Raw genomic sequence first — 227,923 nt, forward strand, 5'->3', positions numbered from 1 at the left:
GTCGGTGGTTCGATTCCGCCCCGGGCCACCAAGAATACGCAGAGCGCCACCTTCGGGTGGCGTTGTTGTTTGTCGAACCTGAAGTCCTTCTCCAGGTCTATCTCCGCAGACGCTGTTGATAAGCGCTCAGCTTTTCCTCGAATTCGTCCAGGAAGCTCGTCCAGATACCGCCGCGATCGAGCGAACGGGCTTCGACAAGCTGATCCGCAATCTCCCGGCATTGTTCCAGCGTCGCGCCGTCCATCCCGCAAAGAATGACTTCCGGCCATTCGTGCTCGCTGAACCTGAACAGGTCGATCATGCTGTTCAACAGGGCGGTCCGGGCTTCATCGCACCCGGGCGCCAGCGCGCGCCATGATCGCAACAAGGCATGCCCGGAAACGAAGTCCAGTTGCGCCCACAGATGCTTGGCCTGGTACAGGTTCTGAACGGTCATGGCAAGCCACTTGGTGCTCCAGACATCCGATGCATGGTAGCCCTTCGCCAGCACCGGCAGCACCAACGCGTCGTAGATCTCGTGGCGGATGCGCGTTTCCGGATCGTGCGTTTCCAGAAACCCGGCGACCCACGCCGCTTTTTCCTCGGACGACGCGAACGATGCGATGAACGTCCGCAGCGCAGCGGTCGCGGCGCTCTTCCTGCCTTCCTTGTGCGCCTCCAGAAATGCCGTGTATGCCGCCTGATCCATCACATCGCCCTGCGTTCCGATTCGCCTTTTTATCGTTCGCGCGGCCGCATCAAACGACCCGGTCGCCCTCGTTGCGCGCCATGCCGGGGGCGATCTCCATCCCCATGCCGCCGCCGCCCTGCCTATGACCGTCGGCGCCCTTGTTGCCCGCCCGCTCGGCCTCGCCCCTGCCGCGCGCCCCAGCCCCCTGCCCGCGCGTCGGCCCCTGCAGCGGCACGATGACATCGCCCGGCACCGGCCCCAGGTCGAGCGCCGCGCGGATGAAGCTGCGCAGCGAGATCACCAGGTCCGCCGTGTGGATCGGACGGCCGGCGGCCAGGTCGGCCGCCGCCTGCCCGGCCAGGCGGCAGTGCTCTTCGGTGCCGAGCAGCAGGATATCGGCCAGGGCCGCTTCGACCGCGTCGCGGATGCGGCGCGACCGCTCGGAACTAACCGGGCCGTCGAGCGGTCCGGCCGTGTCCGCGCCCTGGCGCAGGTCGCGCAGGTGCGTCGGGTCGACCGTCAGCTGCCCGGTAAACGAGCCGCCCAGGGTGCGGTAGGCGGCGATCAGGGTTTTCAGGCGCTCGTTGATCTGGCGGTTCATGCGCTCGCGCCGCTGCTGGATGGTCTGCATCATCAGCATGCGCACGCCCACCCCGAGCAGGGTGAAGACCGCCAATCCGACGATGGTGCTCATCGCCCCTTGCCACGAACTGAAATCCATCATGCGCATTCCCGCCTCGACCGCCGTTTCCGATGGGCCCAAGTGTACCGCGCCGCCGCCATACCCCGCCGTACAGCACGGTTAGCAACAGTAGCCGCGATATGGGCTACCAACTATTGGATAAATACGTGCCATATGATATCCTTATGGAAAGATTTATTGGCAATGATAAATACTCCGCCGATATTCTTTCAACCATCCCTCCGCACCACCGAAAGATTCACGATGACCCGTTTTTCCCTGAAGTTCGCGCCGGCGTATGCCGTCGCCGCCGCTGCGCTGGCCCTGACCGGCTGCGGTACCATCAACTCCGGCACCACCCAACAAGTCCAGGTGTCCAGCAATCCTGCGGGCGCCACTGTCTACACCGCGCTCAAGACCACCGATAGCCAGGGCCAGGTCAGCATCACCAACAAGGTTGCCGTCGGCACCACGCCGCTGACGGTCACCCTGTCGCGCAAGCACGGCGCCCTGTTCGTCCAGAAGGCCGGCTTCGTGCCGACCGAAGTACCGCTGACCGCCAAGATGAACCCATGGATGTGGGGCAATATCGCCCTGGGCAGCCCGCTGAGCACCTCCATCGACACCTCGACCGGCGCCTCGCGCGAATACGACCCGGGCGAATACATGATCGACCTGCAACCGGTCGCCAGGTAAGCACCATGGGCGGCATGAGCACGCTGGCCGCCCTGGCCGTGGCCGCGCTGCAGGCCGGCGCGCCCGCCTGCGGCTGCGCCCAGTTCGCTCCCGATGCCGCCCAGCCTGTACCGGCATCGGCGGCGCTGTCCGCCGATGCCATCATCCTGCGCGACTTTGCTCTGTTTTCGCAGCGCCGCATCGGCGCCGACCTGATCCGCAAGCAGGGGCCGTACCTGCATACCCTGAGCAGCTATTTCCCGCACTGCGCCGACGACGCGCTCAAACTCGCCTGGCTGCGCCGCACCCTGGCCGATGCCGCCGATACGCGGCTGTTCGCCGAGCGCCTGGCGCAGCACTACGACAACGGCCGCGCCTGCCCCGTTCCCCCCCAATGACAACCCTGCGCCTGATCGTGGCCGGCGCCTGCCTGAGCGCCGGTGCCAGCCATCCCGTCCTGGCCGCCGTCACCACGCCCGATGCCGAACGGATCGCCGCCGATCCGGCCTGGCTGGCCCTGCTGCGTTACCGCGAGCGCGGCGACGGCGCCATGCTGAGCGAAGCGGACCGTCCACAGTTCTTCCTCTCGCCGGAAGGCAAAACCTCGCCCGCCGCCGAGCTGCTGGCGGACCTGGCGGCGCTGGAGGCGCCCGAGCGGCGCCAGGATTTCGCCTGCCGCTTTCCGGCCCGCTACGAATGGCTGCGCCTGCGGCTGGGGCACGGCGGCGCCGACAGCGCCCTCGACCAGTGCCCGCAGCTGGCGCAATGGCTGGCGCGCTTTCCGGGCCGCCGCATCAGCATCGACTTTGCCTCCAGCTTCCTAGAAAACCCCTCGTCGACCTTCGGCCACACCTTCCTCAAGATCTACCGCGAGTCGGGCAATGAACTGCTCAGCCCGACGATCAACTACGCGGCCCGCACCGACGCGCGCGACAGCGAACTGGCCTTCGTGGCCAAGGGCCTGTTCGGCGGCTTTCCCGGCGTGGCCGACGAGCTGCCCTTCTACCGCCGCCTGCGCACCTATGCCGAAAACGAAGGGCGCGACATTCACGAATACGAACTCGGGCTCGATCCGGACGAGGTGCGCAGGCTGCTCCTGCATACCTGGGAAATCAAGGATGGCGTCTTCGACTACGACTTCCTGCACGAGAACTGCGCCTACCGCACGCTCACCCTGATCGACGTGGCGCGCCCGCGCGCGGCCCTGCTCAAGCGCTTCGGCAAGGTGACGGTGCCGGTCGACACCGTCCGCGCCCTGCGCGCCGCCGGCATGCTCGGCGGGCACCGGGTATGGCAATCGGCATCGAAGCGCGTGCGCGACCTGGAAGCGCGGGTGCCGCCGCAGGACGCCGCCGCCGCGCACCGCATCGCGCTCGGCCGCAGCGACAGCGCCGACAGCGCCGCCAACGCAACGATACCGGCCGCGCGCCGTGCCGGCACCTTGCAGCTGGCCTACGAATACGCCTCGATCCTGATCGACCGCGACGAAGGCGAGCGCGCCACGCGCAAGGCGATCCTGAACGCCATCACCAGGGCCCGCCTCGAACTCGACCATCCCGAGCCGCTCGCCAGCCGCGCCAGTCCGGCCACGCCGGAAGACGGCCATGACGGCGGCCTGACCGGCATCGGCCTGCGCCAGCGCGCCGGGCGCACCAGCGCCAGCCTGGAATACGCGGCGTTCCAGCACACGCTGACCAATCCCCTGCCCGGCTACGAGCCGCATGCGGAGATCACGGTGCTCAATCCGGAACTGCAGGTCGGCGGCGGACAGACGCGCCTGCGGCGGGTCGACTGGCTGGTGGTGCAATCGGCGATTCCATCCTCGACCCTGTTCCAGCCGCGCGCGTGGCGCCTGCAACTGGCCACCCGCAGCGAGCCGTACGCGCAGCGCGACCGCATGGCCACCAGCCTGTCCTACCATTCCGGCAAAGCCTGGCGGCTGGGACGCGACACGGTGTTCTCGCTGCTGCCCGGTGCGCGCGCGGAAGCCGGCGCCGGCCTGGCGCACCGTGCGGGACTGGCCGCCGCGCTGAACGCGGGGCTCACGCGCCAGGGCCTGCAATGGTCGGCGCAGCTGGAACTGCAGGCCGAAAAATTCATCGCCGGCTCCACCCTGCGGCGCCAGAGCGCGCGCGCCAGCGCCGAATTCGCGCTGTCGCGCAATGTATCGGTGGCGATCGGCGCGGCGCGCACCTCGCTGCCGCGCGGGAGCACCGAACTGCTGGTGGGCCTCAAATGGCGCCAGCGCAGCCTGGGCGATGTGCTGGGCCGCGACTAGCGCGCCACGATCTTCGGCGCGGCTGCCGGGGTGTCGGCGGCGCCGCTGCGCAGCAGGGCTTCGAACTGCGCCGCCGGCAACGGCTTGCTGCGCAGGTAGCCCTGGTACTGGTCGCACCCGAGTTCGCGCAGATAGGCCAGCTGCTCCTCCGTTTCGACGCCTTCGGCAATGACCTGCAGGCGCAGGCTGTGCGCCAGCGCGATGACCGAGCGCACGATGGCCGCGTCGTCGGCGTCGGAACTGATGTCGCGGACAAACGAGCGGTCGATCTTGAGCGTATCGAGGCGGAACTGCTTCAGGTAGCTCAGGCTCGAATAACCGGTGCCGAAATCGTCCACCGAAATATGGATGCCCTGCGCATGCAGGCGGTCGAGGATCTGCGCTGCCTCGGCCGGATTGTGCATCACCACGCTTTCGGTCACTTCCAGCTCCAGGCAGGACGCATCCATCCCGGTTTCCTTCAGCACGGCGGCGACGAACTCCGGCAAATCCTTCTGGCGGAACTGGTAGGCCGACAGATTGACCGCCATCCGCAGGTGCGCCATGCCGGCCAGTTGCCAGGCGCGGTTCTGGCGGCACGCCTCGCGCAGGACCCAGGCGCCCAGCGGAATGATCAGGCCGATTTCCTCGCTCACGCCGATGAAATCGCTGGGCGGCACCATGCCGCGCTGCGGGCAGCGCCAGCGCAGCAGCGCTTCCATCGCCACCACCGCCCCGCTGGCGACATCGACCTTGGGCTGGTAGTGCAGTTCGAATTCCTGGTTTTCCAGCGCCTGGCGCAGCGCGCGCTCCAGCGCCAGCCGGGCGCCGGCCGCGGCGTTCATGGCGGGCGCGAAAAACTGGTGGTTGGCGCGCCCCACCTTCTTGGCGTGGTACATGGCGCTGTCGGCATTGGTCATCAACTCGCGCAGGCTGGCGCCGTCGTCCGGGTACATGCTGATGCCGATGCTGGCCGAGACGCTCTGCACCTGGCCTTCCACATCGAGCGGCAGGGCGATGGTGTCGAGCATTTTCTGCGCCACCGTGGCTACCGCCGCCGGCGCCCCGACCTCGCCCAGCAGCACCACGAATTCGTCGCCGCCCAGGCGCGCCACCGTGTCGTTGGCGCGCAGGCAGCCGCTCAGGCGCGCCGCCACCGCCTGCAGCAGCTTGTCGCCGTACTGGTGGCCGAGCGAATCGTTGATAGTCTTGAAACGGTCCAGGTCGAGGAACATCAGGGCGAAGCGCTTGCCCGAGCGTTCGGCGCCGTGGATGGCCTGCAGAATGCGGTCTTCCAGCAGGCTGCGGTTGGGCAGGCGGGTCAGGCTGTCGTGCAGCGCCTGGTGGTGCAGCTGGCGGTTGGCGCGCCGCAGCGAACTGACCAGGCTGGCCGTGCGCGTGGCCAGGCGCGAATCGACGACCGAGAGCAGCAAGGCCATGGTCAGCAGCGACACGGCGGCGACGCCGACCAGCAGCGCCAGCCAGTTTCCGTCCAATCCGCCGCTGGACGTGCAAACGCTGGCGGCGTCGAAGCGCGCCGCTTCCATACCGGTGTAATGCATGACGATGATGGCCAGGCCCATGAGCACGGCGGCGCCGGCCTTCTTGGCATGCGCTACCCAGCTGGTGCCGGCGCGCAGGGTGAAGGCCAGCCACAGCGCCACGATCGAAGCCAGCACGGCAATCACTGCCGAGGCCGCCACGCCGACGGCGTCGTAGCCGATGGCCGGGGACATGTTCATGGCATGCATACCCATGTAATGCATGCCGCAGATACCGATCCCCATCAGCAAGCCGCCGACCAGAAAATGCATGCGGCTGACGCTGGCGCGGGTGACGATGCGCAGGGCAAACGCGGACACGCCGATCGCCACCAGCAGGGACAGCATGGTGATGCCGATGTCGTAGCTCATGCGGATCGGCAGGCTGAAGGCCAGCATGCCGATGAAGTGCATGGACCAGATGCCGCAGCCCATGGCCAGCGCGCCGCCGGCCAGCCAGAGGACGCTGGCGCGGCCGCGCGTGGCCACTACCCGGCCGGTCAGGTTGATGGCGGTGTAGGACGCCATCATGGCGACAAAGACGGAGAGCAGGACCAAGCCCGGGTGATAGGTGCCGTTGAGATACTGCAAGGGAGATCCTGTGTCGGTAGAAGGTGCCAGATAGAATTATCGGCGGGTTCACGGCAAGCGTGAACGATTGCGGTGTGAATAGGAAAAAACTGTTGTCACACATCAACATCGCAGTGTTATTTTGCCCATGCTGCCCGACATCGGGGCGGGGGTCAGAGCAGGGTTTGCGTGGGTCGTCATCGTTGAATACTACGATAGGCACGACGTGGAGAGGAGTAAAAAGCAGCCGCCATCATCGCCGCACCATGGGAAAGTTCCGTCATTGCGCGCCGCACATGAAAACGCCACCCGAAGGTGGCGTTTTCATGTGCGGCGGCGGAACATCAGTTAAAGATGAAATACAGAACCACCAGTACGACGGTCGGAATTCCCAGCATCCAGCCAATGACATATTTACCCATGATCTTGCTCCTGTTGAGGTTGTGCGGTGTCGATGTGTCAAGAATGCCGTGAAAAGCCGGCCTCTTCCGTACGTTACGTCACGCAAGGAACACATAGGTTCGCCACACATCGACTTACATGCCGCACGCGTTGAGACTATGTAAGAATTGTGCATTCGATGCGCGGCGAATGGCGTTAGTCCAGTTATTAACTGGTTTGAACTAGGCGGGTGCTATTCACGCGATGCTCCGCCCGGCTAACAACCCACTGCGGTAGTTTGGACAACCCAATGCTGCATGTAACGCCGAAGATCGGTGGGTCACATGCTACGCACCCGAACGCGGCAAGAGCCGGTTTGCTGAGGGGGTATCGATAGGTAACGACCTCGAGGATACTACGCGGGCAATTGGAGCCTGATGAAGCGCTGATCGACCAGATGTTGCCGGTTTAATCTAAACGTGTCTCTTGTCCAACTTCGAGCCGTGCCGACGGTATTAGTGCAACATAAGGATAGGCAAAGAGGCAGTAAGCATGCGTCACCTTGAGACTAGCTTCAATGCTGCTTATTTTTCCTCAGGAACATCTCATCGGCAACGATGTGGCATTGGTTTCGAAACGCGTACCGACTGCCCATCTGCCTAAAATGGATACGAGGAGAGCTTGCTGGCGACGGGGAGAAATCATCGTACATGCCGCGCTATCTCGTTCGTCAACTTCATGAATTTTTACGAAAAGCAACTAAAGGATAGCCTCCGCGTTACCTATCTAATCGAGCAACCAAGAGTGCAAAAAAATAAAATGGCACGCTCGAATGATTTTCCACTAAGTCATGGTCATGGTCATGGTCATGACAAATGATTTTCGAGAGTATACGCGACTACTTAATATTTCCAAGGATCAGTCTCCGTGCTGTGAGTAAAGACTCAGATCATCGGCAGTGATTGAGTTCGCGGTGACAAGTTGATAGTGTTTCTCGTCGACGACCTTGATTTCTTCACCCTGAACCGTCAATTCGAACATCGCGATCCGATTATCGGCCATGAATTGTGCAGAAACTGCCCGACAGGTTAATCCGGGGAATTTCTGCGCACAGCAAACAATATCTTGCTGTGTTTGTACAACTCCATGCTTATCGCTACCGCCCTTGGCCTGCACCGGAACGACAAATTGCCTTCCATGTCGATTAATTCCCACATATATTTCGTCGATCTCAATCTGCCCTACATCGGAAACTGTCGTCCTGAGATGATTCTGCAAAGAATATGCAGTAATGCCCAAGAAAATATCTATCAGACGGTTATATCGAACTTTTGCAAGCAACGCCTGCTCATCCGTTAAAGCGTATGCATTTATAATCTCTGGTGTAGAGTCCGGTATTTTTATTGTTAGAAGCTCTTCACGGGGCACTATCCGATTAAGTCTTACTTGCTTAAAACGATAACGAGATCGACCGGCTCCCTGAATGATCCACTCGCGCCCTTCCAATGCAGTTCGAGTAATAATTTCAGGCAATTCGGCACGATATCGAAATGAATAAAAAATGTCTCCAAGGTTTTTTGGCAATTTAATTTCTAACGAGTGCGCGATATGTTCGATTTCGTCTCGAGTAAACTCGAACTCGACTGCAGACTCAGTATAGTGATCTGAAAAAACGCGCGCAATTATCGCTTGGTATCGATTGAGTTTTTTCGATGGTTTCGAGTTTGGCATATACCGGCATCTTTGCAAAAAGGCTGTAAGAACTGTAGCCTAACAGAAAAATTTGCCGTGCGAAATGTTCTTATGACATGGAGACGAATTCTGCTTAAACATCGATCTCGGCGAACAATTGCAAAGAGTTCTCCGCTGCATCCTTGCGTTTCCCGTCTTTTCTAGCGCGCTGAGCGATCACAGTTCGAGAAACGGAGAAGTACGCAGCAGCTTGCCCCATATTCATCGTCAAAAGTGCGGGATCTCCCAATTTCAATACCTTTTTAGGCTTGGTCGGAACAATCCCTAGCGCCCGCACAACGGACGCGGCTACCGCTCGCCCAAGCAACGGCGGGACGCTATTACCAATTTGTCTAAATCCGTGCCATTTTGTTGCGTGCAACCTAAACCAGTCGGGATAAGAATGCAGTCGAGCAGCTTCCCGCACAGTTATAACGCGTGCATATATCGGATGGATCGGTCTTGGAGAAGTGTGAGCGCCACGCGCACTATCGGTGCCTGCACGAAGCGTATTGCATACACCGTCCGGATTCAAGCGCAGAAACCGGCTGATCGATTCTGTCTTGCCCGGCGTGGTCTCCCGGAAGCGCGTCTTCGACTGCTCGGTATGCTCGGTTACTAAACTACACGTTAACAAATTAGGGTCGAAAATACGTTTGTAACCGAAATCGGAAACATCTTTTGCCAGGCCTCGCAACTTTAATGCGTAATCCGATTCCGTCTCCCAAGTTACTTCGACCGAATCGGAGTCCTCAAGCACGCTAAAATCGTCAGCATCGGGCAAATCGGCGATTGCATCTCTTACGGTAACGGAGAAGTCTAAAGGCTCTGCGTATTCCGGCATCTTTTGATCGTGGCGCGCCGCCATGAGGAATAACCGTTCGCGCGACTGCGGCACTCCAAACCTTGCTGCATTCAAGACCTTATAAGGCAACAAAACCTTATATCCTGCAGTACCCAGCGCTTCAACAAGTTCTGTCAAGAATTGCGCATGCTTTCCAAGCGTCAACCCCTTCACATTTTCGAAAACGCAGTATTTCGGTTGCAACTCGCTCACGATACGCACGTAGTGAAATACCAGTTGGTTTCGACTGTCATCCAGCGCTCTCTTACCCATCATCGAGAAGCCTTGACACGGCGCGCCGCCAAACACGACATCGATCTCACGATCCTCGAGCCCTGCCAAGTACCGTATCTGCTCACCAGATAAATCGACCACGCTTGCACATATGGTTCTCGACGTAGGAAAGTTAAATTCATGGGTCGCACAATGGATTGGATCGATTTCGACAGCGGCTGCGATATCGAAACCTGCTTGTTCGAACCCTAACGACAATCCCCCTGCCCCAGCGAAAAGGTCGATTCCTATTGGTCGTGTCATGTTGCTCTCCACTCCGAAAACTGATCTGTAAACCGCAGCATTTTAACGTGTCCCGGACGCAAAGTCGATCGATTTCGGCCGATCCCACCTCATGAGCGACGATGCTAGCCAGCAAGGCAACGTTAAAAATACTGTGAATTTATACAGTATACTAGGTTTCGAGGCTTTCATGAGCTTGCAAATTCGTATGCAGGTTGAGCCGCATCAGTCGCCCGTGATCAGCATAAGGAAAGCGACTACCGGTCCTCGGAGAGCAATCCTTCAAGATGCGCGACAAGTGCGGCGTGGTCTGCAAGCTCGCACTGCCACACAACGCCGACGCGCCAGCCAGCCTGCTCAAGCGCCTCGACATTCCGGATATCGCGCGTACGGTTAGCTTGAAGCTTGGGCTGCCAGTACTCTTGGCGCGATTTTGGCGGTTGTCCTTTTCGACAACCATGGGCGTGCCAGAAGCACCCATGCACGAAAATTGCGAGGCGACGACCCGGAAATACAATGTCGGGGGTGCCGGGGAGATCCTTGCGGTGCAAACGAAAACGATAGCCGAGCCCATGGAGGATCGACCGAACTTTTTTTTCGGGACCTGTGTCTTTCGTCTGGACTTTTTGCATCAGACGACTTCTCCGGAGGGGGTCTAACCGATCTACCATTCGGGAATCTCTTAAGCTCTTCTTCGGAGCGTGAATGTACCGCGCAATTCAAGTCCGGTACGTTGTATCACGCACGTAATTGCGACATCTGCACCGGAGTCGTATCCCGCGCAACCGGCTTCCGGTAGTTGCGCTCGTCTCAACGGCTCCACAGCCATTCATCGCCATCACAACACAGCCATAATCACACTCACGACTCCCCTTATAGCCACTCTCGCCGCCCTGCTCTTTCCCGTCCTGGCGCTGCCCAACGACGGCATTGCCGGCGTCAGCGCCGACGTCATCGTGTTCCGCAAGACCGATGCCATCGCCATGAAAAAGGAAATGCTCAACGTCAGCCCCAGCCTGATCCGCGTGGACTACGAATTCCTCAACAAATCCCCAAACGACGTGAAAGAGACTATCGTCTTCCTGCTGCCAGCCTATCCTGCCATGACGCAAGGAAGCGACACCTATTAAGGCCAGCGTTCCGGGTTGTCATTAAGGTCGACGGCAAGGCGGTCGACTTCAGCACCCGCGTTATCGCCTTGCACGCAAACCAAGACATCACCGCCCAGCTCAAGCAGCTCGGCCTGAGCGACGCCCAGATTGCCTTCAATGCCAGCTTCGCGCCGAAGAACAAGGTCGCGTCCCCGAGCGCTAGGCAACGTCAGCAACTGACCACCCTGCACCTGCTGAGGAAGGCGACGACGGCGACATCGTCCCGGTCTGGGATGTGCAGGTGAACTACATCTGGAAGCAGGTGTTTCCTATGGGGAAAGTGGTGCGTGTGCACCATGCGTACCGGCCGTTCGTGTCCCGCGGTCCCGGCGAATGGGGCAGAGCGAGGATTTCGCAACACGCTACTGCGCCGACACGGACTTCGTCAACATTTGGAAAAAACTGGCGGCGCGCACCCGGCAATATGGTGCAGGCCGAGCATGTGTCGTACATCCTCAAGACCGGCAATACCTGGAAGCGCGGCATCAACAACTTTACCCTCAATGCAATCAAGCGACATCCGGCAGAAATCGTCAGCCTGTGCTTTCCCGGCACGTCCAGACAGATCGATGCCGATACATTCCAGGTGCGACTGTCCAATTCCCAGCCGTCCGACGCTCCGCCGGTCGACTTCGGCAATATCGACGGCAGCGAGGACTACACCGGCCTGATGAGCGTGCCGGCGCAGTGAGCTACAGCCCCAGACAGGGTAGCCGCGGGCCGTCGGCGATCGCCCTGGCCTGCGCGTTGGCCTTGGCAGCGCCGGCAGCGACCGTTTTCACCACGCACGCCGCGTTCTCGCGGATCTGCGCCACCGCCAGCAGCGCCACGCGCTTCGGATGCTCGGGATCGGATTGATCCGTCGCGTTGACGCGCACGATCAAGGCGGCAGGAACCATCCTGCCGTCGACCCTGCTTACACGCCACTCCGCCGTCTTTCCCAGCGAGGAAAACCCCTGCGCGACCACGTCCCAGTAGCGCAACGCAAACACGCGCCGGTCCGGCGCGACCACGTTCACCGAACTGCGGCCATCGTCGTCCAGCGCTTGCAGTGCGAACTTGCCCGGGCCCGGACATGTCAGGGTGAAAGCACCGGTCGTCCTGTCATCGATGGTTTTCCTGCACGCCTTGCCCTCCAGGCTGGTGTACACGCTGTCCACGCCGGTCCGCGCAGACGCTGCAGCACCAGCGCCGAGCGCCACCGCAAAGATCAAGCCCATCGAGCGCATCGTCATCCATCTCCTTTGGTGAGCATTCCCTCATCGGCAGGGATGACAGGCTGGCGGTTTCGGATATTGCCAACGTTACCACAAACGACGCGCCGTCGACAGCCCCGTCCCTTGCTTACCCCAGCTTGAAAATACGCACCGAGCGTTCCAGTTCGGCCGCCATCTCCTGCATGGCTTGCGCCGCCGCAGCCGCTTCTTCCACCAGCGCCGCGTTCTGCTGGGTGGCCTGGTCCATCGACGCGACCGCCTGGTTGACTTCGCCGATCCCGGCGCTCTGCTCGTCGGACGCGGCCACGATGTCGCCCATGATGTCGTTGACCTTCCTGACGCTGCCCACCACCTCGTCCATGGTGCGGCCGGCGCTGGTCACCAGTTCGCTGCCGGTGGCGACCTTGGCGGCCGAGTCGTCGATCAGGGCCTTGATTTCCCTGGCCGCCTGGGCCGAGCGCTGCGCCAGCGAGCGCACTTCGGTCGCCACCACCGCAAAACCGCGCCCTTGCTCCCCGGCGCGCGCCGCTTCCACGGCTGCATTCAGGGCCAGGATATTCGTCTGGAACGCAATGCCGTCGATCACGCTGATGATGTCCGCAATCTTCTTCGAGGACGCGTCGATCGCTTCCATGGTCGAGACCACCTGCGCCACCACCTTGCCGCCCTTCTGGGCGATGGCCGAAGCCGACAGGGCCAGCTGGTTGGCCTGGCGCGCGTTGTCGGCATTCTGGCGCACGGTCACGGTCAGCTCTTCCATGGAGGACGCGGTTTCTTCCAGCGAGCCGGCCTGCTGCTCGGTGCGCGACGACAGTTCCTGGTTGCCGGACGCAATCTCGCTCGACGCCGTCGCCACTTCGCCAGTCCCCTGGCGGATGCTGGTCACGACCGTGGCCAGGCCGGCGCTGATGCCGTTCATCGCTTCCATCAACTGGCCGATTTCATCTTGCGCGCTGGCGTGCAGGCGCACCGTCAGGTCGCCCTGGGCCAGCCGCGCGGCGGCGGCGGTCGCCAGTCCCAGCGGGGTCGAGACGATCTTGCGCACGATGAAGAACAGCGCCGCCGCAAAGCCCAGCAGGGCCACGCCGCCCACCACGAACAGGGTCAGGCGCATGCTGCTCACTTCATGCGTCACTTCGTCGGCAAAGGCCACGCCGACGATGGTCCAGTTCCAGTCCTTGTTGGTGCTGTAGACCAGGATGCGCTCCGGCTCGGGCTGGCCCTTCGCGCCGGCCGGCACCACGTGCATCGACCCCTTGCCGGTGCGCAGGATCTCGCCGATAAACGCGCGTCCGCCGGTATCGCGCTGCGCCAGCGCTTTCTGGCCTTCCAGCGCGGGATGGACCACGTAGTCGCCGAGCTGCTCGCCCTCCTTGGCATTCAACACGAAGAAGTAGCCGGACGCGCCCACCTTGAGCGACTTGATCAGGCTTTTCAGCGCATCGATGTCCTGCGAAATGTCCACGCCCACGTACAGGATGCCGATCACCCTGGCGCCGGCATCGAGCACCGGCACGTATTCGGTCACGTGCGGCTTGCCGAACAGGACCGCCATGCCGCGATAGGTCTGGCCCTGCATGATCTTCTCGAACGCCGGATGGGTCTTGCCGAGACTGGTGCCGACCGCGCGCTCGCCGTCCGCCTTCTTGACCGAGGTGGCCACGCGCACGAAATCCTCGCCATGGCGGATGAAGATGGTCGCATTGCCGCCGCTCATTTCAGAGAAGCGGTCGACGGCGGAAAAATTCAGGTTCAGGTCGACGCCGTCGTGCTGCATCGCCGGCACCGTCACCGCGCCGGTCTGCACGCTGCGCGTGCTGTCGACCGAGAACTTGCCCGGCAACAGGCTGGCGAACACCTTGGAGAACTTGCCGATGTTTGCCAGCTGCGTGCGGTTGAAGGTTTCGATGACGTTGCCCACGCCCTCGGCCTGGGTGTTGACGGCGGCGTTGGCGCGCTTTTCGATAGCGCTCGACATGGTGTGCGCCACGAACAGGATGAAGGCGATGAAGATCGCGCTGATCAAGGCAATGGTGAATAGCGTTAACTTGGCACCAACCATCAGTGCCCGGGGTCGGGTGAGTGAAGTGTTCATATCAGGAGAATGGAAATAAGGAGGAAAGCTGCCGTGCGGCGCAATCGAAGCGCGCAGGTTCATGTTCAGAATACATGGATTGCGCGCTAAAAAATCGAGCAAGTCTTATTTTTTAGAAAATGATGTTTCCATCCAACAATCACATCAGGAGTTCTACTTAGGCGGGAAGACAAGATTTGCATGGATGCCACGCAATCCGTTTCAGGATGCCCAGTTGTAAGCAGATACAGCAAGTTGTAAGCGCGTGTAAAGACCGTCAACTCATCGGTTGCGGGCGGCGTTTTCAGCTCAGTGACACGGCAAATGTGCACCGAACCTCAAACCAGAAAAAGGACTGACCATGAAAAAAGTAATCGCTACCCTGACCGCCGGACTGTTCGCCAGCGCTGCGTTTGCACAAGCTCCAACGCCGGCCCCGGCACCAGCAGCACCGGTAGCGAAGGCCGACGTCAAGGTTGAAACCAAAGCCGACGTCAAAGCACCAACCCAGGCCGTCAAGGCTGTCGAGAAAGCCGTCGAGCCGGCGCCTCAGGCAGCAGTCAAGTAAGCCGCCAAGCCCCACCATACAAAATAATATAAACCGTTTATACCAACACCAAGGAAACCACATCATGAAAAAAACCATCGCTACCCTGATTACCGGCCTGTTCGCAACCGCAGCTTTCGCCCAAGCTCCTGCCCCCGCGGCAGCAGCGCCGGCGGCAAAGACCGAAGCGCACGTCGTCAAGACCGACAGCAAGGAAACCACGGTCGTCAAGACCGATGCCAAGGATGCCCACGGCGCCAAGGACACCCACTCGGTCAAGACCGAAGTCAAGGAAACCAAGGCGGCTGCCGGCGTGAAGGAAGAAGTCACCACCAAGACCGAAGTGAAAACCGAAGTGAAGGCCGAGAAGAAGGCCGATAAGAAGGCCAAGCACGCCAAGGCGGCCAAGGCCACCAAGGACGCCAAGCCAGCGGAACAAGCCGCGCCGGCGACCAGCGCCGCGCCAGCACCGGTGGTCACCGCGGCGGCAACGCCGGCAACGCCAGCTACCCCGGCCACCAAGTAATCCGGCACGCGGTCCCCAAAACGCCAACCCGCGCGGTTGGCTTTTTTTTTGTCCGGGGCAGCACCCGCGGCCCCGTGGCGTAAATTGACCGTATTTTGTCATTTACGCCAAAGCTCCGGCCTCATAAGATGGTTTCGCACCCCGGATGCATGGCAATCCGGGCCGAAACCCCATCCGACGGCTTACCGGAGTTCGACTCATGACTGCATTTCCGCGGCTGGTGCTCATCGCACTCGCCTCCCTCGCATCCTTCGGCTCACTCGCCTGCCTCGCCCCATCCTTCGCACAGGACGGCATGGCCGCCGCGCCGCCGGCCACTGGAGCACCCACGAATCACGCACCAGGACATTCCCTGAGACGACCTGGCTGAAGAACACGCGCTATGTCGCCGACGGCAAACTCGTCACCAGCGCCGGCATCAGCGCGGCGATACCGGCCTCGCTGGCGCTGGTCGAAGCGATCGGCGGCAACGCGCACGCGCAGGCCCCGGCCACCCAGCTTGGCGTGGCGGGCTAGAACAGCGCGCACGACAGCGACGCCTTCCGCCTCACCTTCGGCGACCGCATGACGGCGGCGGCCTCCTACTTTCTTCGTCCGAGCGACGATATCGGCATACAGGTCGCCGATGGCGTCGATGAACTGGCGCTTGCCCTGAGCGCCGACGCCTACAGCGCCACCCTGCGCAGCCGCGTCCACGCGCTGGCACAGACGGAGGCGCCGGTCAGGACCCGCAACGGCCTGCTGCTGGTGCCCGACGCGATTGCCGGACAAGGCAAGGCGATGGACTGGATCCTGCCCGCCTTCGGCGCCACGCCGTCCGCCCGCATGCTGGACCGGGCCCTGATCGAAGCGGACCACGGCCACGCGATCGCGATCCAGACCGCGCGCCAGCTGGTCATGTTCATCAAGCGCGCCGGCGGACAATCGCAATTTAGCGTCCCGCTGGCGGCGCAGGCCCGCGACGACGGCAATTTCGCGGCCTTGCATGCATGGATCGCCAGCCACATCGACGAGGACCTCGGCGTGGCGCGCCTGGCCGAGATGGCCAATATGTCGCTGCGCACCTTCGTGCGGGTCTACACCGCCACGGTCGGGCGCACGCCGGCCAAGACGGTCGAAGCGATCCGCATGGAAGCGGCCTGCCGGGCGCTCGAATCGAGCACCCTGCCGCTGAAGGCGATCTGCCTGAAGATCGGCTACGCCGAAGAACAGACGCTGCGCCGGGTCTTCCTGCGCAATTTCGGCGTCAACCCGCTGCAGTACCGCGCGCGTTTCTCGGAGCGCGCGGCGGCGGGCCGCTGACAGGTCTTACCACATCAGGTCATCGGGAATCTGGAATGCTGCGTACGGATCGTCGGCATCGACCTCGGTGGTCGTCTTGTTCACGCGCACCACGATCGAGGCATTGCGCTCGGCGATCTTGTCGGCGATCACGCGCGGCACCAGTTCGGTCGACTCGCCCTGGCGGATGATCACCAGCCGCCCCGCCACCAGGTGCGCCTGCACCGCCGCCGACACGTAGAAGCGTTCGATCTTGTTATTGTGGGTGAAGTTGTAGGCGATATCGCCATTGCCCTTGCTCTGGCGGTTCTTCTGCACCATCTGGGTAATCTGCGCCGCGATCGCCTTTTCGTTGGCGGCCGCATCGCGCTGGGCGTTCATTTCGCGCGCGCGCTCGGCGTTCTTGCGCTGGGTTTCGAGCGCAGCCAGGCGCGCCTCGTCCACGCTCTGCTCGCCGGTGCGGCGCTCGACCTTCTTCTGCTTGGTCTTCTCGTGGTTGACCTGTTTGGCCTTGTTTTTGTCGACCAGGCCGGCTTTCAAAAACTGCTCTTGTAACGAGGCCATATGCACTACTCCGTAAAATAAGGTTCGCCGGCCCGGGCAACAGCGCCCGCCGGTGGAAAGTCGATAGCATAGCAAAGATGGACGGCATGGCGCAGGCAAGGCCACTTCCGGCAACACAAAATGGAGGCAAAGCACTGAGTGCACGGGCAAAAAAAATAAATTAATGGAAATATTGACTTAGATGCAATACAACATGTAATCTTAGCTTGCCAAATTTGTTGCGCCCGCCGGAATTGCCGGTGCACGCCGCCCCGCTTCCTTTCAAGGAGTTTTGTGCATGTTGCCCTCCCAATTGCCCATTGATCTGAACGCTCTGACGGAAGCGAATCGACCAATTCGACTGCGCCTGTCGAACGAACGTGGCGTTGTCGATGATTTATTGTTGGTGAAGCAGGTCAGCGGAGTGGAAACAATCTGCGGCGGTATCGAATACGTCTTGCTGTGCGTCTCCAGCCAGGCCGGGATGGAGCTCAAGCAATTTGTCGCCAATCCGGCCGAACTGCAGTTCGTCACCAGCGCCGGTCGTTTGCTCTCGGTGTGCGGCATTGTCGGCGCCATTGCCGAAGGCCAAAGCGATGGCGGTTTGGCCACCTATCAGCTGATCGTACGCGATGCACTCTCGCTGCTTGAACAGACCTGCAATACGCGCGTCTTCCGCCAGGCCAGCGAAGTCGATATCACCAACATCATCCTACGCGAGTGGCGCGCCAGCAATCCGGTCGCGGCGCGCGCTTTCGATGTCGACCTGAGGCACTTGAAAAGTTATCCGTCACGTGAATTCACGATGCAGTACAACGAATCGAACGCAGCCTTCCTGCGTCGCCTCTGGAAGCGACGCGGCATCGCCTGGTACATCCATTCAGCGGCGCCAACGGAGCGGGGCAGCAATGACAGCGCCGTGCATACGCTTGTTTTATTCGACGACCCCGCTTCGCTCAAGGAAAATGCGGCGGGCCCCGCGCGGTACCACCGCGACGACAGCACCGAAAAGCGCGACGGAATCACGTCCTGGCACGCTGTGCGCACGCTGACGGCAGGCCAGGTCACGCGCCGTAGCTGGGACTACGCTCAAGCCTGGTCGATGGCGAGCGAGAATATCGGCAGTAACGATCAAGGACCACTCGGCAACCGCTTCGCGGCCAGCCTCGACGATTACCTGGTCGACGTTCCTCACGCCGGTGACGATAGCGCCGACTACCGCCAGCTCGGCATTCTTCGCATGCAGCGTAAAGAATACGAGTCCAAGTTTTTTCGGGGAGAAAGCGGCGATCGCGACATGTCGGTTGGGCGCTGGCGCCGCATGGATGGCCATCCTGAAATCGATGTCCACCCGCCGGAGGAGCGCGAATTCGTGATCACCGAATTGCGCATCGAAGCCGAGAACAACTTGCCGAAGACACTCAACGAACGCGTTTGCCGGCTGTTCGCGCTGAACCACTGGAGTGGCGCGGCCGACGGCCTCGAACAAGCCAATGCCGAACGCGGCATGCGCTACTCCAACCGCTTCACATGCGTGCGTCGCGGCATCCCGATCGTGCCAGCCTACGATCCGCGCAGCGACTTGCCGCGCACCGACGCGCAAACAGTGACCGTGGTCGGCCCGGTCGACGAGGAAATCCATTGCGACCAGTTCGGCCGGATCAAGGTGCGCTTTCCCGCGTGCCGCACGCAGGACCACCAGCATGCGCAGGGCGCCGGTGCATCCGACAGCGAGCGCGACTCGGCATGGCTTCGCCTCGCCAGCGGTTGGGCGGGCGAGCGCTACGGCGCGGTTTCCCTGCCGAGGGTGGGCGACGAGGTGGTCGTGGTATTTCTTGGCGGAGATCCGGATAAACCGTTGATCATCGGCCGCGTGCACGGAGGCAAAACCCCGCCACCCTCTTTCAGCCATACCAGCAGGCTGCCAGGCGACAAGCATTTGTCCGGCATCGTCAGCAAGGAAGGTAAGGCGCGCCGTTACAACCAACTGCGTTTGGACGATACCCCGGGTCAGATCAGTGCCCAGCTCGAGAGCGAACACGGTCACAGCCAGCTCAACCTCGGCTACCTGACCGAGCCACGCTGCGACGGCCGTGCCGATGCGCGCGGAGAAGGCGCTGAACTGCGCAGCGATGGCGCGGTCGCGATCCGTGGAGCCCGCGGTGTTCTGATCAGTGCCGATGCCTCGCTGCGGGCCGCCGGACGCCAGCTCGAGCGCGACGGCCTGGCGGGTCTGGCCGAAGCGCTCGTGGGAATCCAGAAGCAGTTGGCCGAACTGGCCGAGACCCATCAAGCCGGGCCTGCCGACGGAGCGCCGCTGGCGCAGGTATCGAGCCATGTGACGCAGTGGGAGAACGGGAGCAATACCGTTGCCGGCCCAGCGCCGGACGGCGGCGCGCCAATCGTGGGACTACAGGGGCCGGCCGGCGTGCTGGTGGGAAGCGGCGCCAGTGTGTCGATCGGCGCGCAAACCCATGTGGACCTGGTCAGCGTCGGCAACACCCAGGTCTCGGCCGGGCGCAAGCTGATGCTGCACGCGATGCAAAGCCTCAGCCTGTTCGCGCATACCCTTGGGGCCAAGCTCATTGCGGCCAGCGGCAAGGTCGAAATCCAGGCCCACGCCGACAATGTGGAGATCACGTCCGCCAAGCGGATCGTGTTGGTTGCTTCCGAAGAGGTGGTGATCGAGGCGCCCAAGGTGACCGTGGTGACCAAAGGCGCGCAGGCACGCTTCGGGGGCGGCGATATCCGGCATGAATGCAGCGGCATGTTCGAAGTCAAGTCGGCCACCACCGCCTTCAACGGCCCCGGTGACGGCCAGCCGGCAGCACCACGCATGCCCGACAGCACCGCCGCCCATGACCAGCGAGTGCGTATCGTCGATCTCAGCACCGGCGAACCGATGCCCGACCAGCGCTACCGCGCCACCATGGAAGATGGCCAGGTCGTGGAAGGCAGGACCGATGCGCAGGGCATGACGCAAAAACTTACTTCGTCCATCCCCTTCGCTCACTTCAGCATCGAGGCGCTGGACGATTAATGGCGGGCGCATAGACACGAACCTTTCAAGGCTGAGCAAGCAATGGCACATCAAACCAATCCTCCAGGCTATCCACTGCCTGTCAATCCAGGGTCGAACCAGGGTACCGTCGCCCAAGGGTTCGTCACACCCGCGCAAGACCAGGTACCTCAGGTACAGAACATCCCGCCAAGGCGCATCTTGCCGATTATTTTTATTCCCGGCATCATGGGCTCGAATCTGCGCATGAGCGCGGCGCGCCAGCGCGCCCTAGGCGCCGATAATAATATTGCCTGGCGGCCCGACAATCTGGGCGCCACGGCACCCCAATACAATGATTCCCCGGCCGAACGGCAGCGCCGCCTGGATCCTGCCGAGACCGAAGTCGATCAGTACGATCCTGAAGGCAATCCGACCGGCGATCCGAAAGAGACATCCGACCAGCGGAACGACGATGTCAAGTATTCGGTCGGCTACAACGGTTTTGGCCGGCTCGACGGGCCGCTGCTCCAGCACGATCTGCCCGGCACCACCAATGCACGCACGCGCGAGCAAAAGGCGCGCGCGCGTGGCTGGGGAGAGGTCTATTTCGGTAGCTATTCCGATATCCTGTCGCTGTGCGAATGCCATTTGAATGGCGCCTTTTCCGGAGGAACGCCGAGCGTCTACCTGAAGAAACACATCATCGGCGTGGAGCCCTCCGCATGGCAGGCCCATGCCCGTCCAGCCCTCAAGGCGCTCGATGAAAAAACCCTGCGCGAGACTGTCAAAGGATGCTGGTTCCCGGTGCACGCTATGGGATACAACTGGCTCAAGGGAAATTCGGAGTCGGGCATCGCAATTGCCAAACGTATCGACGCCTTGATCGCGCGCTATCGGGAACAAGGTTTCACATGCGAAAAAGTTATCCTGGTAAGCCATTCCATGGGCGGCCTGGTGGCACGCGCCGTGATTCATCCGGAAATGGGTAAGCTCGCTGACAAGGTGCTCGGCATTGTGCACGGCGTCATGCCGGCGATCGGCGCTGGCGCCGCCTACAAGCGCGTGCGTTGCGGTTTCGAAGGCAGCGGAATCGGTCCCCGGATCCTCGGCAACACGGGTGTCAATGTCACGCCGGTGCTAGGCAATGCACAAGGCGGGCTCGAATTGTTGCCAAGCCAGGCGTATGGCAACCACTGGTTGCAGGTGCAGCAGAATGGGACCATGCTCAAAAGCCTTCCGCTGAAAGGCGATCCGTACGAAGAAATCTACAAGGTGCGCGGCAAGTGGTTCGGCCTGCTGCGCGAGGAATGGATTAATCCGGCAGGCGCGGATGGGCCCGGGTTTGACATGAGCTGTGCCCTGCTGGATCGGGCCAAGAGCTTCCATAACGCGATCGTCAGCACCTATCACGACCAAAGCTATGCGCACTACGGCGCCGATCCCAAGCGCACAGCGTGGCGCAACGTGGTGTGGAGCATGCACAAGCGGGCAAAGCCGCAGAATGTGGACACGCTCGCGATCGCTGCCGACGATGCCCAAGGGGAGATGCAACTGATCGATCCAGCTCAGGCGGTACCGAAAAACAAGGCGCCGCTCGAATTCGAGGTGGAGATGCTGGAAGCTGCCGATCCCGGCGACCAGACCGTCCCTGTACATTCGGCCGATGCGCAACTCAACAGCGGCAAGTTCAAAGGCATTTTCCGCCAGAGCGGCTATGAGCATCAGGCCAGTTACAGCGATGACGCAGTCATCGCTTCCACGATCTACAGCCTGGTGCGCATCGCATCGACCATGACGTGGCCGAAATGAGGACGCCCCGGCAGCGCCGCTGGCACGCATTGATGCTGGCAAATGCCCTGCTTTCCCTGACAATCGTTCTGGCTGCGTGCAAGCGCGCGCCGGACTCCACCATAAGGCATGACATGAGCGCGCAAACTCCCCGACTTCAAGCATTGTTCGAAAACACCCGGACGGTCTGCTTCGGCCGATTTCTGATGCAGGTCCCGGCCGCCGCCACCGTCGTCTACGGCCCAGCCGAAGCCGATACCCCGATCCGCCGCCTGCCCGGCGAAGGCGCCCGGGTGACCGACCATCTGGCGCGGCGCCTGGCCGATATCGAGAACGAGCGCGACTTCCTGCTCAAGGACGACATCCCGAAACTGCCGCTGTTCGGCAAGGTTCTCGACGGCGCCGTACCCGGCCAGAAGATCGTGTTCGGCTCAAAAAACCAGGTTGGCTACACCATCGACTCCTACGTGCCGGTGGGCGACGACCTGTTCGTGCAGCATCTGAACAGTGTGCTGCCACAGCACGACCGGATCGCCACCATCAACCGGATCGCCAGCCATCTGCGCTTGCGCGCTGGCGACGAGGTGCCAGCCGAGCCCGGATCGTGCATCGATGGCGGGTTCATCCCGCTCGATCAAAAATTCGAGCGTGTCACCGTCGGCATTCGTCTCAAGGAGTTCCCCGATGTCCACTTCTCGGTGGAAGTGCACAAAAACCAGGAGCGGCTGGCCGAGTCCGGCAGCTTGGAATTGCTACGCGAACAGGCCAAGAATGACGCCGCGCAGCGTGGCCTTGGCGCGCTGTACGCGCGCATCCAGATCCTGCGGCGCCAGACACGCCAGTTGGGCGCCTGGAGCGGGCCGGACATCGCGTCGCGTACTCCGGCGCACGGGAACGAGACCGAAGCGCACGAATTCCGCTTTCAAAGCCTGGGCGCGGTGAACGATCCGCTACAGCCGCTGCTCGACGTCCGACTGGATTCGGGCGTGAAGGACGACCGCAAAGCCAGTGTCAAGCCGAGTATCACCGACGAGGAAGCGATCGCCCTCTGGGATGGACTGATCGGCAGCATCCGGATACGGCCAGGCGGCGTCGCCAAGCCGGCCACCGCCGCCGCCCGGGCCAGGGTGCCGCTGGCCAGCCTGGCCGCCACCGGCAACCCCTGTCCCGAGACAGGATGGTGGCAATGCAGCGAAAGCGGCCGGGTCGACGGCGGAACGCGGCGCCACTTCATTGCGGGCGAACCATTGCCGCCTGCCGTCTTCCTGGGCGAACCGAGGCTATGGCACAAACTGGGCGCGAGCTTGCCGACCCATACAGCGGCGACCATCTGGCAGTTGGTGGCCTACGGCGCGCCGGACAATACGACGGCCCACCAGGCGATTCGGGGCAGCGATGAAGGAGAGCCCCATGCCTAGAGTGATCCGGCTCAACGACCCCACCAGTCACGGGGGCGTGGTCGTACAGGTGCGCGCATCGCATGTCACGGTTGACGGCATAGCCGTTGCTCGCCTGGGCGACGCCTGCACCTGCCCCCTGCATGGCGACGGCACCATCGCCGAAGGCGATCCGCGCCACACCATCGACGGCATCGCTGTCGCGTACGAAGGTCATAAGACGAGCTGCGGAGCGGTCCTGCAGGCAAGCCCAACCGGTTTCACGCGCCAGCCTTAGCGCCCGGCGCCGGCGCGCGCGCTGTTAGAATCGCGTGCATGATGCCTCCCGCACCCCGCCCTGCCGCCCCGAGCGGCTTCACCCGCGCCCGGCTGCGCTGGCTGGCGGCCAGCCTGGCCCTGGCCGCGCTGCCTGCCGCGGCCCAGCCGCGTACCACGCTCATCGAGCTGATCAACGCCTACCGCGCCAGCGCCCACCCCTGCCTGGGCGTCACCATGGGACCGGTGCCGCCGCTGGCCGCGCATCCGGCCCTGTCCAACGTGCAGGTCGGATCGGGCACCCTGCTGGCCCCGGCCATCGAGCGCGCCGGATATAAAGTGGCGCAGGCCGAGGCGATTCACGTGGCGGGCGTCTCCGACCCGCTGCGCGTCATGGCCAGCATCGAACGCAGTTACTGCAAGACGCTGCTGAACGCGCAACTGTCGGACGTGGGCGCGCGCCGCACCGGCGACAGCTGGCTGATCGTGCTGGCCCAGCCGGCCCCGCCCTCGGCCGCCTCGCGCCTGCCGCCTTCGCGCGAGGCCGGGCTGCGCATCATGGAAGCAGCCAACCGCGCCCGCGCCAGCGCCCGCAACTGCGGCGCGCAGCCGTTCGAGGCCGCGCCGCCGCTGGTATGGAACGAGCAGCTGGCCGGCGCCGCGCTGGGGCACAGCGGCGACATGGCCAGGAAGCGCTATTTCAGCCATGCGGGCAAGGATGGGCGCATGGTCGGCGAGCGCGCGCAGGCGGCCGGCTACCAATGGCGCCGGGTCGGCGAAAACATCGCGGTCGGCCAGGACTCGCCCGACGAGGTCGTCGCCGGATGGCTCGACAGCCCGGGCCACTGCGCCAACCTGATGGACGCGCAATTGAGCGAGATGGGCGCCGCCTACGCCATCAACCACAGCGGCGAGAGCGCCCGCGTGTACTGGACCCAGGTGCTGGCGGACCCCGTCACGCCGGCCGATCCGGCCCGGCAGTAGCGTGCGTTGCCGATGCAGGGAAGTGGCGCATATTGCATATTCGCTACTTGACCCGCCCCCGGCGCCACGAGGACACCATAAAACAGGACGGCATTGCGCATCCCCTCGTCCTGCTGCTGGCCGCCAGCGCCAGGCTGGAAAATCCGGGCGCGATCCTGGCCTTCAAGTACAGCGGCGCCAGGTAAGCGCGCCGCCGTGCCGGGGCAGGCCGTCACCAGCGCGGCGGCCGGCCCTGGTCGCCGAAGCGATAATCGCACACCCCTTGCGGGAAGATCCGCTCCAGCCATTCCCGCTCGCCCGCGCTGAAGCGCACCGTATCGGCATAGGTGCCGTCGCGCAGGGCCGTCGCCACCGGCTTCAGCCTGCACTTGAAGATATCGCCCTTGATCGAGTCGCCCGCCACCATGCGCGGGCTCGAATACACCGGAAAGGCGGCGCTGCACGCGCCCTGCGGCGCGCGGTTCAGGATGCCGTCCCATGCCGATGGGCCCACGCCGATCACGGCGCCGCCGGCGTCGAAACACTTGTCGCTAAAGCCCTCCGGGGCGCGCCGCGTGGTCAGGTAGCTATCGAGCACCGCCAGGGCCTCGAGCGCGCGCGCACCCTGGTCGGCCTGCGCCGCCGTGAACCAGATCACCTGCCTGGCGGCCGCCGCCCGATTCGCGTCGAGCAGGCGCGCGCGCACCGAAAACGCCTGGCGCGCGTTGTGCATGTTCAGCGCCGGTTCCAGGTAGGGCCGCACATCGATCATGGGAATGTCCAGGCGCTGGCCGGTGAACACATGGCCCGAGGCATAGGCCGCGCGCATGGCCCCGATGTCGCCCGCGCGGCGCGGCGCCGGCAGCCCGCCCGGATCGCGGCAGCCGGCGCTGCGCTGCATGTTGCGCGCGTCGAAGGGATCGGCCGCCGCATCCCACTGCGCAAACTGCGAAGGCTCCTTCCAGCTGCCGACGCAGGCATTGAGGCGCAAGAATTCCTCCTTGCCGATCTGCCCGGCCAGCAGCGCGCCGAGGCCGTACTGCACGCCGACGTTATCGATCGGGCTCGGTGCATGGCCGTCGGCCTTGGCGCCGTAGATATTCGCCAGGTCGTTCCAGTGCGTCCATTTGACGGCGGCGAACACGTCCGCCGGGTAACCGTAGTTCTTCGCCACCAGTTCGTAGCGCGGGTCCTTGTAGACCGGATTGAGCACGGTCGGCACCGCGCCCTGCCAGCCGTTGATGCATTCGGTCGATCCGGGTTTGTCGGTCACCGGATTGAGCACCGTGTCGGAGCCATTCATGCCTTCGACCAGCCTGCGCCGGCTCCAGACGGCCCACATCGATGCCGGATCGCGCGCCGCCTCCTCGTTGAAGTACTGTTCCAGCAGCGGACAATCGGCCACCGGGATGGTTTGCGTGACCATGTCCGGATACGATTGCACCGGAATGCCGGCGTCCAGCAATCCCGGCCGGTTCTGCGCAAACAGATACTGCTGCACCGCCCCGCCCGAGCCGCCGATGCCGATGGTGAACGCCGGCCGGCCGACCGCCTCGATGAAGCGCTCCTTGGTCATCATGGCCGTCTCTTCGGCCAGGCGCATGTTGTAATGCACGCCCGTCTCGTTACCGGACGAACTGGCCACGGCATAGCCCTGCGCCAGGATGCCGGAGATGATCTGGCGTTCGGCGCCGCGCAAGCCGCCGTTGAACCAGATCGCGGTGCCCTGCTGGTGTCCCAGGCCCACGCCGCCGCGCAGCCAGTACACCAGCTTGCGGTTCCAGGATGCGGTATCGAAGGTGTCGGCGCGCTGCGCCGACGGCGCCAGCATCGCGATGGTGTACACGAAGCGGTTGATGGTGCCCGCTTCGACCCGCACCACATACGGCACGCTGGCGCCGGCCACGGTCACGGTCTTCAGGTCGGCCGGCGGCGCGCCGTAGCCCCTGGCGGCATCGAAGGGCTTGAAGCTCTCGCCATTGAAGTAGAAGTAATGGATCTGGGTCTTGATCGCGCACGATTTGCTGTGGCCGACCAGGCGCCCGCCCGGCTGGTCGAACACCGGATGGCCGATGCCGTCCTGGTTGTCGACCAGCGGCTGGCCCAGGCCCGACTCCTGGGTGCGGCAGACGAAGGGCTGCTGCTGCGCGCCGGTGAAGACCGGCCCGCCGGACGGGTGGTTGGTCAGCACCAGCGCGTCGGAGACGGTGCGGCCGCTGTCGTTGAGGTACGCCACCTCCAGCAGGTTCTTGCCCTCGGCCAGGCCCGAGACCACGCCTTCGACCCGCTCCCCCTGCGCCTGCATGGGCGGATCGATGGGCTGCCCGTTCAGGCGAAATGTCAGTTTGCCATGCACTTCGCCGGCGGCGCTGACGGCGACCCGCGCGTCGCCGCCCGAGACCATCTCCGGCGCGCTCGACAGCACCGCGAGATGCACCCGCGAGTGCGGCGCATGCGCGGCGCCGCCGCATCCCGTCAATCCGATTGCCGCGAGCGCACAGGCGGCGGCCCTTGTCCAATGATTCATGGCGTCTGCTCCTAGGGTAATGGTCCGGTTCGAAAGCCTTGTCCATCTTGCTCTGCGACCCTGGACCAGCATTGACGAAAATCAATGTCCTAAAGCACCAGTTTAGCCATTCACAGCGCCAAAACAACACCTTTGCAGGATGCGATCGCGTACCCGCGCGACGTCCTCATGCGGCGCGGATGCAATGGCCCCTAGCGGAAGCGGGCCGGCGGCGCCTTGCGCAGGCGCTGCCGGCGCGCCGCGCACGCTGCGGATTTTGTTTGCATGGGGCATTACTCATAGTAGACTAAAATCATCAATGCAAGCTGGGGAAGACCGAAGCATGCCTGCCCGATTCCGCACCGCCGACCGCCCACCGAGACGCCTGGCCCAGCCCGGCGCCGCGGCGCTTGTCCTGTCCGCGCCGTCCCGTTCATCCGCCCTGTTCCCACGCCGCGACTGACCTTCAAAAGGAAGCCTTATGCCCGCACTCTCCGCATTTTTTCAGAACGTCAAACTCCCGGTGATTTCCGAAGTGGCCCATGCGCTCATCAAGACGCTGGACGATGAAGATGCCTCGGCCAAGTCGGTCAGCGCCATCATCGCGCGCGATCCGGCGCTGACCGCCAAGCTGATGCGCCTGGCCAACAGCGCCCGCTTCGGCGTCTCGCGCGGCGTCAGTTCGCTCGACGATGCGATTGCCATGACCGGCATGGCGCACGTGCGCACGCTGGCGCTGGCGGCCTGCTTCGCCGAATCGTTTCCCGACTTGCCGGGGCTCGACAGCGATGAATTCTGGAAAAGCAGCATGGCTTGCGCAGGGTATGCCAAGTGGCTCTCGACGGGCCTGGGCAGCGACGGCCAGGATGCCTGGCTGGCCGGGATGATGGTGCGCCTGGGCGAACTCCTGATCTACCAGGCCGAGCCGACCGCCTTCGCCGAAATCGAACAGCAGCCGCACCTGCCGGGCGGACGCTGGGAGCGCGAGCAGCGCCTGCTGGGCTTTTGCGAAGGCGAGATTACGGCCGAGCTGGGCCGGCGCTGGAATTTCCCGGTGCAGATCGTGCGCGCGCTGGAATGCTCGTCGGACCCGATGGCGGCCCACCCGTTCAGCAAGCTCGGCGCCATCATCCACCTGGCCAGCCTGCTGGCCGATACCCCGAGCGACGATCCTGAAATTCTCGATTCGCTGCCGGAAGACATCGTCACCGCCCTGCAGCTGAACCGCGAGTGGATGAAGAAGAAGTTTCCCTCGCATAGTTCGTTCTCGGCGGCGCCGTAGGCGCGAGCGGCGCCGGACTGCTCACGGCCGCGCCGCGGCTGTGACGCAGCGCTTCGATGCTTGCTTGAATGTCGCCGGTTCGGCATCGATGTCGATCTCGCGACCGAGAAAAATACCAGCCGCCACCAGACTCAAGCCCGTTACGGCGAGCACGCCAAACTTCGCAAAACCTGATTCCATCCACCCTCCTTTTGCTGCGCCTGCATGGATCGTGGCGGCCATTGCCGCCCGGGGCGCGTTTTCTTGCCGAGGCCGGCGCCACCGGGAACTGTTCGCGCGCGCACGGCCGCCGGATTAATCGGCGCCCAGCGCCAGAGTGCCCATGGCCGGATCGCTGACCGTATCCTTGCCGGTTTCCACGCGGCCGGCAAAGCGCCGCACGTAGCCGGGCAATTCATTCACGCGCACGCTGAAGTCGTACCAGTTGCCGCAATCGCACAGCGGCCAGGCTTGCTCCGAGACCGCGCCGGGCGCCACCGTCACGTTCCAGGCTGGCGCATCGAGGTAGGCATTGGCCTTGAGCACGAAGGTAGCCGCCACGCTGCCCGTGTTGCGCAGCTTGGCCGACACGCCGCCGTTGGCGACGTCGTAGCAGACCTGGATTTCCGGCTGCGGCCCCTGGCGCGACGCGGTGCCGCTGAAATGGCGGTGGAAACCGTTCGGTCCCAGCACCCACAGATCGTACTGGCCCATCTGGTCGCCCAGCGCCCACAGCCCGTTCAGGTCCTTGCCCGCTTCGACCGTGTAGCGGCGCGGAGCCAGGGTCAGCCGGTTCTGGTCGTACACATGAAACACCGCGGCGGCCGCGCCCGTATTCGAAAACAACAGTTCGACCTCGACCTTGTCCGGATGGACCCGCGCGCTCGCGTGCAGTTCGTACGGCAAGGCGCGCGAGGGCCGCGTGCCGGCCGCCTGGGTCGGCAGTTCCGGCAGCGGCGGCAGGTCGGGGGTCCTGGTGTCGCCCAGCGCGCGGGCGCGCGCGGCCAGCGCCTTGGTGTCAGGCAAGGTTGCCGCAAACGCCGTGCCGTCCGGGTCCTTGAAGTTGAATGCACTCATCAGGTCGCCGCAGACGGCGCGGCGCCATGGCGTAATTGTCGGTTCCATCACGCCGAAGCGGGTTTCCAGGAAGCGGATCACCGAGGTGTGGTCGAACACCTGGGAATTGACCCAGCCGCCCTTGCTCCATGGCGAAATCACATACATCGGCACGCGCGGCCCGAGGCCGTACGGGCGGTGCATGAGGGCGGGCGCTTCCATCGTTTCGGCGGAAGCGATCTCGTGATATTCGCCCACGGTGCTGACGGTCGAGGCCCCGGCCAGCACGGCTTGCTTCGGGTCGCTGTGCCATTGCACGTACGATGGCGCGGCAGGCGGCGGCACATGGTCGAAAAAACCGTCGTTTTCGTCGAACATCAGGAACAGCACGGTCTTGCTCCAGACCTCGGTATTCGAGGTCAGCGCGTCCAGCACGGCCGCCGTGTACTCGGCGCCCTGGGCCGGGCTGGACGGGCCGGGATGCTCCGAGCCTTCGGCGGTGGCGACGATGAACGACACCTGTGGCAGACGGTTGGCCTGCACATCGAGCTTGAGCTGGTCGAGGTCGCGCGTGCTCATGCCCCGTTCGCGCAGTTGCGGGTCGGACCCCGGCAGCCTGGCGAAGGCGTCGCGGAAGCGGCGAAAGCCCGCCAGCGGGTTGTCGGTGAAGTTGTCGGCCATGTCTTGGTACACCTGCCAGCCGATTCCGGCCGCCTGTAGCCGTTCCGGATAGGTAAGCCAGGCATAGCCGCCGGTCGGGTCGTGCTCGGCGTTGTCGTAGCTGTTGCCGATCACCGGGCCGTTGCCCTGCTTGAGCGGATCGTTGGCCCCGGTCCAGGCGAACACGCGGTTCGGATTGGTGCCGCCCTGGAACGAGCAGTGGTAGGCATCGCAAATGGTAAACGCGTTGGCCAGCGCGAACTGGAAAGGCAGGTCGGCTTCCTTGTAGTAACCCATCGAATGGTTTTGCTTGTGGGTCGGCCAGTTGGCAAGAATGCCGTGGTTCCATGCGTACTGCGCATTGGGCCAGCTGTGCGGCGTGCCGGCCACGCGCATGGCGTTGAAGCTTTGCTGGGTGTTCAGGTGGAAGGGCGCGATCACGCGCGGCGCGGCCGGCACGCTGTCGTTGAGCTGGTACCAGACCCGGTGCTTGCCGATCGCGCCGGAGGCGGGCAAGGGGATGGGGAAACGGTCGCCGAAGCCGCGCACCCCTTTCAGGGTGCCGAAGTAATGGTCGAAGGAACGGTTTTCCTGCATCAGGATGACGATATGCTCGACATCGCGGATGGTGCCGGTGCGGTTGTTGGCCGCGACCGCCAGGGCCCTGCTGATTGCGGGCGGAAACATGGAAAGTGCGGCGGCGCTACCGCCGACCTTGGCGGCCTGGCGCAAAAAAGCGCGTCTGCTGGTGGGTGTCATCGTCATCTTTTGTCGGTGTTATCGGGTGGCGCGAGGGAAAGCGGCGCTCACGGGGCGCAACGCATGCTGGCCGACTTGGCGCTGCAGGCGCGCGAGGGATCGGCGGCGTCGGGCGCCGGCGCGGGCGTCTGCGCCACCGGGGCGGGCGGCGCCGGGTCGTCGTTGCCGCAGGCGGCCAGGCTGGCGCCCATCAGCACGGCGAACAGGAAGCGCGCCGCACGCGGCATCGAGCGGATGGTGGTCGGACAATACTGCATGGGAGTCTTTCTTGAAAAATCATCAGGATGGAGGCCTGTCCTGCAGGCAAGAAAGATAATATTGCTCTAATGTTACGACAGAGTGACTCCCGGATGACCTTGCCATTACACATTATTTCCATATATCTAAAAAGGGGGGCGGGCGGCGTGTTGCTTTTCGGACGGGACGGATCGATTCCGCCGACCGCCGCCAGTCAACGTTTGACGCGCGATTTGCTATCAAGTAACCTTTCCATAACGTACTAACTTTTTTGGCTGAGTGCGGCCCCGATCCCGCTTCCCGTCCAACCCGCCATCGGCCTCGTGCCCACCCGCGCGCGCGCCAGGCGCGCTCCGCAGCGATGCGGGGCAGCAATCGCTTTGTTGCCTGCCAACATAGATGACATTCCAACAGGCACTATTCACCACAATAAGCAGGTCGCGCATGCTATCGTTGTATGGACAGCCGGGCTCGCGAACCGCACTTAAAGGATGACAGCATGCATATTCCCTTTCTCGAATCGATGAGCATCGCCAAGAAGCTCGCCACCCTGATTCTCAGCAGCGTGGTCGGCATCGTGGTGTTGACCGCGCTGTTCCTGGTCTCCGAAAAGCGCCTGATCCTGGAAGAACGCCAGAGCAATGTGCGCCAGGCCGTCGAGACCGCGCACGGCGTCATCGCCTACTATCACGGCCTGGCGGAAAAAGGCGGCATGCCGGCCGCCGAGGCGCAAAAGCAGGCGCTCGCCACCATCAAGGCGCTGCGCTACAGCAAGACCGAATACTTCTGGGTGCAGGACCAGAGCGCCAAGATCCTGATGCATCCGATCAAGCCGGCGCTCGACAATACCGACGGCAGCGGCACCAAGGACCCGACCGGCAAATTTTTCTTTACCGAATTCTCGGACACCGTCAAGGCCAGCGGCGCCGGCTTCGTGTTCTACATGTGGCCCAAGCCGGGCAGCGAGAACCCGGTGCAGAAAGTGTCCTACGTCCAGGGATTTGCGCCATGGGGCTGGATCGTCGGCTCGGGCGTGTACATCGACACCGTCGACGCCACCATCCGCGCCCGCGCGCTCAGCTTCGCGCTGGGCGGGCTGGCGCTGGCCGCCGTCCTGCTCGGCATCGGCCTGGTGATCGGACGCGGCCTGCTGCGCCAGCTCGGCGGCGAGCCCGGCTACGCGGCCGGGATCGCGCGCAGCATCGCCGAGGGCGACCTGAGCGTCAAGATCGACATCCGGCACGACGACAGCGGCAGCCTGCTGCACGCCATCCGCACCATGCGCGACGACCTCGCCAAGATCGTCATGCAGGTGCGCATGGGGACCGACACCATCGCCACCGCGTCGAGCGAAATCGCCTCCGGCAACCTGGACCTGTCCTCGCGCACCGAGGAGCAAGCCAGCTCGCTGGAAGAAACCGCCGCCTCCATGGAAGAACTGACCGGCACCGTCAAGCAGAACTCCGACAACGCGCGCCAGGCCAACCAGCTGGCGGCCACCGCGTCCGAGGTGGCGATGCAGGGTGGCGCGGTGGTGGCGCAAGTGGTCGACACCATGGCCTCGATCAACGACTCCTCGCGCAAGATCGTCGACATCATCAGCGTCATCGACGGCATTGCCTTCCAAACCAATATTCTCGCGCTGAACGCGGCGGTGGAAGCGGCGCGCGCCGGCGAGCAGGGCCGTGGGTTTGCCGTGGTCGCTTCCGAAGTGCGCAACCTGGCCCAGCGCAGCGCCGCCGCGGCCAAGGAAATCAAGGCCCTGATCGGCGACTCGGTCGAGAAGGTATCGGTCGGCAACAAGCTGGTGGCGGACGCCGGCGGCACCATGGACAATGTGGTGGAAAGCGTACGCCGCGTGACCGACATCATGGCCGAGATTTCGGCGGCCAGCCACGAGCAGAGCGCCGGCATTGCCCAGATCAACCAGGCGATCGCCCAGATGGATTCGGCGACCCAGCAGAATGCCGCGCTGGTCGAACAAGCCGCAGCGGCCGCCGAAAGCATGCAGGACCAGGCGGCGCGCCTGTCGCAGGTGGTCGGCGTGTTCCGCCTCGACGGCATGGGCGGCGCGCCGCCACGCATCCCGGCCCAGCGCCGCCTCGCATAAAGCCACTCTACTGCCCAGCCCGTGTCCACCCCGGTGCCAGGTCTGACAGTCGGACACGGACTCGGCGATAAAAGCGCCTACGGCCAAGCTCGTGTCCACCACGGTGTCAGGTCTGACATTCGGACACGGACTCGGCGATAAAAGTACCTACGGCCAAGCTCGTGTCCACCACGGTGTCAGGTCTGACATTCGGACACGGACTCGGCGATAAAAGCACCTACGGCCAAGCTCGTGTCCACCACGGTGTCAGGTCTGACATTCGGACACGGACTCGGCGGTAAAAGCACGTACGGCCAAGCTCGTGTCCGAATGTCAGACCTGGCACCGGATGGGACAATGTCAGACCTGGCACCGGATGGGACACGTACGGCCAAGCTCGTGTCCGAATGTCAGACCTGGCACCGGCGGGGACACGGCCCCGGCTGTTGAAGTTGCCTGATGGTATGTGGCCGGCACGCCTTTTAAACGGCGCGCCCGTCCCCATGTGGGTAAGACCGCGCTGCACACTCAGAGGCCGCGCGCCCTCTTACCGACCCGAAGGCACCGACAATGATCCCCTTTTCCGTACTCGACCTGTCCCCGATCACCCAAGGCAGCAGCGCGCGCGTTTCTTTCCAGAATACGCTCGACCTGGCGCAGCATGCCGAACGCTGGGGCTTCAACCGTTACTGGCTGGCCGAACACCATGGCATGCCCGGCATCGCCAGCGCCGCCACCGCCGTCCTGCTCGGCTATGTGGCCGGCGGCACGTCCACCATCCGCGTCGGCGCCGGCGGCGTGATGCTGCCGAACCACTCGCCGCTGGTCATCGCCGAACAGTTCGGCACGCTTGAGTCGCTCTACCCCGGCCGGATCGACCTCGGGCTGGGGCGCGCCCCCGGCTCGGACCAGGCCACCGCGCGCGCCATGCGCCGCAACCTGCAATCGGACGCCGACGAATTCCCGCAAGACGTGGTCGAGCTGATGGATTACTTTGCCGAGTCCTCGCGCCGCCCGGTCATGGCCGTGCCCGGCGCGGGCCTGGAGGTGCCGGTCTGGATCCTCGGCTCGAGCCTGTTCGGCGCCCAGCTGGCCGCCCACCTCGGCCTGCCCTACGCCTTCGCCTCGCACTTCGCCCCGGCCCAGATGATGCAGGCGGTAGAGCTGTACCGCGCCCAGTTCCGTCCGTCCGCCCGGCTCGCCAAGCCGTACGTGATGCTCGGCTTTAATGTGTTCGCCGCCGATACCGACGAGCAAGCCGCGCTGCTGGCCACCTCGATGCAGCAAGCGTTCGTGAACCTGCGCAGCGGCCGTCCGGGACGCTTGCAGCCGCCCGTGTCCGGCTACCTCGACGCCCTCGGCCCGCAGGAACGCGCCATGCTCGACCAGGTGCTGTCGTGCTCGGCCATCGGCGCGCCGCACACGGTCGAGCGCCAGTTGCAACAGTTTATCGAACGCACCGGCGCCGACGAGCTGATGATCACCTCGCAGATTTTCGACCACCAGGCACGCCTGCACTCGTACGATATCGTCGGCAAGATCCATGCCGGTACGCACGCTGTCGCCTGAAATCGCTTATATTCCTAACCACTTTCCATTTATCACTTTTTACAGGAGCATGCCCTCATGAACAGCAAAACCGCGCAAGCCCCCATGGTCGACCTCGGCATCGCCGACGAGGACCGCAAGCAAGTCGTCGAAGGCCTGTCGCGCCTGCTCGCCGACAGCTACACCCTGTACCTGAAAACCCACCAGTACCACTGGAACGTCACAGGTCCGATGTTCCAGACCCTGCACACCATGTTCATGACGCTGTACAACGAGCAGTGGCTGGCGGTCGACCTGATCGCGGAGCGCATCCGCGCGCTGGGTGAGCTGGCGCCGGGTTCCTACCAGCAATTCGCCCAGCTGACCTCGATCACGCCGACCAGCGGCACGCCGAACGCCAAAGACATGATCCGCGACCTGATGGAAGGCCAGGCCACCGTGGTACGCACCGCGCGCGCCCTGTTCACCGTGGCCGAAAAAGCCAACGACCAGCCCACCTGCGACCTGCTGACCCAGCGCATGCAGACGCACGAAAAGTACGCCTGGATGCTGCGCAGCCTGCTGGAAGACTGATCCCCCACGCCAGCCGCCGTCCCCCGCACGGCTGGCGGCCCGAACGTCGCATCAATCGCACACTCCCCGCCGGCAACGCCCTATGCTGCACCGCAGCATGCTAGTATCGACACATCCATCACTCTCCCCGGGCCGGCAGATGAAACGTGTGATCTTCAACCAGAAGGGTGGCGTCGGAAAGTCGACGATCGCGGTCAACCTGGCGGCCATCGCGGCCCACCAGGGCAAGAAAACCCTGCTGATCGACATCGACCCGCAGTGCAATGCCAGCCGCTACCTGCTCGGCGACGCCATGAGCACGGTAGCGCCGACCATGGGCGCCTACTTCGAGCAAATGCTCAACTTCATCGTGTTCCCCAGACCGGCCGGCGACTTCGTGCATCCCACGCCGTTCGCGAACCTGTCGATCATGGTGTCGCACCCGGAACTGGGCGAGCTCCAGGCCAAGCTCGAATCGCGCCACAAGATCTACAAGCTGCGCGACACCCTGAACGAACTGGCCAGGGACTTCGACGAGATTGTCGTCGACACCCCGCCCGCCTACAATTTCTTCACCCAGTCGGCCCTGATTGCCGCCGAGCGCTGCCTGATTCCCTTCGATTGCGACGATTTCTCGCGCCAGGCGCTCTACACCCTGGTGGCCAACGTGGCCGAGATCAAGGCCGACCACAATCCGGCGCTGGAGATCGAAGGCATCGTCGTCAACCAGTTCCAGGCGCGCGCCCTGCTGCCGCAACGCCTGGTGAACGAGCTGAGCGCGGAAGGCTTGCCGGTGCTCGGCAACAAGCTGTCGAGTTCGATCCGCATCCGCGAATCGCACGACCGCCACCTGCCCATGATCCACCTCGATCCGCGCCACAAGCTGAGCCAGGAAATGCTGGCGCTGTACCACGAACTCCAGGCCGCATAAGGGGCGCCGCCGCTGCGGAACGGCGCCGTCGCGCCATGTGTGCCACACTGCGCGGATTATTTCTTTCCCAACATTGGAGTCCGCATGAATGTACTGATGGTATTGACCTCGCACGGCCAGTTGGGCGACACCGGCAAGAAAACCGGCTTCTGGCTCGAGGAATTCGCGGCCCCGTACTACCTGCTCAAAGACAAGGGCGCCAAGCTGGTGCTGGCCTCGCCGGCCGGCGGCCAGCCGCCGCTCGATCCCAAGAGCGACGAGCCGGATGCCCAGACCGAGGCCACGCGCCGCTTCAGGCAAGACCCCGCCGCCCAGGCCGCCTTGGGCGCCACGCGCAGGCTGGCCGACATCGAGGCCGGCGAGTTCGACGCCGTGTTCTATCCGGGCGGCCACGGCCCCCTGTGGGACCTGGCCGAAGACAGCCATTCGATCAAGCTGATCGAAACCATGATCGCCGCCGGCAAGCCCGTGGCCGCCGTGTGCCACGCCCCCGGCGTGCTGCGCCACGTCAAGGGTCCGGATGGCAAGCCGCTGGTCGACGGCAAGCGCGTTACCGGTTTTACCAACACCGAAGAAGAAGCCGTCGGCCTGACCAAGGTGGTGCCCTTCCTGGTGGAAGACATGCTCAAGCAAAACGGCGGCATGTATTCCAAAGGACCGGACTGGGCCTCGTACGTGCAGACCGACGGCTTGCTGGTCACCGGCCAGAATCCGGCCTCGTCGGAAGCGGGCGCCGAAGCACTCCTCAAACTGCTGTAAGGCCGGCCGCAAGGGCGCCGACTGGCGCGCCGATGCGCGCGCCCGCCGCGCGCATCTTTGATCCATCTCAAACTCCCTGCGCCCGGCGGCCGCGCCGGGTCACGGCGGCGAACCACTTTCGCCTTGCCTGGTCCAACTCCCATCAGCCAATCCGTTCAAGGGGAGAACACCATGATGATGTACCGTTCCATGTTTCCGGGCGATGTGTTCGCCGAGATGGACCGCCTCCAGCGCGACATCGCCCAGGCCTTCGACTTCGGCCCCAGCATCCGCGGCCTGGGCCGTGGCGGCTTTCCGGCGCTCAACGTCGGCAGCACGCCGCACAGCGTCGAGATGTACGCCTTCGTCCCCGGGCTCGACCCGGCCACGATCGAAGTCCAGCTCGAACACGGGGTGCTGACCATCGCCGGCGAACGTGCCGACGATCTGCCGGGCGCGCAGCAGCAGGCCACGGTCCAGATCAACGAGCGCTTCGCCGGGCGCTTCAAGCGCGTTGTCAGCCTGCCCGACGACATCGAACCCGAATCGGTCGCCGCGCACTATCGCGACGGCGTACTGCACGTCAGCGTGGCGCGCCGCGAGGCGGCGCAGCCGCGCCGCATTTCAGTTCACTGACCAGGAGCGCACCATGACGAGCAAACAGAATGAGGACAGCGGCGTGGCGGGTGGCGCCAGCCAGGATGGCAAGCCGGCAGCCGTGGGCGATCCGGCCGCTGCGCATATCGCCAGCAGCGCGGGCAACCGCGGCGATGCCGGCAATGCCGGCGGCGGCAACACGGGGCACGCCGGTGAAGGGGGCAGCGGCGGGGGCAGCGGCGCGGGCAGCGCGGCTGGCGGCGCGATGAGTGAGGTCGCGGGCGGCGGCAGCGGCTCCACGAGCCCCGGCGCCGGCGCGTCGGCATCGGGCGACGGCGCGGGCAGCGGCCAGCAAGGCCTTGCGGCAAGCGAGCGCGCCGGCGGCCAGGACAACCCGGCGGCGCGCGGCGGCACGGGCGAGATGAGCAGAACCCGCTCGACCGACCAGGCCGGCGGCCGCGGCGCCATCCTGATACCGCCGGTCGATGTGATCGAAGACGCCAGCGGCATCACGCTGATTGCCGACATGCCCGGGGTGTCCAAGGACAAGCTCGACCTGCGCCTGGAAACGAACAGCCTCACCATCAACGGCGCCGTGTCGCTCGATGTGCCGCAAGGCATGGAGTCGCGCTATGCCGAAGTCAAGCATCAGCAATACCAGCGCAGCTTCGCACTGTCCAAGGAACTCGACGGCGAACAGGCGAGCGCCGAACTGTCGCACGGGGTACTCAGGATCCGCATTCCGAAAACAGCGCATGCGCAGCCGCGCCGGGTGCAGATTCAGGTCGCGTAGCGTGGCGCCGCGAGCGGCGCGGCAGGCGCGCGCCAGTGCCCGAACGCTGTCCGCCGGCCCTGCGCCCGGCCTTAGGGGTGGCCGACCACCGAGGCGCTGGCCATCAGTTCGTCGATCAGCGCCAGCGAGTTCTTGCCGGACATGGCATGCGGGTTCAGTCCCGGCAAGTCCGAAAAGCGCAGCAGGGTCGAGGGATTGATGCGCGCCAGGTTGGCCTTGCCCATGGTCCAGCCGGCGTAGCGCCGCTCGTTGATTTCTTCATAGTGCAGCAGCACCACATCGGTGTGGCGCGGATCGCACACGATTTTCGCGTACAGCGCGTTGATCGCCTCGCGCCCGCCTTCGAGCACCTGCATGTAGACGTGCTCGCTATGGCACAGGATGCCCGTGATGCCCTGGGCCGGGTTGTGCGCGTGCGACTGGCACATGATGTCGTGGATGGTGTCGGGCTGCGGCGTGGCGATGGCGCGGCTGGCGTACAGGAGACGGACGAGCATGGTGTGATTCTCCGAGGATCAGCGTTTAATCAGGGACAAAAACTCGCGTCGCAACGCCGGATCCTTGAGGAAAGAACCGTGCATGACGCTATTGATCATTTTCGCATCCATATCCTTCACGCCGCGCCACTGCATGCAAAAATGGTCCGCTTCCATCACGACCGCCAGGCCGTCCGGCTGCATTTTCTCCTGCAACAAGTCAGCCAGTTGCACCACGGCTTCTTCCTGGATTTGCGGACGGCTCATGATCCAGTTGGCGATGCGCGCGTACTTCGACAGGCCGATCAGCGCCGAATGCTCGTTCGGCATCACCCCGATCCAGACCTTGCCGATCACCGGGCACAGGTGGTGCGAACAGGCGCTGCGCACCGTGATCGGGCCGATGATCATCAGCTCGTTCAAATGCGAGGCGTTGGGAAACTCGGTCACCGGCGGCATCGGCACATAACGGCCGCCGAACACCTCGTTGATGAACATCTTCGCCACGCGGCGCCCGGTATCCTGGGTGTTGTGGTCGCTCACGGTATCGATCACCAGGCTTTCGAGCACGCCTTGCAGCTTGGCGCTGACCTCATCGAGCAGCTCGTCGAGTTCGCCCGGCTCGATGAAGCGCGCGATATTGTCGTTGGCGTGGAAGCGCGTCTTGCTGGCGACCAGGCGCTCGCGGATGCGCTCCGACACCGTCACGGTGCTCGGTTGGTATTCGGTAGTCAATCCGTTCGACATGCTCAATTCCTGTGAAAAAAGATATAAAGTGCGGACCGGCTCACGCCAGCCCCTGCGGCAGCGGCAATCCTTCCGCCCGTGCCAGCCGTTCCAGTGCGCTTTCCAGCAGCGTGCGCGCCTGCGCCGCCGCCTGCCCGAGGTCCTGGTGCAAGGCCGCATCGGCCGGATTGCGCGCACCGCACTGCAGACTGTAACGCTCGAAGCTGCCGATCATCAGCAAAATCTCGGCCAGGTGGCGCGGACATTCGCACGCCACGCTATTGCTGGCCGCCGCCAAGGCCGCGAGGGCCTGGTCGTCCAGGCGGCGCGGCGCCGGCGCCGGCGCATCGCCCGCTGGCGGCAGCGGCGCCCGCGAGGCTGCCGCCAGCTGGGCGCGCCGGGCCGGAAATGCCACCTGGCACAGCAATGCTACCTCGGCCATGTCCGACGGCGCGCGCGCCACCAGGCAGCCGAGCGCGCGCAGATGGCGGATGGTGGCGCTGGCGCAAAAACGGTACAGCACCACCACCGCCGCCGTGCCGCTCGCCAGGCGCGCCGCCGCCACCAGCGGCAGGGCCGCATCGTCCAGTTCCGACAACTCGATCAGCAGCACGTCGGCGTCGACCCCGTGCAGGGCGCCAGGGGCATCTTCCAGGCGGGCGCATGAATGGCGCACGTCGAGCGCCTGCCTGTCGCGCGCGCCGGCCGTCAACTGGCGCGCCAGACCGGCGCCCACCACTGCCACCCGGATCGGACCGCTGGCACCGCTGTCGCTGTTCAATGGCTCGGCCAGGTGCTGCAACTGTTCGAGCGGCAAATGGGCCATGGCGCCGATCGGATGCCCCTGGTCGACCAACTGCTTGATCAGGCTCAGCCGCCGCACCTGGGCGCTCGAATACAGGCGCTGCCCGCGCGCCGAACGTTGCGGCGTCGACACACCATAGCGCCGCTCCCACACCCGCAAGGTTTCCACAGGCAAACCAGCCAAGCGCGCGGCCACGCCACTGCGGTAAGCGCCGGTCTCGTCGGACCGCGCCGTATCGTGATCGGCAGAAAGTTCATTCATGGCGTCATCCTTCATGTTGAACCGCTTGTGAACCGTGAAAATCCAATTATACCGCGTCAAATCATGGACAGTTGAACGCCCCCAAAAATGCACTCGCAACAAGAAAAAGTTCTTACGTCATTGCCAACTGACGTATATTTACTGTGTTGCACGTCAGAACAATCCAACTACGAGGACGATCATGATGAAAAAGATGTTGATGAGCTGCGCCATGCTGGCGTTCACGGGTGCCGCCCTTGCCGCGCCCGAAGCGGCGGCGCCGGCGGCCAAGTCGGCCCAGCAGAACAAGATGGTCACTTGCAACGCCGACGCCGCTGGCAAAAAGGGTGACGAGCGCAAAGCCTTCATGAAGGACTGCCTGAGCGCCAAACCAGCGGCCCCGGCCGCCACGCCCCAGCAGAACAAGATGAAGACCTGCAACGCCGACGCCGCCGGCAAAAAAGGCGAGGAACGCAAAGCCTTCATGAAAACCTGCCTGAGCGCCGCAAAATAAATCCCTCCCGATGTCCACCCCGGTGCCAGGTCTGACAATCGGACACGACCTGGACAATAAGAGTTGCGCCGACCACATTTGTCCACCCCGGTGCCAGGTCTGACAATCGGACACGGCCTGGACAATGAAAGACGCGCCAACCGCATTCAACCGTCGAGTCCGTGTCCACATGTCAGACCTGGCACCGGGGTGGACATATTCAACCGTCGAGTCCGTGTCCACATGTCAGACCTGGCACCGGGGTGGACATCGGCGGCGGCTTGCGCCTCAGGCACCCGGGCGGCGCCCGCCACCGGGCGTGACGCCGCCCAGCCGGTACGACAATCCCACATAGATCAGCCGCCCATCGTAGCGGCGCTCGCTGCTTTCGCGCAGGATGTCGCTGTCGATGCGCGTTGCCGTCTTGTTCGAATCGAAGGCATCCGTGACGTTCAACACCACATTCAGCCTCGGCGTCAGGCTGTGCCGGTAGCTCAGGTTCACCGTCGATGCCGGCTCGCGCACGCCTTGCCCGATCAGGGTCTTGCCCTGCGCGTTGAGCACCATCTGCAACTGATCCGCCGCACTCAACTGATAATCGATGCGCCCCCGCACATTGAGCGAGGTGGCCGAACGCCGCGCCACCGACCCGCTGTTGTTCAGATACGCCTGCTCGCTGTAGCCCACATTCCCGCTGGTGCTGAGCGAGACGGTCTTGCCGACCTTCCCGCTCAGGCTGAACTCCAGCCCGCCCGACTGGCGGCTGCCGCTGTTGTCGCGCGTGGTCAAGAGCACCTTATCGCCAATAAAGTAGCGCCGCTCGGAAATCAGGTCGTGTTCCTTGCGCAAGAACGCGCGCAGATTGGTGTCCACCGGTCCCAGGCTGGTATCGAGGCCGAGCTCGATCGAATCGGTTTCCGACGGCCGCAATCGCGGATTGCCGGACGAGACGTTGACCTCGTCCCGGTACACCACGAAGGGATTCAGGTCGCCCGCCCCGGGACGCTGGATCCGATGCGCGTAGGACAGCCGCAGCGTGGTCTGGTCGGATGCCTTGTAGCTGATAAAGAAACTCGGAATCGTGCTCAGGTAGGCGTTGCGCGCGCTCGACTGCGCCGTCAGCTGGCGGATATCGACCCGCGTGTATTCCGCGCGCAAGCCGCCCAGCACGCCCCAGCGTTCGTCCAGGCGCCATTGCCAGGACCCATACAGGGCGGCCGTGGTTTCGTCGAGCTCGAAGCGCTTGCTGCGCGCACCGTTCTCGGTCTCTTCCAGCGTGAGCGCATCGATGTTCACATGGCGCGCGTCAATCTTGCCCTCGTTGCGCGCCAGCTTGTAGCCGAGCTTGAGCATGGCCCTGTCGACCGCCCGCTCGTAGTCGCCGGTCAAGTCGGTGATGCGGTTGCGGTTGGCGCTGCCCTGGCGGCTGAACGCGCGCTGCGCACCGTCGCTGTCGTAGGCATATCGATTCGCGTAGGCACTGTCGTTCCGGTTGCGGCTGGAGGAAACGCGCAGGTCCGTCTTGAACAACTCGCCGTCAGCTTCGCCCTTGTGCTCGCCGCTCACGCCCCAGCTGCCGCTCTCGCTGCTGCCGTTGCGCTCGCTGGTACGCAGGTAATCGCTGTCCAGCGCGCCCGCCGCGTTGTCGTTAATATAGCGATCGCGCCCGTGCTGGTCGTTGCTGCGCTTGCTGTAAGCGAGCGTCGCGGCCAGCTTGCTGCGCCTGCCCAGGTTGTAGCCGACGCCGCCATTGATGCCGAAGGCATCGTTGAGGCCTTCCCCGCTCGACGCCTGCGTGCTGCGCCGCACCGCCCCGCTGAGCGGATCGATGCGTTCGCGCGCCACCGTCGCCGTGGAATCGCGCCCGTCATGGCGCGCGTTGATGCCGCCCTGAAAATTAAACAGCCCCCGGTTATAGCTGCCCGACAGCGCCGCGTTGGCGCGCCCTTTCGAACCCGCATTCAGGCTGGCCACGCCCATGCCGCCGGCGCGCTTGTTGCGCCGCGTCACCAGATTGATGATGGGTCCGCCGCCGTCGTTGCCGAACTGCGCGCCCGGGTTATTGATCACCTCGACCGATTCGATATCGTCGGCGGCCATGGCGGCCAGCGCCGCGCCACGGTTGTCGCCCTGCAGCATGGCCGAGGGTTTGCCGTCGATCAGGATCTGCACATTGCTGTTGCCGCGCAGGCTGACGCTGCCGTCCGGATCGACCGCCACCGAGGGCACATTGCCCAGCGCATCGGCGGCCGAACTGTTACCGCTGCTCAGGTCCGCCTTGATGTCGTAGACCTGGCGGTCGATGCGCTTGCTCGGACGCTCGCCTTCGACCGTGACCGATGGCGCCGGCAGATCGCCTTGCGGCACCGGCTTGGGCTGCGCCGCAGGCGGGAGCGCCGGCATACGGGCAGCCGGCGTACGGGCAGCCGGCATACGGGCAGCCGGCGTACGGGCAGCCGGCATACGGGCGGCCGGCATACGGGCAGCCGGCATACGGGCGGCCGGCGCGGACACAGCCGGCCCCGCCGGGACCTGCGCATGCGCGCCATGCGCCGCCGATAGCAACAGCAGCAACAGCAGCAACAGCAGCAACAGCAGCGCCAGCCACATCGGCGTTGCGTGGCGGGTGCCGGACGAGCCGGGCAATCGAAGCTGGTTCATGACACACTCGGGCGACATCCAGGCGCTGGATGGGGTGGAAGGAATTGTCCAGCGACACTATACACAGCCCTCGGAAAAAAACGTGCCCCGAATCAACTATCACCGGCCTTCGCCCGCCTGCCTGGCGCGTCAATACACCGATGGCGACATAATTTGTTTAAAGGCTGGCACTTTCTTGCGCCACGCATGTCTTATCAGTTTGGTGAGCTCGGGCGAGCTCCGCCCCTCCCTGCGGGAATACCGTGCAACGATGCTGACTGCCCTCTCCGACGCCATCCCCGCCGTCACGATCGACGCCTTGCTGGAGCACATCGTCGTGATCGACCAGCGCGGCACGATCCTGTCGGCCAACAAGGCCTGGCGCGACTTCGCGCTCGCCAACGGCGGCGATCCGCTGCATGTCTGCGAGGGCATCAATTACCTCGACGTGTGCGACCGCGCCGCCGTGGCCGGCTGCGGCGACGCCGCCCACGTCGCCTCCCTTGTGCGCGACACCCTGGCCGGCCGGCGCCGCAGCGCCACCTTCGACTACCCGTGCGACGCGCCGCACGAAGCGCGCTGGTTCTCGCTCAAGATCACCGCCCTCGACCATGCCGGGGCGCCGGCCGTGGTGCTGGTGCACGACAATATCACCGAACTCAAACGCTGCGAACGCCAGATCCAGTTCCAGGCCAGCCTGCTGGCCTCGGTCGAGCAAGCCGTCATCGCCACCGACGTGGCCGGGACCATCCTGTACTGGAACCCCTTCGCCGAAAAACTCTACGGCTGGAGCGCCGCCGAAGCCATGGGCCGCAACATCATCGAGCTGGTGCCGGCCGACACCTCGTCCGAGCGCGCCGCCCAGATCATGGCGCGCCTGCAGGCCGGCTGCAGCTGGTCCGGCGAATTCCTGGTGCGCGACCGCGACGGCACCACCTTTCCCATGCATGTGACCGACTCGCCGATCCGCGACGAGCAGGGCCGGCTGGTCGGCGTGATCGGCATTTCCACCGACATCAGCGAATGGAAAAAAACCGAGCGCGCCCTGAACCTGTCGGCCATGGTGTACGAGGCCATCGGCGAAGCGATCATGATCACCGCGCCGGACCAGCGCATCGTCGCCGTCAATCCCGCCTTCACCCGGCTGAGCGGCTACACCGAGTACGAGCTGATCGACCAGTCGGCGCGCATGCTGCTGGGCGGCAAACTCGGCCGCAAGCAGAACGGCGAGGTGCTGCAGCGCCTGGAAAAATCGGGCCACGTCCAGGGCAAGGTCTGGACGCGCCACAAGAACGGCGACGAATGCGCGGAATGGCTGCGCATCGACACCATCTACGACGAGCGCGGCCAGGTGAAGTTCCGAGTGAACATGTTCTCCGGCATCACCGACCAGAAACTGGCGGAAGACACCATCTGGCGCCAGGCCAATTTCGACTTCCTCACCGGCCTGCCCAACCGCAGCATGTTCCACGACCGGCTCGAACACGAGCTGCGCAAATCGCGACGCTCGGGCCTGCCGCTGGCGCTGATGTTCATCGACATGGACCACTTCAAGGAAGTCAACGACACCCTGGGCCACGATACCGGCGACAAGCTGCTGCGCGAGGTGGCATCGCGCCTGTCGTCCTGCATCCGCCAGGCCGACACGGTGGCGCGCCTGGGCGGCGACGAATTCACCGTCATCCTCGGCGAGCTGGACGACCTCGACAGCGTGGAACGGGTGGCCCACGCCATGCTCGCCGCGCTCGCCAAGCCCTTCGTCATCGGCGCCGAAACCTTGTATGTGTCGGGCTCGATCGGCATCACCCTGTTCCCGCACGACGCCACCAATGTCGACGCCCTGCTCAAGAACGCCGACCAGGCCATGTACGCGGCCAAGAGCCGCGGGCGCAACCAGTTCGGCTACTTCATGCCGTCGATGCAGCGCGCCGCCCAGAACAAGATGCGCACCGTCAACGACCTGCGCGCCGCACTCGCGCGCAACCAGTTGCGCGTGCTGTACCAGCCCATCGTCGAGCTCTCGAGCGGGCGCATCCGCAAGGCCGAAGCCCTGCTGCGCTGGGAACACCCGCAGCGCGGCGCGGTCAGCCCGGCCGAATTCATCCCGCTGGCCGAGGAATCGGGCCTGATCGTGGCCATCGGCGACTGGGTGTTCCAGCAAGCCTTCCACCAGGCCATGCGCTGGCGCGCCAGCATCGATCCGCAATTCCAGATCAGCGTCAACATGTCGCCGGCCCAGTTCCGGCGCCAGTGGAGCGCCACCGGCCCGCCGCCGCTGCCGCACAAGCGCAGCCATCCGCTGCTGGGGCGTTACAGCGGTTCCGAAATCGTGCTCGAGATCACCGAAGGCATGCTCATGGAATCGACCCACAGCATCCGCGAGCAATTGCTGGCGTTTCGCGAAAGCGGCATCCAGATGTCGCTCGACGACTTCGGCACCGGCTATTCCTCGCTGTCCTACCTGAAAAAATTCCACATCGACTACCTGAAAATCGACCAGTCCTTCGTCCTCAAGATGGTGGCCGGCTCGGACGACCTGGCCTTGTGCGAAGCGATCGTCGTCATGGGCCACAAGCTCGGCATCAAGGTGATTGCCGAAGGGGTCGAAACGCAGGAACAGCGCGAACTGCTGACCGGCGCCGGCTGCGATTTCGGCCAGGGCTACCTGTTCGCCCGGCCGCTCACCGCGCCCCAGTTCGACCGCCTGCTGCGCCGCCGCGACCGCGGGCGCTGAGCGGCGCACCAAAACGGATGCGCCGCCGTGGTGCGGCGCCCGCCTCCAGGCCCGTCATTGCGCCGCTTTTCCCTTCGCGATCAGGGACTTGGCTCCGCGCACCAAAATGGAACGATTATTGCTTAATAAAGGGCATTCACCCTTCCATGCACCTTTATCGGGAATCGTCCAATGAACGACACCAAGCACGCCGCCGACGCACTGTTCATCTTACTTGGCGCCATCATGATCCTGGCGATGCATGCCGGCTTCGCCTTCCTGGAACTGGGCACGGTCCGGAAAAAGAACCAGGTCAACGCCCTGGTCAAGATCCTGGCCGACTTTGCCGTCTCGACGATTGCCTATTTTTTCATCGGCTACGGCATCTCCTACGGCGTCGATTTCTTTGCCAGCGCCGACGTGCTGGCCCGGCGCAACGGCTACGACCTGGTCAAGTTTTTCTTCCTGCTCACCTTCGCCGCCGCGATTCCGGCGATCGTCTCGGGCGGCATTGCCGAGCGCGCCAGGTTCCATCCGCAACTGATCGCCACCGCCGTGCTGGTCGGCTTCATCTACCCGCTGTTCGAAGGCATCGCCTGGAACCAGCGCTTCGGCATCCAGGCCTGGCTGAAACTGGCCTTCGGCGCCGAGTTCCACGACTTTGCCGGTTCGGTCGTGGTGCACGCCGTGGGCGGCTGGATCGCCCTGCCCGCCGTGCTGCTGCTGGGCGCGCGGCGCGGGCGCTATGGGCGCAACGGCGCCATCGCCGCCCATCCGCCCTCCTCGATTCCCTTCCTCGCGCTGGGCGCCTGGGTCCTGGCGGTGGGCTGGTTCGGCTTTAACGTGATGAGCGCGCAAACCCTGGACAAGATGAACGGCCTGGTCGCCGTCAATTCCCTGATGGCCATGGTCGGCGGCACCCTGGCCGCGCTGGTGCTCGGCAAGAACGACCCCGGCTTCACCTACAACGGCCCGCTGGCCGGACTGGTGGCCGTGTGCGCGGGCTCGGACCTGATGCATCCGCTCGGCGCGCTGGCCACCGGCGCCATCGCCGGCGCCATCTTCGTGGCCATGTTCACCCTGACGCAAAACCGCTGGAAGATCGACGACGTGCTCGGGGTCTGGCCGCTGCACGGCCTGTGCGGCACCTGGGGCGGCCTCGCCGCCGGCATCTTCGGCCTGCAGGGCCTGGGCGGCATGGGCGGGGTGTGCTTCATGGCGCAACTGGCGGGCACCGTGCTCGGCGTACTCATTGCCCTGGCCGGCGGCTGGCTGGTATATGGCGTGCTGAAGAAGACCATGGGCTTGCGGCTCGACCCCGAGCAGGAATTCCAGGGCGCCGATTTGTCGATCCACCACATTTCATCGACGCCGGAACGGGAATCGAACTGGTAGCGCGTGCATGGGGGAGCCTTGCAACATTAGCCATACCAAACTAAAATCGGGCGAGCATCTCCCCCTCACGCCTTACCCCGGATCCAAGCAATCGATGAAGAAACCCTCCGCGCCGCAAGAATCGACCTCGGCTGAGCCGCGCCTTTACCGGGTCGTCGCCACCCGCATCCAGGCACTCATCCGCGACGAGAGCATCCAGGCCGGCGAACGCCTGCCGGCCGAGCGCGACCTGGCGGCCAAGCTCAGCGTCAGCCGCGCCTCGCTGCGCGAAGCGCTGATCGTGCTCGAACTGAGCGGCATCGTGGAAGTGCGCGGCGGTTCCGGCGTGTATGTCAGCGAACAGGCCACGGCCCAGGCCGATGTGCCCGAGGTCGGGCCGGGTCCGTTCGAAGTGCTGGCCGCGCGCCGCATGATCGAGTCCGAAGTGGCGGCGCTGGCCGCCAAGATGGCCACCGACTCGGCGATCGACGCGATCCTGACGGCGGTGCTGGAGATGGAACACCACCACGAAGACCGCGCCAGCAACGAGCAGGCCGACCGCAATTTTCACCTGGCCATCGCACGCGCGACCGGCAACACGGCCCTGGTCGGCGTCATCGATTATCTGTGGAACCAGCGCGGCAGCCTGTGGCACAAGCTCAAGGAACATTTCCAGACCGAAGACCTGCGCGTGACCACCCTGACCGACCACCGCAAGATCCTCGAAGCGATTGCCTCGCACGACGTGGCCGGCGCGCGCCAGGCCATGCGCGCGCACCTCGAGCGCGTCACGCGCACTTTCTCGCGCGGGTAATCCGCTCCCGCACCCGGCGTCGCGGCCCGCCAAGCGCCGCGATCTCGTCCGGTCCGCCCCCTCCCCGCCATCCCCCACCGCCTTGCCGTTCCCGCCGCGTGCCGCCGCGTGCCGCCGCGTGCCGCCCTGGCGCGGGAACGACGAGGCATCCGACAAAATTGGCAAGTCCGCCTTGATTAATTGGTCAGGCCAAATTAGAATCGGCCTAACCATAAGAACAATCAGATCAGGAGACACGCCGTGCCCACACCATCCCGGTTCCCGCAGCCGACGCGACTGCTTTCCGCCATCGCCATCGCGCTCCTGGCCTTGGGCAGGCAGGCCGCCGCGCAGCAGGCGGACGCCGGCATGGCCCGGGTCGCAGTCAGCGGCTCCTCCATCAAGCGCCTGGCCAGCGAAAACGCCCTGCCGCTGACCACCATCAAGGGCGAGGAACTGCTCAACCGCGGCCTGACCACGATGTCCGACGTGGCCACCTCCAGCTACATCGACACCAACGCCCTGCCGAGCGAGAAACCGGGCCAGCCCTTCTACAACGAGATCGCGCCCTACATCCTGTACAACCTGAGCGCCAACGACGCCTGGAACAAGCGGCTCAAGTTCAGCGTCGGCGTGAACAACCTGCTCGACGCCGACTCGCCGCTGTCGAACCAGCGCCTCAGCTCGCGCGTGGTCTTCGCGCAAAACATCGCCAAGCCGATCGGCCGCGCCTACAACGTACGAGCGAACTACACCTTCTGACAATGAAAAAGCCCATTCACACCCTGATGGCGGCCGCCGCCCTGGCGCTGGCGGCCTGCGCGCCGGCCCAGGCGGCGGACGCCGCCGCCAAACCGGCGCGCATCATCCTCGTCGGCGACTCGACCATGGCGAGCCGCACCGGCTATGGCGACGCCCTGTGCCGGCGCCTGCAGGCCGGGGGCGCCTGCATCAACCTGGCGCGCGGCGGGCGCAGCTCCGGCAGCTTCCGCGCCGAGGGCCGCTGGGACGAAGTGCAAGCGCTGCTGCGCGACGGCACGGCCTACAGCGCCAGCTACGTGCTGATCCAGTTCGGCCACAACGACCAGCCCGGCAAGCCGGGACGCTCGACCGACCTCGTCAACGAGTTCCCGCGCAACATCGCCCGCTATGTGAGCGAAGCGCGCGCGCTGGGCGGTGTGCCGGTGCTGGTCACGCCGCTGACGCGGCGCAGCTTCAAGGGTGCCTATCTGCGTGACGACCTGGGCCCGTGGGCAGCCGAAGTGCGGCGCGTGGCGCGCGAGACCGGCACGGTCCTGGTCGACCTGAACAGGATCAGTGCCGAGGCGGTGCAAGCGATGGGATCGGCCGAAGCCGACACCCTGGCGCAAGCCCCGCCGCCGGACCCGGCGGCTGTGCAGGCGGCAGCATCGCCTGCGGCGACAGCCGCGGTCGAACCGCAAGGCACGCCGAAGAGCGCCTTCGACCGCACGCACGTCGGCGCGAAGGGAGCGGCCCTGTTCTCCGGCATGGTCGCAGGCGAGCTGCGCCGCAAGATCCCCGCCCTGCGCCCCGCCCTCTCCCCCTGATTCCTACAACCGGGGTCAGAGCTTTAATTAGAAATGTTTCAATTTAAAGCTCTGACCCCGGTTTGCATGCGAGCAGACAGAATCCGATTTTCCCTCTGAGTCCCGAACCATGTTGAACCATCCGACCATCCCGCTGCTCCTCGCCCTGCTGCTGCCCCCTGCCGCTTCGGCTGACGCCCAGGTAAATGCGCCTACAACCGGGGTCAGAGCTTTAATTGGCAATGTGTCGCATCAGAGGTCTGACCCCGGTGTGCGGCACAAGCGGAAGGCGCTCCGGCTTGAGGAGGGCCCGGGCGCGGTGCGCACGCTGTTCGCGCATGTGCCGCCCGCCGCCGACTATTTTGTCGAGGCGCGCATCCGCGCCCTGCCCGGACCGCCAGGCCAAATGTACTTGCTCGGCCGCCATGTCGACGATCGCAACTGGTTCGGCGCCGGCCTGCACATCGCCGATGCCAGCCCCACCGTCCAGGCCGACATCGTGCGCCAGCAGGACGGCCGACCGGTCCGCATCAAACAGGTCAAACGCAGCATCCCCAGCGCCGGCCGCTTTCTCACCGTGCGCTTCGAGATGGCCGGCGAGACGCTGAGCGTCTACCTCAACGGCGAAAAACTCACCACCGCCACCGTGCCCGGCTCGGCCATCCCCGGCGCGGTCGGCGTCTACAGCAGCGGCAAGGGCTTCGAACTGGCCGATATCCGCGTGGGCGACCCGCAACACAAGCCGATGCGCATCGCGCCCGCCGTCGCCGCCGCCAGCGTCAAGGCCCAGGCCGGCGATCCGCCTTCCACCCTCGCCATCAGCGCCTTCGCCGGCGACGGCGTCACGCCCGTGCGCTTCACGGTCCGTTCCAGCAACCCGGCCGTGGCCGGCGCCGTCGTGCGCGGCGGCGCCATCGTCTTCACGCCGAAGCAAGCGGGCAGCGCCAGCCTCATCGTCGCCAGCGTCGCCGACCCGAGCCTGCAAACCATCATCGACGCCAGCATCGCGCCCGCATTCGCGCCGCCCGCCGCAAGCAGGATCGACCTGGCCGGCGCCATCTCCCCGCCCGCGCGCGCCGACGCGGTCCAGCCCGACACCCCGCTGCGCCTGCGCTTCGACCAGCCGCCGCGCCTCGGCAGCACCGGTTCGGTGCGCATCTACCGCCAGGCCGACCACAAGCTGGTCGACATCATCCGCCCCGGCGACGAGGTCGCGGCCATCGGCTACCCCGGCCAGGACCAGATGCGCTACACGCGCCGATCCCCGATCGTCATCGAGGGCAATAGCGCCATCATCCGCCCGCACGCCAATCGGCTCGCCTACGCCAGCGCCTACTACGTGGTGATCGAAGCGGGCGTGTTCGAGCACGCGGCCATCGGCGGCAAGCCCTTCGCCGGCATCGGCCGCGCCGCCGGCTGGAGCTTCCGCACCCGCGCCGCCGCGCCAGCGGCCACCACCGTCACGGTGGACGATGACGGCCCCGCCGATTTCCGCACCGTCCAGGGCGCCCTCAACCACGCGATGCAATACACCGGCCGCGGCACGCCGGTGACCATCGCCGTGGCCAACGGCCGCTACGACGAAATGCTCTTCATCCGGGGCAAGGACAATCTCACCATCCGGGGCGAGAGCCGCGACGGCGTCGTCATCCACAACGGCAACAACGACGGCTACAATCCCGGCTCGGGCGCCAGCCAGGCGCCGCATTCGCCCTCCTTCACGGGCGGGCGCGCGCTTCTGATGGCCGAAACGTCGGACCTGCTCACCCTCGACACCCTGACCCTGAAAAACACCACCCTGCGCGCCGACAAGATCGCCGGCCAGGCCGAAACCGTCTATTTCAACAACGACAGCGGCCGCCTGATCGCCCGCAACGCCAGCTTTTTCAGCGAGCAGGATACGGTCCAGGTCAAAGGCTACGCGTGGTTCTACCGCACCCTGATCGAAGGCAATGTCGACTTCATCTGGGGCGCCAACCGCGCGGCCCTGTTCGAAGAAAGCGAACTGCGCTCGGTCGGCGACAGCGCCAACCCCTCCAGCGGCGGTTACGTGGTGCAGGCGCGCACGGTGAGCGCGGCGGACCCCGGTTTCGTCTTCCTCAACAGCGCGCTGACCCACGGCCCCGGTCCCGGACCGCTGGCCAACACGATCGCGCGCGGCGCCACCTACCTGGCGCGCAGCCCCGGCACGGCGGCCACCTGGGATAACGTGGCCTACATCAACTGCAAAATGGGCGAGCACATCGCCCCGGCCGGCTGGGCCGGCCAAGGCGTGCAGCGCGAGCCGGCCCCGAATCCGGCCAGCGCCACGGCGGCCAGCGGCTGGCGCGAATTCGGCAGCATGGACCTGGACGGCAAGCCGCTCGACCTGTCGCAGCGCGCCGGCGGCAAGGTGCTCAGCGCACAGGAAGCGGCGGGCCTGTCGAGCCGCGCGGCGGTGTTTTCCGGCTTCGACGGCGGGCGCGGATGGCGCCCGCTCACGGCAGCGGCGGAGCCGGCGACGCCCTGAGCGCCGTTCGTGATACCCTAGCGGGCTGTTTCAGCCGCCCGCGGCGGCCCTTTCGACCCACTCCCGACCCATGCAAACACAACACCCAAAAGCCCAGCTCAACTGGATCCTGCTGCGCGGCCTGATCGTCTTCCTCCTCGGCGCCGGCGTCATCCTCGCGCGCGACATGGCGCCGAGCGCCTGGCTGGTCGTGACCGGCGTGCCCGCCGCGCTGACCGCCTTCAACGTCTGGCGCTGGCGCCGTTCGCGCATGGCGGCCAACGACCCGGCCTTCTGAACCCTAGCGCCTGACCCGGAAATAATCGGCGTCGGCGTGCGCCTGCGGGCCGCCGGCGCTGAACAAGCCCATCTGCGCACCGACCCAGCGTCCCATGCTGGCCTTGAACGGCTTGCCCGCCTCGACGAAGCTGCGGTTATCGAGGCTGTACGAGAACGATGCCACGCCGTCCGCCATCGTCATGCGCAGGCAGGCCGCATGGCCCGCCAGCGGCACCACCAGCTGGTCCTGTTCGGTGCAGCTGTTCTCATCGCCTTCGCACAGCCCCAGCACCAGTTGCGAGCCGCCCCCCGCGCGGCGCAGTCCCAGCCAGGCATATTTCATCCCCAGCAGCACCATCCCCGCACGCTCGCCCTCCCGCGTCGCCGCCAGTTCGATGCGCGTATCGACCGTGAAGGCCGGCGCCGGCAGCTTTTGCGTCAGCACCGACGCCATCTCGCGCAGATTGCTCCCCGGCTGCGCCTGCAGGCGCAAGTGGCCCGGCCTGGCCGCCAGCGAGGCCCATTCCGGCTTGCCGTTCGCGCTCCACTGCCACTGCAAGCCCAGCGCCGCGCCGGAAAACTCGTCGCCTGTCGGCGGCACCCGCAGCGGCCCCGACGACAGGGGTTTCGCATGCCGCTCGAACGGCTGGCCCACGCCGCTGGCGTCGACTTCCTCGCCGATCAGCGGCCAGCCATCCTGCCAGCGCATCGGCTGCAAGTGCACCACGCGCCCGTACGCGCGCTTGTCCTGGAAGTGAAAGAACCAGTCGCTGCCATCCTGCGCCGTCACCCAGGCGCCCTGGTGCGGGCCGTTGATGCCGGACTTGCCCTGCGCCATGACGATCCTGTCTTCATACGGACCCTGGATGCTGCGCGAGCGGAACACCGACTGCCAGCCTTCCTCGACCCCGCCCGCCGGCGCGAATACATAATAGTAGCCATCCTTCTTGTACAACTTCGGCCCTTCCAGCGTCTTGTAGTTGGGCAGCTTGTTACCGTCGATGACGATCCGGCCGCCCTGGTCGAGCAGGCTGCGCCCGTCCGGCGCCATGCTGCGCAGGGTCAGCACATTGTTGAAACCGGCCCGGCTCTTGGCCCAGCCGTGCAGCAGCCAGGCCTTGCCGTCGTCGTCCCACAACGGGGTCGGGTCGATCAGGCCCTTGCCGCCGGCCAGCAGGTGCGGCGCACTCCACGGTCCGCCGAAACTGGTGGCGCTGACGACGTAGATGCCGAAGTCGGGATCCGGATAGAAAATCCAGAATTTGCCGTCATGGAAACGCAGGCACGGCGCCCACACGCCCTTGCCCGGCTGCGGCGTGGCGAACACGTTTTCCGGCACCAGCCTGGGCAGCGCGTGGCCGACCAGTTCCCAGTTGACCATGTCGGCCGACTGCAGCAGCGGCAGGCCGGGCGTGTTGCTGAAGCTCGACGAGGTCATGTAATAGGTGTCGCCGACACGGATCGCATCGGGGTCGGAATAATCGGCGTGCAGGATCGGGTTCCGGTACTGGCCGTTGCCCAGGTCGGCCGTCCACGCCTGCTGCGGGACGGCGGGCGTGCCCTGGCAGGCGCCGAGGGCCAGCGGCAGGACCAGCAGCGCGGCCCGCTGCAGGAAAAAAGGTGTGCTCATGGTGCTTGTCTCGTTGTTGTTGGAATATGGGTGTGCAGGAACGCGGCGATGGCGTCGGCCGTGGGGTCGATCCACGGTTCGAACAGCCAGAAGGAATGGGGCGAGCCGGGCAGCATGACGACCCTGGACGCCACGCCGGCCGCGCGCAGCTTTTCGACCATCTCCTCGCGCCCGGCCGCAAAGCGCGCCTGCGCGCTGCCGATGAACAGCATCGGCGGCGTGTGGCGGCCGACGTAAAACGTGGGCGAGGCGTCGCGCCACAGGCCGGGCAGCTCGGCATAGCTGCCGCCGAACCAGTAGCCGGCCGCTGACGGTTTTTTCGCCGGATCGTCTTCGTGCGCGCGCGCTTGCGCCGAGGTGAAGTCGGACAGGCCGTCGATGTTGATCACCGCCTGCGCGGCGCTCGACACGGCGCTGCCGGCGCCGTCGGGATCGAATCTGCCCATGCCGTTGGTGACGCCGGCCAGGCTGGCGATCTGCCCGCCGGCCGAGCCGCCCGCCACCGCGATGCGCTGCGGGTCGATGCCGTGCGCGGCGCTGTTGGCGCGCATCCAGCGCAGCGCGGCCTTGACGTCGTGGATGGCGGCCGGGTAGCGCGCCTCGCCGGCCAGGCGGTAATCGATGACGGCGGCGGCGATGCCGCGCGCGGCCAGGCGTGCGGCCAGCGGCGCCATGTTGCTGCGCTGCCCGGAGCGCCAGCCGCCGCCGTGCACCAGCACCACCGCCGCCAGCGGGCCTTTGTCGCGTGCGGCCTGCGCTGGCAGGTACAGGTCCAGCTGCAAACGTCGCTGGCCACGGTCTACAAACCCGATGCCGCCGATGGTGACCGTCTCCGCGCTGGTGCGCGTGTCCGCGATCCTGATGAACGGGTAGACCTTGACCAGTTTAGCGTAGGTGGTGGCGGCGTCGTACGGAACTGCGGCGGGCGCCGGAATCGGAAGCAACGTCGAGTCGCCGGCGTGCCTTGGATTCCCGCCTGCGCGGGAATGACGGTTTTTGGCGTCGCGGTCGAACGGACCCGGGCCACTGCTATCGGACGCCAGCCTGCCACCCGCGCACCCGCACAACAGCAATCCGGTAAACACAAGGCCCCAGCCCCGCACAGCATTCCCCATCGCCGACCTTCCCAGTTCATCCACGTGTCGATAAAGTATGCCATGGGCCGATACAAGTGGCTAGTCCACCTTGCACATTTGGCCTGACCAAACTAGAATGGCCTGACCAAATAACGCTTAAAAAATCATCACTTATAACAGGGGACAATGTGAATACAGCACTTAAACTGTTTGCCGCCATCGCCGCGGTGGCTTGCATGGGCAGCCCGGCGCAGGCCGAAGGCCCATTCCGCAATCCGGACAACAAGAACCTGAACGATCCCGGCGAAGGCACTTACCCGGTACCGTACAAGAAGCCGGTCGTGGCCGAGATTAGCGCCGCCCTGCACCGCATCCGCAGCTTCATGGAAACGGCCACCCCGACGCGCGTGATCGACAAGAAAAGCGGCGCCCCGATCACCGACTTCAGCAAGCCGAACGCCAACGCCATCACCGAAGCGAGCCATGCGGACATGGGCATCATGGTCTACGAAATGGGGGTCGTCCACGCCGGCATGTACAAGGCCCGGGAAGTGACTGGCGACACGCGCTTCACCGACCTGAGCGCGCGCCACTTCAACTTCTTCGCCGACAAGCTGCCCTACTTCCAGGCCCAGGAAAAGCTGTTCAAGCTCGAACGCGCCAACAGCTTTTCGCGCTTCATCGATCCGCGCGCGCTGGACGACGCCGGCTCCATGTGCGCCGCCATGATGCGCGGCCGCGCCCTGAAGATCGGCCCGGACCTGTCGCACATCATCGCCACCTGCAGCGACTGGGTGGTCAACAGGCAGTTCCGCCTGAAAGACGGCACCATGGCGCGCGAACGCCCGCAAGCGGTGTCGCTGTGGGCCGACGACCTGTACATGTCGGTGCCCGCGCTGGCGGAACTGGGCCGCATGACCGGCAAGCGCGAGCATTTCGACGACGCCGTCAGGAACGTGCTGCAGATGAGCGGCTACCTGTTCGACAAGCAGACCAAGCTCTACACCCACGGCTGGAACGCCAACAACCCGGATGCCCCCAACTTCTACTGGGCGCGCGCCAACGGCTGGGCCGTGATGAGCATGTCCGACCTGCTCGACGTGCTGCCCAAGGACCACCCCGGCTATCCGCAGGTGCTGGCGCAGCTGCGCACGACATTGAAGAGCATCGGCGAGCGCCAGTCCGGCAGCGGCCTGTGGCACCAGATGCTCGACCGTAACGATTCCTACCTCGAAACCTCGGCCAGCGCGATGTTCGTCTACGTGTTCGCGCACGCCATCAACCAGGGCTGGATCAGCCCGACGACCTACGGCTCCATCGCCCAGGCCGGCTGGGCCGGCCTGTCGACCCGCATCAACGACAAGGGCCAGGTCGAAGGCACCTGCGTCGGCACCACCTTCGCCAGCGACCAGGTGTACTACTACAACCGCCCGACCAGCCCGTTCGCCCTGCACGGCTACGGCCCGACCCTCTTGGCCGGCGCCGAGATGATCAAGCTGATCAACAATCCGGACATCGAAGTCCAGCACAAGGTGCGCACCTATCACTACATGCCCAAGGGCGCCGGCCAGACCAACTACCGCGAACATCACTGAGAACGCCATGACCCGATCACTCGCCTCGTTTTCCTTCCTCGCCCTGGCCGCCGCGGCGGCTGTAGCGGCAAGCTCGCCGCTGGCGCAGGCCGGCCCGGCCGCCACCATCACGGTCAGCCACGCGCTCGACATCGCGCGCCCCTCGGAAACCATCGTCCTGCCGTGGAGCGAGATCAACCGCGTCCTGCCCGGCGCGCTGATCCAGCGCATCGCCGTCAAGGATGCCTCAGGCCGCGTGCTGCCCTACCAGGTGACCAATATCGCGCCGCTGGCCAAGGACCCGAAGAACGTCGGCATCGCCTATGGCGAGCTGATTTTCCAGCACAGCTTTGCGGCCGGCGAACAGCGCGCCGTCTTCACGGTCGAACACATCGACACGGTGGCGCCGCCGTTTCCGGTCAAGGCGTTTGCCCGCTTCGTGCCGGAGCGGCTCGACGACTTCGCCTGGGAAAACGACAAGCTGGCGCACCGCACCTACGGCCCGGCCCTGGGCGCGCCGGCGTCCAGCCCGGGCGCCAAGGAAGTGCTGGTCACCAGCGGCCTGGATATCTGGTTCAAGCGCGTGCCGTATCCGGTCGTCGACCGCTGGTACAACAAGGGCCACGACCATTATCACAAGGATGAAGGCGAAGGCATGGACATGTACAACGTCGGCAAGACGCGCGGCGCCGGCGGCACCGGGGTGTGGGACGGCAAGGTCCTGTACACCGGCAAGAACTTCAGCGGCTGGAAGGTGCTGGCCAACGGCCCGGTGCGCGCCATCTTCGAACTGAGCTACGACAGCTGGGATGCGGGCGGCACGCCGGTGTCCGAGGTCAAGCGCTTCACGGTCGACGCCGGCCATCACCTGGACCGCATCGACAGCACCTTCACCTTTGCCGGCAAGGCCGGCATCGAAGTCGCCGTGGGCCTGAACAAGACCCCGACCGACAAGGGCCAGAATCCGGCCATCAAGGTCGGCAACAGGGCGCCGGGGATCCTGATGCAGTGGGTCGAGCAGGCCAGCAACGGGGCCATGGGCACGGCCATCGTGCTGCCGTCGGCTACCGGTTTTGCCGAAGACGCGCTGAACCACCTGGTGCTGGCGCCGGCGGCGGCCGGCAAGCCGCTGCGCTACTACGCGGGGGCGGCGTGGAGCCGGGCCGGCGAGATATTGAGCGGGCAGGACTGGGAACGCTACCTGCTCGCGGCGGCCGCGCGCGACGCAGATCCGGTCAAGGTGAGCGTGTCGGCCACGCCATAAAAACCACAAACTGGCCTGACCATAAAAAGATTGTGGTCAGACCAATTGTGCAAAGATGTAAACCGGCCTAGAATTGGTCAACCGCTTAATAAACTGGCAGCATCAAGCCAAGCGCCACGGGGGTTGGGAATGCACGTTGACGTAAGCTCCGTCATTGCCGCGAAGGCGGGAATCCAAGGCATGTTCGCTTAGCGACGAACTTGGCTTCCCGCCTGCGCGGGAATGACGGTGTTGAGGGCTGTGGCAGAAACGGCTCTACCTCGACGGCATTTACCAGGATCGGCGCGCGGTAAACCGGCCGGTTGTTGGATCAGCGGCAGCAAGACCGCGCGGCATCCGGCTGTATTCTGATAACGATAGGAGACAGCAGTATGCGCATCACCGACCAGACCCGCGCGCTCGGCAAATTCGCCGTGCGCCTCGTGGGCAGCACATCCGTCACAGCCCTGGCCATCGGCGGGGCCTACGCCCAGACCAGCGCCCAGCCGAGCTCACCGCCTGCCGACCAGCAAGCCCAGACCGTCGTCGTCACCGGCCTGCGCGCATCCCTGGAAAGCGCCCTCAACAAGAAAAAGGAAGACTTCGGCATCGTCGACGTCATCAAATCCGAAGACATGGGCAAGTTCCCGGACACCAACCTGGCCGAGTCCCTGCAACGCGTCCCCGGCGTGGTCATCGACCGCGACGCCGGCGAAGGCCGCAACATCACCGTGCGCGGCCTGGGCCAGGATTTTACCCGCGTGCGCATCAACGGCGTCGAAGGCCTGGCCACCACCGGCGGCACCGACAGCTCCGGCGGCGCCAACCGCTCGCGCGGCTTCGACTTCAACGTCTTCGCCGCCGAACTGTTCAGCTCCCTCACGGTGCGCAAGAGCTCCTCGGCCGACGTCGACGAAGGCTCGCTCGGCGCCACGGTCGACCTGCAGACCATGCGACCGTTCGACCTGAAAGGCTTCAACGCCACCGTCATGCTCAAGGGCCGCTACAACGACCTGTCCGAAAAGACCGACCCGCGCGTCGCCTTCCTGCTGTCGAACACCTTCGCCGACCGCAAGCTCGGCGTGCTGGTCTCGGGCGCCTACTCCAAGCGCCAGGTCTACGAAGAAGGCTTTTCCACCGTGCGCTGGGACAACGGCCCGTCCTCGGGCGGCTGGTGCGCACCGATGGGCATGGCCGCCAACCCGGCCAATTCGACCGCCACCACCTGCGGCCCGGCCGCCCAGGGCGTGGCGCGCCTGCCGACTACCCCGGGCGCGCTGGCCGCCTACAACGCCGCCAGCAATCCCAACAATTTCACCCCGCGCATCCCGCGCTACGGCCGCCTGACGCACGACCAGGACCGCCTCGGCCTGACCGCCTCGGTCCAGTGGCGCCCCGCCGCCGGCACCCGCCTCACGCTCGACATGCTCTACTCCAAGCTGGAAGCGACGCGCCAGGAAGACTTCCTGCAGGCCACCTCGTTCAGCCGTGGCGCGACCCAGGGCGGCAAGCCGCAGACCAGCGTCGTCGACACCGCCTATGCGCCGAACGGCGCCCTGCTGTACGGCACCTACAACGGCGTCGACATCCGCGCCGAATCGCGCTACGACGAGCTCAACACCACCTTCACCCAGCCGACCCTGACCTTCGAGCACGACCTGAACGAGCGCATGCGCCTGAACGCCCGGGTCGGCCGCGCCACCTCCAAGTTCCGCAACCCGATCCAGACCACCACCACGCTGGACGCGCTCAACGTCAACGGCTACAGCATCGACCTGCGCGGCGACGACCGCCTGCCGGCGATCGGCTACCCGTTCAATGTCAGCCAGCCGGGCGGCGCGCTCGGCATCGTCGGCGTGCCGCAGGTCGCCAGCGGCACCCAGCCATCGAGCATCGCCAACACCAGCCCGAGCGAAATCCGGATGCGTCCGCAAGGCGCCAACAACCGCAACGACGTCGGCCACATCGACTTCGCCTGGGACGTGGTGCCCGACAAATTCACCCTGAAGGCCGGCGCCGACTACAAGAAGTTCGCCTTCGATTCCTACGAATTTCGCCGCGTCAACCAGGGCGACACCATCTTCGCCCCGCCGGCCGGTGTCTCCGCCGCCAGCCTGACGACCCGGATCGACGGCTTCGGCAAGGGCCTCGGCATGCCGGCCGGCAATCCAACCAGCTGGGTCCTGCCCAATCTGAGCGGCATCGCCCAGGCCTACGACATCTACTGCAACTGCATCAAGAGCGGCCCGGCCGGCGGCCCCGGCGACTTCACCCTGTCCTCGATCAGCAACGCCAATGCGCGCGGCAACAACCGCTCGGTGAGCGAAGAAGACAACGGCCTGTTCCTGATGGGCGAATTCACGAGCGAGCTGGGCGGCATTCCGCTGCGCGGCAACCTGGGCGTGCGCTATGTCGAGACGCAGCAGAGTTCGACCGGCTACCAGGCGGTCGGCAACGGCACGGCGGTGACGATCGACAACGATTACCACGACGTCCTGCCGTCGTTCAACATCGCCGCCAACCTCACCAGGAACTTCATCGTGCGCGCCGCCGCCGCCAAGGTGATGTCGCGTCCGCAGCTGGCCAACCTGACCCCGGGCGGCAGCGTGGCCACCACCGGCACCCTGTCGATCACCAGCGGCAACCCGATGCTCAAGCCCTTCCGCGCCAAGGCCTTCGACACCAGCTTCGAGTGGTACTTCGACAAGAACGCGTTCATCGGCCTCGGCCTGTTCCAGAAGAACATCGCCACCTATATCCAGAGCATCCGCAACGATGTCAAATTCAAGGATACCGGCCTGCCGCTGGCGCTGCTGCCGACCAACTTCACGGGCGACGAAATCTTCCAGTTCACCGCGCCGATCAACACCGAAGGCGGCAAGCTGCGCGGGCTGGAGCTGAACTACCAGCAACCGTTCACCTTCCTGCCGGGCTGGGGCCGCAACTTCGGCAGCCTGCTGAACTACACCTACGTCAAGTCGAAGATGGCGTACGTGGTTTCGCCGAACAGCAGCCAGACCGTCACCGACGACCTCTTGAACCTGTCGCCGACATCGTGGAACGCCACCCTGTACTACGATGACGGCAAGCTCAGCGCGCGCGTCTCGACCTCGCAGCGTTCCGGTTTCGTCACGCGCGTGCCGGGCCAGAACAACAACGATGTCGAGGGCAAGAACAAGACCTTCAACGTCGACCTCTCGTTCTCGTACAAGGTCAACGAGAAGCTGGAGCTGACCCTGGAAGGGGTGAACCTGACCAACGAGGAGAACGACCAGTTCGCCAGCCGCGCCCGCAACAGCGTGGTGGTCAACAACGTGACAGGGCGCGAAGTCCTGGCCGGGCTGCGTTACAAGTTCTGATCGACGCCCGGCGTATCGAACAATGCCGGGTTCGGCTCAGCCGTTGCGGGCGTCACTTCATCGACAGGATGAACTGGCGCCCGTCGTGTTCTTCCACGAATGCGACCCGGGCCTCGCGTGCATAGACGATCACTTCGCGCATGCGCCCGACCGCCTCGGCCAGCGCCGCGCGCAGGTCGGCGTGTTCGCCATCGAAGCTGGAGCGGCCGAACACGTGGCAGGTCTTGCCGGCGCCGTGTTGGCGCATCAGGGCCAGCACCTGATCGGGGTCGGACAGGGTCGGATCGAGCGCGCGGCTGCGATCGGCGCGCAGGTCGCGTGCGTCATGCAGCAGTTCGTCGAGCAACTGCGGGCGGCGTTTCGATTTTTCCGACAAATAAAGATAGCGCGCCTTGCGCGACGGTTCGACGAAGAGCTCGATAATTTCGCGTAGCACGGGGTGATGATTGTCCATGCCGGACAGTATATCGGTGCTTAACCGGGGTCAGAGCTTTAACTAGCAACAAATTCCCCAACCGGGGTCAGAGCTTTAACTAGCAACAAAAAACGTTCCCAAAACGATTTTGTCTTCTTCTTACGACCGTTCAGGCGGCCGGCTAGACCAGACGCCAGCATTCCACCGCTTTCGCCAAAAACTCAGGCGCTTAATCAACAAATTGCAATTTAAAGCTCTGACCCCGGTTGTAGGAATTCGAGAGAAAGTTGGGCAGATTGCTAGCCAGGGGTCTGAGCCTTGTTAAGAAAGTGATTGCCGGCGCGTCCAGCGTAGCGCCAGGGCGCCGTGCGTGATGCGGCCGCGCTCGGCCGTGAAGCGCCAGTGCCGGCCGCCGGCATGACCCGGCACGGCCGGGCCGTGGTCCCAGGCAATTTCCACCCGGCCTTCGAGTTCGAGCACGTCGCCGCTGGCGTCGTCGATGAACAGCAGCGCCGCGCGCGGATCGAGCAGCACATTGCCCAGGGTGTTGAAGTAGCGGTTGCCGCCGAAATCGGGCACGGTCAGGGTATTCCCTTCGATCCGCACGAAACCGGCCGGCCCGCCCCGATGCGAGATGTCGGCCCCATGCGCGCCGCCGGTGGTGGCAATGAAGAAGGTCTCGGCGCGCGCGATCAGGGCGCGCACGTCCGGTCCACCATCGAGGCCGTCGAACGCGCGCACGGCCGCCGCCACCGGCGCGACCGCCCGCACGTCGCGCAGCACGATATGCTGCGGGCAGTTGCCGAAGCTCTCGCGCACATCGATCAGCAGCTCCCCATTGCCGGCGCTGCGCACCACGCCGTTGGCCCGGTTGCGCCGGCGCGTGCCGAAGTCGAGCCCCAGCAGGCCGATCGCCTGCCCGGCGCGCAGGCCGCCATCGTCCACGGCGATGCGCAGGGTGCGCGGGTCGGGACTGTCGATGAAGCCGGGCGCGCCGCCCAGCACGCGCGCGCGCGGCCGGCCATCGGCCTCGACTGTCCCCGCCAGCAAGAACGGCAGCGCCGCGAAGAAGCCGCGGTGCTGGTCCGGCATGAAGGGGCGGATGCCGTTGCCGTGACTGATCTCGCCGGCCAGCGCCTGCGCCCTCAGCTCGCCCTCGTGATACGGCGCGCTCATGCGGCCGCCGGCAAGGGCGAGGCGGGCAGCGCCACGAATCCCGGCAAGGCTTCGATGCGCGCCAGCCAGGCCCGCAGCGCCGGATACGGCGCCAGCGCGATGCCCCCTTCCGGCGCGTGCGCCACGTAGCTGTAGCAGGCCAGGTCGGCCACGGTGGCGTGCGCGGCCGCCAGGAAGCCGCGCGCGCCCAGGTGCTGTTCCATGAAACCGAGCAGGCGCTGCGCCACGGCGCCGGCCTGGGCCAGGTCGGCCGGCACCTTCCACAGCGCGTTGGCGCGCGCCTTGGCCGGCCCGAAGGCAAGTTCGCCGGCGGCGATCGACAGCCAGCGCTGCACGGCGGCGGCCCCGGCCGGGTCTTCGGGCAGCCAGCCGCTGCCGGGGGCGTAGCGCCTGGCCAGGTAGACCAGGATCGCATTGCTGTCGGTGACGACCAGCGCGCCATCCTGCAGCACCGGGATCTGCCCGAGCGGATTGAGCGCGCGGAAGGCGGCACTCGCGCGCACCTCGGGCGGCGCCGGCACCAAGGTGAAGGGCAGCTCCAGCATGCGCAGCAGCAGTTCGACACGGTGCACATGGCCCGACAGCGGCAGGCCGTGGAGGATCAGGGAAGTGGGTTGCATGGCATCTCGATTCGAAAAAGAACAGGAAAGCCATGCTATCGCTTGCCCGCTTTGGTGAGAATCCTGTTAAATTGAAAATGATTATTTCAATTACTGGAAGAGTGCATGGACCGTTTCGATGAGTTGCAGATCTTCGTGGCGATCCTCGACGCGGGCAGCCTGAGCGGCGCGGCCCGGCGCCTGCGCCGCTCGGCCCCGGCCGTCACGCGCGCGCTGGCGGCCCTGGAAGAGCGGGTCGGCGCGCGCCTGGTCGAGCGCACCACGCGCCGCCTGGCGGCCACCGACGCCGGCCTGCGCCTGGCCGAGATGGCGCGCCGCGTGCTGGCCGATTACGAGGACGCCGTGCGCGAGGACGACAACGCGCCCCTGCGCGGCCGCCTGCGCATCACCGTGCCGACCGTGTTCGGGCGGCGCCACGTGGCGCCGGCCATGATCGACTTCCTCGACCTGCATCCGGCCTTGCAGGTCGAGCTGGTGTTCAACGACCGCAACCTGGACATGATCGAACACGGGCTCGACCTGGCGCTGCGCATCGGCGCCCTGCCCGATACCGGCATGATGGCGCGCCAGGTGGGCCAGGTGCGGCGCGTGCTGGTGGCCAGCCCGGCCTACCTGGCGCGGCGCGGCAGTCCGGCCAGTCCGCGCGCGCTGGAGGCGCACGACATCATCTTCAGCACGCAGCGCGCGGCGACCGAATGGCGCTTTGCCGACCCCGGACGCGCCGACGGGCGCGAATTCGCGGTGCGCCTGGCGCCGCGCCTGATCGTCAACGAGATCGATACCATGCTGCTGGCGGTGCTGGCCGGACGCGGCATCGGCCGCCCGCTGTCCTACCAGGTGGCCGGGCAGCTGGCCGACGGCTCCCTGGTGCGCCTCTTGCCGGAGAGCGAACCGGCGCCGCTGCCGGTGCAGCTGCTGGTGCCGAGCGCGCGCCACATGGCGCCGCGCCTGCGCGCCTGCATCGACTTCCTGGCGGCCCGCCTGGGGTCCCTGGCGGCGCTCGACCCGGCCGCTCCCCCCGACAGCGCTTGACAGCGCGCCGCCATTCTGGCACGATCCAAACCGACTAGTTGGTAGGCAAACGGAGGCATGGTGGTAAAACGATTTTCGGAACTGTCGGCCTCGGCCGAGCGGGTGGTGGACGCGGCCCAGCGCCTGATCCAGCAGTACGGCTACAACGGCTTTTCCTACGACGACATCGCGCGCGAGATCGATATCCGCAAGCCCAGCATCCACCACCACTTCCGCACCAAGGCCGATCTGGTGCAGACCATCGTGCAGCGCTACGCCGACCGCTTCGCCACCCTCTTGCGCGAGATCGACGCCGGCGGCGGGGATGCGCCGGCGCGGCTGGCCCGCTACGGCGCCCTGTTCGCCGCCACCTACCGGCAGGACCGGCGCCTGTGCGTGTGCGGCATCCTGGGCGCCGAGGCGGCCGCCATGTCGCCCGAGGTCGCGCTGGACGTGCGGGCCTTTTTCCAGCTCAACCTGGCCTGGCTGGCCAGCACCATCCGCGAGGGCGAACAGGCCGGCCTGCTGCGCGTACGCGGCAGTGCCGAGGAACAAGCCTACGGCCTGCTCAGCGCGCTCGAAGGGGCGATGATGGTCGGACGCGGCTGCGGCAGCGACCACAGCCCCGCCAACGCCGGCGCGACGTACGTATCGAATATGCTGGCCTGAACGATTTCTTCCCTTGCCGGCTTGGGCCGGCATTTTTTTGGCAACATCAACCTACCAACTAGTTGGTATAGAAAGGTGCATCATGAACAAGGCATTCGAAGGACACACCCTGCTGGCAATCGGCGGCAACAGCGGCATCGGGCTGGCGGCGGCGCGCGAGGTGGTGCGCGGCGGCGGCGCGGTCATCCTGCTCGGTCGCGACGCCGCAAAAAACGCGCGCGCCGCCGCCGCACTCGACGCCCCCGGGCGCGTGCATACCCTGGCCGGCGACATCGGCAACGAAACCGAGCTGAGCCGCCTGCGCCAGCAACTGGCCGCCGGGCATCCGCAGATCGACCTGATCCTGAACGCCGCCGGGATCTTTTTCCCCAAGCCGTTCCTGGAGCACAGCGCGCATGACTACGACCAGTACCAGGCGATCAACCGCGGCATCTTCTTTTTGACGCAGTCGGTGGTGGCCGCCATGGTGGCGCGCGGCGCGCCCGGCGCGATCGTCAACATCGGCTCGATGTGGGCGCGCCAGGCGGTGGCCGCCACGCCATCGTCGGCCTATTCGATGGCCAAGGCCGGCATCCACGCGCTGACCCAGCACCTGGCGATGGAACTGGCGCCGCACGGGATCCGCGTCAACGCGGTTTCGCCGGCCGTGGTCGACACGCCGGTGTACGAGGGTTTCATTCCGAAGGAGCAGGTGGCGGCCGCATTGCAGGGCTTCAACGCCTTCCATCCGATCGGACGCATCGGCACGGCGCAGGACGTGGCGCACACGGTGGCCTTCCTGCTGTCGAAGGAGGCGGGCTGGGTCACCGGCGCGGTGTGGGATGTGGATGGCGGCGTGATGGCCGGACGCAACTGATCGCCGAACGCGCGCCGCGCTTGCAAAGCGCCCATCGATCCGCGATCATGGGGGCATGAAAACACCTGCCCCCACCTCTTTCCTGCGCCTGTGCATTGCAGCCGCGCTGATCGCCGCCGGCACCGCCTGCAGCGAACCGTCCGGCAATGCCGCCACGGCGGCGCCAGCGCCCGCCAGCGCGCCGGCCGCGCCTGCGCCGGCTGCGCCTGCCCAGCGTGCCGCCTCGCTCGGCGAGCGCATCACGGCCGAAATCGGCGACGCCGCCTGCGACAACGCCAGCCAGTGCCGCACCCTGCCGGTCGGCAGCAAGCCCTGCGGCGGACCGGCCGGCTTCCTGCCCTGGTCGGCCAAGCGCAGCAACGGCGAACTGCTGGCGCGCCTGGCCGCCGACCAGGCCGCCGAAGAAAAGAAACAGAACGAAAAAAGCGGCATGATGTCGACCTGCTCGGTCGAACAGGATCCGGGCGCCACCTGCACGGCCGGCAAATGCGTGCTGCAGGCGCGCAGCCTGGGCGGCGTCGACGCGCGCTGATTCCGGCACCCCATAAAAAAAGGCTGCGGGCAAGAATGCCGCAGCCTTTGTCGTTTGCAGGCGCACCGTGCGGCGCGCCTGCCTTTCCCTGCTTTACTTCGCCAGTACCACGGCGCGGCGCGGCGCGTCGAACTGCGGCAGCGGGTCGTTGGTGTTGACTTCGACCATGGTCATGCCCTGGGTCGCGCCATTGACCACATAACGCAAAGCGCCCAGGTGACGCTGGTTGGCCGCCAGGCCCGACCAGCTCATGCTGACCGTGCCGGTGCCGCCGACGTAGGAATACGCCGGTACCAGTGCCTTGAAGTTGCCGTTGCTGGCGCCTTCCGGCAGGACCCACGAGGACAGCTTGTACTCGGCTTCGCCGTTGGCAGGCTCGTAGCCGATCACGCACACCTTGTAGGCGCCGGCGGCCGGCTGCACCAGCTCGACGCGCTCGTTGGAGCCGCCGTTGCCGCTGCTCGACACGGTGCCGTTCGGGGCCAGCACGATCAGGTCGAGGTCCGAATTGGCGCCCCCGGCGGTGTCGTCGTTAAACAGCGCGAAGCGCGCCGCCATGGTCGAGGCTGGAACGTTGACCGTGTGCACGTTCACGCCAGCGCCGCCGCCGGCGCGGCAGGCCGCCAGGTAGACCGCCGAATCGGTGCCCGATTCGCCGACGCTGCGCGTTTCCACGACCGCTGGCAGCAGGCCCGACTTGACCGAGGTCATGGCGCCGGTGAAGCCGGTGCCGATCGTGATCAGCTTCGAGCCGGTGGCGAATTCGCTCGACACCGATGCCGCCGCCGCCAGTGCCGAACCGCGCACCGTCAGCGGGCTGCGCACGGTATTGACGCCGTCCGACCAGACCAGGCTGCCGTACACCCAGGTATCGACCGGGGCGTTGGTGCGCGTGACCTTGACCTTGAAGGTGGCTTTCTGGCCGGCGCCGATGGTCAGGGTCGGCGGCTGCACGTCGACCGTGTAGCCGGGCACGCTGGCCGTGGCGTTGTAGGTCGCGGTGCTGCTGCCGACGTTGGTCACGGTGCGGGTCAGGGTCAGGCTGCCCAGCACGTTGCCGGCGGTCAGCGAGGCCAGGTTCAGGTTATACGGCTGGATGGTGCCGACCGCCTGGCAGGTCGCCGGGCTGTAGACGTTGGCGTTCAGGCCGCACAGGAAGCGCGCGTAGTCGATTTCCGTGGCGTCGTACACCAGGCCCGGATTGGCGGCGCCGTTCGGCGTCACATGGCCCGCGCCCTGGCCCCATGGCAGGGTGCCGGTGGCCTTGGCGGTCTTGTCCCAGGCCACCGAGGCGGTCACGCCGTCCGGCTGGGTCGGGTTGGCGGTGGTCATCAGCGCCGACTTGATCATCGCCGGGGTCCAGGTCGGATGCAGCTGCTTGAGCAGCGCAGCCAGGCCGGCCACGTGCGGGCTGGCCATCGAGGTGCCCGAGTAGAAGGCCCAGTCGGTCGACGGCGCCGCGCCGCCGGCGGCGACCGCGTCGCGCTGCGCTTTGGTCAGGTCGGCGGTGACGCCGGCCAGCACGTCGCTGCCCGGTGCGGTGACGTCCGGTTTCAGGATGTTGGCGTTGGCCACGTTCGGTCCGCGCGAGGAGCTGCCGCTCATCACCGGCGCCGCCACGTTCGGATTGACCACGCCTTTCAGGTCGCCCAGCGACGCGACGGCGCTGGCCGGATTGGCCGCGATGTAGCTCTTCAGGGTGGTGCCTTCGGCCAGCGGCAGGTGCACGGTCGACAGTGCGTGCGACTGGTTCAGGATGGCGTTGTTGTTGGCTGCCACGTTGGCGATGATGGCGCCGACCGCACCGGCATCCTTGGCGTTCTGGCTCTTGTTGACCAGTACGTTGGCGCCGCGGTCGCAGACCAGGATCTTGCCGGCCACCTTGGCCGGGTCGAGCAGCGCCGCGAGGCCGTCGGCCGCGCCGAAGCATTGCAGCAGCTGCACATTGGTCGGGTCGACTCCGGCCTTGCCGGCGTCGCGCGCCAGGATCAGGGCGGCCGAGGCGGTCGAGGCATTGCTCGACGAACCGGTCAGCTTGACGCCGTTGCCGAGGGTGGCGGTGCCGACGAACAGGCGGTTGTGGCTCGAGTTGCCGACCGTGGTCAGCCATGGGCTGATGTGCGACACAGGGGCCGGGGTCAGCACGCTCGGACCGGAGTTGCCGCCCGAAGCCGCCACGAAGACGCCGGCGCTGGCCGCGCCCAGGAAGGCCACTTCGGTCGCTTCGTTGAAGGCGCCGCCGCCGGCGTTCGGGCCGATCGAGAAGTTGATCACGTTCACGCCGTCTTTCACGGCCTGTTCGATCGCGGCCACGCTGTTGGCGGTGGCGCAGCCGTTCTTGCCGGAGGTGGCGTCGGTCCAGCACACCTTGTACGAGGCGATGCGGGCGCGCGGCGCCATGCCGCTGGCCTTGCCCAGGTTCAGGTTGCCGTTGACGATAGGCGTGTTGGCGTTGCCGCCGGCCGTGGTCGCGGTGTGGGTGCCGTGGCCGCCATGGCCTTCGGCGCCGGCCACCGAGTCGCGCGAGGAATTAAATTCGGTCCAGTGCAGCGACTGCAGCGGCGACTTGAAGTAGCGCGCGCCGATCAGCTTGTTGTTGCAATTGCTCAGGGCGAAGCCTTCGCCGGTGTCGCACGACCCTTTCCAGGTCGCTGGCGGCGCGCCGTAGGCCAGGGTGGTGCCCGCGTGGCTCGGCACGCCGTCGGCGTCGACCTTGTCGGCGAACGAGGGGTTTTCCGGCCACACGCCGCTGTCGATGATGCCGATGACGATGTTCTCGCCCGCGGCCGCCTTGCCGCCGACCTGTTCCCACAGGCCGCCGGCTTTATCGAGGCCGAGGAAGGTCGGGGTGTAGTTGGTGTCCATCTGCATGATGGAGTCGGCCGTGATGTTGGCCACGCCGGCGTCTTTTTTCAGCGCGCGCACTTCGGCGTCGGTCAGCATGGCCGAGAAGCCGTTGAAGACCACGTTGAACTGGTGCGTGACCTGGGCCGCGCTGACGGTCGAGAGGACCTGGGATTTCTTGGTGTCGAGGTAAGTGATGTAGTTCTGCACATCGGTGGCGTCGACATCGAGGCGCTGGCCTTCGGCCGGCTTGGTGGCCGGCAGGCCGGCGACCTGGCCGGTGTAGGTGGCGACCGGCTTGTCGACCAGTTGCACGATGTAGGAACGACGCGCTTCGTCGGCGGCGGTGGTGCTGGTGATGCCTGCCAGCATCAGCATGACGGCAAGGGATACAGGGCGGAGAGTCATGATGGAATTCCTTGCGTGCTTAGATGGTGGCGGTCGATGGGGAAGCTTTGCTGCGGCGGCGGGTCAGGCCGATGGCGCCGATACCGAGGCCGACCAGCAGGAACGATCCCGGTTCCGGCACGGCGTTGAAGCTGATGTCGTCGAGTGCGAACTGGGCCTGGCCGAAAGCCGGGTTGGCCAGCGAGTTGTAGCAGCCGCCGTTGCCGTCGAACAGGCAGGCGTTGACGGTCAGGCTGGTCAGCACTTCATTGCGGAATGCCGAGTCGATCAGGGCCGAGCCGAAGGTAAAGCTGCCGTTGGCGGCCTGGCCGGGGAAGGCCGCGCTGCTCGAGACCACGGTGCCGTCGCCGCGGATGCCGGAAAACTGCAGCAGGCCGTAGTCGCCGTCGGTCACGTCGACCGGCGGCAGGAACGCCAGGCTCAGGCTGCCGAGCTGGAACTGGTGGCCGGCGCGGGTGAATTTGACGCCGCCGTCGTTGGTGACCGCAAGGAAGTGTCCGCTGGCGCCCGTCGGGCAGCCGATCGCAAAGCAGGTATCCGGATCGTTGCTGTTGACCACCGTGGCGAAGGGGCCGGTCAGGCCCAGTTCGGCGACGATCGGACTGGCCAGGACCAGCATCTGGTAGCCGCCTTCGCTGAGGGTGTCGCCGTTGACCAGCGCGTTCGGCGCGATCGATTCGAAGGTGATGGGACTGGCCATGGCCGGCAGCGCGCAAACCAGCGCGGCGACAGCGGCGATCTTGTGGAGTGCGCGGGTGGCGCGCCGTGGGGTACCCAGCGGGGTGACTGTGCGATTCATCTCTTGCCTTATGTTTGAATTATTTCGATCAATGGGCGGACAGGTCGATTTGCCTGCTTGCTACTTTTCTTAAAAGTGCAAAAGACTATAGCAAAGGAAATAATTGTTGTAGCAATATTCTCAACGAAAGAAATTCATATTTTTCATGGTTTCGCCAAAGCTTGTTTCGTTTCCTCTATGAAAAGATGACAAACATGCCCGTTACAATTTCGCCACATTTACCGACATTGTTTGTGTTAGCTTGACTTGACTCTTTTTGCGTTTGCGCGCGTAATTGCGTGCGCGCGCCATCAAGGGTGTGTATGATGGTCGTTCGTGTATAAGCGTAAGGATCGATCATGAACCCACGCCGCTCCTTTCTGAAGAGTTCGGTTGTACTGGCATCGGCACTCAGCCTTCCCGCCATGGCCCGTACCGCCCAGGCCGTACCAGGCGAACGCACCCTGCGCCTGTACAACACCCACACCGGCGAAAGCCTGCGCAGCGTGTTCTGGGCCGAAGGCGCATTCCTGCCCGACTCGCTCAGCGACATCAACAGGCTGTTGCGCGATCACCGCAGCAACACCATCGCCGAGATCGACCCGCAGCTGCTGGTCCTGCTCAACCGGGTCAGCACCCAGCTCGGGCGCGATCCGGTCCTGCACGTCATTTCCGGCTACCGTTCGCCCGAAACCAACCAGAAGCTGGCCGAAGCCAGCGACGGCGTGGCGCGCCACAGCATGCACCTCGAAGGCAAGGCCATCGATATCCGCATGCCGGGCAAAAGCCTGTCGCACGTGCACAAGGCGGCGCTGAACGCGCGCGGCGGCGGGGTCGGCTACTACCCCGATTCGCAATTCGTCCACCTCGATACCGGCCGCCTGCGCCGCTGGTAAGCGTGCCCGTCCGGCAGCGCCGCCCCCTTGCACCTGCCAGTGCGGCGCCTGCCGGCATGACCTTCCTGCCATCGCTTTGGCGCCTAGGCATTGCCATTCTTGCCACCTCGTTCCTGCCCGCTTCCGCCCAGCCCGCCCCCGCCGCGCCCATGCCGACCGTGATCGTTCCCTATGTACGCGATCCGGTCGACAAGTCCTACCGCAAGATGATGGCCGGGGTGGCGCGTTTCGAACGCGAGCGCGCGCTGGCGCCGGCCGCCAGCCTGCGCTTCCGGCTGCTGCCGCGCCTGCCCACGACCGACATGCGCGGCGTGGCGCTGCGCATCGCGGGCGAGCGCATCAGCGTGCCGCTGGCGCTCGACGCCGACCACAGCTTCGTCTTGCCGCGCAATGAAGAGGCCCTGCGCGACGACGCCGCCGTCGTCGCCAACCGGCGCGCCGACAGCCTGACCTGGCGCGCCGCCATCCACAGCCCCGGCCTCGCGCCCGGCACGCGCCGGCTGGGCGACTTGCGGCTCGAATGCCGGGTCGGCATCGTTGCCGGGCTGATCTCGAACAACTCGCCGATCTTCGGCTGGCTGTCGGATGCGCTGAGCGACGCCGGGCAGGTCTGCACCAGCGCCGACGGCAACTACCTGTTCTTCGCCGAGCGGCCGCTGTTCGCGGTGACCGTGCGCCACGGCGCGCGCGCCGAGGTGCTGCCGTTCAAGATGCTGTACGCCGGCGGGCGCCTCAGCGCCGGCGACCTGCGCTTCTGCGACTGCCAGGTGCTGCTCGATCGCAGCTACTACGCGCCGATTTTCGATCCCGCCTGGCCGGACGAGGCGGTGCTCGAATTCGCGTACATGGACGAGCCGGCCGGCGGGGCGCCATGAGGGCGGCCGCCGCGCTCGGCGCGGCCCTGCTGCTCGGCGCTTGCGCCCAGGCCCCGGCGCCGCCGCCCGGCGCCGCGCTCACGGCCGCGCAGGCGCAGTCCATCCGCCCCGGCCACAGCACCCGCGCCAGCCTGCTGGCGACCCTGGGGCCGACCCACAAGGTGGTCTTCGACAGCGGCTACGAAGCCTGGCTGTACCAGCTGCCCGTGCCCGGCGGCGTCGAGGAACTGGTGCTCCTGTTAGGCGCCGATGGCGTGGTGCGCAAGCAGCGCCGGCGCGCGCAACTTTCCGTCCCGGCGCGGGAACCTATTCGCTGACGCCGCATCTAACGGTTCATTCAACCGTTTGCGGGGCTGGCATGAACGATCACCTGGTCCAGTTCTACGAGGACGACGTCTTTCTCATCAAGGGCCTGTCCGACTACATCGGCGACGCCCTCGAACGCGGCGACAAGGGCATTGCCATCGCCACCAGCAGCCACCTGGACATGCTGCACGAATCGCTGGGCGCGCGCGGCCTGGTCGACGCGCAGGGCCGCAGCCGCGACGGCAGCTACCTGGCCCTGCACGCCGACCACATGCTGCCCATGTTCATGGAAAACGGCTTGCCCGACGAGCGGCGCTTCCGCACGGCCATCGGCAACGTGATCCGCCAGGCCAGCGAGCGCCACCAGGGCCGCGTGTGCGTGTTCGGCGAAATGGTGGCGATCCTGTGCGCCACCTCGCACTGCTCGCTGAACGCGGTCGGCAAGCACGACGCCGCCATCCGGGTCGAGCGCTTCTTCAACAAGCTGCAGCGCCAGTTCGATTTCGACCTGCTGTGCGCCTACCCGCTCAATGCCTTCCCGGCGGCGGCCGACGCCCCCATGTTCGACGAGGTGTGCACCCTGCACACCCACGTGCTGCCGGCCGAAAGCTACGACCCCGCGGCCAGCGTGCAAACCCTGCAGCGCACCATCGCCGCGCTGCAGCAGCAGGCTTATTCGCTCTCGACCGAGGTGCGCGACCGCCGCCTGATCGAACAGGCGCTGCGCGAGGTCAACATCGACCGCCTGACCGGCCTGCCCAACCGCAATGTGTTCCAGGACCGGCTCGAGATGGACATCAAAAAAGCCCACCGCAGCGGACTGCCGCTGGCCCTGCTCTTCATCGACCTCGACCATTTCAAGGAAATCAACGACACGCTCGGCCACCAGGTCGGCGACATGCTGCTCAAGCAGGTCGGCCAGCGCCTGCAGACCTATGTGCGCGAGAGCGACACCGTGGCGCGCCTGGGCGGGGACGAATTCACGATCACCCTGAGCGAGCTGCACAATATCGACACGGTCACCAAGGTGGCGCAAAAGATCCGCAACGACCTGGCCAAGCCCTTCCTGCTCGGCAACGAACTGGCCTACATCTCGGCCAGCATCGGCATCACCATGTACCCGCGCGACGCGCTGACGGCCGGCGACCTGCTGCGCAACGCCGACCAGGCCATGTACCAGTCCAAGGACAACGGCCGCAACCGTTTCACCTATTTCACGGCCAGCATGCAGGAAGCGGCCCAGGCGCGCATGGCGATCAGCAACGAGTTGCGGCGCGCCATCGACGACGACCAGCTGGCGGTCCACTTCCAGCCCATCATCGACATGGCCAGCGGGCAGATCCGCAAGGCCGAGGCGCTGGTGCGCTGGCTGCATCCCGCGCGCGGGCCGGTCAGCCCGGTCGACTTCATTCCCATCGCCGAGCACACGGGGCAGATCGTCACGATCGGCAACTGGGTGTTCCGCAAGGCGCTGGCGCACGCGCGCCGCTGGCGCCGCGTCGACCGGCAGCTGACGGTCAACGTCAACGTCTCGCCGGCCCAGTTCTATCACACCAACGGCGAAAACTGCCGCCACTGGCTGGCCGACCACAGCTTCGACACCGGCGGCGGCACCGGCCCGCCCGAGGTCGGCATCGAAATCACCGAAGGCTTGCTGCTGGCCTCGAACAGCGCGGTGATGAAGCAGTTGCTGGCCTTCCAGCAGGCCGGCATCAAGATTTCGCTCGACGATTTCGGCACCGGCTATTCCTCGCTGTCCTACCTGCGCAAGTTCAACCTGGACTACCTGAAGATCGACAAATCCTTCGTCTACAACCTGGAGCACGACGCCGCCAACGTGGCGCTGTGCGAGGCCATCATCGTCATGGCCCACAAGCTGGGCCTGGAAGTGATCGCCGAAGGCGTCGAGACCGAGCAGCAGTACGACATCCTGCGCCGCGCCGGCTGCGATTACGGCCAGGGCTTCCTGTTCGGCGAACCGCTGCCGCCGGACGCCTTCGAAGCGCTGTTGCACGGGCCGCCCTTGCTGACGGCCTGACGTGGCGCCCTTCGCGCAACGACATAACAGCAAGCAATATTTCCGGCTTGGCCTTACAATCGTCCAGGTGCGCCCTGCGCCAACCACGCATGAGCAGCCTGCACCATGGACCGCCCTCCCCGCACCCGCCACACTGTCGCCATCCTCGCCGTCACACAAGTCTTGTCTTGGGGCACCCTGTACTACGCCTTCGCCATCGTGGCGCACGACATCGCGCGCGAACTGGCCCTGGCGCCGGCCGCCGTGTTCGGCGCGTATTCGTGGTGCCTGCTGGTGGCCGGCCTGGCCGCCACCCCGTCCGGCATCCTGATCGACCGCCACGGCGGACGCCTGGTGATGGCCGGCGGCTCGCTGCTGTGCGGACTCGGCTTCATCCTGCTGAGCCAGGCCCGGGGCAGCGCCGGCTACTACCTGGCCTGGACCGTGCTCGGGCTGTCCATGTCGGCAGTGCTGTACGAGGCCGCCTTTGCCACCCTGAACCGCCAGTTCGGCATCGGCGCGCGCCGGGCCATCTCGACCGTGACCCTGTTCGGCGGCTTCGCCAGCACCGTGTTCTGGCCGCTCACGGTGCAGCTGAACGGCATGCTCGGCTGGCGCCACACCTTCCTGGCCTACGGCCTCGCCCAATTGCTGCTGTGCCTGCCGCTGCACCTGCTGCTGGACACGCCGCCAGCGGCCGCCGCCGATGCCAGGCAGCAGGCGCCGGCGGACGCCGACTACAAGCTCGGGCAAGCGCTGCGCCATCCCGCCTTCTGGAAGCTGGCCTTCGCCTTTTCGGCCAACAGCTTCATTTTCTCGGCGCTGTCGGTGCACCTGATCCCGATCCTGCAATCCTGCGGCCATGCCCTGTCCAGCGTGGTGTGGATGGCCGCGCTGATCGGGCCGATGCAGGTCGCCGGCCGCCTCGGCGAAATGCGCTTTGCCCGCAACGCCCGTCCGCAGGCGGTCGGCACGGTCTGCTTCGCGGTCCTACCCGGCTCCCTGCTCGCCGTGCTGTTCTGGGGCCAGCACCAGGTGGCGGTGGCGCTGTTCTGCATATTGTATGGTTTTTCCAACGGCATCCTGACGATTGTGCGCGGCACCGTGCCGCAGTTGCTGTTCGGCGCGCGCCACTACGGCGCCATTTCGGGCGCCCTGGCCGGCCCGGCGCTGGTCGCGCGCGCGGCCGGGCCGATCGCGATCGCCACCCTGCTCCAGTTCCATGCCTCGCCGGCGCTGCTGTTCTCCTTGCTGCTGTTGTTTTCGCTGACCTCGCTGGGCTTGTACCTGATGGCGGTGCGCAGCGCCGCCGGCGCCGCCGTCGCGCTGCGCTGAACGGTGTGCGCTGGCGCACAGACCGGCGCCTGGGCGGTCCGTATTGTCAATCGCTCAAGGTCACCTCCGGAGATTGACATGTTCATATCGCACTTGCGGTCCATGCTGCCCGCCCTGGCCCTGGTCCTGCTGACCGCCTGCGGCTCCGATGACGACGACAAGCCCGTGCCGCAAGCCGGCAACGGCGCGGTGACCATCAATCTTTCCGGCCTGCCCGCCGGCCTGCCGGCCGTGGTGCGCATCAGCGGGCCGGCCTCCTACGCCAGGACCATCGGCAGCAGCCAGACCCTGTCCGGCCTGGCGCCCGGCAGCTACACCGTGAGCGCCGACAGCGTCCTGAGCGGCAACCTCAGCTGGAACGCCAGCGCGCCGGTCCAGACCGCCGTGGTGGGCGCCGACACCACCTCCGTCATCAACGTCAGCTACAGCAGCAGCACCCTGGCCCTGAACGTGCGCGAAGTGGCCAGTGTCAACGGCGCCATCTTCCTCACCGCCCCGGGCGGCGATACGCGCCAGTTCATCGTCGAACGCAGCGGACGCATCCACGTCATGCAGGATGGCGCGCTGCTGGGCACGCCCTTCCTCGACATCCGCAACCGGGTCTCCGTCAGCGGCGAAGGCGGGCTGCTGTCGATGGCCTTCCATCCCCGCTACGCCAGCAATGGCTGGTTTTTCATTTACTACACCGATGCCGCCAACAATATCGTGATCGAGCGGCACAGCGTCTCCAGCGGCAACCGCAACCTGGCCGAAGCGTCGGCGGTGCTCGAAATCATCCGCATTCCCCATCCGGGCGCGACCAACCACTACGGCGGCCTGGTCAGCTTCGGGCCGGACGGCATGCTGTACCTGGCCACCGGCGACGGCGGCGGCGCGGGCGACCCGCAAGGCAATGCGCAAAATCCCGCCTCCCTGCTGGGCAAGATGCTGCGCCTCGACGTGAACGATTCGCGCGGCGCCCAGCCTTACCTGATTCCGCCCTCGAATCCCTTCGCCGGGCAGAGCGCGCGCCGCGGCGAGATCTGGGCGCTGGGCTTGCGCAACCCCTGGCGCTACGCCTTCGACGGCGAGCGCCTGTACATTGCCGACGTCGGCCAGGGCAAACGCGAGGAAGTCGACATCGTCGGCGCCAACCAGGGCGGCCTGAACTACGGCTGGAACGTCATGGAAGGCACGCTCTGCTACAACGCGGCCCTGTGCAACCGCAACGGGCTGACCCTGCCGGCTTTCGAATACGAGCACGGCAGCAATAAGGTCAACGGTTGCTCGATCACGGGCGGCTTCGTGTATCGCGGCAAGGCAATTCCGGAACTGGCGGGCCGCTATTTCTATTCCGACTATTGCGGCGGCTACCTGAAGAGCTTCCTGTACAAGGACAATGCCGTCACCGAGCAGACCGGCTGGACCATTCCCGACATCGATGCGGTTCAATCGTTCGGCCAGGATGGCGAGGGCGAGCTGTACCTGATCGCCGCGACCGGCAAGGTGTACCGGATCGTGCGCGCGACCAAGCCTTGAGGGGGGCCGGATGGTGACGATCTCGCAGTGCCGATAGCGCGCTGTTGGCCGGGCAAGCGGCGGCCTACGGACCGTCCCAGGTATTTTTGTAGCCGGCGATCCCAACTCTGGCAGGCTGCTAGAATCGGCGTTTGCCCCGTCCATTACGAAACCACCATGGCCCGCCTGATTCTCGATTTTCCGGAAGACCAGTATTGCTACGCGACCCCGCTGACCGTGCGCGTGACCGACATCAACGGCGCCAACCATCTCGGCAACGATTCGATGATTTCCATGATTTCCGAGGCGCGTGCGCGCTTCCTGTACGAATTCGGCGTCGCCGAAACCGAGCGCGACGGCACCGGCATCATCGTCACCGACCTGGCCACCACCTACCGCGCCGAAGCCCATGCGCGCGACCAGCTGCTATTCGAAGTCGGCGTGATGGACTTCAACAAGTACGGCGGCGACATCATCTTCCGCGTCACCCGTCCGCGCGACAAGAAGCAGATCACCATGGCCAAGTCGGGCTTTGTCTTCTTCAACTACAAGACCACGCAGGTGGTGACCATGCCGGACGAGTTCCGCGCCAAGTTCCCGCGCGTGAACTGGATCGATTAAGGTCTTCCCCTAAAAATAGCGGGAACTTTTTCGTCCATTGGCGGCAATACAGGGACGAGACCACCATGACGATGCCGCCCCCGCCCCCCGATACCGAACTCCTGCGCCAGCTACGCGATGGCGTGGGCGCCGCCTTCCAGACCCTGTACCAGCGCCACCAGGGGCCCGTCTACCGCTTCGCCCTGCTGCGCACCGGTTCGAGCGACACGGCGGCCGATATCGTCCAGGAAGTGTTCATGGGCCTGCTGACCGGCAGTGTCCATTACGACCCGCTGCGCGGCCTGCTGCAGAATTTCCTGTTCGGCGTGGCGCGCAATCTCATCCTCAAGCACGAACAGCCGCGCCTGCGCCTGGCCAGCCTGCCCGAGCACGATAGCGACGACGACGGCGCCCCCGAACTCGCCAGCGACGATAGCGGACCGCTGGCGCGCCTGCTGGAAAACGAAACCGCCGAACAAGTCCGGCGCGCCATTGCGCAACTGGCGCCGCACTACCGCGACGCCCTCATCCTGTACGAGCTGCACGAACTGTCCTACCTCGACATCGCCGATATTTGCCAGGTCGACATCGGCACCGTGCGCTCGCGCCTCTCGCGCGGGCGCGCGGCCCTGGCCAAACGGCTGGCGGCGCACCGTCCGACCGCCCTGCACGCATCCACCTGAAAGAGCGCCATGCACCACGACCCCACCGATCCCGCCCTGGCCGCCCCGCTGGCGGCCTTGCGCAGCGCCAGCGCCGCCTGCACCACGCCGCCGCGCGTGGAGCACGCCCTGATGGCCGCCTTTGCCCGGCAGTTCCCGCGCCAGCGCTGGTACCAGCGCTTCTCCGGCGCGCAGTGGGGCTGGGCGGGCGGCCTGGGCAGCGCAGCGGCGGCGGCGCTGGCCGTGCTGGTCCTGCGCGCGCCCCTGCCCGGCGCCGCCGGCGGCCCGCCCTTGCCGGCCGACGACGGCCTGGCCTTCATCGCCCTCGCCTCGCCCGAGCGGATCGAGCAGGAAAGCAGCCCGCGCATGCTCGAAGCGAGCCTGCAGCGCACCGAACTGGCGGCGCTCGGGGTGCCGGTCAGCCCGGAAACGGCGGGCGACTCGGTGCGCGCCGAACTGCTGGTCGGCGCCGACGGTTCGCCGCTGGCCCTGCGCCTGAGTTCGCAATAATCACATTCACCCCGGAAAGGACCATCATGCACACCACACCCCTCCTGATCGCCTTGCTGCTCGGCAGCGCGCTGTTCCCCACGGCGCAGGCCGCCGTCGCCGCGCCCGACCCGCTGCGCTTCACCGGTCCGCTGATGCCGATGCACGGCAAGGCCGTCAAGAACGCCCCCTACAGCGCCGAAGCGGTGTCGGAACAGCAGCAGCGCCTGGCCGACGGCAACGAGATCAGCCGCACCAGCAGCACCATGAATTACCGCGACAGCAGCGGCCGCACGCGCCAGGAAATCCGCGACGCCGACGGCGAGCTGCGCACGGTCACCCTGTACCAGCCGGCCGACGGCGTCACCTACCTGCTCAACCCGCGCCAGAAAAGCGCGACCAGGGTGGCCGACCCGAGCGCCGCCGCGCGCGCCGCCGCCAGCGCCGCCCAGGCGAAAGTGGCGCAGCTGCGCGCCGAAGGCAAGCTGCCCGAGCGCCGCAGCGAGGCGGGCGACGAGGTGATCGTCAAAGGCGTCGAACGGAGCGCGGGCGAGACCCGCAGGCAGTTCCAGGAAAAGGTGCGCATCCAGATCGCCGACAGCATGGCCGGCGCCCGCATCAGCCCGGCCATGGCGGGCGCCTTCGGCGACGCGCGCTGGGCCGCGACGGCCGTCACGCGCGAGCTGGGCAGCAAGGAGATCGAGGGCATCAAGGCCGACGGCAAGCTGCGCACCTACGAGATCCCCGCCGGCGAAGTCGGCAACCGCAACCCCATCGTGGTGTCCAACGAAAGCTGGTACGCGCCCGAGCTGAAGGTGACCGTGTACAGCAAGCACAGCGACCCGCGCAGCGGCGAGCGCGTCTACCGCCTTAGCAACATCAAGCGCGAGGAACCGCCGGCGGCGCTGTTCACGGTGCCGGCCGACTACACCGTGCGCGACGTATTGGCCGAGCGCGCCAGGGCGGCCGCCGGCAAGCGCTGAAGCGGGCCGCGCCCCCTGCCTAGGGCCGGGCGATCACTTCGATGCCGCTCAGGATCAGGTCGACGCCGGCGAGGAAATCGGCCCGGTCGTCGTGCGCGCGCAACTGCCCCGCCATGCTGCGCGCAAACGGGTAGTCCGCCGGGCTGAGCTGGGACCAGGCGCTCGCCACCTGGTCCAGCAGGTCGGCGCGCTCGACTCTGTCGCCGCGCGCCCGCTGCATGTTCGCGGCATTCTGCCCGCCCACCCCCCAGGATGAACGGCGCTGTTTCCACGCAGCGCAGCAGCCGCCGCGCAATCGGCAGGCAATCGGCACGCAATCGGCGCGCAATATGCTGGCCTTTTTCGACGCGCGCGCCGCGCAGGGAGTGATCGACCTGTTCACGCAGGCCGGGCAGGGGGCGCCGGGGCGATGAGCGGCGCGGCCCGCCGCCCGCTCAGCGCGCCGCCAGGAGCGGCTTGAACCAGTCGTCGAGCATCTGCTTTTCGTAGCGCAGCAGCTCGGTGTTGCCGTAGTGGTTCATGCGGTCCAGGTATTGCATATTGCTCAGCTTTTCCTCGCCCGACCTGATCACCTTGCCACCTTCGGTGATGCTGTAGCGCAGGTGGATATGCGGCCAGTCGGCGCCGCCGTTCATCACGCGCAAATCCTGGCTGCCACGGAAATTCGGCCTGGTCTGCCCGGCCAGGTCGAGGTCCAGCACGTCCACCTTGAGTTCCTGCCCAGCCGGCAGGCTGGCGGCCAGCTTGTCGAAGTGGGCCGTCAGCTGCTTGAGCACGCGCTCGCGTTCCCACGGCGTGAAGGGCACGTCGGTAAAGCGCTCCGGCTCGACATACGAGACCGATGCCGCCGCCGTGGCCGCGAGCGCCGGCAGCGCTATCGGGCCCGCCAGCGCACTTGCGAGTAATACCTTCGTCAATACGGTTTTCATGTCCATCCTTTCAATGCGCAAAGCGCGTCTTCACAGTCAAATATACGCGCTTTTGACAAGGGCGTCGGTCAGTGCTTTGTCTCGCTTTGTATCGACATGTTAGCCGCCTCACTGTGCCTTTTCCGCTTTCGATCCAGAATCGGAAAAAAAGGAGACCGACCATGCCCGAAGGACCTTCCCTCGTCATCCTGCGTGAAGAAACGACCGCCTTCGTCGGCAAGGAAATTGTCAGCGCGACAGGCAACGCCAAGACCGTCGACCTGCCCAGCCTGGCGGGGCAGACCATCGTGTCGCTGCGCAGCTGGGGCAAGCATTTCCTCATCGAATTGCCGCACACGGTGCTGCGCATCCACTTCCTGCTGTTCGGCAGCTACCGCATCAACCAGCGCAAGGATGCGCCGCCGCGCATGGCGCTCGCCTTTGCCGACGGCAGCGAACTGAATTTCTACGCCTGTTCGGTCAAGCACATCGATCCCGACCTCGACACCAGCTACGACTGGGACGCCGACATCATGTCGCCCACCTGGGACGCGGCCAAGGCGCGCAAGAAACTGCGCGCCGCGCCCGCCATGCTGGCCTGCGACGCCCTGCTCGACCAGGCCATCTTCGCCGGCGTCGGCAACATCATCAAGAACGAAGTGCTGTTCAGGATCAGGCTGCATCCGCTTTCGGCCATCGGCGCGCTGCCGGCGCCCAAGCTGCGCGCCCTGGTCGAGCAAGCCCGTCAATACAGCATCGATTTCCTGGCATGGAAACAGCAAGGCGTGCTGAAACAACACTGGCTGGCGCACCGTAAAACCAGCTGTCCGCGCTGCGGCATTCCTTTTTCAAAAGGCAAGCTGGGCTTGACGAAACGGCGCGCCTTTTATTGCGAGCGATGCCAGAAACGCTACGGTTGAGCGCCGGCGCGCGCCGGCCCTCGGCAAACTGCGCGCAATGTACGACAGGTTTTGTATTGCCGGTTGTTAATAGAGTGCAGTAGGTCTACAATCGAACCGTCCCCCCGCGCGTCACGGGCCGGCCTTGGGCTGTCGATGCGCTTGCCTCGCAACACACCGGTATCGGAATCCGTTCATGTCATTCTTGTCATCCGCCACGCCCAAACTCGCCCCATGGAAAGTCCTGCTGGTCGATGACGAGCCCGACATCCACGACATTACCAAGCTGACCCTGAGCCGCTTCCGCCTGGACGGACGGGCGCTGACTTTCCTGCATGCCTACACCGGCGCCGAAGCGAAGGACGTGCTGGCGCGCGAAAGCGATATCGCGCTGGTATTCCTGGACGTGGTGATGGAAAACGACGACAGCGGCCTGGAAGTGGCGCGCTGGATGCGCGAAGACCTGGGCAACCAGTTCACCCGCATCGTGCTGCGCACCGGCCAGCCGGGCCAGGCGCCGGAAGAGCGCGTGATCGTCAACTACGATATCAACGATTACAAGGAAAAGACCGAGCTCGACCGCACCAAACTGTTCACCACCACCTTTGCCGCCCTGCGCGCCTACCGCGACATCATGAAGGTCGAGGAAGCGCGCCTGCTGCAAGCCAATTATCGCGAGGGGCTGGAGCGGGTGATCGCGGCCTCGGCGCATATCTTCCAGCAGCGCAACCTGAAAGACTTCGCCAGCGGCCTGCTGCAACAGGTCGTGGCCCTGCTGCGCCTGGAAAAGAGCATGCTGCTGCGCCTGTCGGGCGCCAGCGTCATCACCGGCGAAAGCGAATACGAAATCCTGGCCCAGATCGGCGACATCGGCGACACCATGCTCGGCCCCGAGCTGATGGCCCAGCTCGACGATGCGCGCAGCAACCGCATCTCGCGCCTGCATGGCGATACCTTTGTCGGCTACTTCCCCAACAGCAGCGGCAAGGCTTCGCTGCTGGTGCTCAAGGGGGTGGAAGAAATCGCCGACATCGATGCGCAATTGCTGGAAGTGTTCTGCTCGGGGGTGGCGATCGCCTTCGACAATATCTTGCTCACGCAAGAGATCACCGATACCCAGGCCGAGCTGATCATGCGCCTGGGCGACGTGGTCGAATCGCGTTCGAACGAGGCCGGCAACCACGTGCGGCGCATGTCGCAGGTGTGCCACATGCTGGCGCAGGCGTCCGGCATGCCGGAAGACGAGACGGCGGTGCTGATGCACGCCGCGCCCATGCACGATATCGGCAAGATCGCCACGCCGGACGCGGTGCTGCTCAAGCCCGGCAAGCTCACGCCCGAGGAATGGGACATCATGAAGCAGCATCCGACGGTGGGACTGTCGATCCTCGACGGATCCTCGCGCCCGATCCTGAAAGCGGCGGCGGTGATCGCGCACCAGCACCACGAAAAATTCGACGGCAGCGGTTATCCACAAGGCTTGATGGGGCCGGACATCCATGTCTACGCGCGCATCGTGGCGGTGGCCGACGTGTTCGACGCGCTCAGCCACAAGCGCTGCTACAAGGAAGCGTGGCCGGTGGACGAGGTGGTGGCGCACCTGCGCGAGGTATCCGGGCAGCACCTGGACCCGGTGTTCGTGGAACTGCTGATCGCCAATATCGATGCCGCGGTGGAGATCAACCGGCGCTGGCCCGACTGAGGCCAGCGGCCAGGCGCGGACCGGCCATGCTGACAGCGACATCGATTCACGAGGTCGAAATTTGCCTGGAAAGAATATTCGAAACAGGACGCAGCGCCGTTTTCCGACCCTGGGCGCGCGCATTCGATCGCGGCGCTAGAGCGCACCCGCCTGCTTGCGGCTCTGCGGAAAGCGCAGCAGGTAATGCAGCCCCGCTCCCGGCGCGCTGTCGACCTTGACCGACCCGCCGAGCGGCCCGGTGACCAGGTTGTACACGATATGCGCCCCCAGCCCGCTGCCGCCCTGCCCGCGCCGGGTCGTAAAAAACGGATCGAACAGTTTCCCCAGGGTTTCCTGGTCCATCCCCGCCCCGTCGTCGCGGTAATCGAAGCACACCTGCCCGCCGTCGAGCCGCACCGCGATGCGGATCACCCCGGCCTGCTCGCGCGTGTACCCATGCACCAGCGAATTGATCACCAGGTTGGTCACGATCTGCGACACCGCGCCCGGAAAACTCTCCAGCACCAGGTCGTCCGGACAATCGACCTCGACCTTCACGGGCCGCCCCTTCAGGCGCGGCTGCAGCGACAGCAGCACCTCGTCCAGGTAGGTCTTCATGTTGAAGCTGCGGATATCGTCCGAGGACTGGTCCACCGCCACCTGCTTGAAGCTGCGCACCAGCGCCGCCGCGCGCTGGGTATTGGTGGTCATGATGCGCAGCGACTGGTCGATGATGTCGAAAAACTGTTCCAGGCTATCCTCGGTCATCGCGCCGGCCGCCAGTTCTTCGCGCGTGAGCTTGAGTTCCTGCACCAGGTGGCTGGTGGCCGTCACACAAATCCCCAGCGGCGTGTTGATCTCGTGCGCCACGCCCGCCACCAGCCGCCCCAGCGAGGCCAGTTTTTCCTGGCGCACCAGTTCCGACTGCGCATCGCGCAGCGCCGTCAATGCCGTGCTCAGGGCCGAGTTCTGCTGCTCCAGGCGCGCCTTGGCCAGCCGCACCGCGCGGTCGGCCTGCATGCGCGCGATCGCCACCGCCACATGGCTGGCCATGAACGCCAGCAATTCCAGGTCGGCCTCGTTGTACACGATGGCCGGATCGTAACTCTGCACGATGATCACGCCGTAGGGCTGGTCGTGCACCAGCATCGGCGCCCCCATCCAGCTGGCGATCTCGACACTGCCCAGCGGCTGCCCCATGCTGCGTTCGGCCACCAGGCGCGCGTAGCTGGCGGCGTCGTGCAGGCAGGCCTGCTTGCTGTCCAGCACATAGGAACTCATCCCCACGCCGTAGGCGAAGCGCTTGACCGGCGCCTCGGCGTGCTTCTGGTCGACAAAATAGGGAATGCTGAACTCGTTCGTCTCCGGGTGGTACAGGGCGATCAGGAAGTTTTCGGCAACGATCAGCTCGCTGATGATGTTGTGCAGATTACTCGACAACATCTCCGCGTCGACCGCCGAAGCCGACAGGTTGGCGATTTCGTACAGCGCATGCTGGACCGCTTCGGCGCGGCGCCGCTCGGCCACCTCGTGCGCCAGCAGGGCCGTGCGTTCCTGCACCGCGCGCTCCAGCCGGTCCACGCTCTGCATGCCTTGCAGCGCATTCGACACATGGTTGGCGATCAGCGCAAACAGGGCCTGGTCTTCCTCGCTGTAGGTGTGGGCGCGGCTGTAGCTTTGCAGCACGATGGCGCCCAGCGCCTGGTGTTGATGGTCGAGCAAGGGGCAGCCCATCCACTGCTCGGCGCGCGTGCCGCGTCCCCAGGCATGGCCGTCGACCTCGTGGCGCGCGCTCTCGTCGCCCGTCATCACCAGATGGCGCCGGTTCATGATGACCCAGGCCGTGGGCGACTGCTCGGGCGAGGCCAGGCGCAGCTTTTCCTCGGGATCGGGGGCGGGGTCGCGCTCGTCGACGTAGTAGACGAAGCGCACCGTGTTCTCGTCGCGGTCGCTCAGCGCCACATAGAAATTGGCCGCATACATGATGCGGCCCAGCGCCCGGTGCACCGCCGCCACGAACTCGGTGATGTCGGTGCACCCCGTCGAGATCTGTCCGATGCCCAGCAGCATGGCCTGGACAGCTTCCAGACGGTCGAGACGGCTTTCCATCGCATTTCCCTATAATAGTGCGCTAGGGAAATACTAGCAGTTCAGGCCGGGTTGCGGAAGTCGTTTTCGATCCAGGCTGTTGCGCTGGCGGGGCTTAATTTGAAGCTGGCGGAGGTGCGCACCTGGGCGATCCGTTCGCCGTCCTGGTCGATGGCGGCCAGCAGCGCGTAGGGATGCTCGTCGTCCGGCACGATATCGAGCGTGACCTTGATGTCGGCGCCCTCGTGCCACACCGTCGTGCTCTTGTGCAGCATGGCGTGCAGTTGCTGCTCGTGGCGGCGCAGCACTTCGGCGGCGGTCTTGACCAGGGTGTTGAAGGCGCTGGTGTCGAGCGGCTTGGGATTCTTCTTATCGCGTCCCATGGTCCACGGGCCGACCAGCGCCGGTTCCGGCTCGCCATCCTTGATCATGGCCACCGCCCAGCCTTCGTCATCGTCGTTCTTGATCACGCGCGCGGTCCAGCCATTGCCTTTCCACAGGCGCGGCTCTTGCACGGGCGCATCGTCGTCCTGGGGGATGTCTTCGGAGAATTCTTCTGTCATGGGGTCGCATTCCTGGAGCGGGCGTGGCCCGAAAGGAGAATGATAGTCGAATTCGCCCCATCCCACAGCGCCCGGCGCCCGCTCGAAAAGCCGGGCCGCGAAGATTAGAGTCCATCCTCTAATTGCCTGTTGGCATTGCCTTTGAAATAACGTTACTATCGGCGCGCGCCTCTTTTTATTGCACCGCAGCATCCCCTCGCAGTTTACAGGTATCCCATGATCGCCCGTCACCTTCGCCTCGCCGCCGCCATCGCCGCCACCGTGTTTGCCACGCAAGCCGCCGCCACCCCGCTCAGCTCGCAGCAAATCTTGCACGAATTCAATGCCGTGGTGCTGACCGACCTGCGCTCGCAATCCCATGTCGACGGCCGCACCTGGGTCGGCGGCACGGCCAGCGGCGGCGACTACGCCCAGCACGCGAACGACATGCCGGGCTCGAGGTACGCCGGCCTGACCGTCATGGGCGATGCGCGCGAGGTGAAAATCAATGCCGGCGGCGCCGTCATCGGCGGCAACCTGAGCGGCTCGACGATCAATTCCGGCAGCGGCGTGATCTATGGCGACGTCCTCAACAGCAACCTCAACGGCGCGGCCTGGGTCGGCGGCAGCGTCAAGGGCAGCAACACGAACGGCGGGCGCCTGCCCGCGCTCGACGCCGCCATGCAGGGCACTGCCGATGCCGCGCGCTCGACCGATTTCCCGGCCAGCCTGGGCGCGCTGTCGGCCAGCCTGGGCCGGATGAGCGGCACCGGCAGCACGGTCGCCTTCAACGGTGCCGGCAAGGCCACCTTCAAGGCCGTGGCCAACGCCAACGGGGTCGCGGTATTCAACCTGATCGACGCCGGCGTGTTCAAGGCCAGCGAGTTCGAGTTCCACCTGGGCGACGCCACCACCGTGATCCTGAACGCCAGCGACGCCAGCGCCACCATCGGCGCCAACTTCCTGGGCAGCTCCGCGCAATCGCTTGGCAGCAAGCTGATCTGGAACTTCCAGCATGCCACCAGCATCACCACCAACAATCTGTTCGGCGGCGCCATCCTGGCGCCCCTGGCGCACCTGACCAACAATCAGAACATCGAGGGCGGCGTGTACGTCAGGTCGCTCGACCAGCACGGCGAGCTGCACCTGCAAGCCTTCGACGGCCATCTCGATCCGGGACCGTCGCCGGTAGCGGAGCCGGGCACCGCGGCCCTGCTGGCGGCGGGCGCGCTGATGCTGCTCCTGGCGCGCCGCCGCACTGCCTGAATCGCTGGCGCAGCAAGACAAAGCCCACCTGTTCCGGTGGGCTTTTTTTATGCGAACCGCGGGCGCGGCGGCGCGGGCGGCTGCAGCGGCGGACCGGGTGGAGGAATGCGCGGATCGATGGCCGGCGCCGGCGTGCCGTAGTTGTAAGGATTGATGATGATCGGTGGAATGGCCGGAGGCGCCGACGGCGGCCCCTTGGGACCGCCACCCGAGAGCAGGATGCGCAACTGGCGCGCCACCAAGCCGCCCGCCGCCAGCGCCCACCGGTCTCCTGAATAGTGAACAAATTCCATAAGCATCTCCCTGCGACAGAGCATTCAGTATAGGCAATAAGAGCGCATTTTCAAGGTGAAAAATTGCGTTTTCGGTAAGCCGGCGCCGGCACCGCCCCCAGCCCCGTCCACCCCGCCGAAAATGCAGTCTGTCGCATGCGCATGGCGGCGCGGCTGGCGCGCAGCTACAGTGCAAGCGTCCCAACCGACATTCACGTCAACCCGACCGAGGCCATCGCCATGAAAAAATTCGCTCCCCTGCTGCTGCTGTTCCTGTTCGCCGTGCTGGCCTGGGAGGCCGTGGCCGGCGCTTCCGGCATGTCCGTCCATCTCGATGGCGAGCACATCGACGGCCCGCTCGGCGTGCTGTTCGCCGGCGGCGGCCTGCTGATCGCGGCCATCGTCATGCTGTTCGTGGGCCTGCTGCTGGCGGTGCTGTTCGCCGGCCTGGGGGTGCTGGCGGTGGGCGCCCTGGTGCTGGCCCTGGCGTTCGTCGGCCTGCTGGTCTCGCCCCTGCTGCTGCCGCTGGCCGTGGTGCTGGCCGTGCTCTGGTACCTGGCGCGCGACGGCCGCAAACAGCGCGCCCACGGCGCGCAGCAGGACGCCCTCAAGCCCTGAGACTGAGGGCGGCCGCCTCGGCGTGCTCGCACACGCGGTTGCGGCCGTCCGCCTTGGCGCGGTAGAGCGCCTTGTCGGCCCGCACCAGGACCGCGTCCGGGCCGCTGTCGCCGGTGTCGATGGTGGCAATGCCGATACTGACCGTGATCGCAATGTGGCGGCCATCGCCGTCGAGCGGAGTCTCGGCCACGCTCTGGCGCAGGCGCTCCGCATACTGGCGCGCCGCCGCGCCGCCGGTCCCCGGCAGCAGGATCGCAAACTCTTCCCCGCCGACCCGGCCCAGGGTATCGATCTTGCGCTGGCTCGAGCGCATCAGCGCCGCCATGTGGCGCAGCACGGCGTCGCCCACCGCATGCCCGTGCACGTCGTTGACGCGCTTGAAATGGTCGATGTCGAGCATCAGCACCGAAGCGCAGTCGTCCACGCTGCGCTGCAGGCGCGCGAACTGGTCGTCCAGGCGCGCCATGAACACGCGCCGGTTCGGCAGCCCGGTCAGGAAATCGGTGCTGGCCAGCGCCTGCAATTCGTCGTCCATCCGCTTGCGCTCGGTGATGTCGACCGTCGAGGCGATCACGAAGTCGAGCGACTGGGCGTGGCCGGGCATCACCAGCAAGGTCAGTTCGTGCTGGCGCGCCACCCCGTCGAGCCGCAGGAAACTGCTTTCGCATTCGTGGAACAGGGCCCCGCCGGTCAGCGCCGCCAGCGCGTCGATGAAGGCGCCGCTGGCCGGGCCGCCGAAGTTCTGCGCCAGGGTCAGCGCGCCCGGCTCCTTGGCGGCGGCGCCCACGTGCACCAGCGCGGCGCCGTTGACATCGGTGATGCGCACCAGCGCCGCCAGGCGCTCGGCCTCCTCGGGGTGCGCGCGCAGCCACGGCCCCAGCTCCGCCACCCCGTTCGCCTTCAGGCGCGCCACGGCCTCGCGCGCGCCCGACCAGTCCTGTTCCCACAGCGCCACCGGCGCGTTGTCGTACAGGCTGCGAAAACGCTCCTCGCCCACCCGCAGCGCCTGCGCGGCCTGGGCCTGTTCCAGCGCGATCCCGGCCAGCTGCGCGGCCTGCTCGATCAGCACCACGTGCGCCGCGCTCGGGTAATGCGGGTTGCGGTGGTAGATCGCGAAGGTGCCCAGCACCCGTCCGGACGCGCCGCGGATCGGCTCCGACCAGCTCGACGCCAGCTGGGCGCGCGCGGCCACCTCGCGGTAGCCGGCCCAGTCGGGATGGGTCTGGATATCCTCGACGATCACGCGCTGGCCGCTGGCGGCGGCCGTGCCGCACGAGCCGCTGCCGAGCGTGGCCGGCAAGCCGTCGACGGCGGCGTTGTAAAAGGCCGGCAGGCTGGGCGCGGCCCCGGTATGCAGGAAGCGCCCCTCGGCGTCGAGCAGCAGGATCGCGCACAGCATGCCCGGATTGGTCGACTCCACCCCCAGCACCACCGCGCCCAGCACCGCCTGCAGCGGGGCGCCGTGGGCCAGCAGTTCGAGCACGTGGCGGTGGGCGCGCTCGCGCTGTTCGATCTGCTTGCGTTCGGTGATGTCGCGGAACGACCACAGGCGCGCGCCTTCCTGCCCCAGCCATACCGGACGGGTCAGTTGCTCGATGAAGCGCCCGTCTTTCAGGCGCAGCAGTTCGCGGTGTTCTTCGTGCGCCTCGAGCCGCAGCGAGCGGCTGTACACCAGCGGGCCGGTGTGCACCAGCTGCGCCAGCAGGTGCGCCACCACGGCGCTGTCGTCGCCGGCCAGGTCGAGTTCGGCGGGCACGCGCCACAAGGTGCGGAAGCGCTGGTTCGAGGCCAGGATCCGGCGGTCGCCATTGTCGACCAGGATGGCGTCGAAGGTCGAATCGAGGATGCTGCGCATCATGGCCTGGGCCCGCTGCGCCGAGTCCGCCAGCGCCTCCAGGCGCTGGCGGCCTGCGGTCAGTTCGCCGGTCAGCGCCAGCGACTTGCGCAGCGCCCGTCCGGCCATGGCGCTGCTGCGCGCCAGCATCCAGGTCAGTATGCTCAGCAGCAGCGTCACCGCCAGGCCGAGCGTGAGCACCACGCGCGGCGCGCCGTGGCGCTGTTCGTCGCCGTAGCCGGGCCGCGCGCCGATCGCCAGGGTCCAGCGCCGCCCGGCGATGCCGATGCGCTGCTCGGTGCGCAACCCGCCCGCGCCAGGCGCGTCCGGGACGTCCGGCGCACCGGCCTCGTCGCCGGCCGCCATGCGCGCCGCCGGATCGATCTCGTTGCCGTCGTAGACGGCCACCAGCAGCCCGGCCGCGCGCCCGCCGCCCACGTTGGCCATCAGGTCTTCCATGACGAAGGGAGCGTAGACCCAGCCGCGCAGCAGGTCGCGCCGCTGCTCGGCATGGTCCGGCGCCTTGCGCCCGATGTACACCGGCAGGGCAATGAGCACGCCGTCGGACGCCGTCCCGCCGCGTTCGCGCGCCACCGTGCTCTTGCCCGACATGGCGGGCTGGCCGCTGTCGCGCGCCTGTTCCAGCATGGCGCGCAGCGGCGCTTCGGCCAGCATGTCATGCCCCAGCGCGCGCAGGCGGGCGCCGGAAAACGACTCCATGTACAGCAGCGGGGCGTAGGCGGCGCGCGTGCCGGGCGGACTGATCGCATAGTCGGGAAAGCCGCTGGCGCGCACCTGCGCCAGGTGGGCGGCGCGCCCGGCTTCGCCCAGCGCGGCGATGTAGCCCACCCCTTTCATGCCCGGATACTCGGCGTCGGCATGCTGGGCGCGCACGAAATCGGTGAATTCCTGGCGCGTGACCTCGTCGGAACTGTTGAACAGGCCCTGCACCCCGCGCAGCGACTGGATGTGCGCCGCCATGCGCAGCGCCAGCTGGTTGACCACGTCGCGCGCGGCGAACTCGAAACCGGTGCGCAGCTCGCGCTCGGCGTCGCGCCGCGCCGCTTCCCACAGCTGCCAGGTCAGCGCCAGGCACAGCGTCATCACCAGCGCCGCCAGCGCGGCGGCGCCGAACCACGACGACGTGCGCGCGCCCGCGGGCGGCGCCGGTACGGCCGGGTTAACAGCGGCATGGTCCATGGAAGCGATCCTGGTGCGGGCCCGCGCGGCGGACCTCTTACTAACCGATAGTACGTGAGCGAACCTTGCGTTGCAACAAGACTGTTGCCGACTGTCGCGATTGCGACTCAGCGCCTCAGATACCCTCGATCAGGCGCATGGCGAACACGATCGGCAGGCCGGCGGCGATCACGCGGCGCGCGGCGGCGCCGTTATCGTAGGGGATGCGGTGATACACCAGTTCGCGCGCGGCGTCGTCGTAGATGGCGTAGCAGGCGGCGCTGTTGCCGTCGCGCGGCTGGCCCACCGCGCCCGGGATCACCAGGTACTGGTGCTGCGGGGCGATCGGGATGCGCGTGCCCGCCACCGGCACGTGCGACCCCATGCGCCCGTCGTCGGCGCGCCGGTACAGGGCCGGCGTGTGCACATGGCCCGAAAACACCATGCGCTTGCGCGCCGCGCGCAGGCTGCGCTCGGCCGGTTCGAGCCCGGTGATGTATTCCCACTTGACCGGATCGTGCGCGCTGGCGTGGACGAACAGCATGCGCTCGGTTTCCCGGGTCAGCGGCAGGCCGGCCAGGAAGGCCATCTGTTCGGCGCTGAGCTGGCCCCGGGTCCATTCGATCACCTCGCGCGCCTCGAAATGCATTTGCGGGCGCGTTTCGCGGGTCACCGAAAAATCGTGGTTGCCCTGCACCGCCAGCGCCCCGCGCGCCACATAGTCCATCACGGTCTGCACCACCCAGGCCGGATCGGCGCCGTAACCGACAAAGTCGCCCGTAAACGCATACTGATCGGCTTTCTGGGCGTGCGCGTGCGCCAGGCAAGCAGCGAATGCTTCGCGGTTGGCGTGCAGGTCGGTCAGCAGGGCAAGGCGCATGGTGGGAAGGGCGTCGCTTGGCGCGCAGTAAAGAATGTTATTTTGTAATTAATGACGCGTGTTCAACCCGATTATAGCGTGGGAAGTGTTGCCGGGGAGGTGAGATGGTGAAGAGAAACGACGGGAAAACCGGCCTGGCGCCGCTCCCGCCGTTCCCGTCGCGCCGCTTCAGGCGGCGCGCGCGCAGTCGTGCGCCAGCCGCCGTTGCCAGAAGCCCGATCCGGGCCAGCGCCGCTCGTTGGCATACAGCGCGCGCCGGGTCTTCGCATACGACTCGAAATGGTCGAGCAGCGACTGGCGGTAGCCCTCTCCCAGCCCGCCGCCCTGTTCGAGGAAGGCATGCGCCACCCGGCCGGCCTGGATGCCGGAACTGAGCGCGTGCCCGATGCCCAGCGAGGACACCGGATCGAAGCTGGCCGCCGCGTCTCCGGCGGCGGTCCAGGCCGCATTGCCCGGCAGGCGCGCCACCCGGCTGTGGATCGGATACTGGCGCAACGCCTGCGGCGCCGGCAGCTCGCGCAGCAGCGGCCCGATATGCCGGCTGGCCAGCGCATGGCGGCGCCAGCTTGCCGGATCGAGCAGGTCGAGCGTGCGCAGGGTCTCGGCATCGGTCATGAAAGCCAGCGCGCTGCGCCCGGCCGGCAGCGGCGCCAGGTAGAACCAGCCGTCCTCGGTGGTTTCGACCAGGGTGCGCTGGAGCCGCTCGCGCTGGCCGGCCTCGTAATAGGCATACACCCCCACCATGCGGTCGGTCTGCAGCACCGGGCACTGCTGCTGGCGCACCATCACGCTGCTGCGCCCGCTGCAATCGATGACGTAGGCGGCGCTCAGCGCGCGCTGCCGTTCGCCCTGGCGCAGGGTGACCGTCCAGCGCGCGCCGGGCGCGATCCCGAGCAGCTCGGCCGGCTGCACGATCTGCGCGCCGAGCTGGCCGGCCTGGTCGAGCAGCATGCTGTCGAAAGCCAGGCGGTCCAGGTGCAGGCCGCTGCCCCGGCCGTTGAACAGGAAGTCGCGCACCACCAGCTCCTCGCCACCCCAGGCGGCGGCGTGGGCGTACGATTCCAGGTGGCGCTGCTCGACGCCGGCGCGCGCGATGCCCAGGTACTCGAGCAGGGGAAACAGGGCCGGCGAGACCGTCTCGCCGGGACGGAAAGGATCGAACAGGCGCCGCTCGACCAGCGCCACCCGCAGCCGCGTATGGCGGCGCAGGGTGATCGCGGCGGCGGCGCCCGCCGGCCCGGCGCCGAGGATGAGGACATCGACCTGGTCCTCCCCGGCGCGCGGGCCGTCCCTGTCAGCGGCGGCCGGTACGCGCATGGGACAGGGTCAGGATCTTGCGCGGCTTGTCGCCTTCGCGCGTCTGCGGCGCCGGGTCTTCATCCTTGAGGAACCAGGCCGGATAGAAGTTCGAATCGTCGCCGGTGACGAAGCTGGTCACATTCCCGACCGCCACGCTGGCCATGTGGAACCGGCCATGGTTGCGCTCCTGCTCCGCAAAGTAGGGATAGGCGCGCCCGGAGGCCGGGTCGTGGTTCTGGTTGGCCACGAAGCCCAGGTACTTCCAGGCGGTGATCATCTGGGTGAAGCTGTTCACGCCGCGGCTGTACATCACCTGCATCCCGGCCGGCACCCCGGTCAGGCGCTGCTCCTCGGCGGTATAGCCGCCGCCGATGACGTTCCATGGGCTTTGCGGCGGCCACCAGTACGAATAATAGGTGGGCGGCGTGGGGATCATCGTGGCCGGGTTCTTGACCTCGTTCGGATTGTCGAAATTGATGAACTGGACCGAGCAATCGAAGAAGTCGGCCTGCCACGGAATGGCCATGCGCTTGGTCAGGTCGCCCGGCTCGCAGCCGGCGCCCACGGTCGGCGCGCTCCAGTCGACCGGCGCGGTTTCGTCCTCGGACCAGGACAGGCCGTGCTGGTAGTAATACGCCTCGTCATGGCGGTGGCGGATCTGGTAGGGCGCCGAATACACGGTCGGGTTGCGTACCGACCAGGTCACCTCGATCCCGGGGCACATCGGCTCGCCCACGCAATTGCCGATCCCGGCCTGGTCGAGCGGATGCACGTTGGGGATGCGCAAGGCCGGCGCGGTCGGCGAAAAATGCCCGGCCGCCCATTGCTTGAGCAGGAAATACTGGGTATCGGTCAGCACCGAGAATTTGTCGATCACATTGTTGCGCACCGAATTCGAGCCCGAATTCATCGGCACCAGCGGAATGCCGCTGGTTTCCTGCAGGCCGCTGCTGAACAGCTGCTGGTTCTGGCCGTCGATAAAGCCGGCCGCCTGCTCCAGGGTGGCGTCGCGCCGCGCCGGCGGCTGGCGGAAGTAGCTCAGGAACTGGGCGCGCTGCTCCTGCGCGCGCTCGCTGGTATCGTTCGGATCGAAGGGCGGATTGATAAACGCCGTCATCGACGGCACCGTCGCCACCCACTGGTAGTCGGCCATCCGGTTCAGGAAAGGCTTGATGTCTTCCCAGTAGTTGACCTGGTATTCCGGATTCCAGCCGGCGCTGCCGGGCCACCTGGCCAGGTCGTAGACGTCGGGCCGCGCGCCCTGGTACTTGAGCGCGCAGTCGAGCGCCACATCGTCCCAGGTCGATACATTGACCAGCTCGGGGGCGAACTTGGGCGAGCCGATCACCACCCAGGCCGACAGGGTCACCACGCTCTGGTCCTTGAAGGTGATGGTGGCCGTCACCGGGCCGTCGGCGATATCGTCGTGCCAGGTGTTGCCGCCGCCGAAACCGGTGATGCTCTCGTCGCCGCCGGCATGGCCGAAGCCGCCCAGCACCAGCAGGTTGGCGCGCGAATCGGTGCGGATTTCACCGAGCGACTTGACCGGCAAGCCCTGGCCAGGATCGCTCGGAGGAAAGCTGGCGTGGGTGTACTCGGGCGGCACCGTTTCGGCCGTGAATTCCACCGGCGCCGCCCCCGCGCCGCGCACGCTGCGCGGTCCCGGATCGATGATCAGGGCCTTGCGCGCGGCGTCGCCGACCACGTCGGGATTGCGGTAGCCGGTCACCGGCCCGTCCACGTTCCAGGCGTCGGGCGGCTCCTGCCACGTTTCGTAGCTGTTGTACTGGCCGAACATCAGGTCGCCCAGCAGGGGCGTGAAATCCCACCACGCCGCTTTTTTGTTTGCCACATGCACCGACCAGACCACCGACTCGACCAGCTCGCCGGTCAGGTCCAGCTCGACCTCGCCCAGGCCGTCCGGGTTGGACTGGTAGATGGCGAAGGTGGCGGCCTGGCGCTTGATGCGGCCTTGCGCATCCTTGAACTGGGTCACGCGCTTGGGCGCGCCGTTCTCGACGACCGGGTCGCCGGCGGCGTTCGCTTCGATCGGCAGGCCGCCGATGCTGTCCGGTGCGAGGTAATACGCATCGAGGCTGTTGCCGACGCGGCCGATGCCGATCGACGGGTGAATGCGGTAACTGACGGGGGATGGCATGTATGCAGTCTCCTGATTGATTGATGGACGAACCATGTAAGTCAACAGCGGAAAGACCAGAACAACAGCGCGGGCGGTGAGGAAACCGGGGCGCGGACAGCCGGCGGGACCGCTGCCGCGGACCCGTCGCCTTTGCCCTGCCGGGGGTTTGTGCCTGTGTCGAATGTACTACGCGAGCATTGTTTCGACAACAGAAATGTTAACAAATAATCATGCGATTAGGATGGACCGGCGTACAGGCCGGCCCGGCCAGGCCAGGCCCGGCCCGGCATTCATTCGCCGCTGGCGTACTGCAAATAGCCGCGTGCGCGCAGGGCGCAGGCCGGGCAGGTGCCGCAGCCGTAGCCCCAGGCGTGCAGCGCGCCGCGCTCGCCCAGGTAGCAGGTGTGGGTGTGTTCGCGGATCAGGTCGACCAGCGCATCGCCGCCGGCCTCGTGCGCCAGCTGCCAGGTCTGCTTCTTGTCGATCCACATCAGCGGCGTTTCCAGCTTGAGGCGCGTGGCCATGCCCAGGTTCAGGGCCACCTGCAGCGCCTTCATGGTGTCGTCGCGGCAGTCCGGATAGCCCGAAAAATCGGTCTCGCACATGCCGCCCACCAGGACATTCAGGCCGCGCCGGTAGGCCACGGTGGCCGCCACCGTCATGAACAGCAGGTTGCGTCCCGGGACGAAGGTATTCGGCAGCCCGTTGGCCTGCATCTCGATGGCCACGTTGCTGGTCATGGCGGTGTGCGAGATCTTGCCGATCAGGGACAGGTCGATCATGTGGTCCTCGCCCAGGCGCGCATCCCAGCCGGGCTTGAGGGCGCGCATCCTGCCCAGCACCGTGGGGCGCACCGTCAGTTCGATGGCGTGGCGCTGGCCGTAGTCGAAGCCGATGGTTTCGACCCGCGCGTAGCGCTCCAGCGCCCAGGCCAGGCAGGTGGCGGAGTCTTGTCCGCCGCTAAACAACACCAGTGCGCCGTCAGCTTCTTGCATATTGTAATTTCCAGAGTGTTAGACGTTCGCCATCATTGCAGCCGATCCGGTAAGATGCCCGGAGCATTTTCCCATTGGAGCGACATGTTTCCCGCAACACCAGACAAAACAACAGCCCGGACGTCGCGCCAGCGACGAATTTTGGCACAGATCGCCGTGACCGTGTGCCTGGGCGGCCCGCTCGCCCCGCTGCTGGCGCAAGAGACCGAAGCGCAGACACAGCCCGCCGCGCAGCCAGCCCCCGCGCGCGGCGTCGACTACACGGTGCGGGTGGACGCCCCCGGCCCGCTCGACGACCTGCTCGAGGAAAACCTGGACCTGGTGCGCTGGCAGGGCAACCCGCGCCTCGACCTCGACCAGCTGCAGCGCCTGGTCAAGGCCGCGCCCGAGCAGGCCAGGACCCTGATCGCCACCGAAGGCTACTACTCGCCCAAGGTCAGCGCGGGGCTCGACACCAGCGGCGCCCGGCCGGTCGCGCGCATCACGGTCGACCCGGGCGAGCCGGTGCTCGTCGGCGATGTCGAACTGGTGCTGCGCGGCTTCGAGCCGGTCGGCGTCGACAGCAAACCGTACGACGCCGACGACCTGCGCCAGCGCTGGGGCCTGCCGGTCGGCCAGCGCTTCCGCCAGGCCGACTGGGAAGGCGCCAAGCGCAACCTGCTGCGCCAGGTGATGATGGCGCGCTATCCGCGCGCCCAGCTGGTCGAATCGAGCGCCATCGTCGACCCCGACGTGCGCCGCGCCCTGCTCAAGGTGGTCCTCGACAGCGGCCCCGAAGCGCGCTTCGGCGAACTGCGGGTCGAAGGCCTGAAGCGCTATTCGCGCACCATCGTGAGCAACCTCAATCGGATTCGCCCCGGCCAGGAATACAGCGAAGCGGCCCTGCAAGCCTACCAGGCGCGCCTGCAGGACACCGGCTACTTCACCAGCGTCGAAGTGAGCGCCGACATGTCGGCCGCGCTGTCTGAAGACATCGACGCCATGGAAGACGACCAGAAGGCCATCCCGCGCCCGCCCGTGACCAATCCGGCGATTCTGCCGGTGCTGGTGCGCGTGACCGAAAACAAGCAAAAGAACGTCGACGTCGGTCTCGGTTATTCGACCAACACCGGCGCGCGCGCCCAGCTCAATTACGACGACCTGGACGTGTTCGGCCTGCGCATGAAAAGTAACCTGATCATGGAACAGAAGCGCCAGACCGCGCGCGCCGACTTTTATTTTCCGACCACCGAAAAAGGCTACAACGACAGCTTCGGCGCCGGTTTCGAGCGCAACGACCTGCGCGGCGAAGTGACCAACGTGGCCACCGTGGCCGGCCGCCGCGCCTGGGGCACGCCGCTGCTCGAACGCAGCCTGACCCTGGAATACCTGAGCGAGCGGCGCCTGGTCGAAGGCGTCGAAACGCGGCGCAGCAACAGCATCCCGCTCACCTTCAGCTGGACCAAGCGCGCGCTCGACAACCTGGTGCTGCCGACGCGCGGCTATGTGCTCAACGCGCAGTTCGGCGGCGCCGTGCTGCCGGTGCTGACCGACGAGCGCTTCCTGCGCGCCAGCACCCGCTTCGTGCATTACCGTCCGCTGGGACCGGCCAGCAACCTGATCGTGCGCGCCGAAGCCGGCGTGCTCACCTCCAGGCAAAAAGCGGGTGTGCCCTCGACCTTCCTGTTCCGCGCCGGCGGCGACCAGTCGGTGCGCGGCTACGGCTACCAGGAACTGGGCGTGCGCGAGGGCGACGCCATCGTCGGCGGGCGCTATCTGCTCACCGGCAGCGTCGAATACCAGTACTGGTTCAAGCCGCCCTGGGGCGTGGCCGTGTTCTACGACGCCGGCAACGCCGCCGACAAATTCAAGGACCTGAAACCGGAATCGGGCTACGGCATCGGCGCGCGCTGGCGCAGCCCGGTCGGCCCGATCAACGTCGATCTCGCATACGGACAAGCGCTCAAAAAAGCGCGCCTGCACTTCTCACTGGGCTTTACATTCTGATGACTACCGCCGACACCCCTACCACCCCGCCGCCCCGCCCGCGCCGCTGGCCGCGCCGCGTCGCCGCCGGCGTCGTCGTCACCGGCGCCCTGCTGGGCGGCGCCTACTGGTATCTGGGCCGCGAAACGACCCTGCAAATGCTGGTCCAGCGCGTGGCCAACGCCAGCGGCGGCAGCATCGTCGTCAGCGGCGTGAACGGCTCGCTGTACGGCGCCATGCACGTCGGTAAAGTCGTCTACCGCACCCCGCAACAGGTAGTCACCGCCGAAAACATCGACATCGACTGGTCGCCCTTCCAGTACCTCAGTCGCGGCGTGGCGATCGACAAGCTGCACGTGGCGAACCTGCGCATGGATACCCTGCGCGAAGGCGAACCGGCCAAGATGCCGGTCAAACTGGCGCCCCCGTTCAAGCTGGAAGTGGACGATGCGCGCCTGGGCAAGGTCGTCATGACCAACGCCGCCGCGCCGGGCGCCGAAACGGTGATCACCGACGTGCGCTTCGGCCTGCTGGGCGACCCGCGGCAATGGGCCTTGCGCCGCGCCAGCGCGATCACCCCGTGGGGCAAGGCCATGGCCGACGCCAGCATCGGCGCCAGCCATCCGTTCAAGCTGGCCGGCAGCGCCAGCCTGTCCCAGCTCGCGGCGCCCGCCGGCCAGCAGCCGGCGCAAATCAACTTGCGCGTGGGCGGCGACCTGGTGACGACGCAGCTCGACGCCACGGCGGTGTCGGGCAAGGCCGAGGGCGACGCCAGGTTCACGCTGGCGCCGTTCGACCCGATCCCGCTGCGCGCCATGACCATCCATGGCAAGAACATCGATCCGGGCTTCTTCAATCCCGAACTGCCCAAGGCCGATCTGTCGCTGACGATCAGCGCGCGCATCGAAGCGAACCGGAATATCGCCGGCAGCGTCGCCATCGACAACGCCGGCGCCACCGGCCCGATCGACCTGCAACGCCTGCCGCTGCGCGCCATGCGCGGCGAACTGAAAGGCAACCTGTCGGCGCTGGAGATCGGCGCCGTGCTGATCGACCTGGGCGAAGCCGGCAAATTCACCGGCAGCGGCACGGTGGCGCGCAGCGCGGCCGACAAGGGCCTGGGCAGCGCCGGCTTTGCCCTGCACACCGACGGCATCGACATCAAGCGCCTGCACAGCCGCATGAAGTCGACCAGGATCGTCGGCGACATCACGGTCGCCAACGAGGGCACTACCCAGACCTTCACCACCAGGCTGGCCGAAGCCGGCATGCGCCTGGACGCCAAAGCCACCCTGGCCGACAACGTGCTGAGGGTAGAGCAGGCGCGCCTGGCCGCCGGCGGCGGCAGCGTGGGCCTGTCCGGCAGCGCCAACCTGGCCGGCAAGCGCGAATTCAAGGTCGCCGCCAGCGCCGTCAGGTTCGACCCGGCCGCCTTCGGCGACCTGCCCAAGGCGGACATCAACGCCGACTTCAACGCCGCCGGCGCCCTGTCGCCGGCATGGAAGGTGGCGGCCGATTTCGCGCTGCGGCCAAGCCGCCTGTTCGACCAGCCGCTGTCGGGCAAGGGCAAGCTCAATGCCGACGCCACCCGCATCAGCGGGGTGGACGCCACGCTCGGCCTGGGCAAGAACACGGCGCAGCTGAAAGGCAGCTTCGGCGCGCCCGGCGAAAAACTCGCCTGGCGCGTCAACGCCACCGACCTGGCGGCCGCGCGCAGCGATTTGTACGGCGCGCTGGCGGCCAACGGCGTGGTCACCGGCACCATGGCCGCGCCGCGCACCACCTTCGAGGTCGACGCGACTGGCCTCGGCTGGGTGGCGGCGGCGCGCAAGGCCAATACCAGCCTGCTGCACGCCAGCGGCGAAGCATGGCTCAGCGGGGGGCCGAATGCGGGCGCGGTCGAGGTCAAGGCGGCCGGCACGGCGCAGCGCTTCAATCCGGGCGCCTTCGGCTCGCCGCTGGCGGGCAGCATCAACGGCAGTTTCGATGCGACAGGCCGCTCCGGCCCGGACTGGCGCGGCACGCTCAACCTGGCCTTGCTGCCATCGACCCTGGCCAATTCGCCCTTCTGGGGCCACGCCAGGCTGGCGGCCGATGCCAAGCACGTCTCGAACGCCGACGTCGACCTGCACGTCGGTCCCAACATCGTGGCCGCCAAGGGCAGTTTCGGCGCCGGCTCCGACAAGCTCGACTGGCGCATCGACGCGCCGCAACTGGCCGCCCTCGGCCCCGACTACGGCGGCGTGCTGAAAGGCACTGGCACCCTGTCGGGCACGATGGCCGCGCCGGCCGTCAGCGCCGCGCTGGAAGGCCAGAACCTGAAGGTCCTCGGCAAGCACCAGGTCAGGACCCTGCGCGCCAGCGCCAACCTGGGCAGCGGACGCGGGGCGGACGACCCGCTGGTGAGCGACATCGCCATCACCGAGTACGTCAGCGGCGACACCCGGATCGACATCGCGCACCTGCAAACGAGCGGCACGCGCGGCGCCCACGTGCTGCGCCTGGACGCGCGCAGCGACGCCTTCGACGCCGCCGGCGAGATCCGCGGCGGCTGGGCCAACAGCGCCTGGAACGGCACCGTGGCGGCGCTGCAGAACAAGGGCCGCTACGCGTTCGCGCTGCAGGCGCCGGTCCCGCTGCGCATCGCGGTCGCTCCCGGCGAAGGCGTGGCGGGCCTGGCCAGGCCGCAGCAGATCGCCATGGGCAACGCCGTCGTCAAGCTCCCCAACGGCAGCGTCAGCGTCCAGTCGCTGCTCAAGGATGGCCCGCACTGGACCAGCAAGGGTGTGGCGGCCGGGGTGCCGCTGACCTACCTGGCGCAATTCTCGCCGGGGATGCGCGACGCCGTCAGCGGCGACCTGCTGCTCGGCGCCGACTGGTCGCTCGACATGCAGGCGCCCGCCGGCGCCACTCCGGCGCTCAACGGCATGGTGCACGTGTTCCGCGAAAGCGGCGACGTGATCGCCGGCGCCGAAGTGCCGGTGGTGCTCGGCCTGCGCACGCTCGACCTGCGCGCCGATGTCACGAGCGGCAACCTGCGCATGCAGGCGAAGGTCGACGGCACCCGCGTCGGCCAGGCCAGCGTCGACGCCACCGCGCAGATGATCGACGGCCGCCTGGGCAACGCCAGCCCCCTGAAAATGACGGCCAACGCCGACATGGTCTCGATCGCGTGGCTGGCGCCGTTTACCGGCCAGCCGGGACTGGAACTGGACGGCGCCCTGAAGCTCGCGCTGACCGGCGGCGGCACGGTCGGCACGCCGACGCTCAATGGCAGCATCAACGGCGACAAACTGGCGCTGCGCTGGGCCGAACAGGGCGTCAAGCTCGGTAACGGCCAGCTGCGCGCGCAGCTGGCCGGCGACCAGCTGCTGCTGCAGCGCCTCAGTTTCGACGGCGTGCAAGGCACGGCGGTGGCCGACGGCGCGGTGCGCTTTGCCGGCGGCGAAGCGACCATGCAGCTCAAACTCGTGGCCGACAAGCTCGAAGTCCTGTCGCGTCCCGACCGCACCGTGGTCGTCAGCGGCCAGAGCACCCTGGTGCGCGACGCCAAGCGCTTTTCGCTGGAAGGCAAATTCAAGGCCGACCGCGCGCTGATCGAACTGGCGCCGCAGGGCCGCCCTACCCTTTCGGACGACGTGATCGTGCTGGGCCGGGCCGGGGTGGGCACGCCGGCGGTCAAGGCCGAACCGGCGATGCCGCTGACGATGGACCTGGAAGCGGACCTGGGCAACGCCTTCCGCCTGCGCGGCATGGGCATCGACGCCGAACTGGCCGGATCGCTGCGCGTGCGCACCACGGGCGGGCGTCCGCCGCGCGCCAACGGCTCGATCCGGGTCGTGAGCGGCACCTACAAGGCGTACGGCCAGAACCTCGACATCGAACGCGGCGTGCTGACCTTCAGCGGTCCGGCCGACAATCCGGCCCTGAACATCCGCGCGGTGCGGCGCCGCCCCGAAGGCGAGCAGCTCTCCGAAACCAATGTCGAAGCGGGCGTGGAAGTGCGCGGCTCGGCCCTGTCGCCGGTGGCCAAGCTGGTCTCGACGCCGTCGGTGCCGGACAGCGACAAGCTGTCATGGCTGGTGCTGGGGCATGGCATGGAAGCGACGTCGGGCAACGAGGCGGGCCTGCTCAGCGCCGCCGCCGGCGCCCTGCTGGGCGGCTCGGGCAGCGGCGGCGGCTTCCAGTCGCGCCTGGCCAATTCGCTGGGCGTCGACGAACTGGGACTGTCGCAGGCGAAGGGGCTGGAAAGCACCGTGGTCACGGTCGGCAAGCGGATTTCCTCGCGCGCCTACCTGAGTTTCGAGCAGGGCGCGACCACCGCATCGAGCCTGGTCAAGATCCGCTACAAACTCAATCCGCGCATCACCCTGCAGTTCCAGACCGGGACCAACACCGCGCTCGACGTGCTCTATTCGTGGGCGTTCGACTAGGCCTGGCGCCGGAGTCAGTGAAGGAAAAAGGTGCTCGGCTTCGGGTCGGGCACCGGATCGTCGTCCTGCGGATGCTTGACCGGCGGGTGGTGCGGATGCGGATTGTCGAACGGCTCGGGCGATGGTTCATCGACCGGCGCGGGGTCCGGTGCGCGGTGAAAGTCGATGGCTGCTGGGTTCATGTGGGTCGCTCCTGGTTGGATGGAGCGATGACATTATCACAAGCGTCGCGGCGGGGCCGTACGCTTGGACAGTCCTTCAGGGGCCGCGCGTTGCGGCCCCTTTTGTCGTTTACGGCCTGGCGTTCTTGACGTATTTGTCGAGCCAGGAATTGGTCTCGTACAGCATGTGCATGATCGATTCGCGCGCGCGGTAGGCGTGGCTTTCGTTCGGCAGCATCACCAGGCGCGCCGTGCCGCCCAGGCCCTTCATGGCCTGGAACATGCGCTCGCTCTGCATCGGGAAGGTGCCCGAATTGTTATCCTGCTCGCCGTGGATCAGCAGCAGCGCATCCTTGATCCTGTCGGCGTTATTAAACGGCGACATGGCCTGGTACACCTCCTTCGCCTTCCAGAACTCGCGCTCCTCGGACTGGAAGCCGAACGGCGTGAGCGTGCGGTTGTAGGCGCCGCTGCGCGCCACGCCGGCCTTGAACAGGCGCGTATGCGCCAGCAGGTTGCCGGTCATGAAAGCGCCGTACGAGTGCCCGCCGATGGCGATGCGGTGGCGCTCGGCCACGCCGCGCCGCACCACTTCGTCGACCGCCGCTTCGGCGTTGGCGACCAGCTGCGGCAGGTAGCTGTCGTTCGGTTCGGCGTCGCCGGCGCCGACGATCGGCATCGACGGGTTGTCCAGCACCGCATAGCCCATGGCCAGCATCGGCGCCGGGCCCCAGTAGCTGATGGCGTTGAAGCGGAACGGCGAGCCGGTGGTCTGGCTGGCCGCGCTGGCGCTCTTGAAGTCTTGCGGATAGGCCCACATCAGCAGCGGCAGCGGGCCGTCGCGCTTCGCTTCGTAATTCGGCGGCAGCATCAGGGTCGCGGTCAGGTCGACGCCGTCGGCGCGTTTGTAGCGGATCTGCTCCTTCTGCACGTCCTTCAACTGCGGGGTCGGATGCGGGAAATTGGTCAGCGCCGTCAGTTGCGCCGGGCCGCTGCGTTTCAGGTCGCGCACATAAAAGTTCGGGCGCTCGGTGGGCGATTCGCGCGTGGTCAGGAGGCGCGAGCCGTCGTCGCTGAGCACCGTCACGATGCTCTCGTAATACGGCGCCTCGCTCTGGAACAGGCGCTCCTTGGCCTTGCTGCGCAGGTTGAAGCGGTCCAGGAACGGGCGGTCGCCCTCGTTCGAGGCGCCGCTGCCGCCGAGCAGGATGGTCGAATCGGCCCCGATCACGAGGCGCGGACGGCCGGCGGCGTCCGGCATCGTCACGGGCGTGCCGGGATTGTTGTAGCGGTCTTCGGCCGAATAGGAGAACAGCAGCTCGGGCGCCGCCGCCGCCTGCTCCGGCTTGATGCGCCACAGTTTCACGGCGCGCGTCTTGTACCAGCCCTCGCCCAGCAGGGCGACGTCGCCATTGCCCCATACCACGCGGTCGTAGCGCGAACCGAGCCTGGCCAGCACGGTCGGCTCGCCCGCGAACGGTGCGGCGTGGGCGTAGACGATGTCGCGCACCTCGGCCGCCCTGGCCGGGTCGCCGCCATCCTGGGCTTCGGCCCAGACCAGGGTGGCCGGGGCGTCGACGCGCCAGCTGACCTTGCGCACGCCGGCCGATACCGCATCGTTCCCCGGCGGCAGGCCTTCCTCGAGCGGTTTGTTGGCAACCAGGTGCACCTGCTTGCCGCTCAAATCGCGCACCTCGACCCGGCGCGGAAAGGCCGATGCCGGCACCACGTACGAAAAGGGCCGCTGCAGCACGGACGAGAGCAGCAGCTTGCCGCCGGGGGCGGCCGTGACGTCGGTGTACATCTCCGGATTGCCGATCAGGCGCAGCTTGCCGGACAGGTCGACCAGCGCCAGTTGCGAGCTGGCGTAATGCTCGAAAAGGCGCGCGTCTTCCTCATTTTTGAGCAGGTCCTGGTAGGTGCGCAGCTGGCGCGCGCCCACGCTGACCTGGCTGTCCTGCAGGATCGGCCCGCCCGGCACGCCGGTCGACTGCGGCGCCTTGCCGCGCCCGATCGGCTTGAAGTTCACCAGCAAGCCTTTGGCGTCCGGCAGCCAGGAAAAGCCCGATCCGGACAGGTAGGACAGCGGCTGCGCCGTCAGGCGCCGCGCGATGCGGGTGTTGATATCGACCAGCCACAGTTCGACGCCGGACGCGCCATCGCGGTCGGCGTAGGTGACGTGGGTGAAGGCCAGGTAGCGCTGGTCGGGCGACCAGGCCGTATCGGCCAGGCGCAGCTGGCGCGGCAGGCCCATGATCTTGATTTCCTTCTGGGTCGCGATATCGAGCAGCTTGAGACCCGTGCCGAAACTGAAGCGGCTCGGCGAATAGGTGCGCGGATTGATGCGCAGGCCGGCCAGCTTGAGTTCGGGCTGCGCCACCTCGGCGATGCTGGGCAGGGCCGGCGTATCGACCATCGTCGCCAGGTTGCGCTGCGGGGACAGGCCCAGCACCGGCGCGCGCGGCGCGTCGACGATGGCTTGCAATTGCGCCGGCGGCAGCTGGTACTGGGAGTGGGCATTCGGCGCGGCGGCGAGCAGGGACATGGTCAGCGGGACGATCGGGAGGCGGTGGCGCATGGAGGGGTCTCGGGTGTAGGCGATCCTCCATCTTGCGCACTAGCGGCGGGCTTGTCAATCAGCTCTTATTCCGTATTTACCGGGCCTGCGCCATGCAGGACGGGTGGAATCGAGGCGTTGCGGCGGGCGTTTATAATGCGTCTTTCAGGACCGGATGCCATAACCCCCATGTCAATTACCACTCTCGCACTGCTGGTGCTCGCCCCCTTCCTGGTGTGGCGTGTTTACCAGCGCCTCAAGGGCATGATGACGCGCCAGCGCTCGATCGTCTCGCGTCATTACACGGGGGTGGGCGTGTTCGCGGCCATGATCCTGGTGGCGGGCTCGGAGGTGATTGCGCGCCCGCCGCTCCTGGGCTGGCTGGCGGTCGGCACGGCGGCCGGCATCGCGTACGGGATCTGGGGACTGAAGCTGACGAAATTCGAAAACGACACCTGCTGCTTCACGCCGAATGCGCGCCTGGGGATGGTGATCGCGATGCTGTTTTTCGCCCGCGTGATGTACATCGGGGTGGAGATTTACGCGAACCAGGGCAGCGGCGTGCCGACGCCGGGGTTCACCGACAGCTTCATCACCTTGCTGGCGCTGGGGCTGACGGCCGGGTATTTCGGGACGTATTCGGCGGGCTTGATCAGGTGGCGCCGGGCCTTGAAGAAGGCGGTCGAGGCGGCATAGCCGGCAGCGATGTGGACGCGGATGCCGGGCACCCGCGTCCGTCCGGTGTTTATTGAAGATTGAACGCGTTGATGGTCATCCCGCCCTGGACATACAGGATGCCATTGGCCGACAGCGACAATTTGCCCCGTGCGGGCGTGCTCCACACGACCTGGCGCTCGTTGAGGTCGATCGCAAAAACGCCTTTTTCGGTACCGACAAAAGCGAATCTGTTGGTAACGATCAGATCATCAAGATCGGCCGAGTTCTGTGGCGCGGGCATGCTCCACAACAGTTGCCCGTCGGTTTCGGCATACGCCTCGATCCGGGACTTCAGATGGTTAAGCGCAAGCAGTACGCCATTGGCGTAGGCGCCGCCGGCAAACGAACCGGGCACCGTCCAGCGCACTTTGCGCGATGACACATCGATCGCCGATATCCCCTCGTTGTAGGCGGCCGTGTTCACGCGAACGAATACCGTGCTGGCAGCGCCGAGGACAGGCGCGCCGGCGGAAGTCGTAAAGGTCTTGGCGGTCGGATCGCTGATTTGCGCCACGAGTTCGCCCGAGACGCGGTCGAAGACAACCAGATAGGTATGCCGGTACGCGTAGGCATACTTTGTATCCACGGCGGCCGCAGTGCCCCACAGCATGTCGATCGGGGTAAAGGATTTTTGCGCTCCCGTGGACCCATCGAACTGATAGAAGCCGCCAAATGGGCCGGCGTTGAGATACACGCTGCCGCCGAAGGGCGTGGCCGCAACGGGGCCGATGCCCTGCGAGCGCGCAGGCGACGTCGACAGCAGCGCTCCCGTGGCCGCGTCCACAGTCAACATGGCAGTGTCGATCCCGCCGGTGGCGGTGTACACCTTGCCGTTGCCGGTTGCAGGGGCCTGCACGATATTCGATGTGCCTTTGCCGACATCGCGCTTCCAGACCAGTTCGGCATCAGCTTCGCTCAAGGAATGCAGGCAGTTGCAACTGCCTGGAACCGAATAACCTTCTTCAGTTGTGAAGTGCAGGCGGCCCCCGCTTGTCGTAGAAGGCTGATCTACTGGCTTGTCCAGCATTTCCAATCATCTACCCGGTCTCCTCGCAGTCCGAACATCTCTACGATTTTAGTCCGTTGTCCACACTAATCATTGGTATAGTGGGGTTAGGTATTTTGACCATGTCCATAGCTCGTTAGACCAAAGGTTAACTACAATGAAAAACTTAAAACATCTTAGCGATTTCGATTTCGGCACCAAGGAATTAGGGGCCTTGCGGATAGGTTCTTTGAATACAGAAGGACGTAAGGAAGCGCAAAAGAGAGTTCAGGTAGCGGACGTCCGCGCAAACGAACTCGCGGAATGGATCTTCGAGCAAGTAGCGCACATCGTTACAGGCGACCCAGCAATCGACGGGGTTTGCGGAGGTCCCCAAGTTACCCCTGGCGCTGCTGAGCGTCTAGCGGAGGAAGAACTCTCCAAGTTTGCAGAAAAATATGGCGAGCGTTTTTTCGGTACCGGTCAAAGTCAACGAGCGGTCGATGGTCAACCGCGTGGAGTCGATTCTTTAGTCTTTCGAATTCGAGAGACGAACCGCGCTCAGCAAGAGCGCAATGCAAAATTCCAAGCCGAAGTGAGTCGATTACAAAATGACCCCACGATCAAGGCTATGCGTGAAATCGAGCGAATGAACAGATTAATCAGTCCACCGCACTTGCAGGCCATGCAGCATGCATCAGAGATAAAACGCCGGTTCGACGATATACAAAAAATTAATGCGCCGTTCGAGGATTTGCGCAAGAGATTAAATGGCGTCACGGAATGGGAGACGCTAATTGATAGATTGTACAAGTCTAACTCGGCTGTCGAAAAATTTAACTCGGTTTTGAACGCCGACACGGCATTTACAACAGCTCTAAAACAACTTCAGATTACGGATAGCTGGCGAGCATCACTTGAGCACGCGAAAAATATGTACGTACATCATTCATTCCTCGATCCCTTCGCTCGCGCACAAAGGGTGTTCCATGATATCCAGCGGCGGTGGGAGCTCCCCCGCCAGTTGGTGGATTCTATTGGCGCTCTATCTGCCTTACACGAACAAGTAGGTCGGCTTACTCTGCCGACGTTGGACTGGGTCTCTGCTGCCGAGCTTGTTCGAGTTCTAGGCGCCGATGGTTTGCAGGCTCAACTGTCGGCATTAGGAATCAACGAACACGGTGAGCTGATTAATGGAACCGACGGAAGCGAGCAAAGGCGACTGCTCAACCCAATGCAGCAAGATTTGTTGACATTGCTCGCCTTCATCGTAGGGTTCCTTTTCTTCATTTACCAAGAATGGTCGTCGGGTAAGTGGCAAGACAATGTGGATTCGAAGCTGGACTCTCACACCGTAGCATTAGCGAAGCAGGCGAAGCAACTCGAATCCCTATCAGCACTAGTCGAACTGGCGCTGGCTAAAGAAGCCAGAAGAGTGGACACTCGATTCGTTTCGCTCGAACGTGGAGCAGTTGTTTACCGCCGCCCCGAGTCCGGCACACCAATTGATGGGAAATTGCTACCCCGTGAGGTTGTCACTCTTATTTCTGAAAAAGGAAAATGGATTGAAGTGCGTTATTACCACTGGAGGAGCCGAGACTATGCCACCGGATGGGTGCTGAAAAAATATTTCACACGAGTTCCACCATCGCGTCAGAACGCCACCGAATAGATGAGTATTGAGAGGGGAAACTCACTACGCCGGCATGTTGGATTTGTTAAAGATGGAAGACCCATTGCGCCGTCTAACAAGTCAAACCGTGTGCCTTGGGCGCAGCGGAATTGCCCGTGTTTCGTCCCCAGCTATCCCTATTTGAACTTGCCGAAACCGAAGATTTATTTAATTGTAGGCGACAAGTAGCGACGCATGAACTCGCAGGAACTTAGAATACCGTGCTCGTAAGCGCGTCTAGGAATCCAATCCGACTAGAGCGCGCAAGCGAGAACGACGAATCGACGATTAACCGTTTGACTTATACCCGATAGTAGCCTGCTAGACAGCCACCGCCGGCGTCACGCGCCGCTGCAGCACGAAGATCGGCTGCGCCCACGGCGTGTCTTTCTTCTTCTTGCTGGTGATGAGGGTCAGTTCCGACGGGTCGTAGACGTCCGTGTTGTGGGTCAGCGGCGTCGTCATCAGGTACTGCGCCTCGGTGTTCTTGAGGAACTCGCCCACCAGCTGGATGTTGCGGATATCCAGGTGCGCGAACGGTTCGTCGATGAACACGAAGCCGCCCGATCCATCTTCCGACTTCAACAAACCAATCAGCAGCACCAGCGACTTCATCACCTGCTGCCCGCCCGACGCTTCGCCGTCGTTCATCCCGATCTGGTCCTTGCCGTCGAACTTGAAGCGCACGTGCAGGCCGGCCTGCGACAGCTGCACGTCTTCGTTCTCCAGCTTGACCGGATCGGCATGCACCTCGATCCCCGCCAGTTCGCCCAGCTCCTTGATGTTCTTGCTGTAGGTCTTGATGGTGTAGCGCAGCCGCTCGATGTAGGCGCCGCGCGCGTTGGCGGTCGCTTCGATCGCGCGGTTGTTCTGGTAGCGCCGCTCGTCGGTTTCGGTCTGGCGGCCCTGCAACTGCTCGTTGAGGCGGTGATGCTGGTCGATGACGGTGGCGTCCAGCTCCCAGTCGTCGCGCGCCAGGCTGTGTTCGAGCGAGGACACGCGCAGGTCGACCTGGTGCGAGTTCTGGTGTTCGGCCACCAGCGCGGCACGCCGCGCGAGCCGGCGCCAGCCTTGCGGCAGATGGCGCCAGGCGCGCCGCAGGTCCAGCAGCGCGCGCGCATGCTCGGCGCGCTGCTCGATCTGGCGCTTGTGGCCGAGCCGCAGCCCGGCTTCGGCTTCGGACAGGGTCATGCGCGCGTTCTGCCATACCGTGTCGGCACGCGTGCGCGCCACCGTGGCGGCCTTGGTCAGCGCCTGCAGTTCGCCCAGGCGCGTGCCCACCTCCATGCGTTCGGCCTTGAGCGGCACGGTGCTGCGCAGCGCTTCGTCGAATTCCGCCTGGCGCGCGGCCAGTTCCTTGGCCGCGTCGACACCGGCGATGCGCGCCTTGAGCGCCCCCACTTCGGCCGCCAGCTTGCTGATGGTGATGGTCAGCGCATCTTCCTGCGCTTCCAGCGCCGGCAGCGACTTTTGCAGCGCTTCCATGCGCTGCGAGCGTCCGGCCGTGCCGAAGCGGTAACGCGACACTTCCACGAACAGCGAGCGCCCGCCGCGCCGTTCGCGGTGATACGCGTCCGGCGTGATCCACTCGGCGTCGCGGTGCAGCTTGAAGCCCTTCTCCACCGAGTCGACGCGCTCGATGCGCGCCAGCTGGTCGATCAGCCATGGCGGGGCGGCGGCCGAAAAGCGCACCACCGACAGCAGGCTGTCATCCTTGACCGCCGGCGCCTTGATGCATTCCGGGACGATGAAGTGACGATAGCGTTCCTTCTCTGCCAGACGGTAGGCCGCCGCCGCATCCTTGGAATGCTCCAGCAGCACCACCGATGCATACCCGCCCAGCACACCTTCGACGGCGCCTTGCCATTTGGGGTCGGTCACTTCCACGATATCGGACAGCATCGCGTGCGCAATGCCGTCGTCGCGCAGGGCGCGGCGCATGGCGCGCACGGCGTCCGGCTCGGGCATCGCGGTCTTGCCCTGCAAGGCAGAGATGGTCGACTTTTCGGTCAGGATGCGGCTCGACAGCGCGTCGCGCGCCTGGCGCTGGCGTGACAGTTCGGCTTCCTTCTGGTCCAGCTGGGCCGCCACTTCGGCGATGTCCGCACCCGAATCGGCGGCCAGCTTTTGCAGGCGCTCCTTCTGTTCCAGCAGGCTATCGAGCGGCTTTAACCTGGCGTTGACCTGCGTGAGGCGGCTGCCCAGGGCGGTCGCTTCCTGCTCCAGCAGGGTCTCTTGCTGCTGCGCGTCGGCCAGCGCCTTGGCCTGCGCGGCCACGGCGTTGCGCTTTTCGATCAGCTGCGTGTCGGCCTGCGCCATCGGTTTGCGGGCGTCGCGCAGCGCGCGGCTGGCGCTTGCGGCTTTTTCGCGCGCTTCGTGGTATTCGAGGCTAGGCAGCACCTCTTCCAGCAGATTGCGGCGTTCCTTGTGCAGGTCTTCCCACTGGTGATAATTGGCCACGCGCAGGCGCAAGCCTTCCAGGTTGGTGCGCGAGGCTTCGAGTTCGGTTTCGAAGCGCTTGAGCTCCGTCTCGGTGTCGCGCTGGTGGCGCTTGGCTTCGTCGTAGGCATCCAGCACTTCCTTGTCGCCGAAGACCTGGAACACCAGGTCGAGCAACTGGCGCGGCGCGTATTCGCACAGCTTGTCGGTTTCGCCCTGCTCCAGCGCCAGCACCTTGGCCATGGCCGGCGACAGGCCGGCGTTGTGCAGGCGCTTGCGGTAGTTTTCGACCCCCAGCCAGTCGGTGGCGTCGTCGACTTCCTCGATCTGGATATTCCCCGGACGCATAAGGTACTGGCGCTTCCAGTCGCCGCCGTTCTTTTCGATCTTGCAGAACAGCGTGACTTCATCGTCGCTGAAAAAACCCGAGCCGCGGAACGGGCGGTTCGACAACTGGCGCCCGACCGCCTTGTTGTCGACCACGGAGCGGATCCAGGCGGTCTGCTGGCCCGAGTGGCGCGCGTAGTGCTTGTAGGTGCGGCCCATCGAACAATCGAGGCCGAACAGGGTGCGCAGGGCGTCGAGCAAGGTGGTCTTGCCGGAGCCGTTCTGGCCGGCGATGGTGATGATCTTGGCGTCGAGCGGGATGTTCTTGATCCGTTGCCAGTAATCCCAGTGGACCAGTTCGAGCGATTTAATATGGAACATGGACTAGCCTCAGGTTGGGGTATCGGCGGCCGGATCGGGATCGGCTGCGGGATCGGCTGCCACCTCGATGGGAACGGCCGAGACGGCGTCGGTGACGGCATCGGCGAGCGCGTCGGCGTCGTTGGCGGCCGGCTTGGGCACAGCCACCGCCACCGGCGCGCGTTTGAAGACGTCGGCCAGCGCGCCGTTGATGATGCGCTCCTTGAGCACGTCGGTATCCATCAGCAGGTCGAGCAGCGGGCCTTCGAGGATTACGTCGCCGCGCCGTTCGATGAAGCCCATGCGCGAGAGCGCGCCCAGGTTCATGTCCATGCGCGTCTTCTTGCCCAGCTTGTCGCCGAAGTCCGACAGCAGCGCCGTGTACGAAATGCCGATCGAGGTATCTTCCGCGCGCGGCAGCGGCTTGTCCTTGTCGAACAGGTCGTTCTGGTCGTCGTCGGCCTTCTGGTGGGTCTCCTGGCGTTCGCGCTTGGGCAGGATGATCTGCGCCCACAGCACCACCAGCAGCGCCACGCCGTCGCGCGTGAGGCCGAAGTTATTGTTTTGCCAGATATCCTTGGCGCCGAAGATCTTCGGTTCGACGGCGCGGTGCAGCGCCAGCGTGACATGGTCGGCGTAGACGTTATCGAGCAGTTTCAGGCCCGATTCGAGCAGGCGCTTGTCGACTTCGGCGCGGAACAGTTCATCGGACAGCACGCGCTTGACCAGTTTGTCGTCGCGGCGCAGGGTCTGATGCGTCAGCAGGCGCGCGATCAGGATTTGGGAGTCGTCATTTATCATCGGCCGGGCCGCTTTCCAGATCAAGTGAGAGGGTGGCGATCGACATCGCGAACACGTTCGGGTCGTTCAGCTGCACCATCTCGTCGGTGGGCGTGAAGGTGATCGGCAGGCGCGCCAGTTGCGCCGTGGCGCCCTGCAGGCTCGCTTCGGCGGCGTCGCCCAGCAGCGGCAGCATCGAGGCGCGGTAGGAGGCCACCGCAAAGCTGGCCGGCAGCAGCGAATCCTGGATCGGCACCGCTTTCGGGCCGTGTTCCGAGAAGCTGGGGAAGTTACCGAGGTTGGCAAAATCGGCCAGGCGCGCCAACCAGTCATCGAGTTCGGCCTGGATCGCCGGGCCGTCGTTGATGGTCAGCGGCGCGTCCTCGCCCTGCGGCAGGCCGGTAGGACCGGTGCTGGCGCTGCGTTCGGCCAGCAGTTCGGTTTCGGCCACGTCGATCATTTCGGCCGGGGTGATAAACAGGGGCATCACCGGGCGGTCGATCGCGCCCTGGGCCAGGCTCGATAAATCCTCGTGCGCCAGCAGCCAGCGCTTGACGTCCGTCGTCGACAGGCCGGACTGGCCCAGGTGCACGCGCTGGCGCTCGATCTGGTTCAGGGCGCGCGAGAACATGCCCTGCATGTTCAGCAGCGCGCTCTGGGCGCGCCCGATCGCCTGCGCGGCCTTGTGGGTGGCCGCATCGGCGCGTTCGTCGCTGGTGATGGCGCGCAGGATCTCGGAGCCCTTCTCGACCCAGTCGCAGGCCATGTGCCACTTCGCTTGCGAGGTGCGCAGGCGGAATTCGGAACCGGAGGCGATCGCATCGCGAAATTCCTCGGTCAGTTCGACCAGGCGCCCGAGCAGGTGCTTGAGCTGTTCCACGGTGACGCCGCCGACCGCCTGGGCGCCGGCCACCTGGGAGAGCAGGAAGCCCATTTCGGCGTCGTCGTCGGCCTGTCCCATCGCGAGCAGGGTGTCGAGCGAGGCGAGAACGTTGCGCGCCATCGGCGTGACGCGGTACACGGCCGCTTGCGCGTCCCAGGCCAGCAGGCTGTGCGAACGCAGGCGGGTGAGCACCGTTTCCAGGCTTTCCGGCAGCAGGTAGGCGAGCTTCTGGTTGATATCGGCGCGCGAGAACGCGGTGGTCGCGGTATCGGCCGCCAGCTCGCGCAGCACCAGCAGGCGGATCAAGACGCCGTCGGCACCGCCGTGGAACAGTGCGGTGAACGCTTGCAGGGTCGGCTGCGCCCGCTTCAAATGAAAAACTTGCTCGATCTCGTCGGCCGAGATGCCGGCCTGGAAGTGCGCCTGCAAGGAATCGTGGTCGTCTTGCCCTAAAGTCAGTGGTTCTGCAGCCACGCCTGCCGTTGTTTCCATCATCGTGTTCCGGTACCAGTTTCTTGCTTCCGGCGAAAGGTCTTGCCGTTGGGGGCGTCAGTATATCAGCTAAGCCAAGGCCATCTGTCCAAATGTACCGACCCTGTTTGCAATCTTGTTTCATAATTGCAAGACATATTGAAACTAAAGTAATATCACATCATTAAGGGGAGATATGTGTGAATCACGATGAGTTGCAGCGGATTACTGCTTTACCGGAATATTTACCCGCTCCGCAGGTGGAGAAGGAGCTCGCCTCGCTGCTGCGCTCGTTCCGCCACGGGATGCCGGACGCGCAGGAAAAGCTGCTGATGATGGAAGCACTGGCGCAACTTGCCGACAGGCAATGGCAAACCTTCGAAATCCTGCCGCATGCGGCCAGGAAGCGTCTGAGTGCGTTTGCGATCGGCGTATGGGAGCGGCGTTCGCTGGCGTCGACCGCGCTGTTAATCAGCATTATCCGCACCTTGGGGCTGAGCGATGCGCTGACCTACGCCACCTCGGTCGATCCCGCGACGCTGGAAACCATCATCGCCGCCGAGCTGCGCCACGCGCTGGCCGAGTTCGGCGATACGGTGGGCAATCCGTACACGCAGATGAAGCAACGATAGCAACTCCCCCTGTATCCGCTCCGGTGCCTACCGCCGTGCCTGTCTCCCGATGGGACATGGCTCGGCCCGTGTCCACTTCGGTGCCTGTCACCCGATCGGACATTGCTCAGCCCGTGTCCACTTCGGTGCCTGCCACCCGATGGGACAGTGTCCGAATGTCAGACCTGGCACCGGATGGGACACTTCGGGGCCTGTCACCCGATGGGACAGTCACCCGATGGGACATTGTCCACTTCGGTGCCTGTCACCCGATGGGACAGTGTCCGAATGTCAGACCTGGCAACGGATGGGGCTGTGTCCGAATGTCAGACCTGGCACCGGATGGGACACTTCGGTGCCTGTCACCCGATGGGACATTGTCCACTTCGGTGCCTGTCACCCGATTGTCCACTTCGGTGCCTGTCACCCGATGGGACAGTGTCCGAATGTCAGACCTGGCAACGGATGGGGCTGTGTCCGAATGTCAGACCTGGCACCGGATGGGACACTTCGGTGCCTGTCACCCGATGGGACATTGTCCACTTCGGTGCCTGTCACCCGATTGTCCACTTCGGTGCCTGTCACCCGATGGGACAGTCACCCGATGGGACATTGCTCAGCCCGTGTCCACTTCGGTGCCTGTCACCCGATGGGACAGTGTCCGAATGTCAGACCTGGCAACGGATGGGGCTGTGTCCGAATGTCAGACCTGGCACCGGATGGGACACGAGCTGGACATTGATGGACCTGGCGCCGCCTATTTCTTGCTGATCTTGTCGACCGTCTGTTCGATGAACTCGCCTTCTTCATCGCTGTAGCGCAACTGCACCGGATACCAGTCGTGCCCCGGCGCCAGCCACAGGTCGACGGTCTGGTCCTTGTCGCCCGGCGGCGGGGCCTTGGACAGGTGCACCGCGTCGACTTCGCCAAGCCCGGTCGCGATCTTCTCGCGCTTGAGTACCTTGAACGACCACAGCTGCGCATCCTTGCGTCCCGCCACGAACAGGCGCCATTCCGAGCCCGCAACGAATTTCTCCGGCTGGGCCCGCGCCAGCGCGGCCAACTGCCATTGCGCGCTCAGCCGGTCCTGCTCGCCGCCGCGCAGAGGATAGGTTTCCTTGCCGGCGCTGAAACTCAAACTCTTGGCGCCACGGTCGAAGGTGGCCGTGGTCGCCTCCTTGCGGAAACGCTTTTCGACGAATTGCGACGGCGCGATGCCGTAGGTATCGACAATGCCTTCGCTGCGGCTGTCGAGGATCTTGCCCAGCATCTGCGCTTTCGTCTCGTTGACGAGGCTGTACTTGCCATCGCCGGCGCGCCAGTTCACCTGGGCCTCGCCGCTCAGGGCCAGCCCTTTCTGGCGCGCCTTGAGCGTGTAGTGCAGGTCGGCCGAGGGCGGCAGGTTGAAGGGGCGCAGCACGGCTTCGTGTTCGGCGGCAAAGATGCCGGCGCAGGCACCGGCCAGCACGGCGCCGCCCAGCAGTTGTGTCAATAATGGTCGCATCGTCATGTCCTAATCAGTGAGGTGAATCTTGCGGATGGTCTGGGTCGTGACCGAGCCGTTCGATTCGGTATTGCGGATCTGTACCGGATACCAGTTGTGCGCGGGCGCCAGCCAGATATCCAGGCGCGAGTTGTAAGCCCCCGGACGCGGCGGGCGGGCAAGGTGCCAGGTCGCCATGCGCCCCATCCGGGTATCGATGTCTTCCTGCCCGACCAGCACGAAACCGAACGGGTTGGCATCCTTTTCTTCGCCGACGAACAGTTCGACGCCGCTGGCGAACTGGGCGCTGTCGGCGCGGCCGATGGCGGCCAGCTGCATCAGGAAGCTCGCCTTGTCCTGTGCCCCGGCCACCATCGGATAGCTGCGCTCGGAGGCGGAAAAGGTGATCTTGCCGTCCGGCCCGCCAAAATGGGTGGCGGTCTGGCTCTTGCCGCGCCGCTTTTCGGTGGTGGTGCGCGGGATGATGCCGCCAGGCCCGAGCGTGCCTTCGCTGGTCAGGAGCACCAGGTTGACGCGCGCCACCAGCACGCTCACGCTCGCTTCCATCGACAGCGTGTAGGCGCCGCCGGCTTGCTTCCAGGCGATGCTCGACACGCCGGACCAGGTGCCGCCGTCGCGGTCGGTACGCGCCACGTCGAAGTTCAGCTCGGCCGATGGCGGCAGGCTGGCCTTGAGCGCGGGCTTGACCGGTTCGGCCGGCGCCGCTTGCGCCACGGGCGGCTCGGGCGGCGTGCCGGACGCCGCCAATTCTACGGCCGGCGCCATCTCGGCAGCGCTCGCTTGAACGGGCGCCGCCGCCGGATCGGCTGGCGCTTCGGCGCCGTCGACCGTGCCGGCATCGACGCCGGCCGTGGCCTCGGGAAGCGGCGCGGGAGGCGGCGGCACGGCCTTGGGAGCCGGACGCGGCCGCACTTGCGCGGGCTTCTGCGCGGGCTTCGGTGCCGGCTTCGGCTGGGGCGGCGCAGCAGGTGCGGCCACCGGCGCGGGCGCGTGCAGCAGCGCAACGATGGTCAGCGGGTCGTCAGCGGGCGCGGGCACATGGAGGGGCGAGCGCCCGATGCGCGCGCCGACAAAGTCGATCGCCAATACATGCAACAGGACCGTCGCCGTGCCGATCAGCAGCGCGCGGCGCCGCCGGGATAGGAAGGATGCGATCGTCATGGCCACAGTTTAACGTGTCTGGCACTTTTCCCGCTGACACGGCTCAGCGCGCGCCGTGCTGCTCGCAGAACAGCTTTGATAGGATGACAATTATCTGCTACGCTCAAGCCTCTACTTTACGGAGACTCCCATGCTGAAACCACCCATGCCCAACATCCCCGGTGTCGGCGCAGTGACCGACACGCTGGACTTCGTCAAGAATTTATGGGGCAGCATGGCCGTGCCGGGAATGTCGATTCCCAATATGGCCATGCCGCCCGTCTCGCTCGACGAGCTGGACAAGAAAATCGCCGACCTGAAAGCCGTGGAAGCCTGGCTCAACATCAATGTCTCGATGCTGCGCGGCACCATCCAGACCATGGAAGTGCAGCGCGGCACGATCGCCACCTTGAAATCGATGGGCGCGACCCTGGCGGCGGCCGTCAAGCAACCGGGTGCGGATGAAAAATCGGTGCTGGCGGCAGCGCCGTTCGCCTCGGCATTTTTCAGCCAGCCGGCCCCGGCGCCGGCCAGGGAAGCTGCGCCCGAGCCTGCCAAGGAACAGAAGGAAGCGCCGCAGTTGAACGCGCTGAACAATCCCGTGGCATGGTGGAACATGCTGCAGGAACAGTTCAATCAGGCGGTAGCGACCGCGATGACCCCGGAAGCGGGCGCGGACAAGGCCAGCAAGGCGGGAGCTGCTGGAGGACATACCGCGTCGCAGGCATCGGCGGCGAATCCGGCAGAGGCCAGCCCGGCCGCGACGGAGGGGGCAGCCAAGGCCGCCCCACGCCGCAGCAAGCCGAAAAGCGACGCCTGAAGCTGGCGGCCGGACAGGGCGGCGCGCGCCTCCCTGTCGGGCCGGCCTTTACGCCAGGCGCTGGATCCTGATCGCGTCGATCAGGCCGTCTTCCTGGCGTTTGATGGTCGAGATGGTAATCAACCCCTCTTCCGCCATCTGTTTGACTTGCTCATGCACAGCCTGGAACGAGTCCACGGTATCGCCCTTGGCGGCCACTGGCCGAATCCACGCACTGCTGCCTACACGCATTTTTTCATAGACTTCATTTGCGATGTCGCGCATGGTCGTCCCTTTCTTTTTGAATGCGGAAACTTCCGCGCAGTGCGCAGTTTATCACCAGCAAGCGTTGCGGCAAGGGCAAACGTGTTTCGGCTCAGCCGGCTACCCCTGCGGCGCCCTCGTCCGCCGCCCCCGGCGCCAGTGCGGCCAGCTGTTCCATCAGCTGGGCGAAACGCTGTTGGCCGGGCAGGACTTTGTCGACGTGAAGCAACACCTCGGTCGCCTCGGCGGCCAGCTCGGCGTCGAAGCCATGCTGTTGCATATGCGAAATCAGGATCTGCGCCGAGTTGAACAGGATACGCAGGTTGTTCGGCAAGCTCAGGCGCGCACTGCGCATCCAGGCCACCGCCTCGGCCAGCTTGCCGGTTTTCCATAGCGACACGCCTTGGTTCATCAGGTCGCTCGCCTCCTTCTTCGAGGAACGGATCAGCGCCAGTCCCTCGTCGCTCATGTGGGCGCGGTCGAAGATTTTTTGCACGTCGTCGAGCAACTGCAGGTTGTCGTGGTTATTCTTGATCACGTAACACAGCAGGTCGACCGGCGAATCGCGGTGCCCGACGGAAAACAGCAAGGTCGCCAGTTCCAGGCAGGTGGGGATGTCGGGACGCTCGGGGTTGGCGACCAGCAGCTCGTCGAGCTCGTCGCCCGTCTTGCGTGCGCGCTGGAAATCGCCGCTTTCGTGGTGGACCATGCCTTCGGTAATCTTGCAGCGCAGCTGGACTTGTTCGCCCGAAAATTCGCGCTGGGCCAGCACCAGCAATTGCATGGCTTCCTTGGTTTCGAGCTTGAGCCCGCACACCCGCGCCAGGCCCAGGTAGGCGTCGACCGTTTTCATCACGGAGTATTCGCCGATCGAAATGCACTTGCGGAAGGCTTTTTCGGCCATGCCCACATTGCCCAGCTTGAGCGCAATCTGTCCGAGCGAGCGCTGCCGCATCACCGAATTGGGCGACAGCTTGGCGGCGCGCTCCAGCACGGCGCAAGCTTCCTCGTGCTGCCCCATGCTCTGGTAAGTGAGCGCCAACTGATCGTAAGCGTCGATGTAGTAGCGGTTTTCGGAAATCACGCCCTGGAACATCTGGCGCGCCTGCTCGTATTCGCCGTTGGCCATGCGAATTTTGGCCAGGCCCGACTTGGCCCACTGGTAATCGCGTTCCTGCAAGACGCGCTCGTAGGCCTCGCGCGCCTTTTCCGGCTCGCCGCTCTTGAGCATCAGGCGCGCCTTCATGCGCAGCAATTCCATTTCGTGCACCTTGTTGGCGACGATCTGGGTGTCGCAGATCTTGGCGGCGCGCAGGTAATCCTTTTCGGCAAACGCCTGGTCGATCTGCTTGAACACCTGTTTCTTGTGCCATACGCGATTGAGCCGGGTCAGCAGCACGCCCTCGGTGATCGGCTTGATCAGGTAGGCGTCGGGCTGGTGCTCGGCCGCGCCCATCACGGATTCGACGCTTTTCTCGGCCGACACCATCAGCCAGACGCTGCTCGGCAGCAGCAAATTGCGCACGCGTGCCTCTTCCAGCACTTGCTGGCCGTTCTTGCCCTCGCCCAGGTTGTAGTCGCACAGCACCACGTCGTAGCGGATGCGCGCCAGCATGGCGATGGCTTCGCCGCCGCTCGATGCCTGGTCGATATTCTTGGCGCCCAGGTTGCGCAAGCTTTCGCGCAGCAACTGGCGGATGCCGATGAAGTCGTCCACCACCAGGTAATTCTTGCCGGCCCAGTCGACCAGCTGGATGCTGGTGGCCAGGTTGGCGGTCGGTTTGGGATCGACGATCATGGCAGGCTCAGCACAAAACAGGCGCCGCCGAACGCGCCGCCGTTTTCCAGGCGCAGGCGGCCGCTGCGCTGGCGGTGCTTGTGCATCTTGGCCACTTCGCTGGAAAAATACAGGCCCAGGCCGGTGCTATTGGTCAGGAAGTTCACGCCCGCGCTGGCGCCGTGCATGGCGGACACGCCGGCCTCCAGCATCGCGGCCGAGTAGCCGCCGCCGTTGTCTTCGACGCGGATTTCCAGGTCGCCGTCGACCACGTCGATCGCCAGGCGGATCGTGTCCCTGGTGTAATGGATGGCATTGTTGATCGCATGCCCGAGCACGCCGACGATCAGGTCTTCGTCCACATGCCAGACCAGCTCCGGGTCGGCGGCGGTTTCCAGCGTGATATGGCGCGAAGCGAGCAGGACCCGGCTGGCGCCGGCCACCTGCGCCACCAGGTCGCCCATCGCCAGCGGCTGCATGTCGAAGGGATAGGCCGGTTTGCCGACCTGCTTGTACAGGGCCAGCAGCTGGATCAGGTTGTCGTTGAGGCGCTTGGTCTGGTACAGCATGTGCGCCAGCTGCGGATAGGCGGCCTCGGTGGCGGCCGCGGGCGCGGCTTGCGCCAGCAGGGTTTCCAGCGTGCCGCTGAGGACGCTGACAGAGTTTTTCATATCGTGCGCGGTGGACGCAAGAAACAAGAACAGCTCGTTCGACTCGGGCGCATCGTCCATCGTGATCGGCTCCAGCCATCGGTTGATGTTGCTACAGAATAATTGCCATAAATCAATTATAACCGGATGACAATCCACCCGGTTCGCTATCCTACCTCGCCACGGCGCCGTTCGCGCAACAGGAAACGGGCCGGATCGAGGGCCGCCACCAGGTCCGCTTCGAGCGGCAGCGGCTCGCCGTTCAGCTGCGCGGCCAGCAGTTCGGCCGCCAGCGGGGCCCAGGTCAGGCCGCGCGAAGCGTAGCCCAGCAAGCCATACACCCCTTGGTGGCGCGGCACGTCGCGCAGGCGCTCGATGCGGCCCGCCGCCTCCGGGTCGGGCAAGGCGCCGACCAGCGGCATGCGGTCCGGCGCCACGCAGCGAAAGCCGACGCGCCCCAGCAGCGGCGCGTCGCGCCCGAGCGCAGGATCGCCCAGCATGGTGCGGATCCTGGCCAGGTTTTGGTCCTGGCTGGACTGGCGCAGGTCCGGGTCGGCATCGTCGTCGTAGCTGGCGCCCAGGCTGTGCAGGCCGCCGACGGCGGGCGTCAGGTAGGCTTCGCGGCACAGCACGAAGGGCAGCGCCGGCGCGGCGCCCTCGGCCAGGTGGGTAACCTGGCCGCGCACGGCGGACAAAGGCAGGCCGGCCGCCAGCGGCATGTCCGCCGCGCCGGTGCCGTTGGCCAGCACCACCACCGGCGCTTGCGCCAGCACGGCGCCGGCGGCGTCGACGGCGCACCAGTCGGCGCCGCGTTTTTCCAGGCTCACGCTGCCGGCGCCGAAGCGCCGTACCAGGGCTTCGCCGCAGGCGGTCAGCATGGCGCCGCAGGCGCTGGCTGGACGGATCCAGCCGCCCTGGCGGAACAGCCAGGCGCCATCGGGTGCGGGCGCGCCGAGCAGGCCGCTCGCTGCCGGCGCTTCCAGCCACTCGGCAAAATCGGGCGGGTACGCCAGGGCCGCGGCGATGGCGCGCTGCACCTCGGCGTGGGCGCCGTCGCGCGCCAGTTGCAGCACGCCGCAGCGGTCGCTATCGATGCCGTTCTCGCCGATGCGCTCGAAATAGGCTTGCGCGTACAGGAAGGCGGCGCGCGACAGGCGCGTCATGAGGTTGTCGTCTTTCGACAGCAGCGGCATGGTGATGCCGGCCCGGTTGCCGGACGCTTCGCGCGCCGGCTGCGCATGGCGTTCGATCAGCGTCACCTTCCAGCCGCGCGCGCACAGGCGCTCGCAGGCGGCGGCGCCGGCCAGGCCGGCGCCGATCACGATGGCGTAGCGCGCGCGCGGGGCGGCCGCTTCGGGCTGCGGACGGCGGCTGGCATACACGGCGCGCTGCGCGCCCGCCTCCCAGGCAAAGCCGGCGCGCGCCAGGGTCGCCATCTGCGCGTGCGACAGGCCTTCGGCATCGAGCAGCGCGCCCGGCGCGGCCAGTTTGCCCAGCGCGTGCGCGAAGCGGGTGCCGGCGTCGCCGGCGTGGTGCAGCCGGATCGCGTCCAGCCGCGCCGTCAGTTGTTCGAGGGCGGCGTCGAGCGGCGCCGTGAGCAGGTCGAGCGTGACCGCGTCCTCGACTTGCGGCACGCGCCGGTAGCCGGGCAGCGCGTCGCCGGCCAGCGCGATGTAGTGCAGGCGCGCGGGCCGCTGCGGGTCGTTGCGCCAGGCGTGCAGCGTCTCTTGAAAGGCCGCGCCGTCGCCGTAGGCGGCATCGAACATGACGAAGTGGGTCCGTTCGCCCCAGACCGACTGCCAGTTCATGCCGCCGCTTGCCCGCGGCGGAAGCAGTTGGCGGCATGGTCGTCGATCATGCCGATGCCCTGCATGTAGGCGTACACGATGGTCGAGCCGACGAACTTGAAGCCGCGTTTGAGCAGGTCTTTCGACAGCCGGTCCGACAGCTCGGTCTTGGCCGGCGAACGCTCGTCGCCGCTGTAGCGGTTGACGATCGGCTTGCCGTCGACGAAGGCCCACAGGTAGGCGTCGAGCGAGCTGCCTTCGGCGCGCAGGCGCAGGTAAGCCTGGGCGTTGGTGATGGCGGCGGCCACTTTGAGCTTGTTGCGCACGATGCCCGGATTGGCCAGCAGTTCGGCCACCTTGGCGGCGTCGTAGCGGGCGATTTTTTCGGCATCCCAGCCGTCGAAGGCGAGGCGGTAGCTGGCGCGCTTGTTCAGAATCGTTTCCCAACTCAGGCCCGCCTGCGCGCCTTCGAGATTGAGCATCTCGAACAGCGTGTTCTCGTCGTGGCAAGGCACGCCCCACTCGTGGTCGTGGTAATCGAGATAGCGTTGGTTGGCCGGGTTGGCCCAGGAGCAGCGTTGAATGGTCATCGCATGAGTATAGTTCAAGACGGCGCTTTCAGCACCTTCGCCAGCACCTCGACGCCGTGCCTGATCTGCGCGCTCGTCAGCGACGAGAACCCCAGCAGCAGGCCGGGGGCGAAGGCGCACGCGGGCGTGGCCATGCGGTTGGCATAGTAGGCCAGCGCACGCGTTTCGATGCCCTGCTCCAGCGCGCGCGCCACCACCGTCGCTTCATCGTGGCCGCGCAGGAAATGCAGCGCCAGATCGAGGCCGGCGTCGGACGGGCCGACCGCCACCTGCCCGCCCAGGCGCGATGCGATGGCGTCCAGCAGCGCCACGCGCCGCTCGCCGTAGGCCTCGCGCGTGCGCCGGATATGGCGCCCGAAATGGCCGTCCGCCATGAAGTCGGCCAGCACCATCTGAGGCACGATGGCCGTGTGGCGGTCCATCACCGCCTTGGCGCGCACTACCGGTTCCACCAGCGCCGGCGGCGCCACGATGTAGCCGAGGCGCAGGCCGGGGAACAGCACCTTCGACAGGGTGCCGACGTACAGCACGCAGCCGGCCCGGTCCAGGCTTTGCAGGGACGCCAGCGGCGGACCGGTGTAACGGTATTCGCTGTCGTAGTCGTCCTCGATGATCCAGGCGCGCCTGGCGGCGGCCCAGCGCAGCAGTTCGAGGCGGCGCTGCAAACTCATGGTCACGCCCAGCGGCAGCTGGTGCGAGGGCGTGGCCAGCACCATGCTGGCCCCGGGATAGTTCGCGATGCCGTAGGCGACATCCATGCCGTCGGCCGTCACCGGCACCGTGCGCACGGTGGCGCCGGCCGCGAACAGCGGTGCGCTGGCGCCCTGGTAGCCGGGCGACTCGATCCAGACCTCGTCGCCGGGCGCGAGCAGCAGTTGGGAGAGCAGGTACAAGCCCTGTTGCGAGCCGGAGGTGATGACCACCTGTTCGGGCGTGCAGTTCACGCCGCGCGAGGCGCGCAGGTAGACGCACAGCAGCTCGCGCAAAGGCGCGTAGCCGGCCGGGTCGCTGTAGCCCATGTGGTAGTCGGGGTGGCGCCAGCGCCGTCCTTCCAGGCGGCTCCAGACATCGAAGGGGAACAGGTCGAGCGAAGGCATGCTGACCCGAAAAGGGCGCAGTTTCCCCTGATGGAAGCCGACGCTTTCCATGGCGCCGGCGTAGGCGTCGCCGCGCGCGGACAGGGGACGCATCGGGGCCTGCGTGGTCTGCGTGGTCCGCGCGGCGTGCGGGCCGGGCGCGGCCTGGGCCAGGTGGTCGCTGATGAAGGTGCCCTTGCCGACAGCGCCATGCAGGTAGCCTTCGGCGCTGAGCTGGTCGTAGGCGTTGAGCACCGTCTGGCGCGAGACCGACAGCAGGCGCGCCAGCTCGCGCGTGGGCGGCAGCTGCATGCCGGCGCCGAGCGTGCCGCGCAGGATGGCGTCCTTGATCTGCGCGTAGAGCTGGCGGAACAGGGGGTCTTGCGTGCCGCGCACGAGGGGCAAGGCGGAGAGAATGTCGGTGACGAGCATGGGCGATCCGGTAATTGGTCTTCACATAATCGCGTCAATTGGATATTTGAGCAAGCCAAAGCGGCGCATAAGATGGCCGCTAGTTCGCCGTTCCCGCGCAGGCGGGAACGGCCGGGAGGCGGCGGGCCCGAAGATCGTTGCCGCTATCCGAAACCCTTGGAGGAAAAATGCAGCAATTCGAAGCCCAACTGGCCTGGCAGCGCGGTGCGCAGCCTTTTCTGGACAACCGTTACAGCCGCGCCCACGCATGGCGCTTCGACGGCGGCCTGCAGGTGCCCGCCTCGTCGTCGCCGCTGTCGGTGCCGCTGCCGATGTCCGACCCGGCCGCCGTCGATCCGGAAGAAGCGCTGGTCGCCGCCGTGTCGAGCTGCCACATGCTGTTCTTCCTCTCGCTGGCGGCGCGCGCCGGCCACGTGGTCGACGACTACCGCGATCACGCCATCGGCACCATGAGCAGCAACGCGGACGGCCGCATGGCGATGACGCGCATCGTGCTGCGCCCCGCCATCGGCTTCGCCGCCGGCACCGCTCCCGACGCCGCCGGGCTCGACGCCCTGCACCACGCGGCCCACGCGCAGTGCTACATCGCCAATTCGATCAAGGCCGACGTCATCGTCGAAGGGAGCGCATAAGATGTACGGACCTTCCTGTTTCGACGAGATGCGCCCGGCGCTGCTGCACGGCCTGATCGACGATCACCCGCTCGGCACCATCGTCACGCACGGCGACGCCGGCCTGGACGCCAACCACATCCCGTTCGAGATCGCCGCCGCCGGCGCCGATGCGCCGTTCGGCATCCTGCGCGCCCACGTGGCGCGCGCCAATCCGCTGTGGCGCCACCAGGGGGACACGATGGTGGTGTTCCAGGGGCCATCGGCCTATATCACGCCCACACTGTACGAAGGCAAGAAGATCGACGGCAAGGAGGTCCCGACCTATAACTATGCGGTGGTGCACGCGCACGGTCCGCTGCGCGCGATCGAAGACCCGGCCTGGATCCTGGCCCTGCTCGCGCGCCTGACCGCGCGCCACGAAGCGGCGCAGGCGATGCCCTGGTCGCTGGAGGACGCCCCGCCCGGCTTCATCGAGCGCCTGGTGCGCGCGATCGTCGGGATCGAAATCCCGGTCATGCGCATGCACGGCAAATGGAAGGTGGGCCAGAACCGCTCGCAGAACGACCAGCAGACGGTCTTGGCGGCCATGGATGCGCCGATGGCGCAGACGATGCGGCGCCGCGCGCAAGGCGCCTGACTAGCGCGGTGTGACTTTGTCGGACGAGAGCACCAGGCGCCGCGTCTTGGCGCCGGCGCCGACCTGCACCTCGTCGATATTGGTCACCAGGCGCGCCTGGCCGTCGTTCAGGGCCTGTTCCAGCTGGTGGATCAGGCGCGGGAACAGGTTGTCGTGGCGCGTCTCGGACGTGCTGTAGATGCCGGCCCAGGCATTGCGCCCGGAGCGCTTGACGAGGTACAGGCCCTGGTCGGCCAGCTCCACCACTTCGGACCACGACAGCAGGCGCGGTTCTTCCGGCAAGAACGGAAAACACGCGAAGCCGATCGAGCAGGTCTTGCGCAGCGCCGTCCCGTCGGGCAGCACGAAGTCGCGGTTGGCGACCGCCTCGCGGATCCGCTCTGCCACCACCTTGGCGTCGTCGCGGTGGGTGGCGCGCGCCAGCACCAGGAATTCTTCGCCGCCCCAGCGGATCAGGTAATCCGATTCGCGGAACACTTCGCGCAGGCGCTCCTGCATCTGCACCAGCACCGCGTCGCCCGCCGCATGGCCGTGCAGGTCGTTGACCTGCTTGAAGTGGTCCAGGTCGACCATGAAAAACACCAGGTCCTTGCCCGGCGCGTTCTCGCGTTCGACGACGCCGTTGCGCAAGGGGTCGTCGTAGCCGCGCAGGCTCATGACCACGTCGGCGTCCACATGCTGCAGGAAGAAGCGGCGGTTGCGCAGGCCGGTCAGCTGGTCGGTCAGGCTGACGTCTTCCAGCGCCTTGTAGGCGCGTTCGAGTTCGAGGTTCTTTTCCACGAGCTGGGCCTGGGTCGCGCTCAGGGCCTTGAGCGTGGCCGCCACCTGCAGGTAGGCGCCGGCGTTGTCGAGGGCGATCGCGCCGTAGGCGCACAGGGTGCGGAAAATCAGCCGCTCCCTTTCGCGGTAGGCCCTGGCCTGCAGCGACTGCACCGTCATCACGCCCAGCACCCGTTCGCCGATCAGGAGCGGCGCAAACAGCAGGCTCAGTGTCGGCAGCGTGCCCGGGATCAGGTTCGGCATGTCGTCATCGGCGTTCAGGTCGAGCAGGATTTCGCGCCGCTCGCGCACGCAGCGCGCCGAATTGGCCAGTTCGTCGGTGAGCGAATAGCGCGTGGCCGGCAGCGCCTTGCCCGCCTCCACCCCGAAGGCACAGGTCAGCGAACTGCCGTCCGGATCGATCAGGAAGATCGAAAAGTGGGTGGCGTCGAGCAGGCCGTGCACATGGCGGTCGAGCGCGCGGAACACGGCGGCGGCGTCGAGGTGGGTGGTGATCTCCTGGCCGATGGCCGACAGGTGTTCGAGCGTGGCGCTGGTCTGCTGCAGCACCTCGGCGCGCTTGGCTTCGGCGGCCGCCAGCTGGCGGTGATGCTCGCCCTCGGTCTTGGCGCGTTCGGTCTGGTACTGCACCTGCATCGCGACGGCGCGGTTGGTCGCCTCCTGGCTGTGGGTCTTGTCGCGCGCGGCGCCGGCGCGCAGGGCGATTTCGTAGGCTTGCGGATAGTCGCCGACGCTGGCGTATTCGCGCGCCACCGCGTCGTACAGGTCGCCCGGCACCGTGTATCCGTCGATGGTGGCCGCCACCGCCATCGCCTGCTGCAGGTAATGCAGGGCCGGACTGGGCGCAAGCACCTCGCTGGCCGCGGGACCGGGCAGGCGGTGGCGCGCGTGGATTTCGGCCAGCACCTTGAGCGCGGCTATCTGGTTGTAGGCGTCGCCGTGCTCGCGCGCCAGCGCCAGCGCGGCGCCGGCCTTGTCGAGCGCATCGTGCGGGCGGTTCATGTGCGACAGCGCATGCGCCTGGCCGCGCCGCGCGCCGCTCTGGAAGTCGGCCTGGTGCAGCGCTTCGCCGCGCGCTTCCAGGCGCGCAAAACTGGCCAGCGCGGCCGGATAATCGCCGCCGTCGAGCGCCAGGTCGCCTTCGTATTCGAGCGCGATGGCATACGCGCGCGAGCCGGACATGGGCGCCAGCGTCGCCAGCGCTTCGTGCAGCAGTTCCAGCGCCGCTTCGCGCTGGCCCAGCTGGCGCAAGGTTTCGGCGGTCTGCATCAGGGCCAGGCCGATGCTCATCGGCCAGCCGGTCGGACGCGCCAGGTCCAGCCCGCGCTGCATCCACTCGAGCGCGGCGTGGTGCGCATTGAGGCTGGTGAAGGCGTTGCCGATGTTGGTGGCGACGTTGATCGCGCGCCGCACCTGGCCGGTGGCCAGCGCCGCTTCGAAGGTGTTCATCAACAGGCCGATGGCGCGCCCGAAGTCGCTGGACTGGAAGGCGGCGGTGCCGAGGTAGTCGTTGATCCAGCCGGCGGCGGCCGGGTGCAGGCCTTTTTCGGCGGGGTCGAAGCGCTTGCCCCAGCGTTCATTGGCCGAGTGCAGGTTGCGGAAGACCGCGAACAGGGCGGCGGCGGCGTCGATCACGTCGGCGCGCAAGCGGTCGCCGGCGCGCCAGACATCGTGCGCGGCGCCTGCCAGCTCGGCGTCGCTGGCGGCGGCGTTGCCCCGGTCGACCTCGATCCAGGCGCGCAGCCAGCGCGCGTCGGCGCTGCCGATGGAGTCGTCCTGGCGGTGGAATTCGGCCCAGGCCTCGTCGGCCAGCGCGCGCGCGGCGTCGAGCCGGCCGTCCAGCCAAGCCGCTTCGCCGTCGATCAGACTGCAGCGCGCCAGTTCCAGGCGGCGTTCGGGTTCGGGCAACAGCATCAGGAGCGGCGCCGCGTCGGAGGACAGAACGCGGGCGCGCGCAGGGTCGCGCTGGCGCAGGTGCCAGGCCAGCGCCAGCATCGGCTTCAGGCGCGCGACACCATACTGGGAAGAAAGCTCCTCTTCCAGTTGCGCCAGCTCCTGCTCCACTGCAAACATTTCTAGCAATCGACACCCCTGAATTTGCCGCCACATCGTCGATGGGACACGCCCGTTATTATTTCACAAACAGGACGGCAGAAGTCAGAAATGTTTCATATCAGCAACGACACGGCCGCCGAAAAGCTCAGGAAGGACAATGCGGTCGAGACCAGGATGATGCGCGCCACCCGGCCCGTGTCGGCGCCGAAGCGCTCGGTCAGCAGGGCCACGTTGCTGGCGCTGGGCAGGCAGGCGACCAGCACCAGCACCGCCAGGGCGGCCGGGTCGATGGGCACGCCCAGCCCGATGGCGGCATGGCCGATGGCGAGCATCAGCAGCGGGTGGACGACGAGCTTGATCAGGGCGACCGGCACGAAATCGGCGGGCGCGGTAGCGCCGCTGGCGTTCATCTGCGAGCGCGCCAATACCGCGCCGATGGTGAACAGGGCCACCGGCGAGGCGGCGTCGGCGAGCAGGCTGATCGTGTTCATCAGCGGCTTGGGCAGCACCAGGCCGATGCCGGAGGCCAGCGCGCCGAGCAGGATCGACCAGGGCATCGGGTTGCGCAGCATGCCGGCCAGGGCATTGCGCAGGGCGGCGGCACTGCCCTGCGCGCCGGATGGGCCCAGGCGCGACAGGGCGATGCACAGCGAGGTGGTGATCACCAGGTCGACCACCAGCGCCACGATCACCGGCCCCGAGGAGCGCGGCCCGAGCAGGGCGAGCAGCAGCGGCACGCCCATGAAGCCGGTGTTGGGAAAGGCCGCCACCAGCGCCCCGAAGGCGCCATCGTTCCAGCCGGCGCGGCGCAGGGTGAGCAGCATGGCCAGGCCCACCGTCGCCAGCGCGCACAGCAGGTAGACGCCGAACAGCCCGGCGTCGAGCAGCTGGGTCAGCGGCGTGGTCGAACCGAAACGGTACAGCAGGCACGGCAAGGCAAAGTACAGGACGAAGCTGTTCAGGCCCGGAATGGCCAGTTGCGGCAGCAGATGGCGCCGCACAGCCAGATAGCCGCACAGGACCAGTGCGAAAAAGGGAAAGGTAATGGCGAGGATGGCGAGCATGAACGGTCATTGTAGCGTGACCGTCCGGCGCGCGCCCGCGTCCCTTCCGCCGCCGGCATCGGCAGCCTGCCGTGCCGGCTTAGCCGGCCGTGCGCATCGGCGAATGCTTTATTGGCCGGACTTCTCCGTCGCCGTGCCCGCATTGCCGCTGGCCTTGCTCATGGTGCCGTGCAGTTCTTTCGCCGCATTCAGGTGCTGCTCCACGGTCGGCGTCATGCGCGTGACCAGGGCCTTGATGTCGGGATCCCTGGCGCGGCCCTGCGCCTTGCTCAGCATGGCATGGGTTTTCTTGTGCTCGGCCACGCCGGCCTGCGCCATGTAGCTGCGGTCGAAGGCATCGCCCGACAGCGCGGCCAGCTTGTCGGCCCTGGCCTTGTGCGTGCGCTCCAGCGTCGATGGCAGGGTGACGCCCTTGGCCTGCGCCAGTTGCCGCACCTCGTCCAGCGCCTTGGTATGGTCGTCGATCATTTGCTGGGCATATTTTTTGACCTGGTCGTTCTGGCTTTTGGTCTGCGCCGTGCGCGCCGCTTCGATCTCGGACATGTTCGCCATGGCCAGGTCGACGACGATCTTGCGGTCCGCGCTGCCGATGCTGCCGGTGCCGCCGCTGGCAGTATTGCCTTGTGTGCCGCTCTGGCCGCTGGCACCCTGGGTTGCGGTCTGTCCCGTTCCGGTACCGGTCTGCGCCTGGACAGCCAGGCTGGCACACAGCGCGGCGGCGGCGCACATGCCGATCCATCCTTTTACGCGTTTATTGTTGAACATGTCGATCTCCTGATGAGGTTGGGGTGGCGCCCGCGCGCGGGCACCTGTCTCTTTTGGACCGTATCCCGCCCCCGCAAGTTCAACCGAATCCGCCTGCGCAAAAGAAAACACCGCCGGCAAGCGGCGCTGTCCGGCTGCGGCGATGCCCGGTCAGCCCTGGTACATCTTCGCGTACTTGAGCCCGTAGAAGATGATGAACAGGTAGCATGCCGCCGGCACCAGGAACGACAGTTGCACGCCGAACGCGTCGGCCAGCACGCTTTGCGCCAGCGGCACCAGCGCGCCGCCGACGATGGCCATGCACAGGATGCTCGACCCCTGGCCCGTGAACCTGCCCAGCTTGTGCAGCGCCATGCTGAAAATGGTCGGGAACATGATCGAGTTGCACAGGCCGACCAGCAGGATCGCCCACATCGCCGTCGTGCCGGTGCCGAACACCGCCACCATGATCAGCGCGATCGAGCAGGCCGCGTTGAACGCCAGCGCCCTGCCCGGACTGACATGGCGCATCGCCGCAAAGCCGATGAAGCGGCCCAGCATCGCGCCGCCGCCGTAGACTGTCACGTATTTGGCGGCGGTTTCCGGGCGCAATCCGGCGATGTGCGGTTCGCCCATGAAGTTGATCAGGAAGCTGCCGATGCTCACCTCCGCCCCCACATACAGGAAGATCCCGACCACGCCCAGCACCAGGTGACGGTAGCCGGCGGCCGAGGTCTTGCCGTCGGTGTGGGCTACGTCGTCGCCGGCGTCGTCGCCGCCAATCGCCGGCAGGCGCGCCATGGCGAAGAACGCGGCCAGCGCCAGCAGGGCCGCCGCCAGCACCAGGTAAGGCACTTGCACGGTGGCCGCTTCCTGCGCGCGGTACGCCAGCTGCCCGGCCGCCGGCAGTTTTTTCAGCTCGTCCGCACCGAGTACCGTGCCCGACAGGATCAGCAGCGCGCCCAGATACGGCGCCACGGTGGCCCCGAGCGAATTGAAGGCCTGGGTGAGCGTCAGCCGGCTCGATGCGGTGGCCGGGTCGCCCAGCACCGTCACGTAAGGATTGGCCGCCACCTGCAGCACCGTGATGCCCGACGCCAGCACGAACAGCGACAGCAGGAACAGCGCATAGACGGACGTCGACGCCGGATAGAACATCGCGCAGCCGGTGGCGGCGATCGCCAGCCCGGCCACGGCGCCCTTCTGGTAGCCGATCTTTTTGATCAGGATCCCGGCCGGCAGCGAGACCACGAAATACGCGCCGAAGAAGCAGAACTGCACCAGCATCGCTTGCAGGTAGCTCAGTTCATAGACCGACTTCAGGTGGGGAATCAGGACTTCGTTCATGGAGGTCAGCAAACCCCACATGAAGAACAGGATGGTAATGATGATGAGGGGGCCGGTATGGCCTTGCCGCGCACCGTGCGCTGGCGGCACGGGCTTGGCGGTCGAGACGTGTTGCATGCTGCTCCTTAATGGTGATCGAGCCTCCTTTCCGCCTGTTCCGGCAAGATCGCCGATACACCGAAGAATGCGGGAGACTTTTCCGTGGCCGGATACATGGGTATCCGCGCCGCGGAAACGCCGGCCGCGGCGCGGCGGACCGGCTCCCGCCCGCAGGCGGACCAGGTCCGTTCGGCCGGGCCGCGTACGTACGCGCGACGCTGGCGCGCAGCCGGCATGATACCCGACCCGCCCTGCAGGCGCAGGCGCGCGGTCGGGACGGAGCGATCGCTCACTTCAGGTCCGCACACTTGAGGGCATCCTTCTCGAGCGCCGCGCCGCCGGCCACTTCGATATTCGCAAAGGCCGCGTTAAAGGCCGCGTCGCTGGAGACCGCGAACGGCGTCTGCACCTTCGCCAGGTCGGCGCCCCTGGCCGTGAAGCAGGCCAGCGGAATCCTCACGGTCTGCCTGGCCTTGCCCACCAGGGCCTTGAACACCGCCGTCAGGTCGAGCGCGGCGCCGTCCATCGACACCGTGACCTTGCCGGCCGGCGCGCTGGCGACGATGGTATCGAACTGCAGCGCGCCATCCCTGGTGGCGAATGCCGGCAGGGCCAGCGCCCTGGCGCCGTGGGCTTCGAGGCGCGCAGGGCCGCTCCAGGTGACGTTCTTGGCATCCTGCTGGGTGTTCACCTGCGAAGTCTCGACCTTGACGCCCGGCTGGGTGAAGGCATTGTTCAAATCGGCGCCGAGCGCGCTGCGCTTCTCGCCCACCACCACGTACAGCGGCCAGGTGGCGCGGTCCGACTGGTTGAACACCGGGTACAGATTGGTCACGCCGCAGCCGCCGTCGGCGTAGCTGGCGTCGAGCTGGCCGACCTTCCGCTTGCTGGCATAGGTCAGGCCGTAGCCGGTCTTGAACAGCGGCGCGTAATCGGCGTCGCCCACGTTGACGGTCGCCTGGCAGACCGATTTCGGCCACGAGAACGACAGCTTGCCCTTGAAGCCGTGCGCGCCCTTGAACAGCACGTCGGCCACGCCCTTGCCCTCCGATCCGGGCAGCCAGGCGGCGACAAAGCTGTCCGACAGATTCATCAGGTCGTTGGTGTACAGCGCGCGGCCCGCTACCAGCACGGTGACCACCGGCTTGCCCTTGCCGGCCACGGCCTTCAGGACCGCCAGGTCTTCCGGATGGCGGCCGCTGTGGCGCAGGGTGCCGGCCGGGCCGATGTCGCCGCCGAACTCGGCGTACGGGGTTTCGCCGATCACCGCCACCACCGTGTCGAAGGCCGCCACGTCGACGCCCTCGGCGCCGGCGCTGTACGTGACGTTGGCGGCGCCGGCGGCTTGCCTGATGCCGGCCAGGATGGTGTCGCCGTTCGGGAAGTCGCTGTTCTTGTTGTCGGTGCCCTGCCAGGTCAGCGACCAGCCGCCGGTTTGCAGCGACAGGTCGTCGGCGCTCTTGCCGACCACCAGGATCTTCTTGCCGCGCTGTAGCGGCAGCACGCCGCCGTCGTTCTTGAGCAGCACCAGCGACTCGCGCACCATCTGGCGCGCCAGCGCGCGCGCCTGCAGCGCTTCCGGCTTGCCGGCGTATTTGCCGGCCGACGGCTTTTGTCCGAACAGGCCGGCGCGCAGCTTCACGCGCAGGATGCGGGTGACCGCATCGTCGATGCGCGCCATCGGAATCTCGCCCGCCTCGACCTGCCTGATGGTGTTGGCGATGAAGCCCTTCCAGTCGTTCGGCACCATCACCATGTCGATGCCGGCATTGATCGCCTGGGCGCAGCTGTCGTTGCGGCAGCCCTTGACCTGGCCGATGCCGTCCCAGTCGCTCACCACCAGGCCGTCGAAGCCCATCCTGGTCTTGAGGATATCGGTCAGCAGCACTTTACTGCCGTGCACCTTGCCGTGGTCGGTGCCGGTCGAGACATCGACCCAGCTGTTAAACGAGGCCATGACCGTCTGCGCGCCTGCCTCCAGGGCGCTGTAGTAGCCGGCGCCGTGGATGTTCATCATCTGCGCGGGGGTGGCCCGGGTGACGCCCTGGTCCTTGCCCTGGTCGGTGCCGCCGTCGCCGATGAAGTGCTTGGCGGTGGCGACGACGTTGGCGTCGTCGCGGAATGTACCCTGCATGCCGCGCACGTATTCGGCGGCGTAGCTGTTCACCAGCGCCGGATCTTCCGAAAAGCTCTCGTAGGTGCGGCCCCAGCGATCGTCGCGCGTGACCGCCACGGTCGGCGCGAATACCCAGTTGATGCCGGTCGCGCGCACCGCCTTGCCGACCGTCTCGCCCATCTGCCGCGCCAGCTTCTTGTTGTGTGCCGCGCCCAGGCCGATATTGTGCGGGAACAGGGTGGCGCCGTAGACGTTGCTGTTGCCGTGCATGGCGTCGATGCCCCAGATGACCGGCACCTTGACCAGCATGTCCGTGCTCATCGAGGCGTCGTAGAATCGATCGGCCAGCGCGACCCAGTCGGCCGGGCTGGCGTACTTGTTCCCGTTCGGCCAGCTGCCGCCGCCGTTGAGCACGGAGCCGATGTAGAACTCGCGCACCTGGTCGGGCGTGATGGCCTTGATCTCGGGCTGGGTCATCTGCCCGACTTTTTGCGCCAGCGTCATGCCGGCCACGATGCTGGCGACTTTCGCTTCGAGCGCGGCGTCCGGGGCGACGGCGCTGCGCACGCGCGGCCAGTCGCTCAGGGATTGGGGAGCGGCGCCGGCGTGGCTGGCGTGCAGCAGCGCGACGGCTGCGATAAGACAGGAATGCTTGATCATGGTATCGGTGCGAAAAAGTGGAAATGCCTGCCGGCGCAAGCCGGTGCCAGGGTCCGTTCTGCTGCTGCCACAAGTTGGAAACGCTCCCAACCGAAGATCAATAGTGCGATGATGAAGCAATTTTGTCAATCATAAGATTGCGTAAATGAGCGCGCCGGATGGCCGGCGACGGCGCCGCCCGGTCCCTACTCCGCGCGCCGTTTGAGCGGCTTGCCCAGCGAGGCGCGCACGGTCACGCTGACCGGATACTCGCGCACGACCGGATGCGCGCTGCCGTAGCAGCGGTTGAGCAGCGCATTGAGCCCGTTCAGGGTCACGTCGCGCCAGGGAATGTGGACCGACGTCAGGCGCGGCGCCGAAAACTGCGCGCTCGGCGTATCGTCGTAACCGAGCACCGACACATCGCCCGGCACCGACAGCCCGACGTCCTGGAAGTACGACAGCGCGCCGACCGCCATTTCGTCGTTGGCGCAAAACAGTGCCGTGAACTTGTGCCCGGACGCCACCAGTTCGGCCGCCGCGTCCCACCCGCCCTGCGGCGAAAAGTCGCTCTCGGCCACCCACATCTTGCCGGTGTCGATGCCGTTGCGCTCCAGCTCGCCCATGAAGCCGGCGATGCGCTCGACGTTGTCGGGCGAGGTCGATGGGCCGGCAATCACGGCGATCTTGCGGTGGCGGTGTTCCAGCAGCGCGCGCGCCGCCGCGATGCCGCCCTGGGTATGGTCGGCCGTGAAGCACTGCTCGGGAATGCTTGCAAAGCGGTGGCCCAGCACCACCACGCGCGATTGCTTGGGTCCGAGCGCGGCGATGTCGTCGTCGGACAGGTGGTTGGTCAGCAGGATCAGGCCGTCGCAGCCGCGCTCCATCAGGAAGCCGATGCCTTCGATGGCCTGGCGCCGCGCATCGCCCGAGCCGACCCCGAACGCCACCACCATGTGCAGGCCGGCGGCGCGCAGCGCCATGTCGATCGACTGCAGGATGGGGGTGTAGAAGGTGCCCTTCAGGACCGGGATGTACACGCCGATCATCTGCGAGGTGCCCGACAGCAGCGAGCGCGCCGCGTGCGAGGGCCGGAAATCGAGTTCGGCGATGGCTTTCTTGACCCGTTCGAGCGTCGCCGGCGACACCGAGCCCTTGCCGCTGACCACGCGCGACGCGGTTCCCAGGCCGACACCGGCAAGGCGTGCTACGTCTTTGATATTGGCCACGGCGTCCTTCGATCGGTCAGGTTAGTAAATACGGCGCAAGCATACCGCAAACGGCGAATTATGCATGGCCCGCGTCCGCCTTTCCAGTCCAATTATCGGTGCGGCGCCGGCAGGCGCTGTTCGCTGGCCTTGTCGAACAGCGATACGCGCGCCGCGTCGACCGCAAAGCGCACGCTCTGGCCGAACGCGAACGCGCGCGTATCGTTGACGATGGCCGAGAGCTGCTGGCCGGCGCTGGCGATCCACACGATCTGGTGGTTGCCCATCGGTTCGACCAGCGCCACCGTGCCTTCGAGCGCGCCGTCCTCGCCGATGCGGATATGCTCGGGACGGATGCCCAGCACCAGCGCCTGGCCGGGCGCCGCGCCGGCGGCGCCCCCTTCCAGCCGGAAGCCGTTGCCGGCAAAGCAGCCGTCGGCGTCGATCGCGCCCTCGATGAAGTTCATCGAGGGCGCGCCCAGAAAGCCCGCCACGAACAGGTTGGCGGGCCGCTCGTACACATCGCCCGGAGTGCCGATCTGCTGGACCTTACCGGCCCGCATGACCACGATGCGGGTGGCCAGGGTCATCGCCTCGACCTGGTCGTGGGTCACGTAGATCATGGTCGAACGCAGTTCCTGGTGCAGCAGCTTGAGTTCGCGCCGCAGTTCGGCGCGCAGCTTGGCGTCCAGGTTCGAGAGCGGCTCGTCGAACAGGAACACGTCCGCTTCGCGCACCAATGCGCGCCCGATCGCCACGCGCTGGCGCTGTCCGCCCGAGAGCTGCGCCGGCTTGCGCGAGAGCAGCGGCTCCAGGTGCAGCATGGCGGCGGCGCGCGCGACGCGGCGCGCGATCTCCGCCTTGGGCGTGCCGTTGATGCGCAGCCCGAAGGACATGTTCTTTTCCACCGTCATGGTCGGATACAGGGCGTACGACTGGAACACCATGCCGATATGGCGCTCGCTGGGGTCGGCGAAGGTCATGTCTTCGCCGCCGATGTGGACCGTGCCGGCGCTGGCGTCGATCAGGCCGGCGATGCTGTGCAACAGGGTCGACTTGCCGCAGCCGGAAGGCCCCAGCAGCACCAGGAATTCGCCCTCCTCCACCGCCAGGTCGAGGTCCTTGATGATCTCGTTGCCACCGAGGGTGATGCACAGCTTGCGGACACAGACATTCGACATGAATTACCCTTTTACCGCGCCGGCGGCGATCCCGCGCACGAACCAGCGGCCAGAAATGAAATAGATCGCCAGCGGCACCAGCGATGTGAGGATGGTGGCGGCCATGTTGACGTTGTACAGGCGCGTGCCGGTGGTGGTGTTGATCACGTTATTGAGCTGCACCGTCATCGGCGCGTTGTCGCGCCCCGCGAACACCAGTCCCAGGATGTAGTCGTTCCATACCCCGGTGACCTGCATGATGGCCGCGACCACGATGATCGGCAGCGACATCGGCAGCATCACGTGGGCGAAGATGCGAAAGAAGCCGCCGCCGTCGATGCGCGCGGCCTGGAACAGTTCGTGCGGCACGCCCGCATAGTAGTTCCGGAACAGCAAGGTCATGACCGGCATGGCGAAGATCATGTGCACCAGCACGATGCCCGGCAGGGAGCCGAACACGCCGAAGGTGCCCAGCACCCGCACCAGCGGATAGATCATCACCTGCAGCGGAATGAAGGCGCCCACCATCAGCACCCCGAACAGCAGCTGCGCGCCGCGCGGCTTCCAGAACGACAGCGCGTAGCCGTTGATGGCGCCGATCAGGATCGGCAGGACCGTGCTCGGCACCGTGATCGCGACCGAATTCCAGAAGCCGCCGCGAATGCCCTCGCACGAGGCGCCGGTGCAGGCGCCGCTCCAGGCGTCGCGCCACGGCGCGAAGGTGAGCTGCAGCGGCAGCGCGAAGATGTTCCCGAGCCGGATTTCCTCCATCGGCTTGACCGAGGTGACCAGCATCACGTACAGCGGCAGCAGGAAGAACAGCGCGGCGGTCAGCAGGAAGGCGTAGATGCCGATGCGCGCCGGATTGAAGTGAGCGCGGCGCTTCATGCGCGCCCCTTGCGGCTGCGCGCATAGGCGTACGGCGCCAGCATGGCCAGCACCGGCACCAGCAGCACCACCGCGCCGGCCGAGGCCAGGGCGATGTTGGCGCGCCCGAACAGGTGGTCCATGATGAAGCGGGCCGGCACGTCGCTGGCCGTGCCCGGGCCGCCGCCGGTCATGGCCACCACCGCGTCGAACAGCTTGACCACGGCGGTGGCCAGCAGCAGCAGGACGGTGGCGATGGTCGGCCACATCATCGGCAGTACGATCGACAGGTACACGCGCCAGGCGGGAATGCCGTCGAGCCGCGCGGCCTTCCAGATTTCGCTGTCGATGCCGCGCAGGCCGGCCAGCATCATCGCCATCACCAGGCCGGAGGCCTGCCACACGGTGGCGATGACGATGGTGTACATGACCATGTCCTGGTCGACGATCCAGTCGAAGCTAAAGTCCGGGAATCCGAGCTGGTGCGCCGCCTGCTCGATGCCGTTGCCGGGCGTGAGCATCCACTGCCAAACCAGGCCGGTGGCCACGAACGACATCGCGTACGGGTACAGGAAGACGGTGCGCAGCACGCCTTCGCCTGTGACGTTCTGGTCGATGAACACGGCCAGCAGAAAGCCGATCACCAGGCAGGCGCCGATGAACAGCACGCCGTACAGCGCCAGGTTGTGCAGCGAGAGCAGCCAGCGCTCGTTCTCGAACAGGCGCGTGTACTGCGCCATGCCGACCAGGGTATCGGACGGGAAGCTGCGCGAGTTGGTCAGCGAAATCCAGATCGACCAGAGCACCGTGCCGAGGTAGCCGACGATGACGGTGAGCGCCATCGGCAGCAGCGCGGCGAAGGGAGTGGCCTTGCGCAATGGGTGGCGCATGGCTCAGCGCTTCAAGGCGGCGGCGATGTTCTTCTGCGCCTTTTCGACCGGCATGGCGGTGTTCCAGTAGGCGGTCAGGACATCGACCAGCGCGCCGTTCTGGTCGGGCGTAAGGTACACCTCGCCGTTGCCGACGTGGCGCGTGCGGTCTTTCATCACCGCCAGCGCGGCCTGGGTGCAGGCGTCCAGCGCGGACGCGTCCGCATCGGTGCGCACCGGCAGCGAGCCCTTGACCCGGTTGAAAGCGGCCAGGGTAGCGGGCGCGGTCATCACGCCGGCCAGCAGTTGTTGCGCCTTGAGCGTATCGGCGTTGGCGCTCTTGGGGAAGATGAAGGCGTCGCCCTGGATCAGGAACGGCGCCCTGGGGCCGAAGCCGGTAATGCAGCCGTATTCCTTGCCGGCGGTGAGCCGGGCGGCATGGAGGTCGCCCTTGACCCAGTCGCCCATGATCTGCACGCCGGCCTTGTTGTTCACCAGGAGCGCGGTGGCGTCGTTCCAGTTGCGGCCGGGCGAACCGGGATCGACATACGACTTGAGGCGCTTGAAGGCGAGCAGCACCTGCCTGAACTGGGCGGAAGCGATGGCGCGCTGGTCGCCGTCGCGGAACACGCTCAGGTACAGCTCCTTGCCGCCCACGTTGGCCAGCACCGCCATGAAGACGATGTTCTCCTGCCACGACTGGCCGCCGTGCGCCAGCGGAATCAGGCCGGCGGCTTTCAGCTTGTCGAGCGCGGCGAACAGCTCGTCCATGGTGGCCGGCTCCTTGGCGATGCCGGCTTTGGCGAAGGCCGCCTTCGAATACCAGATCCAGGTCGGCATGTGCACGTTCAGCGGCACCGCGTAGTAATGGCCCTTGACCTTGATGACGTCGCGGATCGGGGCCGGCAGGGTCGTGTCCCAGCGCTCCCTGGCGGCGATCTCGTCGACGTTATTGAGCATGCCCTGTTCGACGATGTCGAGGAACTGCATGGAGGCGTTGAACTGGGCGGCGGCTGGCGCATTGCCGCCGACGATGCGGTTGACCGCCACCGCGCGCGCCTGCTCGTTGCCGGCGACGGCGGTATCGACCCAGACCCCGCCGGCCGCGCGGTAGGCGTCGGCGATGGTCTTGACGGCGGCCGATTCGCCGCCCGAGGTCCACCAGTGAATCACTTCGGCCCGAGGCGCGCTAGCCCGGGGCGCGCTAGCCCGAGGCGCGCTGGCCCCGGGTCCGGCCGCGTGCGCCGTGGCGCAGGCGCCCAGCGCCAGCGCCGCCGCCAGCGCCAGCTTGTGTGCTGTGTGCATCCTGTCTCCTTGTGTGCGGATCTGCGTCCGCTGGGCCGGGATAACGCCAGATTGGAAACGTTACCATCGCGGGCACACGAATATAACACCCATCGTTTTTCAGTGTCAACGAAATAACACCGCGCCGAAAAGCCGGCGCGGATGGCTGAAAAAGACGGCGCCGCAGCGGCCGCTTGTTAACGTTTTGCAACAGCCGAGTGCGCGCATGGCGGCTCGCCCGGCCTCTAGCGGAAGGTCGGACCGGCCGAATGGATGATATCGCGCCAGGACGACGGGGCCGCCGGCGGCGCGCCGGGCACCATCAGGGGCACCGTGACCAGCTCCGTTTCGGCGTCGGCGTCGCGCAAGGGCTGCGGCAGCGCCGGGGCGGCCGCCTGCGCCGCCGGGACCGCTGCGGGTGCTGGTGCGGCTGCGGGTGCTGGTGCGGCTGCGGGAGCGGCTATCGGTGTGGCAGCGGCGGCGGGAGCGGCTGCCGGCGCCGCCGGCGCGCGTACCGCCTGCGCTGGCGCCGCTGGCGCGGGCACGGGCGTGGCGGGCAGGCTGGTATAGGCCTCGTCGCTGATCCCGGAGCGCACCATGCCGCGCCGGTACGGGGTCGTGAGGACGCGCCCGGTCACGTCGAGCGGCACGCCGCCCGAGGCCAGGTAAATTGCGGCTTGGTGTACCGATACGGTGTCCTTGAGAAGGATTGCCTTCTCCACCGTCGCGGCCATTGCATGATTCTTGCGTCGCTCTTCCATTGCTGCTCCCTTTCGGCAACAATATACAGCCCGTTGGATTCCAGCGCAATCCTTGGCGCCGAGTTCCCGGGTTCACTCTGCCCGGCGCCCTCCTAGCCGCGCGATCTGGCGATCCACTGGCGCACGCTGTCGCGCTGCCACTGCGCCGCGCACCAGGTTTTGAGGCGTTCCGGCACCGGGTCGCCGTTCAAGATCAGGCGGTTGAGCATCAGCGCCAGTTCGGTGTCGGCGATGCACCATTGCCCGAACAGATGCTCCCCCGTCACCAGCCGCTCCGCAATCCCGATCAGGCGCTCGGCGGCGGCTTGCCCGGCCGCCGTCAGCGGCGTGCTCAGCGGCGCATAAAACACCACCTCGGTCGAGCGCTCGGCGCGCAGGGCCATCAGGTCGCTGCGCAACCAGGCCATGACCTGGCGCGCGCGGGCGCGCTCCTGCACCCCGGACGGCAGCACGGCCGCGTAGGCCGGCGGCGGAAAAGCTTCTTCCAGATACTCGACGATGGCGCTCGACTCGGCCAGGGCCAGCTCGCCCTGCACCAGCAGCGGCACGCGTGCGGTCAGGCCGAGGTCGCGAAACGGGGCTTGCCGCTGCTCGCCCTGGTCCAGGTCGAGCGTGCGCAAGGTGAATGGCAGCTTTTTCTCGGTCAGGGCCTGGAAGGCCGACAGCGCCCACGGGCTGGTGAAACGGCTGTCGACGTACAGGGTCAGTTCTTGCATGGCGGGCTCCGGCGCGATGGGGTTGAAAGTCAGCCGCTCATCTTATAGCAGAACCTGCAAGGTTGCTGCCGCCCCCTCAGAAGTGGTAGGCCACCCTCAGCATCGGGGTCTTGGCGCGGTAGCCGCGCCCGCCGGTGGTGGCCGAGGTATTGCCGAATTTGTTGTTCCAGTACTGGTATTCGAGGCCGACGCGGAAGGTGCGCTTCTTGTAGCCCATGGCGGCGCCGGCATCGAACATGAGCTGCATGTCGATATTCGTTTCGGCGCCGGTGTCCGCCCCGGTTTCGCTCTTGCCCTTGGAGGCGATCAGGTTGGCGAAGCCTTCGAAGGCCCACAGCCGGCCGACCGGGATGCCCCAGCTGGTGCTGAGCATGGGATGCAGGTCGTAGGTGGTGCGTCCGCGCACGTTGGAAATCGGCGGAAAGGCGCCGCTCGGCGCATTGCTCTCGCGTAACAGCAGGAGGCTGGTCGAAAGGAAGCCCGGCACGTCCCACATCAGGGTCGGGCCGGCCACCAGCATCTGCTTGCGCGAGTTGTAGCCGACGTCGTTCTTGGTGTTCCAGTCGAAGCCCAGGGTCACACCGAGCCCGCTGACCGGGCCGAACTTGACCGGGGCGCCGCGCAGCCTGCCGATATCGAGCGTGTGGCGGTAGACCACATAGGCTTCCTGGGCGCCGTCGGTCTGGTTGAGCGAGGCCGGGTCCTTGCTGTCCGAGATGAGCATGTCGACATTGAAGAAATTGCTGCCGTACTGGTAGCCGCTGGCATGCGTCAGCGCGAAGATGTGCTTGCCGATGTTCTGGCTGTTGAACGGCTCGCGATAGCGCTCGCCGGTGCGCCAGCTGATCGCGGTGTCGCTCCATTCGGCCGCCTGGACAAGGCCGCCGGCCAGGCTGGCGGCGGCGAGGAAGCAGGCCGCGGGCAGGCGGCGCACGGTGGTTGCGGTCATGGTGACTCCCTGGTTGATCATCAAAACGCTTCCCAGTCGTCGCCGGCCGGGGCCGGCTTGGCGGCCGGCCTGGCTGGCGCCCTGGCGGTGGGTTTGGCCAGCGGCCTGGCTGGCGCGCTGGCGGCGGGTCGGGCTGCCGCGCGCGGCGCGCTGCGGGCAGGCGCCGCCGGCCGCGCCGGCGCCATGCTCTCGTCGAGCTTGAACACGCCGACCACGCCGGCCAGGGTGGCGGCCTGGTCCTGCAGCGACTTGGCGGCCGCCGCCGCTTCCTCCACCAGCGCGGCGTTCTGCTGGGTGGCGTCGTCCATGGCGCCGATCGCATGGTTGATCTGGCCGATGCCCTGGCTCTGCTCGACACTGGCGGCGGCGATCTCGCTCATCAGGTCGGCCACCTGCTGCACCGACGTGACGATCTGGTGCATGGTGACGCCGGCCTCATCCACCAGCTTGCTGCCGGTGTCGACCTTGAGCACCGAATCGTCGATCAGGGTCTTGATTTCCTTGGCGGCGGCGGCCGAGCGCTGGGCCAGGTTGCGCACCTCGGAAGCGACCACGGCAAAGCCGCGTCCCTGCTCGCCGGCGCGCGCCGCTTCCACGGCGGCATTCAGCGCCAAAATATTGGTCTGGAAAGCGATGCCGTCGATGACGCCGATAATGTCGACGATCTTGCGCGAACTGTCGGTAATCGATCCCATCGTGCTGACCACCTGCCCCACCACCTGGCCGCCCTTGACGGCGTGCGAGGAGGCCGACACGACCAGCTGGTTGGCCTGGCTGGCGTTTTCGGCATTCTGCTTCACGGTCGAGGTCATCTGCTCCATGGCGGCGGCGGTCTGTTCCAGGCTGGAGGCTTGCGCTTCGGTGCGGCCCGACAAGTCCATGTTTCCGGCCGCGATTTGGCTGGACGCGGCGGCGATGGTGTCGGTGCTGGCGCGCACCTGGCTGATGGTCAGGTTGAGCGAGGACACGAAGCGGTTGAAAGCCTCGGCCAGGGCGCCCACCTCGTCGCCGCTCTCGACCGGCATCCGCCGGCTCAGGTCGCCATTGCCGCCGGCGATATCGCCCAGCATGGCGGCGGCGCGCGCCACCGGTCCGGCGATCGCGCGGCTGATCAGATAAATGCCGAACAGGCCGATGCCGCCGCCGACCAGGGCCGCCACCAGGGCCGACACGGTGGCGTCGCGCGCGACGTTGCCCAGCACCTCGGCTTGCGGCACTTCGGCCACCACATACATATTCAGTTCCGGCACATACGAGGAGGCCAGGATGCGCGCGCCATTGACGCCGGTGCCGGCGGCGTGGGTGAATCTGGCGCCGCCCAGCAGGGCCTTGCTCAGTTCTTCGCTATATCCGGGCAAGTCCTTGAGGAAGTGCTTGCCGTCGGCCAGGGCGGCGTCGCGGTGCACCAGCACGGCGCCGTTGGCGCCGACCAGCGAGACGAAGCCGGTCTTGCCGACATGGTAGGCGCGGATGGTGTCGGCCAGCGCCGCCACCGACAGGCCGACCCCGGCCACGGCCAGCTTGCCCGCTCCCGCCTCGGCGCGCACATTGATGAACAACATGATGTCGGAAGCGCCTTCCTTGTTCAGCACCAGCGAGTAGGGCTTGCCTTCGGAGAGGAAGGCGTGGAACCACTGGTCCTTGCCGCCCTCCTTGTCGACCGTGCGGGTCAGGCCCTGCTCGCTCATGTACTTGCCGCTCGACTGCGATACCCAGAACACCGTGACGGCCTTGTTCTTGGCCTTGACGCTGCCGGCATAGGCCTTCCAGGCATCGATGCCGGTCTCGGGCAAGCCTTCGCGTTCCCAGGCGTGCACATAGGTGTTGTTGGCCAGCGCCAGCGAGGCGCCCAGCGGCACCGAAATCTGGCGCAGCACGTCGTTGCGGATCTCGCCCACCAGCGACGGCAGTTCCTGTTCGACCACCCGCTCGCGGATGGCGCGGCTGCTCATGGTGATGCTCAGGGTGGAGGAAACGATCACGAACAGGAGCAGGCAGGCTGCCATGCTCAACATGAGTTTTTTCTGGATCGACAGATCGCGCAGCAAGGTCAAGGCAGTGTCCTTTCCGTGACAGGCAGTCACAACACAAGACCATATTCCTGTCTGGTTTGCTCAAGGTCAAGACCAAACGCAATCGGGCGTGCTAACGCCAACTGGAAGTGTTGCGTGCCTGTCGCAAGCTGGACAAACACGCAATGTTTCGCCGGCTCCCTCAGCCCGCCCCGAGGTAGATGAATTTGAACAGGAACAGGGCGGCGATCACCCATACCGCCAGCTTGACGTCGCGCGCGCGTCCGGTCAGCAGCTTGAGCACGGCATAGGAAATGAATCCGAACGCCACGCCGGTGGCGATCGAATACGTGAAGGGCATGGCCAGGGCGGTGATCGCGGCCGGGATGCTTTCGGTGGTGTCGTTCCAGTCGATCCCGCCCAGTTCGCGCAGCATCAGGCAAGCCACGTACAGCAGCGCCGGAGCGGTGGCGTAGGCCGGCACGACCGAGGCCAGCGGCGACAGGAACAGGCAGCCGAGGAACAGGACCGCCACCGCCACCGCGGTCAGGCCGGTGCGTCCGCCGGCCTGGACCCCGGCCGCGCTTTCGATATAGGCCGTGGTGCTGGACGTGCCCAGGGTGGCGCCGGCCACGATGGCGCAGCTGTCGGCCATCAGGGCCTTGTTCATGCGCGCCATCTTGCCGTCGACCAGCAGGCCGGCGCGGCTGGCCACGCCCATCAGGGTGCCGGTGGCGTCGAACAGCTCGACCAGGAAGAACACCAGCACCACGTTGAGGATCCCGACCGAGAGCGCGCCCATGATGTCGAGCTTGAACAGGGTCGGGGCCAGCGACGGCGGGGCCGACACCAGGCCCATGAACTTGTTGTCGGCGAAGAAGAAGCTGAGCACGGTCACCAGCAGGATGCCGATCAGGATGGCGCCCTTGACCTTCAGTTTGTCGAGCGCGACGATGGCAAAAAAGCCGACGATCGCCAGCAGGGGCGGCGCCGCGTGCAGGTTGCCCATGGTGACCATGGTGTCCTTGTTGGCCACCACGATGCCCGCATTGTGCAGCGCGATCAGGCCGAGGAACAGGCCGAGGCCGACCGCGATCGCGATCCGGATCGAGGCCGGGATGCCGTCGATGATCATTTCGCGCAGGCGAAACGCACTGACCACCAGGAACAGGCAGCCGGAAATGAAGACCGCGCCCAGCGCCACCTCCCACGACAGTCCCATCTGCCTGACCACGATGAAGGCGAAATAGGCATTCAGGCCCATCCCCGGCGCCAGCCCGATCGGATAGTTGGCGTACAAACCCATGATCAGGCTGCCGAGGGCGGCGGCCAGGCAGGTGGCGACGAACACCGCATCGGTGGGCATGCCGGCGCTGCCGAGGATCGAGGGATTGACGAAGATGATATAGGCCATCGTCAGGAAGGTGGTCAGCCCGGCCAGCAGCTCGGTGCGGACGTCGGTGCCGTGCTCCTTGAGTTTGAAATGGTTTTCAAGTAACGACAAGATGGTCTCCTGGTATGTGATTGCATGGGGAAATATAGCAGCCGGCGCCCCGCCGGGGGGCATATCGTACCCTGTCGTCGGCATTCCCATGCGATGCGCATGGCCGGGCTGCGCTCTTGCCGTGTACTGACGCAAATACAACAGTCAAAGTGTTGCAGTAGCGAAAATTTGCCTTAAACTAAAGCGCCCTTGCCAAGAACGCTATTCATTTGCCTAACATTGCGGACCTTGCACATCGGGCTGCGCGGCAGCCGGTGCGGGGGTTCCCGTCAGCAGTTTTCGCTCTCAACAGACCAGAAGGAAAAGGACTACGCATGAAACTTAGCCATATCGGATTCGCAGCGGCAACGCTGTGCCTCGCCAGTGCCACGTTTGCGGCCGACACCATCAAGATCGGCGCGCTGCTGCCGCTGACGGGCGGATCGGCCCCGCTGGGACTGGCGGTGCGTGACGGCCAGCGCCTGGCGGTCGCGCAGATCAATGCCCGTGGCGGCGTGATGGGACGCAATCTGGAACTGGTCGAGATGAACGACGAGAGCAAGCCCGAACTGGCGGAAAAGAATATGCAAGCCCTGCTGGCCAAGGGCGTGGTTGCCTGTTCCTGCGGCGTGAACACGGGTGTGGTGCTGGCTTACCAGCCGGCGATGCAAAACGCCAGGCTGCCCAATATCGTGCCGGCGTCGGCCGGCACCAAGCTGACCAGGGCCTTCCAGAACGCGCCGGAAGGCAACTATACCTTCCGCGTGCAAGCCTCGGACACGCTGCAGGCGCAGATGATGGTCGACTACGCGGTCAAGAAGGGCCACAAGAAAATCGCCCTGCTGCACGACACCACGCCTTACGGCACCGGCGGGCACGACGACATGGTCAAGCAATTGCTCACGCATGACATCAAGGCGGTCTCGGTGGGCAGCTTCAAGATCGGCGACGCCGACATGTCGGCCCAGCTGGCCAAGGCCAAAGAAGCGGGCGCGACGGTACTGCTGGTGTACGGCATCGGCACCGAGCAGGGCCACATTGCCGCCAGCAGCGCCCGCATGGGCATGCACCTGCCGATCATCGGTTCATGGGCGAATGCCACCGATTCCTTCATCAACGTCGCCGCCGCCCATGCCGAAGGGGCGATCTCGCCGCAAACCTTCGTCGAAGGCGCCACCTCGACCGCCGGACGCGAGTTCGAAGCCCTGTACCGCGCCCAGTACAAGCGTCCGCGCATCACCAATCCGACCGCGGTGGCGGGCGGGCACGACTCGATCCTGCTGCTGGCGGCCGCCATCCGCCAGGCCAACAGTACCGAGGGCGCCAAGATCAAGGCCGCGCTCGAAAGGCTGAGCATCACGGTGCCGGGCGCGATCGCCACCTACAACAAGCCGTTTTCGGAAGATGATCATGAAGGCATCAACCTGAGCAGCGCTGTGATGGCAGTCTGGAAAAAAGGCGCCATCGTGCGCGCGCCGCTGTAAGCGCGGGAAGGTCTCAGGCCGCCGGCCGGCCCAGCTGCGCCAGCGCCTCGGCGGAGCCGTTGAACAGGTCCAGGTCGACCGCGCCGGCGATGCCGTCCAGCGTGCCGGTCTGCGCATGCTGCCAGATGGTGTAGCCGCTCACGCCATGCGGCACGACCGGCGCGGCGGCCGTGGTGTACTCGGCGATCCAGAGCGGATAGGCGCACAGCGCGGCGCAGCCGGCCAGGTTGCTGTTCCAGAACGAGAGCGAGGAATAGATCAGCGGCGTGCAGCCGAGCGCCTTCTGCACCTCGGTCAGCCACTCCAGGGCGCAACTGTCGATGGCCGCGCATGGCATGCCGCAGGCGGTTTCGACATCGAGCATGGGCGGCAGGTCGCCCGCCTCCGGCGCGCCGAGCACGCTGAGGAAATGGCGCGCCTGCTGGCCCGCATCCACGTCCGCATGCAGGAAGTGATAGGCCCCGCGCGCGATGCCGGCGGCACGCATGCCCTGGTAGTTGGCGCCGAACATGGCATCGGTGACGCCGCTGCCTTCGCTGGCCTTGGCGTAGGCGAACGCGATGCCTTGCTGCGCGACCTTTGGCCAGTCGATGCGGCCCTGGAAGTGCGACACGTCGATCCCCTTCAGTAAGGTACTGTCCATGCCTGACTGCCTTTCTGGCGCCGCGCACGGCGCCGTTGTCGAGATCGCTCGGAAAGCACGGCGCGGCCAGGACTGGCCATGGCGCCTTGCGTTATTCATGCAGGTGCCAGATTACCACGCTGCGCGCCTAGCCGGACGCCGCCGCGTCGCCGAACACCGCCGCCAGACCGGTCGCGTTCAGGCTGCGCTCGAACCACCGTTCAAGCTCTTCCCTCGTGCCCTGGGTGAATCGCTGCACGGCCCATGGCGGCAAATCACCGAAGCGCTTGGCCAACAGGCTGCCAAGCGCTTTGCGCAGGCCAATGACCTGGCCTTCGGCAATCCCTTCCTGCTTGCCTTCCTGCCGGCCTTGCGCCCTGGCTTCTTCCCTGGCTTTCTCTCCCAGCGCGAGTCCTTTTTTCAAGCCGATCTCCTCCAGTTGCTCGGCCCAGCTCAACATTGTGGTTTCCATGTCCGTCACCTCCATCGGCTCAATGTCAAAGAAATCCTGATTCTCGGTCCTGCGCGCTGCCAGCGCCTTTACCCATGTCCAGACCGAGTTGCGCAGGCTGGTCTGGGGCGTATCCCTGAACCAGGCCATCAGCGCGCGAAAATGCGTGTGTAAGACATCGGGGACCTGTGAGAGTTCAATCCGGAACAGCAGCGCCAGCAGGTCGTCGTTTGCCTCCAGCGCCGCCAGGTCCAGGCGCTGCTGGTCGATCAGCACGTAGCGCTGGGATGGCTGGAAGGCCGCCAGTTCGGCGGGCGCCGCCATCAGCAACTGCGCCAGGTCCCTGCTGGCGTTCCAGCGCGGCGCGCCGTTGTACAACACCAGCGGCAGCACCGGCGGCAACAGCAAGCCCGGCGACAATTCGTGGCGCTTGACCAGGTCCTGGCACAGCAGGCCGACATAGGTCTGCATGCGCAGCGCCATCCAGCGGTCCACGCCGGACTGGCATTCGAGCAGGATGTATACGTAGAGGAAGTCGTCGCCGACCTGCACGCGCCAGACGATGTCGTTCTGGCGCGCCGAAGGCCGCTCGCTGACATAGTCGGGATTGACGCGCTTGAAGGCCGACAGGGCGACGCCCTCGAACACGGTGAAGGGCGTAAAGCCCGTGAGCAGTTCGCGCACCATTTCCGGGTGGGCGAACAGGGCGCGGTATCCAAGGTCGTGAGTGGCAGTCATGGCGCATCTTAGCCAGCGGCCCTGGCCTGCCTTTGCGCTGGCTCAATCGTGCGCAAGCGCGTGCTGGCGGCAAGCGCCGCGCGCCTACGGTGCGCGGCATGCCGTCGCCGCGCTGCGCTTGCCGGGCCGGGATCAGTTGCGCGCCGCGCTTCCCGGATCGGCGATCTCGCTGCGCAGCTGCTCCAGGCGCCGGATCTTTGCTTCCACCCTGGCGATCTGCGCCGCCGGAATCCCGCTGGCGCGGGCGCGCTCGACGTCGGCCTGCAAGCGCGGCACTTCGAGCACGACCGCGCTGGCGAAGGCGGCCTTGACGCGCGCTTCCTGGCCCGCCTGATACGCCCGGTACGCTTGCGGATCGGCCAGCTGCGCGGGGCTCGGGCCGGCGCCGGCCGGCGCCTGGCGCGCCAGCGGCGGCGTGCGCGCGTCGCCATGCAGGCGCGCGTCGGCCATGCTCACCGATGCCGCGATGGGCGCACTGCGCGGCACATCGCCGAACCATCCGCCTCCCGCCGGCTGGACTGTCGCGCCAGCCTGGGCGGGCGCTGCGGCGGCCGGCGGCACGGGTGCGGCCTCCCGCGCGGCCGAGGACGGCGCCGGCGCCGGCGCGGGCGGCCGCGCCAGCAGGGAGGCGGCGGCCGCCACCACCAGCGCCGCCAGCAGGGCGCCGCCCTTCATGCCGGCCCCCCCCCTGCCAGGCCGGCCCGGCTGATCTCGATGCGCGCCCTGCGCAGCACGTCGGCGCGCAGGGCCGCCAGCTGCGCCGCCGCCATCTCGCGCGCCACTGCGCGGCTGGCGACGTAGCGCACCGATTCGGAATCGGCCGCCTGGACCCCTTGCACGCGCTCCTCGACCAGCACGATTTCCCACGGCGCATCGCGACCGGGGCCGGCAGGGGTGCGCACCGGGGCCGAGACCCGGCCCGGCGTCTGCACGAACAGCAGCTGCGCCAGCCAGCCCGGTTTGCCTTCATGGCGCACCCAGCCCAGCGCGCCGCCGCCGGCGGCGTCGGGCGCGATCGAGTGGCGCCGCGCCAGGGCCGCAAAATCGGCGCCGCCGGCCAGCGCGGCCGCCACCTTGTGCGCCGCCGCTTCATCGGGCAGGCGGATATGGCGCGCGCGCACCCGTTCGATGCGCACGAAGTCCTCGCGGTGACGCTCGTAGTAAGCGCGCACCTGGTCCGGGCCGACCTGGCCGGCCAGGGTGTCGAGCAGGCGGCTGCCGGCATGCTGGTCGTCGCCCATGCCATGCAGGCGCATCATGGCCTGCACGTCGGCCTGGTCGGCCAGCACCCGGCGCAGGTCGGCCAGGGCCTGCGCGCCGAAACGGCGCCGGCTCCAGTCCAGCACATACCAGGACGCGACCTGCTGCCTGGCCTGCTGCTGCATGAAGTCGCGCTGGCGCGCGAACAGCGCCACCCGGCCCTGGACGTTCTGGCGCCGCGCCACATCGGCCAGGCTGATGCTGCCTTCGCCGCCGCCCGGTTTGGCGAAGCGCAGCAGCACCAGCTTGTCCGCCCGCGCCAGTTGCGCCTCGCTCAGGCTGGTGTCGAGCTGCAAGGCGCCGGGCTTGCCGAACACCGCGTCGAGTTCGGCCTCGGTCAATGGCGGCGCCGGCCGCAGCAGGCTGTCGAGGCCGCTTCCCGGCAGTTGCTGCAAATCCTGTTCCATCTCCTTGCCGTACAGGCTGCGCAAGGTGCTCACCAGCTGGTCGTCGATGCTCACCTCGCGAGAAAAGCCGACCCGCTGGCCGGACCACAGCGCCGCTTCGCCGAAGCGCTTGCGCGCCTCCCGGGCCAGCAGGCGGTTGGCGATGAGGGCCTCGAGCGTGGCGCTGCGCTGCGCCGCCGGATCGCTGGCGCGCGCGATGCGCCAGCTGCTGTCGACGCTGAACGCGAACAGCGGCGCGCCGTCGATGCGCGCCGCCGGCACCGCCGCAGCCGGCGCCGGCGCCGCCAGGGCCGGCCAGGCGCACGCCAGGCAGGCGGCGCCGGCCACGAGGCCCAGCCTGTGCAGAAGCGGCGCCAGGTTCACAGCGCCAGCCGCTCGGCGGCGCGGTTGAGCACATGCACGGTCATGGCGATCGCATGCGGCACCATGGCGCGCGCCACCGTGCGGCGGTCGGCGTGATCGGTCGACGACAGCACGATGCCGCCGTGGGCGTAGGAATAGCTGCCGCCCTGGGTCAGCAGCGCGCGGATATCGGTGGCGCCCGGCGCGAGCGGCGCGAAGCTGGCCAGCGCGCTGCGCACCAGCGCGCCATCGTTCAACTGTTCGCGGTCGTAGTAGTCGCCCACCCACTGTTCCCAGCCCGAATGGCCGTTGCCCGAGGTGCCCCAGGTGTGGTGCGGCTGGACCAGGTCGGTCGTGTGCAGCACGAAGCCGAGCGACTGCGCGGTCGGACGCGCCAGGAACTGCTGCCACCAGTATTGCCCGAGGTTGTCGATCGGCTGGAAGGGCATGCTTTCGAAGTCGGCGTACTGGGTGTTGCTGGACATGCCGCCCAGGCGGTAGTTGGCTTCGGTCACGCCGAAGCTGTTGTACTTGCTGCTGTCGCCGAACCAGCCTTTCAGGCCGCCCGCGCCATCGTCCAGGTAGTCGCCCACCAGCCAGCCGGCGGCCAGCTTGTCGATATCGCCGCGGTTGCCCAGCTTGGCGTAGTTGTAGCCGCCGAAGGCATTGCCGTGCACGTCGCGCCCGGCGCTGTGGTTCTGGAAGTGCCAGTACGAGGTGTAGTTGGCCAGCGAGGAACCCAGGCCCCAGACCGGCGCCATCTGGCAGCTGCCGGTGGTGGCGCCGCACAGGTAGGTGTCGGCGAAATCGTCGACGTCATACGCGCCCTGGCCCACGGCCTGGGCGAACTGGTCCATCGTATAGCCGGCTTTGGCGACGCCGGCGGCCAGCTTGGCGTAGTTGGTGATGGAAGGATTGTTCTTCATGAACGCGACTGCATCGAGCACGATGCGGCGATGCGTTTCTTGTTGCCATGCCTTGGCGGGGGTAGCGGCAAACAGGGCCAGCGCGAGGCTGGCGGCGAGCAGTCCGGGTTTCATCATTACTCCAGGTTGATGCCACGGGTACGGCGACCGCGTGGCTGATTCGCGAAGGAAGAAATGTAAAAATGTAACGATGAAATGTGACGATGCCGTGACTGTGGCGTGCCGGTCTCAGCATGAATTTTTCAGTTGACAGCAGGCCGCGCGGCTGCCCGCGTTTTTGCCAGCCTTCGTTGGCGATCCGCACCTGCCAGGGCGCGCCGAGCGGAAAGCGCCAGGTGCTGCCGTGGGTGGTCCTGGCGACCAGGCAAGCGCCGGCCACCGCCACCTGCTGGAACGGGTTGGAAGCGGTGAAGAATCCCGCCCACGCCAGGCCCGCCTCGTTGACCACGGCGACGAATCCTTCATTGCCCATCGCGCCTTCGCCGCAGAGCGCGAACGACTCTGTTCCGGGAATCGGGACGCGGCGCTCGTCGAATGCGAGCTCGACGAACTCGTTGCCGAAGCCGAGGAAGCGGCCGATCGATGTTTCGCAGATCGGATACGCATGCTGCCGGATCTTTCCGTCCACAGCCGCACTTCTGGCAAACTGGTAGCATTCGCCTTCGAATTGAACCGCTTGTCCGGCGAACTTTGCCACCTGACGTCGCTTCAAGGACTTCGATCCCGCTGACCCTGCACTCACCGGCCGGGAGCGGAAGGCAAGCGTCCTTGCACGAGCCAGCAGCCGGATCGCGCCATTTCTCGCGCCTGAATCCGTCATCGGTCGCCGTGATTGCCTGGCCCACGCCGGCGCTGCTGTGAACACTATTCTACATGCACGAGGTCGTCCAACAAAACGATGCCGGGAATCTGGCGAAGCTGGGTTTTCAGATAGGCATGCTTGCTGAGTTTTTCTGCGTTTTTGCCGTTTTCATTGCTTAAAAAAATTAACGTGGGATGCTCCTTGAACTGCGCATACCGAGGCTCGCCGGACGGGTCATGATTATTTTCTATCGTCAGCTTATCGGCGAATAATCCGGAATACTTGAAGTACTCTCCCAGGTAACTACTTTCATGCAAAACCAATTCCACATCCAGTAGCCTGGCAAGAGTCGCCGCCAACTCGGCCCCATCCTGGCTGGTGCCGAACGTGGAATAAAAACTCTTCTTCATGAATTCATCCTCAACAGAAGCATTTTGCGGGCAGGCGCGTACTTGGCGCCTTCGCTTTTGCCGACTCCGCGTCCCTGAACACCATGGCGTTCACCTCCCTTCCGCCAGACATTCTCGATAAGCGGTCCAGCGTCGCATCGATACCGAGCGCTTTCGCTTCCGGACTGCCCATTTTGATCGGCTCCGTTCGCGTTCCCTTGGCCAGCCCCAGAGCCTCCGCTTTTTCCAGCAATTTGCTGTTCACCAAAGCCACGTCGAAATCGCTGTAACGTCCGACGTCGAACGGTACCCTGGTTTCAAAACTGACGCCCGTCACGGCACTGCCCTGCATATAGCCGATGGTGCCGGGAAACCCCGCACGCGCCAGTCCCGCTTGAGCCGCTTCGCCGAACTGCTTGAATTGTCCGAAACTCTTGAAGCCGGCGGGAACCCCCTCCAGGCCGAGCGGATCGATCCAACCGGTGGCATTCGGGCCGTAGCAGTACACATTGAATCCACCCGCCAGGCCGATGGGATCCTGCGATACATAGCGGCCAAGGTCGGGATCGTAATAGCGGAAACGATTATAGTGCAAGCCGGTCTCGGTATCGTGGTACTGGCCTTGGAACCGGATCGGCTGCAGGTGTACACCCGGCTGCTGCGCCGCATCGGCATTCGCGGCGGGCGCGTTGCCGACCAGTTCACTGCGAACGACGTTACCCCACGCCTTGTACCGTACCGCCCATGTCAGCCGGCCATCCCGGTCCGTCATTTCGCGGGGTGTTCCCAGGTGGTCCGTGTGCAAGAAGTGAACCTGAGCGCCTTCCTGCCCGGACCGGCATGCCGGATCGTGGTCGAGCTGCGCGACCGGCAAGAACGATTCCGGCGCATACACGTAGGTGCGCACATGACCGGCACGCGCTTCGCCGAGCAGCCGGTCCCCATCCCACATGAAGCGGGTCGTCCCGAAAGCATCCTGCTTGGCGATCCGGCGCCCGAACGGATCGTACGCATACCTGACCGTCTGCACGGTCGGCTCATCGCTGTGCGCATTGCGCGTCACCACCGCCTTGACCAGTTGATGCGCCGCATTCCACTCGAAGCGCATGCGCGTGTGGCGCCCGATCAGTTTCTGGCTCAGGTTGCCGTGGGCATCGTAGTCGTAGCGCTTATCCTGGAAAACGCGGACCCGGTTGCCTTCGACCCGGCCAGTCAGGTCGAGCGACGGATCGAGCAGGTTGTGCGCAGGATCGAAGGCGAAGCGCTCCTCCGACTGAGGCTGCACGGCCGCCAAGATGCGTCCGATCACGTCGTAGCGGTAGCTCGTGCGCCCGTTGCGCTGGTCATCGATGGCCAGCAGATTGCCGCTCTCGTCATAGTGGTACTGGCGCGCGACGACCGGCACCGCGCCTTCGCCCGCCTCCGCCAGGGCGGCCACCTGCGACAGCAGCCTGCCCATCGGGTCGTAGCGGAACCGGCTGGTCAGGGCGCCCTGGGTGCGGCTCAGCGGCCGGTGCGTGCGGTCGCGCTCGATATCGGTGAGCACCTCGCCATCGAGATTGATCTGGTGCAGGTGGCCGGCACCATAGAACAGGTGGTTGAGTACGCGCCCGTCCGGCAGCACCGTGCGCACCCGGTTGCCCAGCTCGTCGTACGCATGGCGCAGCACGCTCGTGGCGCCATCGCTGCGCGCTTCCTCGGCCACCAGCTGGCCCAGCGCATCATACTGCAGGGCCACCTCGGCATCGGCATTGACGGCCTGCGTCATGCGGCCCAGGTCGTCGTAGGCATAGCGCAAGCGCAGCTGTTCCGCCTGCGCCGGGCCGGTGCTGCGCGAAATGATCTTGTCGACCAGCTGGCCGGCGCCGTCGCGCAGGTAGCTGGTGTCGATGCGCGTGAACCCGGTGCGCGCGCCGCTGCCGTGCTCTTCCTTCGCCACCAGCAGGCCGCTCTCGTCGTAGCGGTAGCGCGTCAGGCGGGCGTCGAAGCCGGTTTCCTCGATCACGCGGTCCAGCACGTCGTAGGCGAAGCGGTAGGCGTCGCCATTTTCGTTGATCAATTGCTCCACGCGGCGCGCGGCATCGTAACGGTATGCCAGCACGCCGCCGCAGGCATCGATGCGCTTGAGCGGCTTGCCATCGCTGTCGAGCTCGTACTTGGTGCGCTTGCCAGCCGCATCGATGCGCGCCACCAGGCGGCCCAGCGCGTCGTATTCATAGTGCTCGGCCGCGCCATCGGCTTGCAACGCCGAACACATGCGTCCCAGCGCATCGTAGCGGTACTCGCTGATGTTGCCGTTGGCATCGGTCACACGCTGCAGCCTGCCCTCGTCGTCATACGCATAGCGCGTGGTATTGCCCGAGCAATCGGTGTAGGCGCTCAACTGCGCGGCGCGGTTGTAGGCCAGCCGCTTGACGCCGCCGGCCGCGTCGCGCACCGTCACCGGCAGGCCGTGTTCGTCGTAATGGTAGGAGGTGGTGTGTCCGAGTGCATTGGTAACGCTAAGCAAGTTGCCGCGCTCGTCATAGCGCAGCGCCGTGCTGGCGCCGAGCGCATCGGTGATCAGGGCCGGCTTGTCGCAGTGCGCGTCGTACACGATGCCGGTGCCCTTGCCTTCGCGCTCCACCCGCACCACGCGCCCGCGCCCGTCGTAGCGGTAGTGGGTGGCGCGGCCGCCGGGGTCGCGGATGGTCAGCGGCTTGCCGTTGCCGTCGAGGCGGTGCTCGGTGAGGCCGCCGGCGGCGTCGACATGGCCGATCAAGCCGCCCTGCGCGTCGAAACGGTAGCGCTGCTCGCGCCCGAGGTGATCGGTCACCACCGTCTCGCGCGCCAGGTAGCGGAACTGCCACGACAGGCCGTTGTTGGTCCAGTTGCGCACCACCTTTGCCTGCGCGCCGTCGTGCGCGTAGTCGTAGCGCGACACCAGCCCGCCCGGCTGGGAGTGCTCGACCATCAGCCCGTCGCGGTAGGCGAAGCTGCGCGTCACCTGCCCGAGGCGGTTGCGCACTTCGGCCAGGTTGCCGTCGGCATCGTAGGCATAGCTGGCCAGTACCCCGGCCTGCTCGCCCGCCTCCGGCAGCAGGGCAATCGCGTGCAGGCGCGGCGCACCGCGGTGCGCGCCGAATTCCAGCACGAAGACGCGGCCGGCGCTGTCTTCGATGCGCTGCGGCAGTTGCCGCTCGTCGTAGCCGATGACCAGCCTGTTGCCATTCGCATCGCTCAGGCCGGCCAGCCGCGCCAGGCCGCTGGCCGCCGCCGCGATCGCGAACTGGCGGCGCAGCCCGTTTTCGTCGATCAGCTCGAAACTATCCTCGCCGGTGCGCGCCAGGGTCGTATTTTCGGACGGCGAATAGCGCGACTCGCCCACCTGCGGCAGCGAAAAAGTGATGTCGCGCCGCCAGGCGTCGAGCAGCACCACCTTGCCGGCGCCGACTTGCAGGCTGTCCGACAGCGGCGTGCTCCAGCCCCTACCCATCCATCCTGCCTGGTCCAGGTCCGAGCTGTAGCTGCGCTGCCAGGCCAGCCCGAGCGCGGCGGGCAGGAAAAAGTCCAGGTCGAGCTCGCCCGCAAGGATCTTGCTGCCCGAAAGCGGATTGACCGGATGCGCCACCAGCAGGCAAGCCGGACAAGGCCGGCGCGCCTTGCCTTCGACAGCCGCCGCCGGGTTCTGCGGCGGCTTGGCCGCTTCGGCCGGCTTGACCGCTTCGGCCCCCGCCCTGGCCTTGTCCGCGCCCGCCTTGGCCGCCGATGCCGCTTCGCCTTCGGCCGCCGCAATGCGCGGCTGCAAGGCCGGATGGCCCATCAGCCTGGCCTCGTTGGCCGCCACCCAGTTGGCAAAGCCGGTGCCCAGCTTGCTGCTGCCCAGTTCCTTCATCAGCATCGACTTGCTGGCCTGGCCGCGCGACAGGTACAGCACGATGGCGGCCAGGATCGCCTTGACCAGCATCAGCTTGCCTTGCGCGAACGATTCGCTGGCCTGGCGCAGCCGGGCCGCGTACTCGGCTTTGGCGCTGTCGGGCAAGGCGCCGGCCTGCCAGGCGGTGGCGAAGCCTTCGGCCATCTTGCCGCACATGGTGGGAATGGTGTCCCCGATGTACAGCACCAGGCTGCCCAGGCCCATCCACACCAGGATCTCGGCGCCGATCTGGGCGCCCAGCGCGGCCCCGCCGATGGCGCCCGGCACCGCGCCGGCGCCGGCGGCAAACGCGCCGGCCACCCCGCCCACGGTCCCGCCCAGCACCGCGCCGCCGCCCACGTACAGCACCACTTCCTTGACCACGCTCCACAGCACGCCCCAGATCTGGGAAAAATCCAGGCCTTCGAGCTGGCTCTTGAGTAACTCCTGGAAGCGCCGTTCCGCGCCTTCGATGGCCAGCCCGACCGCGACCGTGCTGCGCACCGCCTCGACCCGCATGGCGGCGCGGCCGACCGAGTCGACCGAGTCGGCCACCCGGTGCGACCAGCGCTGCAGGCTGCGGTCGATCTCGTGGCGCACCTGGTCGCCGGCCGTGTCGTAGGCGCGCCCCAGGTCCTTGAGCGCGCGCTGGAAGTCGAAAAAGTGATTGGGGGAATCGGACGATGACATACGCGGCGAACTTTCTGGCGTCGATGCAACGCGTTAGGTTGGTGCGGATTCAAGAAACGAAGTGATGAGCCTGCTTATGATAGTATATACACAATCTTATTGGTACTCATAGTTTAGGACTCCGACAACACCGGGCAGATTGCGCCGCCGCTGGCGCGCCCCAGAAGTCCAGTCGTGGCCACACCGCGAAGCCAAGCGGTCCTGGCGCTGTTCAACGTGATCATTTCTCGCGCGAGCTTCCGATGACATTCCAACCTGCAGATAAATCCCCCCTCCTTTCCGGCCTCGCCACGCCGGTCCCGGACTCGCCCGTCGCCGCCGCCAGACTGGCCGGCGGCGTGGCCGGCATGGCCGGAGCCGATCCCACCGCCGTGGCCGTCGGCAACAGCGCGCTCGATACCGCGATGGCCCTGCAAGCCGGCGGCGGGGCGCAAGCGCTGGCCGGCGGCGCCGCCGCCATCGCCGCCCAGGCCAGTCCCGAAGCCGCCAAAGCCCTGGCGCTGGCGGGCCAGGCCAAGTCCCTGGCCGACGCGGCCGGCAATATGCCGGTCCTGCCGGCAGCGGCACCGTCGGCGCTTGCCGCCGAGCTGCCGGCGGCGCCGCTGCTCATCGCCGAGCATCCGCTGGCGGGCCAGGCGGTGAACGACTTCGCCACCCCGGAAGCGGAATTCATGCCGGCGCCGATCGACCCGTCGCGGGCGCCGGCGCCGCTGGCCGAGCCGGACGCCGCCGCGACTGGCGGCGCGCCCGGCGGCGGCGCCGCCAACTTCGTCGACGGCACCCGCCTGCTGCGTTTCTACTCGCCGCTGCAGGGCGCCAAGGCGCTGCTGATCGAATCGATGAACGGCGCCACGAGCTTGTCGGAACAATACGTCTTTCAGCTGAATCTGTTGTCGAAGAATGCATCCATCGATCTCCAGGATCTGATGGGCAAGAACGTCAGCGTCGGCATCCAGCAAGCCGACGGCAGCGAGCACTTCATCAACGGCTACGTCAATTCCTTCGGCTTTACCCATTCGGACGGCGGCTTTGCCTTTTACCACGCCGAAATCGTGCCCTGGTTCACCTACCTGAAGCGCCGGGTCAACTCGCGCATATTCCAGGACGACACCGTGCTGGGCGTGCTCGACAAGATTTTCAAGGGCGACTACAGCGGCCTGGCCACCTACGAATTCCGCACCAGCGGCGCCTACAAGCCGGAAAACTACATCGTCCAGTACGATGAGACCGACGAGCATTTCACCAGCCGGCTGATGGAAAAGTACGGCCTGTTCTACTACTTCGAGCACAGCGCCTCGGGCCACGTGATGGTCATCAGCGACGATTCCTGCAACGCCGGCTTCTGCCCGCCGCAGGAAGCGCACGCGCAGGTCGCCTTCAACGGCGGCAACCGCACCCAGGACAAGGACAGCGTGACCGCCTTCACCGCCGAACGCATGCTGCAATCGACCAAGCTGGCCCTGAACACCTTCGACTTCAAGGCGCCCAACAGCATCCAGTACGTGGAGCAGCCGACCGTGGCGGTGCAGGGCGACGTGCCGTCGATGGAAATCTACGACGGCAATCCCGCCTTCGCCTACAAGAACAAGGCCGACGGCAAGCGCGAAGCGCGCCAGCGCATGGAAGTGCTGGAGTGGCAGGCCAAGATCTTCCACGGCGCTTCCGACTGCCGCGGCCTGATCGCCGGCCACAGCTTCAAGCTGCTGGAACACCACTGGTTCGACGCCGCCGACGGCACCGACAACGATTTCCTGGTGCTGTCGGTGCAATACAACGCCCGCAACAACTACTTCCAGCGCGGCATGAGCGACGTCTACCGGAATACCTTCAGCGCGATCCGGCGCAAGATTCCCTACCGTCCAAGGCGCGCGCACCGGGCGCCGCAGATGCCGGGACCGCAGACGGCCACCGTGGTCGGGCCGAAAGGCACCGAGATCCACACCGACGAGTTCGGCCGCATCAAGGTCCAGTTCCACTGGGACCGCTACGGCCGCCGCGACGAGCGCAGTTCGTGCTGGATCCGCGTCTCGCAGCCGTGGGCCGGCCAGGGCTGGGGCACGATTTCGATTCCGCGCATCGGCCAGGAAGTGATCATCGATTACCTCGAAGGCGATCCGGACCGCCCGGTGTGCACCGGGCGCCTGTTCAACGCCGACCAGCCGGTGCCCTATGCGCTGCCGGACGCGGCCCACATGATGGGCTTCAAGAGCCGCTCGACGCCGGGCGGCGGCGGCTTTTCCGAGATGGTGATCCACGACTCCAAGGGCAAGGAGCTGATCAACATCCATTCGCAGAAGGACATGGTCACCACGGTGCAGAACAACCAGGACAACATCGTCCACGGGCCGCACCAGACCAACACGGTGAGCACGGGCTTCCACGTCACCACCGTCAAGCAGCACATCGAAACCACCTCGGAAACGGCGCATATCCACGATACGGCCAAGACCAATATCGAACTGACGGCCGAGACGGCGCACATCTACCAGACCGCCAAGACCGACATCGAGGCCAAGGCGCAGAGCGGCCATGTGCTGGTGACGGCCAGTACCGACATCACCTTCCAGGTGGGCGCGAGCAAGATCGTGATGAAGGCCGACGGCACCATCCTGATCGAGGGCGTGCATGTGGATATCGTGGGCAGCAGCAGGATCGACCTGAACAAGTAAACACATGGGTTGGGGACAAGCGAGCGCCGCCTGCGAGGGCCGCGCTCGCTTTCCTGCGCCCGCGCTGCGGCATGCGGCATGCATCATTTGCGCAACAGCAAAAGCCTTGCCGTAAATGCAAATGAGATTGATTAACGTTTACGCACTTGTGAGATTTGGCTATAATCCGGCATATCTACATGAGGAGTTAATCTTGAAGCAATCGCAACAGCCAAAAAGTCTTCGTAGCAAGAGCGACATGACGTTCAATACGATGAAGAAAACCAGTATTGCCATGGGCATTTCCAGTGCCTTGCTGATGATGCCGTTTGCCGCCCACGCCCAAACCGCAGCGGCCGCGCCGTCCGAAAAAGACAGCAAGACCCTGCCGGACGTCGTCGTCTACGGCAAATACCTCGATCCGAACCCGAACGCCGAAGTCGGCGTGCCGTACAAGGCCAAGACCTCGGGCGATTCGCGCCACACCCGTCCGCTGGCCGAAACGCCGCAGACCATCTCGGTGATCACCAAGGCCGCGATCGACGATTCGGGCATGACCGAACTGAAACAGATCCTCAGCGCCCAGCCGGGCATCACCCTCGGCACCGGCGAAAACGGCAATGCCTTCGGCGACCGCTACATCATCCGCGGCCAGGAAGCGCGCAGCGACGTCTTCGTCGACGGCTTGCGCGACCCGGGCATGACCACCCGCGAAAGCTTCGCCATCGAGCAGCTGGAAATCTCCAAAGGCCCGAACTCGAGCTTCGCCGGCCGCGGCACCGCCGGCGGCGCGATCAACGCGATCACCAAGCAGGCAACCCTGGACAAGGACTTCCAGCGCGTCACCGTGGGCGTGGGCACCGACAGCCACAAGCGCGTCACCGCCGACTTCAACAAAGGCTTCGGCGACAACTTCGCCCTGCGCGCCAACGTCCTGTACGGCGACGAAGACGTGCCTGACCGCAAGCCATCGAGCCGTACCCGCAAGGGCGTCGCGGTATCGGGCCTGTGGGAAGTCAATAAAGACCTGTCGGTCACGCTCGACTACTACGGCCTGCGCACCGACGACAAGCTGCCCGACCTCGGCCACTTCCTGGTCGGCACCGTGCCGAACCGCATTCCGGCCACCAACGTGCCTGTCTACGCCCAGTCGAACGACTTCCTGAGCTCGGACGTGGACACCATGACTGCGCGCGTCAACTGGAAACTGGCGCCCGACCTGACCCTGACCAGCCTGACCCGCTACGGCCAGTCGAACAATGCCTACGTCACCACCGGCGCCTCGAGCGGCACCCGTTATGTCGGCGACACCGTCGACACCACCAAATCGTTCGTCAGCGCAGCGCTGGACGGCGGCCACACCGGCTGGCAGGATGTGGAGTACTTCGCGCACCAGAGCAATCTGCGCTGGGACAAGCAGATCATGGGCATGAAGCACGAATTCATCTTCGGCGCCGAATACACCGACCACCAGGTCGTCTCGGGCAACTTCACCGTCGCCAACAGCGGCGCCTTCAACTGCCGCAGCGCGGCCGCCGTCGGCCCGAACAATGCGCGCTGCTTCACCGACGCCAATGGCGTGCCGGTGGCCGACCTGACCAAGCTGGCAGGCCGCAGCAGCACCCGCAACAGCTGGAACCAGGACTGGCAAGTCAAGACCTTCTCGCTGACCGCGATGGACACGGTCGACCTGACCGACCGCGTGACCGCGTTTGCCGGCATCCGCGCCGACCGCTTCGACCTGTCGCTGGCGCGCCGCACCCCGGCCACCAACCTGATCACCGGCGAATACAGCTACACCGACACCCTGGTCAACGGCCACGCCGGCGTCAGCTTCAAGGTGATGCCGAAACTGATCGTCTACGGCAGCGCAGCGAGCTCGCAGGACATCAACGGCGGCGAAGCCGATTCGGGCACCAACAGCGGCTACGGCGGCGCCGTGCTGTACCAGAACAAGATCGCCGGCGCCAAGCCGGAAACCTCGATCAACCTGGAACTGGGCACCAAGTGGAACCTGCTTGACGACAAACTGCTGGCGACCGCCGCCCTGTTCCAGACCAAGAAGAAGGACGTGATGGAAGGCGCCAACTACGACACCATCGGCACCTTCAACACCGGCAAGAACAAGGTGCAGGGGATCGAATTCGGCCTGACCGGCAACATCACCGAAGCCCTGTCGGCCCAGGTCGGCGCTGCCATCATGAAGTCGAAGGTCACGGGGTCGTTCACGCCGGTGGGCATCGGCCGCGAACTGGCCAACTTCGCCGAAAAGTCGTTCTCGGCCCAGGCCAAGTACCAGCTGACCGACGCCTTCTCGTTCGGCGCCGCGGCCCGCTACGAGAGCAACCGTTGCGGCGGCCAGCCCGACACCGCCGCCATCTACACCGCCAGCGGCCAGTGCGCGCAGCCGGTGCCGTCCTTCACCGTGTACGACGCGTTTGCCGCCTACCGCTTCTCGAAGAAGCTGGACCTGCGCCTGAACGTGCTCAACGTCGGCAACAAGGACTACTTCACCGCCGTGTACCGCTCGGGCGCCTTCCTGTACAAGGGTGACGCCCGCGCCGTTCGCGTCGCGCTGAACTACGAACTGTAACAAAGCCGGTACGTGGCGCTTCCAGTCTCTTGGGCGCCACGCAAGTTCGCTACAATGCCGGGTACCCCCCGGCATTTTTCATTTTATGATGACCACACCTCTCCCCGGCGCCCAGCCGCCTCTTGGCAAGATCCCCGCCGACATCGGCTGCGCCGCCGATTATGAAGTGCTGGCGCAGCGCTTCATGGCGCCGCCCAGCTTCGACTACGTGGCCGGCGGCAGCGGGCGCGACCTGACCGTGGCCGCCAACCTGGCCGCTTTCGCGCGCTGGGACATCTACCCGCGCCTGCTGGCGGACGTCGGCGCCGGCCACACCAGGGTCACCGTGGCCGGGCAAACGTTCGCCCATCCGGTGTTCCTGGCGCCGGTGGCGTTCCAGAACCTGGCGCACGGCGCCGGCGAGCTGCAAAGCGCGCGCGCCGCGCACGCGGTCGACAGTTGCCTGGTCAGCAGCACGCTCTCGTCCTGCACCCTGGAAGACGTGGCGCGCGGCGCCGGTCCGCAGCGCTGGTTCCAGCTGTATTTCCAGCAACGGCGCGAAGACACGCTAGACCTCCTGACGCGCGCCGCGCAGGCCGGCTACACGGCGATCGTGGTCACGCTCGACGCCCCGATCCAGGTCCCCAGCAACCGCGCCCTGCGCGCCGGCTTTCGCATGCCGGCCGACTGCGTGGCGGCCAACCTGCGCGGCTACGCGGCCGTCGCCACGCCCGCGCTGGCGCCCGACCAGAGCCGCATCTTCCAGGGCATCATGAGCGCCGCCCCAAGCTGGGACGACCTGCGCTGGCTGCTAGCCCAGACCAGCTTGCCGGTGCTGGTCAAGGGCGTGCTGCACCCCGACGACGCCGTCGCCCTGCGCGCCAGCGGCGTGGCCGGGCTGGTGGTGTCCAACCATGGCGGGCGCACCCTGGACGGCGCGCCGGCCAGCCTGGACGCGCTGCCAGCCATCCGCGCCGCCCTCGGGCCGGGCTTCCCGCTCCTGTTCGATGGCGGCATCCGCTCCGGCGCCGACGTGTTCAAGGCGCTGGCACTGGGCGCCGACGCGGTGCTGGTCGGGCGCCTGCAGATGTACGCGCTCAGCGTGGCCGGCGCGCTCGGCGTGGCGCACATGCTCAAGCTGCTGCGCGAGGAACTCGAAGTGTGCATGGCGCTGGCCGGCTGCGCCAGCGTGGCCGAGATCGGCCCCGGCACCCTGCTGCGGCGCCCGGAGGCGCCATGCTGACCGTCCTCGACGCGATCCTGAGCAAGGATGAAGTACGGCAGTTTCGCGCCTACCTGGACCGGGCCGACTGGCAGGATGGCGCGGCCACGGCCGGCACCCTGGCGCGCTCGGCCAAGCAAAACGCCCAGATCGACGATGGCGCGGAAGTGGCGGTCAGCCTGGGCAAGCACATCCTGCGCACCCTGGGCAATACGCCGCTGTTCATCGCCGCCGCCCTGCCGCGCAAGATCTATCCGCCAAAATTTAATCGCTACAGTGTCGGCGAAACCTATGGCACGCACGTTGATAGTGCGGTGATGCAGATTCCCGGCACACATCTGAGCCTGCGCAGCGACCTGGCCGCCACCCTGTTCCTGGCCGAGCCGGAGGAGTACGACGGCGGCGAGCTCGAAATCGACACCGAATTCGGCGTCCAGACCGTTAAACTGGGCGCCGGCGACATGGTGCTGTATCCGGCCTCGAGCCTGCACCGGGTAACGCCGGTCACGCGCGGGGCGCGGGTCGCCTCGTTTTTCTGGATAGAAAGCCTGGTCGGCGACGAGGCCGAGCGCACCCTGCTGTTCGACCTGGACCAGGCGATCCAGAACCTGACGCCCGGGCTGGCGGCGGACGACCGCAACCTGCTCAAGCTGACCGGGATATACCACAACCTGCTGCGCCGCTGGGCAGCGACCTGATTTTTGATTCGGATTTTTTCATTCACAAGGAAATAATATGACCTCGACCTTCGCCAAACTGGCACCGCTCGTCCTCGTCTTCGCCGTCAACGGCGCCTGGGCCCACGGCGACGTGAAATGCACCACCCGCCCGAAAGCGGAGTGGAAGCCGCACACCGAACTGCACGAAAAACTGACCAAGGAAGGCTGGGTGATCCGCCGCATGGAAGCGACCCCGAGCTGCTACGAGGTGTATGCCAAGGACCCGCAAGGCAAGCGCATCGAAGCCTTTTTCGACCCGGTGACCTTTGCCCGCGTCGAAGAGAAGTGATCCGCGCCAGCCCCGGAAAACAATCTGGGACTGGCCGGTGCGCCTGCTGCACTGGTCGCTGGTCGCGAGCATCGTCGCGGCCTGGGTGAGCAGCGAGCAGACCGGGGTGGCGCACGAAAACATCGGCTACGCCTCGGCCGCCATCGTGGCCGCGCGCCTGCTGTGGGGCTTCGCAGGCAACCGCTACGCCCGCTTTTCCCATTTCGTGCGCGGGCCCGGCACCACCGTCGCCTACCTGCGCGCGGTGGCCCGGGGCCGCGCCGCGCGCCACCTGGGCCACAATCCGCTCGGCGGCGCGATGGTGCTCGCCCTGCTCGCCTGCGTGGGCCTGCTGGCCGTGAGCGGCTGGGCCCTGGGCACCGAGCTGCTGTGGGGCTATGCCTGGCCGGTGCGGCTGCATGCGGCCATTGCCTGGACCCTGGTGGGACTGGTGGCGCTGCATGTGTCGGGCGTGGTGTTTACCAGTTGGCAGCATCGTGAAAACCTGGTGCTTGCCATGATTACCGGCAAGAAAAAGCCTCCTGTCCAAGGCGACCAGGATTGATGTCGATCGAACCGGTCACGCTGCTAAGCCTGATGCGTGGCGCCGACGGCCTGTCCGCATGGGTCGCCGACGCTGCCGACAAGGCCGATCCACCGGCGCTGCGCCGCATGGCGCTGGCCGACCTGCCGGCGGGCCTCTGTCCGCAGCGCGACGCCTTGCTGGCCGACTGGCGCCAGGTGTGCGCCGCGCGCGAGCTCGACGCCGCATGGCCGGCCCTGTGGCGCGTGTTCTGGGCCACGCTGTCGGAGAGCGGCGAAGCGGCCGCGCCGATGCCGCGGCGGGTCACACCCGCGCCGGCGCCAAAGGCCAGCGCCGCCCATCCGCGCGCGTTTCGCGGCACCAAATTCCAGCCGCCGAAAGCGGCCGCGCCGGTGCTCGACCTGGCCGCCTGGCTGGCCGACGACCGCCTGTTCGACGGCTTGCTGGCGCGCCATGACCACGCGCGCCTGCCGTTGCGCGGCGCCGACGGCGCAGCGCTCGCGCATGGCGCCGATGCGGACCGCGTGCCGACAGTGGCCGGCCTGCTGGCGCAGGGCCAGTGGCCGGCGCTTCCCGACGCCTTCCGGCGTGCCTTTTTGTGGTCGCTGCGCACGCGTCCCGTGGACGACCTGCTGGCCTGGCTGCAGCTCTGGCGTGGCCTCGGCAGCGCGCCGCAAGGGCCTGCGCTGGCGCTGCCCGCGACCTTGTGCGCACTGGCCCCGGGGGCGCATGCCTGGGCCGCGCTGGCGCTCACGCTGGCGCCGTCGCGCCGCACGATCCTGTTGACGGCGCTACTGAAACAGCGCGCCTACCTGCTGGCGCCCGGCGCTTTGAACCGGCAGCAGCTGGCCGAGATCGACGCTCTCGATGCGGACGACGATCGCTTCAGCGCCTACATCAACGCCGTGCTGGACAACCTGCAGCGCAAGGTCGGCGTGGCGTATACGCTGACAGCTTGCGTACTGGCCAGCCGGCAGAAAGACGGTTATCGAACCAGCGGATTGGCATCCGAACTGAGGGCATGCAAGGAAGGCGCGGATCTCCCCCTGGACGATGTCGCCCGCATGCGCGCCGCCCTGGGCGCCAAGCACGAACACTGGGAGTCGATCGTCTGGCGTAAATGCGCACAGGTGCCCGGACTGCCGCACATCCTGCGCGAGACCTGCTGGGAAAAGCTCAGCGCGGACGTGGCCGACACATGGCTGTCGATCTTCACCGGCACGGTGTGGTACGACGACGACCACAAAGAGACAGAAAAACAGAATGACACGCGCTGGCGCGGCCATCTGGCGGCTTTCCCGGCGTGGCACGCTGGCCTGATCTCCTTGTCGGGAGCATGGCAGGAAAAATATGCGCGCATGGCGCGCGACTACGCCGGCAGCTGGGACGATGGCGAGACCCTGCGCGATAGCATGGCCTGCCTGGCGCCCTTGCAGCGGCGGCTGTGCAGAGCGCCGTTTTCAGCAGATATCGACATTGGGCATCCGCTTTCCAGCCTGGCCGAATCCTTGCCGCCGCAGGGCTGGCAGCAACTGGCCGCCGCCGGCGAGCGCACCTGGCTGACGGTGGAACGGGCCTGCCGGCGCGACGACCACGCCGGGCTGATCGGACGCGGGCTGGCCGGCCTCGCGCAATGCTGGCCGGCGTTCACCATGCGCAGCTTCGACGCGGCGCCGGCGGGCCTGATGCGCGTGGCGCGGCTGCTCGGCTGCATGGCCTGGCAACGGCGCAGCCAATTCCTGTCGCAGACCGCGCATGCGCCATGGTTTGCCACGCGCTGGACCGACCTGGCGCCCTACGATGCATGCCGCACGCTGTACCGGCTGTGCACCGGCTGCGGCGTGCAAAGCCCGCTGCCGCGCCGCCTGCGCGAGCATATCGAAGGGAGCACGGTCCTGAGCGAGGCGCAAATCGCGCGCCACTGCCGCCTGGCCATGTCGCGTTTGCCGCACACCTTGCTGGCGGCGCTGGAACAGGCTGTCCTGCGCAGTATCGACCAGCCGTTCAAACTGCACGATCGCTCGGGCGCGGCCAGCCACGCGGTGCGCCTGGCCGCAGGGATCGACACCAACCGCAAGGGATTGCGGCGCTTCCTGCGCGAGCATGGCGAGGGCCGCGCTTGCGCCTACCTCGATCATCCGCTCAACCGCGCCTGGTTCGCGCGCCATCCGCGCATCGATGCGGCGGCGTGGCAAGGCAGCACACTGCGCATGGACGTCGACGGCCTCGATGGCGTCCGGCTGACCGTGGCGAACGACCCGCTCGACATCCTGATGCTGGGTACCCATGTCGGCAGCTGCCTCGGCCTGGGCGGTTCGTGCGACTACTCCGCCGTGGCCTGCCTGCTCGATGCGAACAAACAGGTAGTGTATGCGCGCGATGCCGCCGGCCGGGTACTGGCGCGCCAGTTGCTGGCGATCGACGAACGCGAACGCCTGGTCTGCTTTTCGGTTTATCCGATCAACGCCGGCGTCCCGCTGCTGCGCGCCTTTCATGCCTTCGGCGAAGCCATGGCCGCGTCCCTCGGAATCGATATCTATCGCCACGATGACGACGATGGCTACGAGGTCGCCATCGTCCTGGCCGAATACTGGTGGGACGACGGCGTGTGGCAGGACAGGGACAGCTACGCCCCTGCCCCCCCTGCCCTCGCGAGCTGACGCCGCATCAGCGCTTGCAGCTCGCCACCGGGGTCGGCGTCACCACGAAGGAATAGTGCGAGCCGTACTCGCCATGGATCGGCTGGGTGCCGGAGGCGCCCGCGTTCGGCCCGATGATGTAGGTATTCGCCTTGGCGATGCCGCCATCGGCATACGCCGCGATGTCGGTGGTGGCGTTACCATAGGCGCGCACGATGTTCAGGCCCACCACATTGCGCAGATGGCGCACGTAATCGGTCTTGAACTTTTGCGTATCGGGCGGAATCGGGCCGTCGCCGTACGGATTCGAATGATAGTGCCAGCGTCCGACCTTCTGGATGTCGAGCCATTCCAGGCCAGCCTTGGTGACCCAGTACGGACGCGCCGTCAAAAAGATCACCTGGTAGCCCTTCTCGCGGTAGGCGTTGACCACCTGCGGCGCGTAGTAATACGCGGTGGCGGTCTTGACGCCGACGTAATCGGCATAGGCTTCGAAGTCGTTGATGGTGAGGGTGCCGTCGATATCGAACAGCACCGCGTCGCGCCCCGGATCGACCACGCTCAGGTAACCGGTGGTGCTGCTCAGATCGCCCTCCACGACGAAGCGCACCACGTAGTCGCCGACCGGGCGCACGCCGAGCGGCACGTTGACCTTGCCGTCGCTGTCGGTCACGTAATTGCCCACATACTGCCAGCCGCTCATGCCGGTGCCGTACAGGTAGGCGTGCACGCGTTCGCCTTCCAGGTCCTTGTGCAGCACGGCGTCGTAATCGAACTTGCCGCTCATCGTGGCCGCAGTGCCGGCCTTGACGATGGTGTCGTGCGCCATGTGCCAGGGCTTGTACAGGCCGGCCAGGATGGTGTTGCCGAATTTTGCAAACGTTTTCTTCGCAGGCCCGGAAAAGGCCGGCGGATTGGCGGCGGTGGTGTAGTCGGGACAGGCGGCGACGGCGGGCAGGGTGGAACAGGCACAGGCAATCGCAAGACAGCGCGCAACGGTTTTCAGCATGGAGGTCTCCGCAGGATAGTTGGAATAATCAGATGACAAGGGCACAATCTTTACGATTGTGACCTGTCAACATTACCCTGCCGTGACAATTTCTAAAATGACATTACAAACTTTTCTGCACCGATATTCAAAAAACAAGGCCGAGTGTTGTATGGACGCACACATCGGCCGCTGCGCTCCGTGTGCGTTCCATGCGCCTCAGCGCCGGCAAGCCGCTTGCGGCGTCGGCGCCACCACGGCGGCGTAGTGCGCGCCGTAGTCGCCGCGGACCGGATTGGTTCCGCCGACGCCGGCATGGGTGCCGATGATGTAGGTCTCGGCCTTGGGCAGTCCGGCGTCTTCGTAGGCGCCGATGTCGGTGGTGGCGTTGCCGTAGGCGCGCACGATGTTCAGGCCGACCACCTCGCGCAGATGGCGCACGTAATCGCCCTTGAAGCGCTGGATATCGGGCGGCACCGGGCCGGCGCCGTAGGGATTGCTGTGGTAGTGCCAGGGGCCGATTTTCTGCAGACCCAGCCATTCGCGTCCATCCCTGGTGACCCAGTAGGGCCGCGCGGTCAGGAAGATCAGCTGGTAACCCTTGTCGCGGTAGGCCTTGACCATCTGCGGCCCGAAGGCATACGGCGTGGCCGTGCGCACGCCCACGTAGTCGGCGTAGGCTTCGAAGTCGCTGACGGTGAGGGTGCCGTCGATATCGAACAGCACCGTGTCGCGCCCCGGGTCGACCACGCTGAGGTAGCCGTCGGTCGTGCTCAGGTCGCCTTCGACCACGAAACGCACCACGTACTCGCCCACCGGCCGCACGCCCAGCGGCACCTCGACCTTGCCGTCGCCATCGGTCAGGTACTGGCCCGCGTACTGCCAGCCGTCCATGCCGGTCCCGTACACATAGGCGTGGACGCGCTCGTTTTCCAGGTCGCGGTGCAGCGCCGCGTCGTAATCGAACTTGGCAGTCATGCTGGCCGGCGTGCCCGCCTTGACGATGGCGTCGTGCGCCATGTGCCAGGGCGCGTACAGGCCGGCCGCGAGCGTGTTGCGGGAGCTGGCGAAGGACTTCTTCAGCGGCCCGGCCAGCGCCGGCGGATTGGCGGCGCTGGTGTAGTCGGGACAGGCGGCAAGGGCGGGCAAGGCGCTGACGGCACAGGCAATCGCCAGGCAGCGCGCGAGGGGAGTCGGCATGCGGGTTTCCTCTGGATGGACAGCGTAATGAGATGGCGTCGACGCCACACTGTGCGATTGTAACCCGTCAACTTTCGCGGGCCGCGGGGATCGATGCAGGCGCACCGAGCGGCAGCCGGAGCAAGCCGCTGCTTGAGCGGACACAACTGTCGAACGGGGACCGGCTTGTAATCTGGCCGGACAGGCGCAGTGGCGCCTGCGTCGCAATCCATTAGGGGTAATCATGGCTATCAGAAACGATCTCAACGGTCTGCGGATGCAGCTGCCCGGCGCACCGGAAGTCTACCTTATCGACCAGGGCCGCAAGCGGCACATTCCCGACCCGCTCACGTACAACAACCTGTTCCGCACCTGGAACGGCATCGTGCAGGACCCGCACCTGAACAATATCGATACCGGGACCCCGCTCAGCCACGGCGCCGTGCTGGCCCAGGCCCAGGGCGATGCGGCGGTGTACCTGATCGACAACGGCGTCAAGCGCCACATCGCCTCGCCGGCGACGATGGACCGCTACCATTTTGACTGGAACAAGATCGAGCACGTGGCGCCGATCCTGGTGCGCTCGATCCAGAACGGGCCGACGATTGCCTGGCCGTAGCGCCTGTTGGCGCGCGCAGACGGCAGCCTGGTCAGTGCAGCGCTTCTTGTGTAATCGCAGCATCCAGCCGTGCGATGTTGGCGCGCTGGACCGAGGCGCCGGCACGGACCGACAGGCGCAGTTCGGGATGATTGTATTGCAGACAGGCGGCGGCGATACTGCGCAGCGCCTGCGGAGCATGGACATACAAATCGCGGGCGCGTGCCGGCGTCAAAACGGCGCCCGCCACATACCGCTTCCCGCACGACAGATCGCTGACGGGATAACGGCGCACGGCTGCAGCGTCCGGCAGCACCAGGCCAAAGTCGGCATCGTGGCTGGCGTCGGTCACGCGCAGCGCTTGCCTGTCCGCTTCCGGCTCGGGTACGCTCAAGCCGGACGCGAGGAGATCGACGCCGGTGATGGTTTGCCAGGCCCAGCCCGCGTAGCGTGCGAGCCCGGGCATGTCCATATGGTCGACGAGGAGCGGTAAATAGACCGGGTCGCCATGCCATGCGATAAAGTTCAGGCGAACGCGCACGGGCAATGCGTCCAAGGCGCCCGCGTAGGCTGCGCCGGGAACGTGAAGCAACGCCAACTGCTGCACCCAGCGCGTCAGCCGACGCTGCGCCTGCATGGCGTACCAGCCCGTGGCGCAGGCAAGCATGTCCGCCTGCGCTACAGCGCAGTGCCACAGGACGGGCAGGAACAGCCTTGCCTCACTGCGGCGCGCCTTTCCAGCCTGTGATCGACTGCCGAGCGCGATCGCCGCTTCGGCGCGTACCGCCACGACCGGGTCATCCAGCAGCGCCTCCAGCAAGGCATCCGCGCCTTCCCACGGAGCGGCCCCTACGGGAAGGCAGGCAGCGGCGCGGCAGGCAGCTGCGCGGACATGCTGGTCCGGATCAGCGAGGAAGGTAGCGAGAGGCTGGTCCATGGCGCATACGGCATCACGCCCGATAAGGGCGATGGCACGCAAAGCGGCAACCTGCATGACGCTGTCGCTGCCTGTGCCGGTCCATTGCGCAATGACGCGGCAGGCATCGGCAAGCGGCAGCCAGGCCAGGGCACTGATAACGCCGCGCAATAACTGGTCCGGATTGGCGCGCACCGATTTGAACAGCGCCTCGACGCAGGCCTTATCCGCCATGGCCAGCGCGACATGCGTGCAGACGAATGCCTCGGCCGGCTTTCTCCAGCGTTCCAGGGCGCCGTGGCAATGCGGCCGAGCATCGGTACCGGCGATAAACAAGCCCTCCAGATGCGCTCGGAGCAGATGGCTCAGATTGGACAAACCGATCAGGCCAAGCTTTGTCGAACTGGCGCAAGTATCATGCTGGTTCCAGTAAAATGCGGCATCTTCGGCGTGGCGGCGGACCAGTGGGGAGATCACCTTGGATATGGCTTGATGTGTCATGTCGCTATCGACCCAGTCTTCAATCTTCGTACCGGTCGATTAATCGACGCCAGGTCGTGCCATCGAAGCTCCTGACGGAGGTAAGGCTGGCAATCACCAGCAAGCCGTCGTGCACATCCATATGGCCGGACATCGGTACCGTGTTTCCCTCATGGCTGACGCGCTCCAGCGTTGTACCGTTCAATTGATAGAACTGGTAATCGGAAGCGAGCCAGAGCTTGTCCTGGAACCACAGCACATCGTTCCAAAGAACGCTCGAGGCACCTTGGTAAATCAACTTCCATGTCGACTTCTGTCCGACCCACAGACTGCCGCCTTCACCGGAGATGTAGACCTTGCCGTCACCCGCGCATGTCACAGTGGCCAGTTGCACGTTGCTCGGAAAACCCTGTTGCGTCCATCGCATCCCATCAAAATGCCAGACATCGCCATGACCGCCAACGGCGTACATGTCCGATTCGGAAAAGGCATCCATATCCGAAAAACCAAGCTTGGTGGTGACCTGCTTCACCTTAGGGAATCCTTCCTGGAACGGCACCCACTTGCCCATGTCAATGCGCTTGTAAATCCGCCGTCCGACGCCGATGGAGTAGGTAAAACCGTTGATGCATTTCAGCCTGCGCGTGCCAGGCCAGTTGTCCGGGTCGATGTGCTCCATTGGTCCCTCCACGCCTCCACCGCGCGGATACACATCGCCGTTTCGGTTCATGGCGGCGACCAAACCGCTGGGGCGCGGGAACGGAGCCCGCGACACACCGACTACCGGATGGGCCATCCCGGTCAGCTCGCGGACACCACAATTGAGTCCCTCCGCGCGATCGGTATACATCACGATCAGTCGCGTCGGAATGTCATGATCGAACAAATGGGAGGCCTCGTCGATGGACATACGTTTGCGTGCACAAAAATGGAGCGCCCGTTTATCCAGAATTGCGACATCGACGATCTCGAATTCGGAGAAAACTTCAGTCCATCGCTTTTTATCCAAAAATATACTCACTGGTAGTCCTCGTGTTTAGTTGACATTCGGCCCCGGAACAGTTGCCGGATCGGCCACTTTGGCCTGCGCGTCCATCATCTTGGGCCTGGCATTTCCACCACAAACTTCGTTGTAGTAAGCCGCCAGCTGCGCCCGAATGCACTTGTATGAACATTTAGAAAGAGGAAAAGCTTCCTGATGTGACTTCGCGCCAGCGTTCAACGCGTCACTCATGCTCATGCTGCCGTCGGACGCAATTTTATTATCTTGAGCCAAGGCGACGTGTTGAGTAGCAAGCGCGACGTGCGCGCGCTGATGGCTACCGGCATTTTGGCTGGTACCTTCGGCGCAGACCGTTGGTGCTGCAGTGTGTTTATACTGGGGACATACCCCTTCCAGAGACTTTTCCGGCAACAAATGATGGCCAGTCTGACCAAAGCAACAGCCCCCGGTTTTGGTGGCTTCGTGATTGGCATCCCTGTTGGGCGGCATGTTCGTAGCGGCCCCATACGGGACCAGATTGCATTTCCGCGCGCGTACGCAGTCATTCAAGGTCGCCAGCATATCCTGTCCATCAGCGGCAAGTTTGATCGCCGCGTCTTCTTGCTCAGCAGGCCTCACGTTCTTGAATTTACTGAAATCGTCCCGCATGTTGTTCAACTCTGGGAGTTTATCCTGGAGATACCGTGCTACCAGGCTGAGAACCATGATTGTGGCGCAGGTGCCGTGTCGACGAGGAGCGATCAGGCGAACTTCGAAAAATCCGGCTTGCGCTTTTCAAAGAACGCAGTGAACGCTTCCTTCGCTTCGGGCGCCAGCAGCATCGCCCCGAACAAGGCGTTTTCGGCGCCCATGGACGCTACCCTCTTGACTTGAACAAGATCGAGCACGTGGCGCCGATCCTGGTACGTTCGATCCAGAATGGGCCGACGATCGCGTGGCCGAAGCGCGCCTATCTCGGCACGCGGCCAGGAGACCTCACCGGCACAGGTCCCGGACAGTCGAGCAAGGCGTTATAAGCCCGGCGTCGAGTCTCGCATAAGTCGAGACTGAATTTTTCCAGAATCTATGACGTAGCGCGAGAATTCTCGCATCAAGCGAGATCCGATCTCACATACGATGAGATTATTTGGCGATTTCTCGCATAAGTGGAGAATAAGCAGATTGCCAGTTCAACAAGCTGGTCCGGGTTCGACCGGCAGCCGATGATCGACCGCATCGGCGGATACGAGCTCCCGCGTGCACCCGCTGGCGGACTGACATCTATATCAGCTTTCAACCGCCGTTAACAGCAAGTCGTCGATGATGACAAGTAACCGCTAGCGACTGCGGTTTCACTCCCGATGTTTTTCCATCCTGACGTCCCCCTCGCCGACCGCAGTCTCATTGCCCCAGCCAAGATGACGATATAACTGTGCAGCTCGACTCGACTTAGCTGTTTCCAGCCAGGCGACCGGGTGCGATTCGAACAGCGCGGATTCACACGCTTTTATCAGTCCCGTGCCGATGCCAAGCCCCTCATATTCGGGCAAAACAAACGCGGCGAACAAACAGGCCGTGTCCAGGTCGATCATGGAAAAACCAATCACCTGGGTATCAACCGTCGCCACCCAGGCGCATGGGGAGCGTTCAATCTCGGCTGCTATAAATTCAGGCGTAATTCCAAGCTCGAACAGCTCTCCAGCTGTGAGCACGTTTTCTCGAACCGACGTTCTGACGTCGAACATGGCATTGACGTCTGTGGTTAACGCTGGACGTATCTGGAAGGTCGGGGTGCCGATGATCATGGGTCGAAGTTAAAAAGTGGTCGGTGTCTGTTGTTGGCCGGGTGCCGTCGCCGGCACGCTCCACACCCATGCGGTCAGTCCGATTGCGGTTTTGGCGCGCATTGTGCGTCTTTAAATTTAGTCAAGTCAAGAACCATTTGCCACTGGTCGAGTCCGGGCCCATACCCTTCGGGATGATGCGGTCAGGCACGAATCCAAACTGCGCGTAAAAACCCTGGGTGTGCTGGCTGGTGTCTAGGCGGACTGTCTCGATACCAGGCACCTCACTTGCCGCCTTGAGGCGAGCCCAGGTCAGCATCTTGCCGAGTCCGGTGCCGTCGAGCTTGTTGATGACCATTCCCCAGCAGAAGTCGGCCGATTTAGCATCCTTGTTGATCGCATGTCCGCCGCAAGCAACGAGCCTGCTGTTGCGTTCGATAACCTGATAATCCCAAGCGACGGCGTAACCAGCCAAAAAGTGTTCGAATTCTGCACGCTCTACAGGAGCGAAAAACCTCGGGGTATTGCCGTCAAAGATATCCAGGCATGCCAGCACGTCGGAAGAGCGATAAGGCCGAATCATATCCATAAACTGTATTTTTCAAACACGGCGAGCGTCCGTCGTTGCGTTGGCATTGGCTCTGGCCTGAGGCGGGCGTCGGTGTCAAGCGAGGGCCAAGAAAGGCCCTCGAAGCAATTCCAATCTCAAGGTATGCGAGTTTCAAGCCCGGTGCGGGCCGGGCTGCAAACGATCAGGCGAACTTCGAAAAATCCGGCTTGCGCTTCTCAAAGAAGGCGGTGAACGCTTCCTTCGCTTCGGGCGCCAGCAGCATGGCGCCGAACAAGGCGTTTTCGGCGCCCATGGTTTCGGTGATGGCCGCATTGCGCGAGCGCTTCATCAGCGACTTGGTCGCGCGGATCGAGGCGGCCGGCAACGCCACCAGCTTGGCCGCCTGGCGCGCCGCGTACGGACGCAGTTCGTCCAAGGGCAGCACCTTCGACACCAGGCCCATGTCGTAGGCTTCCTGCGCCAGGAACGCTTCGCCGAGCAGCAGCTTTTCGGCCGCGCGCGCAAAGCCCGCCATCTGCGGCAGCAGCAGGCTCGATGCGAATTCCGGGCACAGTCCCAGCTGCGAGAACGGCATCGAGAACTTGGCGTTGTCGGCCGCGTAGACCAGGTCGCAGTGCATCAGCAAGGTGGTGCCGATACCGACCGCCGCCCCCGACACCGCCGCCACCACCGGCTTGCTGCTGCCGGAGAGCGCGCGCATGAACTGGAACACCGGACGCATCTCGGGCGGCACGCCTTCGACCGGGGCCGAATTCTTCATGAAGTCGTCCAGGTCGTTCCCGGCCGTGAAGATCTCGGGCTTGCCGGCGATCAGGATCGCGCGCACCGCATCGTCGCTCTCGGCGTCGACCAGGGCGTCGGCCATGGCCTGGTACATCACGGCGGTGATCGCGTTCTTGCGCTCGATCCGGTTGAATTCGATGGTCAGGATGCCGTCGGCCTTGCTCGTCAAAATATCCATGTAGTCTCCAAAAAGTGACAAGGGCGCCGAGGATTGAACCGCAGCGCCCTAGATGACATTATTTTAAGCTGCGCTTACACGCGTTCGAAAATACCTGCCGCGCCCATGCCGGTGCCGACGCACATCGTGACCATGCCGTACTTGAGGTTATTGCGGCGCAGCGCGTGCACCACGGTCGCGGCGCGGATCGCACCGGTCGCGCCCAGCGGGTGGCCCAGCGCGATCGCGCCGCCCATCGGGTTGACCTTGGCCGGATCCAAGCCCAGGTCGCCGATGACGGCCAGCGCCTGCGCGGCAAACGCTTCGTTCAGTTCGATCCAGTCCAGCTGGTCCTGGGTGATGCCGGCGGCCGCGCAGGCGGCGGGAATCGCCACCTTCGGGCCGATGCCCATGATTTCGGGCGGCACGCCGCGCACGGCGAACGAGGAGAACTTGGCCAGCGGGGTCAGGTTATGCTCGCGCAGAATTTTTTCGCTGACGATCAGCAGCGCACCGGCGCCGTCCGACATCTGCGAGCTGTTGGCTGCCGTGACCGAGCCCTTGGCCGCGAACACCGGCTTGAGTTTGCCGAGCGACTCGAGGGTCGAATCGGCGCGCGCGCCTTCGTCGGTATCGACAGTGCGGGTCTTGACGTCGACCTGGCCGGTGGCCAGGTTCGGGGTGCGGGTGATGATCTCGACCGGGGTGGTCTCGTCCTTGAAGAAGCCGGCCTGCTGCGCGGCGATGGCGCGGCGGTGCGACTCGACCGAGAACGCGTCCTGCTGCTCGCGCGTCACCTTCCACTGCTTGGCCACGTTTTCCGCGGTCAGGCCCATGCCGTAGGCCATGCCCACATTTTCGTCGGTGAACATATTCATGTTCATGGCCGGGTGGTGGCCCATCATCGGCACCATCGACATCGATTCGACGCCGCCGGCGATCATCACATCGGCTTCGCCGACGCGGATGCGGTCCGCCGCCATGGCGATCGCGGTGATGCCCGATGCGCAGTAACGGTTGACGGTCACGCCGCCCACGGTTTTCGGCAGGCCGGCCAGCAGCACCGACATGCGGGCGATGTTAAAGCCCTGCTCCGCTTCCGGGAACGAGCAGCCGATGATGGCGTCGTTGATCAGCGCCGGATCGAGGCCGGGCGCTTGCGCCATCGCGTTTTGCAGGACGCGCACCAGCAGGTCGTCCGGACGCGTGCTCTTGAACATGCCGCGCGGCGCCTTGCCGATCGGGGTGCGGGTTGCGGAGACGATGTAGGCGTCTTGAAGTTGTTTGCTCATAGTGTTCTCTCAAAAATTCTGTGGTTCGAAATGGGGATGCACCGATCTATCTTTTTTCCGACAAATACCAGTCGACCTGTACCTGCGCTGCCAGGGTGCCGTGTTCGTCGAAGACGTCGACTTCCACCGGAAACGCCACCTTACCCTCTGCTTTCAGCGTGGCCTTGAGCGCCGCCACATCGCCCGGAACGCGGCCGCTGGCGCGCGTCGCGCCCTTGGCCACCTTCTGGTACTGGATGCGCGACTCCTTGGCCACCGGCCGCAGACCGAGAATCAGGTCGGCGAACGCGCCCGCCATGGCCGCGCCGGACGCCGTTTCGGCCAGCGTGAACAGGGCCCCGGCGTGCTGCGTGCCGAGGTGGTTGTTCAGTTTCGGGTCGGCCGGCATCGACACCTCGGAGGTGCCGTTGCCGATCGCGTCGATCCGGATGCCCAGCAGCTGCACGAACGGCAGCGTGTCCATCATTTGCTGCTTGATACGGTCATACACCATGCTCGGTCTCACTCGCAGTAAAAGTTTGAACGCAAGGGATACGGCCCCCCGGGCCAGGATCGACATCGGTCGATCAGTTGCGTACCGGTTTACCGGTCTGCATCATGCCCATGATCCGTTCCTGGGATTTCGGATGGTTCAGCAGTTCGAGGAATGCCTTGCGCTCCATGTCGAGGAACCACTGCTCGCTCAACTGGCTGCCCTGGTCGATGTCGCCACCGCTCACGATCTCGGCGATCATGTCGCCCAGCTTGTAGTCGTGCGCCGAGATGAAGCCGCCGTCGCGCATGTTGACCAGTTGTGCGCGGATCGTCGCCCAGCCGTAGCGGCCGGTCGCGGTGATCGTCTTCTTCATCGGAGGACGGTAGCCGGCGTCGAACATCGCGCGCGCTTCCACCTTGGCCACGTGCAGCAGTTCGTACGGGTTGAAGACGATCACGTCGTCTTCCTTCAGGTAGCCCATCGCTTTCGCTTCCAGCGCCGATTTCGACACGTTGGCGGTTGCCGCGTTGGTGAAGCCGGTCTTCAGGAAGTGCAGGATGTCCGAACCCTTGGCTTCGTTCGACGCGCGTGCAGCCGCTTCCTTCAGGCCGCCGCCGGCGGGAATCAGGCCCACGCCCACTTCGACGAGGCCGATGTACGATTCGATCGAGGCGACGCGCTTGGACGCGTGCAGCGCCATTTCGCAGCCGCCGCCCAGCGCCAGGCCAGCCACCGCGGCGACCACCGGCACGTTCGAGTATTTCATCGCCATGAAGGTATCCTGCAGCAGCGCGATACCCGGTTCCATGGCCTTGGCGCCGCCTTGCATGAACAGCGGCAGTGCCGATTGCAGGTCGGCGCCGGCCGAGAAGGCGCCGCCTTCGGCCGCGTCGGTATTCCAGATGACCAGGCCCTTGAAGTTCTTTTCCGCTTCGGCCTGCGCCATTTTCAGGCCGTTGATCACGCCTTCGCCGATGACGTGCATCTTGGTCTTGAGCGAGATGATCAGCACGTCGTCGTCCTGGTGCCAGATGCGCACCGAGTCGTCTTCGTGGAAGGTGGTGCCGGCGGTCTTGCCGTCGACAGCGCCGGCGCCCAGCACCGGTGCGCGGAACGGCTGGCGCTCGTACACGGCCAGGGTGGAACGCGGCACGTAGGCGTTTTTCGACGCCGAGAACGAACCTTCAGGCGTGTGCACGCCTTTTTCAGCGACCTGGCCTTCGAAGACCCATGCCGGCAGCGGCGCCGAGCACAGTGCGTTGCCGGCGTCGATGTCTTGCTTGACCCAGTTGGCGATCTGGGTCCAGCCCGATGCCTGCCAGGTTTCGAAAGGACCGACGTTCCAGCCGAAGCCCCAGCGCATCGCGAAGTCGACGTCGCGCGCGTTGTCGGCGATCGAGCCCAGATGCACGGCGATGTAGTGGAAGGCGTCGCGGAAGATCGCCCACAGGAACTGGCCCTGCGGGTTGGTCGATTCGCGCAGCGCTTTCATCTTCTTGACCGGATCCTTTTCCTTCAGGATGCGGGCGACGATGTCGGCAGCCTTGCCGCCGCCGGCGACGTAATCACCGCTGGCGAAGTCGAGGCGCTGGATCTCCTTGCCGACTTTTTTGTAGAAACCGGCGCCGGCTTTCTGGCCCAGCGCACCGGCGGCGACCAGCTTGGCCAGCACGTCCGGGGTTTTGTAGACGGAGAAGAAAGGATCGTCCGGCAGGTTGTCCTGCATGGTCTTGATCACATGGCCCATCGTGTCCAGGCCGACCACGTCGGCGGTACGGAAGGTGCCCGACTTGGCGCGACCGAGCTTGGCGCCGGTCAGGTCGTCGACCACGTCCACGGTCAGGCCGAATTTTTCGGCTTCGTGGATGATCGCCAGCATGCCGAAGATGCCGACGCGGTTGGCGATGAAGTTAGGGGTGTCCTTGGCGCGCACGACGCCCTTGCCCAGGGTGGTGGTCAGGAAGCCTTCGAGCTGGTCGACGATTTCTGGCTTGGTGGACTCGGTCGGGATGATTTCGACCAGGTGCATGTAGCGCGGCGGGTTGAAGAAGTGAACGCCGCAGAAGCGCGCTTTCAGTTCGGCGTCGAAGCCGTCGGACAGCTTGGTGATCGACAGGCCCGAGGTGTTCGAGGCGAAGATCGCGTTCGGCGCGATGTGCGGCGCGACCTTTTTATACAGGTCGTGCTTCCAGTCCATGCGCTCGGCGATGGCTTCGATGATCAGGTCGCAGCCGGCCAGCAGTTCGAGGTTGTCTTCGTAGTTGGCGATTTCGATCAGGGCCGCGTCGTCCTTGTTGCCGAGCGGCGCAGGGCTGAGTTTTTTCAGGTTGTCGATGGCGCGCTGCACGATGCCGTTCTTGTTACCGTCTTTGGCCAGCAGGTCGAACAGGACGACCGGTACCTTGGCGTTGACGCAGTGGGCGGCGATCTGCGCACCCATCACGCCGGCGCCGAGCACGGCGACTTTTTTAACGATGAAATTGGTCATGGCTTTCCTTTGTTTTCCGAATTACTGTTTGCGTCATCCCATCACGCCGCACCGCCTGAGCGTCGCCCCCGCGAAGGCGGGGGCCCAAGTTCGTCGATAAGCTGCGAACTTGGGTTCCCGCCTGCGCGGGAACGACGATCAGAGACCTGTGGCCACGGGGAGCACTCGTATTAGAACAAGTCGGCGTCGAGCGCCATCAGGTTGGCCGAGCCGGAACGCGCCTGGCGGATCAGCATGGCGGTCTCTGGCTGCAGGCGCGCGAAGTAGAAGCGCGCGGTCGCCAGTTTGGCTTTGTAGAAGTTGTCGCCCGAGTCTTCCTTGGCCAGCGCGATCTTCGCCATCTGCGCGAAGAAGTAGCTGTAGATCAGGTGACCGACAACGCGCAGGTAAGGCACGGCCGCCGCGCCCACTTCATCCGGATTCTGGAAGGCCTTCATGCCGATTTCCATGGTCAGCTTGGTGACCTTGTCGCCCAGGTCGCCCAGCGGCGTGATGAACTCCGACAGCGCTTCGTCGGTGCCGTTTTCTTCGACGAAGTTCTTGATCTTCTCGCCGAACTTGCGCAGCTTGGCGCCGTTGTCCATCAGGACCTTGCGGCCCAGCAGGTCGAGCGACTGGATCGTGTTGGTGCCTTCGTAGATCAGGTTGATGCGGGCGTCGCGCACGTACTGCTCCATGCCCCACTCGGCGATGTAGCCGTGGCCGCCGTAGACCTGCATCGCTTCCGAGGTCGCGATCCAGCCGTTGTCGGTGATGAAGGCCTTGATGATCGGCGTGAGCAGCGCGACTTCGTCGGCGGCGTCCTTGCGCACTTCTTCGTCAGGGTGATTCAGTTCGCGGTCGATCTGCAGCGCGGCGTACGAGGTGAATGCGCGCGCGCCTTCGGCGTAGGCCTTGGCGGTGAGCAGCATGCGGCGCACGTCGGCGTGCACGATGATCGGGTCGGCCTGCTTGTCCGGTGCCTTCACGCCCGACAGGCTGCGCATCTGGATGCGGTCTTTCGCATACACCAGCGCGTTCTGGTAAGCCACTTCGGTCAGGCCGAGCGACTGCATGCCCACGCCCAGGCGGGCCGCGTTCATGAACACGAACATGGCGTTCAGGCCCTTGTTCGGCTGGCCGATGATCCAGCCCTTGGCGCCGTCCAGGTTCATCTGGCAGGTCGAGTTACCGTGGATGCCCATTTTTTCTTCGATCGCGCCGCAGGTGATCGGATTGCGCTCGCCCAGGGTGCCGTCCGCGTTCGGCAGGAACTTCGGCACCAGGAACAGCGAGATGCCTTTCGAGCCTTCCGGTGCGTCCGGTACGCGCGCCAGCACCAGGTGCAGGATGTTGTCGGCGACGTCATGTTCGCCGGCCGAGATGAAGATCTTCGAGCCGGTGATCGACCACGAACCGTCTTCCTGCGGCAGCGCCTTGGAACGCAGCATGCCCAGGTCGGTGCCGCAGTGCGCTTCGGTCAGGCACATGGTGCCGGTCCACTCGCCCGAGACCAGTTTCGGCAGGTAGGTCTTTTTCTGTTCGTCGGTGCCGTGCTCCAGCAGGCACTCGTAGGCGCCGTGCGACAGGCCCGGGTACATGGTCCATGCCTGGTTGGCGGAGTTGAGCATTTCGTAGAACGAGTTGTTCAGCACCACCGGCAAGCCCTGGCCGCCGTATTCCGGATCGCACGCGAGCGCGGCCCAGCCGCCTTCGACGTACTTTTTATACGCTTCCTTGAAGCCTTTCGGGGTGGTCACCGACTTGGTCGCCGCGTCGTAGTGGCAGCCTTCGCGGTCGCCCGAGTGGTTCAGCGGGAACAGCACGTCCTGGGTGAACTTGGCACCCGATTCCAGCACCTGGTTGATGATGTCGCTGTCGACATCTTCGAATTTCGGCAACTGCTTCAATTCGTCGGATACATTGAGGAACTCGTGCAGCACGAACTGCATATCCCGAATTGGCGCGACGTATTGACCCATGATTTTCTCCTGACGAACGTATGGTTGGTGACCAGGCCAGCGACGCGCTGGACCCGGCAAGGTGATGACTAGATTGCTTGATTCGGTTATTGCGCCTGGTTCGGTTGATTCCTGGACGGATTCTGGTAATTCATGATCAGGCGCTCGAAGCCGCTGCGCGCGCGATCGACGCTGCCCGGACGACGCAGGAAACGCGCATCGTGGTGCAGTGCCAGGATCAGGCCGTACATCTCGTAGACCAGCTGGTTGGCGTCGGTATCGGGCTTGAGGTCGCCGCACTCGATGGTCTGCTCCACACATCTTAGCAGCGCTCCCTGCCACGCACGCACCATCGACACCAGTTCCTCGCGAATCGGGCCGGGACGGTCGTCGTATTCGACGGCGCCGCTGATATAGATGCAGCCGGAGGCGATTTCGACGCTGACGCGCTTGATCCAGCGGGCATACATGGCCTTGAGGCGCGAAATGCCGCGTGCTTCCTTGACGCTCGGGAAAAACACTTCCTGCTCGAAGCGGTGGTGGTAGAGCTTGAGCACTTCCATCTGCAAGTCTTCGCGCGAACCGAAGTGCGCGAACACGCCGGACTTGCTCATGTTCATCTTGTCCGCGAGCAAGCCGATCGTCAGCCCTTCCAGGCCGTCACGGCTGGAGAGGTCGAGCGCGACGTCCAGGATGGCGGCTCTGGTGAGCTCGCCCTTGCGCATGAATTTGGCTGAAGTGTTAATAGATGGTCCCGTTGGTAGTTAAAAATGCGACCCGCTGAATATAAATCCGAACGCTCGTACTATTATCCACTACAAAGCAAATGTCAAACGGGAACTTAGAGGCGAGAGTCTATTGCTGCAGTGCAGCATAAGCTGCATTTATGCGGTGCAAATCGGGCTCCGCCACCGGCAGAAGTGGCGGCGCAGCGTGCTTGCATCACGGCCGGCTTCACTCCCCCGCCTTGCTGATCGCGCGCCGGTCGCGCTTGGTCGGCCGGCCCTTGATGGTGGTGCCCGGCTCGCGGTACAGCTTGCGCGCCTCGGCATCGTTCTCGCGCTTGCTCACGCTCTCGTCGGTTTCTTCATACAGGGTGCGCGCGATCGGCGCCCCGCCGCGCACGTCGGAAATGCGCATCACCCGCACTTCCCAGGTCTCGGCGCCGTTGTCGATGAAGAGCTTGTCTTCCAGCTTGACCGTGCGCGCCGGCTTGATGCGCTCGCCGTCGAGGCGCACCTTGCCCGTATCGACCGCATCCGTCGCCAGCGAACGCGTCTTGAAGAAGCGCGCCGCCCATAACCATTTGTCTACTCGTACATTGTCCATCAGGCATATCCTATAGCGAAAATCCGCATCGCCATTTTATAGAAGAAGTAAGCCACCTCGTAGCCGCTGCGCCGTACCCATCCCACGTGTTCAAAATCTTCGCGGCAAATCATGACGCCGTCGGCGATCCCGCGGCGGATGTGTTCGCGCATCGACGTGGCGAATTGCGCATCCCTGACCACCACATTCGCTTCCTGGTTCAGGAACAGCGACAGGCCGTCGCAATTGCTCGATCCCACGGTCGACCAGTCGTCGTCGACCACCGCCACCTTGGCGTGCAGCTGGGTCTTGCGGTATTCGTACACCTCCACGCCGCTGTCGAGCAGCTTGGGATAGAAGGAGCGCGCCACCATGTCCTGCAGCTTGATTTCGCCCACGCCGATCAGCAGCTTGACCTCGACCCCGCGCTCGGCCGCGATCGCCAGGGCCTTGCGGAATTTGTGTCCGGGCGCAAAGTAGGGATTGACCAGCAGTACACTTTTCTTGGCATGGCCGATCGCGTGCAGGTAGGCGCGCTGAATGGTATGGCGGTTGCGCAAGCTGTCGCGCACCACGAAGGCGGCCTGCATCGGCTTGTCGCCTTCGAGCGCGTGGTCCTTGCGCATTTCGCGGAACAGGCCGATCCGCTTCATCAGGCCCAGGTGGCCCACGCGCGCCCACTGGGTCTGCATTTCGAGGTGGATGGCGGCCACCAGCGGGCCGCGCACCTGCACCGCAAAATCCCAGCGCGGCGCCGGCAGGCGCTTGCCCGGATCGTAATCGCAGTACCAGTCGTCGTTGACGTTGATGCCGCCCACAAACGCCACTTCCCGGTCGACCACCACGATCTTGCGGTGGGTGCGCGCCACGCCGCGCTTGAACCAGGCATTAAAGGCGCGAAAGCGCACGTTGGCGGCGGCAAACGCCACACCCAGCGCGGTCGAACGCGCATGCCCGGTGCCCCACCAGTCGGTCACCACGCGCACCTTGACCCCGCGTTCGCCCGCGCGGCACAGGGCCTCGGTCACCGCGCGCCCGGTTGCGTCGTCGGCGTAGATATAGGTTTCGAAGTAAATGTCGTATTGCGCGGCATCGATCGCCGCAATCACCGCAGGGAAGAACGCCAGTCCGGTTTCGAGCAGGGTAATGTCGTTGTTTGCGGTGTAATGGACCGAGCGCATAGTGCTTCAGGTTGGTGGCAAAGCCTCAGGCCAGCTTGAGGTTGGCGACGATGGGGGCGTGATCGGATAATTTGGCCCATAAGGACCCGTGCAGGACCTCGGCCGCGTCGACCTGGAAGCCGCGCACGTAAATGCGGTCGAGGCGGAAGAACGGCAGCGCGGCCGGGAAGGTGCGCGCCGGATACACCGTTTTTTCGCGTCCCGAAAAACTGCGCACCATATCGCCCAGGCGCGAGCGCGCGCCCAGTTCGTCGAACACTTCGCTCACGCCCAGTTCCTTGCGCAGCTTGTCGCTGAGGGTGTTGCGCCAGTCGTTGAAGTCGCCCGCGATGATGACCGGCTCGCCGTCAGGCGCCGAGGCGTTGACGCAATCGATCAGCGCCTGGGTCTGGCGCCCGCGTCCCGATTCGAACAGGCCCAGGTGGACCACATAGCAATGCACCTGGCATGTCGGGGTATCGAGGATGCAGTGAAGAATGCCGCGCTGTTCATACGCATGGTCCGACACGTCATGGTTGTGGGTGCCGCCGATCGGATAGGCCGACAGCAAGGCGTTGCCGTGGTGGCCGTGGTCGTAGACCGCGTTCATGCCGTAGGCGGAATGGTGCGAGTCGCCCGCGAAATATTCGTGCTGGGCACGCTCGGGCCAGTGGCGGTGTCCGCGGCTCTCGTCGCCGAACTTCGCCGAATTGCGGTCGTGCTTGCCCTGCACTTCTTGCAGGAACACGACGTCGGCGTCGAATTGGGCGATCGCCTTTTTCAGGGCCAGCACGCGCGGTGTGCTCCGGATGGAGGACACGCCTTTGTGGATATTATAGGTAGCGACACGGATCTTCATGGGAACATTCTAACCCCATCGGTGGATGTTCTTCAGAAGGAACTCTATCGTGCGCACTTGGCCTCCGCTCACAGCGGATGGGCGCCGGTAAATGCGCTCAGGTAATCTAGCAGCGCGCGCACCCGGGCCGGCAGGTAGCGCTGCTGCGACCAGAGCGCATAGATGTGGCGCTGTTCGGTGCTCCAGCCGGGCAATACCACGGTTAACGCACCGGACGCCAGATGCTGGCGGCCCATGGTGCCTGGACACAGCATGATGCCCAGGCCATCGAGCGCCATCGACAGCGCCAGGTCCATCTGGTTGGCCTGGAAGCGCGGCGCGCCCTGCAGCACGACCTCGGTGTCGTCGGCGCGGTTGCGCAGCTTCCAGCGAGTCAGAGGTCGGCCGACGATGCGCGCGTGCGTTTCCAGTTCGGCCGGCGTGTGCGGCACCCCGGCGCGCGCAAGGTAGGCGGGCGCGGCGACCAGCATCAGGTCGGTGCTGGCCAGCAGCTTCTGGTTCAGGCTGGAATCCTGCTGCTCGCCCACGCGGATGGCCAGGTCGGCGCCGCTGCCGACCACGTCGACCAGGTCGTTCGACAATTCCACTTCCAGGGTCACCTCGGGCCAGGTGTGCAGGAAGCCCGACCATGCATCCCGGAAGTAACCCTGCGCCAGGTGCACCGGCGCCGTCACGCGAATGTTGCCGGATATGGCGCCCAGGGTGGCATCGAGGCGCTGGGTAGCCTGGCGCAAGGCGTGGATCAGGGGACGGCACTGCTCGTAGTATTGCGCGCCCTCGGCCGTGAGCTGCATGCGGCGCGCACTGCGGTTGAGCAATTTGTAGCCGAGGGCGCGCTCCAGCGCCTGCAAGCGCCGCGTCACGGTGGCGGCCGGCAAGTCCAGGCCCTCGGCCGCCGCCGCCAGGCTGCCTGCCTCGACGATGGCAACGAAGAGGGACAGGTCATCGAGCATCATGATTGCGATTTGTGGAATTAGAGATTGATATTGTCTACCTAGTATATCGATTCGCAATCGATTACGCTGGACGGCTTCGGGAACTTCAAGGCAAAGCCCATGTCCAATCAATTCAAGACGCGACTGCTGTTTAGCATCGTGATGTCGGCACTGATGTCATTTCTCATGACAGGGTGGGTAACGTGGCTCAATCTGGGGTTCGGTCCCGACTATACTGTGCGCTGGATGCGCGCCTTCCTGGCCGCCTGGCCGGCTGCCTTTACCATCGTCATGCTGTGCGGGCCGGCGGTGCAGCGCTTCAGCCAGCGCATCGCCGCACCGGCCCAGGGGAACTGAGCCGGCATGTCATACCATGCGGCTTCAACAATTGAATAACACCGAACAGCGGGGGACTGCAATGCGGCATGCCACAGCACTTTTTCTTGCACTTTTACTTCCCGGCGCCTGCCTCACCGCGCGGGCAGAAGACGTCGTTCTGACCGGTCACGTGCAGAAAGTGACCTTGCTGCCGTTCGGGGCGGATGGTTGTCCGCCCACTTGCAAGCCCGATGCCGGCAGGGTGTGCATTCATAATTCGCCGGGTTGCCAGATCATGGAAGTGAGGGTTGACAAAGTGCTGCTTGGCGAAGCCGGGCCGGTCCGCATCTTCAGATCGCATATCGGCGAATGGGGTCCGACGTTTCGTGTCGCATCCTGGCCGATCGTCGTCAGCGAGAAGGACGGCGAGGTGTCATGGTCGGATGCGACGCTGCGGGGCGATCGCCTCTACATCGATCCGAAGCAGTTACACGGCATCGGCGACGTGAATGCGCGCGATCTGGCTGCGGACGACGACGGCCTGGTCCCGCTCGACGCCATGCTGGACCGCGTGCGCCAGGCGGATGCCCGGAAGCAGCGCCGCAGTATCGGCAAGGAATAGCGGCAGCGCGGCCTTGCTGCGTGATCTATTTTTGCAGCACCCGTGCCAGCACGCTCTGCTCCAGCGCTGCAAAGGCCGCCGTGCCGCGCCGGCCGGAACGGGGCAAGTCCACATGCAGGTCCAGGCCGATGCCGCCGTCCTCGACCAGCAGCACGCGGTCGGCCAGGGCCAGCGCTTCCTGCACGTCATGCGTAACCAGCACGGCGGTGAAGCCGCGCGCCAGCCACAGCGATTCGATCAATTGCTGCATCTCGATGCGGGTCAGGGCGTCGAGCGCACCCAGCGGTTCGTCCAGCAGCAACAGTTGCGGCTCGTGCACCAGCGCGCGCGCCAGGGCTACGCGCTGACGCTGCCCGCCCGATAGTTCGGTGGGCCAGTCGCCGGCGCGCGCCGCCAGACCGACCGTGTCCAGCGCGGCGGCGGCGCGTGCGCGCGCACCCGGCAAGCCCAGCGCCACATTCTCCAGCACGCTCTTCCACGGCAACAGGCGCGCTTCCTGGAACATGATGCGCACGTTCGCGGCGCGCCGGCCATCGCCGATGCGGATCTGGCCGGCGTCCACGGTGTCCAGTTGCGCGATGGTGCGCAGCAAGGTGCTCTTGCCGCAACCGCTGCGTCCGATCACGGCGACGAATTCGCCGGGCGCCAGGTCCAGGTCGATTGCGCCCAGCACTTCGCGTCCGGCATAGCTTTTCGTGACGCCGCGCAGCGAAACGCCCACGCCATGCTGGCCCAGCGCGGCGGCGGCGCCGACGGTGCTTTCTTCGATGCGGTTGATTTGCATGCTGTGTCCCGATGGTGATTAGCGGTACGCCGGATTCCAGCGCAAGAAGTGCTTTTCCAGGCCGCGCGACAAGAGGTCGGCCGCCTTGCCCAGCAGGGCGTACAGCAAAATCCCGACCAGCACGACATCGGTTTGCAGGAATTCGCGCGCATTCATGGTCATGTAGCCAATGCCGGCCTGGGCCGAAATGGTTTCCGCCACGATCAGCAGCACCCACACCAGTCCCAGCGAAAAGCGCACCCCCACCAGGATCGACGGCAGCGCCGCCGGCAGGATCACGTCGCGGTACAGCGGCCAGCCCGACAAGCCATAGCTGCGCGCCATGTCGATCAAGCCCTGGTCGGCCGAGCGGATGCCGTGGAAGGTATTCAGGTACACCGGAAAAAATACGCCGATCGCCAGCAGGAACAGCTTGGCGGTTTCGTCGATACCGAACCACAAAATGACCAGTGGAATCAGGGCCAGCGCCGGAATGTTGCGGATCATTTGTAAGGTCGTGTCGAGCAAGGCCTCCGCCCGCTTGACGCTGCCGTTTAGCAAACCCAGCAGCAAGCCGAGGCCGGCGCCGATGGCAAAACCGGTGGCGGCGCGCCACAGGCTGGTGCGCAGGTGCTGCCACAGCTCGCCAGACACCGCCAGGGTCCAGAACGCCTTCGCCACGGCCCACGGCTCCGGCAGGATGCGGCTCGACAGCCAGCCCGCCTGCGCCGCGATCTGCCAGGCCAGGATCAGGCCGGCCGGCAGCGCCCAGGGCGCCAGTGCCGATGGCCGGGGCACGCCAGGCGCGGCGGCGATGCCGGCCATGGTCAGGCCGCCTTCTTCGGCAGGATATCGCTGGCCATCATCTCGCCGAACGGCCCGCTGATCGACTGTTCGCCGGCCTGCTTGCCCTTGCCGAGCAGGGGGAACACCAGTTCGGCGAAGCGGTACGATTCTTCCAGGTGCGGATAGCCGGACAGGATGAAGGTGTCGATCCCCAGGTCCGCATATTCCCGCATGCGCGCGGCCACCGTTTCGGCGTCGCCCACCAGCGCGGTGCCGGCGCCGCCGCGCACCAGGCCCACGCCGGCCCACAGGTTGGGCGACACTTCCAGCCTGTCGCGGCGGCCGCCGTGCAGGGCCGCCATGCGCCGCTGGCCGACCGAATCCATCTTCGCAAAGGCCGCCTGCGCCTTGGCGATGATGTCGTCGTCGAGATGGCTGATCAATTCGTCGGCCGCGCGCCAGGCCGCCTCGTTCGTTTCGCGCACGATCACGTGCAGGCGAATCCCGAAGCGCAAGGTGCGCCCATGTTTCGCGGCGCGCGCGCGGATATCGGCCAGTTTCTCGGCCACCGCGGCCGGCGGCTCGCCCCAGGTCAGGTACACATCCATCTGCTCGGCCGCCAGTTCGTGCGCGGGCTCGGACGAGCCGCCGAAGTACAGCGGCGGATACGGCTTTTGCAGCGGCGGATAGAGCGTCTTCGCCCCCTTGACCTGCAAGTGCTTGCCCTCGAAGTCGTAGCCGGCCGCACCGCCCTCGCCCGCCATGGTGGCGCGCCAGATGCGGAAGAATTCGTCCGAGATTTCATAGCGTTTGCCGTGGTCCGCGAACAGGCCGTCGGCCTCCAGTTCGCCCTGGTCGCCGCCGGTCACCACGTTGATCAGCAGGCGTCCGTTCGAGAGGCGGTCGAAGGTCGAAGCCATGCGCACCGCCAGTCCCGGCGTCGACAGGCCGGGACGGATCGCCACCAGGAACTTGAGCTTCTGCGTGACGGCCATCAGCGACGACGCCACCACCCAGGCGTCCTCGCAGGAACGCCCGGTTGGCAGAAGGACGCCGTCGTAGCCGAGGGTATCGGCTGCTACGGCGACCTGGCGCAGATAGTCGGCATCGACACTGCGCGCACCCTTGCTGGTACCAAGATAGCGGCTATCGCCATGGGTGGGGATAAACCAGAACACATTCAACGACATGACAGGACTCCTGAATTTATAACTTGAACGGCAGCTGCGCGTCCTTGACGACAATCGGTTTCGGAATCAGCTTGAGGTTCGCGAAGACGTCGGCGATCTTCTGCTGCTCGCGAATGACTTCCGGCGTGACCGGCTTGACCCCATACGCATAGCGCTGCGCGGCCAGCTCCACGATCGCGCTGTCCAGCCCCGTTTGCGCGGCCAGGATGGCGGCCACCTCCTTGATGTTCTGGCGTCCCCACTCGTCGACCTTGGCCAGCTCCTCGATCACGATGCGCACGATCTCCGGCTGCGCCTCGGCATACGGGCGCGCCGCCAGGTAGAACTGGTGGTTCGACACCAGGCCCTTGCCATCGGCCAGCACGCGCGCGCCGAGCTGCTTTTCGGCGGCGGCCAGGAACGGGTCCCAGATCACCCATGCATCGACCGCCCCGCGCTCGAACGAGGCGCGCGCGTCGGCCGGCGGCAGGAACACCGTCTGCACGTCCTTGTAATCGACGCCGGCTTTTTCCAGCGCCCGCACCAGCAGGTAGTGCACGTTCGACCCCTTGTTCAGGGCGACCTTCCTGCCCTTCAAATCGGCCACCGTGCGGATGGCCGAACCCTTGGGCACGACGATCGCCTCCGAACTCGGGGAGGGCGGCTCGTTGCCGACGTAGACCAGGTTGGCCCCGGCGGCCTGCGCAAAGATCGGCGGCGCCTCGCCCACGGTGCCGAAGTCGATGCTGCCCACGTTCAGCCCTTCGAGCAGCACCGGGCCGGCCGGGAACTCGGTCCACTTGACCGCCACGCCCCTGGCGGCCAGGCGCTTTTCCAGCGTGCCGCGCCCCTTGAGCAGCGTGAGGGTGCCGTATTTCTGGTAGCCGATGCGCACTTCCTTGGCGCTTTGCGCACGGGCCGCGCCGGGCAAGGCGCCGGCGACGGCGGCGGCAAACAGCATGCCCAGGGTGCGCCGGCGCGCGCTGCGTTGTTCCAGATGCGAATGCATGATGCGCTCTCTTTCTGATGTCAGACGGCGAGGGAATGCAGGGTGTGCTGCGCTTGCAGGCGCTGTTGCGGCAGCGCGAACAGCTCGGTCGAGAACTGCTCGACGCCGCGCGCCACGCGCGCCGCAATCGGCGCATCGAGCGTCAGGCCGGTGGCGGCGTTCCAGCGCAGCTGGTCGGAGGTGGCGTAAATCCCCGGCAGGATGAAGCGCGCCGCCAGCGACGCCAGCACCGGCCGCAGTGCGTAATCGAGCACCAGCATGTGCGACTGGCTGCCGCCGGTGGCCAGCGGCAGCACCAGCTTGCCGTCCAGGCCATCCTGCGGCAGCAGGTCGAGGAAGGCTTTCAGGATGCCCGTGTACGCCGCCTTGTATACCGGCGTGGCGACCACGATGGCATCGGCGTCGAGCAACAGCGCCGTGGCGCGCACGATGGCCGGATCGTCGAAGTTCGCATGCAGCAGGGCCTGCGCCGGCAGGTCGCGCACCTGCAGGGTATTGCAGCGGTGGCCGTGCAGGGCGAGCTTGTCGCCCACGTGCTGCAGCAGCCTGGCGCTGCTCGACGATACCGACGGGCTCCCGCCCAGCAAAAGAACGCTCATGATTTTTCCGATCCGGTGTGAGGTCATGCAAACGAATGGACACAGGCTACGGCCCATGCGCGCAAATCGGAACGAATGCTTTTGCGCTTCGATATGCGCTTTTCGTTCCATCGGTTTGCGCATAAGGAAGGGCGGATATCTTCGTTCACGCCGCCCCATGGCCGATGCAATACTGGCCTCCCCGACTGTCCTACAAGGCTTGTTCCACCATGTCAGCCACCCTGCTCCGCCCCGTTCCAGACGCTGCCGCCAGCGACCCGATCTCGATCGCCAGCGCACTCGCCGGACGCCTCGCCGCCACCGCGGTACAGCGCGACCGCGACGGCGGCCATGCGGCCGAGGAGCGCGAATGGATCCGCGCATCGGGTCTGCTCACCTTGTCGATCCCCGTCGAATTCGGCGGCCAGGGCGCGCCGTGGCCGCTGGTGTACCAGGTCATCCGCATCCTGGCGCGCGCCGACAGCGCCCTGGCGCACGTCTTCGGCTTCCACCACCTGCAACTGGCCGGCATTCGCCTGTACGGCAGCGCGCAGCAGCAGCGCCACCTGCTGACGATCACCGTCGAACAGGGCCTGTTCTGGGGTAACGCCCTGAACCCGCTCGACCAGCGCACCACGGCGCTGCGCGGCGCCGACGGTTTTACCCTCAATGGCGTGAAGAGCTTTTCATCGGGCTCGGTCGGCTCCGACTGGCTGACCGTCTCGGCCTGGGATGCCGCCGCCGGCGAAGCGCTGATCGGCGTGCTGCCGACCGCGCAGCCGGGGGTGCGCGTGCAGGCCGACTGGGACGCCTTCGGCCAGAAGCAGACCGACAGCGGTAACGTCCACTTCCACCAGGTGCACCTGCCGGACCAATACGTGCTGCAGGCTCCCGGCCAGGCCCCGACTGCGCAAGCCACGCTGCGCTCGCAGGTGGCGCAGCTGATCATGGCCAATCTGTACCTCGGCATCGCCACCGGCGCCTTCGATGCCGCCCGCGAATACACGCGCGCGCAGTCGCGTCCCTGGTTCGCGTCCGGCGTGGACGCCGCCGGCGACGACCCCTTCATCCAGCACCGCTACGGCCAACTGTGGCTGCTGTTGCGCCCCGCCCAGGTGCTGGCCGACCTTGCGGCCCAGGAACTGGAGCGCGCCTTCAACAAGGGAGCGCTGCTCACGGCGCGCGAACGCGGCGAAGTGGCGGTCGCCGTGGCCGAAGCCAAGGCCCTGTCGCACCGCGCCGGCATCGACATCAGCAGCCAGATGTTCGAGCTGACCGGCGCGCGCGCCACCTCGGCCAGGTTCGGCTACGACCGCTTCTGGCGCAATGTGCGCGTGCACACCCTGCACGACCCGATCGACTACAAGCTGCGCGACCTCGGACGCTACGTCCTCGATGGCAGCGTCCCCGAACCGACCGCCTACTCCTGACACCATGAGCACTCACACCACCCACAGCGAAGCGCTGATCCGCATCGACGGCGCCAGCAAATCCTTCGCCCTGCCGCGCGGCGGCACATTCGACGCCGTCAGGAACGTCAGCCTGACGGTCGACAAGGGCGACGTCTTCGGCCTGATCGGCAAGAGCGGCGCCGGCAAATCGACCCTGCTGCGCCTGATTAACCTGCTCGAGCGCCCCGACCGCGGCACCATCACCGTGGCCGGACGCGAACTGACCGCGCTGGGCAAGCGCGCACTGCGCGACGCGCGCCAGAACATCGGTATGATTTTCCAGCAGTTCAACCTGCTGCAAAACGCCACCGTCTACGAGAACGTCGCCTTCCCGCTGCGCATCCACGGCACGCTGAACGCGCCGCGCCTGGCCGCGCGCGTGCTCGAATGCCTGGAACTGGTCGGCCTGGCCGACAAGGCCGGGAACTATCCGGCCCAGCTCTCCGGCGGCCAGAAACAGCGCGCCGCCATCGCCCGCGCGCTGGCCAGCCGGCCCGACGTGCTGCTGTGCGACGAACCGACATCGGCGCTCGACGCCGAAACCACGCGCTCCCTGCTCGACACCCTGCGCGACATCAACCTGCGCCTGGGCGTGACCATCGTCATCGTCAGCCACGAGCTGTCGGTGCTGGGGGCGATCTGCAACCGGGTCGCCGTGATCGAAGACGGCGAACTGGCCGAACAATTCGCGCTGGCCGACACCAGCAGCGCGCGCATCACCGCGCTGGGACGCGAGCTGGCCTGGTACGGCAGCGAAGGTTTCGCCGCCAGCGCATGGAAAGGAATCGAACATGTTTGACAATGTCGTCACCCTGCTGCCCGAACTGTGGGTGGCGCTCGGCCAGACCATGACCATGCTGGCCATCGGCCTGACGTCCGCCGTGGTGCTGGGCGGGCCGCTCGGCATCGTGCTGTTCCTGGTGGCCGACGGCCAGTCGCTGCAAAACCGCCCGCTCGCGCTGGTCCTCGGCTGGATCGTCAACACCGTGCGCTCCTTCCCCTTCATCATCCTGCTGGTGGCGCTGGTGCCGTTCACGCGCATCATCGCGGGCACCTCGATCGGCCCGCTGGCGGCCGCCGTGCCGCTCTCGTTCGCGGCCATCCCCTACTTTGCGCGCCTGGTCGAACAGAACCTGCGCGACGTGCCGCGCGGCGTGATCGAAGCGGCGCACGCCATGGGCGCCTCCGAATTCCAGATCGTCACCCGCGTGCTGCTGGTGGAGGCCCGTTCCGGGCTGGTACTGGCCCTGACGGTGCTGTCGATCAGCTTCCTGTCGTATTCGGCGGTGGCCGGCGTGGTGGGCGGCGGCGGCATCGGCGACCTGGCGATCCGCTACGGCTACTACCGCTTCGAGACCGACATCATGATCGTCACCGTCGCCATCCTGGTGCTGCTGGTGCAGACCATCCAGTTCACCGGGACCCGCATCGCACGCCGCATCGACCAGCGCTAACCGTTCATTCACTTCATTTCAGGGGACACCATGTTCATCGCACGCCGTACCATCCTTGCCGCCATTGCCGGCCTGGCCTTTGCCACTTCCGCCAGCGCCGCCAAGGACCCGAAAGAAATCGTCATCGGCACCAGCGCCGGTCCGTACGCCGACCAGATCAAGCTGGGGATCAAGCCGATCCTCGAAAAGCAGGGCTACAAGGTCAAGGTCATCGAATTCAACGACTATATCCAGCCCAACTTCGCGCTGGCCGAAGGCTCGCTCGACGCCAACGTATTCCAGCACATCGTCTACCTGAACAAATTCGCCGCCGAACACAAACTGGCGCTGACCGACCTGGTGACGATTCCGACCGCGCCCATCGCCATCTACAGCAAGAAGCACAAGTCGCTGGCGCAGGTCAAGGACGGCAGCAGCGTAGCATTGCCCAACGACCCGACCAACCAGGCGCGCGCGCTGGTGCTGCTCGACCAGCTGGGCTGGATCAAGCTGCGCGACAAGTTCGACCCGGTGCGCGCGTCGGAAAAGGACATCGCCAGCTACCAGAAGAAGATCAAGCTGGTGCCGCTGGAAGCGGCCCAGCTTCCGCGCTCGCTGCAGGACACCGACTACGCTTTCGTCAACGGGAACTATGCGCTGGCGACGGGACTGAAACTGACCGAGGCGCTGATCACCGAAAAGATCTCGCCCAACTACATCAACCTGGTGGCCGTGCGCAGCGCCGACAAGCAGAAGCAGTTCGCCAAGGACCTGGCGGCAGCCTACCGCTCGCCCGAGTTCCTGGCCGTGACCAACAAGCACTTCGCCGGCTACGCCAAGACCGACTACCAGCTGGCCCTGCAAGCGGCAGCCAAATAGCATCATGGCCAAGCCGATTCGCTTCAACGCGTTCCAGATGAACACCGTGGGCCACCAGTCTCCCGGACTGTGGACCCACCCGCGCGACAACAGCCACCGCTACCTCGACGCCGACTACTGGACCGAACTGGCGCAGTTGCTCGAAGCGGGCCATTTCGACGCCATCTTCCTGGCCGATGTGCTGGGCGTGTACGACGTGTACCAGGGCAGCGCGGACGCGGCCCTGCGCCACGCGGTGCAGGCGCCGCTGAACGACCCGCTGGCACTGGTGCCGATCATCGCCGGCGCCACGCGCCACCTGGGCATCGGCGTCACCGCCGCCCTGACCTACGAGCATCCGTACACCTTTGCGCGCCGCATCTCGACGCTCGACCATCTGACGCGCGGGCGCATCGGCTGGAACATCGTCACCGGTTACCTCGACAGCGCGGCGCGCAACCTGGGCTTGCAACAGCAGCTCGCCCACGACGAACGCTACGACCTGGCCGACGAATACCTCGACGTGGTCTACAAGCTGTGGGAGAAAAGCTGGGAAGACGACGCCGTGGTGCGCGACAAGGTGCGCGGCGTCTACGCCGATCCGGCCAAGGTACACCCGATCAAGCACGCCGGCCGCCATTACAGCGTGCCCGGCATCCACCTGTGCGAGCCGTCGCCGCAGCGTACCCCCTTCCTGTACCAGGCCGGCGCCTCGCCGCGCGGCATGGCCTTTGCGGCGCGCCACGCGGAGGCGACCTTCGTCAGCGGCCCGAGCGTGCATGTCGTCAGGCGCTACGTGGACGACACCCGGGCCGCCGTGCGCGCCGCCGGCCGCGATGGCGACGCCCTGCTGGTCTACGCGCAGGCGCTGATCGTCACCGCGCCCACCTCCGAAGAAGCGCACGCCAAGTACGAAGACTACCAGCGCCATGTCGACATCGACGCAGCTCTGGCCCTGCTGTCCGGCTGGACCGGCGTCGATTTCAGCCGCGTCCCGCTCGACGCCGCCATCGAGTACATCGAGACCGAAGCGGGCCGCTCCGCCCTCGCGTCCCTGAGCGCGGCCGACCCGTCGCGCACCTGGACCGTGCGCGAGGCGGCGCGCTTCATCGGCCTCGGAGGACGCGGGCCGATCCTGGTCGGCTCGCCCTCCGAGGTGGCCGACCAGCTGGAAGCGTGGATGGAGCACACCGGCATCGATGGCTTCAACCTCGCCTTTGCCATCTCTCATGAAACCATGCGCGACGTGGTGGAGCTGGTGGTGCCGGAACTGCAGCGGCGCGGCCGCTACGCCAGCGCCGCAGACAGCGGCAGCGCCATCGCCAACATCGGCGCCACCCTGCGCCACCGGCTAAGCGGCAAAGGTTCGCGCCTGGCGGCCAGCCACCATGGACGCCAGGTGCGCATCGAAGCGCCGCTGCAATCGGCAGCCTGACGCTATTGAAGCGCCCAAGAAACGCCGCAGCGCTCGTGTTACGGCCGGGTGCCGCCGGCCGGAAGCGGCGCGGCCGCTGGTGCGCCGTCGAGGCGCATCAAGGCCGGCGAGAAAAACCCAGCCAGGCAGACCAGGGTTCCCAGTACGCCGACCAGCACGAACAGCGCGCGGATTCCGATCAGCTCTCCGAGCGGCGCCCCAAGCGCCAGGCCGACCGGGGCGCCCAGGCCGATAACTGCATCGAGCAGCGAAAACGCGCGGCCCTGCATCTGGTTGGGGATGCCCGCTTGCAGCAGCGCCATGAGCGACGCATTGCCGGCGGCGCAAGCGAGCCCGCACAGTGTCCACGCTACCAGCGCTGCATAAAACATCGTGCCCGGCGTAAGTCCGGTCAGCGCCAATGCCAGGCAGGTAGCGGCGAAACCCCATAGTATCCACGGCACCTGGCGCTGCGGCGCCAATACCGCGACGACGATGCCGCCGCCGAGCAGCCCTACCCCCGACAAGGCTTCCATCAGCGCCACCTGGCCCGCGCCACCGCCAAAATGCTGCTTGACCAGCAGCGCCACCAGCACCAGGCTGGGCATGATGATGAGCATCATCAGACCGATCAACCCATACAGCCGGCGCAGGCCCGGGTTGGACCAGATCATGGCCGCGCCGGCGCGGCACTCGCTCCAGAGCCCTGCTTGCTGGCCGGGCGCGGCAAAGGACTGCGGAATGCGCAGCACCAGCAGCGGCACGATGCCGGCCAGCGCCGTGACGGCGTCGATCGCGAGCGCCCAGCCGAGCGGCATGACACCCATCGCGAGTGCGCCCAGGGGCGCCGGCGCGATCATGGTCACGCTTTGCATGATCTGGTTCAGGCCCGCCGCGCGCGGCAGGAAGCTGGCCGGCACCAGCATGGCCACGCTGGCCGCCGCCGCCGGCATCTGGAAGGCCTGCATGGCGCTGCGCGCGAACATCACGAGGTAGATATGCCACAAGGCGATGCCGCCGCCGAGGAACAGCACGATCAGCAGCACCATGCATGCCGCGCTGATGGTGTCGGCGGCGATCATCAGCATGGGGCGGCTGTAGCGGTCGGCGAAGGTGCCGGCCAGGGGACTGAGCAAGGCGAGCGGCAGCAGCGCGGCAGCACCGGCGCCGGCCAGCGCCGAGACGCTGCCGGTGGTATCGGCAATCCACCACAGCAGCACGAACTGGGTCAGTGCGGAGCCGAGCAGGGACAGGGACTGGCCCGCAAAGATCAGCCAGAAGCGCCTTTCCCAACCGGCCCCGGGGTGATAAAGCGCTTGCGCGCTGGTGGCGGCGTCGATGGGTGCTGCGGACTGCATGCCGGTTTCCTTGATGCGTCGGATTCAACGGGCAGGCAGTGTAGCACGGAAATATTACTTTATAAGCAATACAGCGCAAGGTCTCATGCTGCGTCGCCGCCGCCCTGGTCGCTGCGCATCTGCGCCTGCGACACCGTGCTGCCCGGCGCCACGCTGTCGGTCAGCCACACATTGCCGCCGATGGTCGACCCGGCGCCGATGGTAATCCGCCCCAGGATGGTGGCGCCCGCATAAATCACCACATCGTCCTCGACGACCGGATGGCGCGCCACGCCCTTGATCAGGACCCCGTTCTGGTCGGCCGGAAAGCGCTTCGCGCCCAGGGTCACGGCCTGGTACAGGCGCACGCGCTGGCCGATGATGGCGGTCTCGCCGATCACCACGCCGGTGCCGTGATCGATGAAGAAACTGGCGCCGATGCGCGCGCCCGGATGGATGTCGATTCCGGTCAGCGAGTGGCCGATGTCGGACACCAGGCGCGCCAGGAAGGGCACGCCCAGCTGGTGCAGGCGGTGCGCGAAGCGGTAGTACAGGATGGCGATGGTGCCCGGGTAGCACAGCATGATTTCGGCCACCGAGGTGGCGGCCGGGTCGCCCGCCAGCGCGGCCTGCACGTCCGACACCAGCAGCGCGCGGATGGCGGGCAGGCCGGCGGCGAAGTCGCGCGTGATGGCCGCCGCCTTGCGCACCAGCTCTTCCTCGCTGGCGTCGTCCGGCTGGGCCGCGAACAGCAGGCCGCGGCGCACCTGTTCGACCAGGCGGTTGAGGGTGGTGGTGAGGGTGTCGCCGACAAAATAGTCGATGCTGTCGTCGGTCAGGTTGGGACGCCCGTAATGGGTCGGGAACAGCGCGGCCGACAGGCCGTTGACGATCACGGTGAGCGCTTCGCGCGAGGGCAGCTCGCGCACCCGCCCGTGGTGGCGGATGTTATGCGTGGCCTCGCGCGAGACGCGCAGCTGTTCGATCACGGGGCCAAGGTTCCAGTGCGGGGCGCGGCAGCCGGCCGGGTCGGGGTAGTCGTTTTTCATCCAACGAGCCTGCCTCAAGTCCTGCGCAAACAGAAGGACTTTTTTCGCATTTGCTTATCTGTTTTTTAAGCATGACGCTTGCATCGCGCAGCCGGGCAAGCAAGGTGTTGTTGAACTTCACTATTTTCCTCAAATTTGAGGTTTATCACTATTGTCCACATGATATTATTGTTGTACATAAATAACATTAAGATGTGCAATTTCCGCACTGCCGTTCTGATGTTGTACGAGCACATCCGCAACGCATACCGACCTCACCACCGCCAGAAAGAGATTCATGCCCCTGAATACGACCACCGCCTCAAGCACCAACCTCAACACGCCCCTGAACGGCACCGCCAGCAACGACACCCTCAACGGCGGCGCGGCCGATGACACCCTCAACGGCCTGGCCGGCAACGATCAATTGTTCGGTTTCGCCGGTAACGACATCCTCGAGGGCGGCACAGGCAACGATTTCATGAATGGCGGCCTGGGCAACGACAGCTACCTGTTCGGCCGTGGCGACGGGCGCGACATCGTCTACATGACCGATGTGCGCCCGATGACCGAAGTCAACACCCTGCGCCTGAAGGAAGGCGTGCTGCCGTCCGACCTCGCCTTCGACATGGTGGGCACCTCCCTGCTGATCAATATCATCGGCGGCAGCGACCAGTTCCGGGCCGACGGCTTCTTCTACGGAACCAATACCACCAACAGCGCCAATCCCCTGCAACAGATTGTCTTCGCCGACGGCACCACCTGGAACCTGGCCGAGATCCAGGCCCGCCTGTACGCCGGCACCGAGGGCGCCGACGTGCGCGGCGGCACCTACCTGGGCGATGCGATCGGCGGCCTGGGCGGCAATGACGTGCTCGACGGCAGAGGCGGCGACGATACCATCGAGGGCGGGGCCGGCACCGACACCCTGATTGGCGGTCTCGGCAACGACCAGCTGTTCGGCGGCGCAGGCAACGACAACCTGGCGGGCAATGAAGGCAACGACAAGCTCGACGGCGGCGCAGACGACGACCGCCTCGATGGCGCGCAAGGCGCCGACACGCTCGATGGCGGCGCAGGCAACGATATCGTGGTCGGCGGACTCGACAACGATCTGCTCCTGGGCAACGACGGCAATGACAGCCTGTATGGCGATAACGGCGACGACACGCTCGACGGCGGCGCCGGCAACGACACGCTGTACGGCGCCTTCGGCAAGGACACATACCTGTTCGGCAAAGGCGACGGCAAGGACACCATCTGGGGCGGCATGACCCTGGAAACGGGGCGCCTGGGCACGCTCCAGTTCAAGCCGGGCGTCCTGCCGGGCGATGTCGTCGTTACCCCGGCCCCGGTCGGCTATGGCGGCGTGGTGTTCAAACTCAAGGATAGTGCGGACCAGGTGACGATCGACAGCTTCCTGAGCAATGACGACCCGGCCTCGCCTTACAACCCGGTGCAGGAAGTCCGGTTTGCCGACGGCACGCGCTGGAACCTGGCCGCCATGCAGGCTGCCTTGTACGCGGGAACCAGGGATGCCGATCGCCTCGAAGGGACCGTCAAGGGCGAGCTGATCAGCGGACAGGCCGGCGATGACTGGATCGACGCCAAAGGCGGCGACGACACCATCGATGGCGGCCTGGGCAACGACGTCATCCATGGCGGCCTCGGCAACGATACCTATCTGTTCGGCAGAGGCGACGGCCAGGATGATATCCGCACGGAGGAAGACGCTGCGCCAGGCAAATTCAACATCTTGCAATTCAAGGCCGGCATCGCCCCTGGCGACGTGATCCTGAGCCGCTATCTTAGCGACCTGATCATTACCTTGAAAGGCAGCACCGACAAAATCACGGTCACCTTCTTCCTGAACAGGGACGATATCGGGAATGCCTTCAATCCGCTGCAGCAAATCCGTTTCGACGATGGCACGGCGTGGGACGCCGCCGCCATTCTTGCCAAACTGAATGGCACGACCGACGGCAACGACACCATCAGCGGCACCAGCGGCGCCGACCTGATCAACGGCCTGGGCGGCGCCGACAGGCTCGACGGTAATGCCGGCAACGATACCATCGATGGCGGCAGCGGCAACGACACTGTCAATGGCGGCGCCGGCAACGACACCTTCCTGTTCGGCAAGGGCGATGGCCAGGACAGCATCACCGTGTACAACGGCGGCGGCGTCGACACGCTGCAGTTCAAGCCAGGCGTGCTGCCGGGCGATGTGCTGCTCGAAGCCTCGCCCTACAGCGCGCTATTGGTCAAGATCAAGGGCAGCGCCGACGAGGTGAAGGTCGAGCAGTTCATGCCGAACCACGATACCAGCACCGCCATCAATGCACTTCAGCAAATCCGCTTTGCCGACGGCACCACCTGGGACCTGGCCACGATCGAAGCGCAGCTGTACGGCGGCAGCGCCGGCGCGGACCGGGTATCCGGCACGGCGAACGCCAACACCATGTTCGGCCTGGAGGGCGATGATTTCCTGGAAGGCAATGCGGGCAACGATACCATCGACGGTGGCCTGGGCAACGATACGATCAAGGGCGGCGGCGACAGCGACACCTATCTGTTCGGCCGCGGCGATGGCGCCGATACCCTGATGACCACTTACGATTATTCGCTCGGCAAGGTCGACGTGCTGCAGTTCAAGGCGGGCATTGCGCCCGCAGACATTCGCCTGTCCACCTCCTACAAGTCGCTGGTGATCAAGATCGGCGGCGGCACCGACCAGATCAAGGTCGACAACTTCCTTGCCCAGGACGATACCGCCAACGCCGGCAATCCGCTGCAAGAGATCCGCTTCGCCGACGGAACGGTATGGAACCTGGCGACGATAGAAAGCCTGCTGTACGCCGGCACCAGCGGCGCCGAGGAAATCAGCGGCACCGTCAAGGGCGATGTCATCACCGGCATGGCCGGCGCCGACATCCTGAACGGCAACGGCGGCAACGACACGCTCGATGGCGGTGCGGGCAACGATACCCTCAACGGCGGTGCCGGCGACGATACCTTCCTGTTCGGCAAAGGTGGCGACGACGATACCGTGACATGGTCGGACGCGGGTGGATACGACACCCTGCAATTCAAGCCGGGCATACTGCCGGGCGATGTCCATGTCTATGCACAGGATAATGCCCTGGTGCTGGGATTCGTGGAAGTGCATCCCGTACTCAGCACGGTGAAATTTGCGCAGTTCATGCCCGCCACCGACACCGCCACGACCGTTCATCCGCTGCAGCAGGTCCGCTTCGCCGACGGCACCATCTGGGACGCCGCCACACTGGAAGCCTTGCTCTCGACAGGCAGCAACAACGACAACACGCTCATCGGCCTGGCCAATGACAACCACCTGACTGGCCTGGCCGGCAACGATACCCTGGAAGGCAAGGCCGGCAACGATACGCTCGACGGCGGCAAGGGCAACGATACCATCAGCGGCGGCGGCGGCAGCGACACGGTGGTGTTCGGCCTCGGCGACGGTTGGGACACGCTGCGCGCGACCACCGATAGCACTGCCGGCAAGGTCGACACCTTGCAGTTCAAGGCGGGAATCGTTCCGGAAAACATCGCGTTCAGCCTCTCCGGCACCACGCTGCGGATCGATGTCAAGGGCACCAGCGACCGCGTCGATGTCAGCGGCTTCCTGCTTGACGACAACCCGGCCAATGCCGGCAATCCACTGCAACAGATCAGCTTTGCCGACGGCACCGTGTGGGGCCTGGCGGATATGGAAGCGCGCCTGTATGCCGGTACGGCCAATGCCGACAAACTGAGCGGGACCATCAAGGGCGAGCGCATCAGCGGCCAGGCCGGCGCCGACAACCTCGACGGACGGGCCGGCAACGATACGCTCGATGGCGGCGCCGGCAACGACAGCCTCACCGGCGGCACCGGCAGCGATACTTACCTGTTCGGCAAAGGCGATGGCGCCGACGTCATCGCCGCCACGGTGGACGCCACCGCCGGCAAAGTCGACACCTTGCAGTTCAAGGAAGGGGTGTTGCCGGCCGACCTGATCCTCAACAGCGCCGGAACGGCGCTGGTGCTCGGTATCGCCGGCACGGCCGACCAGCTCACGGTGCAGAATTTCCCGCACCGCGACGCCAGCACCCAAGCCGACACGGGGCTGCAGCAAATCGTCTTTGCCGACGGCACGGTATGGAGTGTGGCGGCGGTCGAAGCCTTGCTGTATGCCGGTACGGCTGGCGCCGACACCATAGGCGGTAGCGGCAGGGGTGATCTGTTGACGGGTCAGGGCGGCGCCGACGTTATCAATGGCTATGGCGGCAACGACACCATCCGGGGCGGTGCCGGCGACGACAAGATCACCACCGGCGCGGGCGACGACATCATGCTGTTCGGCCGGGGCGACGGCAAGGACACCATCCTCTCGGGCAGCGAGGTCTCCACGCATATCGACACGCTGCAGTTCGACGCCGGCATTGCTGGCGCCGACCTGCAGCTCAGTGCCTCCGGTTCGTCGCTGATCATCCGGATCGCCGGCACCAGCGACCAGATCACGGTCAGCAATTACATTTCGCAGAACAACCGGCCCAACGCACTGAGTCCTATGCAGCGCATTGCCTTTGCCGATGGCGAAGTGTGGACCTTCTCGAAAATTAATGCCGAGCTGCTTGCCGACACCACGCCGCCAGCGCCGCCAGCACCCGCCACGACCTTGCACAGCATGGCCGCACCCGGGATGGATGTGGGCCTGGTCGGCGTGGCCACCCCGCCGCTGCTGTAAGCAGGCGGAGACAACAACTGGCCGGCGCCCTGCCGGTCAGTCCGCCGCGTCCACCCGGCGCGGTAGCCGGCGCGGAAGCTGCAGGATCGCTTCCGCGTTGGACGATGAAAAACAGCGGTCGGCCGCCTCCACATGGGGCAGCCATTCGTAGCGCAGGTGCTCGCGCTCGCTCAATACAATGGGCGTGTCGCGCGGCACGCACACGCTGAACACATGTTCGGTGTTGTGGGTCACGCCGGGCGCGTAGCGGTGGCGCCAGACCGGATAAATCTCATAGACATTCGACAGATGCCAGTCGCGCAACGCGATGCGCTCGCCATCGGCCACGATCCCGGTTTCTTCGAACAGTTCGCGCGCGGCGGTCGCCAGCAGGGGTTCGTCGGGCGCGTCGAGCGAGCCGGTGACGGACTGCCAGAATCCGGGCTTGTCGGCGCGCTCGATGAGCAGCACCTCCAGCGCGGGCGTGTGGATGACGACGAGGACGGATTCCGGGATTTTGATGGGCATGAATCAGGATGAAGACCGGTACAAAGATCGAAACGAAAAAAAAGCACGGCGAACCGTGCTTTTCAGTTTAAACGATCTTCGGTTCGGCGTTGCGCAAGCGGATGTGCAGTTCGCGCAGCTGCTTCTCGTCGACTTCGGACGGGGCATTGGTCAGCAGGCACTGGGCGCGCTGGGTTTTCGGGAAGGCGATCACGTCGCGGATCGAATCGGAACCGGTCATCATCGTCACGATGCGGTCCAGGCCGAAGGCCAGGCCACCGTGCGGCGGCGCGCCGTATTGCAGCGCGTCGAGCAGGAAGCCGAACTTGAGCTGGGCTTCTTCGGCGTCGATCTTCAGCGCGCGGAACACCTTGCTCTGCACTTCTTCGCGGTGGATACGGATCGAACCGCCACCCAGTTCCCAGCCGTTCAGGACCATGTCGTAGGCCTTGGCGATACAGGCGCCAGGATTGGTCTCCAACATGTCTTCATGGCCGTCTTTCGGCGCCGTGAACGGATGGTGGGTCGCGGTCCAGCGGTCCGACTCTTCGTCGTAGTCGAACATCGGGAAGTCGACCACCCACAGCGGTTTCCAGACGTCGTCGAACAGGCCGGCTTTCTTGCCGAAGTCCGAGTGGCCGATCTTCACGCGCAGCGCGCCGATGGCGTCGTTGACGACTTTGGCCTTGTCGGCACCGAAGAAAATCAGGTCGCCGTCTTCGGCGCCGGTCAGTTCGATGATCTTGGCCAGTGCGTCAGCGTGCAGGTTCTTGACGATCGGCGACTGCAGACCTTCGGCGCCCTTGGCTTTTTCGTTGACCTTGATGTAAGCGAGGCCCTTGGCGCCGTAGATCCCCACGAACTGGGTGTACGCGTCGATTTCCGAACGCGGCATGGTGCCGCCCTGCGGCACGCGCAGGCCGACCACGCGCCCGCCGGTCATGTTGGCGGCGCCCGAGAAGACCTTGAACTCGACGTCTTTCATTACCTCGGTCAGGTCGGTGAATGCCATCTTCACGCGCATGTCCGGCTTGTCCGAACCGTACAGGCCCATCGCGGTGGCGAAGTCCATCACCGGGAACGGGTTCGGCAGGTCGATGTCGAGCGTGTTCTTGAAGACGATGCGGATCATGTCTTCGAACAGGTCGCGGATTTCCTGTTCGGTCAGGAACGAGGTTTCGCAATCGATCTGGGTGAATTCAGGCTGGCGGTCGGCGCGCAGGTCTTCGTCGCGGAAGCACTTGGTGATCTGGTAGTAACGGTCGAAGTTGGCGACCATCAGCAGCTGCTTGAACAGCTGCGGCGACTGCGGCAGCGCGAAGAAGTTGCCGGCGTTGACGCGCGACGGCACCAGGTAGTCGCGCGCGCCTTCCGGGGTCGACTTGGTCAGCATCGGGGTTTCGATGTCGATGAAACCGAGGTTGTCGAGGTACTTGCGCACTTCCATCGTCACCTTGTAGCGCAGGCGCAGGTTGTTCTGCATCTGCGGGCGGCGCAGGTCGAGCACGCGGTGGGTCAGGCGGGTCGTCTCCGACAGGTTGTCGTCGTCCAGCTGGAACGGCACCGGCACCGAGGCGTTGAGCACTTCGACGGCGCTGGCGACGATTTCGATCTTGCCCGACTTGAGGTTGTTGTTGACCGTGTTGCCGATACGGGCGGTGACCACACCGGTCACGCGCAGGCAGTATTCGTTACGCACCGCTTCGGCGACCTTGAACATCTCCGCCTGCTCCGGATTGCAGACGACCTGGACCAGGCCTTCGCGGTCGCGCAGGTCGATGAAAATCAGCGAGCCGTGGTCGCGGCGGCGGTGTACCCAGCCGCACAGGCTGACGGTTTGGCCCAGCAGTTCTTCAGTGACAAGGCCGCAGTAGTTCGTACGCATGGAGGACATAGTGTTTTCAGTCTAGGTTGGTTATTCAAGGGGCGCGGCAACAACCGCACGCTTACTCTTTGGTTGGCAAATGCTCGGGGGCGACGACGCCCATCGAGACGATGTATTTGAGGGCCGCGTCGACGGTCATGTCGAGTTCGATGACCTTGCTGCGTTCCATCATCAGGAAAAAACCCGAGGTCGGATTCGGCGTGGTCGGCACGTACACGCTGACGAAGTCGCCCACCAGGTGGTTCCTGACGTCGCCGCCCGGCACGCCGGTGAGGAAGCCGATGCTCCAGCTCTCGGCGTGCGGATACGGCAGCAGCACGGCCTTGCGGAAGGCGTTGCCGGACGAGGAGAACAGGGTGTCCGAGACTTGCTTGACGCTGCCGTAGAGCGAGCTGACCACGGGAATGCGGTGCAGCAGGCGTTCCCACAGGCGCACCAGGTAATTGCCGACCAGATTATTGGCCAGCAAGCCGGTGAGGAACACGATGGCGATCGTCAGGATCGTGCCCAGGCCCGGAATGTCGCGTCCGAGCAGGGTGTGCGGATGCCAGCGCGTCGGCACCAGCAGCAGCGACTGGTCCATCGTGCTGATGACCAGGTTCAGGACCCACAGGGTGATTGCCAGCGGAACCAGGACCAGCAATCCGGTGATGAAATATTTACGCATTCAGCTCTCGGTGATTGACGGGACGCGGCGCGTCCCTTGGCTCAGGTCGTGCCGCTGCCCGGGGTCGCCGCCGGCTTGGCCGGCGCGGCCGCAGGCGCTTCGGCCGCCGCCGCTGCGGGCGCTGCGGGCGCGCCGGCGCCCTCGACCGGCCCGCTGGCGGTCCCGGTCGACGGCGCGGCGCCGCCGCGGAAATCGGTGGCGTACCAGCCGGTTCCCTTGAGCTGGAAGCCGGCGGCGGTTAATTGCTTCTTGAAAGAAGGCTTGCCGCAGGACAGACAGACCGTCAACACCGGGTCGGAGATCTTCTGCAATACATCCTTGGCAAAACCGCATTCATCGCAGCGGTAGGCGTAAATCGGCATTGAATACTCCGCAAAAATCGTCAAAACCCTGAATTATAAGCTTTTTTCAAAGACGCAAGCATAAATGCCCAGCCACGGGGATGGTAAGATGCGTGCCTGCTGCGCGGCATGCGCCGGGCTAACTTGAAAAAGGAAATTGAACGATGTTGATTAAGTCTCGTGTTCTGCTCATCGGCGCTGCCTCGGCGCTGGCTCTGGCCGCCTGCGGCCCAAAAGATGCAAGCAAGCCGGCCAGCGCGCCTGCTGCATCGGCCGCCAAGCCTGCGGCCGACGTTGCCGCCACCGTCAACGGGGTCGCGATTTCGACCGCCACGGTCGACATGATGGTCAAGGAACGCACCGCCCAGGGTCAGCCGGACACCCCTGAGCTGCGCAAAGCCATCATCGACAACCTGGCGATGCAGACCCTGGTGGCCAACGAAGGCGTCAAGAAGGGCATGGACAAGAGCGACGACGTGGCGCGCCAGCTGGAGCTGATCAAGCAATCGATGACGGCCAACGCCTACATGCAGGATTGGATCAAGACCAATCCGGTCACCGACGAGATGGTCAAGGCCGAATACGACAAGATGGTCGCCTCGGCCGGCGGCAACGAATACAAGGCGCGCCACATCCTGGTCAAGGACGAGGCCGAAGCAAAAGCCATCGTCGCCAAGCTGAAGAAAGATGCCAAGGCCTTCGCCGGCCTGGCCAAGGAAAAATCGATGGATCCGGGCTCGAAAGTCAACGGCGGCGACCTGGGCTGGTTCAATCCGGCCAGCATGGTGCCCGAGTTCGGCGCGGCCGTGGCCAAGCTGGAAAAAGGCAAGTTCACCGAAGAGCCGGTCAAGTCGCAGTTCGGCTACCACGTGATCATGCTGGAAGATTCGCGCCCGATCACCCCGCCGCCGCTCGAGCAGCTCAAGGACCAGCTCAAGCAGCAAGTCCAGCGCACCAACATGAAGGCCTACCTGGACAAGCTCAAGGCTGACGCCAAGATCGAGTACCGCAGCAGCCCGGTACCGGCCGCGGCCACGCCGGGCGCAGCCCCGGCAGCGTCGCCAGCGGCACCGGCGGCCCACGATGGCCACGATCACGGTGCGGCGCCAGCACCGGCAGCCGCCGCCCCGGCAGCGTCGAAGTAAGCCTTTGCGCGGCGGCGCCGGCCTGGCCGCGCCGCCGCCCGCAGTCCGGCCGTTCCCCCCGGCGGGAACGGTTTACCGGCGTTGCCACACCTTCCAGCGTTCCTTGCCCGCAAACACGGCAATCGAATCGTCCACCGCAGCATCTTCCACGCAACGAAACGATGGTGCCAGCAGCGCGTCGAGCGCGGCCTGGCCGATGCCGAATGGCGGCCCCTTGGGCGCATCGTCGAAGAAGAAAAATCCCGCCAGCAATGCCCCCGGCGCCAGCAGGGCGGCCCAGCGCGCGGCGACCTGCGGCCACATGGCGCGCGGCAAGGCGCACAGGAAGGCGCGTTCGTAGATCAGTTCCAGCGGCTGCGCGGGCGCGTACGTAAAAAAATCGGCCTCGCGCACGCGCGCGCTCCACGGTCCCACCGCCGCCCTGGCGGCGCTCACCGCGCCCGGCGAAAAGTCGATGGCGGTGGCGTCCCAGCCGGCGTCGGACAGGTAAGCCAGTTCGTAGGCGGCGCCGCAGCCGGGAATCAGGGTGCGCAGCGGACGTTCGCTGCGTGCCACGAAGTCGCGCAGCGCGGCCGGCACCCCGCCCCGGTCCCAGGGCGTGAAGCCGCGCTCGAAGCGCTCGTCCCAGAAGGCGGGCGATTGCGGGTCGCGGCTGGCAAAGTCGGGCATGCTCAGAACAGATGGGTCAGGCGGCCGTAGGCCAGCGCCACCGCCGCGCTAGCCACCACCACGGCGGCGCCGCCCAGCGCCAGCGAGAGCAGGCGGTTGGTGCGCTGCTGTTCGAGCACCAGCATCTTGAGCAGGTCGTCGTTGGCGCCGGACGGTTCGGCGGCCTGCTGCAGGGCCCGGTGAACCAGGCGCGGCAGCTGCGGCAGGATATGCGTGTAGCGCGGCGCCTCGGCCTTGAGGCGCTCGACCATGCCGCGCACGCCGACCTGCTCGCCCATCCAGCGCTCCAGGTAGGGCTTGGCGGTCTTCCAGAGGTCGAGGTCGGGGTCGAGCTGGCGCCCCAGGCCTTCGATATTGAGCAGGGTCTTTTGCAGCAGCACCAGTTGCGGCTGGACTTCGACGTTGAAGCGGCGCGAGGTCTGGAACAGGCGCAGCAGGATCTGTCCGAACGAAATATCCTTGAGCGGGCGGTCGAAGATCGGTTCGCAGCAGGCGCGCACCGCCGATTCGAGCTCGTCGACGCGGGTTTCGCGCGGGGCCCAGCCCGATTCGATGTGGGCTTCGGCCACGCGCTTGTAGTCGCGCCGGAAGAAGGCCAGGAAATTTTGCGACAGGTAATCCTTGTCGAAGTCGTTCAGGGTGCCGACGATGCCGAAGTCGAGCGCGATGTAGCGGCCGAAGGTCTGCGGCGCCACCGACACCAGGATATTCCCGGGGTGCATGTCCGCATGGAAAAAGCCATCGCGGAAGACCTGGGTGAAGAAAATTTCCACGCCATCGCTCGAGAGTTTTTTCAGGTCCACGCCCTCGGCCGCCAGGCGGTCGATCTGCGACACCGGAATGCCGTGCATGCGTTCCATCACGATCACGCTGCTGGCGCAGTAATCCCAGTACATTTCCGGCACCATCAGCAGGTTGGAGCCGGCGAAATTGCGGCGCAGCTGGCTGGCGTTGGCGGCTTCGCGCATCAGGTCGAGCTCGTCGTGCAGGTATTTGTCGAACTCGGCCACCACTTCCTTGGGTTTCAGGCGCTTGCTCTCGGCCCAGATGCGGCCGATCAGCTCGGCGGCGATGTGCATCAGCGCCACGTCTTCGTCGATCAGCTTTTTCATGCCCGGACGCAACACCTTGACCGCGACTTCCTTGCCATCCTTCAAGGTGGCAAAGTGCACCTGGGCGATCGACGCCGAGGCCACCGGCGTGCGGTCGAAGCTGGCGAACAGTTCGTCCGGGTGGGCGCGCAGCGAACGCGTGATCTGGGCAATCGCCAGCTCGGAGCTGAACGGCGGCACCCGGTCCTGCAGGTGGGTCAGCTCGTCGGCGATATCGAAGGGCATCAGGTCGCGCCGGGTCGACAGCACCTGGCCGAACTTGACGAAGATCGGCCCCAGTTCTTCCAGCGCCATGCGCAGGCGCACCCCGCGCGGGGCCGAAATATCGCGCCAGAAGATCACGGTGTCGATCAGCTTGGCCGTGCGCGGCACTTTCAGGCCGGAGATGGCGATTTCGTCGAGGCCGTACTTGACCGCGACCCGGAGAATTTTAAGCAGGCGCAGGAATTTCAATACCATTAAAGATCCAGTTTCTGTTGCCCGGCCGCATTGAGCGCATCCGGTGCGGCGCCAGGCGCCAGCGTTTGTTCGAGCCGCGCGAGGCGCTTGGCGGTGCGTTCGACATCGTCGCGCAGGCGGCTCACATCGGCGCCGAACTCCTCGACGGCCGAGGGGCGCACCAGCAGGGGCTGCTCTTCGAGGAAGAATTCGGCCATATTTTCAGTCACCTTGCCGTGCAGGGCGCGCACGCCGTCGAACACGGTCCTGGCGCCGCCGGCGACGCGCCTGGCGGCAATCGGGCCGAGCACGCGCTCGAGGTCGTGTTCGGCCTCCCAGCGCAAGCCCTTGCTCAATTGCGACATCGTGTTGGCGAACTCGGCGTCGCCTTCGATCTTGACGTAGGAAAAGGCTCGCTCGCGGTTCCGGGCGATCAGCGGCAGGTCGGCCAGCTTGACGCGGATGGTGACGCTGGCGCCCTGCTCGGCCTCGGCGGGGGCGGCGGCCAGCATGCCGTCGCGCGTGACCAGCAGGCGCAGGGCGATGGCGCCGGCGTCGATGCAGGCCACCTTGCCGCTGTGCGGCGCCAGCGCATCCCTGGCCCACGCTTCCTGCGCCAGCAAGTGATTGATTGCGGCGATGGCGGGCGCCATCAGCGCGGATTGGGGAGACATGGAGTTCGGTGGTGACATGGGGCACGCTTAAAAAACAAAACCGCCAGGGACAGCAGGCGGTTTCGATCTTACCAGTTTGGCGCGCCGTTTTCCGGCGGCACTGTTACTTTGAGAAAGAATAATCAGGAAAGCTGTCCGATGCCGGCCAGCTTCCAGTCGCCGCCGCCCTTGACCGGCTTGGACATATTCCAGACCTCGGCCAGCGCTTCGGGCGCGGCGCCGGCCGCGGTGCGGATCTGGCCGCTGAAACGGACCGTGGCCAGGTAGCTGTCGCCCACCGTCTCGACGCCCAGCAATGCGGACTCGATGGAAAGCACTTCCGTCACGCTGGCGCCGGGCGCCTGCATCTGCGGCTGCAATTCGGCATACACCTGCGGCGTGGTGAACTGGCGCAGGTCGTTGGCGTCGGCCTTGTCCCAGGTTTTTTGCATGCGGATGAAGGTGGCCTTGGCCTGGCGCAGCAAGGCGCCGGTATCGACGCCGGGCGGAACAGCCGGCTTGGCGCTGGCCGCCGCCGGCGCGGGCCGGGCCGCCGCATCGCGCCGGCGCTTCATGCGGAAAGCGAAGAAACCGGCCAGGCCGAACAGCATGACCGCGCCGCCGATATACACCTGGGCCGGTAATTCCGAGGCGGCGGCGGCGGCCGGGGCGGCGGCGGGAGCCTGCTGCGCCATGGCCGTGCCGGACAGCGCCGACATGGCGAAAACCATGCTTGCAACAAATTTTTTCATCGTACTGATCCTAGAACTTGATACCGGTGTGCAAGGCCGCCACCCCGGCCGTCAAATTGAAATACTGGACCCGCTCCAGGCCGGCCGTTTCCATCATGGTCTTGAGGGTGTCCTGGTCCGGATGCATGCGGATCGACTCGGCCAGGTAGCGGTAGCTCTCGGCGTCGCCGGCAATCTTCTGGCCCAGCCACGGCAGCACCGAGAAGGAATACAGGTCGTAGGGCTTTTGCAGCGCTGCCGCCACCTTGGAAAACTCCAGCACCAGCAGCTTGCCGCCCGGCTTGAGCACGCGCCGCATTTCGGCCAGGGCCTGGTCCTTGTGGGTCATATTGCGCAGGCCGAAGGCCACGCTGACGCGGTCGAAATAGTTATCGGGGAAAGGCAGCTTTTCGGCGTCGCACAGCAGGGTCGGCGTGATCAGGCCCTTGTCGAGCAGGCGGTCGCGGCCGACGCGCAGCATCGACTCGTTGATGTCGGTAAGCCAGACTTCGCCGGTCTTGCCGGCCTGCTTCGCAAACGCCCTGGCCAGGTCGCCCGTGCCGCCGGCGATATCGAGCACCTTGAAGCCGGGGCGCACGCCCGCGTTGGCGATGGTGAAGGTTTTCCACAGCCGGTGCAGGCCGCCCGACATCAGGTCGTTCATCACATCGTACTTGGATGCGACCGAATGGAACACCTTGGCCACTTCGTGGACCTTGTCGTCCTCGGAGACCGTTTTGTAACCGAAATGTGTGCTGTTTGTCATAGTAGGGCTGCCGTTTGTCTGCGTGCATTATACAAGCGACCCACGGCGGCGGCACATGACACGGCCGGGAGCGGTGCCACCGGCCTTCCGGCCGCTGCCAGCCGCTGCTGGCCGCTACTAGCCGCTACTGGCCGCTACTGGCTCCAGGCGCGCGAACGCTCGACCGCGCGCCGCCATTCGCCCAGGCGCTGCACCCGCTCCTGCTTCGCCATGGCGGGCTCGAAGCGCCGCTCCATCTGCCACTGGGCCGCGATTTCTTCCTGCGAAGCCCAGAAGCCCACCGCCAGCCCGGCCAGGAAGGCCGCGCCGAGGGCCGTGGTTTCGGTCACCACCGGGCGCACCACCGGCACGCCGAGGATGTCGGCCTGGAACTGCATCAGCAGGTTGTTGCGGGCGCAGCCGCCGTCGACCCGCAACTGGGTCAGCGGCATGGCGGCGTCGGCCTGCATGGCGTCGAGCACGTCGGCGCTTTGCAGGGCGATGCTTTCCAGGGTGGCGCGCGCGATATGCGACTTGTTGGTGCCGCGCGTCATGCCGACCATGGTGCCGCGCGCGTAGGCGTCCCAGTGCGGCGCGCCGAGGCCGGCGAAGGCGGGCACGAACAGCACGCCGCCATTGTCCGGCACGGCCAGCGCCAGGTCCTCGACCTGGTCCGCGTGCTCGATGATGCCGAGGCCGTCGCGCAGCCACTGGATGGCGGCGCCGGCCATGAAGACGCTGCCTTCGAGCAGGTAATCGGTCCGGCCCGGGAGCGACCAGCCGATTGTGCTGATCAGCTTGTTCTGCGAGATCGTGGCAGCCTGGCCGGTGTGCATCAGCATGAAGCAACCGGTGCCGTAAGTATTCTTGGCCATGCCGGGGCTGTGGCAAGCCTGGCCGAAGGTGGCGGCCTGCTGGTCGCCGGCGATGCCCGCGATCGGCAGGGCGGCGCCGAACAGGCTGGCGTCGGTGTGGGCGGCCACGCCGCTGCTGGCCACCACGTGCGGCAGCAGGCCGGCCGGAATGTCGAGCAGGGCCAGCAGTTCATCGTCCCACTGCCCCGTGTGGATGTTGAACATCAGCGTGCGCGCGGCGTTGCTGGGGTCGGTCAGGTGCTTGCCGCTCATTTTGAAGATCAGCCAGCTGTCGACGGTGCCGAAGGCCAGTTCGCCGCGTTCGGCGCGCGCGCGGGCGCCGGGGACGTGATCGAGCAGCCATTTGAGTTTGGGGCCGGAGAAGTAGGCGTCCAGCACCAGGCCGGTTTTTTGCTGGAACAGCGCTTCGTGGCCGGCCTCGCGCAGGGCTTCGCAGCAGGGCGTGCTGCGCCGGTCCTGCCAGACGATGGCCGGGGCCACCGGCTCGCCGCTGGCGCGCTCCCAGAGGACCGTGGTTTCGCGCTGGTTGGTGATGCCGACGGCGGCGATGTCGGCCGCCGCCACGTTGTTGGTGCGCAGGACCTGGTCGATGACGGCGCGCTGGGACGTCCAGATTTCGCTGGCGTCGTGTTCGACCCAGCCGGGCTGGGGGAAGAACTGGCGGAACTCCTGCTGCGCCGCGCCGTGGATGTGACCGGCGCGGTCGAACAGGATCGCGCGCGAACTGGTGGTGCCCTGGTCGATGGCGAGAATGAATTTGGTCATGCTGGGTCGCTGGTAATCTCGTCGTCCCCGCCTGCGCGGGAACGACGGTTTTGAGGTTCGAGGAGATAAGAGCGTTAACTTACCGCCTAGCGCACCCGCCCTTCCTTCCACGCCTTGAGCAGGACATCATACGCAATCGTCTCGCCCTTCGGCTTCTCGTTGGCCAGCTTCTTCCACGGCGCGGCCTTGTCGCTCAGGTGGGTGGCCGGGTCGCCCTTCGGATTCAACTTCGGCGGGCAATTCTGCATCCCCGCGCGCTGCAGACGCGACATCACGTTATCCATTTCCTCCGCCAGGTTATCCATGGCCGCCTGCGGGGTCTTCTCGCCGCTCACCGCCGTGGCCACGTTCTTCCACCACAGCTGCGCCATCTTCGGATAATCGGCCACGTTGTTGCCGGTCGGGCTCCAGGCCACCCGCGCCGGGCTGCGGTAAAACTCGATCAGGCCGCCGTATTTATCCGCGTTCTTGGTGAAGTAATCGTGCTTGATGTCCGACTCGCGAATGAAGGTCAGGCCGGTGATCGACTTCTTGAGCGAGACCGTCTTGGACGTCACGAACTGCGCGTACAGCCAGGCCGCCGCACGGCGGTCCGGCTGGGTCGACTTGAAGAAGGTCCAGGCGCCCACGTCCTGGTAGCCGTTCTGCATGCCCTCTTTCCAGTACGGGCCGTGCGGCGACGGCGCCATGCGCCATTTCGGCTTGCCGTCCGCCTGCACCACCGGCAGGCCCGGTTTCATCATCGATGCGGTAAACGCGGTGTACCAGAAAATCTGCTGCGCCACGTCGCCCTGCGCCGGCACCGGGCCGGATTCGGAGAAGGTCATGCCGCCCGCCTGCGGCGGCGCGTACTTCTTCATCCAGTCCACATACTTGGTCAGCGCATAGACCGAGGCCGGCGAGTTGGTGGCCCCGCCGCGCGCGACCGCCGCACCGACCGGCGTGCACTTGTCGGCCGCCACGCGGATGCCCCATTCGTCGACCGGCAAGCCGTTCGGAATGCCCTTGTCGGCGGCGCCGGCCATCGACAGCCAGGCATCGGTGAAGCGCCAGCCCAGCGAGGGGTCCTTTTTGCCGTAATCCATGTGGCCGAACACCTTCTTGCCGTCGATGTTCTTGACATCGTTGGTGAAGAATTCGGCGATGTCTTCGTAGGCCGACCAGTTCTGCGGCACGCCCAGCTCGTAGCCGTACTTGGCCTTGAATTTGTCTTTCAGGTCCTTGCGCGCGAACCAGTCGGCGCGGAACCAGTACAGGTTGGCGAACTGCTGGTCGGGCAGCTGATACAGCTTGCCGTCCGGCGCGGTGGTGAAGCTGGCGCCGATGAAGTCCTTCAGGTCCAGGCCCGGATTGGTGAAGGCCTTGCCCTCGCCCGCCATGTAATCGGACAGCGGCATGATCGCGCCGTAACGGTAGTGGGTGCCGATCAGGTCCGAGTCGGAGACCCAGCCGTCGTAAATACTTTTACCGGACTGCATGGAGGTCTGCAGCTTCTCGACCACGTCGCCTTCCTGGATGATGTCGTGCTTGACCTTGATGCCGGTGATTTCCTCGAAGGCCTTGGCCAGCACCTTCGACTCGTAGACGTGGGTATCGATGGTCTCGGAGACCACGCTGATTTCCTTGATGCCCTTGGCCTTGAGTTTGGCGGCAGCGTCGATGAACCACTTCATTTCATCCATCTGCTGCTGCTTCGACAGCGAGGAAGGCTGGAATTCCTGGCCAATCCATTTTTCGGCTTCCTTGGTATCGGCCCAAGCACTCGCCGTGGCCAGCAACGCCGCCGCCATCAGTGTCATTTTCAGTTTCATGTCTCCGCCTTTTTTTATATGTACGTCGTTAAGAAAGTACCCCACCATGCACCGGCGCCCGGTCAGCCCCAGCGCATCACAATCAACAGCACCACAAACCCGATCGCCGCGCCGATCCCCTGATGCAGGTCGGACAGGCCCGCCCATGCGAGGTTAACATAGGCCGCCGTCAACAGGCCAATAAACAGGCGGTCGCCGCGCGTCGTCGACATCGGCAAAAAGCCGCGCCGCTCGATCGACGGCGAACGCACCTGCCAGATCGTCATCCCGGCCAGCATCAGGCCGATGCAGCTGAAGAAGATCGCCACCGGCGCGGTCCACGCCATCCATGAAAACAGGTTTTCCATCTCACACCCTCCCCATGGCAAAGCCCTTGGCAATATGATTGCGCACGAACCAGATCACCAGCGCGCCCGGCACGATGGTCAGCACGCCGGCGGCGGCCAGCACGCCCCAGTCCATGCCGCCGGCCGACACGGTGCGCGTCATGATGGCGGTGATCGGCTTGGCGTCCACCGAGGTCAGGGTACGCGCCAGCAGCAGTTCGACCCAGCTGAACATGAAGCAGAAGAAGGCGGTCACGCCGACCCCCGATTTGATCAGCGGCAGGAAGATCTTGAAGAAGAAGCGCGGGAAGCTGTAGCCGTCGATGTAGGCGGTTTCGTCGATCTCCTTGGGGATGCCGGACATGAAGCCTTCCAGGATCCAGACCGCCAGCGGCACGTTGAACAGCATGTGCACCAGCGCCACGGCCAGGTGGGTGTCCATCAGGCCGACCGTGGAATAGAGCTGGAAGAACGGCAGCAGGAACACCGCCGGCGGCGTCATGCGGTTGGTCAGCAGCCAGAAAAACAGGTGCTTGTCGCCGACGAAGGAGTAGCGCGAGAACGCATACGCGGCCGGCAGCGCCACCGCGACCGACATCACCATGTTCATCATCACGTAGATCATGGAGTTGATGTAGCCGCTGTACCAGGACGGATCGGTGAAGATGGTGCGGTAGTTCGCCAGCGTGAATTCGCGCGGGAACAGGGTGAGCGCCCCGGTGATTTCCTCGTTGGTCTTGAACGACATGTTCAGCATCCAGTAGATGGGCAGCATCGCCAGCACCAGGTAGAACACCAGCAAGGGTGTGGACAGGCGCTTCATTTGGATTCTCCCGTGCCCAGACGTTGCATCCAGCTATACAGCACGAAGCAGAACAGCAGGATGATGAGGAAGTAAATCAGCGAGAACGCGGCGGCCGGACCCAGGTCGAACTGGCCCACGGCTTTCTGCGTCAGGTACTGCGACAGGAAGGTGGTGGCGTTGCCAGGCCCGCCGCCGGTCAGCACGAACGGCTCGGTATAGATCATGAAGCTGTCCATGAAGCGCAGCAGCACGCCGATCATCAGCACGTTGCGCATCTTGGGCAGTTCGATGTAGCGGAACACCGCAAAGCGCGAGGCGCCGTCGATGCGCGCGGCCTGGTAGTAGGCGTCCGGGATCGAGCGCAGGCCGGCGTAGGCCAGCAGCACCACCAGCGGCGTCCAGTGCCACACATCCATCACCAGCACCGTCACCCAGGCGTCCACCACGCTGCCGGTGTAGTTGTAGCTGATGCCCATGCGGTTGATGGTGTTGCCCATCAGGCCGATGTCGTCGCGTCCGAAAATCTGCCAGATGGTGCCGACCACGTTCCAGGGAATCAGGAGCGGCAGGGCGATCAGCACCAGCGCGAGCGAGGCGCGCCAGCCGCTGGCCGGCATGGTCAGGGCGATCAGGATGCCGAGCGGGAGCTGGATCAGCAGCACCGCCATCGAAAAGCCCAGCTGGCGCGCCAAAGCGCCATGCAGTTCGCTGTCGCGCATGATCATCTTGAACCATTCGGTGCCCACGAAGACGCTGTTGGTGGGGCTGAGGATGTCCTGCACCGAGTAGTTCACGATCGTCATCAAGGGCAGCACGGCCGAAAAGGCCACGCAGATGATCACCGGGAGTATCAGCAGCCAGGCGCGGTTGTTATAGGTTTTCATGTCAGGCCACCCGCTTGTCGTTGACGTAGTAAAGAGTGCGCTCGGGCGGAAAGCGCAGCCACACCGCTTCGCCCGCGCGCGCCGGGGCGCTGCGCAGCTTGGCGGTGACGGTATGGCTGCCCACGGCAAAATCGGCCATGAAGTGCGTGCCCATGTTGCGTACGCTGGCCACGGTGGCGGCCACGGCGCCGCTGCCTTGCGCGGGTGCGCATTCGACGAACTCGGGACGGATGCCGATGGTGATGGCGGCGCCGCCGGCCAGCGCGCCTTGGGCGGCGGCGGGCAGGTCGACGCTGTCCGCGCCGGCGCCGGTACCAAAACAGGCGCGGCCGTCGCGCACCGGGCAGGCCAGCAGGTTCATGCCGGGGTTGCCGATGAAGTAGCCGACGAAGGTGTGCGCCGGTTCCTCGAACAGTTCCTGCGCGCTGCCGGTCTGCACCACTTCGCCCTGGGTCATCACGACCACCTTGTCGGCAAAGGTCAGCGCCTCGACCTGGTCGTGCGTGACGTAGATCAGCGAGAGTTTGAGCTCGTGATGGATCTCCTTGAGCTTGCGCCGCAACAGCCACTTGAGGTGCGGGTCGATCACCGTCAGCGGCTCGTCGAACAGCACCGCCGCCACGTCGGGCCGCACCAGGCCGCGGCCCAGCGAGATCTTTTGCTTGGCGTCGACCGCCAGGCCGCTGGCGCGCTGTTTCAGGTCGGCGGACAGTTCCAGCATGGCGGCGATGCGCTCGACGCGCTTGCGCGTTTCAAGCTCTTTCCAGCCACGGTTACGCAGCGGGAAGGCCAGGTTGTCGAACACCGTCATGGTGTCGTAGATGACCGGGAACTGGAACACCTGCGCGATATTGCGCGCCTCGGGCGGCAGGTCGGTGACGTCCTTGCCGTCGAACAGGACGCGCCCGTGCGAGGGGCGCACCAGGCCCGAGATGATGTTCAGCAGGGTGGTCTTGCCGCAGCCGGAAGGACCGAGCAGCGCGTAGGCGCCGCCGTCTTCCCAGGTCAGGTTCATGGGACGCAGGGCGTAGTCTTCGGGACGCTGCGGATTCGGTTTGTAGGCATGCGCCAGGTCGGGCAGTTCGATGCGGGCCATTTACACTCCCTCCTGCGGCTGCGGCGGCGCAAACAGCAGGGCGCCGCCGGAGGCGAACACGAACAAGTCGTCCGGACGCAGGTACACCGTGCACGGCACGCCGAGGTCGAGGTTATGCACGCCGGTCAGCTGCGCCACCAGCCCGATCGGGCCGCGATGCAGGTGGACATAGGTTTCGGAGCCGCTGATCTCGGCCAGTTCGACCTCGGCCTGGATCGGAAAGTCGTCGGCGTGCAGGGGCGCCAGGCGCAGGCTGTGGGCGCGCAGGCCGAGCACCACCTCGCCATGCTGCGCGGCCTGGCGGCGCTGGGCCTCGTTGAGCGGGATCGCGAGGTCCGGCGCCAGTTGCGCCATGCCGTCGGCGCCGACGCTGGCGCTCATCAGGTTGATCGGCGGATCGCTGAAGGTGCGCGCGCTCTGGACCGAGTTGGGCGCGTTGAACACATCGAGCGTGGCGCCATGCTGGAGCAGGCGTCCTTCGTGCAGCAGCACCGTGTGGCCGCCCAGCTGCAGGGCTTCGAGCGGCTCGGTGGTGGCGTAGACGACGGTGGTCTTCCCTTCCGCGAACAGGGCGCCGAGTTCCTTGCGCAGTTCTTCGCGCAGCTTGTAGTCGAGGTTCACCAGCGGCTCGTCGAGCAGCAGCAGGGCCGATTCCTTGATCAGCGCGCGCGCCAGCGCGGTGCGCTGCTGCTGGCCGCCCGAGAGCTGCGCGGGCAGCTTGTCGAGGTGCGCGGCGATGTGCAGGCGCTCGGCCATGCTGGTGACGCGGGTGCGGATCTCGGCCTCGGGCACGCGCTTGATGCGCAGCGGCGAAGCGATATTGTCGAACACCGTGAACGACGGATAATTGATGAACTGCTGGTACACCATCGCCAGGTCGCGCTGGCGCACCGGCAGGCCGGTCACGTCCCTGCCGCCGGCGATCACCTTGCCGTGCGTGGGCCGGTCCAGGCCCGCCATGACCCGCATCAGCGAGGTCTTGCCGGCCTGCGTGGTGCCCAGCAGGACGTTGATGGTACCGGGTACCAGTTCGAGCGACATCGGGTACAGGTGATCCTGCGCCCCATACTTCGTGCTCACGTTTTCCAATGCCAGCTGCATTTCGTCTCCTGTTGTCTTGCTACTGCATCCCTGTGGCGGGATTTGCTTTTTTTGCTACGTCTACTTGCGGTATTCGGTGATCCAGGCGTCGACGGCGACGCTGGCGTCGCGCGGCAGATGCAAGCCCAGTTTGGAGCGGCGCCACAGCATGTCGGTGGCGTTGGTGGCCCATTCATGATCGATCCAGTAGGCCGCTTCGGCTTCGTACAGGCCGGGCACGATCTGCGCGCCCATGGCCGCGATGCTGGTGCGCCGGTCGATGACCAGGTCGATGCGGGTGCCGTAGGCGCGCGCATAGCGCGCCACCAGCGGCGCCGGCAGCCACGCGTACTGCTTCTGCAGGTCCGCGACATACTTGTCGAATTCGAGCACGCTGCGCTTGTCCGGCCGCGGTCCGTGCACGTCGCCGCCGGGCAGGCAGGCGTCGGCCGTCCATGCTCCGTGGGCGTTGCCCAGCCCTGGCGCGATCAGGTCGACGGCTTGCTCGGCCAGTTTGCGGAACGTGGTGATCTTGCCGCCGAAGACGGACAGCATCGGCGCACCCTTGTCATCGAATTCGAAAGTGTAGTCGCGCGTGACGTCGGAAGCGTCGCTGGACTCGTCGTCGAGCAGCGGACGCACGCCGGAATAGCTCCACACCACGTCGGCCGGGGTGATCGGCTTGATGAAATAGCGGCTCGACAGCGCGCACAGGTAATCGATTTCGGCCTGGTCGATTTCGACCTTGCCGGCGTCGCCATGGTATTCGAGGTCGGTGGTGCCGATCAGGGTGAAGTCCTGCTCGTACGGGATGGCGAACACCACGCGCCCGTCCGGGTGCTGGAAGATGTAGGCGTAAGGATGATCGAACAGGCGCCGCACCACGATATGGCTGCCCTTGATCAGGCGCACCGATTTGTCGGCCGGCCCCGGATTGGTCCCCTGCAGGAAGCGCGAGGCCCACGGACCGGCGGCGTTGACGATGCAGCGCGCGCTGATGTCGATCGCCTGGCCGTTGACGCGGCGCAGGCGCGCTTCCCAGCGCCCGCCCTCGCGCCGGGCGGACTCGCAGGCGGTGCGGGTAAACACCGTGGCGCCTTTGCCGGCCGCGTCGATCGCGTTGAGCACCACCAGGCGCGCATCGTCGACCCAGCCGTCGGAATACACGAAGCCGCGCGTAAAGTCGGATTTGAGCGGCGCGCCGGCCGCGTGGCGGCGCAGGTCGATGCCTTCGGAGCCGGGCAGCAGCTCGCGCCGCGCCAGGTGATCGTACAGGAACAGGCCGGCGCGGATCATCCACGCGGGACGCTGGCCCTTGTCCACGGGGGTGACGAAGCGCATCGGCCACATGATGTGCGGGGCGGCGCGCAGCAGCACTTCGCGTTCGATCAGCGCCTTGCGCACCAGGCCGAATTCGTACTGTTCCAGATAACGCAGGCCGCCGTGAATCAGCTTGGTGGCCGCCGACGAGGTATGCGAGGCCAGGTCGTCCTTCTCGCACAGGACCACGGACAGGCCGCGCCCGGCCGCGTCGCGCGCAATGCCGGCGCCATTCACGCCGCCGCCGACCACCAGTACATCACACGCGATACTGCCCGCCTTGTCCATGTCGCTCTCGCTTCGATTGGGGAATCTGGAATCACTGCAAAGATAAACAATACGACAAGAACGAAAAAAATGAAACAACAATTTATGTGTTTGTTTTCGTTTTGGTTCGTTTGTGATAAATTTGGCCTTTTTACAGGAGCCCACATGACGCTCAATCCACGCCAGCGCCGCATTCTCGACGCCGTGCGCCAGCAGGTGACGGTCTCGCTGGAAGCGCTTGCGCAGCAGCTGGAAGTGACGCCGCAAACGGTGCGGCGCGACGTCAAGCTGATGGAAGAAGCGGGCCTGCTGGCGCGCTACCACGGCGGCGTGGGCCTGCCCTCGTCGGTCCAGAACATCGACTACAGCGACCGCCAGGTGCTCAACGTGGACGCCAAGCGCCGCATCGCCAGCGCGGTGGCGGCGCAGGTGCCGTCGCACTGTTCGCTGTTGATCAATATCGGCACCACCACCGAAGAAGTGGCGCGCGCGCTGGTGCACCACCAGGGACTGCACGTGGTCACCAACAACCTGAATGTGGCGGCCATCCTGTGCGACAGCCCGGGCTGCGAAGTGATCCTGGCCGGCGGCGTGGTGCGCGGACGCGATCGCGGCATCGTCGGCGAAACCACCATCGATTTCATCCGCCAATTCAAGGTCGACATCGGCATCATCGGCATTTCGAGCATCGAGCCCGATGGCACCCTGCGCGACTTCGATCCGCGCGAGGTCAAGGTGGCGCAGGCCATCATCGAGCAGTCGCGCGCCGTGTGGCTGGTGGCCGACCACGACAAGTTCGGACGCCAGGCCCTGATGCGCATGGCGCACGCCTCGCAGATCGACGTGCTGTTCACCGACGCCAAACCGCCCGAGGCCCTGGCCCGCGTGCTGCGCGACGCCAAGGTAAATGTTGTAATTGCGCAATAATCAAGGCGAGCGCTGGGCCGCTGGCGGTTTTTGGGGGATGATTGATGTTACCCTGTCTCCCCCTATTTTGTTAGCGAATGAGCATGTCGACTTTTCTGATCATACTTGTGGTGCTTGCACTCGTGGCCGGCGCCGTGGCGGCCGGTTACTTCTACATGCAGCGCAGTCAGGTCAGCAAGCTGGCGGGCGATTTCAAGCTGTATTCCCCCTACCTGGTCGAGCAGACCGCGCGCGTGCGCCTGCGCGTGCAGCCGCTGGGACGTGAATACATCGGCGAAGAAGACGCCGACGCCTACGCCGAAATGAAAAAGCTGTGGTCGGGGATGACCAACCACCGCATGAAGTTGATCGGCACCTTCGCCTCCGACGAAAACCAGCGCGTCTACATCATCGGCCAGCACCCGGACAACAAGATCGTCGGCCTGGTGGCCCTGCAGCGCGGCATGCGCCCCTTCGTCGAATTCCTCAAGCTCTCGGGCAGCGGCACGGTCGGCGTGTTGAGCGGCGCGCCGGGGGCGCGCGCCATGCGCGTGGCCACGCTGACGGTCGACCCCAGGCAAAAGCCGTCGTGGCGTGCGGCGGTCGAGGCGTTTGCCTCCACGGCGGAAGGCCGGACGCTGGACGTCAACAAGCTGATCGTGCTGTTCGAACGGGTGCACTCGGCGCGCATGGACTTCCAGCTGAAGGCCGCCCCGACGCTGGACGAAATCAAGTCGCACGCCGCCGCCCAGGGCGCCGCCGATACCTTGCACGGCCAGCAGCTCGATCACGCGCTGGAGATGAACCTGGTGGCCTGGCGCGACGCGGTGCAGGTGGCGCTGCTCGACAACACCCGGCGCAAGCTCAAACTGACGGTCGACACCTGGTCGCGCCTGGAGGCGCAACTGATCGTCATCCACGCCGGCATGGACGTGGACGACGTCATCGCCAAGCTGGCGGAGCATCCGAACGTCGATGCGCTGGGCATTCAGCTGATGGCGCAGGAACTGGGGCCGCTGGAGATTTTCAAGCAGATCAACGAGCAGCTGGCGCCGGCCGACCGGCGCCGCCTGGTGACCGAACTCGGTTCCCCGGTGCCGGCCGCGATCTACGCGCGCGCCGGCGCGATGCAGTCGGCGGGCGTGCCGGCGCAGGCGATGGCCGCGTAAGCGAGCGCTCGCTTAGGGTCTGCTGTGCCTTGACGTGGGTGGAATCGAGTGCGGCGCCATTCCAGTCAATCAGGTCGTTGGCGTCGGCATGAACCTGCAATATCTTCAGTAAGCGATCCATATACCCATGTAGTTCTGTCAGACAGACCCTGGTCGGCAGCTGTGAGAAGACCCGGCGCCTCTGGTTTCCCCCTGATGTTATTGAGCAACACCCGATGATTATCGGTATCGCGACAATATTCGCTGGACTATCATTCTGGTCTTCAAAGGCAGACTTAGTGCTGCCTTCGTCTTGTCATTTCTAATTTAGGAACCAATGAGCATCATTGTACGGAGAACGGCGACGGCGTTGCTGGCAGCATTTGTGTTAATTGGCTGCGGGGGCGGGAGTGGAGGAGGCAGCCCCGGTGGAAGTTCTGGAGGAGCGAACCCGACGGAGAATCTGCCACCGAGTCCCATCACGCTTAGCAGGCCTGGCCCGATATCGATTCGTGGAACCGGGGTGGTCGGTGGCTACATGGCCGCACCGACGCTGACTGGCACGGTCTCCGGCAACTTAGCTGTCCTGTATCCAAATGACGTCCATTTCGAAGTCACTGATTCCCAAGGGTTGTTTCAAGGGGGAAATTTCTACCTGGACACCAGCGTGACGCCGGCGACGTATCGCGCAAGTTTATTTCAAGAAAAGTTCACCACGCCGGGCCACTTTACGGGCAGTCTGCGTTTGCGGTTGTGTCTTGACCGTGCCTGTACCAAGCCCTTTAGCGGCGCGCCGATTGTCGTACCTTATGACGTGACGGTGCAAGCAGGACTGGCCTTAAGCCGCAGCGCGATCACGGTGAGCGCGCCGTTCGGAACGGTGCCCGCCCCGGAGGCGGTCGATGTCACGACCTCGATCGCCAGTACCGGCTGGACTGCGGATCGCACCACACCCTATGTCTCCAGCTCTCGGCCGCCCCGCGTTGATGTCGTCGATCCTGGACTCCATCTTCGCACCGGCAAGCAACTGCAGCTGCGGTTTTTGCCAGAGAGGCCGGGTGAGTACATCGAGACCTTCAAGGTCAGCGCTTACGCGACCTACCCCGGAAATTCGCCCGCCAACCCGGGCCGGGAGTTCGTCGAAACCATCACGGTGCGCTACCTGGTTACGCCCAATCCTGCCGTCGACATTGTGTTCTTCCCTGCTTCCCTGGACATTACGCAAAAACAGGAAACGTTGAACCGGTATTACCCGCACCATTTCGTCACCAATACCAACGTTAGTGCCTACTTCGAGGGTATCGAATACCTCACCAGCGCGGGCAATGCCGGACCCTACAACAGCTGGTTCGATGAAAGCGCTATGCAATCATTACATACCTGCCACGGCCCGCCCACGGCCTGCCTCGTTCCCGGTCTGTACACCGCGCGCTTGCGGTACCGCCTCACGACGGCGAGCGGCGCACGGCTTGTCTACTTCCCAATCAACTTGACCGTGACAAAATAAACGACCGATCGCCCATTGCCTGGCGCCCCCGGTATGGCTCAGGACTCCTTGCGCGCGGTGATGCCGACGTAGCGGCGGTCGT

At 65.7% G+C, this 227,923-nt stretch carries 193 protein-coding genes and 3 pseudogenes; 83 read left to right on the forward strand and 113 right to left on the reverse strand.

Features of this window, described 5'->3' with window-relative positions:
* Window positions 1-97: 97 nt before the first annotated feature.
* Both EJB06_RS21170 and EJB06_RS21175 read right to left on the reverse strand, forming a co-directional pair.
* Window positions 98-688 (reverse strand): hypothetical protein, encoded by a 591-nt coding sequence (locus EJB06_RS21170; protein ID WP_126076013.1) that lies wholly within the window; start codon window positions 686-688, stop codon window positions 98-100.
* A 49-nt stretch (window positions 689-737) separates the two neighbouring features.
* Window positions 738-1,400 (reverse strand): hypothetical protein, encoded by a 663-nt coding sequence (locus EJB06_RS21175; RefSeq protein WP_198420883.1) that lies wholly within the window; start codon window positions 1,398-1,400, stop codon window positions 738-740.
* Window positions 1,401-1,616: 216 nt separating this feature from the next.
* Between EJB06_RS21175 and EJB06_RS21180 the strand changes: the two genes are divergently transcribed.
* Genes EJB06_RS21180 through EJB06_RS21190 form a run of 3 tightly spaced genes read left to right on the forward strand, consistent with a single transcriptional unit; the run spans window position 1,617 to window position 4,305 of the window.
* On the forward strand, window positions 1,617-2,048 hold the full coding sequence (locus EJB06_RS21180) for a hypothetical protein (RefSeq protein WP_126076014.1): 432 nt from the start codon (window positions 1,617-1,619) through the stop codon (window positions 2,046-2,048).
* A 5-nt stretch (window positions 2,049-2,053) separates the two neighbouring features.
* Window positions 2,054-2,425, forward strand: coding sequence for a hypothetical protein (locus EJB06_RS21185; protein WP_126076015.1), 372 nt, complete (start codon window positions 2,054-2,056; stop codon window positions 2,423-2,425).
* Window positions 2,422-4,305 carry an Lnb N-terminal periplasmic domain-containing protein gene (locus EJB06_RS21190; RefSeq protein ID WP_126076016.1) on the forward strand — a complete coding sequence of 628 codons (1,884 nt, stop codon included), beginning with the start codon at window positions 2,422-2,424 and terminating at the stop codon, window positions 4,303-4,305. The genes EJB06_RS21185 and EJB06_RS21190 overlap by 4 nt, the downstream gene beginning before the upstream one ends.
* On the opposite strand, the gene EJB06_RS21195 is transcribed toward EJB06_RS21190, so the two are convergent.
* The 4 genes from EJB06_RS21195 to EJB06_RS21210 form a co-directional block, all read right to left on the reverse strand.
* Entirely contained in the window at window positions 4,302-6,416 is a 2,115-nt protein-coding gene (locus tag EJB06_RS21195) for a putative bifunctional diguanylate cyclase/phosphodiesterase (RefSeq protein ID WP_229427195.1), read from the reverse strand. The genes EJB06_RS21190 and EJB06_RS21195 overlap by 4 nt on opposite strands.
* Before the next feature lie 1,278 nt (window positions 6,417-7,694).
* Window positions 7,695-8,507, reverse strand: coding sequence for an endonuclease (locus EJB06_RS21200; RefSeq protein WP_126076017.1), 813 nt, complete (start codon window positions 8,505-8,507; stop codon window positions 7,695-7,697).
* A 94-nt stretch (window positions 8,508-8,601) separates the two neighbouring features.
* Window positions 8,602-9,888, reverse strand: coding sequence for a DNA cytosine methyltransferase (locus EJB06_RS21205; RefSeq protein WP_126076018.1), 1,287 nt, complete (start codon window positions 9,886-9,888; stop codon window positions 8,602-8,604).
* A gap of 236 nt (window positions 9,889-10,124) precedes the next feature.
* Entirely contained in the window at window positions 10,125-10,538 is a 414-nt protein-coding gene (locus tag EJB06_RS21210) for a very short patch repair endonuclease (protein WP_126076019.1), read from the reverse strand.
* 30 nt (window positions 10,539-10,568) lie between these two features.
* Here EJB06_RS21210 and EJB06_RS21215 point away from each other — a divergent pair, with 30 nt between their 5' ends.
* Both EJB06_RS21215 and EJB06_RS21220 read left to right on the forward strand, forming a co-directional pair.
* Window positions 10,569-10,997, forward strand: a complete 429-nt coding sequence (locus EJB06_RS21215; protein WP_126076020.1) for a DUF4424 family protein — start codon at window positions 10,569-10,571, stop codon at window positions 10,995-10,997.
* A gap of 232 nt (window positions 10,998-11,229) precedes the next feature.
* Window positions 11,230-11,709 (forward strand): annotated as a pseudogene (locus EJB06_RS21220) (DUF4424 family protein); the annotation flags it as partial.
* A gap of 1 nt (window position 11,710) precedes the next feature.
* Here EJB06_RS21220 and EJB06_RS21225 read toward each other — a convergent pair.
* Window positions 11,711-12,253, reverse strand: coding sequence for a hypothetical protein (locus EJB06_RS21225; RefSeq protein WP_126076022.1), 543 nt, complete (start codon window positions 12,251-12,253; stop codon window positions 11,711-11,713).
* A gap of 109 nt (window positions 12,254-12,362) precedes the next feature.
* Window positions 12,363-14,261, reverse strand: coding sequence for a methyl-accepting chemotaxis protein (locus tag EJB06_RS21230; protein ID WP_307720467.1), 1,899 nt, complete (start codon window positions 14,259-14,261; stop codon window positions 12,363-12,365).
* Window positions 14,262-14,670: 409 nt separating this feature from the next.
* On the opposite strand from EJB06_RS21230, the gene EJB06_RS21235 reads away from it, so the two are divergent.
* The 3 genes and pseudogenes from EJB06_RS21235 to EJB06_RS33225 form a co-directional block, all read left to right on the forward strand.
* The gene (locus EJB06_RS21235) at window positions 14,671-14,877 is read left to right on the forward strand and encodes a hypothetical protein (RefSeq protein ID WP_126076024.1); all 207 of its coding nucleotides are present in this window, start codon (window positions 14,671-14,673) and stop codon (window positions 14,875-14,877) included.
* Window positions 14,878-14,941: 64 nt separating this feature from the next.
* Window positions 14,942-15,382, forward strand: a complete 441-nt coding sequence (locus tag EJB06_RS21240) for a hypothetical protein (RefSeq protein ID WP_126076025.1) — start codon at window positions 14,942-14,944, stop codon at window positions 15,380-15,382.
* An 837-nt stretch (window positions 15,383-16,219) separates the two neighbouring features.
* Window positions 16,220-16,684, forward strand: a pseudogene (locus tag EJB06_RS33225) (GlxA family transcriptional regulator); the annotation flags it as partial.
* A gap of 6 nt (window positions 16,685-16,690) precedes the next feature.
* Here EJB06_RS33225 and EJB06_RS21250 read toward each other — a convergent pair.
* Window positions 16,691-17,227 carry a DUF2058 domain-containing protein gene (locus EJB06_RS21250; protein ID WP_126076027.1) on the reverse strand — a complete coding sequence of 179 codons (537 nt, stop codon included), beginning with the start codon at window positions 17,225-17,227 and terminating at the stop codon, window positions 16,691-16,693.
* Window positions 17,228-17,504: 277 nt separating this feature from the next.
* Between EJB06_RS21250 and EJB06_RS21255 the strand changes: the two genes are divergently transcribed.
* From EJB06_RS21255 to EJB06_RS31970, 6 genes are all read left to right on the forward strand, one after another.
* Window positions 17,505-20,246 carry a type VI secretion system Vgr family protein gene (locus tag EJB06_RS21255; RefSeq protein WP_126076028.1) on the forward strand — a complete coding sequence of 914 codons (2,742 nt, stop codon included), beginning with the start codon at window positions 17,505-17,507 and terminating at the stop codon, window positions 20,244-20,246.
* 42 nt (window positions 20,247-20,288) lie between these two features.
* The gene (locus tag EJB06_RS21260) at window positions 20,289-22,016 is read left to right on the forward strand and encodes an esterase/lipase family protein (RefSeq protein ID WP_126076029.1); all 1,728 of its coding nucleotides are present in this window, start codon (window positions 20,289-20,291) and stop codon (window positions 22,014-22,016) included.
* Window positions 22,017-22,129: 113 nt separating this feature from the next.
* A complete protein-coding gene (locus tag EJB06_RS21265) occupies window positions 22,130-23,413 on the forward strand; it encodes a T6SS immunity protein Tli4 family protein (protein WP_126076030.1) in 1,284 nt (427 codons plus the stop codon).
* Window positions 23,406-23,669 (forward strand): PAAR domain-containing protein, encoded by a 264-nt coding sequence (locus EJB06_RS21270; RefSeq protein ID WP_126076031.1) that lies wholly within the window; start codon window positions 23,406-23,408, stop codon window positions 23,667-23,669. The genes EJB06_RS21265 and EJB06_RS21270 overlap by 8 nt, the downstream gene beginning before the upstream one ends.
* A 38-nt stretch (window positions 23,670-23,707) precedes the next feature.
* Window positions 23,708-24,631: a CAP domain-containing protein gene (locus EJB06_RS21275; protein WP_229427197.1), complete on the forward strand. Its 924-nt coding sequence runs from the start codon at window positions 23,708-23,710 to the stop codon at window positions 24,629-24,631.
* Between the two features lie 32 nt (window positions 24,632-24,663).
* The gene (locus EJB06_RS31970) at window positions 24,664-24,816 is read left to right on the forward strand and encodes a hypothetical protein (protein WP_164557987.1); all 153 of its coding nucleotides are present in this window, start codon (window positions 24,664-24,666) and stop codon (window positions 24,814-24,816) included.
* Window positions 24,817-24,842: 26 nt separating this feature from the next.
* Here EJB06_RS31970 and EJB06_RS21280 read toward each other — a convergent pair whose 3' ends face one another.
* The gene (locus tag EJB06_RS21280) at window positions 24,843-27,137 is read right to left on the reverse strand and encodes a DUF6351 family protein (RefSeq protein WP_126076032.1); all 2,295 of its coding nucleotides are present in this window, start codon (window positions 27,135-27,137) and stop codon (window positions 24,843-24,845) included.
* Between the two features lie 460 nt (window positions 27,138-27,597).
* Here EJB06_RS21280 and EJB06_RS21285 point away from each other — a divergent pair, with 460 nt between their 5' ends.
* The gene (locus EJB06_RS21285) at window positions 27,598-28,398 is read left to right on the forward strand and encodes an HDOD domain-containing protein (RefSeq protein ID WP_126076033.1); all 801 of its coding nucleotides are present in this window, start codon (window positions 27,598-27,600) and stop codon (window positions 28,396-28,398) included.
* 21 nt (window positions 28,399-28,419) lie between these two features.
* On the opposite strand, the gene EJB06_RS31975 is transcribed toward EJB06_RS21285, so the two are convergent.
* From EJB06_RS31975 to EJB06_RS32255, 3 genes are all read right to left on the reverse strand, one after another.
* Complete coding sequence (locus EJB06_RS31975) at window positions 28,420-28,578, reverse strand: hypothetical protein (RefSeq protein ID WP_164557988.1); 159 nt, start codon at window positions 28,576-28,578, stop codon at window positions 28,420-28,422.
* Between the two features lie 114 nt (window positions 28,579-28,692).
* On the reverse strand, window positions 28,693-30,852 hold the full coding sequence (locus EJB06_RS21290) for a phosphocholine-specific phospholipase C (protein ID WP_126076190.1): 2,160 nt from the start codon (window positions 30,850-30,852) through the stop codon (window positions 28,693-28,695).
* A 47-nt stretch (window positions 30,853-30,899) separates the two neighbouring features.
* The gene (locus EJB06_RS32255) at window positions 30,900-31,109 is read right to left on the reverse strand and encodes a hypothetical protein (protein WP_198420884.1); all 210 of its coding nucleotides are present in this window, start codon (window positions 31,107-31,109) and stop codon (window positions 30,900-30,902) included.
* Between the two features lie 479 nt (window positions 31,110-31,588).
* Between EJB06_RS32255 and EJB06_RS21300 the strand changes: the two genes are divergently transcribed.
* From EJB06_RS21300 to EJB06_RS32630, 7 genes are all read left to right on the forward strand, one after another.
* Entirely contained in the window at window positions 31,589-33,199 is a 1,611-nt protein-coding gene (locus EJB06_RS21300; protein WP_229427198.1) for a methyl-accepting chemotaxis protein, read from the forward strand.
* 549 nt (window positions 33,200-33,748) lie between these two features.
* On the forward strand, window positions 33,749-34,747 hold the full coding sequence (locus tag EJB06_RS21305) for an LLM class flavin-dependent oxidoreductase (protein WP_126076034.1): 999 nt from the start codon (window positions 33,749-33,751) through the stop codon (window positions 34,745-34,747).
* Window positions 34,748-34,804: 57 nt separating this feature from the next.
* A complete protein-coding gene (locus EJB06_RS21310) occupies window positions 34,805-35,299 on the forward strand; it encodes a Dps family protein (protein WP_126076035.1) in 495 nt (164 codons plus the stop codon).
* 139 nt (window positions 35,300-35,438) lie between these two features.
* Window positions 35,439-36,209, forward strand: coding sequence for a ParA family protein (locus tag EJB06_RS21315; RefSeq protein WP_126076036.1), 771 nt, complete (start codon window positions 35,439-35,441; stop codon window positions 36,207-36,209).
* Between the two features lie 84 nt (window positions 36,210-36,293).
* Window positions 36,294-36,968, forward strand: a complete 675-nt coding sequence (locus EJB06_RS21320; RefSeq protein ID WP_126076037.1) for a type 1 glutamine amidotransferase domain-containing protein — start codon at window positions 36,294-36,296, stop codon at window positions 36,966-36,968.
* Window positions 36,969-37,145: 177 nt separating this feature from the next.
* On the forward strand, window positions 37,146-37,583 hold the full coding sequence (locus EJB06_RS21325; protein WP_126076192.1) for an Hsp20/alpha crystallin family protein: 438 nt from the start codon (window positions 37,146-37,148) through the stop codon (window positions 37,581-37,583).
* A 13-nt stretch (window positions 37,584-37,596) separates the two neighbouring features.
* Window positions 37,597-38,337 (forward strand): Hsp20/alpha crystallin family protein, encoded by a 741-nt coding sequence (locus EJB06_RS32630; protein WP_229427199.1) that lies wholly within the window; start codon window positions 37,597-37,599, stop codon window positions 38,335-38,337.
* 71 nt (window positions 38,338-38,408) lie between these two features.
* Here the strand turns inward: EJB06_RS32630 and EJB06_RS21335 are convergent, their stop codons facing one another.
* From EJB06_RS21335 to EJB06_RS21345, 3 genes are read right to left on the reverse strand one after another with little or no spacing between them, the layout of a single operon-like run.
* On the reverse strand, window positions 38,409-38,834 hold the full coding sequence (locus EJB06_RS21335; RefSeq protein WP_126076038.1) for a BLUF domain-containing protein: 426 nt from the start codon (window positions 38,832-38,834) through the stop codon (window positions 38,409-38,411).
* 18 nt (window positions 38,835-38,852) lie between these two features.
* Window positions 38,853-39,560 carry a GTP cyclohydrolase I gene (gene folE / locus EJB06_RS21340; protein WP_054266098.1) on the reverse strand — a complete coding sequence of 236 codons (708 nt, stop codon included), beginning with the start codon at window positions 39,558-39,560 and terminating at the stop codon, window positions 38,853-38,855.
* 40 nt (window positions 39,561-39,600) lie between these two features.
* Entirely contained in the window at window positions 39,601-40,605 is a 1,005-nt protein-coding gene (locus tag EJB06_RS21345) for a MerR family transcriptional regulator (protein ID WP_126076039.1), read from the reverse strand.
* A 184-nt stretch (window positions 40,606-40,789) separates the two neighbouring features.
* Here EJB06_RS21345 and EJB06_RS21350 point away from each other — a divergent pair, with 184 nt between their 5' ends.
* On the forward strand, window positions 40,790-41,098 hold the full coding sequence (locus EJB06_RS21350) for a PsiF family protein (protein ID WP_126076040.1): 309 nt from the start codon (window positions 40,790-40,792) through the stop codon (window positions 41,096-41,098).
* A 267-nt stretch (window positions 41,099-41,365) separates the two neighbouring features.
* Here EJB06_RS21350 and EJB06_RS21355 read toward each other — a convergent pair whose 3' ends face one another.
* The gene (locus EJB06_RS21355; protein WP_164557989.1) at window positions 41,366-43,738 is read right to left on the reverse strand and encodes a TonB-dependent receptor domain-containing protein; all 2,373 of its coding nucleotides are present in this window, start codon (window positions 43,736-43,738) and stop codon (window positions 41,366-41,368) included.
* A 250-nt stretch (window positions 43,739-43,988) separates the two neighbouring features.
* On the opposite strand from EJB06_RS21355, the gene EJB06_RS21365 reads away from it, so the two are divergent.
* The 7 genes from EJB06_RS21365 to EJB06_RS21395 all read left to right on the forward strand — a co-directional run bounded on the left by EJB06_RS21365 (window position 43,989) and on the right by EJB06_RS21395 (window position 52,930).
* The gene (locus EJB06_RS21365; protein WP_164557990.1) at window positions 43,989-46,451 is read left to right on the forward strand and encodes a sensor domain-containing protein; all 2,463 of its coding nucleotides are present in this window, start codon (window positions 43,989-43,991) and stop codon (window positions 46,449-46,451) included.
* A 171-nt stretch (window positions 46,452-46,622) separates the two neighbouring features.
* On the forward strand, window positions 46,623-47,825 hold the full coding sequence (locus EJB06_RS21370) for an ammonium transporter (RefSeq protein WP_126076044.1): 1,203 nt from the start codon (window positions 46,623-46,625) through the stop codon (window positions 47,823-47,825).
* Window positions 47,826-47,919: 94 nt separating this feature from the next.
* Window positions 47,920-48,618 carry a FadR/GntR family transcriptional regulator gene (locus EJB06_RS21375; RefSeq protein ID WP_126076045.1) on the forward strand — a complete coding sequence of 233 codons (699 nt, stop codon included), beginning with the start codon at window positions 47,920-47,922 and terminating at the stop codon, window positions 48,616-48,618.
* 240 nt (window positions 48,619-48,858) lie between these two features.
* The gene (locus EJB06_RS21380; protein ID WP_126076046.1) at window positions 48,859-49,359 is read left to right on the forward strand and encodes a TonB-dependent receptor; all 501 of its coding nucleotides are present in this window, start codon (window positions 48,859-48,861) and stop codon (window positions 49,357-49,359) included.
* 2 nt (window positions 49,360-49,361) lie between these two features.
* Window positions 49,362-50,165, forward strand: a complete 804-nt coding sequence (locus EJB06_RS21385; RefSeq protein ID WP_126076047.1) for a rhamnogalacturonan acetylesterase — start codon at window positions 49,362-49,364, stop codon at window positions 50,163-50,165.
* Window positions 50,166-50,463: 298 nt separating this feature from the next.
* Window positions 50,464-52,653 (forward strand): pectinesterase family protein, encoded by a 2,190-nt coding sequence (locus tag EJB06_RS21390; RefSeq protein ID WP_164557991.1) that lies wholly within the window; start codon window positions 50,464-50,466, stop codon window positions 52,651-52,653.
* Window positions 52,654-52,723: 70 nt separating this feature from the next.
* Window positions 52,724-52,930: a hypothetical protein gene (locus EJB06_RS21395; RefSeq protein WP_126076049.1), complete on the forward strand. Its 207-nt coding sequence runs from the start codon at window positions 52,724-52,726 to the stop codon at window positions 52,928-52,930.
* 3 nt (window positions 52,931-52,933) lie between these two features.
* On the opposite strand, the gene EJB06_RS21400 is transcribed toward EJB06_RS21395, so the two are convergent.
* Both EJB06_RS21400 and EJB06_RS21405 read right to left on the reverse strand, forming a co-directional pair.
* The gene (locus EJB06_RS21400) at window positions 52,934-54,541 is read right to left on the reverse strand and encodes a glycoside hydrolase family 43 protein (RefSeq protein ID WP_126076050.1); all 1,608 of its coding nucleotides are present in this window, start codon (window positions 54,539-54,541) and stop codon (window positions 52,934-52,936) included.
* Window positions 54,538-55,485, reverse strand: coding sequence for an alpha/beta hydrolase (locus tag EJB06_RS21405; protein ID WP_229427200.1), 948 nt, complete (start codon window positions 55,483-55,485; stop codon window positions 54,538-54,540). The genes EJB06_RS21400 and EJB06_RS21405 overlap by 4 nt, the downstream gene beginning before the upstream one ends.
* Before the next feature lie 320 nt (window positions 55,486-55,805).
* Between EJB06_RS21405 and EJB06_RS21410 the strand changes: the two genes are divergently transcribed.
* The 3 genes from EJB06_RS21410 to EJB06_RS21420 all read left to right on the forward strand — a co-directional run bounded on the left by EJB06_RS21410 (window position 55,806) and on the right by EJB06_RS21420 (window position 61,793).
* Window positions 55,806-57,212, forward strand: coding sequence for a glycoside hydrolase family 88/105 protein (locus EJB06_RS21410; RefSeq protein WP_229427201.1), 1,407 nt, complete (start codon window positions 55,806-55,808; stop codon window positions 57,210-57,212).
* A 7-nt stretch (window positions 57,213-57,219) separates the two neighbouring features.
* Window positions 57,220-58,455 carry a DUF4861 family protein gene (locus EJB06_RS21415; RefSeq protein ID WP_126076052.1) on the forward strand — a complete coding sequence of 412 codons (1,236 nt, stop codon included), beginning with the start codon at window positions 57,220-57,222 and terminating at the stop codon, window positions 58,453-58,455.
* Between the two features lie 371 nt (window positions 58,456-58,826).
* Window positions 58,827-61,793 carry a TonB-dependent receptor gene (locus EJB06_RS21420; RefSeq protein WP_126076053.1) on the forward strand — a complete coding sequence of 989 codons (2,967 nt, stop codon included), beginning with the start codon at window positions 58,827-58,829 and terminating at the stop codon, window positions 61,791-61,793.
* Window positions 61,794-61,845: 52 nt separating this feature from the next.
* Here the strand turns inward: EJB06_RS21420 and EJB06_RS21425 are convergent, their stop codons facing one another.
* The 3 genes from EJB06_RS21425 to EJB06_RS21435 all read right to left on the reverse strand — a co-directional run bounded on the left by EJB06_RS21425 (window position 61,846) and on the right by EJB06_RS21435 (window position 64,004).
* Entirely contained in the window at window positions 61,846-62,229 is a 384-nt protein-coding gene (locus EJB06_RS21425; RefSeq protein ID WP_126076054.1) for a hypothetical protein, read from the reverse strand.
* Window positions 62,230-62,529: 300 nt separating this feature from the next.
* Window positions 62,530-63,384, reverse strand: coding sequence for a pyridoxamine 5'-phosphate oxidase family protein (locus tag EJB06_RS21430; RefSeq protein ID WP_126076055.1), 855 nt, complete (start codon window positions 63,382-63,384; stop codon window positions 62,530-62,532).
* On the reverse strand, window positions 63,381-64,004 hold the full coding sequence (locus tag EJB06_RS21435) for a glutathione S-transferase family protein (protein ID WP_126076056.1): 624 nt from the start codon (window positions 64,002-64,004) through the stop codon (window positions 63,381-63,383). The genes EJB06_RS21430 and EJB06_RS21435 overlap by 4 nt, the downstream gene beginning before the upstream one ends.
* A gap of 105 nt (window positions 64,005-64,109) precedes the next feature.
* On the opposite strand from EJB06_RS21435, the gene EJB06_RS21440 reads away from it, so the two are divergent.
* From EJB06_RS21440 to EJB06_RS21455, 4 genes are all read left to right on the forward strand, one after another.
* Window positions 64,110-65,036: a LysR family transcriptional regulator gene (locus tag EJB06_RS21440; protein ID WP_126076057.1), complete on the forward strand. Its 927-nt coding sequence runs from the start codon at window positions 64,110-64,112 to the stop codon at window positions 65,034-65,036.
* Between the two features lie 57 nt (window positions 65,037-65,093).
* Window positions 65,094-65,684, forward strand: coding sequence for a TetR/AcrR family transcriptional regulator (locus EJB06_RS21445; protein WP_229427202.1), 591 nt, complete (start codon window positions 65,094-65,096; stop codon window positions 65,682-65,684).
* 82 nt (window positions 65,685-65,766) lie between these two features.
* Window positions 65,767-66,540, forward strand: a complete 774-nt coding sequence (locus tag EJB06_RS21450) for an SDR family NAD(P)-dependent oxidoreductase (RefSeq protein WP_126076058.1) — start codon at window positions 65,767-65,769, stop codon at window positions 66,538-66,540.
* Window positions 66,541-66,595: 55 nt separating this feature from the next.
* Window positions 66,596-67,072, forward strand: coding sequence for a hypothetical protein (locus EJB06_RS21455; RefSeq protein ID WP_126076059.1), 477 nt, complete (start codon window positions 66,596-66,598; stop codon window positions 67,070-67,072).
* A gap of 93 nt (window positions 67,073-67,165) precedes the next feature.
* Here the strand turns inward: EJB06_RS21455 and EJB06_RS32995 are convergent, their stop codons facing one another.
* From EJB06_RS32995 to EJB06_RS31980, 3 genes are all read right to left on the reverse strand, one after another.
* Window positions 67,166-70,324 (reverse strand): S8 family serine peptidase, encoded by a 3,159-nt coding sequence (locus EJB06_RS32995; RefSeq protein WP_126076060.1) that lies wholly within the window; start codon window positions 70,322-70,324, stop codon window positions 67,166-67,168.
* Window positions 70,325-70,343: 19 nt separating this feature from the next.
* A complete protein-coding gene (locus EJB06_RS21465; RefSeq protein ID WP_126076061.1) occupies window positions 70,344-71,123 on the reverse strand; it encodes an NF038120 family PEP-CTERM protein in 780 nt (259 codons plus the stop codon).
* A 175-nt stretch (window positions 71,124-71,298) separates the two neighbouring features.
* Window positions 71,299-71,463, reverse strand: a complete 165-nt coding sequence (locus EJB06_RS31980) for a hypothetical protein (protein WP_164557992.1) — start codon at window positions 71,461-71,463, stop codon at window positions 71,299-71,301.
* Between EJB06_RS31980 and mepK the strand changes: the two genes are divergently transcribed.
* The 10 genes from mepK (at window position 71,462) to EJB06_RS21515 (ending at window position 80,762) form a co-directional block, all read left to right on the forward strand.
* Window positions 71,462-71,998 carry a peptidoglycan L,D-endopeptidase MepK gene (mepK, locus tag EJB06_RS21470; RefSeq protein ID WP_126076062.1) on the forward strand — a complete coding sequence of 179 codons (537 nt, stop codon included), beginning with the start codon at window positions 71,462-71,464 and terminating at the stop codon, window positions 71,996-71,998. The two genes, EJB06_RS31980 and mepK, sit on opposite strands and share 2 nt — an antisense overlap.
* A gap of 56 nt (window positions 71,999-72,054) precedes the next feature.
* On the forward strand, window positions 72,055-72,873 hold the full coding sequence (locus tag EJB06_RS21475; protein ID WP_229427203.1) for a hypothetical protein: 819 nt from the start codon (window positions 72,055-72,057) through the stop codon (window positions 72,871-72,873).
* Entirely contained in the window at window positions 72,870-73,190 is a 321-nt protein-coding gene (locus EJB06_RS21480) for a hypothetical protein (RefSeq protein ID WP_126076063.1), read from the forward strand. Before EJB06_RS21475 ends, EJB06_RS21480 begins: the two co-directional genes overlap by 4 nt.
* A 41-nt stretch (window positions 73,191-73,231) precedes the next feature.
* Entirely contained in the window at window positions 73,232-75,217 is a 1,986-nt protein-coding gene (locus EJB06_RS21485; protein WP_126076064.1) for a putative bifunctional diguanylate cyclase/phosphodiesterase, read from the forward strand.
* 105 nt (window positions 75,218-75,322) lie between these two features.
* A complete protein-coding gene (locus tag EJB06_RS21490; RefSeq protein WP_126076065.1) occupies window positions 75,323-76,531 on the forward strand; it encodes an MFS transporter in 1,209 nt (402 codons plus the stop codon).
* 78 nt (window positions 76,532-76,609) lie between these two features.
* Entirely contained in the window at window positions 76,610-78,049 is a 1,440-nt protein-coding gene (locus EJB06_RS21495; protein ID WP_126076066.1) for a PQQ-dependent sugar dehydrogenase, read from the forward strand.
* 156 nt (window positions 78,050-78,205) lie between these two features.
* Complete coding sequence (locus tag EJB06_RS21500) at window positions 78,206-78,649, forward strand: thioesterase family protein (RefSeq protein ID WP_126076067.1); 444 nt, start codon at window positions 78,206-78,208, stop codon at window positions 78,647-78,649.
* A gap of 65 nt (window positions 78,650-78,714) precedes the next feature.
* Window positions 78,715-79,311 carry an RNA polymerase sigma factor gene (locus tag EJB06_RS21505; RefSeq protein WP_126076068.1) on the forward strand — a complete coding sequence of 199 codons (597 nt, stop codon included), beginning with the start codon at window positions 78,715-78,717 and terminating at the stop codon, window positions 79,309-79,311.
* 9 nt (window positions 79,312-79,320) lie between these two features.
* Window positions 79,321-79,800: a hypothetical protein gene (locus EJB06_RS21510; protein ID WP_126076069.1), complete on the forward strand. Its 480-nt coding sequence runs from the start codon at window positions 79,321-79,323 to the stop codon at window positions 79,798-79,800.
* Between the two features lie 26 nt (window positions 79,801-79,826).
* Window positions 79,827-80,762 (forward strand): hypothetical protein, encoded by a 936-nt coding sequence (locus EJB06_RS21515; RefSeq protein ID WP_126076070.1) that lies wholly within the window; start codon window positions 79,827-79,829, stop codon window positions 80,760-80,762.
* Window positions 80,763-80,781: 19 nt separating this feature from the next.
* On the opposite strand, the gene EJB06_RS21520 is transcribed toward EJB06_RS21515, so the two are convergent.
* A complete protein-coding gene (locus EJB06_RS21520; RefSeq protein ID WP_126076071.1) occupies window positions 80,782-80,982 on the reverse strand; it encodes a hypothetical protein in 201 nt (66 codons plus the stop codon).
* Here EJB06_RS21520 and EJB06_RS21525 point away from each other — a divergent pair.
* Window positions 80,981-81,175, forward strand: a complete 195-nt coding sequence (locus EJB06_RS21525) for a hypothetical protein (protein ID WP_126076072.1) — start codon at window positions 80,981-80,983, stop codon at window positions 81,173-81,175. The genes EJB06_RS21520 and EJB06_RS21525 overlap by 2 nt on opposite strands.
* Window positions 81,176-81,196: 21 nt before the next feature.
* Here the strand turns inward: EJB06_RS21525 and EJB06_RS21530 are convergent, their stop codons facing one another.
* The gene (locus EJB06_RS21530; protein WP_126076073.1) at window positions 81,197-81,691 is read right to left on the reverse strand and encodes a DUF3016 domain-containing protein; all 495 of its coding nucleotides are present in this window, start codon (window positions 81,689-81,691) and stop codon (window positions 81,197-81,199) included.
* 161 nt (window positions 81,692-81,852) lie between these two features.
* On the opposite strand from EJB06_RS21530, the gene EJB06_RS21535 reads away from it, so the two are divergent.
* Both EJB06_RS21535 and EJB06_RS21540 read left to right on the forward strand, forming a co-directional pair.
* Window positions 81,853-82,590, forward strand: coding sequence for a DNA-formamidopyrimidine glycosylase family protein (locus EJB06_RS21535; protein WP_126076074.1), 738 nt, complete (start codon window positions 81,853-81,855; stop codon window positions 82,588-82,590).
* A 175-nt stretch (window positions 82,591-82,765) separates the two neighbouring features.
* Window positions 82,766-84,271 (forward strand): HD domain-containing phosphohydrolase, encoded by a 1,506-nt coding sequence (locus tag EJB06_RS21540; RefSeq protein ID WP_126076075.1) that lies wholly within the window; start codon window positions 82,766-82,768, stop codon window positions 84,269-84,271.
* Window positions 84,272-84,406: 135 nt separating this feature from the next.
* Here EJB06_RS21540 and EJB06_RS21545 read toward each other — a convergent pair whose 3' ends face one another.
* On the reverse strand, window positions 84,407-86,359 hold the full coding sequence (locus tag EJB06_RS21545) for a GAF domain-containing sensor histidine kinase (RefSeq protein WP_126076076.1): 1,953 nt from the start codon (window positions 86,357-86,359) through the stop codon (window positions 84,407-84,409).
* A 41-nt stretch (window positions 86,360-86,400) separates the two neighbouring features.
* A complete protein-coding gene (locus tag EJB06_RS21550; protein WP_126076077.1) occupies window positions 86,401-86,901 on the reverse strand; it encodes a hypothetical protein in 501 nt (166 codons plus the stop codon).
* 216 nt (window positions 86,902-87,117) lie between these two features.
* On the opposite strand from EJB06_RS21550, the gene EJB06_RS21555 reads away from it, so the two are divergent.
* A complete protein-coding gene (locus EJB06_RS21555; protein WP_126076078.1) occupies window positions 87,118-88,146 on the forward strand; it encodes a choice-of-anchor A family protein in 1,029 nt (342 codons plus the stop codon).
* Window positions 88,147-88,193: 47 nt separating this feature from the next.
* Here EJB06_RS21555 and EJB06_RS21560 read toward each other — a convergent pair whose 3' ends face one another.
* Window positions 88,194-88,439: a hypothetical protein gene (locus EJB06_RS21560; RefSeq protein ID WP_126076079.1), complete on the reverse strand. Its 246-nt coding sequence runs from the start codon at window positions 88,437-88,439 to the stop codon at window positions 88,194-88,196.
* A 135-nt stretch (window positions 88,440-88,574) separates the two neighbouring features.
* On the opposite strand from EJB06_RS21560, the gene EJB06_RS21565 reads away from it, so the two are divergent.
* On the forward strand, window positions 88,575-89,036 hold the full coding sequence (locus tag EJB06_RS21565) for a hypothetical protein (protein WP_126076080.1): 462 nt from the start codon (window positions 88,575-88,577) through the stop codon (window positions 89,034-89,036).
* Here EJB06_RS21565 and EJB06_RS21570 read toward each other — a convergent pair.
* The 5 genes from EJB06_RS21570 to queC all read right to left on the reverse strand — a co-directional run bounded on the left by EJB06_RS21570 (window position 89,026) and on the right by queC (window position 97,363).
* Window positions 89,026-92,070 carry a CHASE domain-containing protein gene (locus EJB06_RS21570; protein WP_126076081.1) on the reverse strand — a complete coding sequence of 1,015 codons (3,045 nt, stop codon included), beginning with the start codon at window positions 92,068-92,070 and terminating at the stop codon, window positions 89,026-89,028. The genes EJB06_RS21565 and EJB06_RS21570 overlap by 11 nt on opposite strands.
* A gap of 115 nt (window positions 92,071-92,185) precedes the next feature.
* Entirely contained in the window at window positions 92,186-92,929 is a 744-nt protein-coding gene (locus tag EJB06_RS21575) for a metallophosphoesterase family protein (RefSeq protein WP_126076082.1), read from the reverse strand.
* Between the two features lie 168 nt (window positions 92,930-93,097).
* Window positions 93,098-94,246: an FAD-dependent monooxygenase gene (locus tag EJB06_RS21580; protein ID WP_126076083.1), complete on the reverse strand. Its 1,149-nt coding sequence runs from the start codon at window positions 94,244-94,246 to the stop codon at window positions 93,098-93,100.
* Window positions 94,224-96,386, reverse strand: coding sequence for a CTQ-dependent lysine 6-oxidase LodA (lodA, locus tag EJB06_RS21585; RefSeq protein ID WP_164557993.1), 2,163 nt, complete (start codon window positions 96,384-96,386; stop codon window positions 94,224-94,226). Before lodA ends, EJB06_RS21580 begins: the two co-directional genes overlap by 23 nt.
* Before the next feature lie 272 nt (window positions 96,387-96,658).
* Complete coding sequence (gene queC / locus EJB06_RS21590; RefSeq protein WP_126076084.1) at window positions 96,659-97,363, reverse strand: 7-cyano-7-deazaguanine synthase QueC; 705 nt, start codon at window positions 97,361-97,363, stop codon at window positions 96,659-96,661.
* Between the two features lie 84 nt (window positions 97,364-97,447).
* Here queC and EJB06_RS21595 point away from each other — a divergent pair, with 84 nt between their 5' ends.
* Both EJB06_RS21595 and EJB06_RS21600 read left to right on the forward strand, forming a co-directional pair.
* On the forward strand, window positions 97,448-99,349 hold the full coding sequence (locus tag EJB06_RS21595; RefSeq protein ID WP_126076085.1) for an autotransporter assembly complex protein TamA: 1,902 nt from the start codon (window positions 97,448-97,450) through the stop codon (window positions 99,347-99,349).
* Entirely contained in the window at window positions 99,349-103,761 is a 4,413-nt protein-coding gene (locus tag EJB06_RS21600; protein ID WP_126076086.1) for a translocation/assembly module TamB domain-containing protein, read from the forward strand. The genes EJB06_RS21595 and EJB06_RS21600 overlap by 1 nt, the downstream gene beginning before the upstream one ends.
* A 14-nt stretch (window positions 103,762-103,775) precedes the next feature.
* Here EJB06_RS21600 and EJB06_RS31985 read toward each other — a convergent pair whose 3' ends face one another.
* Both EJB06_RS31985 and EJB06_RS21605 read right to left on the reverse strand, forming a co-directional pair.
* Window positions 103,776-103,943 carry a hypothetical protein gene (locus EJB06_RS31985; protein WP_164557994.1) on the reverse strand — a complete coding sequence of 56 codons (168 nt, stop codon included), beginning with the start codon at window positions 103,941-103,943 and terminating at the stop codon, window positions 103,776-103,778.
* Window positions 103,944-104,052: 109 nt separating this feature from the next.
* Window positions 104,053-106,500 (reverse strand): S9 family peptidase, encoded by a 2,448-nt coding sequence (locus EJB06_RS21605; protein WP_126076087.1) that lies wholly within the window; start codon window positions 106,498-106,500, stop codon window positions 104,053-104,055.
* 168 nt (window positions 106,501-106,668) lie between these two features.
* On the opposite strand from EJB06_RS21605, the gene EJB06_RS21610 reads away from it, so the two are divergent.
* Window positions 106,669-107,175: a CcdC protein domain-containing protein gene (locus EJB06_RS21610; RefSeq protein WP_126076088.1), complete on the forward strand. Its 507-nt coding sequence runs from the start codon at window positions 106,669-106,671 to the stop codon at window positions 107,173-107,175.
* A 49-nt stretch (window positions 107,176-107,224) separates the two neighbouring features.
* Here EJB06_RS21610 and EJB06_RS21615 read toward each other — a convergent pair whose 3' ends face one another.
* A complete protein-coding gene (locus tag EJB06_RS21615) occupies window positions 107,225-108,223 on the reverse strand; it encodes an outer membrane protein assembly factor BamB family protein (protein WP_126076089.1) in 999 nt (332 codons plus the stop codon).
* Between the two features lie 136 nt (window positions 108,224-108,359).
* On the opposite strand from EJB06_RS21615, the gene EJB06_RS21620 reads away from it, so the two are divergent.
* Window positions 108,360-109,853: an SH3 domain-containing protein gene (locus tag EJB06_RS21620; RefSeq protein ID WP_126076090.1), complete on the forward strand. Its 1,494-nt coding sequence runs from the start codon at window positions 108,360-108,362 to the stop codon at window positions 109,851-109,853.
* Between the two features lie 321 nt (window positions 109,854-110,174).
* Here the strand turns inward: EJB06_RS21620 and EJB06_RS21625 are convergent, their stop codons facing one another.
* From EJB06_RS21625 to EJB06_RS21635, 3 genes are read right to left on the reverse strand one after another with little or no spacing between them, the layout of a single operon-like run.
* Complete coding sequence (locus tag EJB06_RS21625) at window positions 110,175-113,000, reverse strand: ATP-binding protein (protein WP_126076091.1); 2,826 nt, start codon at window positions 112,998-113,000, stop codon at window positions 110,175-110,177.
* Between the two features lie 9 nt (window positions 113,001-113,009).
* Window positions 113,010-113,777, reverse strand: coding sequence for a hypothetical protein (locus tag EJB06_RS21630; RefSeq protein WP_229427217.1), 768 nt, complete (start codon window positions 113,775-113,777; stop codon window positions 113,010-113,012).
* Window positions 113,770-115,137: a hypothetical protein gene (locus EJB06_RS21635; RefSeq protein WP_126076093.1), complete on the reverse strand. Its 1,368-nt coding sequence runs from the start codon at window positions 115,135-115,137 to the stop codon at window positions 113,770-113,772. Before EJB06_RS21635 ends, EJB06_RS21630 begins: the two co-directional genes overlap by 8 nt.
* A gap of 176 nt (window positions 115,138-115,313) precedes the next feature.
* Here EJB06_RS21635 and EJB06_RS21640 point away from each other — a divergent pair, with 176 nt between their 5' ends.
* Window positions 115,314-115,745: a hypothetical protein gene (locus EJB06_RS21640; protein WP_126076094.1), complete on the forward strand. Its 432-nt coding sequence runs from the start codon at window positions 115,314-115,316 to the stop codon at window positions 115,743-115,745.
* A gap of 736 nt (window positions 115,746-116,481) precedes the next feature.
* Here EJB06_RS21640 and EJB06_RS21645 read toward each other — a convergent pair.
* Both EJB06_RS21645 and EJB06_RS21650 read right to left on the reverse strand, forming a co-directional pair.
* Complete coding sequence (locus EJB06_RS21645; RefSeq protein ID WP_229427204.1) at window positions 116,482-117,228, reverse strand: DUF3108 domain-containing protein; 747 nt, start codon at window positions 117,226-117,228, stop codon at window positions 116,482-116,484.
* A gap of 9 nt (window positions 117,229-117,237) precedes the next feature.
* On the reverse strand, window positions 117,238-118,389 hold the full coding sequence (locus tag EJB06_RS21650; RefSeq protein WP_126076096.1) for a DUF3108 domain-containing protein: 1,152 nt from the start codon (window positions 118,387-118,389) through the stop codon (window positions 117,238-117,240).
* A 130-nt stretch (window positions 118,390-118,519) separates the two neighbouring features.
* On the opposite strand from EJB06_RS21650, the gene EJB06_RS21655 reads away from it, so the two are divergent.
* Complete coding sequence (locus EJB06_RS21655) at window positions 118,520-119,188, forward strand: PhaM family polyhydroxyalkanoate granule multifunctional regulatory protein (protein ID WP_126076097.1); 669 nt, start codon at window positions 118,520-118,522, stop codon at window positions 119,186-119,188.
* A gap of 48 nt (window positions 119,189-119,236) precedes the next feature.
* On the opposite strand, the gene EJB06_RS21660 is transcribed toward EJB06_RS21655, so the two are convergent.
* The 6 genes from EJB06_RS21660 to pdxR all read right to left on the reverse strand — a co-directional run bounded on the left by EJB06_RS21660 (window position 119,237) and on the right by pdxR (window position 125,743).
* Window positions 119,237-119,452 (reverse strand): hypothetical protein, encoded by a 216-nt coding sequence (locus tag EJB06_RS21660; protein ID WP_126076098.1) that lies wholly within the window; start codon window positions 119,450-119,452, stop codon window positions 119,237-119,239.
* Between the two features lie 91 nt (window positions 119,453-119,543).
* A complete protein-coding gene (locus EJB06_RS21665; RefSeq protein WP_126076099.1) occupies window positions 119,544-121,229 on the reverse strand; it encodes a tetratricopeptide repeat-containing response regulator in 1,686 nt (561 codons plus the stop codon).
* Complete coding sequence (locus EJB06_RS21670; protein WP_126076100.1) at window positions 121,226-121,939, reverse strand: sensor histidine kinase; 714 nt, start codon at window positions 121,937-121,939, stop codon at window positions 121,226-121,228. The genes EJB06_RS21665 and EJB06_RS21670 overlap by 4 nt, the downstream gene beginning before the upstream one ends.
* A gap of 86 nt (window positions 121,940-122,025) precedes the next feature.
* Window positions 122,026-123,666 (reverse strand): FAD-dependent 5-carboxymethylaminomethyl-2-thiouridine(34) oxidoreductase MnmC1, encoded by a 1,641-nt coding sequence (mnmC1, locus tag EJB06_RS21675; protein WP_126076101.1) that lies wholly within the window; start codon window positions 123,664-123,666, stop codon window positions 122,026-122,028.
* Window positions 123,663-124,235, reverse strand: a complete 573-nt coding sequence (locus EJB06_RS21680) for a DNA-3-methyladenine glycosylase I (protein ID WP_126076197.1) — start codon at window positions 124,233-124,235, stop codon at window positions 123,663-123,665. The genes mnmC1 and EJB06_RS21680 overlap by 4 nt, the downstream gene beginning before the upstream one ends.
* A gap of 14 nt (window positions 124,236-124,249) precedes the next feature.
* On the reverse strand, window positions 124,250-125,743 hold the full coding sequence (pdxR, locus tag EJB06_RS21685; RefSeq protein ID WP_126076102.1) for a MocR-like pyridoxine biosynthesis transcription factor PdxR: 1,494 nt from the start codon (window positions 125,741-125,743) through the stop codon (window positions 124,250-124,252).
* Between the two features lie 167 nt (window positions 125,744-125,910).
* Between pdxR and EJB06_RS21690 the strand changes: the two genes are divergently transcribed.
* Window positions 125,911-126,375: an OsmC family protein gene (locus EJB06_RS21690; RefSeq protein ID WP_126076103.1), complete on the forward strand. Its 465-nt coding sequence runs from the start codon at window positions 125,911-125,913 to the stop codon at window positions 126,373-126,375.
* 1 nt (window position 126,376) lies between these two features.
* Window positions 126,377-126,994 carry an FMN-binding negative transcriptional regulator gene (locus EJB06_RS21695; protein WP_126076104.1) on the forward strand — a complete coding sequence of 206 codons (618 nt, stop codon included), beginning with the start codon at window positions 126,377-126,379 and terminating at the stop codon, window positions 126,992-126,994.
* Here the strand turns inward: EJB06_RS21695 and EJB06_RS21700 are convergent, their stop codons facing one another.
* The 15 genes from EJB06_RS21700 to EJB06_RS21765 all read right to left on the reverse strand — a co-directional run bounded on the left by EJB06_RS21700 (window position 126,995) and on the right by EJB06_RS21765 (window position 147,258).
* Window positions 126,995-129,847: a sensor domain-containing diguanylate cyclase gene (locus tag EJB06_RS21700; RefSeq protein ID WP_126076198.1), complete on the reverse strand. Its 2,853-nt coding sequence runs from the start codon at window positions 129,845-129,847 to the stop codon at window positions 126,995-126,997.
* 95 nt (window positions 129,848-129,942) lie between these two features.
* Window positions 129,943-130,893 (reverse strand): AEC family transporter, encoded by a 951-nt coding sequence (locus EJB06_RS21705; protein ID WP_126076105.1) that lies wholly within the window; start codon window positions 130,891-130,893, stop codon window positions 129,943-129,945.
* A 108-nt stretch (window positions 130,894-131,001) separates the two neighbouring features.
* Window positions 131,002-131,658: a DUF4142 domain-containing protein gene (locus EJB06_RS21710; protein ID WP_229427205.1), complete on the reverse strand. Its 657-nt coding sequence runs from the start codon at window positions 131,656-131,658 to the stop codon at window positions 131,002-131,004.
* 150 nt (window positions 131,659-131,808) lie between these two features.
* On the reverse strand, window positions 131,809-133,101 hold the full coding sequence (locus EJB06_RS21715; protein WP_126076106.1) for a sugar MFS transporter: 1,293 nt from the start codon (window positions 133,099-133,101) through the stop codon (window positions 131,809-131,811).
* Between the two features lie 271 nt (window positions 133,102-133,372).
* Entirely contained in the window at window positions 133,373-135,859 is a 2,487-nt protein-coding gene (locus tag EJB06_RS21720) for a glycoside hydrolase family 3 protein (protein ID WP_126076107.1), read from the reverse strand.
* 185 nt (window positions 135,860-136,044) lie between these two features.
* Window positions 136,045-137,067 (reverse strand): LacI family DNA-binding transcriptional regulator, encoded by a 1,023-nt coding sequence (locus EJB06_RS21725; protein WP_126076108.1) that lies wholly within the window; start codon window positions 137,065-137,067, stop codon window positions 136,045-136,047.
* 92 nt (window positions 137,068-137,159) lie between these two features.
* Window positions 137,160-138,227 (reverse strand): ABC transporter ATP-binding protein, encoded by a 1,068-nt coding sequence (locus EJB06_RS21730; protein WP_126076109.1) that lies wholly within the window; start codon window positions 138,225-138,227, stop codon window positions 137,160-137,162.
* 3 nt (window positions 138,228-138,230) lie between these two features.
* Entirely contained in the window at window positions 138,231-139,094 is an 864-nt protein-coding gene (locus tag EJB06_RS21735) for a carbohydrate ABC transporter permease (RefSeq protein ID WP_126076110.1), read from the reverse strand.
* A complete protein-coding gene (locus EJB06_RS32260; RefSeq protein ID WP_198420885.1) occupies window positions 139,091-139,963 on the reverse strand; it encodes a carbohydrate ABC transporter permease in 873 nt (290 codons plus the stop codon). Before EJB06_RS32260 ends, EJB06_RS21735 begins: the two co-directional genes overlap by 4 nt.
* Window positions 139,964-139,966: 3 nt before the next feature.
* The gene (locus EJB06_RS32265; RefSeq protein WP_198420886.1) at window positions 139,967-141,247 is read right to left on the reverse strand and encodes an ABC transporter substrate-binding protein; all 1,281 of its coding nucleotides are present in this window, start codon (window positions 141,245-141,247) and stop codon (window positions 139,967-139,969) included.
* 224 nt (window positions 141,248-141,471) lie between these two features.
* Window positions 141,472-141,960, reverse strand: a complete 489-nt coding sequence (locus EJB06_RS21745; RefSeq protein ID WP_126076111.1) for a hypothetical protein — start codon at window positions 141,958-141,960, stop codon at window positions 141,472-141,474.
* A gap of 119 nt (window positions 141,961-142,079) precedes the next feature.
* On the reverse strand, window positions 142,080-142,703 hold the full coding sequence (gene yfcF, locus EJB06_RS21750; protein WP_126076112.1) for a glutathione transferase: 624 nt from the start codon (window positions 142,701-142,703) through the stop codon (window positions 142,080-142,082).
* Window positions 142,704-142,779: 76 nt separating this feature from the next.
* Window positions 142,780-143,652, reverse strand: coding sequence for an outer envelope protein (locus EJB06_RS21755; RefSeq protein ID WP_126076113.1), 873 nt, complete (start codon window positions 143,650-143,652; stop codon window positions 142,780-142,782).
* A gap of 20 nt (window positions 143,653-143,672) precedes the next feature.
* Window positions 143,673-145,706, reverse strand: a complete 2,034-nt coding sequence (locus tag EJB06_RS21760; RefSeq protein ID WP_229427206.1) for a methyl-accepting chemotaxis protein — start codon at window positions 145,704-145,706, stop codon at window positions 143,673-143,675.
* A gap of 160 nt (window positions 145,707-145,866) precedes the next feature.
* Complete coding sequence (locus EJB06_RS21765) at window positions 145,867-147,258, reverse strand: NCS2 family permease (protein WP_370660145.1); 1,392 nt, start codon at window positions 147,256-147,258, stop codon at window positions 145,867-145,869.
* A gap of 224 nt (window positions 147,259-147,482) precedes the next feature.
* Here EJB06_RS21765 and EJB06_RS21770 point away from each other — a divergent pair, with 224 nt between their 5' ends.
* Window positions 147,483-148,631: an ABC transporter substrate-binding protein gene (locus EJB06_RS21770; RefSeq protein ID WP_126076114.1), complete on the forward strand. Its 1,149-nt coding sequence runs from the start codon at window positions 147,483-147,485 to the stop codon at window positions 148,629-148,631.
* 13 nt (window positions 148,632-148,644) lie between these two features.
* On the opposite strand, the gene EJB06_RS21775 is transcribed toward EJB06_RS21770, so the two are convergent.
* From EJB06_RS21775 to EJB06_RS21795, 5 genes are all read right to left on the reverse strand, one after another.
* A complete protein-coding gene (locus EJB06_RS21775) occupies window positions 148,645-149,274 on the reverse strand; it encodes a glycoside hydrolase family 25 protein (RefSeq protein ID WP_164557995.1) in 630 nt (209 codons plus the stop codon).
* Window positions 149,275-149,401: 127 nt separating this feature from the next.
* A complete protein-coding gene (locus tag EJB06_RS21780) occupies window positions 149,402-150,442 on the reverse strand; it encodes an Rpn family recombination-promoting nuclease/putative transposase (RefSeq protein WP_126076116.1) in 1,041 nt (346 codons plus the stop codon).
* A gap of 132 nt (window positions 150,443-150,574) precedes the next feature.
* Window positions 150,575-151,117 (reverse strand): hypothetical protein, encoded by a 543-nt coding sequence (locus EJB06_RS21785; RefSeq protein WP_126076117.1) that lies wholly within the window; start codon window positions 151,115-151,117, stop codon window positions 150,575-150,577.
* Entirely contained in the window at window positions 151,114-152,472 is a 1,359-nt protein-coding gene (locus EJB06_RS21790; protein WP_229427208.1) for a peptidylprolyl isomerase, read from the reverse strand. The genes EJB06_RS21785 and EJB06_RS21790 overlap by 4 nt, the downstream gene beginning before the upstream one ends.
* On the reverse strand, window positions 152,469-153,491 hold the full coding sequence (locus tag EJB06_RS21795) for a phospholipase C/P1 nuclease family protein (RefSeq protein WP_126076118.1): 1,023 nt from the start codon (window positions 153,489-153,491) through the stop codon (window positions 152,469-152,471). The genes EJB06_RS21790 and EJB06_RS21795 overlap by 4 nt, the downstream gene beginning before the upstream one ends.
* A gap of 229 nt (window positions 153,492-153,720) precedes the next feature.
* Here EJB06_RS21795 and EJB06_RS21800 point away from each other — a divergent pair, with 229 nt between their 5' ends.
* Window positions 153,721-154,107, forward strand: coding sequence for a hypothetical protein (locus tag EJB06_RS21800; protein ID WP_126076119.1), 387 nt, complete (start codon window positions 153,721-153,723; stop codon window positions 154,105-154,107).
* Between the two features lie 134 nt (window positions 154,108-154,241).
* Here the strand turns inward: EJB06_RS21800 and EJB06_RS21805 are convergent, their stop codons facing one another.
* Window positions 154,242-154,589: a hypothetical protein gene (locus tag EJB06_RS21805; protein ID WP_126076120.1), complete on the reverse strand. Its 348-nt coding sequence runs from the start codon at window positions 154,587-154,589 to the stop codon at window positions 154,242-154,244.
* Between the two features lie 10 nt (window positions 154,590-154,599).
* On the reverse strand, window positions 154,600-159,153 hold the full coding sequence (locus tag EJB06_RS21810) for an RHS repeat domain-containing protein (protein ID WP_126076121.1): 4,554 nt from the start codon (window positions 159,151-159,153) through the stop codon (window positions 154,600-154,602).
* A 242-nt stretch (window positions 159,154-159,395) separates the two neighbouring features.
* On the opposite strand from EJB06_RS21810, the gene EJB06_RS21815 reads away from it, so the two are divergent.
* The 7 genes from EJB06_RS21815 to EJB06_RS21845 all read left to right on the forward strand — a co-directional run bounded on the left by EJB06_RS21815 (window position 159,396) and on the right by EJB06_RS21845 (window position 169,786).
* Window positions 159,396-161,822: a type VI secretion system Vgr family protein gene (locus tag EJB06_RS21815; RefSeq protein ID WP_126076122.1), complete on the forward strand. Its 2,427-nt coding sequence runs from the start codon at window positions 159,396-159,398 to the stop codon at window positions 161,820-161,822.
* A gap of 238 nt (window positions 161,823-162,060) precedes the next feature.
* Entirely contained in the window at window positions 162,061-164,394 is a 2,334-nt protein-coding gene (locus EJB06_RS21820) for a TonB-dependent receptor (RefSeq protein WP_229427209.1), read from the forward strand.
* 88 nt (window positions 164,395-164,482) lie between these two features.
* Window positions 164,483-165,616 (forward strand): alpha-hydroxy acid oxidase, encoded by a 1,134-nt coding sequence (locus EJB06_RS21825; RefSeq protein ID WP_126076123.1) that lies wholly within the window; start codon window positions 164,483-164,485, stop codon window positions 165,614-165,616.
* On the forward strand, window positions 165,610-166,293 hold the full coding sequence (locus EJB06_RS21830) for a Fe2+-dependent dioxygenase (RefSeq protein WP_126076124.1): 684 nt from the start codon (window positions 165,610-165,612) through the stop codon (window positions 166,291-166,293). Before EJB06_RS21825 ends, EJB06_RS21830 begins: the two co-directional genes overlap by 7 nt.
* Window positions 166,294-166,330: 37 nt before the next feature.
* Window positions 166,331-166,603: a PepSY domain-containing protein gene (locus EJB06_RS21835; protein WP_126076125.1), complete on the forward strand. Its 273-nt coding sequence runs from the start codon at window positions 166,331-166,333 to the stop codon at window positions 166,601-166,603.
* A 37-nt stretch (window positions 166,604-166,640) separates the two neighbouring features.
* Window positions 166,641-167,147 (forward strand): cytochrome b/b6 domain-containing protein, encoded by a 507-nt coding sequence (locus tag EJB06_RS21840; RefSeq protein ID WP_229427210.1) that lies wholly within the window; start codon window positions 166,641-166,643, stop codon window positions 167,145-167,147.
* Window positions 167,147-169,786 (forward strand): hypothetical protein, encoded by a 2,640-nt coding sequence (locus tag EJB06_RS21845; RefSeq protein WP_126076126.1) that lies wholly within the window; start codon window positions 167,147-167,149, stop codon window positions 169,784-169,786. The genes EJB06_RS21840 and EJB06_RS21845 overlap by 1 nt, the downstream gene beginning before the upstream one ends.
* A gap of 7 nt (window positions 169,787-169,793) precedes the next feature.
* Here the strand turns inward: EJB06_RS21845 and EJB06_RS21850 are convergent, their stop codons facing one another.
* On the reverse strand, window positions 169,794-170,774 hold the full coding sequence (locus EJB06_RS21850; RefSeq protein ID WP_198420887.1) for a lipin/Ned1/Smp2 family protein: 981 nt from the start codon (window positions 170,772-170,774) through the stop codon (window positions 169,794-169,796).
* Between the two features lie 198 nt (window positions 170,775-170,972).
* On the reverse strand, window positions 170,973-171,953 hold the full coding sequence (locus EJB06_RS21855; protein WP_198420888.1) for a lipin/Ned1/Smp2 family protein: 981 nt from the start codon (window positions 171,951-171,953) through the stop codon (window positions 170,973-170,975).
* A gap of 223 nt (window positions 171,954-172,176) precedes the next feature.
* Here EJB06_RS21855 and EJB06_RS21860 point away from each other — a divergent pair, with 223 nt between their 5' ends.
* Entirely contained in the window at window positions 172,177-172,551 is a 375-nt protein-coding gene (locus EJB06_RS21860) for a hypothetical protein (protein ID WP_126076127.1), read from the forward strand.
* A gap of 31 nt (window positions 172,552-172,582) precedes the next feature.
* On the opposite strand, the gene EJB06_RS21865 is transcribed toward EJB06_RS21860, so the two are convergent.
* The 4 genes and pseudogenes from EJB06_RS21865 to EJB06_RS21880 form a co-directional block, all read right to left on the reverse strand.
* On the reverse strand, window positions 172,583-173,947 hold the full coding sequence (locus EJB06_RS21865) for a HEAT repeat domain-containing protein (RefSeq protein ID WP_126076128.1): 1,365 nt from the start codon (window positions 173,945-173,947) through the stop codon (window positions 172,583-172,585).
* Window positions 173,948-173,966: 19 nt separating this feature from the next.
* Complete coding sequence (locus EJB06_RS21870) at window positions 173,967-174,947, reverse strand: beta propeller repeat protein (protein WP_126076129.1); 981 nt, start codon at window positions 174,945-174,947, stop codon at window positions 173,967-173,969.
* A 15-nt stretch (window positions 174,948-174,962) separates the two neighbouring features.
* A complete protein-coding gene (locus EJB06_RS21875; protein WP_229427218.1) occupies window positions 174,963-175,577 on the reverse strand; it encodes an HNH/endonuclease VII fold toxin-2 domain-containing protein in 615 nt (204 codons plus the stop codon).
* 92 nt (window positions 175,578-175,669) lie between these two features.
* A pseudogene (locus EJB06_RS21880) lies at window positions 175,670-175,783 on the reverse strand (enoyl-CoA hydratase); the annotation flags it as partial.
* Window positions 175,784-175,798: 15 nt separating this feature from the next.
* Between EJB06_RS21880 and EJB06_RS31990 the strand changes: the two are divergent.
* On the forward strand, window positions 175,799-175,945 hold the full coding sequence (locus tag EJB06_RS31990; RefSeq protein WP_164557997.1) for a hypothetical protein: 147 nt from the start codon (window positions 175,799-175,801) through the stop codon (window positions 175,943-175,945).
* 315 nt (window positions 175,946-176,260) lie between these two features.
* On the opposite strand, the gene EJB06_RS21885 is transcribed toward EJB06_RS31990, so the two are convergent.
* From EJB06_RS21885 to EJB06_RS21940, 12 genes are all read right to left on the reverse strand, one after another.
* A complete protein-coding gene (locus tag EJB06_RS21885; RefSeq protein ID WP_126076131.1) occupies window positions 176,261-176,713 on the reverse strand; it encodes a GNAT family N-acetyltransferase in 453 nt (150 codons plus the stop codon).
* Between the two features lie 121 nt (window positions 176,714-176,834).
* Window positions 176,835-177,281, reverse strand: a complete 447-nt coding sequence (locus tag EJB06_RS21890; RefSeq protein WP_198420889.1) for a GNAT family N-acetyltransferase — start codon at window positions 177,279-177,281, stop codon at window positions 176,835-176,837.
* 163 nt (window positions 177,282-177,444) lie between these two features.
* Complete coding sequence (locus tag EJB06_RS21895) at window positions 177,445-178,224, reverse strand: enoyl-CoA hydratase (protein WP_126076132.1); 780 nt, start codon at window positions 178,222-178,224, stop codon at window positions 177,445-177,447.
* 74 nt (window positions 178,225-178,298) lie between these two features.
* Window positions 178,299-179,495, reverse strand: a complete 1,197-nt coding sequence (locus EJB06_RS21900) for an acetyl-CoA C-acyltransferase (RefSeq protein WP_126076133.1) — start codon at window positions 179,493-179,495, stop codon at window positions 178,299-178,301.
* A 46-nt stretch (window positions 179,496-179,541) separates the two neighbouring features.
* Window positions 179,542-179,988: a PaaI family thioesterase gene (locus tag EJB06_RS21905; protein ID WP_126076134.1), complete on the reverse strand. Its 447-nt coding sequence runs from the start codon at window positions 179,986-179,988 to the stop codon at window positions 179,542-179,544.
* 73 nt (window positions 179,989-180,061) lie between these two features.
* Complete coding sequence (locus EJB06_RS21910) at window positions 180,062-182,458, reverse strand: 3-hydroxyacyl-CoA dehydrogenase/enoyl-CoA hydratase family protein (protein WP_126076135.1); 2,397 nt, start codon at window positions 182,456-182,458, stop codon at window positions 180,062-180,064.
* A gap of 170 nt (window positions 182,459-182,628) precedes the next feature.
* On the reverse strand, window positions 182,629-184,419 hold the full coding sequence (locus EJB06_RS21915) for an acyl-CoA dehydrogenase C-terminal domain-containing protein (RefSeq protein WP_126076136.1): 1,791 nt from the start codon (window positions 184,417-184,419) through the stop codon (window positions 182,629-182,631).
* A gap of 86 nt (window positions 184,420-184,505) precedes the next feature.
* Window positions 184,506-185,123: a TetR/AcrR family transcriptional regulator gene (locus EJB06_RS21920; protein WP_126076137.1), complete on the reverse strand. Its 618-nt coding sequence runs from the start codon at window positions 185,121-185,123 to the stop codon at window positions 184,506-184,508.
* Window positions 185,124-185,352: 229 nt separating this feature from the next.
* Window positions 185,353-185,727 carry an RNA-binding S4 domain-containing protein gene (locus EJB06_RS21925; protein WP_126076138.1) on the reverse strand — a complete coding sequence of 125 codons (375 nt, stop codon included), beginning with the start codon at window positions 185,725-185,727 and terminating at the stop codon, window positions 185,353-185,355.
* Window positions 185,727-186,887 carry a cardiolipin synthase ClsB gene (gene clsB / locus EJB06_RS21930; protein WP_126076139.1) on the reverse strand — a complete coding sequence of 387 codons (1,161 nt, stop codon included), beginning with the start codon at window positions 186,885-186,887 and terminating at the stop codon, window positions 185,727-185,729. The genes EJB06_RS21925 and clsB overlap by 1 nt, the downstream gene beginning before the upstream one ends.
* 25 nt (window positions 186,888-186,912) lie before the next feature.
* Window positions 186,913-187,725, reverse strand: a complete 813-nt coding sequence (locus EJB06_RS21935; RefSeq protein ID WP_126076140.1) for an endonuclease/exonuclease/phosphatase family protein — start codon at window positions 187,723-187,725, stop codon at window positions 186,913-186,915.
* A gap of 68 nt (window positions 187,726-187,793) precedes the next feature.
* Window positions 187,794-188,681, reverse strand: a complete 888-nt coding sequence (locus EJB06_RS21940; protein WP_229427211.1) for a LysR family transcriptional regulator — start codon at window positions 188,679-188,681, stop codon at window positions 187,794-187,796.
* A 99-nt stretch (window positions 188,682-188,780) separates the two neighbouring features.
* Between EJB06_RS21940 and EJB06_RS21945 the strand changes: the two genes are divergently transcribed.
* Entirely contained in the window at window positions 188,781-189,017 is a 237-nt protein-coding gene (locus EJB06_RS21945; protein ID WP_126076141.1) for a DUF2798 domain-containing protein, read from the forward strand.
* Window positions 189,018-189,033: 16 nt separating this feature from the next.
* Window positions 189,034-189,600, forward strand: coding sequence for a hypothetical protein (locus EJB06_RS21950; protein ID WP_126076142.1), 567 nt, complete (start codon window positions 189,034-189,036; stop codon window positions 189,598-189,600).
* A gap of 25 nt (window positions 189,601-189,625) precedes the next feature.
* Here the strand turns inward: EJB06_RS21950 and EJB06_RS21955 are convergent, their stop codons facing one another.
* The 5 genes from EJB06_RS21955 to ssuE are packed head-to-tail and all read right to left on the reverse strand — an operon-like array spanning window position 189,626 to window position 193,926.
* Entirely contained in the window at window positions 189,626-190,384 is a 759-nt protein-coding gene (locus tag EJB06_RS21955; RefSeq protein WP_126076143.1) for an ATP-binding cassette domain-containing protein, read from the reverse strand.
* An 18-nt stretch (window positions 190,385-190,402) separates the two neighbouring features.
* Window positions 190,403-191,188 carry an aliphatic sulfonate ABC transporter permease SsuC gene (ssuC, locus tag EJB06_RS21960; RefSeq protein ID WP_126076144.1) on the reverse strand — a complete coding sequence of 262 codons (786 nt, stop codon included), beginning with the start codon at window positions 191,186-191,188 and terminating at the stop codon, window positions 190,403-190,405.
* 2 nt (window positions 191,189-191,190) lie between these two features.
* Window positions 191,191-192,339: an FMNH2-dependent alkanesulfonate monooxygenase gene (ssuD, locus tag EJB06_RS21965; protein ID WP_126076145.1), complete on the reverse strand. Its 1,149-nt coding sequence runs from the start codon at window positions 192,337-192,339 to the stop codon at window positions 191,191-191,193.
* A gap of 16 nt (window positions 192,340-192,355) precedes the next feature.
* Window positions 192,356-193,327 (reverse strand): sulfonate ABC transporter substrate-binding protein, encoded by a 972-nt coding sequence (locus EJB06_RS21970; protein ID WP_126076146.1) that lies wholly within the window; start codon window positions 193,325-193,327, stop codon window positions 192,356-192,358.
* A gap of 20 nt (window positions 193,328-193,347) precedes the next feature.
* Window positions 193,348-193,926 carry an NADPH-dependent FMN reductase gene (gene ssuE / locus EJB06_RS21975; protein ID WP_126076147.1) on the reverse strand — a complete coding sequence of 193 codons (579 nt, stop codon included), beginning with the start codon at window positions 193,924-193,926 and terminating at the stop codon, window positions 193,348-193,350.
* A 209-nt stretch (window positions 193,927-194,135) separates the two neighbouring features.
* Here ssuE and EJB06_RS21980 point away from each other — a divergent pair, with 209 nt between their 5' ends.
* From EJB06_RS21980 to EJB06_RS22000, 5 genes are read left to right on the forward strand one after another with little or no spacing between them, the layout of a single operon-like run.
* On the forward strand, window positions 194,136-195,335 hold the full coding sequence (locus EJB06_RS21980; protein ID WP_126076148.1) for an acyl-CoA dehydrogenase family protein: 1,200 nt from the start codon (window positions 194,136-194,138) through the stop codon (window positions 195,333-195,335).
* A 4-nt stretch (window positions 195,336-195,339) separates the two neighbouring features.
* Window positions 195,340-196,155, forward strand: coding sequence for a methionine ABC transporter ATP-binding protein (locus EJB06_RS21985; protein WP_126076149.1), 816 nt, complete (start codon window positions 195,340-195,342; stop codon window positions 196,153-196,155).
* Complete coding sequence (locus tag EJB06_RS21990; protein WP_126076150.1) at window positions 196,148-196,810, forward strand: methionine ABC transporter permease; 663 nt, start codon at window positions 196,148-196,150, stop codon at window positions 196,808-196,810. Before EJB06_RS21985 ends, EJB06_RS21990 begins: the two co-directional genes overlap by 8 nt.
* 30 nt (window positions 196,811-196,840) lie before the next feature.
* Complete coding sequence (locus EJB06_RS21995; protein WP_126076151.1) at window positions 196,841-197,668, forward strand: MetQ/NlpA family ABC transporter substrate-binding protein; 828 nt, start codon at window positions 196,841-196,843, stop codon at window positions 197,666-197,668.
* Window positions 197,669-197,672: 4 nt separating this feature from the next.
* Entirely contained in the window at window positions 197,673-199,082 is a 1,410-nt protein-coding gene (locus EJB06_RS22000; RefSeq protein WP_126076152.1) for an LLM class flavin-dependent oxidoreductase, read from the forward strand.
* Between the two features lie 38 nt (window positions 199,083-199,120).
* On the opposite strand, the gene EJB06_RS22005 is transcribed toward EJB06_RS22000, so the two are convergent.
* Together EJB06_RS22005 and epsC are read right to left on the reverse strand one after the other, a co-directional pair.
* Window positions 199,121-200,419, reverse strand: coding sequence for an MFS transporter (locus EJB06_RS22005; RefSeq protein ID WP_126076153.1), 1,299 nt, complete (start codon window positions 200,417-200,419; stop codon window positions 199,121-199,123).
* A gap of 83 nt (window positions 200,420-200,502) precedes the next feature.
* On the reverse strand, window positions 200,503-201,447 hold the full coding sequence (epsC, locus tag EJB06_RS22010; protein ID WP_126076154.1) for a serine O-acetyltransferase EpsC: 945 nt from the start codon (window positions 201,445-201,447) through the stop codon (window positions 200,503-200,505).
* Between the two features lie 277 nt (window positions 201,448-201,724).
* On the opposite strand from epsC, the gene EJB06_RS22015 reads away from it, so the two are divergent.
* On the forward strand, window positions 201,725-206,179 hold the full coding sequence (locus EJB06_RS22015; protein WP_126076155.1) for a calcium-binding protein: 4,455 nt from the start codon (window positions 201,725-201,727) through the stop codon (window positions 206,177-206,179).
* A 36-nt stretch (window positions 206,180-206,215) separates the two neighbouring features.
* On the opposite strand, the gene nudB is transcribed toward EJB06_RS22015, so the two are convergent.
* From nudB to EJB06_RS22035, 4 genes are all read right to left on the reverse strand, one after another.
* A complete protein-coding gene (gene nudB, locus EJB06_RS22020; protein WP_126076156.1) occupies window positions 206,216-206,686 on the reverse strand; it encodes a dihydroneopterin triphosphate diphosphatase in 471 nt (156 codons plus the stop codon).
* A 67-nt stretch (window positions 206,687-206,753) separates the two neighbouring features.
* The gene (aspS, locus tag EJB06_RS22025; RefSeq protein WP_198420894.1) at window positions 206,754-208,550 is read right to left on the reverse strand and encodes an aspartate--tRNA ligase; all 1,797 of its coding nucleotides are present in this window, start codon (window positions 208,548-208,550) and stop codon (window positions 206,754-206,756) included.
* Between the two features lie 61 nt (window positions 208,551-208,611).
* Complete coding sequence (locus tag EJB06_RS22030; protein WP_126076158.1) at window positions 208,612-209,217, reverse strand: DUF502 domain-containing protein; 606 nt, start codon at window positions 209,215-209,217, stop codon at window positions 208,612-208,614.
* A 41-nt stretch (window positions 209,218-209,258) separates the two neighbouring features.
* On the reverse strand, window positions 209,259-209,579 hold the full coding sequence (locus EJB06_RS22035) for an FmdB family zinc ribbon protein (protein ID WP_126076159.1): 321 nt from the start codon (window positions 209,577-209,579) through the stop codon (window positions 209,259-209,261).
* Window positions 209,580-209,722: 143 nt separating this feature from the next.
* Here EJB06_RS22035 and EJB06_RS22040 point away from each other — a divergent pair, with 143 nt between their 5' ends.
* Window positions 209,723-210,703 (forward strand): peptidylprolyl isomerase, encoded by a 981-nt coding sequence (locus EJB06_RS22040; RefSeq protein ID WP_126076160.1) that lies wholly within the window; start codon window positions 209,723-209,725, stop codon window positions 210,701-210,703.
* A gap of 72 nt (window positions 210,704-210,775) precedes the next feature.
* On the opposite strand, the gene EJB06_RS22045 is transcribed toward EJB06_RS22040, so the two are convergent.
* The 13 genes from EJB06_RS22045 to glpD all read right to left on the reverse strand — a co-directional run bounded on the left by EJB06_RS22045 (window position 210,776) and on the right by glpD (window position 224,301).
* Window positions 210,776-211,372: a methyltransferase domain-containing protein gene (locus EJB06_RS22045; RefSeq protein WP_126076161.1), complete on the reverse strand. Its 597-nt coding sequence runs from the start codon at window positions 211,370-211,372 to the stop codon at window positions 210,776-210,778.
* 2 nt (window positions 211,373-211,374) lie between these two features.
* The gene (gene ubiB / locus EJB06_RS22050; RefSeq protein WP_126076208.1) at window positions 211,375-212,937 is read right to left on the reverse strand and encodes a ubiquinone biosynthesis regulatory protein kinase UbiB; all 1,563 of its coding nucleotides are present in this window, start codon (window positions 212,935-212,937) and stop codon (window positions 211,375-211,377) included.
* A gap of 5 nt (window positions 212,938-212,942) precedes the next feature.
* Entirely contained in the window at window positions 212,943-213,596 is a 654-nt protein-coding gene (locus EJB06_RS22055; protein ID WP_229427212.1) for a ubiquinone biosynthesis accessory factor UbiJ, read from the reverse strand.
* Window positions 213,597-213,718: 122 nt separating this feature from the next.
* Window positions 213,719-214,327, reverse strand: a complete 609-nt coding sequence (locus EJB06_RS22060) for a Tim44 domain-containing protein (protein WP_126076163.1) — start codon at window positions 214,325-214,327, stop codon at window positions 213,719-213,721.
* 10 nt (window positions 214,328-214,337) lie between these two features.
* The gene (gene ubiE, locus EJB06_RS22065) at window positions 214,338-215,072 is read right to left on the reverse strand and encodes a bifunctional demethylmenaquinone methyltransferase/2-methoxy-6-polyprenyl-1,4-benzoquinol methylase UbiE (protein ID WP_126076164.1); all 735 of its coding nucleotides are present in this window, start codon (window positions 215,070-215,072) and stop codon (window positions 214,338-214,340) included.
* Between the two features lie 134 nt (window positions 215,073-215,206).
* Entirely contained in the window at window positions 215,207-216,691 is a 1,485-nt protein-coding gene (gene glpK / locus EJB06_RS22070; protein ID WP_126076165.1) for a glycerol kinase GlpK, read from the reverse strand.
* 86 nt (window positions 216,692-216,777) lie between these two features.
* Complete coding sequence (locus EJB06_RS22075) at window positions 216,778-218,502, reverse strand: ABC transporter substrate-binding protein (RefSeq protein ID WP_126076166.1); 1,725 nt, start codon at window positions 218,500-218,502, stop codon at window positions 216,778-216,780.
* 62 nt (window positions 218,503-218,564) lie between these two features.
* Window positions 218,565-218,840, reverse strand: a complete 276-nt coding sequence (locus tag EJB06_RS22080; RefSeq protein WP_126076209.1) for a DUF2160 domain-containing protein — start codon at window positions 218,838-218,840, stop codon at window positions 218,565-218,567.
* 10 nt (window positions 218,841-218,850) lie between these two features.
* Window positions 218,851-219,651: a carbohydrate ABC transporter permease gene (locus EJB06_RS22085; RefSeq protein WP_126076167.1), complete on the reverse strand. Its 801-nt coding sequence runs from the start codon at window positions 219,649-219,651 to the stop codon at window positions 218,851-218,853.
* Window positions 219,648-220,517, reverse strand: coding sequence for a carbohydrate ABC transporter permease (locus EJB06_RS22090; RefSeq protein ID WP_126076168.1), 870 nt, complete (start codon window positions 220,515-220,517; stop codon window positions 219,648-219,650). The genes EJB06_RS22085 and EJB06_RS22090 overlap by 4 nt, the downstream gene beginning before the upstream one ends.
* Before the next feature lies 1 nt (window position 220,518).
* Window positions 220,519-221,613: an ABC transporter ATP-binding protein gene (locus EJB06_RS22095; RefSeq protein WP_126076169.1), complete on the reverse strand. Its 1,095-nt coding sequence runs from the start codon at window positions 221,611-221,613 to the stop codon at window positions 220,519-220,521.
* Window positions 221,614-222,714: an ABC transporter ATP-binding protein gene (locus tag EJB06_RS22100; protein ID WP_126076170.1), complete on the reverse strand. Its 1,101-nt coding sequence runs from the start codon at window positions 222,712-222,714 to the stop codon at window positions 221,614-221,616.
* Window positions 222,715-222,774: 60 nt separating this feature from the next.
* The gene (glpD, locus tag EJB06_RS22105) at window positions 222,775-224,301 is read right to left on the reverse strand and encodes a glycerol-3-phosphate dehydrogenase (protein ID WP_126076171.1); all 1,527 of its coding nucleotides are present in this window, start codon (window positions 224,299-224,301) and stop codon (window positions 222,775-222,777) included.
* Between the two features lie 144 nt (window positions 224,302-224,445).
* Here glpD and EJB06_RS22110 point away from each other — a divergent pair, with 144 nt between their 5' ends.
* The 3 genes from EJB06_RS22110 to EJB06_RS22120 all read left to right on the forward strand — a co-directional run bounded on the left by EJB06_RS22110 (window position 224,446) and on the right by EJB06_RS22120 (window position 227,841).
* Window positions 224,446-225,207, forward strand: a complete 762-nt coding sequence (locus tag EJB06_RS22110) for a DeoR/GlpR family DNA-binding transcription regulator (RefSeq protein WP_126076172.1) — start codon at window positions 224,446-224,448, stop codon at window positions 225,205-225,207.
* Window positions 225,208-225,290: 83 nt separating this feature from the next.
* A complete protein-coding gene (locus EJB06_RS22115; RefSeq protein ID WP_126076173.1) occupies window positions 225,291-226,355 on the forward strand; it encodes a hypothetical protein in 1,065 nt (354 codons plus the stop codon).
* 517 nt (window positions 226,356-226,872) lie between these two features.
* Window positions 226,873-227,841 (forward strand): hypothetical protein, encoded by a 969-nt coding sequence (locus EJB06_RS22120; protein WP_126076174.1) that lies wholly within the window; start codon window positions 226,873-226,875, stop codon window positions 227,839-227,841.
* The last annotated feature ends 82 nt before the right edge of the window (window positions 227,842-227,923 follow it).

The sequence above is a fragment of the Massilia atriviolacea genome (assembly GCF_003953935.1).
Taxonomy (GTDB): domain Bacteria; phylum Pseudomonadota; class Gammaproteobacteria; order Burkholderiales; family Burkholderiaceae_D; genus Telluria_A; species Telluria_A atriviolacea.

What these genes read in the sequence shown, in the direction of transcription:
- EJB06_RS21170 (WP_126076013.1), bottom strand. Translation starts at nt 688, where the DNA reads ATGGATCAGGCGGCATACACGGCATTTCTGGAGGCGCACAAGGAAGGC.
- EJB06_RS21175 (WP_198420883.1), bottom strand. Translation starts at nt 1,400, where the DNA reads ATGCGCATGATGGATTTCAGTTCGTGGCAAGGGGCGATGAGCACCATC.
- EJB06_RS21180 (WP_126076014.1), top strand. Translation starts at nt 1,617, where the DNA reads ATGACCCGTTTTTCCCTGAAGTTCGCGCCGGCGTATGCCGTCGCCGCC.
- EJB06_RS21185 (WP_126076015.1), top strand. Translation starts at nt 2,054, where the DNA reads ATGGGCGGCATGAGCACGCTGGCCGCCCTGGCCGTGGCCGCGCTGCAG.
- EJB06_RS21190 (WP_126076016.1), top strand. Translation starts at nt 2,422, where the DNA reads ATGACAACCCTGCGCCTGATCGTGGCCGGCGCCTGCCTGAGCGCCGGT.
- EJB06_RS21200 (WP_126076017.1), bottom strand. Translation starts at nt 8,507, where the DNA reads ATGCCAAACTCGAAACCATCGAAAAAACTCAATCGATACCAAGCGATA.
- EJB06_RS21205 (WP_126076018.1), bottom strand. Translation starts at nt 9,888, where the DNA reads ATGACACGACCAATAGGAATCGACCTTTTCGCTGGGGCAGGGGGATTG.
- EJB06_RS21210 (WP_126076019.1), bottom strand. Translation starts at nt 10,538, where the DNA reads ATGGTAGATCGGTTAGACCCCCTCCGGAGAAGTCGTCTGATGCAAAAA.
- EJB06_RS21225 (WP_126076022.1), bottom strand. Translation starts at nt 12,253, where the DNA reads ATGACGATGCGCTCGATGGGCTTGATCTTTGCGGTGGCGCTCGGCGCT.
- EJB06_RS21235 (WP_126076024.1), top strand. Translation starts at nt 14,671, where the DNA reads ATGAAAAAAGTAATCGCTACCCTGACCGCCGGACTGTTCGCCAGCGCT.
- EJB06_RS21240 (WP_126076025.1), top strand. Translation starts at nt 14,942, where the DNA reads ATGAAAAAAACCATCGCTACCCTGATTACCGGCCTGTTCGCAACCGCA.
- EJB06_RS21250 (WP_126076027.1), bottom strand. Translation starts at nt 17,227, where the DNA reads ATGGCCTCGTTACAAGAGCAGTTTTTGAAAGCCGGCCTGGTCGACAAA.
- EJB06_RS21255 (WP_126076028.1), top strand. Translation starts at nt 17,505, where the DNA reads ATGTTGCCCTCCCAATTGCCCATTGATCTGAACGCTCTGACGGAAGCG.
- EJB06_RS21260 (WP_126076029.1), top strand. Translation starts at nt 20,289, where the DNA reads ATGGCACATCAAACCAATCCTCCAGGCTATCCACTGCCTGTCAATCCA.
- EJB06_RS21265 (WP_126076030.1), top strand. Translation starts at nt 22,130, where the DNA reads ATGAGCGCGCAAACTCCCCGACTTCAAGCATTGTTCGAAAACACCCGG.
- EJB06_RS21270 (WP_126076031.1), top strand. Translation starts at nt 23,406, where the DNA reads ATGCCTAGAGTGATCCGGCTCAACGACCCCACCAGTCACGGGGGCGTG.
- EJB06_RS21275 (WP_229427197.1), top strand. Translation starts at nt 23,708, where the DNA reads ATGATGCCTCCCGCACCCCGCCCTGCCGCCCCGAGCGGCTTCACCCGC.
- EJB06_RS21280 (WP_126076032.1), bottom strand. Translation starts at nt 27,137, where the DNA reads ATGAATCATTGGACAAGGGCCGCCGCCTGTGCGCTCGCGGCAATCGGA.
- EJB06_RS21285 (WP_126076033.1), top strand. Translation starts at nt 27,598, where the DNA reads ATGCCCGCACTCTCCGCATTTTTTCAGAACGTCAAACTCCCGGTGATT.
- EJB06_RS31975 (WP_164557988.1), bottom strand. Translation starts at nt 28,578, where the DNA reads ATGGAATCAGGTTTTGCGAAGTTTGGCGTGCTCGCCGTAACGGGCTTG.
- EJB06_RS21290 (WP_126076190.1), bottom strand. Translation starts at nt 30,852, where the DNA reads ATGACACCCACCAGCAGACGCGCTTTTTTGCGCCAGGCCGCCAAGGTC.
- EJB06_RS32255 (WP_198420884.1), bottom strand. Translation starts at nt 31,109, where the DNA reads ATGCAGTATTGTCCGACCACCATCCGCTCGATGCCGCGTGCGGCGCGC.
- EJB06_RS21300 (WP_229427198.1), top strand. Translation starts at nt 31,589, where the DNA reads ATGCATATTCCCTTTCTCGAATCGATGAGCATCGCCAAGAAGCTCGCC.
- EJB06_RS21305 (WP_126076034.1), top strand. Translation starts at nt 33,749, where the DNA reads ATGATCCCCTTTTCCGTACTCGACCTGTCCCCGATCACCCAAGGCAGC.
- EJB06_RS21310 (WP_126076035.1), top strand. Translation starts at nt 34,805, where the DNA reads ATGAACAGCAAAACCGCGCAAGCCCCCATGGTCGACCTCGGCATCGCC.
- EJB06_RS21315 (WP_126076036.1), top strand. Translation starts at nt 35,439, where the DNA reads ATGAAACGTGTGATCTTCAACCAGAAGGGTGGCGTCGGAAAGTCGACG.
- EJB06_RS21320 (WP_126076037.1), top strand. Translation starts at nt 36,294, where the DNA reads ATGAATGTACTGATGGTATTGACCTCGCACGGCCAGTTGGGCGACACC.
- EJB06_RS21325 (WP_126076192.1), top strand. Translation starts at nt 37,146, where the DNA reads ATGTACCGTTCCATGTTTCCGGGCGATGTGTTCGCCGAGATGGACCGC.
- EJB06_RS32630 (WP_229427199.1), top strand. Translation starts at nt 37,597, where the DNA reads ATGACGAGCAAACAGAATGAGGACAGCGGCGTGGCGGGTGGCGCCAGC.
- EJB06_RS21335 (WP_126076038.1), bottom strand. Translation starts at nt 38,834, where the DNA reads ATGCTCGTCCGTCTCCTGTACGCCAGCCGCGCCATCGCCACGCCGCAG.
- folE (WP_054266098.1), bottom strand. Translation starts at nt 39,560, where the DNA reads ATGTCGAACGGATTGACTACCGAATACCAACCGAGCACCGTGACGGTG.
- EJB06_RS21345 (WP_126076039.1), bottom strand. Translation starts at nt 40,605, where the DNA reads ATGAATGAACTTTCTGCCGATCACGATACGGCGCGGTCCGACGAGACC.
- EJB06_RS21350 (WP_126076040.1), top strand. Translation starts at nt 40,790, where the DNA reads ATGAAAAAGATGTTGATGAGCTGCGCCATGCTGGCGTTCACGGGTGCC.
- EJB06_RS21355 (WP_164557989.1), bottom strand. Translation starts at nt 43,738, where the DNA reads ATGAACCAGCTTCGATTGCCCGGCTCGTCCGGCACCCGCCACGCAACG.
- EJB06_RS21365 (WP_164557990.1), top strand. Translation starts at nt 43,989, where the DNA reads ATGCTGACTGCCCTCTCCGACGCCATCCCCGCCGTCACGATCGACGCC.
- EJB06_RS21370 (WP_126076044.1), top strand. Translation starts at nt 46,623, where the DNA reads ATGAACGACACCAAGCACGCCGCCGACGCACTGTTCATCTTACTTGGC.
- EJB06_RS21375 (WP_126076045.1), top strand. Translation starts at nt 47,920, where the DNA reads ATGAAGAAACCCTCCGCGCCGCAAGAATCGACCTCGGCTGAGCCGCGC.
- EJB06_RS21385 (WP_126076047.1), top strand. Translation starts at nt 49,362, where the DNA reads ATGAAAAAGCCCATTCACACCCTGATGGCGGCCGCCGCCCTGGCGCTG.
- EJB06_RS21395 (WP_126076049.1), top strand. Translation starts at nt 52,724, where the DNA reads ATGCAAACACAACACCCAAAAGCCCAGCTCAACTGGATCCTGCTGCGC.
- EJB06_RS21400 (WP_126076050.1), bottom strand. Translation starts at nt 54,541, where the DNA reads ATGAGCACACCTTTTTTCCTGCAGCGGGCCGCGCTGCTGGTCCTGCCG.
- EJB06_RS21415 (WP_126076052.1), top strand. Translation starts at nt 57,220, where the DNA reads ATGACCCGATCACTCGCCTCGTTTTCCTTCCTCGCCCTGGCCGCCGCG.
- EJB06_RS21420 (WP_126076053.1), top strand. Translation starts at nt 58,827, where the DNA reads ATGCGCATCACCGACCAGACCCGCGCGCTCGGCAAATTCGCCGTGCGC.
- EJB06_RS21430 (WP_126076055.1), bottom strand. Translation starts at nt 63,384, where the DNA reads ATGAGCGCGCCGTATCACGAGGGCGAGCTGAGGGCGCAGGCGCTGGCC.
- EJB06_RS21435 (WP_126076056.1), bottom strand. Translation starts at nt 64,004, where the DNA reads ATGCAACCCACTTCCCTGATCCTCCACGGCCTGCCGCTGTCGGGCCAT.
- EJB06_RS21440 (WP_126076057.1), top strand. Translation starts at nt 64,110, where the DNA reads ATGGACCGTTTCGATGAGTTGCAGATCTTCGTGGCGATCCTCGACGCG.
- EJB06_RS21445 (WP_229427202.1), top strand. Translation starts at nt 65,094, where the DNA reads ATGGTGGTAAAACGATTTTCGGAACTGTCGGCCTCGGCCGAGCGGGTG.
- EJB06_RS21450 (WP_126076058.1), top strand. Translation starts at nt 65,767, where the DNA reads ATGAACAAGGCATTCGAAGGACACACCCTGCTGGCAATCGGCGGCAAC.
- EJB06_RS21455 (WP_126076059.1), top strand. Translation starts at nt 66,596, where the DNA reads ATGAAAACACCTGCCCCCACCTCTTTCCTGCGCCTGTGCATTGCAGCC.
- EJB06_RS32995 (WP_126076060.1), bottom strand. Translation starts at nt 70,324, where the DNA reads ATGACTCTCCGCCCTGTATCCCTTGCCGTCATGCTGATGCTGGCAGGC.
- EJB06_RS21465 (WP_126076061.1), bottom strand. Translation starts at nt 71,123, where the DNA reads ATGAATCGCACAGTCACCCCGCTGGGTACCCCACGGCGCGCCACCCGC.
- mepK (WP_126076062.1), top strand. Translation starts at nt 71,462, where the DNA reads ATGAACCCACGCCGCTCCTTTCTGAAGAGTTCGGTTGTACTGGCATCG.
- EJB06_RS31980 (WP_164557992.1), bottom strand. Translation starts at nt 71,463, where the DNA reads ATGATCGATCCTTACGCTTATACACGAACGACCATCATACACACCCTT.
- EJB06_RS21475 (WP_229427203.1), top strand. Translation starts at nt 72,055, where the DNA reads ATGACCTTCCTGCCATCGCTTTGGCGCCTAGGCATTGCCATTCTTGCC.
- EJB06_RS21480 (WP_126076063.1), top strand. Translation starts at nt 72,870, where the DNA reads ATGAGGGCGGCCGCCGCGCTCGGCGCGGCCCTGCTGCTCGGCGCTTGC.
- EJB06_RS21485 (WP_126076064.1), top strand. Translation starts at nt 73,232, where the DNA reads ATGAACGATCACCTGGTCCAGTTCTACGAGGACGACGTCTTTCTCATC.
- EJB06_RS21490 (WP_126076065.1), top strand. Translation starts at nt 75,323, where the DNA reads ATGGACCGCCCTCCCCGCACCCGCCACACTGTCGCCATCCTCGCCGTC.
- EJB06_RS21495 (WP_126076066.1), top strand. Translation starts at nt 76,610, where the DNA reads ATGTTCATATCGCACTTGCGGTCCATGCTGCCCGCCCTGGCCCTGGTC.
- EJB06_RS21500 (WP_126076067.1), top strand. Translation starts at nt 78,206, where the DNA reads ATGGCCCGCCTGATTCTCGATTTTCCGGAAGACCAGTATTGCTACGCG.
- EJB06_RS21505 (WP_126076068.1), top strand. Translation starts at nt 78,715, where the DNA reads ATGACGATGCCGCCCCCGCCCCCCGATACCGAACTCCTGCGCCAGCTA.
- EJB06_RS21510 (WP_126076069.1), top strand. Translation starts at nt 79,321, where the DNA reads ATGCACCACGACCCCACCGATCCCGCCCTGGCCGCCCCGCTGGCGGCC.
- EJB06_RS21515 (WP_126076070.1), top strand. Translation starts at nt 79,827, where the DNA reads ATGCACACCACACCCCTCCTGATCGCCTTGCTGCTCGGCAGCGCGCTG.
- EJB06_RS21525 (WP_126076072.1), top strand. Translation starts at nt 80,981, where the DNA reads ATGTTCGCGGCATTCTGCCCGCCCACCCCCCAGGATGAACGGCGCTGT.
- EJB06_RS21520 (WP_126076071.1), bottom strand. Translation starts at nt 80,982, where the DNA reads ATGCAGCGGGCGCGCGGCGACAGAGTCGAGCGCGCCGACCTGCTGGAC.
- EJB06_RS21530 (WP_126076073.1), bottom strand. Translation starts at nt 81,691, where the DNA reads ATGAAAACCGTATTGACGAAGGTATTACTCGCAAGTGCGCTGGCGGGC.
- EJB06_RS21535 (WP_126076074.1), top strand. Translation starts at nt 81,853, where the DNA reads ATGCCCGAAGGACCTTCCCTCGTCATCCTGCGTGAAGAAACGACCGCC.
- EJB06_RS21540 (WP_126076075.1), top strand. Translation starts at nt 82,766, where the DNA reads ATGTCATTCTTGTCATCCGCCACGCCCAAACTCGCCCCATGGAAAGTC.
- EJB06_RS21545 (WP_126076076.1), bottom strand. Translation starts at nt 86,359, where the DNA reads ATGGAAAGCCGTCTCGACCGTCTGGAAGCTGTCCAGGCCATGCTGCTG.
- EJB06_RS21550 (WP_126076077.1), bottom strand. Translation starts at nt 86,901, where the DNA reads ATGACAGAAGAATTCTCCGAAGACATCCCCCAGGACGACGATGCGCCC.
- EJB06_RS21555 (WP_126076078.1), top strand. Translation starts at nt 87,118, where the DNA reads ATGATCGCCCGTCACCTTCGCCTCGCCGCCGCCATCGCCGCCACCGTG.
- EJB06_RS21560 (WP_126076079.1), bottom strand. Translation starts at nt 88,439, where the DNA reads ATGGAATTTGTTCACTATTCAGGAGACCGGTGGGCGCTGGCGGCGGGC.
- EJB06_RS21565 (WP_126076080.1), top strand. Translation starts at nt 88,575, where the DNA reads ATGCGCATGGCGGCGCGGCTGGCGCGCAGCTACAGTGCAAGCGTCCCA.
- EJB06_RS21570 (WP_126076081.1), bottom strand. Translation starts at nt 92,070, where the DNA reads ATGGACCATGCCGCTGTTAACCCGGCCGTACCGGCGCCGCCCGCGGGC.
- EJB06_RS21575 (WP_126076082.1), bottom strand. Translation starts at nt 92,929, where the DNA reads ATGCGCCTTGCCCTGCTGACCGACCTGCACGCCAACCGCGAAGCATTC.
- EJB06_RS21580 (WP_126076083.1), bottom strand. Translation starts at nt 94,246, where the DNA reads ATGCGCGTACCGGCCGCCGCTGACAGGGACGGCCCGCGCGCCGGGGAG.
- lodA (WP_164557993.1), bottom strand. Translation starts at nt 96,386, where the DNA reads ATGCCATCCCCCGTCAGTTACCGCATTCACCCGTCGATCGGCATCGGC.
- queC (WP_126076084.1), bottom strand. Translation starts at nt 97,363, where the DNA reads ATGCAAGAAGCTGACGGCGCACTGGTGTTGTTTAGCGGCGGACAAGAC.
- EJB06_RS21595 (WP_126076085.1), top strand. Translation starts at nt 97,448, where the DNA reads ATGTTTCCCGCAACACCAGACAAAACAACAGCCCGGACGTCGCGCCAG.
- EJB06_RS21600 (WP_126076086.1), top strand. Translation starts at nt 99,349, where the DNA reads ATGACTACCGCCGACACCCCTACCACCCCGCCGCCCCGCCCGCGCCGC.
- EJB06_RS31985 (WP_164557994.1), bottom strand. Translation starts at nt 103,943, where the DNA reads ATGAACCCAGCAGCCATCGACTTTCACCGCGCACCGGACCCCGCGCCG.
- EJB06_RS21605 (WP_126076087.1), bottom strand. Translation starts at nt 106,500, where the DNA reads ATGCGCCACCGCCTCCCGATCGTCCCGCTGACCATGTCCCTGCTCGCC.
- EJB06_RS21610 (WP_126076088.1), top strand. Translation starts at nt 106,669, where the DNA reads ATGTCAATTACCACTCTCGCACTGCTGGTGCTCGCCCCCTTCCTGGTG.
- EJB06_RS21615 (WP_126076089.1), bottom strand. Translation starts at nt 108,223, where the DNA reads ATGCTGGACAAGCCAGTAGATCAGCCTTCTACGACAAGCGGGGGCCGC.
- EJB06_RS21620 (WP_126076090.1), top strand. Translation starts at nt 108,360, where the DNA reads ATGAAAAACTTAAAACATCTTAGCGATTTCGATTTCGGCACCAAGGAA.
- EJB06_RS21625 (WP_126076091.1), bottom strand. Translation starts at nt 113,000, where the DNA reads ATGTTCCATATTAAATCGCTCGAACTGGTCCACTGGGATTACTGGCAA.
- EJB06_RS21635 (WP_126076093.1), bottom strand. Translation starts at nt 115,137, where the DNA reads ATGATGGAAACAACGGCAGGCGTGGCTGCAGAACCACTGACTTTAGGG.
- EJB06_RS21645 (WP_229427204.1), bottom strand. Translation starts at nt 117,228, where the DNA reads ATGCGACCATTATTGACACAACTGCTGGGCGGCGCCGTGCTGGCCGGT.
- EJB06_RS21650 (WP_126076096.1), bottom strand. Translation starts at nt 118,389, where the DNA reads ATGACGATCGCATCCTTCCTATCCCGGCGGCGCCGCGCGCTGCTGATC.
- EJB06_RS21655 (WP_126076097.1), top strand. Translation starts at nt 118,520, where the DNA reads ATGCTGAAACCACCCATGCCCAACATCCCCGGTGTCGGCGCAGTGACC.
- EJB06_RS21660 (WP_126076098.1), bottom strand. Translation starts at nt 119,452, where the DNA reads ATGCGCGACATCGCAAATGAAGTCTATGAAAAAATGCGTGTAGGCAGC.
- EJB06_RS21665 (WP_126076099.1), bottom strand. Translation starts at nt 121,229, where the DNA reads ATGATCGTCGATCCCAAACCGACCGCCAACCTGGCCACCAGCATCCAG.
- EJB06_RS21670 (WP_126076100.1), bottom strand. Translation starts at nt 121,939, where the DNA reads ATGGACGATGCGCCCGAGTCGAACGAGCTGTTCTTGTTTCTTGCGTCC.
- mnmC1 (WP_126076101.1), bottom strand. Translation starts at nt 123,666, where the DNA reads ATGAACTGGCAGTCGGTCTGGGGCGAACGGACCCACTTCGTCATGTTC.
- EJB06_RS21680 (WP_126076197.1), bottom strand. Translation starts at nt 124,235, where the DNA reads ATGACCATTCAACGCTGCTCCTGGGCCAACCCGGCCAACCAACGCTAT.
- pdxR (WP_126076102.1), bottom strand. Translation starts at nt 125,743, where the DNA reads ATGCTCGTCACCGACATTCTCTCCGCCTTGCCCCTCGTGCGCGGCACG.
- EJB06_RS21690 (WP_126076103.1), top strand. Translation starts at nt 125,911, where the DNA reads ATGCAGCAATTCGAAGCCCAACTGGCCTGGCAGCGCGGTGCGCAGCCT.
- EJB06_RS21695 (WP_126076104.1), top strand. Translation starts at nt 126,377, where the DNA reads ATGTACGGACCTTCCTGTTTCGACGAGATGCGCCCGGCGCTGCTGCAC.
- EJB06_RS21700 (WP_126076198.1), bottom strand. Translation starts at nt 129,847, where the DNA reads ATGTTTGCAGTGGAGCAGGAGCTGGCGCAACTGGAAGAGGAGCTTTCT.
- EJB06_RS21705 (WP_126076105.1), bottom strand. Translation starts at nt 130,893, where the DNA reads ATGCTCGCCATCCTCGCCATTACCTTTCCCTTTTTCGCACTGGTCCTG.
- EJB06_RS21710 (WP_229427205.1), bottom strand. Translation starts at nt 131,658, where the DNA reads ATGTTCAACAATAAACGCGTAAAAGGATGGATCGGCATGTGCGCCGCC.
- EJB06_RS21715 (WP_126076106.1), bottom strand. Translation starts at nt 133,101, where the DNA reads ATGCAACACGTCTCGACCGCCAAGCCCGTGCCGCCAGCGCACGGTGCG.
- EJB06_RS21720 (WP_126076107.1), bottom strand. Translation starts at nt 135,859, where the DNA reads ATGATCAAGCATTCCTGTCTTATCGCAGCCGTCGCGCTGCTGCACGCC.
- EJB06_RS21730 (WP_126076109.1), bottom strand. Translation starts at nt 138,227, where the DNA reads ATGTCGAATGTCTGTGTCCGCAAGCTGTGCATCACCCTCGGTGGCAAC.
- EJB06_RS21735 (WP_126076110.1), bottom strand. Translation starts at nt 139,094, where the DNA reads ATGAAGCGCCGCGCTCACTTCAATCCGGCGCGCATCGGCATCTACGCC.
- EJB06_RS32260 (WP_198420885.1), bottom strand. Translation starts at nt 139,963, where the DNA reads ATGCGCCACCCATTGCGCAAGGCCACTCCCTTCGCCGCGCTGCTGCCG.
- EJB06_RS32265 (WP_198420886.1), bottom strand. Translation starts at nt 141,247, where the DNA reads ATGCACACAGCACACAAGCTGGCGCTGGCGGCGGCGCTGGCGCTGGGC.
- EJB06_RS21745 (WP_126076111.1), bottom strand. Translation starts at nt 141,960, where the DNA reads ATGGCCGCGACGGTGGAGAAGGCAATCCTTCTCAAGGACACCGTATCG.
- yfcF (WP_126076112.1), bottom strand. Translation starts at nt 142,703, where the DNA reads ATGCAAGAACTGACCCTGTACGTCGACAGCCGTTTCACCAGCCCGTGG.
- EJB06_RS21755 (WP_126076113.1), bottom strand. Translation starts at nt 143,652, where the DNA reads ATGACCGCAACCACCGTGCGCCGCCTGCCCGCGGCCTGCTTCCTCGCC.
- EJB06_RS21765 (WP_370660145.1), bottom strand. Translation starts at nt 147,258, where the DNA reads ATGGGAATGCCGACGACAGGGTACGATATGCCCCCCGGCGGGGCGCCG.
- EJB06_RS21770 (WP_126076114.1), top strand. Translation starts at nt 147,483, where the DNA reads ATGAAACTTAGCCATATCGGATTCGCAGCGGCAACGCTGTGCCTCGCC.
- EJB06_RS21775 (WP_164557995.1), bottom strand. Translation starts at nt 149,274, where the DNA reads ATGGACAGTACCTTACTGAAGGGGATCGACGTGTCGCACTTCCAGGGC.
- EJB06_RS21780 (WP_126076116.1), bottom strand. Translation starts at nt 150,442, where the DNA reads ATGACTGCCACTCACGACCTTGGATACCGCGCCCTGTTCGCCCACCCG.
- EJB06_RS21785 (WP_126076117.1), bottom strand. Translation starts at nt 151,117, where the DNA reads ATGAAGGGCGGCGCCCTGCTGGCGGCGCTGGTGGTGGCGGCCGCCGCC.
- EJB06_RS21795 (WP_126076118.1), bottom strand. Translation starts at nt 153,491, where the DNA reads ATGAAACCCGGACTGCTCGCCGCCAGCCTCGCGCTGGCCCTGTTTGCC.
- EJB06_RS21805 (WP_126076120.1), bottom strand. Translation starts at nt 154,589, where the DNA reads ATGAAGAAGAGTTTTTATTCCACGTTCGGCACCAGCCAGGATGGGGCC.
- EJB06_RS21810 (WP_126076121.1), bottom strand. Translation starts at nt 159,153, where the DNA reads ATGTCATCGTCCGATTCCCCCAATCACTTTTTCGACTTCCAGCGCGCG.
- EJB06_RS21815 (WP_126076122.1), top strand. Translation starts at nt 159,396, where the DNA reads ATGACATTCCAACCTGCAGATAAATCCCCCCTCCTTTCCGGCCTCGCC.
- EJB06_RS21820 (WP_229427209.1), top strand. Translation starts at nt 162,061, where the DNA reads ATGACGTTCAATACGATGAAGAAAACCAGTATTGCCATGGGCATTTCC.
- EJB06_RS21825 (WP_126076123.1), top strand. Translation starts at nt 164,483, where the DNA reads ATGACCACACCTCTCCCCGGCGCCCAGCCGCCTCTTGGCAAGATCCCC.
- EJB06_RS21830 (WP_126076124.1), top strand. Translation starts at nt 165,610, where the DNA reads ATGCTGACCGTCCTCGACGCGATCCTGAGCAAGGATGAAGTACGGCAG.
- EJB06_RS21835 (WP_126076125.1), top strand. Translation starts at nt 166,331, where the DNA reads ATGACCTCGACCTTCGCCAAACTGGCACCGCTCGTCCTCGTCTTCGCC.
- EJB06_RS21845 (WP_126076126.1), top strand. Translation starts at nt 167,147, where the DNA reads ATGTCGATCGAACCGGTCACGCTGCTAAGCCTGATGCGTGGCGCCGAC.
- EJB06_RS21850 (WP_198420887.1), bottom strand. Translation starts at nt 170,774, where the DNA reads ATGCTGAAAACCGTTGCGCGCTGTCTTGCGATTGCCTGTGCCTGTTCC.
- EJB06_RS21855 (WP_198420888.1), bottom strand. Translation starts at nt 171,953, where the DNA reads ATGCCGACTCCCCTCGCGCGCTGCCTGGCGATTGCCTGTGCCGTCAGC.
- EJB06_RS21860 (WP_126076127.1), top strand. Translation starts at nt 172,177, where the DNA reads ATGGCTATCAGAAACGATCTCAACGGTCTGCGGATGCAGCTGCCCGGC.
- EJB06_RS21865 (WP_126076128.1), bottom strand. Translation starts at nt 173,947, where the DNA reads ATGACACATCAAGCCATATCCAAGGTGATCTCCCCACTGGTCCGCCGC.
- EJB06_RS21875 (WP_229427218.1), bottom strand. Translation starts at nt 175,577, where the DNA reads ATGCGGGACGATTTCAGTAAATTCAAGAACGTGAGGCCTGCTGAGCAA.
- EJB06_RS21885 (WP_126076131.1), bottom strand. Translation starts at nt 176,713, where the DNA reads ATGATCATCGGCACCCCGACCTTCCAGATACGTCCAGCGTTAACCACA.
- EJB06_RS21890 (WP_198420889.1), bottom strand. Translation starts at nt 177,281, where the DNA reads ATGGATATGATTCGGCCTTATCGCTCTTCCGACGTGCTGGCATGCCTG.
- EJB06_RS21895 (WP_126076132.1), bottom strand. Translation starts at nt 178,224, where the DNA reads ATGGATATTTTGACGAGCAAGGCCGACGGCATCCTGACCATCGAATTC.
- EJB06_RS21900 (WP_126076133.1), bottom strand. Translation starts at nt 179,495, where the DNA reads ATGAGCAAACAACTTCAAGACGCCTACATCGTCTCCGCAACCCGCACC.
- EJB06_RS21905 (WP_126076134.1), bottom strand. Translation starts at nt 179,988, where the DNA reads ATGGTGTATGACCGTATCAAGCAGCAAATGATGGACACGCTGCCGTTC.
- EJB06_RS21910 (WP_126076135.1), bottom strand. Translation starts at nt 182,458, where the DNA reads ATGACCAATTTCATCGTTAAAAAAGTCGCCGTGCTCGGCGCCGGCGTG.
- EJB06_RS21915 (WP_126076136.1), bottom strand. Translation starts at nt 184,419, where the DNA reads ATGGGTCAATACGTCGCGCCAATTCGGGATATGCAGTTCGTGCTGCAC.
- EJB06_RS21920 (WP_126076137.1), bottom strand. Translation starts at nt 185,123, where the DNA reads ATGCGCAAGGGCGAGCTCACCAGAGCCGCCATCCTGGACGTCGCGCTC.
- EJB06_RS21925 (WP_126076138.1), bottom strand. Translation starts at nt 185,727, where the DNA reads ATGGACAATGTACGAGTAGACAAATGGTTATGGGCGGCGCGCTTCTTC.
- clsB (WP_126076139.1), bottom strand. Translation starts at nt 186,887, where the DNA reads ATGCGCTCGGTCCATTACACCGCAAACAACGACATTACCCTGCTCGAA.
- EJB06_RS21935 (WP_126076140.1), bottom strand. Translation starts at nt 187,725, where the DNA reads ATGAAGATCCGTGTCGCTACCTATAATATCCACAAAGGCGTGTCCTCC.
- EJB06_RS21940 (WP_229427211.1), bottom strand. Translation starts at nt 188,681, where the DNA reads ATGATGCTCGATGACCTGTCCCTCTTCGTTGCCATCGTCGAGGCAGGC.
- EJB06_RS21945 (WP_126076141.1), top strand. Translation starts at nt 188,781, where the DNA reads ATGTCCAATCAATTCAAGACGCGACTGCTGTTTAGCATCGTGATGTCG.
- EJB06_RS21950 (WP_126076142.1), top strand. Translation starts at nt 189,034, where the DNA reads ATGCGGCTTCAACAATTGAATAACACCGAACAGCGGGGGACTGCAATG.
- EJB06_RS21955 (WP_126076143.1), bottom strand. Translation starts at nt 190,384, where the DNA reads ATGCAAATCAACCGCATCGAAGAAAGCACCGTCGGCGCCGCCGCCGCG.
- ssuC (WP_126076144.1), bottom strand. Translation starts at nt 191,188, where the DNA reads ATGGCCGGCATCGCCGCCGCGCCTGGCGTGCCCCGGCCATCGGCACTG.
- ssuD (WP_126076145.1), bottom strand. Translation starts at nt 192,339, where the DNA reads ATGTCGTTGAATGTGTTCTGGTTTATCCCCACCCATGGCGATAGCCGC.
- EJB06_RS21970 (WP_126076146.1), bottom strand. Translation starts at nt 193,327, where the DNA reads ATGCATTCGCATCTGGAACAACGCAGCGCGCGCCGGCGCACCCTGGGC.
- ssuE (WP_126076147.1), bottom strand. Translation starts at nt 193,926, where the DNA reads ATGAGCGTTCTTTTGCTGGGCGGGAGCCCGTCGGTATCGTCGAGCAGC.
- EJB06_RS21980 (WP_126076148.1), top strand. Translation starts at nt 194,136, where the DNA reads ATGTCAGCCACCCTGCTCCGCCCCGTTCCAGACGCTGCCGCCAGCGAC.
- EJB06_RS21985 (WP_126076149.1), top strand. Translation starts at nt 195,340, where the DNA reads ATGAGCACTCACACCACCCACAGCGAAGCGCTGATCCGCATCGACGGC.
- EJB06_RS21990 (WP_126076150.1), top strand. Translation starts at nt 196,148, where the DNA reads ATGTTTGACAATGTCGTCACCCTGCTGCCCGAACTGTGGGTGGCGCTC.
- EJB06_RS21995 (WP_126076151.1), top strand. Translation starts at nt 196,841, where the DNA reads ATGTTCATCGCACGCCGTACCATCCTTGCCGCCATTGCCGGCCTGGCC.
- EJB06_RS22000 (WP_126076152.1), top strand. Translation starts at nt 197,673, where the DNA reads ATGGCCAAGCCGATTCGCTTCAACGCGTTCCAGATGAACACCGTGGGC.
- EJB06_RS22005 (WP_126076153.1), bottom strand. Translation starts at nt 200,419, where the DNA reads ATGCAGTCCGCAGCACCCATCGACGCCGCCACCAGCGCGCAAGCGCTT.
- epsC (WP_126076154.1), bottom strand. Translation starts at nt 201,447, where the DNA reads ATGAAAAACGACTACCCCGACCCGGCCGGCTGCCGCGCCCCGCACTGG.
- EJB06_RS22015 (WP_126076155.1), top strand. Translation starts at nt 201,725, where the DNA reads ATGCCCCTGAATACGACCACCGCCTCAAGCACCAACCTCAACACGCCC.
- nudB (WP_126076156.1), bottom strand. Translation starts at nt 206,686, where the DNA reads ATGCCCATCAAAATCCCGGAATCCGTCCTCGTCGTCATCCACACGCCC.
- aspS (WP_198420894.1), bottom strand. Translation starts at nt 208,550, where the DNA reads ATGCGTACGAACTACTGCGGCCTTGTCACTGAAGAACTGCTGGGCCAA.
- EJB06_RS22030 (WP_126076158.1), bottom strand. Translation starts at nt 209,217, where the DNA reads ATGCGTAAATATTTCATCACCGGATTGCTGGTCCTGGTTCCGCTGGCA.
- EJB06_RS22035 (WP_126076159.1), bottom strand. Translation starts at nt 209,579, where the DNA reads ATGCCGATTTACGCCTACCGCTGCGATGAATGCGGTTTTGCCAAGGAT.
- EJB06_RS22040 (WP_126076160.1), top strand. Translation starts at nt 209,723, where the DNA reads ATGTTGATTAAGTCTCGTGTTCTGCTCATCGGCGCTGCCTCGGCGCTG.
- EJB06_RS22045 (WP_126076161.1), bottom strand. Translation starts at nt 211,372, where the DNA reads ATGCCCGACTTTGCCAGCCGCGACCCGCAATCGCCCGCCTTCTGGGAC.
- EJB06_RS22055 (WP_229427212.1), bottom strand. Translation starts at nt 213,596, where the DNA reads ATGTCTCCCCAATCCGCGCTGATGGCGCCCGCCATCGCCGCAATCAAT.
- EJB06_RS22060 (WP_126076163.1), bottom strand. Translation starts at nt 214,327, where the DNA reads ATGAAAAAATTTGTTGCAAGCATGGTTTTCGCCATGTCGGCGCTGTCC.
- ubiE (WP_126076164.1), bottom strand. Translation starts at nt 215,072, where the DNA reads ATGACAAACAGCACACATTTCGGTTACAAAACGGTCTCCGAGGACGAC.
- glpK (WP_126076165.1), bottom strand. Translation starts at nt 216,691, where the DNA reads ATGACCAAATTCATTCTCGCCATCGACCAGGGCACCACCAGTTCGCGC.
- EJB06_RS22075 (WP_126076166.1), bottom strand. Translation starts at nt 218,502, where the DNA reads ATGAAACTGAAAATGACACTGATGGCGGCGGCGTTGCTGGCCACGGCG.
- EJB06_RS22085 (WP_126076167.1), bottom strand. Translation starts at nt 219,651, where the DNA reads ATGAAGCGCCTGTCCACACCCTTGCTGGTGTTCTACCTGGTGCTGGCG.
- EJB06_RS22090 (WP_126076168.1), bottom strand. Translation starts at nt 220,517, where the DNA reads ATGAAAACCTATAACAACCGCGCCTGGCTGCTGATACTCCCGGTGATC.
- EJB06_RS22095 (WP_126076169.1), bottom strand. Translation starts at nt 221,613, where the DNA reads ATGGCCCGCATCGAACTGCCCGACCTGGCGCATGCCTACAAACCGAAT.
- EJB06_RS22100 (WP_126076170.1), bottom strand. Translation starts at nt 222,714, where the DNA reads ATGCAGCTGGCATTGGAAAACGTGAGCACGAAGTATGGGGCGCAGGAT.
- glpD (WP_126076171.1), bottom strand. Translation starts at nt 224,301, where the DNA reads ATGGACAAGGCGGGCAGTATCGCGTGTGATGTACTGGTGGTCGGCGGC.
- EJB06_RS22110 (WP_126076172.1), top strand. Translation starts at nt 224,446, where the DNA reads ATGACGCTCAATCCACGCCAGCGCCGCATTCTCGACGCCGTGCGCCAG.
- EJB06_RS22115 (WP_126076173.1), top strand. Translation starts at nt 225,291, where the DNA reads ATGTCGACTTTTCTGATCATACTTGTGGTGCTTGCACTCGTGGCCGGC.
- EJB06_RS22120 (WP_126076174.1), top strand. Translation starts at nt 226,873, where the DNA reads ATGGCCGCACCGACGCTGACTGGCACGGTCTCCGGCAACTTAGCTGTC.